217 protein-coding genes and 8 tRNA genes (2 of these 225 cut by a window edge) are annotated in these 230686 nt (G+C 68.4%); 152 read left to right on the top strand and 73 right to left on the bottom strand.

The features are described 5' to 3' along the window. On the bottom strand, positions 1-576 hold the 5' portion of the coding sequence (locus QU603_RS08700; protein ID WP_308490996.1) for an acyl-CoA thioesterase. It extends 312 nt beyond the left edge of the window; only the first 576 of its 888 coding nucleotides appear in the window; its start codon is at positions 574-576; its stop codon lies off the left edge, out of view. Between the two features lie 19 nt (positions 577-595). Here QU603_RS08700 and QU603_RS08695 point away from each other — a divergent pair, with 19 nt between their 5' ends. Then, the gene (locus tag QU603_RS08695) at positions 596-1285 is read left to right on the top strand and encodes a DUF8185 domain-containing protein (protein WP_308490995.1); all 690 of its coding nucleotides are present in this window, start codon (positions 596-598) and stop codon (positions 1283-1285) included. Between the two features lie 6 nt (positions 1286-1291). On the opposite strand, the gene QU603_RS08690 is transcribed toward QU603_RS08695, so the two are convergent. The 10 genes from QU603_RS08690 to QU603_RS08645 form a co-directional block, all read right to left on the bottom strand. Next, on the bottom strand, positions 1292-2965 hold the full coding sequence (locus QU603_RS08690) for an FAD-binding dehydrogenase (RefSeq protein ID WP_308490994.1): 1674 nt from the start codon (positions 2963-2965) through the stop codon (positions 1292-1294). Next, a complete protein-coding gene (locus tag QU603_RS08685; protein ID WP_308490993.1) occupies positions 2962-3444 on the bottom strand; it encodes a globin in 483 nt (160 codons plus the stop codon). The genes QU603_RS08690 and QU603_RS08685 overlap by 4 nt, the downstream gene beginning before the upstream one ends. Continuing rightward, on the bottom strand, positions 3441-4565 hold the full coding sequence (locus QU603_RS08680) for a mechanosensitive ion channel family protein (RefSeq protein WP_308490992.1): 1125 nt from the start codon (positions 4563-4565) through the stop codon (positions 3441-3443). The genes QU603_RS08685 and QU603_RS08680 overlap by 4 nt, the downstream gene beginning before the upstream one ends. A gap of 51 nt (positions 4566-4616) precedes the next feature. Next, positions 4617-5267 carry a response regulator transcription factor gene (locus QU603_RS08675; protein ID WP_308490991.1) on the bottom strand — a complete coding sequence of 217 codons (651 nt, stop codon included), beginning with the start codon at positions 5265-5267 and terminating at the stop codon, positions 4617-4619. After that, complete coding sequence (locus QU603_RS08670) at positions 5264-6649, bottom strand: sensor histidine kinase (RefSeq protein WP_308490990.1); 1386 nt, start codon at positions 6647-6649, stop codon at positions 5264-5266. Before QU603_RS08670 ends, QU603_RS08675 begins: the two co-directional genes overlap by 4 nt. A 59-nt stretch (positions 6650-6708) precedes the next feature. Continuing rightward, the gene (locus QU603_RS08665) at positions 6709-7551 is read right to left on the bottom strand and encodes an ABC transporter permease (protein WP_308490989.1); all 843 of its coding nucleotides are present in this window, start codon (positions 7549-7551) and stop codon (positions 6709-6711) included. Next, entirely contained in the window at positions 7548-8459 is a 912-nt protein-coding gene (locus QU603_RS08660; protein WP_308490988.1) for an ABC transporter ATP-binding protein, read from the bottom strand. Before QU603_RS08660 ends, QU603_RS08665 begins: the two co-directional genes overlap by 4 nt. A 90-nt stretch (positions 8460-8549) precedes the next feature. Continuing rightward, a complete protein-coding gene (pepN, locus tag QU603_RS08655) occupies positions 8550-11099 on the bottom strand; it encodes an aminopeptidase N (protein ID WP_308490987.1) in 2550 nt (849 codons plus the stop codon). Positions 11100-11173: 74 nt separating this feature from the next. Continuing rightward, on the bottom strand, positions 11174-12874 hold the full coding sequence (locus QU603_RS08650) for a SulP family inorganic anion transporter (protein WP_308490986.1): 1701 nt from the start codon (positions 12872-12874) through the stop codon (positions 11174-11176). Next, positions 12871-13239: an ArsR/SmtB family transcription factor gene (locus QU603_RS08645; protein ID WP_308490985.1), complete on the bottom strand. Its 369-nt coding sequence runs from the start codon at positions 13237-13239 to the stop codon at positions 12871-12873. Before QU603_RS08645 ends, QU603_RS08650 begins: the two co-directional genes overlap by 4 nt. A 66-nt stretch (positions 13240-13305) precedes the next feature. On the opposite strand from QU603_RS08645, the gene QU603_RS08640 reads away from it, so the two are divergent. Next, positions 13306-13797, top strand: a complete 492-nt coding sequence (locus tag QU603_RS08640) for a ribose-5-phosphate isomerase (RefSeq protein ID WP_308490984.1) — start codon at positions 13306-13308, stop codon at positions 13795-13797. Next, entirely contained in the window at positions 13797-14816 is a 1020-nt protein-coding gene (locus QU603_RS08635) for an Fpg/Nei family DNA glycosylase (protein ID WP_308490983.1), read from the top strand. The genes QU603_RS08640 and QU603_RS08635 overlap by 1 nt, the downstream gene beginning before the upstream one ends. Positions 14817-14895: 79 nt before the next feature. On the opposite strand, the gene QU603_RS08630 is transcribed toward QU603_RS08635, so the two are convergent. Next, positions 14896-15381 (bottom strand): Dps family protein, encoded by a 486-nt coding sequence (locus QU603_RS08630; RefSeq protein ID WP_308490982.1) that lies wholly within the window; start codon positions 15379-15381, stop codon positions 14896-14898. A 210-nt stretch (positions 15382-15591) separates the two neighbouring features. On the opposite strand from QU603_RS08630, the gene QU603_RS08625 reads away from it, so the two are divergent. Further along, the gene (locus QU603_RS08625; RefSeq protein ID WP_308490981.1) at positions 15592-16122 is read left to right on the top strand and encodes a gamma carbonic anhydrase family protein; all 531 of its coding nucleotides are present in this window, start codon (positions 15592-15594) and stop codon (positions 16120-16122) included. 10 nt (positions 16123-16132) lie between these two features. On the opposite strand, the gene QU603_RS08620 is transcribed toward QU603_RS08625, so the two are convergent. Beyond that, a tRNA-Gly gene (locus QU603_RS08620) sits at positions 16133-16206 on the bottom strand. Positions 16207-16363: 157 nt separating this feature from the next. Between QU603_RS08620 and QU603_RS08615 the strand changes: the two genes are divergently transcribed. The 5 genes from QU603_RS08615 to clpX all read left to right on the top strand — a co-directional run bounded on the left by QU603_RS08615 (position 16364) and on the right by clpX (position 20863). Next, positions 16364-16437, top strand: a tRNA-Pro gene (locus QU603_RS08615). Between the two features lie 72 nt (positions 16438-16509). After that, positions 16510-17973, top strand: a complete 1464-nt coding sequence (gene tig, locus QU603_RS08610) for a trigger factor (RefSeq protein ID WP_308490980.1) — start codon at positions 16510-16512, stop codon at positions 17971-17973. 182 nt (positions 17974-18155) lie between these two features. Continuing rightward, positions 18156-18740, top strand: coding sequence for an ATP-dependent Clp protease proteolytic subunit (locus QU603_RS08605; protein WP_308490979.1), 585 nt, complete (start codon positions 18156-18158; stop codon positions 18738-18740). A 20-nt stretch (positions 18741-18760) separates the two neighbouring features. Further along, a complete protein-coding gene (locus QU603_RS08600) occupies positions 18761-19441 on the top strand; it encodes an ATP-dependent Clp protease proteolytic subunit (RefSeq protein ID WP_308490978.1) in 681 nt (226 codons plus the stop codon). A 153-nt stretch (positions 19442-19594) separates the two neighbouring features. Then, the gene (clpX, locus tag QU603_RS08595; protein ID WP_308493986.1) at positions 19595-20863 is read left to right on the top strand and encodes an ATP-dependent Clp protease ATP-binding subunit ClpX; all 1269 of its coding nucleotides are present in this window, start codon (positions 19595-19597) and stop codon (positions 20861-20863) included. Positions 20864-20937: 74 nt separating this feature from the next. Here the strand turns inward: clpX and QU603_RS08590 are convergent, their stop codons facing one another. Together QU603_RS08590 and QU603_RS08585 are read right to left on the bottom strand one after the other, a co-directional pair. Then, on the bottom strand, positions 20938-21603 hold the full coding sequence (locus tag QU603_RS08590; protein WP_308490977.1) for a class I SAM-dependent methyltransferase: 666 nt from the start codon (positions 21601-21603) through the stop codon (positions 20938-20940). A gap of 197 nt (positions 21604-21800) precedes the next feature. Further along, the gene (locus QU603_RS08585; RefSeq protein WP_308490976.1) at positions 21801-23885 is read right to left on the bottom strand and encodes a M3 family metallopeptidase; all 2085 of its coding nucleotides are present in this window, start codon (positions 23883-23885) and stop codon (positions 21801-21803) included. A gap of 105 nt (positions 23886-23990) precedes the next feature. Here QU603_RS08585 and QU603_RS08580 point away from each other — a divergent pair, with 105 nt between their 5' ends. Genes QU603_RS08580 through QU603_RS08570 form a run of 3 tightly spaced genes read left to right on the top strand, consistent with a single transcriptional unit; the run spans position 23991 to position 26168 of the window. Next, the gene (locus tag QU603_RS08580) at positions 23991-24590 is read left to right on the top strand and encodes an ArsR/SmtB family transcription factor (RefSeq protein WP_308490975.1); all 600 of its coding nucleotides are present in this window, start codon (positions 23991-23993) and stop codon (positions 24588-24590) included. Between the two features lies 1 nt (position 24591). Further along, entirely contained in the window at positions 24592-24819 is a 228-nt protein-coding gene (locus tag QU603_RS08575) for a hypothetical protein (RefSeq protein WP_308490974.1), read from the top strand. After that, positions 24816-26168, top strand: coding sequence for an MFS transporter (locus QU603_RS08570; RefSeq protein ID WP_308490973.1), 1353 nt, complete (start codon positions 24816-24818; stop codon positions 26166-26168). The genes QU603_RS08575 and QU603_RS08570 overlap by 4 nt, the downstream gene beginning before the upstream one ends. On the opposite strand, the gene QU603_RS08565 is transcribed toward QU603_RS08570, so the two are convergent. Beyond that, positions 26156-26398 (bottom strand): hypothetical protein, encoded by a 243-nt coding sequence (locus tag QU603_RS08565; RefSeq protein ID WP_308490972.1) that lies wholly within the window; start codon positions 26396-26398, stop codon positions 26156-26158. The genes QU603_RS08570 and QU603_RS08565 overlap by 13 nt on opposite strands. Position 26399: 1 nt before the next feature. Then, positions 26400-28976, bottom strand: a complete 2577-nt coding sequence (gene valS / locus QU603_RS08560; RefSeq protein ID WP_308490971.1) for a valine--tRNA ligase — start codon at positions 28974-28976, stop codon at positions 26400-26402. Between the two features lie 430 nt (positions 28977-29406). Here valS and QU603_RS08555 point away from each other — a divergent pair, with 430 nt between their 5' ends. After that, positions 29407-30246, top strand: coding sequence for a DUF559 domain-containing protein (locus tag QU603_RS08555; RefSeq protein ID WP_308490970.1), 840 nt, complete (start codon positions 29407-29409; stop codon positions 30244-30246). Positions 30247-30342: 96 nt separating this feature from the next. Here the strand turns inward: QU603_RS08555 and QU603_RS08550 are convergent, their stop codons facing one another. Then, complete coding sequence (locus tag QU603_RS08550) at positions 30343-31008, bottom strand: pentapeptide repeat-containing protein (RefSeq protein ID WP_308490969.1); 666 nt, start codon at positions 31006-31008, stop codon at positions 30343-30345. A gap of 408 nt (positions 31009-31416) precedes the next feature. Between QU603_RS08550 and ileS the strand changes: the two genes are divergently transcribed. The 4 genes from ileS to ndk are packed head-to-tail and all read left to right on the top strand — an operon-like array spanning position 31417 to position 37013. Beyond that, complete coding sequence (gene ileS, locus QU603_RS08545; RefSeq protein WP_308490968.1) at positions 31417-34830, top strand: isoleucine--tRNA ligase; 3414 nt, start codon at positions 31417-31419, stop codon at positions 34828-34830. Positions 34831-34832: 2 nt separating this feature from the next. Further along, positions 34833-36185 carry a bifunctional folylpolyglutamate synthase/dihydrofolate synthase gene (locus QU603_RS08540; RefSeq protein WP_308493985.1) on the top strand — a complete coding sequence of 451 codons (1353 nt, stop codon included), beginning with the start codon at positions 34833-34835 and terminating at the stop codon, positions 36183-36185. Further along, complete coding sequence (locus QU603_RS08535) at positions 36182-36595, top strand: DUF4233 domain-containing protein (RefSeq protein WP_308490967.1); 414 nt, start codon at positions 36182-36184, stop codon at positions 36593-36595. The genes QU603_RS08540 and QU603_RS08535 overlap by 4 nt, the downstream gene beginning before the upstream one ends. A gap of 1 nt (position 36596) precedes the next feature. Continuing rightward, positions 36597-37013, top strand: a complete 417-nt coding sequence (ndk, locus tag QU603_RS08530; RefSeq protein WP_308493984.1) for a nucleoside-diphosphate kinase — start codon at positions 36597-36599, stop codon at positions 37011-37013. A 149-nt stretch (positions 37014-37162) separates the two neighbouring features. Here the strand turns inward: ndk and QU603_RS08525 are convergent, their stop codons facing one another. Beyond that, complete coding sequence (locus tag QU603_RS08525; protein ID WP_308490966.1) at positions 37163-37801, bottom strand: vitamin K epoxide reductase family protein; 639 nt, start codon at positions 37799-37801, stop codon at positions 37163-37165. Between the two features lie 636 nt (positions 37802-38437). Between QU603_RS08525 and QU603_RS08520 the strand changes: the two genes are divergently transcribed. Then, positions 38438-40540: an Rne/Rng family ribonuclease gene (locus QU603_RS08520; protein WP_308493983.1), complete on the top strand. Its 2103-nt coding sequence runs from the start codon at positions 38438-38440 to the stop codon at positions 40538-40540. Positions 40541-40594: 54 nt separating this feature from the next. On the opposite strand, the gene QU603_RS08515 is transcribed toward QU603_RS08520, so the two are convergent. Together QU603_RS08515 and QU603_RS08510 are read right to left on the bottom strand one after the other, a co-directional pair. Next, positions 40595-41191 carry a TMEM175 family protein gene (locus QU603_RS08515; protein WP_308490965.1) on the bottom strand — a complete coding sequence of 199 codons (597 nt, stop codon included), beginning with the start codon at positions 41189-41191 and terminating at the stop codon, positions 40595-40597. After that, positions 41188-41466 (bottom strand): DUF4031 domain-containing protein, encoded by a 279-nt coding sequence (locus QU603_RS08510; protein ID WP_308490964.1) that lies wholly within the window; start codon positions 41464-41466, stop codon positions 41188-41190. The genes QU603_RS08515 and QU603_RS08510 overlap by 4 nt, the downstream gene beginning before the upstream one ends. A gap of 219 nt (positions 41467-41685) precedes the next feature. Between QU603_RS08510 and rplU the strand changes: the two genes are divergently transcribed. The 12 genes from rplU (at position 41686) to QU603_RS08450 (ending at position 50467) form a co-directional block, all read left to right on the top strand. After that, positions 41686-41994, top strand: coding sequence for a 50S ribosomal protein L21 (gene rplU / locus QU603_RS08505; protein ID WP_308490963.1), 309 nt, complete (start codon positions 41686-41688; stop codon positions 41992-41994). Between the two features lie 20 nt (positions 41995-42014). Continuing rightward, positions 42015-42272, top strand: a complete 258-nt coding sequence (rpmA, locus tag QU603_RS08500) for a 50S ribosomal protein L27 (RefSeq protein WP_308490962.1) — start codon at positions 42015-42017, stop codon at positions 42270-42272. A 99-nt stretch (positions 42273-42371) separates the two neighbouring features. Further along, complete coding sequence (gene obgE / locus QU603_RS08495; RefSeq protein ID WP_308490961.1) at positions 42372-43889, top strand: GTPase ObgE; 1518 nt, start codon at positions 42372-42374, stop codon at positions 43887-43889. Continuing rightward, positions 43886-44740, top strand: coding sequence for a glutamate 5-kinase (proB, locus tag QU603_RS08490; protein ID WP_308490960.1), 855 nt, complete (start codon positions 43886-43888; stop codon positions 44738-44740). The genes obgE and proB overlap by 4 nt, the downstream gene beginning before the upstream one ends. A gap of 9 nt (positions 44741-44749) precedes the next feature. After that, a complete protein-coding gene (locus tag QU603_RS08485) occupies positions 44750-46009 on the top strand; it encodes a glutamate-5-semialdehyde dehydrogenase (RefSeq protein WP_308490959.1) in 1260 nt (419 codons plus the stop codon). Positions 46010-46079: 70 nt separating this feature from the next. Then, on the top strand, positions 46080-46304 hold the full coding sequence (locus QU603_RS08480; RefSeq protein ID WP_308490958.1) for a hypothetical protein: 225 nt from the start codon (positions 46080-46082) through the stop codon (positions 46302-46304). Between the two features lie 9 nt (positions 46305-46313). Then, positions 46314-46910: a nicotinate-nucleotide adenylyltransferase gene (gene nadD, locus QU603_RS08475; protein WP_308490957.1), complete on the top strand. Its 597-nt coding sequence runs from the start codon at positions 46314-46316 to the stop codon at positions 46908-46910. Continuing rightward, the gene (locus tag QU603_RS08470) at positions 46907-48220 is read left to right on the top strand and encodes a hypothetical protein (RefSeq protein ID WP_308490956.1); all 1314 of its coding nucleotides are present in this window, start codon (positions 46907-46909) and stop codon (positions 48218-48220) included. The genes nadD and QU603_RS08470 overlap by 4 nt, the downstream gene beginning before the upstream one ends. Before the next feature lie 23 nt (positions 48221-48243). Beyond that, positions 48244-48594 carry a ribosome silencing factor gene (rsfS, locus tag QU603_RS08465; protein ID WP_308490955.1) on the top strand — a complete coding sequence of 117 codons (351 nt, stop codon included), beginning with the start codon at positions 48244-48246 and terminating at the stop codon, positions 48592-48594. Positions 48595-48670: 76 nt separating this feature from the next. After that, positions 48671-48746: transfer RNA gene (locus QU603_RS08460), tRNA-Ala, on the top strand. A 231-nt stretch (positions 48747-48977) separates the two neighbouring features. After that, positions 48978-49193 carry a helix-turn-helix domain-containing protein gene (locus tag QU603_RS08455; protein ID WP_308490954.1) on the top strand — a complete coding sequence of 72 codons (216 nt, stop codon included), beginning with the start codon at positions 48978-48980 and terminating at the stop codon, positions 49191-49193. Then, positions 49190-50467 carry a tyrosine-type recombinase/integrase gene (locus QU603_RS08450; protein WP_308490953.1) on the top strand — a complete coding sequence of 426 codons (1278 nt, stop codon included), beginning with the start codon at positions 49190-49192 and terminating at the stop codon, positions 50465-50467. Before QU603_RS08455 ends, QU603_RS08450 begins: the two co-directional genes overlap by 4 nt. Positions 50468-50754: 287 nt before the next feature. On the opposite strand, the gene QU603_RS08445 is transcribed toward QU603_RS08450, so the two are convergent. Further along, a complete protein-coding gene (locus tag QU603_RS08445) occupies positions 50755-51498 on the bottom strand; it encodes a sensor histidine kinase (protein WP_308490952.1) in 744 nt (247 codons plus the stop codon). Continuing rightward, a complete protein-coding gene (locus tag QU603_RS08440) occupies positions 51495-52151 on the bottom strand; it encodes a helix-turn-helix domain-containing protein (protein WP_308490951.1) in 657 nt (218 codons plus the stop codon). Before QU603_RS08440 ends, QU603_RS08445 begins: the two co-directional genes overlap by 4 nt. A gap of 203 nt (positions 52152-52354) precedes the next feature. Here QU603_RS08440 and QU603_RS08435 point away from each other — a divergent pair, with 203 nt between their 5' ends. The 3 genes from QU603_RS08435 (at position 52355) to QU603_RS08425 (ending at position 53944) form a co-directional block, all read left to right on the top strand. Further along, positions 52355-52885: an RNA polymerase sigma factor gene (locus QU603_RS08435; RefSeq protein ID WP_308490950.1), complete on the top strand. Its 531-nt coding sequence runs from the start codon at positions 52355-52357 to the stop codon at positions 52883-52885. Continuing rightward, on the top strand, positions 52882-53523 hold the full coding sequence (locus QU603_RS08430; protein WP_308490949.1) for a hypothetical protein: 642 nt from the start codon (positions 52882-52884) through the stop codon (positions 53521-53523). The genes QU603_RS08435 and QU603_RS08430 overlap by 4 nt, the downstream gene beginning before the upstream one ends. A 91-nt stretch (positions 53524-53614) precedes the next feature. Next, positions 53615-53944: a hypothetical protein gene (locus tag QU603_RS08425; protein WP_308490948.1), complete on the top strand. Its 330-nt coding sequence runs from the start codon at positions 53615-53617 to the stop codon at positions 53942-53944. Between the two features lie 53 nt (positions 53945-53997). On the opposite strand, the gene QU603_RS08420 is transcribed toward QU603_RS08425, so the two are convergent. After that, positions 53998-54477: a hypothetical protein gene (locus tag QU603_RS08420; RefSeq protein ID WP_308490947.1), complete on the bottom strand. Its 480-nt coding sequence runs from the start codon at positions 54475-54477 to the stop codon at positions 53998-54000. A gap of 526 nt (positions 54478-55003) precedes the next feature. Here QU603_RS08420 and QU603_RS08415 point away from each other — a divergent pair. From QU603_RS08415 to QU603_RS08405, 3 genes are all read left to right on the top strand, one after another. Further along, entirely contained in the window at positions 55004-55681 is a 678-nt protein-coding gene (locus QU603_RS08415; RefSeq protein ID WP_308490946.1) for a response regulator, read from the top strand. Between the two features lie 218 nt (positions 55682-55899). Next, complete coding sequence (locus QU603_RS08410) at positions 55900-57174, top strand: hypothetical protein (RefSeq protein WP_308490945.1); 1275 nt, start codon at positions 55900-55902, stop codon at positions 57172-57174. Positions 57175-57185: 11 nt separating this feature from the next. Next, positions 57186-57671 (top strand): hypothetical protein, encoded by a 486-nt coding sequence (locus QU603_RS08405; RefSeq protein ID WP_308490944.1) that lies wholly within the window; start codon positions 57186-57188, stop codon positions 57669-57671. Between the two features lie 69 nt (positions 57672-57740). Here QU603_RS08405 and QU603_RS08400 read toward each other — a convergent pair whose 3' ends face one another. From QU603_RS08400 to QU603_RS08380, 5 genes are all read right to left on the bottom strand, one after another. Continuing rightward, positions 57741-57902 (bottom strand): hypothetical protein, encoded by a 162-nt coding sequence (locus tag QU603_RS08400; RefSeq protein ID WP_308490943.1) that lies wholly within the window; start codon positions 57900-57902, stop codon positions 57741-57743. A gap of 251 nt (positions 57903-58153) precedes the next feature. Further along, positions 58154-58399, bottom strand: a complete 246-nt coding sequence (locus QU603_RS08395; protein ID WP_308490942.1) for a helix-turn-helix domain-containing protein — start codon at positions 58397-58399, stop codon at positions 58154-58156. After that, complete coding sequence (locus QU603_RS08390; RefSeq protein ID WP_308490941.1) at positions 58400-58858, bottom strand: DUF2975 domain-containing protein; 459 nt, start codon at positions 58856-58858, stop codon at positions 58400-58402. It lies immediately after the preceding gene. Between the two features lie 768 nt (positions 58859-59626). After that, positions 59627-59986, bottom strand: coding sequence for a hypothetical protein (locus tag QU603_RS08385; protein ID WP_308490940.1), 360 nt, complete (start codon positions 59984-59986; stop codon positions 59627-59629). A 29-nt stretch (positions 59987-60015) separates the two neighbouring features. Next, the gene (locus QU603_RS08380; RefSeq protein ID WP_308490939.1) at positions 60016-60201 is read right to left on the bottom strand and encodes a DUF1918 domain-containing protein; all 186 of its coding nucleotides are present in this window, start codon (positions 60199-60201) and stop codon (positions 60016-60018) included. A 127-nt stretch (positions 60202-60328) separates the two neighbouring features. On the opposite strand from QU603_RS08380, the gene QU603_RS08375 reads away from it, so the two are divergent. Continuing rightward, positions 60329-60676 (top strand): hypothetical protein, encoded by a 348-nt coding sequence (locus QU603_RS08375; protein ID WP_308490938.1) that lies wholly within the window; start codon positions 60329-60331, stop codon positions 60674-60676. 11 nt (positions 60677-60687) lie between these two features. Here QU603_RS08375 and QU603_RS08370 read toward each other — a convergent pair whose 3' ends face one another. Together QU603_RS08370 and QU603_RS08365 are read right to left on the bottom strand one after the other, a co-directional pair. Next, positions 60688-61266, bottom strand: a complete 579-nt coding sequence (locus tag QU603_RS08370; RefSeq protein ID WP_308490937.1) for a cysteine hydrolase family protein — start codon at positions 61264-61266, stop codon at positions 60688-60690. Further along, entirely contained in the window at positions 61263-62744 is a 1482-nt protein-coding gene (locus QU603_RS08365; protein WP_308490936.1) for a purine-cytosine permease family protein, read from the bottom strand. Before QU603_RS08365 ends, QU603_RS08370 begins: the two co-directional genes overlap by 4 nt. A 151-nt stretch (positions 62745-62895) precedes the next feature. Between QU603_RS08365 and QU603_RS08360 the strand changes: the two genes are divergently transcribed. Next, a complete protein-coding gene (locus QU603_RS08360; RefSeq protein WP_308490935.1) occupies positions 62896-64026 on the top strand; it encodes a PQQ-dependent sugar dehydrogenase in 1131 nt (376 codons plus the stop codon). A gap of 65 nt (positions 64027-64091) precedes the next feature. Beyond that, positions 64092-65765 carry an acyl-CoA dehydrogenase family protein gene (locus tag QU603_RS08355; RefSeq protein ID WP_308490934.1) on the top strand — a complete coding sequence of 558 codons (1674 nt, stop codon included), beginning with the start codon at positions 64092-64094 and terminating at the stop codon, positions 65763-65765. A gap of 20 nt (positions 65766-65785) precedes the next feature. On the opposite strand, the gene QU603_RS08350 is transcribed toward QU603_RS08355, so the two are convergent. From QU603_RS08350 to QU603_RS08335, 5 genes are all read right to left on the bottom strand, one after another. After that, positions 65786-66574: a DUF805 domain-containing protein gene (locus tag QU603_RS08350; RefSeq protein WP_308490933.1), complete on the bottom strand. Its 789-nt coding sequence runs from the start codon at positions 66572-66574 to the stop codon at positions 65786-65788. Further along, positions 66571-66774: an NUDIX domain-containing protein gene (locus QU603_RS16425; RefSeq protein WP_369698784.1), complete on the bottom strand. Its 204-nt coding sequence runs from the start codon at positions 66772-66774 to the stop codon at positions 66571-66573. The genes QU603_RS08350 and QU603_RS16425 overlap by 4 nt, the downstream gene beginning before the upstream one ends. A 58-nt stretch (positions 66775-66832) precedes the next feature. Continuing rightward, positions 66833-67540 carry an SOS response-associated peptidase gene (locus tag QU603_RS08345; RefSeq protein WP_308490932.1) on the bottom strand — a complete coding sequence of 236 codons (708 nt, stop codon included), beginning with the start codon at positions 67538-67540 and terminating at the stop codon, positions 66833-66835. Positions 67541-67798: 258 nt separating this feature from the next. Further along, positions 67799-68839 carry an App1 family protein phosphatidate phosphatase gene (locus QU603_RS08340; protein ID WP_308490931.1) on the bottom strand — a complete coding sequence of 347 codons (1041 nt, stop codon included), beginning with the start codon at positions 68837-68839 and terminating at the stop codon, positions 67799-67801. A 96-nt stretch (positions 68840-68935) separates the two neighbouring features. Beyond that, positions 68936-69595, bottom strand: a complete 660-nt coding sequence (locus QU603_RS08335; protein WP_308490930.1) for a DedA family protein — start codon at positions 69593-69595, stop codon at positions 68936-68938. A gap of 132 nt (positions 69596-69727) precedes the next feature. On the opposite strand from QU603_RS08335, the gene pabB reads away from it, so the two are divergent. The 9 genes from pabB (at position 69728) to holA (ending at position 81275) form a co-directional block, all read left to right on the top strand. Further along, a complete protein-coding gene (gene pabB / locus QU603_RS08330) occupies positions 69728-70999 on the top strand; it encodes an aminodeoxychorismate synthase component I (protein ID WP_308490929.1) in 1272 nt (423 codons plus the stop codon). A 72-nt stretch (positions 71000-71071) separates the two neighbouring features. After that, positions 71072-73597, top strand: a complete 2526-nt coding sequence (leuS, locus tag QU603_RS08325) for a leucine--tRNA ligase (RefSeq protein ID WP_308490928.1) — start codon at positions 71072-71074, stop codon at positions 73595-73597. A 119-nt stretch (positions 73598-73716) separates the two neighbouring features. Continuing rightward, a complete protein-coding gene (locus QU603_RS08320; RefSeq protein ID WP_370655290.1) occupies positions 73717-74337 on the top strand; it encodes a ComEA family DNA-binding protein in 621 nt (206 codons plus the stop codon). A gap of 1 nt (position 74338) precedes the next feature. Next, complete coding sequence (locus QU603_RS08315) at positions 74339-76663, top strand: ComEC/Rec2 family competence protein (RefSeq protein ID WP_308490927.1); 2325 nt, start codon at positions 74339-74341, stop codon at positions 76661-76663. 91 nt (positions 76664-76754) lie between these two features. Continuing rightward, a complete protein-coding gene (locus QU603_RS16480) occupies positions 76755-77423 on the top strand; it encodes a DNA polymerase III subunit delta (protein WP_370655289.1) in 669 nt (222 codons plus the stop codon). 396 nt (positions 77424-77819) lie between these two features. Beyond that, a complete protein-coding gene (locus QU603_RS08305; RefSeq protein WP_308490926.1) occupies positions 77820-78776 on the top strand; it encodes a hypothetical protein in 957 nt (318 codons plus the stop codon). A 159-nt stretch (positions 78777-78935) separates the two neighbouring features. Further along, a complete protein-coding gene (locus QU603_RS08300) occupies positions 78936-79517 on the top strand; it encodes a hypothetical protein (RefSeq protein ID WP_308490925.1) in 582 nt (193 codons plus the stop codon). A 239-nt stretch (positions 79518-79756) separates the two neighbouring features. Beyond that, positions 79757-80137: a ComEC/Rec2 family competence protein gene (locus QU603_RS08295; RefSeq protein ID WP_308490924.1), complete on the top strand. Its 381-nt coding sequence runs from the start codon at positions 79757-79759 to the stop codon at positions 80135-80137. A gap of 91 nt (positions 80138-80228) precedes the next feature. Beyond that, positions 80229-81275 (top strand): DNA polymerase III subunit delta, encoded by a 1047-nt coding sequence (gene holA, locus QU603_RS08290; RefSeq protein ID WP_308490923.1) that lies wholly within the window; start codon positions 80229-80231, stop codon positions 81273-81275. An 81-nt stretch (positions 81276-81356) separates the two neighbouring features. On the opposite strand, the gene rpsT is transcribed toward holA, so the two are convergent. Next, complete coding sequence (gene rpsT, locus QU603_RS08285) at positions 81357-81617, bottom strand: 30S ribosomal protein S20 (protein WP_308490922.1); 261 nt, start codon at positions 81615-81617, stop codon at positions 81357-81359. A 234-nt stretch (positions 81618-81851) separates the two neighbouring features. Between rpsT and QU603_RS08280 the strand changes: the two genes are divergently transcribed. Together QU603_RS08280 and QU603_RS08275 are read left to right on the top strand one after the other, a co-directional pair. Continuing rightward, the gene (locus QU603_RS08280; protein WP_308490921.1) at positions 81852-83216 is read left to right on the top strand and encodes a GH1 family beta-glucosidase; all 1365 of its coding nucleotides are present in this window, start codon (positions 81852-81854) and stop codon (positions 83214-83216) included. Beyond that, entirely contained in the window at positions 83213-84493 is a 1281-nt protein-coding gene (locus QU603_RS08275; RefSeq protein WP_308490920.1) for an MFS transporter, read from the top strand. Before QU603_RS08280 ends, QU603_RS08275 begins: the two co-directional genes overlap by 4 nt. Here the strand turns inward: QU603_RS08275 and QU603_RS08270 are convergent. Then, a complete protein-coding gene (locus QU603_RS08270) occupies positions 84432-85166 on the bottom strand; it encodes an alpha/beta fold hydrolase (protein ID WP_308490919.1) in 735 nt (244 codons plus the stop codon). The genes QU603_RS08275 and QU603_RS08270 overlap by 62 nt on opposite strands. Positions 85167-85228: 62 nt before the next feature. Here QU603_RS08270 and lepA point away from each other — a divergent pair, with 62 nt between their 5' ends. Further along, positions 85229-87079, top strand: a complete 1851-nt coding sequence (lepA, locus tag QU603_RS08265; protein WP_308490918.1) for a translation elongation factor 4 — start codon at positions 85229-85231, stop codon at positions 87077-87079. A 12-nt stretch (positions 87080-87091) separates the two neighbouring features. Here lepA and QU603_RS08260 read toward each other — a convergent pair whose 3' ends face one another. Beyond that, positions 87092-87808 (bottom strand): hypothetical protein, encoded by a 717-nt coding sequence (locus QU603_RS08260; protein WP_308490917.1) that lies wholly within the window; start codon positions 87806-87808, stop codon positions 87092-87094. 169 nt (positions 87809-87977) lie between these two features. On the opposite strand from QU603_RS08260, the gene QU603_RS08255 reads away from it, so the two are divergent. Both QU603_RS08255 and QU603_RS08250 read left to right on the top strand, forming a co-directional pair. Further along, positions 87978-89180: a sensor histidine kinase gene (locus QU603_RS08255; protein ID WP_308490916.1), complete on the top strand. Its 1203-nt coding sequence runs from the start codon at positions 87978-87980 to the stop codon at positions 89178-89180. Then, on the top strand, positions 89177-89857 hold the full coding sequence (locus tag QU603_RS08250) for a response regulator (RefSeq protein ID WP_308490915.1): 681 nt from the start codon (positions 89177-89179) through the stop codon (positions 89855-89857). The genes QU603_RS08255 and QU603_RS08250 overlap by 4 nt, the downstream gene beginning before the upstream one ends. On the opposite strand, the gene QU603_RS08245 is transcribed toward QU603_RS08250, so the two are convergent. Continuing rightward, a complete protein-coding gene (locus tag QU603_RS08245) occupies positions 89843-90634 on the bottom strand; it encodes an IclR family transcriptional regulator (protein WP_308490914.1) in 792 nt (263 codons plus the stop codon). The two genes, QU603_RS08250 and QU603_RS08245, sit on opposite strands and share 15 nt — an antisense overlap. A gap of 73 nt (positions 90635-90707) precedes the next feature. On the opposite strand from QU603_RS08245, the gene QU603_RS08240 reads away from it, so the two are divergent. Continuing rightward, entirely contained in the window at positions 90708-91358 is a 651-nt protein-coding gene (locus QU603_RS08240; RefSeq protein ID WP_308490913.1) for a DUF1990 domain-containing protein, read from the top strand. Next, entirely contained in the window at positions 91358-92575 is a 1218-nt protein-coding gene (hemW, locus tag QU603_RS08235) for a radical SAM family heme chaperone HemW (protein WP_308490912.1), read from the top strand. The genes QU603_RS08240 and hemW overlap by 1 nt, the downstream gene beginning before the upstream one ends. Before the next feature lie 58 nt (positions 92576-92633). Here hemW and QU603_RS08230 read toward each other — a convergent pair whose 3' ends face one another. Then, entirely contained in the window at positions 92634-95075 is a 2442-nt protein-coding gene (locus tag QU603_RS08230; RefSeq protein WP_308490911.1) for a DNA gyrase/topoisomerase IV subunit A, read from the bottom strand. Positions 95076-95134: 59 nt separating this feature from the next. Here QU603_RS08230 and QU603_RS08225 point away from each other — a divergent pair, with 59 nt between their 5' ends. Beyond that, positions 95135-96262 carry an alkaline phosphatase family protein gene (locus QU603_RS08225; RefSeq protein WP_308490910.1) on the top strand — a complete coding sequence of 376 codons (1128 nt, stop codon included), beginning with the start codon at positions 95135-95137 and terminating at the stop codon, positions 96260-96262. A gap of 42 nt (positions 96263-96304) precedes the next feature. Here the strand turns inward: QU603_RS08225 and sepH are convergent, their stop codons facing one another. Beyond that, the gene (gene sepH / locus QU603_RS08220; protein WP_308490909.1) at positions 96305-97348 is read right to left on the bottom strand and encodes a septation protein SepH; all 1044 of its coding nucleotides are present in this window, start codon (positions 97346-97348) and stop codon (positions 96305-96307) included. Positions 97349-97568: 220 nt separating this feature from the next. Here sepH and QU603_RS08215 point away from each other — a divergent pair, with 220 nt between their 5' ends. Then, a complete protein-coding gene (locus tag QU603_RS08215) occupies positions 97569-97862 on the top strand; it encodes a DUF4193 domain-containing protein (RefSeq protein ID WP_308490908.1) in 294 nt (97 codons plus the stop codon). Between the two features lie 98 nt (positions 97863-97960). On the opposite strand, the gene QU603_RS08210 is transcribed toward QU603_RS08215, so the two are convergent. Beyond that, positions 97961-98443 (bottom strand): DUF3093 domain-containing protein, encoded by a 483-nt coding sequence (locus QU603_RS08210; RefSeq protein ID WP_308490907.1) that lies wholly within the window; start codon positions 98441-98443, stop codon positions 97961-97963. A 12-nt stretch (positions 98444-98455) separates the two neighbouring features. Between QU603_RS08210 and dut the strand changes: the two genes are divergently transcribed. The 6 genes from dut to QU603_RS08180 all read left to right on the top strand — a co-directional run bounded on the left by dut (position 98456) and on the right by QU603_RS08180 (position 105999). After that, positions 98456-98911: a dUTP diphosphatase gene (gene dut, locus QU603_RS08205; RefSeq protein WP_308490906.1), complete on the top strand. Its 456-nt coding sequence runs from the start codon at positions 98456-98458 to the stop codon at positions 98909-98911. Then, positions 98908-99498, top strand: coding sequence for a DUF3710 domain-containing protein (locus QU603_RS08200; RefSeq protein WP_308490905.1), 591 nt, complete (start codon positions 98908-98910; stop codon positions 99496-99498). Before dut ends, QU603_RS08200 begins: the two co-directional genes overlap by 4 nt. Beyond that, on the top strand, positions 99495-100364 hold the full coding sequence (locus QU603_RS08195; RefSeq protein WP_370655288.1) for a DUF3159 domain-containing protein: 870 nt from the start codon (positions 99495-99497) through the stop codon (positions 100362-100364). The genes QU603_RS08200 and QU603_RS08195 overlap by 4 nt, the downstream gene beginning before the upstream one ends. A 136-nt stretch (positions 100365-100500) precedes the next feature. Next, positions 100501-103311 (top strand): aconitate hydratase AcnA, encoded by a 2811-nt coding sequence (gene acnA, locus QU603_RS08190; RefSeq protein ID WP_308490904.1) that lies wholly within the window; start codon positions 100501-100503, stop codon positions 103309-103311. 207 nt (positions 103312-103518) lie between these two features. Next, a complete protein-coding gene (gene dxs, locus QU603_RS08185; RefSeq protein ID WP_308493980.1) occupies positions 103519-105468 on the top strand; it encodes a 1-deoxy-D-xylulose-5-phosphate synthase in 1950 nt (649 codons plus the stop codon). A gap of 72 nt (positions 105469-105540) precedes the next feature. Further along, on the top strand, positions 105541-105999 hold the full coding sequence (locus QU603_RS08180; RefSeq protein WP_308490903.1) for a hypothetical protein: 459 nt from the start codon (positions 105541-105543) through the stop codon (positions 105997-105999). A gap of 45 nt (positions 106000-106044) precedes the next feature. On the opposite strand, the gene QU603_RS08175 is transcribed toward QU603_RS08180, so the two are convergent. From QU603_RS08175 to QU603_RS08160, 4 genes are all read right to left on the bottom strand, one after another. Beyond that, positions 106045-108189: a 3-hydroxyacyl-CoA dehydrogenase NAD-binding domain-containing protein gene (locus QU603_RS08175; RefSeq protein ID WP_308490902.1), complete on the bottom strand. Its 2145-nt coding sequence runs from the start codon at positions 108187-108189 to the stop codon at positions 106045-106047. 9 nt (positions 108190-108198) lie between these two features. Beyond that, the gene (locus QU603_RS08170; RefSeq protein WP_308490901.1) at positions 108199-109404 is read right to left on the bottom strand and encodes a thiolase family protein; all 1206 of its coding nucleotides are present in this window, start codon (positions 109402-109404) and stop codon (positions 108199-108201) included. A gap of 73 nt (positions 109405-109477) precedes the next feature. Next, positions 109478-110698, bottom strand: coding sequence for an HRDC domain-containing protein (locus tag QU603_RS08165; RefSeq protein WP_308490900.1), 1221 nt, complete (start codon positions 110696-110698; stop codon positions 109478-109480). Further along, a complete protein-coding gene (locus QU603_RS08160; protein ID WP_370655287.1) occupies positions 110691-111272 on the bottom strand; it encodes a DUF3000 domain-containing protein in 582 nt (193 codons plus the stop codon). Before QU603_RS08160 ends, QU603_RS08165 begins: the two co-directional genes overlap by 8 nt. Before the next feature lie 25 nt (positions 111273-111297). On the opposite strand from QU603_RS08160, the gene QU603_RS08155 reads away from it, so the two are divergent. Next, entirely contained in the window at positions 111298-112503 is a 1206-nt protein-coding gene (locus QU603_RS08155) for an alpha/beta hydrolase (protein ID WP_308490899.1), read from the top strand. Between the two features lie 32 nt (positions 112504-112535). Here QU603_RS08155 and QU603_RS08150 read toward each other — a convergent pair whose 3' ends face one another. Together QU603_RS08150 and QU603_RS08145 are read right to left on the bottom strand one after the other, a co-directional pair. After that, complete coding sequence (locus QU603_RS08150; protein WP_308490898.1) at positions 112536-112970, bottom strand: SufE family protein; 435 nt, start codon at positions 112968-112970, stop codon at positions 112536-112538. Positions 112971-112992: 22 nt separating this feature from the next. Next, positions 112993-113910: a sulfurtransferase gene (locus QU603_RS08145; protein WP_308490897.1), complete on the bottom strand. Its 918-nt coding sequence runs from the start codon at positions 113908-113910 to the stop codon at positions 112993-112995. Between the two features lie 255 nt (positions 113911-114165). Between QU603_RS08145 and zapE the strand changes: the two genes are divergently transcribed. The 3 genes from zapE to QU603_RS08130 all read left to right on the top strand — a co-directional run bounded on the left by zapE (position 114166) and on the right by QU603_RS08130 (position 117108). After that, positions 114166-115149, top strand: a complete 984-nt coding sequence (zapE, locus tag QU603_RS08140) for a cell division protein ZapE (protein WP_308490896.1) — start codon at positions 114166-114168, stop codon at positions 115147-115149. Between the two features lie 90 nt (positions 115150-115239). Then, positions 115240-116511 (top strand): ammonium transporter, encoded by a 1272-nt coding sequence (locus tag QU603_RS08135; RefSeq protein ID WP_308490895.1) that lies wholly within the window; start codon positions 115240-115242, stop codon positions 116509-116511. A gap of 36 nt (positions 116512-116547) precedes the next feature. Beyond that, the gene (locus tag QU603_RS08130; RefSeq protein WP_308490894.1) at positions 116548-117108 is read left to right on the top strand and encodes a type II toxin-antitoxin system PemK/MazF family toxin; all 561 of its coding nucleotides are present in this window, start codon (positions 116548-116550) and stop codon (positions 117106-117108) included. Positions 117109-117126: 18 nt separating this feature from the next. Here QU603_RS08130 and sigJ read toward each other — a convergent pair whose 3' ends face one another. Continuing rightward, a complete protein-coding gene (gene sigJ, locus QU603_RS08125) occupies positions 117127-118056 on the bottom strand; it encodes an RNA polymerase sigma factor SigJ (protein WP_308490893.1) in 930 nt (309 codons plus the stop codon). A gap of 150 nt (positions 118057-118206) precedes the next feature. On the opposite strand from sigJ, the gene QU603_RS08120 reads away from it, so the two are divergent. Next, entirely contained in the window at positions 118207-118551 is a 345-nt protein-coding gene (locus tag QU603_RS08120) for a DoxX family protein (protein ID WP_308490892.1), read from the top strand. After that, complete coding sequence (locus tag QU603_RS08115; RefSeq protein WP_308490891.1) at positions 118548-119021, top strand: nuclear transport factor 2 family protein; 474 nt, start codon at positions 118548-118550, stop codon at positions 119019-119021. Before QU603_RS08120 ends, QU603_RS08115 begins: the two co-directional genes overlap by 4 nt. A 37-nt stretch (positions 119022-119058) precedes the next feature. On the opposite strand, the gene QU603_RS08110 is transcribed toward QU603_RS08115, so the two are convergent. Next, a tRNA-Val gene (locus QU603_RS08110) sits at positions 119059-119134 on the bottom strand. 150 nt (positions 119135-119284) lie between these two features. Between QU603_RS08110 and QU603_RS08105 the strand changes: the two genes are divergently transcribed. The 7 genes from QU603_RS08105 (at position 119285) to QU603_RS08075 (ending at position 124300) form a co-directional block, all read left to right on the top strand. Then, positions 119285-119357, top strand: a tRNA-Gly gene (locus tag QU603_RS08105). 51 nt (positions 119358-119408) lie between these two features. Continuing rightward, positions 119409-119482, top strand: a tRNA-Cys gene (locus QU603_RS08100). Between the two features lie 38 nt (positions 119483-119520). After that, positions 119521-119592, top strand: a tRNA-Val gene (locus QU603_RS08095). A gap of 222 nt (positions 119593-119814) precedes the next feature. Continuing rightward, a complete protein-coding gene (locus QU603_RS08090; protein ID WP_308490890.1) occupies positions 119815-121017 on the top strand; it encodes an acyltransferase family protein in 1203 nt (400 codons plus the stop codon). 49 nt (positions 121018-121066) lie between these two features. Then, positions 121067-121573: a glycine cleavage system transcriptional repressor gene (locus QU603_RS08085; protein ID WP_308490889.1), complete on the top strand. Its 507-nt coding sequence runs from the start codon at positions 121067-121069 to the stop codon at positions 121571-121573. A gap of 250 nt (positions 121574-121823) precedes the next feature. Further along, positions 121824-123752 (top strand): threonine--tRNA ligase, encoded by a 1929-nt coding sequence (thrS, locus tag QU603_RS08080; protein ID WP_370655351.1) that lies wholly within the window; start codon positions 121824-121826, stop codon positions 123750-123752. Further along, positions 123752-124300, top strand: coding sequence for an HIT family protein (locus tag QU603_RS08075; RefSeq protein ID WP_308490887.1), 549 nt, complete (start codon positions 123752-123754; stop codon positions 124298-124300). The genes thrS and QU603_RS08075 overlap by 1 nt, the downstream gene beginning before the upstream one ends. Positions 124301-124313: 13 nt before the next feature. Here the strand turns inward: QU603_RS08075 and pdxY are convergent, their stop codons facing one another. Together pdxY and QU603_RS08065 are read right to left on the bottom strand one after the other, a co-directional pair. Further along, positions 124314-125165 carry a pyridoxal kinase PdxY gene (gene pdxY, locus QU603_RS08070; RefSeq protein WP_308490886.1) on the bottom strand — a complete coding sequence of 284 codons (852 nt, stop codon included), beginning with the start codon at positions 125163-125165 and terminating at the stop codon, positions 124314-124316. Then, the gene (locus tag QU603_RS08065) at positions 125162-126529 is read right to left on the bottom strand and encodes an aminotransferase class I/II-fold pyridoxal phosphate-dependent enzyme (RefSeq protein ID WP_308490885.1); all 1368 of its coding nucleotides are present in this window, start codon (positions 126527-126529) and stop codon (positions 125162-125164) included. The genes pdxY and QU603_RS08065 overlap by 4 nt, the downstream gene beginning before the upstream one ends. A gap of 101 nt (positions 126530-126630) precedes the next feature. On the opposite strand from QU603_RS08065, the gene pdxS reads away from it, so the two are divergent. From pdxS to QU603_RS08010, 11 genes are all read left to right on the top strand, one after another. Beyond that, complete coding sequence (pdxS, locus tag QU603_RS08060; RefSeq protein ID WP_308490884.1) at positions 126631-127527, top strand: pyridoxal 5'-phosphate synthase lyase subunit PdxS; 897 nt, start codon at positions 126631-126633, stop codon at positions 127525-127527. Continuing rightward, positions 127517-128110: a pyridoxal 5'-phosphate synthase glutaminase subunit PdxT gene (pdxT, locus tag QU603_RS08055; protein ID WP_308490883.1), complete on the top strand. Its 594-nt coding sequence runs from the start codon at positions 127517-127519 to the stop codon at positions 128108-128110. Before pdxS ends, pdxT begins: the two co-directional genes overlap by 11 nt. Before the next feature lie 19 nt (positions 128111-128129). Next, positions 128130-128717, top strand: a complete 588-nt coding sequence (locus tag QU603_RS08050) for a DUF1697 domain-containing protein (protein ID WP_308490882.1) — start codon at positions 128130-128132, stop codon at positions 128715-128717. 89 nt (positions 128718-128806) lie between these two features. Continuing rightward, on the top strand, positions 128807-129565 hold the full coding sequence (locus QU603_RS08045; RefSeq protein ID WP_308490881.1) for a YebC/PmpR family DNA-binding transcriptional regulator: 759 nt from the start codon (positions 128807-128809) through the stop codon (positions 129563-129565). 45 nt (positions 129566-129610) lie between these two features. Beyond that, positions 129611-130180 (top strand): crossover junction endodeoxyribonuclease RuvC, encoded by a 570-nt coding sequence (gene ruvC, locus QU603_RS08040; RefSeq protein WP_308490880.1) that lies wholly within the window; start codon positions 129611-129613, stop codon positions 130178-130180. A gap of 50 nt (positions 130181-130230) precedes the next feature. Continuing rightward, positions 130231-130851 (top strand): Holliday junction branch migration protein RuvA, encoded by a 621-nt coding sequence (gene ruvA, locus QU603_RS08035; protein ID WP_308490879.1) that lies wholly within the window; start codon positions 130231-130233, stop codon positions 130849-130851. After that, the gene (gene ruvB, locus QU603_RS08030; protein WP_308490878.1) at positions 130844-131875 is read left to right on the top strand and encodes a Holliday junction branch migration DNA helicase RuvB; all 1032 of its coding nucleotides are present in this window, start codon (positions 130844-130846) and stop codon (positions 131873-131875) included. The genes ruvA and ruvB overlap by 8 nt, the downstream gene beginning before the upstream one ends. 76 nt (positions 131876-131951) lie before the next feature. Next, positions 131952-132371 carry a preprotein translocase subunit YajC gene (locus tag QU603_RS08025; protein WP_308490877.1) on the top strand — a complete coding sequence of 140 codons (420 nt, stop codon included), beginning with the start codon at positions 131952-131954 and terminating at the stop codon, positions 132369-132371. A 33-nt stretch (positions 132372-132404) separates the two neighbouring features. After that, complete coding sequence (secD, locus tag QU603_RS08020; protein WP_308490876.1) at positions 132405-134150, top strand: protein translocase subunit SecD; 1746 nt, start codon at positions 132405-132407, stop codon at positions 134148-134150. Then, positions 134150-135139 carry a protein translocase subunit SecF gene (secF, locus tag QU603_RS08015; protein ID WP_308490875.1) on the top strand — a complete coding sequence of 330 codons (990 nt, stop codon included), beginning with the start codon at positions 134150-134152 and terminating at the stop codon, positions 135137-135139. Before secD ends, secF begins: the two co-directional genes overlap by 1 nt. Before the next feature lie 76 nt (positions 135140-135215). Beyond that, positions 135216-137471: a RelA/SpoT family protein gene (locus QU603_RS08010; RefSeq protein ID WP_308490874.1), complete on the top strand. Its 2256-nt coding sequence runs from the start codon at positions 135216-135218 to the stop codon at positions 137469-137471. Here the strand turns inward: QU603_RS08010 and QU603_RS08005 are convergent. The 3 genes from QU603_RS08005 to QU603_RS07995 form a co-directional block, all read right to left on the bottom strand. Further along, positions 137458-138021, bottom strand: coding sequence for a hypothetical protein (locus QU603_RS08005; protein WP_308490873.1), 564 nt, complete (start codon positions 138019-138021; stop codon positions 137458-137460). The two genes, QU603_RS08010 and QU603_RS08005, sit on opposite strands and share 14 nt — an antisense overlap. A 77-nt stretch (positions 138022-138098) precedes the next feature. Further along, positions 138099-139427, bottom strand: a complete 1329-nt coding sequence (locus QU603_RS08000) for a DUF349 domain-containing protein (RefSeq protein ID WP_308490872.1) — start codon at positions 139425-139427, stop codon at positions 138099-138101. A 76-nt stretch (positions 139428-139503) separates the two neighbouring features. Next, positions 139504-139791: a dioxygenase gene (locus QU603_RS07995; protein ID WP_308490871.1), complete on the bottom strand. Its 288-nt coding sequence runs from the start codon at positions 139789-139791 to the stop codon at positions 139504-139506. Positions 139792-140037: 246 nt separating this feature from the next. Here QU603_RS07995 and QU603_RS07990 point away from each other — a divergent pair, with 246 nt between their 5' ends. The 12 genes from QU603_RS07990 to QU603_RS07935 all read left to right on the top strand — a co-directional run bounded on the left by QU603_RS07990 (position 140038) and on the right by QU603_RS07935 (position 152198). Beyond that, the gene (locus QU603_RS07990; protein WP_308493978.1) at positions 140038-141309 is read left to right on the top strand and encodes a replication-associated recombination protein A; all 1272 of its coding nucleotides are present in this window, start codon (positions 140038-140040) and stop codon (positions 141307-141309) included. A 200-nt stretch (positions 141310-141509) separates the two neighbouring features. Continuing rightward, complete coding sequence (rpsD, locus tag QU603_RS07985) at positions 141510-142139, top strand: 30S ribosomal protein S4 (RefSeq protein ID WP_308490870.1); 630 nt, start codon at positions 141510-141512, stop codon at positions 142137-142139. Between the two features lie 133 nt (positions 142140-142272). Then, the gene (locus QU603_RS07980; protein WP_308490869.1) at positions 142273-142494 is read left to right on the top strand and encodes a hypothetical protein; all 222 of its coding nucleotides are present in this window, start codon (positions 142273-142275) and stop codon (positions 142492-142494) included. A gap of 59 nt (positions 142495-142553) precedes the next feature. Then, complete coding sequence (alaS, locus tag QU603_RS07975) at positions 142554-145214, top strand: alanine--tRNA ligase (RefSeq protein WP_308490868.1); 2661 nt, start codon at positions 142554-142556, stop codon at positions 145212-145214. Beyond that, entirely contained in the window at positions 145211-145705 is a 495-nt protein-coding gene (gene ruvX / locus QU603_RS07970; RefSeq protein ID WP_308490867.1) for a Holliday junction resolvase RuvX, read from the top strand. The genes alaS and ruvX overlap by 4 nt, the downstream gene beginning before the upstream one ends. A gap of 1 nt (position 145706) precedes the next feature. Continuing rightward, positions 145707-147332, top strand: coding sequence for an endolytic transglycosylase MltG (gene mltG / locus QU603_RS07965; RefSeq protein ID WP_308490866.1), 1626 nt, complete (start codon positions 145707-145709; stop codon positions 147330-147332). Beyond that, positions 147326-148168 carry a shikimate dehydrogenase gene (locus QU603_RS07960; protein ID WP_308490865.1) on the top strand — a complete coding sequence of 281 codons (843 nt, stop codon included), beginning with the start codon at positions 147326-147328 and terminating at the stop codon, positions 148166-148168. The genes mltG and QU603_RS07960 overlap by 7 nt, the downstream gene beginning before the upstream one ends. A gap of 30 nt (positions 148169-148198) precedes the next feature. After that, positions 148199-149416 (top strand): chorismate synthase, encoded by a 1218-nt coding sequence (gene aroC / locus QU603_RS07955; protein ID WP_308490864.1) that lies wholly within the window; start codon positions 148199-148201, stop codon positions 149414-149416. Continuing rightward, complete coding sequence (locus QU603_RS07950; protein ID WP_308490863.1) at positions 149413-149964, top strand: shikimate kinase; 552 nt, start codon at positions 149413-149415, stop codon at positions 149962-149964. The genes aroC and QU603_RS07950 overlap by 4 nt, the downstream gene beginning before the upstream one ends. Then, the gene (gene aroB / locus QU603_RS07945; protein ID WP_308493977.1) at positions 149964-151076 is read left to right on the top strand and encodes a 3-dehydroquinate synthase; all 1113 of its coding nucleotides are present in this window, start codon (positions 149964-149966) and stop codon (positions 151074-151076) included. The genes QU603_RS07950 and aroB overlap by 1 nt, the downstream gene beginning before the upstream one ends. A gap of 331 nt (positions 151077-151407) precedes the next feature. Beyond that, entirely contained in the window at positions 151408-151743 is a 336-nt protein-coding gene (locus tag QU603_RS07940) for a helix-turn-helix domain-containing protein (protein ID WP_308490862.1), read from the top strand. Beyond that, the gene (locus tag QU603_RS07935; RefSeq protein WP_308490861.1) at positions 151740-152198 is read left to right on the top strand and encodes a type II 3-dehydroquinate dehydratase; all 459 of its coding nucleotides are present in this window, start codon (positions 151740-151742) and stop codon (positions 152196-152198) included. Before QU603_RS07940 ends, QU603_RS07935 begins: the two co-directional genes overlap by 4 nt. Here QU603_RS07935 and QU603_RS07930 read toward each other — a convergent pair. Next, on the bottom strand, positions 152173-153633 hold the full coding sequence (locus QU603_RS07930; protein WP_308490860.1) for an MDR family MFS transporter: 1461 nt from the start codon (positions 153631-153633) through the stop codon (positions 152173-152175). The genes QU603_RS07935 and QU603_RS07930 overlap by 26 nt on opposite strands. Positions 153634-153707: 74 nt before the next feature. On the opposite strand from QU603_RS07930, the gene QU603_RS07925 reads away from it, so the two are divergent. The 34 genes from QU603_RS07925 to QU603_RS07760 all read left to right on the top strand — a co-directional run bounded on the left by QU603_RS07925 (position 153708) and on the right by QU603_RS07760 (position 192737). Next, positions 153708-154304 carry a TetR/AcrR family transcriptional regulator gene (locus QU603_RS07925; RefSeq protein WP_308490859.1) on the top strand — a complete coding sequence of 199 codons (597 nt, stop codon included), beginning with the start codon at positions 153708-153710 and terminating at the stop codon, positions 154302-154304. A gap of 97 nt (positions 154305-154401) precedes the next feature. Beyond that, entirely contained in the window at positions 154402-154962 is a 561-nt protein-coding gene (efp, locus tag QU603_RS07920) for an elongation factor P (protein ID WP_308490858.1), read from the top strand. A gap of 10 nt (positions 154963-154972) precedes the next feature. Next, the gene (gene nusB / locus QU603_RS07915; RefSeq protein WP_308490857.1) at positions 154973-155383 is read left to right on the top strand and encodes a transcription antitermination factor NusB; all 411 of its coding nucleotides are present in this window, start codon (positions 154973-154975) and stop codon (positions 155381-155383) included. A 56-nt stretch (positions 155384-155439) separates the two neighbouring features. Then, positions 155440-158808 carry a DEAD/DEAH box helicase gene (locus QU603_RS07910; protein ID WP_308490856.1) on the top strand — a complete coding sequence of 1123 codons (3369 nt, stop codon included), beginning with the start codon at positions 155440-155442 and terminating at the stop codon, positions 158806-158808. Between the two features lie 123 nt (positions 158809-158931). Continuing rightward, entirely contained in the window at positions 158932-160500 is a 1569-nt protein-coding gene (locus tag QU603_RS07905) for a Rieske 2Fe-2S domain-containing protein (protein WP_308490855.1), read from the top strand. Beyond that, entirely contained in the window at positions 160500-161036 is a 537-nt protein-coding gene (locus tag QU603_RS07900) for a GNAT family N-acetyltransferase (RefSeq protein WP_308490854.1), read from the top strand. Before QU603_RS07905 ends, QU603_RS07900 begins: the two co-directional genes overlap by 1 nt. Positions 161037-161138: 102 nt before the next feature. Then, on the top strand, positions 161139-161669 hold the full coding sequence (gene pyrR / locus QU603_RS07895) for a bifunctional pyr operon transcriptional regulator/uracil phosphoribosyltransferase PyrR (RefSeq protein ID WP_308490853.1): 531 nt from the start codon (positions 161139-161141) through the stop codon (positions 161667-161669). Continuing rightward, the gene (locus QU603_RS07890; RefSeq protein ID WP_308490852.1) at positions 161666-162655 is read left to right on the top strand and encodes an aspartate carbamoyltransferase catalytic subunit; all 990 of its coding nucleotides are present in this window, start codon (positions 161666-161668) and stop codon (positions 162653-162655) included. Before pyrR ends, QU603_RS07890 begins: the two co-directional genes overlap by 4 nt. Continuing rightward, positions 162652-163986: a dihydroorotase gene (locus tag QU603_RS07885; RefSeq protein ID WP_308490851.1), complete on the top strand. Its 1335-nt coding sequence runs from the start codon at positions 162652-162654 to the stop codon at positions 163984-163986. Before QU603_RS07890 ends, QU603_RS07885 begins: the two co-directional genes overlap by 4 nt. Beyond that, on the top strand, positions 163983-164492 hold the full coding sequence (locus tag QU603_RS07880; protein WP_308490850.1) for a PH-like domain-containing protein: 510 nt from the start codon (positions 163983-163985) through the stop codon (positions 164490-164492). The genes QU603_RS07885 and QU603_RS07880 overlap by 4 nt, the downstream gene beginning before the upstream one ends. Further along, on the top strand, positions 164489-165724 hold the full coding sequence (gene carA / locus QU603_RS07875; RefSeq protein ID WP_308490849.1) for a glutamine-hydrolyzing carbamoyl-phosphate synthase small subunit: 1236 nt from the start codon (positions 164489-164491) through the stop codon (positions 165722-165724). Before QU603_RS07880 ends, carA begins: the two co-directional genes overlap by 4 nt. After that, positions 165724-169014, top strand: a complete 3291-nt coding sequence (gene carB, locus QU603_RS07870; protein ID WP_308490848.1) for a carbamoyl-phosphate synthase large subunit — start codon at positions 165724-165726, stop codon at positions 169012-169014. The genes carA and carB overlap by 1 nt, the downstream gene beginning before the upstream one ends. Beyond that, positions 169011-169832 (top strand): orotidine-5'-phosphate decarboxylase, encoded by an 822-nt coding sequence (gene pyrF, locus QU603_RS07865; RefSeq protein WP_308490847.1) that lies wholly within the window; start codon positions 169011-169013, stop codon positions 169830-169832. Before carB ends, pyrF begins: the two co-directional genes overlap by 4 nt. Positions 169833-169838: 6 nt before the next feature. Further along, the gene (gene gmk / locus QU603_RS07860; RefSeq protein ID WP_308490846.1) at positions 169839-170735 is read left to right on the top strand and encodes a guanylate kinase; all 897 of its coding nucleotides are present in this window, start codon (positions 169839-169841) and stop codon (positions 170733-170735) included. A 97-nt stretch (positions 170736-170832) separates the two neighbouring features. Further along, positions 170833-171087: a DNA-directed RNA polymerase subunit omega gene (rpoZ, locus tag QU603_RS07855; protein WP_308490845.1), complete on the top strand. Its 255-nt coding sequence runs from the start codon at positions 170833-170835 to the stop codon at positions 171085-171087. A gap of 94 nt (positions 171088-171181) precedes the next feature. Further along, on the top strand, positions 171182-172372 hold the full coding sequence (metK, locus tag QU603_RS07850; RefSeq protein ID WP_308490844.1) for a methionine adenosyltransferase: 1191 nt from the start codon (positions 171182-171184) through the stop codon (positions 172370-172372). Position 172373: 1 nt separating this feature from the next. Next, entirely contained in the window at positions 172374-174419 is a 2046-nt protein-coding gene (locus QU603_RS07845) for a primosomal protein N' family DNA-binding protein (protein WP_308490843.1), read from the top strand. Between the two features lie 14 nt (positions 174420-174433). Continuing rightward, on the top strand, positions 174434-175354 hold the full coding sequence (locus QU603_RS07840; protein WP_308490842.1) for a methionyl-tRNA formyltransferase: 921 nt from the start codon (positions 174434-174436) through the stop codon (positions 175352-175354). Beyond that, positions 175351-176718, top strand: coding sequence for an RsmB/NOP family class I SAM-dependent RNA methyltransferase (locus QU603_RS07835; protein ID WP_308490841.1), 1368 nt, complete (start codon positions 175351-175353; stop codon positions 176716-176718). Before QU603_RS07840 ends, QU603_RS07835 begins: the two co-directional genes overlap by 4 nt. Before the next feature lie 57 nt (positions 176719-176775). Beyond that, positions 176776-177450, top strand: a complete 675-nt coding sequence (gene rpe / locus QU603_RS07830; RefSeq protein WP_308490840.1) for a ribulose-phosphate 3-epimerase — start codon at positions 176776-176778, stop codon at positions 177448-177450. Positions 177451-177533: 83 nt separating this feature from the next. After that, positions 177534-177797: a phosphoribosyl-ATP diphosphatase gene (locus QU603_RS07825; RefSeq protein WP_308490839.1), complete on the top strand. Its 264-nt coding sequence runs from the start codon at positions 177534-177536 to the stop codon at positions 177795-177797. 55 nt (positions 177798-177852) lie between these two features. Beyond that, entirely contained in the window at positions 177853-178692 is an 840-nt protein-coding gene (gene hisG, locus QU603_RS07820; protein WP_308490838.1) for an ATP phosphoribosyltransferase, read from the top strand. Beyond that, entirely contained in the window at positions 178692-179504 is an 813-nt protein-coding gene (gene hisF / locus QU603_RS07815; protein WP_308490837.1) for an imidazole glycerol phosphate synthase subunit HisF, read from the top strand. Before hisG ends, hisF begins: the two co-directional genes overlap by 1 nt. Beyond that, positions 179501-179860 carry a phosphoribosyl-AMP cyclohydrolase gene (gene hisI, locus QU603_RS07810; protein WP_308490836.1) on the top strand — a complete coding sequence of 120 codons (360 nt, stop codon included), beginning with the start codon at positions 179501-179503 and terminating at the stop codon, positions 179858-179860. Before hisF ends, hisI begins: the two co-directional genes overlap by 4 nt. Then, positions 179857-180456 carry a Trp biosynthesis-associated membrane protein gene (locus QU603_RS07805; protein ID WP_308490835.1) on the top strand — a complete coding sequence of 200 codons (600 nt, stop codon included), beginning with the start codon at positions 179857-179859 and terminating at the stop codon, positions 180454-180456. Before hisI ends, QU603_RS07805 begins: the two co-directional genes overlap by 4 nt. A 48-nt stretch (positions 180457-180504) precedes the next feature. Next, complete coding sequence (locus tag QU603_RS07800; protein ID WP_308490834.1) at positions 180505-180735, top strand: DUF6704 family protein; 231 nt, start codon at positions 180505-180507, stop codon at positions 180733-180735. Positions 180736-180737: 2 nt separating this feature from the next. Further along, the gene (gene trpC / locus QU603_RS07795) at positions 180738-181535 is read left to right on the top strand and encodes an indole-3-glycerol phosphate synthase TrpC (protein WP_308490833.1); all 798 of its coding nucleotides are present in this window, start codon (positions 180738-180740) and stop codon (positions 181533-181535) included. Then, entirely contained in the window at positions 181535-182743 is a 1209-nt protein-coding gene (trpB, locus tag QU603_RS07790; protein ID WP_308490832.1) for a tryptophan synthase subunit beta, read from the top strand. Before trpC ends, trpB begins: the two co-directional genes overlap by 1 nt. Positions 182744-182762: 19 nt before the next feature. After that, positions 182763-183548 carry a tryptophan synthase subunit alpha gene (gene trpA / locus QU603_RS07785; protein ID WP_308490831.1) on the top strand — a complete coding sequence of 262 codons (786 nt, stop codon included), beginning with the start codon at positions 182763-182765 and terminating at the stop codon, positions 183546-183548. A 10-nt stretch (positions 183549-183558) separates the two neighbouring features. Then, positions 183559-184551, top strand: a complete 993-nt coding sequence (lgt, locus tag QU603_RS07780; RefSeq protein WP_308490830.1) for a prolipoprotein diacylglyceryl transferase — start codon at positions 183559-183561, stop codon at positions 184549-184551. A gap of 70 nt (positions 184552-184621) precedes the next feature. Next, entirely contained in the window at positions 184622-189196 is a 4575-nt protein-coding gene (gene gltB / locus QU603_RS07775) for a glutamate synthase large subunit (RefSeq protein ID WP_308490829.1), read from the top strand. After that, a complete protein-coding gene (locus tag QU603_RS07770) occupies positions 189189-190655 on the top strand; it encodes a glutamate synthase subunit beta (RefSeq protein WP_308490828.1) in 1467 nt (488 codons plus the stop codon). Before gltB ends, QU603_RS07770 begins: the two co-directional genes overlap by 8 nt. A gap of 87 nt (positions 190656-190742) precedes the next feature. Continuing rightward, the gene (gene pyk / locus QU603_RS07765; protein WP_308490827.1) at positions 190743-192191 is read left to right on the top strand and encodes a pyruvate kinase; all 1449 of its coding nucleotides are present in this window, start codon (positions 190743-190745) and stop codon (positions 192189-192191) included. Positions 192192-192341: 150 nt separating this feature from the next. After that, positions 192342-192737 carry a hypothetical protein gene (locus tag QU603_RS07760; RefSeq protein ID WP_308490826.1) on the top strand — a complete coding sequence of 132 codons (396 nt, stop codon included), beginning with the start codon at positions 192342-192344 and terminating at the stop codon, positions 192735-192737. Between the two features lie 335 nt (positions 192738-193072). Here QU603_RS07760 and QU603_RS07755 read toward each other — a convergent pair. Continuing rightward, a tRNA-Leu gene (locus QU603_RS07755) sits at positions 193073-193155 on the bottom strand. Positions 193156-193210: 55 nt separating this feature from the next. On the opposite strand from QU603_RS07755, the gene QU603_RS07750 reads away from it, so the two are divergent. Then, positions 193211-193831, top strand: coding sequence for an ANTAR domain-containing response regulator (locus tag QU603_RS07750; RefSeq protein WP_308490825.1), 621 nt, complete (start codon positions 193211-193213; stop codon positions 193829-193831). Positions 193832-193916: 85 nt separating this feature from the next. After that, on the top strand, positions 193917-194300 hold the full coding sequence (locus QU603_RS07745; RefSeq protein WP_308493901.1) for a hypothetical protein: 384 nt from the start codon (positions 193917-193919) through the stop codon (positions 194298-194300). Between the two features lie 10 nt (positions 194301-194310). Here the strand turns inward: QU603_RS07745 and QU603_RS07740 are convergent, their stop codons facing one another. Further along, the gene (locus tag QU603_RS07740; RefSeq protein WP_308493900.1) at positions 194311-194754 is read right to left on the bottom strand and encodes a hotdog fold thioesterase; all 444 of its coding nucleotides are present in this window, start codon (positions 194752-194754) and stop codon (positions 194311-194313) included. Positions 194755-194812: 58 nt separating this feature from the next. On the opposite strand from QU603_RS07740, the gene polA reads away from it, so the two are divergent. Beyond that, on the top strand, positions 194813-197443 hold the full coding sequence (gene polA / locus QU603_RS07735; protein ID WP_308493899.1) for a DNA polymerase I: 2631 nt from the start codon (positions 194813-194815) through the stop codon (positions 197441-197443). 45 nt (positions 197444-197488) lie between these two features. Beyond that, a complete protein-coding gene (locus QU603_RS07730; RefSeq protein WP_308493898.1) occupies positions 197489-199171 on the top strand; it encodes a DUF885 domain-containing protein in 1683 nt (560 codons plus the stop codon). A 14-nt stretch (positions 199172-199185) separates the two neighbouring features. Here the strand turns inward: QU603_RS07730 and QU603_RS07725 are convergent, their stop codons facing one another. Continuing rightward, positions 199186-199806 carry a phosphoribosyltransferase gene (locus QU603_RS07725; RefSeq protein ID WP_308493897.1) on the bottom strand — a complete coding sequence of 207 codons (621 nt, stop codon included), beginning with the start codon at positions 199804-199806 and terminating at the stop codon, positions 199186-199188. A gap of 57 nt (positions 199807-199863) precedes the next feature. On the opposite strand from QU603_RS07725, the gene QU603_RS07720 reads away from it, so the two are divergent. Beyond that, the gene (locus QU603_RS07720; RefSeq protein WP_308493896.1) at positions 199864-200628 is read left to right on the top strand and encodes an SGNH/GDSL hydrolase family protein; all 765 of its coding nucleotides are present in this window, start codon (positions 199864-199866) and stop codon (positions 200626-200628) included. On the opposite strand, the gene QU603_RS07715 is transcribed toward QU603_RS07720, so the two are convergent. The 3 genes from QU603_RS07715 to QU603_RS07705 all read right to left on the bottom strand — a co-directional run bounded on the left by QU603_RS07715 (position 200625) and on the right by QU603_RS07705 (position 203774). Further along, complete coding sequence (locus tag QU603_RS07715) at positions 200625-201863, bottom strand: DUF2087 domain-containing protein (RefSeq protein WP_308493895.1); 1239 nt, start codon at positions 201861-201863, stop codon at positions 200625-200627. The two genes, QU603_RS07720 and QU603_RS07715, sit on opposite strands and share 4 nt — an antisense overlap. Before the next feature lie 9 nt (positions 201864-201872). Then, entirely contained in the window at positions 201873-203207 is a 1335-nt protein-coding gene (locus QU603_RS07710) for an MFS transporter (protein ID WP_308493894.1), read from the bottom strand. Positions 203208-203282: 75 nt separating this feature from the next. Beyond that, positions 203283-203774 (bottom strand): FBP domain-containing protein, encoded by a 492-nt coding sequence (locus QU603_RS07705; protein WP_308493893.1) that lies wholly within the window; start codon positions 203772-203774, stop codon positions 203283-203285. A 249-nt stretch (positions 203775-204023) separates the two neighbouring features. Here QU603_RS07705 and QU603_RS07700 point away from each other — a divergent pair, with 249 nt between their 5' ends. From QU603_RS07700 to QU603_RS07685, 4 genes are all read left to right on the top strand, one after another. Then, on the top strand, positions 204024-205076 hold the full coding sequence (locus tag QU603_RS07700) for an LD-carboxypeptidase (protein ID WP_308493892.1): 1053 nt from the start codon (positions 204024-204026) through the stop codon (positions 205074-205076). A gap of 80 nt (positions 205077-205156) precedes the next feature. Beyond that, on the top strand, positions 205157-205714 hold the full coding sequence (locus QU603_RS07695; RefSeq protein ID WP_308493891.1) for a helix-turn-helix domain-containing protein: 558 nt from the start codon (positions 205157-205159) through the stop codon (positions 205712-205714). Beyond that, a complete protein-coding gene (locus QU603_RS07690; RefSeq protein ID WP_308493890.1) occupies positions 205711-206718 on the top strand; it encodes an alpha/beta hydrolase family protein in 1008 nt (335 codons plus the stop codon). The genes QU603_RS07695 and QU603_RS07690 overlap by 4 nt, the downstream gene beginning before the upstream one ends. 408 nt (positions 206719-207126) lie before the next feature. Further along, positions 207127-208626 carry an arylsulfatase gene (locus QU603_RS07685; protein ID WP_308493889.1) on the top strand — a complete coding sequence of 500 codons (1500 nt, stop codon included), beginning with the start codon at positions 207127-207129 and terminating at the stop codon, positions 208624-208626. Positions 208627-208756: 130 nt separating this feature from the next. Here the strand turns inward: QU603_RS07685 and QU603_RS07680 are convergent, their stop codons facing one another. Then, entirely contained in the window at positions 208757-211099 is a 2343-nt protein-coding gene (locus QU603_RS07680; RefSeq protein WP_308493888.1) for an ATP-binding cassette domain-containing protein, read from the bottom strand. Between the two features lie 147 nt (positions 211100-211246). Here QU603_RS07680 and QU603_RS07675 point away from each other — a divergent pair, with 147 nt between their 5' ends. Further along, a complete protein-coding gene (locus tag QU603_RS07675) occupies positions 211247-211807 on the top strand; it encodes an HdeD family acid-resistance protein (protein WP_308493976.1) in 561 nt (186 codons plus the stop codon). An 80-nt stretch (positions 211808-211887) separates the two neighbouring features. Here QU603_RS07675 and QU603_RS07670 read toward each other — a convergent pair whose 3' ends face one another. Beyond that, positions 211888-212652, bottom strand: coding sequence for an SDR family oxidoreductase (locus tag QU603_RS07670; RefSeq protein ID WP_308493887.1), 765 nt, complete (start codon positions 212650-212652; stop codon positions 211888-211890). A 152-nt stretch (positions 212653-212804) separates the two neighbouring features. Between QU603_RS07670 and QU603_RS07665 the strand changes: the two genes are divergently transcribed. From QU603_RS07665 to QU603_RS07650, 4 genes are all read left to right on the top strand, one after another. Next, positions 212805-213290 carry an NfeD family protein gene (locus QU603_RS07665; RefSeq protein ID WP_308493886.1) on the top strand — a complete coding sequence of 162 codons (486 nt, stop codon included), beginning with the start codon at positions 212805-212807 and terminating at the stop codon, positions 213288-213290. Beyond that, positions 213287-214258, top strand: coding sequence for an SPFH domain-containing protein (locus QU603_RS07660; protein ID WP_308493885.1), 972 nt, complete (start codon positions 213287-213289; stop codon positions 214256-214258). Before QU603_RS07665 ends, QU603_RS07660 begins: the two co-directional genes overlap by 4 nt. Beyond that, a complete protein-coding gene (locus tag QU603_RS07655) occupies positions 214255-215037 on the top strand; it encodes a glycerophosphodiester phosphodiesterase family protein (RefSeq protein ID WP_308493884.1) in 783 nt (260 codons plus the stop codon). The genes QU603_RS07660 and QU603_RS07655 overlap by 4 nt, the downstream gene beginning before the upstream one ends. 93 nt (positions 215038-215130) lie before the next feature. After that, entirely contained in the window at positions 215131-215499 is a 369-nt protein-coding gene (locus QU603_RS07650; protein ID WP_308493883.1) for an RNA polymerase-binding protein RbpA, read from the top strand. 69 nt (positions 215500-215568) lie between these two features. Here the strand turns inward: QU603_RS07650 and lnt are convergent, their stop codons facing one another. Next, a complete protein-coding gene (gene lnt / locus QU603_RS07645; protein ID WP_308493882.1) occupies positions 215569-217101 on the bottom strand; it encodes an apolipoprotein N-acyltransferase in 1533 nt (510 codons plus the stop codon). 40 nt (positions 217102-217141) lie between these two features. After that, positions 217142-219217, bottom strand: coding sequence for a DNA gyrase/topoisomerase IV subunit B (locus QU603_RS07640; protein WP_308493881.1), 2076 nt, complete (start codon positions 219215-219217; stop codon positions 217142-217144). Positions 219218-219375: 158 nt separating this feature from the next. Here QU603_RS07640 and QU603_RS07635 point away from each other — a divergent pair, with 158 nt between their 5' ends. Continuing rightward, positions 219376-219597 (top strand): DUF7455 domain-containing protein, encoded by a 222-nt coding sequence (locus QU603_RS07635; protein ID WP_308493880.1) that lies wholly within the window; start codon positions 219376-219378, stop codon positions 219595-219597. A 70-nt stretch (positions 219598-219667) separates the two neighbouring features. On the opposite strand, the gene QU603_RS07630 is transcribed toward QU603_RS07635, so the two are convergent. Genes QU603_RS07630 through QU603_RS07620 form a run of 3 tightly spaced genes read right to left on the bottom strand, consistent with a single transcriptional unit; the run spans position 219668 to position 222413 of the window. Next, positions 219668-220699: an alanine racemase gene (locus QU603_RS07630; RefSeq protein ID WP_308493879.1), complete on the bottom strand. Its 1032-nt coding sequence runs from the start codon at positions 220697-220699 to the stop codon at positions 219668-219670. Then, positions 220696-221394: an alanine racemase C-terminal domain-containing protein gene (locus QU603_RS07625; RefSeq protein WP_308493878.1), complete on the bottom strand. Its 699-nt coding sequence runs from the start codon at positions 221392-221394 to the stop codon at positions 220696-220698. The genes QU603_RS07630 and QU603_RS07625 overlap by 4 nt, the downstream gene beginning before the upstream one ends. A 2-nt stretch (positions 221395-221396) precedes the next feature. Then, a complete protein-coding gene (locus QU603_RS07620; RefSeq protein WP_308493877.1) occupies positions 221397-222413 on the bottom strand; it encodes a sugar-transfer associated ATP-grasp domain-containing protein in 1017 nt (338 codons plus the stop codon). Positions 222414-222570: 157 nt separating this feature from the next. Here QU603_RS07620 and QU603_RS07615 point away from each other — a divergent pair, with 157 nt between their 5' ends. Continuing rightward, positions 222571-223590 (top strand): sugar-transfer associated ATP-grasp domain-containing protein, encoded by a 1020-nt coding sequence (locus tag QU603_RS07615; protein WP_308493876.1) that lies wholly within the window; start codon positions 222571-222573, stop codon positions 223588-223590. A gap of 27 nt (positions 223591-223617) precedes the next feature. On the opposite strand, the gene QU603_RS07610 is transcribed toward QU603_RS07615, so the two are convergent. From QU603_RS07610 to QU603_RS07600, 3 genes are all read right to left on the bottom strand, one after another. Further along, complete coding sequence (locus QU603_RS07610) at positions 223618-224316, bottom strand: coenzyme F420-0:L-glutamate ligase (protein WP_308493875.1); 699 nt, start codon at positions 224314-224316, stop codon at positions 223618-223620. Continuing rightward, the gene (locus tag QU603_RS07605) at positions 224313-225638 is read right to left on the bottom strand and encodes an RNA polymerase sigma factor (protein WP_308493874.1); all 1326 of its coding nucleotides are present in this window, start codon (positions 225636-225638) and stop codon (positions 224313-224315) included. Before QU603_RS07605 ends, QU603_RS07610 begins: the two co-directional genes overlap by 4 nt. Before the next feature lie 216 nt (positions 225639-225854). Beyond that, positions 225855-226787 (bottom strand): proteasome assembly chaperone family protein, encoded by a 933-nt coding sequence (locus QU603_RS07600; RefSeq protein ID WP_308493873.1) that lies wholly within the window; start codon positions 226785-226787, stop codon positions 225855-225857. 80 nt (positions 226788-226867) lie between these two features. Between QU603_RS07600 and QU603_RS07595 the strand changes: the two genes are divergently transcribed. From QU603_RS07595 to sucB, 3 genes are all read left to right on the top strand, one after another. Beyond that, on the top strand, positions 226868-228343 hold the full coding sequence (locus QU603_RS07595; RefSeq protein ID WP_308493872.1) for a leucyl aminopeptidase: 1476 nt from the start codon (positions 226868-226870) through the stop codon (positions 228341-228343). Beyond that, the gene (lpdA, locus tag QU603_RS07590) at positions 228340-229713 is read left to right on the top strand and encodes a dihydrolipoyl dehydrogenase (protein ID WP_308493871.1); all 1374 of its coding nucleotides are present in this window, start codon (positions 228340-228342) and stop codon (positions 229711-229713) included. The genes QU603_RS07595 and lpdA overlap by 4 nt, the downstream gene beginning before the upstream one ends. An 81-nt stretch (positions 229714-229794) precedes the next feature. Then, positions 229795-230686, top strand: the 5' portion of a protein-coding gene (sucB, locus tag QU603_RS07585; protein ID WP_308493870.1) for a 2-oxoglutarate dehydrogenase, E2 component, dihydrolipoamide succinyltransferase. It continues 908 nt past the right edge of the window; 892 of the gene's 1800 nt are visible here — the first part of the coding sequence; the start codon lies at positions 229795-229797; its stop codon lies off the right edge, out of view.

Raw genomic sequence — 230686 nt, 5'->3', positions numbered from 1 at the left:
CGGCGTGCGCATCCACACCGCCTGCGACGGCAGCTGTTCGTCGGCGGCCTCGGCATAGATGGCCGGGGAGATGTGTCGCATCTCGACGGGGCGCTCGGTCAGCAACCGCTGCGAATGCGGATGCATTGCCGCGAGTCGCTCGATGTCGTCGGGCAGCTCTTCGGGCGCCGGCACGTCGGGCATCGGCGTCTGGTGGTCCAGGCCCGGCGCATCGATCTCGAACGAGGAGATCATCGAGAAGATCGGCACGCCGTTCTGGAACGCCTGCGTGCGGCGCGTCGAGAACGAGCGGCCGTCATGGATGCGGTCCACCGAGAACGTGATCGGCTGCGACGCATCACCGGGGCGCAGAAAGTACCCGTGCATCGAGTGCGCGGTGCGATCGGTGCCGACAGTGCGCTCGGCGGCGACGATCGACTGGGCCAGCACCTGACCGCCGTAGACCCTGCCCAGCGGCATCGGCTGCGAGCGGCCGACGAAGATGTCCTCACTCGTTCGGGCTTCAGAGCCCGTCAGATCGAGGACCGCCAGCAGCGAATCGATGGGATCGGCGGGAAGGGGCGTGGCGTCGGTCACGTCGACTAGCTTAGAACCGATGCCTCAGCGCCTCTTGTTCCCGGATGCCCGCGCCGCAGCCGACATGGTCACCTTCGCCCGCCGTGCCGCCCGCGCCGGCGACGGCGCCGTGCATCTGCGCGCGGCGAACGGCGTGCTGATCAGCAGCGCCGCACCGCTCCTGCGCCAAGGATTGCTGGATGCGACCCCCACGATCATGGGCATGCGCATCCTTCCCGTCGACCCCGAGCTCGAATGCGATGTGGTGGTCGAAGCATCCCTGCTCATGGTCAGCCTCGACAACGATGCCGCCGTGATGCTGCCCGAGACGGCGATCTCCCCGCCGCTGTGGGCGTCTGCGGACGTGCCGCGCGGCCCGTGGGAGCTCCACGGCACACTGGACAGCACAGCGCTGGTCGAGCGCGCCCAATGGGGCATGTCGGCGGTCGCGCACGCTCTGCCCGATGACCCCGGTGACCCGATCGTGCAGAAGGTTCGCGGAAAGATCTGGAACGAACCCGACGAGAACCTGGACGGGCTGCCGCGAGGGGTCGCCTTCGTCGCGCATCTGCTGGGATTTCTGGGCGAGCACAGCGAGACGGCCGATGTGCGCGGGTCGGGCCGGTGGACGCGCATCACGCTGCGTCGCGGTCACATCCTGCTGCGTGGGCCGCTGCACACGGGGATGACCGAGATCCGCGCGACGGGTGCCCGAGAGAGCGTCGGCTGACGCCGATCACACAGCGGCCGCGGCCGCCCGTCCTGCCGCGCGGCCGGAGAACAGGCATCCTCCCACGAACGTGCCCTCCAGTGCACGGTATCCGTGCACGCCTCCGCCGCCGAACCCTGCAGACTCTCCCGCCGCATACAGACCCGGCACGACCTGACCGTCGGCACCCAGCGCGCGCGATTGCAGGTCGGTCTCGATGCCGCCGAGTGACTTGCGGGTCAGCACGTGCAGTTTGACGGCGATCAGCGGGCCCGCGGCGGGGTCGAGGATGCGGTGCGGCGTCGCGGTGCGGATCAGCCTGTCGCCGCGATATGCACGCGCCGAGCGCAGCATCGCGATCTGGGCGTCCTTCGTGAAGTCGTTGTCGATCTCGCGGTCGCGGGCCTCCACTTCGAGCCGCACTTGTGCCGGGTCGAGCACATCGCCGCCCGGCAGCGCCTGCATCCCTGCGATCAGGTCGTCGAGGTTCTGGCGCACGACGAAGTCGGCGCCCTTGTCCAGGAAGGCCTGCACAGGACCGGCCGCTCCCTTGCCCAGGCGCGACTTGACCAGCAGCCGGAGGTCCTTGCCGGTCAGATCCGGGTTCTGCTCGCTGCCTGAGAGCGTGAACTCCTTCTCGACGATCTTCTGCGACAGCACGAACCACGAGTGGTCGTGTCCGGTCGCGCGCAGGTGCTCGAGGGTGCCCAGGGTGTCGTAGCCGGGGAACAGCGGCACCGGCAGTCGGCGTCCGGTCGCATCGAGCCAGATCGAGGATGGGCCGGGAAGGATCCGGATGCCGTGGCCCGGCCACACCGGATCCCAGTTCTCAATCCCCTCGACGTAGTGCCACATCCGGTCGCCGTTGATCAGGTGCGCTCCGGCGGCGTCGGCCACGGTCTGCATCGACCCGTCGACGTAGGCCGGCACACCGGTGATCATGTGCTCGGGCGGCGTGCCCAGCCGTGTCGGCCAGTTGCGGCGCACGAGTTCGTGGTTGCCGCCGATGCCGCCCGACGAGACGATCGTCGCAGACGCTGCCACGGTGAACGACCCCACGATCTCGCGTGTGGTGGCGATGCCGCGTGCCGCAGCGGTCGGGGCCAGGATGTCGCCGGCGGCGCCGGTCACCGTGCCGTCGGTTGCAGTGAGGGTCGTCACGCGGTGACGGGGGAGGATCGTGATGCGGCCGGCGGCCTCGGCCTGCTCCACGGCGGCCTGGAAGGGCGCGACCAGTCCCGGCCCGGTGCCCCACGTGATGTGGAAGCGGGGGACCGAGTTGCCGGGGCCGGTCGCGGTGTATCCGCCGCGTTCGGCCCAGCCGACGACGGGAAAGAAGCCCACGCCCTTCTCCCGCAGCCACGCCCGCTTCTCGTGATGGGCGAAGTGCAGGTAGGCCTCCGCCCAGCGGCGGGGCCAGGCATCCTCGTCCCGGTCGAAACCTGCCGTGGCGAACCAGTCCTGACGGGCCAGCTCCAGAGAGTCGTGGATGCCGAAGCGGCGCTGTTCGGGCGAGTCGATGAAGAACAGCCCGCCGAAGGACCACCACGCCTGGCCGCCGAGGTTCGTGCGCGGCTCCTGGTCGACGATCACGACCTGCTTGCCGGCAGCGGCCGCCTCTGAGGCGGCCACCAGCCCCGACAGGCCCCAGCCGACCACGAGCAGATCGGCTGAATGGGCAGTGTCCGCCCCGGCACTCACGACGTGGCCTCAGCAGTGGGCGCGGCCTCGGGGGCGGATGCGGCGCGGGGTGCGTCCGCAGCAGGTGTCGGCGGCGTGTTCTGGGGTGTCGGATCGAACGTGTTCACCAGCGCGAACGCGGAACGGTGCAGGTAGTCCCAGAGCGTGGCCTCGTGGATGGGGGCGAGTTGGACGACATCCATGGCGTGGCGCATGTGGGCCAGCCATCGGTCACGGGCCTCGGGGTTCACGTGGAACGCGCGGTGCCGCAGGATCAGCCGCGGGTGGCCCCGCTTCTGGCTGTAGGTGTTCGGACCGCCCCAGTACTGCACGAGGAACATGGTCAGCCGTTCTTCGGCGCCGTCGAAATCCTCCTGCGGGTACATCGGCGAGAGCACCGGGTCGGTGCGCACGCCGCGATAGAACTCGTGCACGATCTTGGCGAACGTCTCGTAACCGCCGATCTCATCGAAGAGGGTCAGCGGGTGGGCGTCGGTCATGGCTTCTCCTCGGGTGCCTCGGGCGGCTCGGATGCTTCGGGTGCGTCGGCCGGCTCGGTGTGCTCTGCCGGCTTGGGTGCCTTCGCGGCGCTGCGCTTCTTGCCGGTCTTCTTCGGCTTCCACACGACGGGCTGGGGCTTGGTGATCGGCGGATGCGCACCGCGCACCCGCTGAGCGCCCTCGGCGCCCGTGAGCACCACCGAGACGAGTCCGTTCAGCGAGAGCCCGGCCTTGCCCAGCTCGTCTTTGAGTCTCATGCGCAGCTCGCCGGCCACGTCGTCCTTCGCGTGCGTGCGGGTCTTCAAGACGACGCGCAGCACGAGAGTCTCGTCGGTGAGCGTCTGCAGGCCCCACAGCTCGGGGTAGCCCGTGATCCGGCTGCGCCAGGCCCGGTCGTTGGCAAGGCCCGTGGCGACGTCGAGCATGTGCTTCTCGACGGCGGCGACGTCGGCGTCGGCGGGTACGGTGACGTCGATGATCACGCGCGACCAGCCTTTGGCCATGTTGCCGATGCGGGTGACTTCGCCGTTGCGCACGTACCAGAGCGTGCCGTTGACGTCGCGTACATGCGTCACACGCACGCTCACGTACTCGACGACTCCGGTGGCAAGCCCCAGATCCACGACGTCGCCGATGCCGATCTGGTCTTCGGCGACGATGAAGATGCCGTTCAGGACGTCTTTGACGATGTTCTGCGCACCGAAGCCGAGGCCGGCGCCCAGCGCGGCGGTCAGCAGTGCGAACGAGCCGAGGATGCCGGGGAACAGCAGATTCACGATCAGGATGATCGCGATCACGCCGATGAGCACATTGACGATGTTGCTGAGGATCGTGCCCAGCGTGCGCGTGCGCTGCACGACCCGAACGGCTGCCAGGGGAGATCGTTCGATCGCCTGCGTGTCGACCACCTGGGCCTTGTTCTTGGCGCCGTTGACGATGCGGGTGACGATCCGGCGGATGAGGATGCGCAGCAGCCACGCGACGACGACAGCGCCCACGACGATGCCGATCGCCCCGGCGAGTCGCAAGCCCACGGTGATGAGGTTGTTCAGCACCTCATCCCAGAAGGTGGGCTTGTCGGCGGCGGCGGCCGCAGTCAGGATTCCGATGAGATTGGGCATCGCTCTGATCCTAACGAGGCACGGCTCGCCGCGGCCTGAGTGCTCGCGGGATCAGTCGACCAGCCCGGCGCGGTGGGCGAGGATCACCAGCTGCACGCGGTCGCGTGCGTCGAGCTTGGTGAGGATCCGGCCGATGTGCGTCTTCACGGTCGATTCGCTCAGGAACAGCGACGCCGCGATCTCGGCATTGGTCAGGCCCCGTCCGACGGCGACGAAGACATCGTGTTCGCGGTCGGTGAGCTGCGGCAGGGGCTGGGGTGACCGGCGCTCGGGACCTGCCGCGAAGGTGTCGATGAGCAGCCGGGTCGCGCGCGGGGCCAGCATCGCGTCGCCGCGGTGCACGGCACGTACGGCGCGGGTCAGCTGGTCACGGGTCGCGTCTTTGAGCAGGAACCCGCTGGCTCCGGCCTCGAGCGCACCGAAGGCGTATTCGTCCAGATCGAACGTGGTGAGCACCAGGATGTGCGCGGCGGGCGCCCGCTCGATGATCTGCGCGGTGGCGGCGATGCCGTCCATCACGGGCATGCGCACATCCATGAGAACGACATCGGGCTGCAGTTCGACGGCGGCGCGCACCGCCTCGGCACCGTCGGCGGCTTCGCCGACGACCTGCATGTCGGCTTCGGCTTCGAGCACCAGCCGGTAGCCGAGCCGGATCAGCTCCTGGTCATCGACGAGAAGGATGCGGATGCCGTCGCTCATGCAGGTTCCTCCGAAACGGTGGGGGAGTTCTCGTCACTGTCACCGTCGGGGCCGGTGTGATCGTCGACCGGGTTCGCGGCAGGTCCCTCGGCGGTCAGAGGGAGCTCGGCCTGCAGCAGCCAGCATCCCTCGCCGTCCGGTCCCGACGTGAGGGTCCCACCGACGTGGCGGGCGCGCTCGAGAAGGCCCCGGAGGCCGAAGCCTCCCGATCCCGCACCGCCGGACGTGTGTGTGACGCCGTCGTTGGCGACCGTGACCCGCACGTGATCGTCGTGCGTTTCCACGCGCACCTGGATGCGGGTGGCCTCCGGCGCGTGGCGCATGGAGTTGGTCAGCGCTTCTTGCACGATGCGGCCCACGGCGTACCGAACCGACGGCTGCTGCACGGGCGGGCCGGCGGTCGTCAGCGTCACCGGGAACCCCGCCCCCTGCGCCGCAGCCACCAGGTCTGTCGGCGCGACCGCCTCGGCCGGGGCCAGGGGTGCGGACGGGCCGCCCTCGCGCAGCACTCCGAGCATCGCGCGCATCTCGGTCAGAGCCGTGCGGGCGGTCGTGGCAGCCGCCTGCATGGCGACGTGGGCCCGGCCGTGGTCGGCCGTCGCGTTCGCCCCCTCGGCGAGGGCGACGATCACGGTCAGAGAGTGCGAGACGATGTCGTGCATCTCACGCGCGATGCGCTCGCGCTCGGCGGCGGCGGCAAGCTCTGCCTGCTGGTCGCGTTCGACCAGCAGTTGACGGGACCGATCCAGCACGGCCTGCAGATATCTGCGTCGATTGCCGACGTTCGCGCCGACCAGGGCGGCCACCAGGACGGTCAGCCCGGTGTTGACGGCCGTGGCCCCGGCCGCGCCGAGCACGTAGGCCGGCGTCGGGTCGGCGACCAGTGCGAGCAGCGCCGCGCCGGCTGCAGCCAGCACAGTGGCGATGGCTGCAGCGATGGCGCACAGCCGAGTCGACCGGTACACCGCCAGTGAGTAGGTGGCGACCAGAAGTGTCACGCCGGCTGTCGCGCCGGCGGTGTGGCCGGCCGGGTCGGCAGTGACCGCCTGCAGTGCGACGGCGATCGTGAACGGCAGCAGCGGCATGCGCCTGCGCAGCAGGAGAGAGCCGCACGCGGCGAGGATCAGCACACCGACGGCGATCGTGCCGACGATCTGGCCCGGTGCGAGACCAGAGCCCTCACCGGTGTAGGTGCGGGTGGCTGTGGCCGAGCCCAGTGAGAGCAAGAGGGCGAAGAATGCGATGAGCAGGTCGCTGAACAGCGGATGCCGAGACCAGAACCGGCGGAACACGCCGGGAGGTCGCGGCAACCGGAGGTCCGCGTCATCGTGCACGCGGACGCTCCGGTCGGGCGTGGTCAGCCTCGTCTCGCCGTTGCGCACGGCCTCGACTCTACGGTGTGAGCCCCTGCGCGACACAGCGACGTCCGTGGCCGAGAAGATTACGCGTCGCGGGTGCGCAGAACCGCCCACGCGCCGAGAAGACCGGCCACCACCCAGCATCCGAGGGTGACCAGCGCCACCGGAACACTGAGCACGCCGTCGGTGCCGGCCGGGGTGGTCAGCGCCTGAGCGGCCGACATCGGCAGATACTGCGCTGCCTCGTGGAGCCAGCTCCACGACCCCTCGGAGGGGAAGATCGAGCCCACGATCGGCAGCACGAACAGCACCCCCACCGTGGCGGCGATCGCACCGGGTCCGTTGCGCAGGATGAATCCGAATGCCAGACCGATCACGGCGAACACCGCCATCGACAGCGCGGCGTACAGAATCGGCTGCACCGTCTCGGCGACGCCGGCCGCGAAGGGTGCGACCTGCAGGATCGCGGCGACGGGAATCAGTGCGAGGGCGAAGACGACCAGGCTGACAACGGCCAGCAGCACGGCGACCACGATCGTCTTCGCGGCCAGCACCGCGCCGCGGCGGGGTTGTGCCGTCAGGGTCGAGCGGATCATGCCCGTGGAGTACTCGCCGGTCACTGCGATGGCGCCGAGGGCCCCGGCCAGCAGCATCGTGAACTGGATGGGTGCGATCACCGCCATCGGGATGGAGCCCGAGACATCCCCTCGCGAGAACGAGCCGATCGAGGCGGCGATCAGAGCCGAGATCCCGATCGACAGCACGGCGACCACGATGATCGACCACCAGGTCGAGCGCAGGGTCAGCAGCTTGATGGTCTCGCTGCGCAACAGTCGGGTGAAGGTCAGGCGCACGCCGTCGGGTACGGCTCCGGCGAGCGGCGCGGTCGGAGATGCGGCCTGCGTGGGCTCGAGTGCGGTGGTCATGCGATCTCCTTGGTCTTGTATTCGACCGAGCCTTCGGTGAGGGCGAGGTACGCGTCTTCGAGCGACCCCGTCGTCTGCGTCAGCTCGTGCAGGGGGATGCCGTGGGCTGCGGCGGTGTCGCCGATGCGGGCTGCGGTGATGCCCGTCAGCTGCAGCATGCTGGGGGCGGTCGCGGTCACCTCGACGCCAGGGCCGCCGATGAGAGAGACCAACTCGGCGGCGCGGGGGCTGGACACCCGGACGGTGGCCGTGGTCCATGCGCGCACGAGGTCGCCCAGCGGCGCATCGGCGAGCACTTTGCCGCGGCCGAGCACGATGACGTGGTCGGCGGTCTGCGACATCTCGCTCATCAGATGGCTCGACAGCAGCACTGTGCGCCCCTCGGACGCGGCGTGGCGCACGAACTGGCGCACCCAGCGCACTCCCTCGGGGTCCAGGCCATTGACCGGTTCGTCCAGGATCAGCGTGTGTGGGTCGCCGAGCAGCGCCGCAGCGATGCCCAGCCGCTGGCCCATGCCCAGCGAGAACTTGCCGGCGCGTTTGCGCGCGACCGAGCCGATGCCGGCGATCTCGATCACCTCGTCGACGCGGCGGTTCGGGATGCCGTGGGTGGCGGCCATGGCGCGCAGGTGGCTGCGGGCGGTGCGGCCGGTGTGGACCGCCTTCGCATCCAGGAGCACGCCGACCTCACGCAGGGGAGCGCGCATCGAGGCGTAGCGGGCGCCGCTGACGGTCACGCTGCCTGCCGTGGGACGGTCCAGTCCCACGATCATGCGCATCGTGGTGGATTTGCCGGCACCGTTCGGTCCCAAGAACCCGGTGACCTTGCCGGGTTGCACGGTGAACGAGATGTCGTCGACCGCGGTCTTCGCCCCGAATCTCTTCGTCAGGCCTTCTGCTGTGATCATGCTTCGACGCTATCGGGCGGTCGAAGCATCCCACATCGTCCCGCGGTACCGATTCACGCGAGGCGAACCGGTACCGCAGGCCGATGCGTGTCAGTCCTGCGCGTCGCGGGCCTGCACCGCCAGCGCGCGCTCCACACCCGCCAGGTTCTCGGCGACGATCCGGCGCAGCGCGGCAGGTGCGTCGTCGTTCTCGGCGAGCCAGGTGCGGGTGGCGTCGCGCAGTGCGGTGTTCGCCAGCGGTGCCGGATACAGCCCGCTGATCAGGTAGTGCGCGATCTGATAGGTTCGCGAGTTCCAGATCGGCAGCAGCATGTCGAAGTACTGGGCGACGAACGGCTCGAGCGCGGCGGCTCCGGCGGGGTGCACGAAGCCCGCGGCGGCCGAGCGCACGACCGTGTTGGGCAGGTCGTGGTGGACGATCAGGCTGTCCCATGCGATCTGCTTGGATGCCGCATCAGGCAGGGCTGCCTTCGCCTGCGCTGCGAGCTCGGCGCCCTTGGCCGTGTTGTCGGCGGCGTGGGCGGCGTCGATCGTATCGGCGTCGACCGCGCCGCCGGCGGCCAGTGAGATCAGCAGCTGCCAAGAGAGGTCGGCGTCGATCTGAAGGCCCTCGAGCACCGTCTGGCCGTCACGCAGGCTGCGCACCTGGGCCCACTGCGCGTCGGTGGCAGCCGCTGCGGCGAAGGCCGTCACGAGCTGCAGCTGGCTGTCGCTGCCGGACTCGGCGGCCTGCGCGAGAGCCCAGAGGCCGTCGGCCACACGCTCGCGGGTCTGGTCGCGGTGCGCGGGGGCGACGTACGCGTTGGCGGCCAGCAGAAGCTGGCTCAGCGTCGTGCGAATGGTCGTAGACTCGGTCTCGGCGCCGATGTTTCCCAGTACCAGGTCGACGTAGTCGCTCGGCGAGGACTCCGCGTCGCGGGTCTGGTCCCATGCGGCGCCCCACACCAGCGAGCGCGCCAGCGGATCGCTGATCTTGTCGAGGTGGGCGATCGCGGTCGCCAGCGACTTCTCGTCGAGACGGATCTTCGCGTAGGCAAGATCGTCGTCGTTGAGCAGCACGAGGTCGGGGCGCTTCAGACCCTTCAGCTCGGGCACGTCCGTGCGGTCGCCGTCCACGTCCAGCTCGATGTGGTGCACGCGCACGAGAGCTTCGTCCTGGAGGTTGTAGAACCCGATGCCGAGGCGGTGCGGGCGGATCGTCGGATAGTCGGCGGGCGCGGTCTGCACCACGCCGAAGCGGGTGATCACGCCGTCCGCATCATCCACGATCAGCGGCGAGAGAGTGTTGACGCCTGCCGTCTCGAGCCACTTCTTCGACCAGGCTGAGAGGTCGCGGCCGCTGGTGACCTCGAGCTCGGCGAGCAGGTCTTTCAGTTCGGTGTTGCCCCACTGGTGCTTCTGGAAGTAGGCGGCGACCCCGGCGAAGAACGCGTCGATGCCGACCCAGGCGGTCAGCTGCTTGAGCACCGATCCACCCTTGGCATAGGTGATGCCGTCGAAGTTGACCTGGACGTCTTGGAGGTCGTTGATCGTGGCCACGACCGGGTGGGTCGAGGGCAGCTGGTCCTGCCGGTACGCCCAACTCTTCTCCATCGCGTTGAACGTGGTCCACGCCTCGGTCCACTCGGTGGCCTCGGCGGTGGCGATCGTCGAGGCCCACTCGGCGAACGACTCGTTCAGCCACAGGTCGTTCCACCACTTCATGGTCACCAGGTCGCCGAACCACATGTGCGCGAGCTCGTGCAGGATCGTGACGACCCGGCGCTCCTTGACCGCGTCGGTGACCTTGCTGCGGAAGACATACGTCTCGGTGAAAGTCACCGCACCGGCATTCTCCATGGCGCCTGCGTTGTATTCGGGCACGAACATCTGGTCGTACTTCTCGAACGGGTACGGCACCCCGAAGCGCTCTTCGTAGTACGCGAATCCCTGCCGTGTCTTCTCGAAGATGTAGTCGGCGTCCATGTACTGCCACAGGCTCTTGCGGGCGAACACGCCCAGCGGAATGACACGGCCGGATGCGCTGGTCAGCTCCGAGTAGGTCGCCTCATAGGGGCCGGCGACCAGCGCGGTGATGTATGACGAGATGCGCGGCGTGCGAGTGAACGTCCACGTCGCCGTGGCGGCATCCACTGCCACCGGCTCGGGCGTCGGCGAGTTGGAGATGATCTTCCAGCTCGCCGGCGCCGTGACGGTGAACTGGAAGCCGGCCTTCAGGTCGGGCTGTTCGAACACGGCGTACATGCGGCGGGCGTCGGGCACCTCGAACTGCGAGTACAGATAGACCTCGTCGTCGACCGGGTCGACGAAGCGGTGCAGACCCTCGCCCGTGTTCGTGTACAGGCAGTCGGCGTCCACGACCAGCTCGTTGTGCGCGGCGAGTCCGCTGAGCGCGATGCGCGAGTCGGCGTACACGGCGGCAGGGTCCAGCGAGCGACCGTTGAGGGTGATCGCGTGCACCTCGCGCGCAATCAGGTCGATGAATGTCGACGCTCCTTCGGTTGCGGCGAAGCGCACCGTTGTGGTGGAGCGGAAGACCTCCGGCCCCTGGGTCAGGTCGAGTGCGACGTCGTATTCCTGGGTGTCGACGATGGCACGGCGCTCCTGCGCCTCGATGCGGGTGAGGTTCTCTCCTGGCACTGCAATGCTCCCGTGGGTGTGGGCGGATGGATGCCGCGGCCGACGCTGCTGGCGACGGCGACAACCTCACCAGCCTAAGCGCTTCGCGCGGCGTCGTTGCGATCGATGTGCGATCGCGCGTGATCGACGGCGTCGTCCATTGCGGTGAACAGATGGTTGTGATGGCGCAGCGAGCCGAGCACTCCGACCGTGCGGAACAGGTCTTCGTGCCCGGGCTGGACGCCCTTGATGAGGACGGTGACGCGTCGGCGTTCGAGCGTCTGCACGATGTCGCTGAGGATGTGGGCGCCGGTGGCGTCGACCAGTTCGAGCTGCGACATGCGCAGGATGACCACCTCGACGCTCGCGACCTTCGTGACCGCCGTGAACACGCGGTCGGCGGCGGCGAAGAACAGCGGCCCGTCGAACCGGATGATGGCGATGCGATCGTCGCCGGGGTGCGCGTCACCGCTGATGGGTTCGCGTCGGATTCCGGTGGCACGGGACAGATTGCGGATCGCGAAGAAGCCCGCGCACAGCACGCCGATGAGCACGGCCACGATGAGGTCGACCGACACGGTCACCAGCGCCGTCACGATGAACCCGGTGGCGTCTGAGCGCGTCGAGCGCAGGATCGAGCGCATCGTCTGCAGGCGCACCATCCGGACGGCGGTGATCATGAGCACACCGGCCAGCGCTGCCAGCGGAATGCGGCCGACAGGCCCGGCCGCCACGAGCACCACGGTCAGAAGCACCAGTGCGTGGAAGACGGATGCGAGCCGGGTGCGGCCGCCCGAGCGGACGTTGACGGCCGTGCGCGCGATCGCGCCGGTCGCCGGCATCCCGCCGAACAGTCCCGATCCGATGGAGGCGATGCCCTGCCCGACCAGCTCGCGGTCGGGATCGTAGGCGCCGGTGTCAGCCATGGATGCGGCGACGCGGGCAGAGAGCAGCGACTCGATCGCCGCGAGGGCCGCGACCGTCAGCGCGGGCATGACCAGGTCTACGAGCGTTCCGGGATCCAGGGTGGGAAGGCTGGGAGCCGGCAAGGTGTTCGGAAGGGTGCCGATCACCGCGAGGGGTGCATGCACGACCACGGCGATCACCGCCACCACGATGATGCCGATCAACGAGCCCGGCAGTGCGCGGTGGATGCGCGGGGCGGTGAGCATGATTGCGACCACCACGAGCACGGCGCCCAGCGACCACGGCATGTAGGCGAGGTCGGCGCCCGCCAGCGACTGCACTGCGGCCACGATCGCGTTAGAGCTGTGCTCGCCCGCGGCCGCCTGGTGCGGTGAGGCGATCAGCGGCACCTGCTGCATGAAGATGATGACGGCGATGCCGAGGGTGAAGCCCTCGATCACCGGCCAGGGGATGAACGAGATCGCCCGGCCCATCCGCAGGGCCCCGGCCGCCAGCACGATCACACCCGCCATCACGCTCACAGCGGCCACGGCACCCACACCGTGGGTGGCGACGATGGGCAGCAGCACCACGACCATGGCGCCGGTGGGTCCCGAGACCTGCACATTGGATCCGCCGAACACCGCCGCCAGGACGCCGGCGATGATCGCGGTCACCAGTCCCGCCTCGGCGCTGACGCCCGAGCTGACGCCGAACCCCAGTGCCAGCGGCAGCGCGACGATGCCGACGGTGAGCCCGGCGAGCAGATCCGTGCGCCAGGTGCGGCCCAGGCCGCGGACGTCGCGCGCGGAAGGGAGCAGGCCCGCGAGATATGCCGCGAAGCGGTGGCCGGAGCCGGGTCGCAGCGCGTGCGGTGCGGGCCGGGTCATCCTGCGGATCCGGCGACGTCCGGCAGGCCGCGGGCCTCGTCGAGGAGCGCCCCGTCGGCCTCGAGGATCCCCAGCAGCAGGGCGCGGGCGACGGCGAGCAGTTGCGCGGTGCGCCCATCGGCGAGCCGGTAGAAGACGTGGCTTGCGCGCCGTTCCGAGACGACGAGCCGGTGACGGCGCAGGACGGCGAGATGCTGCGACAGGTGCGGGTTGGCCAGACCTGTCTCCTCCTGCAGGACGGCGACGGAGACTTCGGGCGACGCCGAGAGCAGCTCGAGGATGCGGATGCGCAGCGGGTGCGCGAGCCCCTTGAACAGATTCGCCTTCACTTCGTACAGCGGGCGTTCGTTCGGAGATAGTGGCATAGTGAATTAACTATATCGCAATTCTATGCCCGGACCGAGCCTGCGCCGGCCGAATAGGATGGCGGCATGCGGATCCACATCGCCACCGATCACGCGGGGCTCGAGTTCTCCACGCGGCTGCAGCAGCATTTGTCAGAGCAGGGGCACGAGGTCGTCGACCACGGTCCCGTCGAGTACGACGCGGTGGACGATTACCCCGCGTTCTGCATCCGCGCGGCGCAGGCCGTGGTGCGCGACCAGGCGGCGGGGATCGAGACGCTGGGCGTCGTGTTCGGTGGGTCGGGCAACGGCGAGCAGATCTCGGCGAACAAGGTCGTCGGCATCCGTGCAGCGCTGGTGTGGAACATGTCCACGGCCGAGCTTGCCCGCCAGCACAACGACGCCAACGTGATCGCGATCGGGGCGCGTCAGCACGCCTTCGAAGAAGCGGCAGGCTTCATCGACCGATTCATCGCGACACCCTTCTCCGCCGAAGAGCGGCACGCGCGGCGCATCGCGCAGATCCGTGCCTTCGAACAGGACGGCAGCCTGCTCCCCGACCCCCGCGCAGCGCTCTGATGCCCGAAGGGCACTCCGTTCATCGCATCGCCCGTCAGTTCGATCGCAACATGATCGGGCGCGAGGTTGCGGCATCCAGCCCGCAGGGGCGCTTCGTCGAGGGTGCGTCGATGCTGTCGGGGCGAGTGGCCACCGAAGTGCAGGCCGTCGGCAAGCAGATGTTCATGTCGTTCGACGACGACCTCTGGCTGCGAGTGCATCTGGGCATCTACGGGGCGTGGGACTTCGCCGGCGAGATCCTCGTCGACCCGACCATCGCCTCTGCCAACGGCCGGATGGGCCAGACCAACCAGCGCGGCACGGACCTCGACGGTGACCCGTCAGGTGCGGGGGAGACGGTGATGGATGCCGCGGGTGAGAACTCGCTGACCTCCATCGGAGCGCCGCGCCGCGCACGCGTGCACGTGCGCATGTCGGAGCAGACCACCGGGCTCGGCGACGAGGGCGCACAGTGGCCGCCGCCGGTGGTCGGACAGGTGCGGCTGCGGCTTCTGACCGAGATCACCTGCGCCGACCTGCGCGGACCGACCGCGTGCGAGCTGCAGTCCCCGGATGAGATGGCGGCCACGGTCGCCAGGCTGGGGCCCGATCCCCTGGTGGGCGACCCCTCCGAGGGGGAGGAGCGGTTCGTCGCCACGGTGAGGCGCAAGCCCACCCCGATCGGGCTGCTCCTGATGGACCAGAGCGTCGTCAGCGGCATCGGCAACGTGTACCGGGCCGAACTGCTGTTCCGCGCACGGCAGAACCCGCACACCCCCGGACGCGACGTGCCCGAAGAGATCGTGCGGGGGCTGTGGCACGACTGGGTGCGACTGCTGTCCATCGGCGTCGAGACCGGTCAGATGATGACGATGGACGGTCTGGATGCCGAGTCGTATCGCAACGCGATGGCCAACCGCGATGATCGGCACTGGGTCTATCACCGCGCAGGGCTGCCGTGTCGGGTGTGCGGCACCGCGATCGTCGTCGAAGAGGCGGCGTCCCGCAAGCTCTACTGGTGCCCGCGCTGCCAGGCGTGAGCCCGACCCACCCAGCCGTGACGCCACGCACGAAGCCCCCGGAGTGTGGTCCGGGGGCTTCGTGCGTAGCGTGTGGCGCCTACTCGGCGAGGTGGGCGACCAGCAGCCAGCGGTCCTTCTCGATACCGGCCTTGATGCCGATCGCGATGTCCTGACTGGTCAGGTCGATCTCGTCGAGCCCATCGACGGCGGCCTGCAGCGAGGCGATCACGCCGTCCATGTCGGCGATGACGGCGCGCACCGTCTCTTCCCACGGCGTGAATCCGGCGGCCACCTTCGTGGCATCGACGTTGGCCGCGACCGTGTCCAGCCGCGCGTCGATGGGAAGTCCGAGTGCCACCACGCGCTCGGCGGCCTCGTCTGCCCAGCCCTGCGCGTGGGCGACGACCGTGTCCAGCAGCTCGTGGATGGCGATGAAGTTCGCGCCGCGCACGTTCCAGTGCGCCTGCTTTCCGTTCACGGCCAGGGCCTGCAGGCCGAGCGTCACAGGCGTGAGGAACTGTGCGGATCCTGCCGCCACCGTCGGATCGACGGCGGCGAGCGCGGTGGTGTGGGTATTGGGCATGTCATGACCTCCGGTTCGGTACGGCAGCTACTGAATGCAACGCTACGCACTGGGGTTCATTCCGCAAGCAAGACAAGGCTGGGCTTGGCTGGGCCTATCTGGGCTTGTGCGGGCCGCGCCGCCGCGCGGCGGGTGAAAGAGGTATGTCTGCAGAATTGCATTGAACTTCCGGTTCACACGGCCGGTGGGCGGGGCGGATATCGTGGCGGCATGAGCGTCGACGCAGCTGCCAGCATCCTGTCCGTCAACGGCGAGAGCCCGGTGATCGCATCGAGCGCGTTCGTCGCCGCCGGTGCACGTGTGGTCGGGGCGGTGACCCTGGGCACCCAGGCCAGTGTCTGGTACAACGCCGTGCTGCGTGCCGACGGCGACTCGATCACGGTCGGTGCCGGCAGCAACCTGCAGGACAATGTGTCGGTGCATGTCGACCGCGGATCTCCGGTGGTGATCGGCGAGAACGTCTCGGTCGGGCACAACGCCGTCGTGCATGGCTGCACGATCGGCGACGGCTCACTGATCGGGATGGGCGCCGTCGTGCTCAACGGCGCGAAGATCGGTGCAGGATGCCTCGTGGCAGGCGGTGCGGTCGTGCTGGAGAACGCCCAGATCCCGGCGGGGTCGCTGGTGGCCGGCGTGCCCGCCAAGGTTCGTCGGGAGCTGAGCGAGCAGGAGAAGGCGGGGCTGCTGGAGAACGCCCGCATCTACCGCGAAGAGCACCGGCTGGCGCATTCAGGCCACTGAGACCGAGGGGTGGAGGGGATGACGGGAATCGAACCCGCGTAATCAGTTTGGAAGACTGAGGCTCTACCATTGAGCTACATCCCCGTGCCGCTGGCGCGACCATGACACTCTACCGGACGGCGGCGCCGCTCTCGGACACCGCGGGGGTCTTCGGCGGTGCATTGGGGGCGTCACAGACTGCGCGCGGCTTTTCCAGCGCTGTCCGGTAGGCTTGTGCAGGCCGTTTCGGCGCTATGCGCCCCGGGGCGTAGCTCAGCTTGGTAGAGCGCCCGCTTTGGGAGCGGGAGGCCGCAGGTTCAAATCCTGTCGCCCCGACGTCACGGCCCAACAGACCCAGACCTTAAGCCGACACGTCCGCGTGCCCGAACCAGAGGAGAACGAAAAGGCATGGTCACGAGCACCGTCGAACAGCTCAGCCCCACTCGAGTGAAGCTGCATGTCAGCGTCACCCCCGATGAGCTCAAGCCCAGCATCACCCACGCGTATGAGCACATCGCTCAGGACGTGCAGGTCCCCGGTTTCCGCAAGGGCAAGGTGCCGGCTCCCATCATCGACCAGCGCGTCGGTCGTGGCGCCGTCCTCGAGCACGCCGTCAACGAGGGCCTGGACGGGTTCTACCGCGAGGCCGTGAACGCGCACGAAGTGCGCATCGTGGGCCGCCCGAACGCCGAGATCGTCGAATGGCCCAACGAGAAGGACTTCTCGGGCGACCTGAAGGTCGAGATCGAGGTCGACGTGCGTCCCGACTTCGACCTGCCCGAGTACGAGGGAACGACCATCACGGTCGACGCCGCTGAGAACGATGCAGCCGCGGTCGACGAAGAGCTCGACCGCCTGCGCGGCCGCTTCGGCACGCTGATCACGGTCGACCGTCCCGCCAAGGCCGGCGACTTCGTCGAGCTGGACATGGTCGCAACGATCGCCGACGCCGAGATCGACCGCGCCGAGGGTGTCTCGTACGAGATCGGCTCGGGCGAGCTGCTGGAGGGCATCGACGAGGCGATCGACTCGCTGACCGCCGGTGAAGACACCACGTTCCGCTCGACGCTGATCGGCGGCGACCACGCCGGTGAAGAGGCCGAGGTCGCTGTCACCGTCAAGAGCGTGAAGGAGCGCGAGCTGCCCGACGCCGACGACGACTTCGCGCAGATCGCCAGCGAGTTCGACACCATCGCCGAGCTGCGCGACTCTCTGGCCGAGCGCGTCGGACAGCAGGCAGTGTTCTCGCAGGGCGCCGCCGCGCGCGACAAGCTCGTCGAAGAGCTGCTCGCCAAGGTCGACATCCCCGTCCCGGAGCAGCTGGTCGAAGACCAGGTGCACGAGCACCTCGAGCAGGAGGGTCGTCTGGAGGACGACGAGCACCGCGCCGAGGTCACCGAGGCCAGCCAGAAGCAGTTCCGCACGCAGGTGCTGCTGGACAAGATCGTCGAGAAGCACGACGTGCAGGTCTCGCAGGACGAGCTGACCCAGTACATCGTGCAGTCGGCCGCGCAGTACGGCATCGCGCCGCAGGAGTTCGTCGAGGCGCTGCAGCAGAACGGGCAGCTGCCCGTGCTGGTCGGCGAGGTCGCCCGCAACAAGGCGCTTGCGATCGCCCTGGGCAAGGTCACCGTGGTCGACAGCGAAGGCAAGACCGTCGACCTGACCGGCTTCATCGCCGAAGAGGTCGGCGAGGACGCCGGCGACGCCGAGGCCGAGTCCGCCGCGACCGAGTCCGCTGCTGAGGAGTCGGCCGCCGAGCCGGCCGAGAAGGCGCCGGCGAAGAAGGCTGCTGCCAAGAAGCCGGCTGCCAAGAAGCCGGCCGCGAAGAAGCCCGCTGCCAAGAAGGACGACGCCGACAAGGCCGAGTGATCGCGGCACAGTCAGACGAGGGGTGGATGCTGCGGCATCCGCCCCTCGTCGCCTGTCGGCATGATCGATGAAGCCGCGTTCTGTGTGCCGGTCCGCCGCGCTCTCTGCCCAGGGCGAACAGGGCCGGGTCGCGCACCGCGCGCCGGTAGATTCGAAGTCACGCAACCGAATCAGGAGCTGGAATGGCTGAACCCCTTGTCGCGACGAGTGTCTTCGACAGGCTGCTGAAGGACCGCATCATCTGGCTGGGCTCAGAGGTGCGCGACGACAACGCCAACGAGATCTGCGCGAAAATCCTTCTTCTCGCCGCAGAAGATTCCCAGAAGGACATCTATCTCTACATCAATTCGCCCGGCGGCTCGATCACGGCCGGCATGGCGATCTACGACACGATGCAGTTCGTGCCCAACGACATCGTCACGGTCGGCATCGGCATGGCGGCCTCGATGGGCCAGCTGCTGCTGACCAGCGGCACGATGGGCAAGCGCTACATCACGCCCAACGCCCGTGTGCTGCTGCACCAGCCGCACGGCGGCTTCGGCGGTACCGCCAGCGACATCCAGACGCAGGCGCAGCTGATCCTCGACATGAAGAAGCGGCTCGCAGAGATCACCGCGTCGCAGACCGGCAAGACCGTCGAGCAGATCAACGCCGACGGTGACCGTGACCGCTGGTTCAGTGCCGATGAGGCGCTGGAGTACGGATTCGTCGACCACATCCGCGAGCACGCCGAAGACGTGCACGGCGGCGGTGGAACCAGCAAGTGACGCGCGAAGGAGACACGCTCATGAACACGCCCTCTTTCGGCCTTCCGACCTCGCCCCGCGCCCTGCAGATGCCCTCCAGCCGCTACGTGCTGCCCCAGTTCGAGGAGCGGACCGCATACGGCTACAAGCGCCAGGACCCCTACAACAAGCTGTTCGAAGACCGTGTGATCTTCCTCGGCGTCCAGGTCGACGACGCGTCTGCCGACGACGTGATGGCCCAGCTGCTTGTGTTGGAGAGCCAGGACCCCGACCGTGACATCGTCATGTACATCAACTCGCCCGGTGGCTCGTTCACCGCGATGACCGCGATCTACGACACGATGCAGTACGTCTCGCCGCAGATCCAGACGGTCGTGCTCGGACAGGCGGCCTCGGCCGCCGCCGTGCTGCTGGCCGCCGGCGCCCCCGGCAAGCGGCTCGCGCTGCCCAACGCCCGCATCCTGATCCACCAGCCCGCCGTGGGCGAGGCCGGTCAGGGGCAGGCCTCGGACATCGAGATCCAGGCCAACGAGATCATGCGCATGCGCACGTGGCTCGAAGAGACCCTGGCCCGCCACTCCAAGCGCACGCAGGAGCAGGTCAACAAGGACATCGACCGCGACAAGATCCTGTCGGCCACCGACGCCGTCGAGTACGGCCTGGTCGACCAGGTGCTGACCACGCGCAAACGCGGCGGTCAGAACGCCATCGCCGCGTCCTGAACACGGTGCGCGGGCCCCGGCATCCTCTGATGGATGCCGGGGCCCGCGCATTCGGTTCGGGGCCGCGCGTCGCAATACGGGCGGATGTCGCCGCCTGCGATTAGGCTCGAATCATGCAGACCGGGGATGTCTGCAGCACCGGAGGAGAAGCTCATGGCACGAATCGGCGAGAGTGCTGACCTGTTCAAGTGTTCCTTCTGCGGAAAGAGCCAGAAACAGGTCGTGCAGTTGATCGCCGGTCCGGGTGTGTACATCTGCAACGAGTGCATCGAGCTGTGCAACGAGATCATCGAAGAGCGCATGGCCGAATCGGCCGACGGCGCGGTCGCGGAGTTCGATCTTCCCAAGCCGCGCGAGATCTTCTCGTTCCTCGAAGAATATGTGGTCGGACAAGACGACGCGAAGCGTGCGCTGGCCGTGGCCGTCTACAACCACTACAAGCGCGTGCGGGCCCGCACGACGATCCAGTCCGCCGAGCAGCGGGTCGACGAGATCGAGATCGCCAAGAGCAACATCCTGCTGCTGGGGCCGACCGGGTGCGGAAAGACCTATCTGGCGCAGACGCTGGCAAAGCGTCTGAACGTGCCGTTCGCTGTGGCCGACGCGACGGCGCTCACCGAGGCGGGCTACGTCGGCGAAGACGTCGAGAACATCCTGCTCAAGCTGCTGCAGGCGGCCGACTTCGACACCGCGCGCGCTGAGACCGGCATCATCTACATCGACGAGGTCGACAAGATCGCGCGCAAGGCCGAGAACCCCTCGATCACCCGCGACGTGTCGGGTGAGGGCGTGCAGCAGGCGCTGCTGAAGATCCTCGAGGGCACCGTCGCCTCGGTTCCGCCGCAGGGCGGACGCAAGCATCCGCATCAGGAGTTCATCCAGATCGACACGACGAACGTGCTGTTCATCGTCGCCGGAGCGTTCGCGGGACTCGAAGACATCATCTCCGCCCGCGTCGGCAGGCACGGCGTCGGGTTCGGGGCGTCGCTGCACCGCAAAGACGAAGACCTCAACCTGTTCAGCGAGGTCCAGCCCGAAGACCTGCACAAGTTCGGCCTGATCCCCGAGTTCATCGGGCGTCTGCCCGTCGTGGCATCGGTATCGCCGCTGGACCGTGAGGCGCTCATGGAGATCCTGACGACGCCGAAGAACGCCCTGGTCAAGCAGTACCAGCGCATGTTCGAGCTGGACGACGTCGAACTCGAGTTCGAGAACGACGCGCTGCAGGCCATCGCCGATCTCGCCGTGACGCGCAAGACCGGCGCGCGCGGCCTGCGGGCGATCCTCGAAGACGTGCTCGGCCCGATCATGTTCGAGATCCCGTCGACCGAGGACGTCGTGAAGGTCGTGGTCACCCGCGGCGCCGTCGAAGAAGGTGCGGCACCCACGCTGGTGCTGCGCCAAAAGCGCAAGAGCGCCTGAGTCAGCCCGCCGCTGCCGGCGGCTTGTCCTTCCGGCTGCGGAGCCCGATCAGGGCACGAGATGCGTCTGCGCTGTCAGGACGCGAGACGCGTCAGGGCGATCAAGACCCTGTCGTCGGTGCGCACCCACGTGGCCACGCGCTGGATGCGCAGCCCGACCGGCGCCAGCCGGCCCAGGAGGCGGTCAAGAGTGGCGAACGGCTCATGGTTGCGCAGGTACGGGTGCTCGCCTGCGCGTGCGCCGTGCTCGCGCCCGGCATGGGCGTCTGCGTGGGCGGCGTGCGCGTGGGCAGTGTGCCCGGCACCGGCGAACGTCGCGGTTATCACCCGGCCGCCGGGGCGCAGGACGCGGGCCCACTCGGCGATGGCGGCGTCCGGCTCGGGGAACAGGTGCAGCGCCGCCACGCACGTGACGAGATCGACCGAACCATCAGGCAGCGGCAGGGCCGCAGCATCCGCCTGGACCCACTGGGCCGACGGCAGTTCGGCGCGGGCAACGGCGAGCATGCCCGCCGACAGGTCCACCCCGATCGCCGTCACATCGGGACGGGCTCGGGTGAGCGCGCGCACGACCAATCCGGTGCCGGTGGCCACATCGACCGCGGTGCCGCCCTCGGGCACGGTCGCGAACCGTGCCACAGAGGCGGCGAGCAGGTGGTGCATCGTGCTCTGGTCGTAGTACGGAGCGCGTTCGTCGAACGCCGCCCGTACCGCATCGCGCTGCTCGTCTGCTCTGCTCATGCCTGCTCCCGATCCTTCACTCTTGGTCGCCCCGCAGCCGCGCGTGGTTCCTCCATAGTCGCCCCGCGGCCGTGCACATCTGCGGGGATCGTGTCCGACACCCCGACGTGTCGACGCCGTAACCGGCGTGTCGCCGAAATCCCCGCCGCTGTGCGCACGCCCTGCTGCGGCCGGCCGCTGCTGTGCGGCCGCGCTGCTCAGTCGTCGAGGCCGCGGCGCTTGAGCAGCGGGGCGATCTCGGCGTCCCGGCCGCGGAAGTCACGGTACGCCTCGAGCGGGTCCTTCGAACCGCCGACGCCCAGCAACCGGTCGCGGAAACGGTCGCCGTTCTCGCGGGTGAGCCCGCCGTTCTCGCGGAACCACTCGACGGTGTCGGCGTCGAGCACCTCGCTCCAGATGTACGAGTAGTAGCCGGCGCTGTATCCGCCCGAGAAGACGTGCTGGAAGTAGGTCGAGGAGTAGCGCGTGGGCACGGCCGGGTTGTCGAGCCCGATTCCGGCGAGGGCGGATGCCTCGAACCCGACGACGTCGATGTCCTGCGCGGCCTCGTCGGCGCTGAGGGCATGCCACGCCTGGTCGAGCCACGCCGCGGCGAGATACTCGCTGGTGGCGAAGCCCTGGTTGAACGACTCGGTCGACTGCAGCTTGTGTACGACCTCGGCCGGCAGCGGCTCGCCGGTGTCGATGTGCCGGGCGTAGTTGTCCAGGATCTCGGGCCAGAACATCCACATCTCGTTGACCTGGCTGGGAAACTCCACGAAGTCACGGAACACGGCGGTGCCGGCGAAGTGCGGATAGGTCACGGTCGCGAACAGGCCGTGCAGTGCGTGGCCGAATTCGTGGAACAGCGTGTTCGCCTCGTCGAGCGAGAGCAGCGTCGGCATCCCGTCTGCCGGCTTGGAGACGTTGAGATTGTTCACGACGACGGCCTTCGTGCCGCGCAGCAGCGACTGACTGACGATGGAGTTCATCCACGCGCCGCCGCGTTTGGAATCACGCGTGTAGAGGTCCAGGACGTACAGCCCCTGAGCCGAGCCGTCCTCGTTGTGGACTTCGAATACGCGTGCCTCCGGGTGGTAGGCGTGCAGATCCGGGCGTTCGGTGAAGGTGACGCCGTACAGGCGGTTTGCGGCGTAGAACACCCCGTCCTTCAGCACGCGTTCGGCCTCGAACCAGGGCCGGAGGGCGGCGGTGTCGATCGCGTACTCGGCTTGGCGAACCTTCTCGGTGTAGAAGGCCCAGTCGTGGGCAGCGAGGTCGAACCGGTCCGCACCGGCGTCGATCGAGGCCTGCAGCGCCTGCTGCTCGCGGTGCGCGTTGCGCGCGGCGGGGACGGCCAGCCGATGCAGCAGGTCGCTCACCGCCTGCGGGTCGCCGGCGGTTTCGTCGGCGGTGACGTAGGCCGCGTGCGAGGGGTAGCCGAGCAGCGCCGCGCGCTGGGCACGCAGCCGGACGATCTGCAGCAGGGCGGCGCGGTTGTCGTTCGCATCGCCGCGCATGCCGCGGGAGCGGGATGCCGTCATGATGCGTTCCCGGACGGAACGGTCGCGCAGCGACGCCAGGTAAGGGTGGCCGGTGAACAGAGGCAGCGTCACGAGGTAGCCGCCGTCCAGGCCGCGGTCGCTGGCAGCCTGCGCGGCCGCCGAGAGCTCGCCGTCGCTGAGGCCCGCCAGGTCGGCGGCGTCGGTGGTGTGCACGGCGAGTTCGTTCGTGTCGGCAAGCAGGTTCTTCTCGAACGTCGTGGTCAGAGTCGACAGCTGCGTGTTCAGCGAGGTGAGCGTCGCCTTGGCCTCGTCGTCGAGTCCGGCACCGGCATGGGTCATCTCGCGATACCAGCGCTGCACGAGGTAACGCTTCTCGGCAGCGACGTCGGCGTCGGCGTCAGCGGCGTCGGAGGGCGCGGCATCCACAGCGTCGTGCAGGGTCTTGATGCGCTGGTACAGCGCACCGTCGAGCATGACGGCGTCTTCGTGGGCTGCCATCAGCGGTGCGAGCTGCTCTTCGATCTGCTGGATCGCCTCGGTCGCGTCGGCAGAGGAGACGGTGTAGAACGCCGTGGCGATGTCGTGCAGCAATCGTCCGCTCGACTCCAACGGCTCCATGGTGTTCTCGAACGTGGGCACGGAGCGCACGCGGGTGATCGCCGCGATCTCTTGCAGATGCTCGTCGAATGCGACCTCGAACGCCGGCAGATAGTGCTCGGGCCGGATCTGTGCATACGGCGGAAGGCTGTAGGGGAGCGGGCTGGGGAACAGGAGAGGGTTGGCCGAGGCATCCGTCATCCCTCCAGCGTAATCGCCGCGCCTGGTGAGCAAAGAAGCATCTGCAAAGGATTGATTGCAAAGAAATGCTTGCAAAGCGTTGTTCGCAAAGATATCTTTGCAGTCATGAGCGAGAACGAGACTCCGAATGGGCCGGTTCGCGTGCGGCGCATCGTCGAAGGCAACGCACTGCGTGCCCTCGCGCATCCCCTGCGGGTGCAGATCTACGACATCTTGGCGCAGTACGGTCCGCAGACCGCCAGCAGCCTGGCGCAGATGACGGGGGAGTCGACAGGGTCCACCAGCTACCACCTGCGGGCCCTGGCCAAGCACGAACTGATCCAAGAGGTCGAAGGCCGTGGAAATGCCCGCGAGCGGTGGTGGGAGCGCCCGCGCGGCTCGGTGACGTTCGGCAGCGCCGAGGGACTGAAGACGCCCTCGGGACGGGCTGCGACACAGGTCGTGATGACCGAGTTCTTCAACCGTCGTCACCAGCAGCTGATGCAGTACATCGCCGACGGCATCGCTCATCCGGTCGATGACTCCCCAGCGGTGATCACGACCGCCACCGCGCGGTTGACCGATGCGCAGATGGGCGAACTGAGCACGCGCGTGATGGCCATCATCGACGAATACGTCGATGCGTATCGCGACCAGACCGGAGATGGAGTGCGCGCGGTGAGCATCCGTGCCGACATCTTCCCACTCCCCGAGGAAGGACACTGACATGACCGCTCTGACGACCCGTCCGACCGCAACCGCGTCGCTGTTCGGGGCGCCGACTCGAATCGAACGACTGCTGCTGGCCCTCGCCGACAGCCTCGAGACCGCCGCCCGGCGACGCATGCAGCACCGTCAGCACGAGGCCGAGCGCATCGCATCGGGAGCCGCCGACCTGGCCACCGCGCGACGCGAGCACATCGCCGCCGCCTACCGCGGGCGGTTCCTGCGGTGAACTCCACGCGGCCCGCGCGTGCGCGCGACCGCCTCGGCCGTCCGTTCACAACGCTGTGGGGTGCCGCAGCGTTCAGCAACATGGCCGATGGGCTGGGTCGCACCGCGGTTCCGCTGATCGCGACGACGCTGACGCATGACCCCATCGCGATCTCGCTGATCACGGCCTTCGCCTTCCTGCCGTGGCTGGTGTTCGGTCTGCCGGCCGGCATGATCGTCGATCGGTGCGATCGCCGTCACGTCATGGCGTGCGCCAACACCATCCGCGGCGGCGTCGCGCTGGGGTTGGCGATCATGACGGTCACCGGCACGCTGAGCTTCTGGGCGCTGCTGGTGGGAACGCTGGCCTTCGGTCTCGGCGAGACGCTGTTCGACAACGCGACCACCGCCATGATCCCGTCGGTGGTGGCCAGGCGGCAGCTCGACCGGGCCAACGGGCGCATCCAGGCAGCCCAGATCACGATCGACAGCTTCATCGCCACCCCGATCGGGGGAGTGCTGTTCGCGATCGCTCTGGCTCTGCCGCTGTGGGCAGGGGCTGCGGGGTACCTCGTGCCCATCGCCCTTGCGCTGATGCTGCCGTTGTCGGCGGCACACGCACTGCGCGCCGACGTCCCGCCCTCGCCTGAGTCCGGTGAAGGGCGAATGGATGCCGCGGTCGGGGCTGCTGAGCACATCAGCACCCGCACGGCCGTCTCGTTCCTGTGGCACCACCGGTACCTGCGCACCATGATCGTGTTCACGGCGATCACCGGATCGTGCCTGACGTTCGCGCAGGCCGTGACGGTCCTGTTCCTGCTGGACCACTTGCACGTCGTGCCTGCCGCGATCGGCTTCGCCACGGCGGTCGTCGGTGCCGGAGCGCTGTGCGGGTCGCTCGTGTCGGCGCGGATCGTTGCTCGATTCGGTCGCGGACCGGTCATGCTCGCCGCCAATCTGACCGCCGCCGTCGGAATGAGCCTGGCGGGGATCGCCCCCGAGGCGTTCAGCGCCATGGCCGCCTATGCCGTGGCGGCGTTCGCGGTCGCAGTGTGGAACGTGCCGTGGGGAGCGCTGCGTCAGCAGATCATCCCCGGACGACTGTTCGGTCGAGTGCTGGGCATCACCCGCATGCTGACGTGGGGACTGTATCCCTTGGCCACATTGCTGGGCGGCTGGGTCTCGCGGTTCGACCTGCGACTGCCGTTCATCTCCGCCGGCGTCGTCATGCTCGTCGTCTCGCTGATGGGGTGGCAGCTGCTGACGCGCGGCACGCAGACGGCCGAAGCCGAGGCGGATGAGCGCGACCGTGCCGAAGCCGAAGCCGAAGCCGAAGCCGAGGCCGTAGCGCCGGTGCGTCAGTCCGACTGATCCTGGTCGTCATGCCGCACGACGACGGTGCCGGCGTGATCGACAGTCACGACGATGCCGAGGTCGAGTTCGGCGACGGGTCTTCCCTCCAACCACGTCAGCGTCCACCTCGCGACGCCCCGTTCGCTCGCCGGCAACCCCGCCTCGACGCTGCGCAGCTCGGCGACGACCTCGGAGGAGAGCCGGGCCGGCGGCTCGGCGCCGACCGCCCAGCGTGTGCCCAACTGCATGTCAGGCCTCCTGCGCAGTCAGCACGATGTCTGACACGGTCAGCTCATCGGCCTCGGCGTAGGTGATCTCGGCGATGCGTCCGACCGCCTTCAGGTCGCCCTCGGCAAGGCGGATCGCGTCGATCACCTCGGCGGGACCGGCCACGGTCACGTGCGAGACCGGCGTCTTCTGGGATGCCTTGGCCTCGGTCTTCGCGCGGCGGATCCCCACCAGCGCCCCGCCCACGGCCGACAGCACGTGGGCGTCGCCGGCGATCTCGAGAGGGGCGGGCCACTGTGCGGTGTGGATCGAACCGTCCTCGAACCACGACCAGGCCTCCTCCGTCGCGAACGACAGCACGGGGGCCAGCAGCCGCAGCAACGTCGACAGCGCCAGTCGCAGCGCGAGCGCCGCCGAGGCCTGCCCGACGTCGGTGCGGTCGTATGCGCGCTCCTTGACCAGCTCGAGGTAGTCGTCGCAGAACGTCCAGAAGAACGACTCGGTCAGCTCCAGAGCGCGGGCGTGGTCGTAGGCGTCGAACGCCCTCGTGGCTTCGCGCACGACGCCGTCCAGGGTGGCCAGCATCGAGGCATCCAGCGCATGCGTCACCTCGGCGCCCTCGGGAACGGGGAACGACAGCACGAACTTCGCAGCGTTGAGGACCTTGATCGCCAGTCGTCGCCCGATCTTGACCTGGGTCGGGTTCTGCGGGTCGAATGCCGCGTCGGCGCCGAGCCGGCTGGAGGCCGACCAATACCGCACTGCGTCGGTGCCGTGTGCGTCGAGGATGTCGGCAGGCGTGACCACGTTGCCCTTGGACTTGGACATCTTCTTGCGGTCGGGGTCGACGATGAAGCCCGAGATCGCGGCATCCGACCACGGCGCACGACCGTCTTCGAGCGCACTGCGCACCATGGTCGAGAACAGCCACGTGCGAATGATGTCCTGACCCTGAGGCCGCAGGTCGAACGGTGCGACCAGGTTCCACAGCTCATCGTCGCGCTGCCAGCCGCCGGCCAGCTGCGGGGTCAGCGACGAGGTCGCCCATGTGTCGAAGATGTCCTTCTCGGCGTCGAACCCGCCGGGCACTCCGCGCTGGTCTTCGCGGTAGCCGGCCGGCACGTCGATCGTGGGATCGATCGGCAGGGTCGCGGCATCCGGAATCAGCACGCGGTCGTAGTCGCGTTCGCCGTTCTCATCCAACGCGTACCAGAGCGGAATCGGCACGCCGAAGAAGCGCTGACGCGAGACGAGCCAGTCGCCGGTGAGGCCGTTCGTCCAGTTCTCGTACCGCACGCGCATGAAGTCGGGATGCCACGACATCTGCTGGCCGAGAGCGATGAGCCGGTCGCGCAGGGCCTCGTCACGAGCACCGTTGCGCAGATACCACTGGCGCGTGGAGACGATCTCGAGCGGGCGGTCGCCCTTCTCGAAGAACTTCACCGGGTGGCTGAACGGCTTGGAGATCTCCTTGAGGTCGCCCGATTCCTGCAGCAGTTCGGCGATGCGCTTCTTCGCGCTGAAGACGGTCTTGCCCGCCAGCTCCGCATACGCCGCCTTCGCGGCATCCGTGACGATCACATCGGGGGCCTCGGCGATGATGCGGCCGTCCTTGCCCAGGATCGTGCGGTTGGGCAGCTGAAGCTCGCGCCACCAGATGATGTCGGTCACGTCGCCGAACGTGCAGATCATCGCGATGCCCGAGCCCTTGTCCTGCTGGGCGAGCGGGTGGGCGAGGATCGGCACCTCGACGTCGAACAGGGGAGTGCGCACGGTCGTGCCGAACAGCGGCTTGTAGCGCTCGTCGTCGGGGTTGGCCACGAGGGCCACACACGCCGCCAACAGCTCGGGCCGCGTCGTCTCGATCAGCACATCGCCGCCGCCGTCGGTGCGATGGAAAGCGACCCGGTGGTACGCCGCCTGCTGCTCGCGGTCTTCGAGCTCGGCCTGCGCGATCGCCGAGCGGAAGTCGATGTCCCACAGGGTCGGCGCCATGGCCTGGTAAGCCTCGCCGCGCTCGAGGTTGCGCAGGAACGCGAGCTGGCTCGTGCGGATGGTGTGGTCCGAGATCGTGCGGTATGTCTGGCTCCAGTCCACCGACAGGCCCAGCTGACGGAACAGGCTCTCGAACTGCTTCTCGTCCTCTTCGGTGAGCGTCTCGCACAGTTCGATGAAGTTGCGACGGCTGATCGGCACCTGGTCGGCCGGCTTCAGGCTCTTCGCATCGCCCCGGAACGGGGGAGTGAATTCGGCGTCGTAGTGGAGCGACGGGTCACAGCGCACGCCGTAGTAGTTCTGCACGCGTCGCTCGGTGGGAAGGCCGTTGTCGTCCCACCCGAGCGGGTAGAACACCGTCTTGCCGCGCATGCGCTCGAAGCGCACCTTGATGTCGGTGTGCGTGTAGCTGAACACGTGGCCGATGTGCAGGCTGCCCGACGCGGTCGGCGGCGGCGTGTCGACCGAGAACACTCCGGCGCGGCCCTTGGCCTTGGCGGCATCCCGATCGAACACGTACGTGCCCTGTTGCCGCCATGCGGCATCCCACTTCGACTCGAGACCCTCGAGGGCGGGCTTGTCGGGAATGTGCGCGTCGGACATCAGGGTCTCCTTGAGCGATGTATGCGGCACTGTGTGAGCGTGCCTGAGTGTGGATTGTGCGGCCATTCTACAGGGCTGGGCCTGCATCCTGACGCGGCTCGCACCGTGGCTGCGGCACCTCGCGTCTGGGCTGCGGCATCCCGCGTCTGAGCTGCGGCATCCCGCGTTCCCACACAATCAGCCCATCCCTCGCACGAAGCGAGGGGATCTCACGAAACGAGGATCGAATGGCTGATTTCGGCCCTCGTTCCGTCAGATCCCCTCGGCTCAGGCGAGGGGCGCGGCGTCGGACGCGTCCGTAGGCGCGGCGGGGCAGCGCGAGCGCACCGCCTCCTCCCCAAGCACCGTGTTTCGGACCATTCACGCGTTCTGTCCACAGTGCGGCGTCGAGCCATCTCCACGACGTCGGATCATCGGCATGCTCGTCTTCATGAGAACGCGAGTGGATGCCGTGGCCCGAGCGGTGCGCAATGCGGGCGGGATCGTGCGAAGCAGGCGGCTGGTCGAGGCCGGCCTGTCGACGCACGACATTGCCGCGGCTGTGCAGAGCGGCCTTCTGGTGCGGGAACGACGCGTGTGGGTCGCCACGACGGATGCCGACCCGCAGCTGCGTTTCGCGGCGCGGCATGGCGTCGTCCTCACGTGCGTGACGCAGGCGACGCGTCTGGGGCTGTGGGTGCTCGAAGCGGACGGTTTCCATGTGGCGTGCCATCCGCATGCGGGGTGTGTCAAACCGCCCAAGGCTGTGCTGCACCGGCCGTCGCCTCTCGTCGCTCGCGACCCGAATGCGCTGGTGGACGGTGTCGAGGTCGTCTTGCAGACCGTGGCAGCCTGTCAACCGTACGAAGCCGCGCTGGCGGTGTGGGACAGCGCTCTGAACAAGGGTCTGGTCGACAAGGCGGCGCTGGAGCGCCTGCCGCTGAAGGGACAGGCGCTGACGCTGCTCTCGGATGCGAGTCCGTTCCGTGACTCCGGACTGGAGACGTTCATCGAGCCACGTCTGAGATGGATGCGGCTGCCCATCCGATCGCAGGTCTGGCTGTTCGGTCATCGAGTCGATCAGCTGATCGGCGAGCGACTGGTGCTTCAGATAGACGGAGGCCACCACGTCGGCGCCCAGCGCGCCGAAGACATCGCGCACGATGCAGAGCTCATGCTGCGTGGCTATCACGTCATCCGCGTCACCTATGACCAGGTCGTGAACCACTGGCCCGAGGTGCAGGATCTCATCATGCAGGCGGTTGCGCAGGGACTGCATCGCGCAGCCTGACGCGCGGTCAGCCGGGGACGTCATCGGTGCGGAGCGTTGAGCGTGAGAGCGACAGTTGCGTGCTGACGTTCGGGGGTGTGGCGCTTCGGGAGCGTTTCAGTCGCTGACCCGAATGCCGAAGGCGGCAGCGAAAGCGGGCGCGAGAAGCTCGACCTGGTGCGGCGCCAGGGTCGCACCGCGCAATGCGGTGACGTCGAGGTAGGCGAGTGCCTCAAGACCCCGCAGGTCGAGATGCTCGGCCCGCATCCCGCGGGTGTCCACGTCATCCACCCGGCTCGAAGCGAAAGCCGCGCGTGAGACCTTCGCCTGCGGGAGGTCGAGCGTGGTGAGCACGCAGTCGCCGATCATGACGTCTTCGATCTGTGCGCCTGCCAACGTCAGGTAGTCGATGCGCACGTGCCGCAGTTCGAGTTCGCCGATGCGCGTGTCGCTGAGATCCAGGGTGCCGATGCGGCCGCCCGTGAAGCGCACGCGGCGAAGGGAGGCCGATCTCGCGCGCACGCTGCCGAACCGCAGATCGGTCACGTCGACGTCGATGAGCGTGGCGCCCGTGAGGTCCAGCTCCTCGCCGGCGCCGGCGATCAGGCTCTGCTCGATCGACGCGTGCGCGGCGTCTGCACTGCCGTCCAGCTCAATGCGTGCGGCGAACAGGTCGGCGTGGGGCGCCGGGCGACCGAGGTCGAAACGATCCGGCAGGTCAGGGGGTGAGATGACCGGCGCCTTCGGTCCGGTGGAGTGTTCGCTGCGGGGGCATCGAGGCATGCCGACCACGCTATCGGCCGCCGCCGACGTCAGCGCCCTCGCGCCACGCGAGGGGATCTCGCCACGCGAGGGCCGGATCGCGGGGTGTCGCCCTCGTTTCGTGAGATCCCCTCGCCTCGGGCGAGGAGCGCGCCGGCGCGCTGTCCGCGGCGAAAAAGCAGCCCCGAACCGCGTAGAATGGCTGGACAGACATCGATCCGGCCATCACCGGGGAGTCTTCGGAAGAACGGCGGGCCTCATCAGAGGCCCGGCTCACTAGAACCGAACGGGTCAGGCCCGTCACAGCCGCAGTGAGAGCGGTCGTCCCGACGCCGTCAGGCGCACAGGGCGACAACGCAGGGTGGTAACGCGGTCCGCGAGGGTCGTCCCAGCGGTCAGCACCACCACCACGACACACTGCGAGACGCCATGACCTATCCCCGCGAATCCGCCTTCGGCCCTGCCGCCGAACCCGTCGTTCCGAGCCCCCGCTTTCCCGCGATCGAGCGCGACACGCTCGACTTCTGGCAGCGCGACGACACCTTCCGAGCCTCGATCGCCCAGCGCGACGGCGCCGAGGAGTGGGTGTTCTACGACGGTCCGCCGTTCGCCAACGGGCTGCCGCACTACGGCCACCTGCTCACCGGCTACGCGAAGGACCTCTTCCCGCGGTTCCAGACCATGCGCGGCAAGAAGGTCGACCGCGTGTTCGGGTGGGACACGCACGGTCTTCCCGCCGAGCTCGAGGCGATGAAGCAGCTCGGCATCACCGAGAAGGAAGAGATCGAGAGGATGGGCATCGCGACCTTCAACGCGAAGGCACGATCGTCTGTGCTGGAGTACACGCAGGAGTGGCAGGAATACGTCACCCGTCAGGCGCGCTGGGTCGACTTCGAGCGCGGCTACAAGACGCTCGACATCACGTACATGGAGTCCGTGCTCTGGGCGTTCAAGACGCTGTATGACAAGGGTCTGGCCTATGAGGGCTACCGTGTGCTGCCGTACTGCTGGCGTGATGAGACCCCGTTGTCCAACCACGAGCTGCGCATGGACGACGACGTGTACAAGATGCGTCAGGACCCGTCCGTGACGGTCTCGTTCCCGCTGACCGGCGACAAGGCCGAGGCTTTGGGCCTTGCCGGCGTGCGGGCGCTGGCGTGGACGACCACGCCCTGGACGCTTCCGACCAACATGGCCCTGGTGGTCGGCCCCGGCATCCACTATTCGGTCCTGCCCGCCGGCCCCGGCGGTGCGCGCGACGGCGGCGAACGCTATCTGCTCGCGCGGGATCTCCTGCCCGGCTATGCGAAGGATCTCGGCTATGAGACGCCGGATGCCGCGACCGCCGCGGTCGAGAAGACCTTCGCCGGTGCCGACCTGGAAGGCATCGCGTACGACCGGCTCTTCGACTACTACGCCGACACCGAGACGTGGGGGACCCAGAACGCCTGGCGGATCCTCGTCGACGACTACGTGACCACCACCGACGGCACGGGCATCGTCCACCAGGCCCCGGCGTACGGCGAAGACGACCAGCGGGTCACCGAGGCCAACGGCATCCCGGTCATCTTGAGCCTGGACGACGGCGGCCGATTCCTGCCGCAGGTGACCGATGTCGCGGGCGAGCTGTGGATGGACGCGAACCGTCCGCTGATCCGCCTGCTGCACAAGAACGGGCGCCTGCTGCGTGAGCAGAGCTACGAGCACTCGTACCCGCACTGCTGGCGGTGCCGCAACCCCCTGATCTACCGCGCGGTCTCGAGCTGGTTCGTGCGGGTGACCGACTTCAAAGACCGGATGCTCGCCAACAATGAGCTGATCGACTGGGTGCCCGAGAACGTCAAGCACGGCCAGTTCGGCAAGTGGCTCGAGGGCGCGCGAGACTGGTCGATCAGCCGCAACCGCTACTGGGGTTCGCCGATCCCGGTGTGGCTGAGCTCGGATCCCGCGCACCCGCGCATCGATGTGTACGGGTCGCTGGCCGAGCTCGAGCGCGACTTCGGCACGCTGCCGCGCAATCCCGACGGCGCGGTCGACCTGCACCGTCCGTACATCGACGAGCTGACCCGCCCGAACCCCGACGACCCGACGGGGCAGAGCGTCATGCGGCGCATCGAGGACGTGTTCGACGTCTGGTTCGACTCGGGTTCGATGCCCTATGCGCAGGTGCACTACCCGTTCGAGAACCAGGAGTGGTTCGACACGCACTCGCCGGCCGATTTCATCGTCGAGTACATCGGTCAGACCCGCGGCTGGTTCTATCTCATGCATGTGCTGTCCACGGCGCTGTTCGACCGGCCGGCCTTCACGGGCGTGAGCTGTCACGGCATCGTGCTGGGCAGTGACGGGCAGAAGATGTCCAAGTCGCTGCGCAACTACCCGGACGTGTCCGAGGTCTTCGACCGCGACGGCTCCGATGCGATGCGCTGGTTCCTCATGTCCAGCTCGGTGCTGCGCGGCGGCAATCTGGTCGTCACTGAAGAGGGGATCCGCGCCGGCGTGCGTGAGTTCCTGCTGCCGCTGTGGAACGCGTGGTACTTCTTCGCGACGTATGCGAACGCCGCGCTTCCGGTCGTGGAGCGCGCGAAGGCAGACGAAGCGGCTGCCGGCTACGAGGCGCGCTGGCGCACCGATTCGACCGATGTGCTCGACCGCTACATCCTCTCTCTCACCGGACGGCTGGTGGCCGACGTGGCCGCCGACCTCGAGGGTCTGGATTCGACCACCGCCACGGAGCGGTTGCGCGATTTCGCCGAGGCGCTGACCAACTGGTACATCCGGCGCTCTCGCGACCGGTTCTGGGTGGGGGTGGATGCCGCCGACCCGCGCACGACCGAAGCCTTCGACACGCTCTACACGGTGCTCGAGACGCTCTCCCGAGTGGCGGCGCCCTTGATCCCGCTCGTCTCGGAGCGGGTGTGGCAGGGGCTGACCGGCGGGCGCAGCGTGCATCTGACCGACTGGCCCGACGCCGCAGCCTTCCCGCAGGCCTCGGACATCCGCGAAGCGATGGATGCCGTGCGCAACGTGTCGAGTGTGGCCAACGCACTGCGCAAGAAGGAGGGCAAGCGCGTGCGGCTGCCGCTCGCGCAGCTGACCGTGGTGGTGCCGGATGCCGCATCCCTGGCGCCGTATGAGGACATCCTGCGCGACGAGCTCAACGTCAAAGCCGTGGCGCTGGTCTCTCTCGGCGACGACACCGCTGCCGAGTACGGCATCACCCACCGTCTCTCGGTCAATGCGCGTGCCGCCGGGCCGCGTCTGGGCAAGCAGGTGCAGCAGGTGATCCGGGCGGCGAAGGCGGGGGACTGGACCGAGATCGACGGCGAGGTGGTCGCCGGTGGCATTCCACTGGAGCGGGCCGAATACGATCTGGTGCTCGAGACGACCGGCCGCCCCGAGGGCGAAGCGCTCGCGCTCGTCTCGACCGGGGGGTTCGTGCTGCTGCAGACGGCGACCACTCCCGAGCTCGAAGCCGAAGGGCTGGCACGCGATGTGATCCGCGCCGTGCAGGACACGCGCAAGGCCGCCGGGTTCGACGTGAGCGACCGCATCCGGCTGCAGCTGCTGTTCGCCGACACCGCCGACGGCGATGCGGTGGCCGCCGCGTTCGAGCTGGCCGATGTCGCCGGCGAGACGCTGGCTGTCGAACACGCTCTGACGGTCGTCGGGCGCGACGTGCAGGTCGCCGACGATCTGGCCGAACGGCCTGACGACTGGTCGGCCGAGACGCTTGCCGGCGTCGCGTTCGATCGCACACCACAGCACGTCGCGTCCTTCGCGGCGCGCGCATTCGCCAATGCCGGCCCGTTCTGGGTCGGTGTCACGAAGGTCGAGGCATGAGTATGAGCGATCGCGAGCGGGCAGACGCCGTCTACGCCGAGCTGCTCAAGCGGCAGGGTGAGCGTTGGGTTCAGCCGCGCGTGGAGCGCACCCGGCGGGTGCTCGAGCTGCTCGATGATCCCCAGCGCACCTACCGCGTCGTGCACATCACCGGCACGAACGGCAAGACCTCGACGGCGCGGATGATCGAGAGCCTCGTACGCGCCCACGGCCTGCGCACGGGGCTGTTCACGAGCCCGCACTTGGAGCGGTTCACCGAGCGGATCATGATCGACGGCGAGCCGGCCGACGACGGAGCCGTCGCTGACGCCTGGGATGAGATCGAGCCCTTCCTGGGCATCGTCGACGCCGAGCTTCAGTCAGCGGGCGACGCTCCGCTGACGTTCTTCGAGATCCTCACCGTGCTCGCCTTCGTCGTCGCCGCCGATGCGCCGGTGGATGTGCTGGTGCTCGAGGTCGGGATGGGCGGTTCGTGGGATTCGACGAACACCGCCGACGGCGAGGTCGCCGTGTTCGCGCCGATCGCGATGGATCACGCCGACCGCCTCGGCAACACGATCGAGGCGATCGCCACGGTCAAATCGGGCATCATCAAGGACGGTGCCGCCGTCGTCTCGTCGCGGCAGACGCCCGAGGCCGAGCGCGTGCTGCGTGCCGCAGCGGCGGCGCACGGAGCCACCATCGCGTTCGAGGGCGAGGAGTTCGCGCTCGTCGAGCAGCGGCTGGCCGTCGGCGGGCAGCAGATCGTCGTCCGCGGCCAGGGCGGGGTGTACGAGGCGACCTACCTGCCGCTGTACGGCGCGCACCAGGGCTTCAACGCTGCCCTGGCGATCGCTGCGGTCGAGTCGCTGATCGGCGAGACTGCGACCTCGATCCCGGCCGACATCGTGACCGAAGGACTGGCAGAGGCGACCTCACCGGGGCGGCTGCAGCTGGTCGGTGCGGCGCCGACGGTGCTCGTGGATGCCGCGCACAATCCGCACGGCGCCCACGCGCTGGTGGCGGCGCTGAACGAGTCCTTCGACTTCGACGAGTGGGGCTTCGTGTTCGGGGTGTTCGCCGACAAGGACGCCGCCGGGATCGTCGCCGAGTTCGCACCGATCGCCGCGCAGGTGTTCGCGACGTCACCCGACTCTCCGCGTGCGTTGGATGCGGATGCCGCAGCCGACCTGGTGGAGGCCGCCGGCGTGCCGGTGACCGTGCATCGTGACCTGGACGAGGCCGTCGATGCCGCACGCGAATGGGCGGCGGCATCCGATCGTCGCGCCGTCGTGATCGCCGGCTCCATCGTGCTGGCCGGGGAGGCCATCACGCTGTCGAAGGACGAGGACTGGATGGCCGGGTGGTCGTCGTGACCAGCGCCGAGCAGACACCGCGTCGGCCCCGCCGTCAGCGCGGCGCGGCCGAATCGCTCGGCCAGATCGTGCTCGTGTTCGAGTCGGTCATCGTCTTTCTGGGCGGACTGGTCGCCTTCGGTCTGAAGGCGCTGCCGACGTCGATTCCGCCGTGGTGGGCCATCGTGGGCGCAGCGGTGCTGGCGGTGCTCATGCTCGCCGTCTCGATGGTGCTGCGGCACCGGTGGGGGATCGTCTTGGGCTGGATGCTGCAGGCGGTCGTCGCACTGTCGGCGTTCCTGTTGCCCGCTGTGCTCGTCGTCGTCGTGGTTTTCGGCGGAATGTGGGCATATGCCACCATCAAGGGGGCGTCGCTGGACCGCCGCAATGCCCGACTCATGCGAGAAGCAGATTCATCGAATGGAGACTGACATGGCCACCGAAGAGACCCTCGTGCTCGTCAAGCCCGACGGGGTCGCCCGGGGACTGACCGGGACGATCCTGGCCCGCATTGAGGCCAAGGGCTATTCACTGGTCGACCTGCGTCTGGTCGAGCCCGACCGCGAGCGCCTCGAGCGCCACTACGCCGAGCACGAGGGCAAGCCGTTCTACGAGCCGCTGCTCGAGTTCATGATGTCGGGGCCGTCGGTGGCGATCCGGCTCGCGGGCGAGCGCGTGATCGAGGGATTCCGGTCGCTGGCCGGTACGACCGACCCGACGACGGCGGCTCCCGGCACCATTCGCGGTGATTTCGGCCGGGACTGGGGCCTGAAGGTTCAGCAGAACCTCGTGCACGGGTCCGACAGCCCCGAGTCGGCGCAGCGCGAACTGGGCATCTGGTTCCGCTGAGCGGGATGTCCGTCGGCCCGTCGGCCGATACTTCTCAGTTTCCGCGACTCACGTGTTGATGCTCCTGACGCATCAACACGTGAGTCTGCGTGCGCGAGGAGGTCGGCGAGTGCGGACGCCCGCGCGCTGCGGGAGATCTGGCCGGGCGATCAGGCCCAGCCGAACTGGATCTGGATCGTGTGCCAGACGTTGGGGATCGCGTTCAGTTCGATCTGTGCGAGCAGGATGACGATGCCGTAGGCGACGATCGTCATCAGCGGCACCCACGTCATGAGCTTGCCGGCGATCTCGCGGGCTCTGCCCGGCAGAGGCACCACGCCCGAGCGCAGCACGTGGATGGTGACCACGAAGAACGAGGGAATCGTCACCGCCCAGGTCACCATGCACCACGGGCACAGCGTGTGCAGGTTCGGCGCGAAGATGCTCTGTGCGATCAGCCAGATCACGAACGCGATGGCGAACACGAAGCCCAGCCAGAACAGCACCCAGAACCATCGTGCGAACCGGGCGCCGGCCAGGATCGCCATCCCGACCACGATGGGCGCGACCCAGCACGCCACGCCGATGATCGGGTTGGCGAACCCGAAGACGTTGCCCTGCCACGAGTCGATGTTCTTGCCGCACTGCACGAGCACGCTGAAGTCGCAGGATGCGTTCGTGCCGGGATTCTGCAGCAGGAGGATCTTCTCCACCGTGAGTTGGAACGCCGCCCACCAGCCGATCACGCCCCCGATGATCAACCAGATGGCAAGACCCTTCGGATGCGTGTGCGTCTGCGATTGCGGCATGGCTCGGATTATGGCATCCGCGGCTATGGGTCGGGGCGGGACGGCCGAGATTGGGCGTGCGGCCGGGCCGGGAACGCACCCGTGTCGGCGCCGCTTCGCGGAATCCGGCATATCAGTGCGATACTGCTGTGTGATGTTCTTGCGGCCGCGCCGTGAGCAGCATCAACGAAGACTTCGGGCGATGAACGCCTTCGCAGCACGCGCCGAGAGCCGGCTGCAGACCGAATGAGTTCGCGGCCCCGCACCGTACCGGAAGGGCACGGAGCGGCGCCGCACGAGATTTTGCCGGGTGACGCGCGGTGTCACCCGCCAGGGAGTACGCCGGTGACGGTCGATGAGAACAACGGGCCCCGTGACAGCCAGCAGCCTTCGGATGCGGCGTCGCCGCTGACATCCGAGGATGCGACGGCGACGGGCCCCGTCGAAGTGGTACAGGACGTCGATGTGCCGCAGAGTGTGGACGCTTCGCAGCAGCCGAGTGCGTCGGACGCCGAGGCCGCTGAGGCACCGGACGAGCCGGTGGACGTCGACGCTGAGGCTGAGGCATCCACCCCGTCGCAGTCGGCGGGACAGGCTGAGCCCGAATCGGACGCTCGGCCCGTGGCTGCAGCTGAGCCGCAGACGGCTGAGGAGCCGATGACAGCGCAGCCCGAGCCTGAGGCGCAGCCCGAACCTGAGGCGCAGGCAGAGCCGGCAGCGCAGCCCGAGCCGGCAGCGCAGCCGGAGCCTGAGGCCCTCACCGCGGTGAGCCTGGGCTTCTTGCCCGCCGAGTTCGTCTCGTCGGTCTCGACGGCGCTGCACTTCTACGCACCCGAGATCAGCGCGCTGCCGGCTGCGCCGAGCCCCGAGGTGCCCACGGAGAGCGCCGGCAGCAGCCGGCGACGCAACCGCCGTCGCGGTTCCGAGCGCAGCGAGTCGGCAGAAGAGCACGCGCCGCGCGAGCACACCGTTGAGATCATCACCGAGCCGCAGCGGATCAAGGGTTCAACGCGGCTGGAAGCCAAGAAGCAGCGCCGCCGTGACGGCCGTGACGCCGGCCGGCGCCGCCCCGTGGTGACTGAGGCGGAGTTCCTCGCACGGCGTGAGTCGGTCGACCGTGAGATGATCGTCCGTTCCAAGAACGGTCGGGTCCAGATCGCTGTGCTCGAAGACAAGGTGCTCGCCGAGCATTACGTGGCCCGCAGCCAGGATGCTTCGCTGATCGGCAACGTCTACCTCGGCCGCGTGCAGAACGTGCTGCCGAGCATGGAGGCCGCGTTCGTCGACATCGGACGCGGCCGCAACGCCGTGCTGTACTCGGGTGAGGTCGACTGGAACGCCGTCGAGACGGGCAACCAGCCACGACGTATCGAGCTGGCGCTGAAGTCCGGCGACCGTGTGCTGGTGCAGGTCACCAAAGACCCGGTCGGCCATAAGGGCGCGCGTCTGACGAGCCAGATCTCGCTGCCGGGCCGCTACCTGGTGTACGTGCCGGGCGGGGCGATGAACGGCATCTCGCGCAAGCTCCCCGACACCGAGCGGGCACGCCTGAAGCGCATCCTCAAAGAGGTGCTGCCCGAGTCGTCCGGCGTCATCGTGCGCACGGCCGCCGAAGGCGCGACCGAAGAGCAGCTGACGCGCGATGTGCAGCGCCTCACCTCGCAGTGGGAGCACATCAACCGGCTGGTGGAGACGCAGCAGGCTCCCGCGCTGCTGCACTCGGAGCCGGACCTGCTCGTGAAGATCGTGCGGGATGTGTTCAACGAGGACTTCTCGAAGATGCTCATCCAGGGCGAAGACGCGCAGAACACGATCGAGAGCTATCTGCAGGCGGTCGCCCCCGACCTGCTCGAGCGCGTCGAGCGCTTCGACGGAGACGGCGATCCGTTCGACTCGTTCCGGATCACGGAGCAGATCGAGAAGGCGCTGGACCGCAAGGTATGGCTGCCCTCGGGCGGTTCGCTGGTGATCGACCGCACCGAGGCGATGACGGTCATCGACGTGAACACCGGCAAGTTCGTGGGCACCGGCGGCAACCTCGAAGAGACGGTCACGAAGAACAACCTCGAAGCCGCCGAAGAGATCGTGCGCCAGCTGCGTCTGCGCGACATCGGCGGCATCATCGTGGTCGACTTCATCGACATGGTGCTCGAGTCCAACCGCGACCTCGTGCTGCGTCGCCTGGTCGAATGCCTCAGCCGAGACCGTACGAAGCATCAGGTCGCCGAGGTGACCTCGCTCGGCCTCGTGCAGATGACGCGCAAGAAGATCGGTCTGGGCCTCGTGGAGACCTTCAGCGAGCCGTGCGAGGTCTGCGCGGGCCGCGGGATCATCGTGCACCACGACCCGGTCGTCAAGCACCGCCCGCAGACGAGCGGCGCCCCCTCGCGGCGCGCGCGCCCGGTGGTGCCCACCACCACGCCTGCCGGCGGCACGCACGTGATCACGGAGAGTGCGAAGTCCGCATTGGCCCAGATCGCGGCATCCACTCTTCACGCCGTCGAGGGCGAGGAGTCCGAGGCGGAGCAGGTCGCCGCACCCGAGCCCGCCCCGGCGGAACGTCCGAAAAAGCGCAAGAAGCGCAAGGACAAGGATGCCGCGGCCGGCCGCGAGCCGAAGTCCGAGAAGCAGCTGCTCCTGGACTCCGTGCTCGACGCACTGCCTGAGCCCAAGGCACCGGGCCAGGGCCGTTCGCGCCGCCGCGTCACCACCGCGGGCCTGCCGGGCACGCCGGTGGTCTACACGCCCGACGGGCAGTAGCGGGGGCGTCGCCTGAGCGTCGATCCCTCGCCCGTCACTGCGACGGGCGGGGGATCAGTCGTCAGCGGAGTCGGGATGTGAGCTGATGAAGCGCTCGACGCGCCGGTCGGGGATCAGCCACATGAGCGCGACCACGACGAAGGGGACCAATCCCAGCCACGGGACGACGAAGGCCAGCCCGATGCCCACCAGGTACAGGACCGGTGACAGCCAGCCCTTCAGATCACGCCCGATGGCCTGACGCAGCCGCTCGCCCCCCGGCAGCCGGATGATGGCGGCCTCCAGCAGGAAGTACGCGAGAGCCGCGCCCAGCAGGTTGAGCCCGTAGACGACCGTGGGCACCAGCGCGACGCGAGACTCGGTCAGCCAGGCGGTCGTGAACGGATACAGCGACAGCCAGAACAGCAGATGCAGATTCGCCCAGAGCACCCGGCCCTCGACCGACGGGTGAAGCTGGAACAGGTGGTGGTGGTTGTTCCAGTAGATGCCGATGTAGACGAAGCTGAGCAGGTATGTGAGCAGACCGAGTCCGGAGGTGTGCACCAGGTCGCTCCACTGGTCGCCGCGGGGGACGGCGAGGCCGAGCACCATCACGGTGATGATGATGGCCAGCACCCCGTCACTGAAGGCCTCGAGCCGCGACGACGTCATCGCGTCTCCTGCCGACGCTCGCGTGCCGTGACCCGCAGCCCCGATGCGATCAGACGCCGCACGAGCTCATGTCCGTCGACATGCGTCGCGCCGGCCGCGATGAGCCGGGCATGTGCGTCTTCGGGCACGTCGTAGTGGTCGCGGTCGAACGCGCGTCGGGGGAGTCCCTGCCTCCGCGCGAAGGCGTGCAGCTCGTCCAACGACGAGTCCGAGACCAGATGTGCCCACAGTCGCCCGTGCGCCGGCCAGCGTGGATCATCGATGAGGATCGTCACGGCTCGATCCTAGGGGCGACACGCGCGGCCGCGCTTTTGCCGATGTTGGCCGCATCCGGTAAAGTAGACCCCTGGTGCGTTGCGCCTCGCCCTCGTATGGCGCGCGCAGGCGCTCCGGAAGACCCGGGCGACCGAGCACCACAGACTTCATCTTTCCCAAAGAGCAGAGTCTCGCCAAGACAACCGGAGCCGTGCGCTCCCAGACGAAACAGGTGTGAAGTGGTTTACGCAGTCGTGCGCGCCGGTGGCCGGCAGGAGAAGGTCGAGGTCGGCTCGATCGTCGTTCTGGATCGTCAGCAGGCCCAGATCGGCGACACCCTCGAGCTGCCCGCCGTGCTCCTGGTCGACGGCGATGCCGTGACCAGCGACGCCGACAAGCTCGCCAAGGTGACCGTGACGGCCGAGGTGCTCGGTGAGGAGCGCGGCCCGAAGATCGTGATCCAGAAGTTCAAGAACAAGACCGGCTACAAGAAGCGCCAGGGGCACCGTCAGGACCTCACGCGCGTCAAGGTCACCGGCATCAAGTAAGCCCAGAGGAGACGCTTCAGATGGCACACAAGAAGGGCGCGAGCTCTACCCGTAACGGTCGCGACTCCAACGCCCAGCGACTGGGCGTGAAGCGCTTCGGCGGTCAGTCCGTCAGCGCCGGCGAGATCATCGTCCGCCAGCGCGGCACCCACTTCCACCCCGGCGTGAACGTCGGGCGCGGTGGCGACGACACGCTGTTCGCCCTCTCGGCGGGCGACGTTGAGTTCGGCACGAAGGGCGGCCGCAAGGTCGTCAACATCGTGGCGGCCGCGGAGTAGACGCAGCTCGCACATTGCATCGCGTCGAGGGGCGAGCTGCGGCTCGCCCCTCGACGCATATCCACCCATATCCAGCCCGATTCGCACAGCAGGAGCGTCATGGTCACTTTCGTCGATCGCGTCACGCTGCACCTGCGTGCAGGCAATGGGGGCAACGGCTGCGTGTCGGTGCGGCGTGAGAAGTTCAAGCCGCTGGCAGGGCCCGACGGCGGCAACGGCGGCAACGGCGGCGACATCACGCTGGTGGCCGATCCGCAGGTGACCACGCTGCTGTCGTACCATCACTCGCCGTACCGTACCGGTGGCAACGGCGGCTTCGGCATGGGCGACAATCGCTCGGGCGCCCTCGGTGAGTCCATCGACCTGCCCGTGCCGGTCGGCACTGTCGTGCGCGACGCCGACGGTGACACTCTCGTGGACATGATCGAGCCGGGTATGCGGTTCGTCGTGGCCGAGGGCGGCCGCGGAGGGCTGGGCAACGCGGCTCTGGCCACCACGAAGCGCAAAGCACCCGGTTTCGCCCTCCTGGGCACGCCCGGGTGGGAAGGCGACGTCCTCCTCGAGCTGAAGACCGTCGCCGACGTCGCCCTGGTGGGCTTCCCGTCCGCAGGCAAGTCCAGTCTCATCGCCGCCGTCTCGGCGGCGCGTCCGAAGATCGCGGAGTACCCGTTCACGACGCTGCACCCGAACTTGGGCGTCGTCCAGGCCGGCGACCTGCGCTTCACCGTGGCGGATGTCCCGGGGCTGATCGAAGGCGCCAGCGAGGGCAAGGGGCTGGGTCTGGAGTTCCTGCGCCACGTCGAACGCTGCACGGCGCTGGTGCACGTCTTGGACTGCGCGACCCTGGAGCCCGGGCGTGATCCGCTCAGCGACCTCGAAGTGATCCGCGCAGAGCTGGCGGCCTACCCCGTCCCCGAGGGACAGGTGCCGTTGCTGGAGCGTCCGCAGCTGGTCGCGCTGAACAAGGTGGATGTGCCCGAGGCGAAGGACCTCGCCGATCTGGTGCGCCCCGACCTGGAGGCACAGGGCTACCAGGTCTTCGAGATCTCGACAGTCAGCCACGATGGTCTGCGCGCCCTCTCGTTCGCCCTCGCCGACATCGTCGCGCGTCACCGGGCCGAGGCCGCAGAGCGTCCGCCGGTCCCGCGCGTGGTGATCCGCCCGAAGGGCTCCGAACGCGAGTTCGTCGTGCGTGTCGAAGGCGGGACCTATGGTCCGCTCTACCGCATCCTGGGCGCCAAGCCCGAGCGCTGGGTGCAGCAGACCGACTTCACGAACGACGAGGCGGTCGGCTTCCTGGCCGACCGGCTGGACAAGCTCGGAGCCGATGACGCGCTGTACAAGGCCGGCGCGATCCCCGGTGCCACCGTGGTGATCGGCCCCGGCGACGGTGTCGTGTTCGACTGGCAGCCGTCGCTGACCTCGGCGGCCGAGGTCATGGTCGCTCCTCGCGGCAGCGACCCCCGCATCGAGCCGAACATGCGTCGCACCAACGCAGAGCGCCGTGAGCAATATCACGAGCTGATGGATGCCAAAGCCGCAGCGCGTGCGGAACTCGAGGCCGAACGCCGTGCCGTCTCCGCCGGCGATGAGGGCGACGAGGACAACGCACGATGACCGCGTCGCGCCGTTCGGAGCTGCCCTCCGCGCGTCGTGTCGTGGTCAAAGTCGGGTCATCGTCCATCAGCGGTGACAACGCCGTCAAGATCGGGCCGATCGTGGCGGCGCTGGCCGCCGCACACGGTCGTGGCACCGAGGTCGTTCTGGTCTCGTCCGGCGCGATCGCCACAGGCATGCCCTATCTCGAGCTGACGTCGCGTCCGACCGATCTGGCCACGCAGCAGGCGGCTGCCGCGGTGGGGCAGAACGTGCTCATCTACCGGTATCTGAGTGCGCTGCGGGAGTTCTCGATCGTGGCAGGGCAGGTGCTGCTGACCGCCGGCGATCTCGAGAACCGCACGCCGCGGCTGAACGCCCGTCGTGCGATGGAGCGCCTTCTCGGGCTGCGCATCATCCCGATCGTCAACGAGAACGACACGGTCGCCACACACGAGATCCGCTTCGGCGACAACGATCGGCTGGCCGCGCTGGTGGCCAAGCTGATCCGTGCCGACGCGCTGGTACTGCTCAGCGATATCGACTCCCTCTACACCGCACCGCCCGATCAGCCCGGTGCCACGCCGATCGACACCGTCGGGTGGGGGGAGGATCTGACCGGTTTCGAGTTCGGGTCGGTGGTCGTCAACAGCGTCGGCACAGGAGGCGCAGCCACCAAGGTCTCGGCGGCACGGGTGGCTGCGGCATCCGGCATCGGCGCGATGGTCACACACGCGGACCTGCTGCCGCAGGCGCTGGCCGGCAAGCACGTGGGCACGTGGTTCGTGCCCAACCCGGCACCGCCGGAGTCCACGCTCACCGGTGTGCTGCGTATGACGGCGCCCGCGGCCGCTACCGGACAAGCTGGATAAACTGGCCGCATGACCCAGGCACCGGCCACAGCCCACGAACGCATGTCACGGGCGAAGGATGCCGCGCGCTCGGTCGGTCTGCTCGATGACGCGCGCAAGCGCGAACTGCTGCTGGCCATTGCGGACGCGATAGTCGCTGCCGCAGCCGACGTCGTGGCAGCCAACGACGAGGACCTGTCACGAGGCCGCGAGCAGGGTCTCTCCGAGGCGCTGCAGGATCGGCTGCGTCTGGACGAGGTTCGCGTGGCGGCCCTGGCCCAGGCAGTGCGCGAGATAGCGGCGCTCCCAGACCCCGTCGGGCGCGTACTGGACGAGCGCACTCTGCCCAGCGGTGTGCGCCTGCAGAAGGTCTCGGTGCCGTTCGGCGTGGTGGGTGCCATCTACGAGGCCCGCCCCAACGTCACTGTGGACATCACCGCGCTCGCGCTGCGCTCGGGCAACGCGGTGGTGCTGCGCGGCGGGACAGCGGCACTGCACACCAACCGTGCCCTGGTCGACGTCATGCGCGCAGCGCTCGAGTCGGCCGGCGCAGACGGCGAAGCGGTGCAGACGGTCGACGACTTCGGACGCGAGGGCGCGCGGGAGCTCATGCAAGCGCGCGGTCTCATCGACGTGCTCGTCCCGCGGGGGAGCGCCCAGCTGATCGAAACGGTCGTCACGGAGTCGTCCGTGCCGGTGATCGAGACCGGAGCGGGAGTGGTGCACATCGTGCTGGATGCCTCTGCACCCCTGGACTGGGCGCGCGACATCGTCGTCAACGCCAAGGTGCAGCGCCCCAGCGTGTGCAACGCGGTCGAAACCGTCCTCGTGCATCGAGACGCCGCATCGCGTCTGGTCGGACCGGTCGTGGGCGCGCTGCAGGACGCCGGCGTCACGGTGCACGGTGACGAGCAGGTTGCGTCCCTCGCTGCGCACGTGGTGGCGGCGACCGAGGAGGACTGGTCGTTGGAGCACCTGAGCCTGGATCTGTCGATGCGCGTGGTGGACGATCTGGACGAGGCGCTTGCGCACATCCGTCGGTACTCGACTCATCACACAGAGTCGATCATCACGACGGACGACGCCAGCGCCGAGCGGTTCCTGGCCGAAGTGGACTCGGCGGTGGTGATGGCCAACGCGTCGACCAGGTTCACAGACGGCGGTGAATTCGGCTTCGGCGCAGAGGTCGGCATCTCGACGCAGAAGCTGCACGCGCGAGGGCCGATGGGCCTAGCCGAGTTGACGAGCACGAAGTGGCTCGCGCGCGGCACCGGGCAAGTCCGCGGGTGAGCGCCTAAACTGTTCAGCAGCGCGTTTCGCGCACCAGTGCTTGCGAGCCATAACCGTGACAGGAGTCCCGATGTCCTTCGCCCCATTGATCGCCTTCGCTGCCGAGGAAGCCGGTGGGTCCGGCAACGTGATGCTCGAGACGTGGTGGTACCCGGTCGTGGCACTCGTGGTCTTCGGCGCGCTCGCGCTGGTGACGCTGTCATACCGCAATGTCTCGAACCGACACTCGCAGAAGGCGGCCGCATATGCGCAGGAGCATGCCGCAGACCTCGCACAGACGGGACATGGCCACTAGGCCCAGCGAATGACGGCCACGCGAGCCCTGCGCATCGGGGTGATGGGCGGGACGTTCGACCCGATCCATCACGGACACCTGGTGGCGGCGTCCGAGGCGGCGGAGTCCTTCGACCTCGACGAGGTCGTGTTCGTTCCGACCGGGCAGCCGTGGCAGAAGAGTGTTGTCAGCGAGAGCGAGCATCGCTACCTGATGACCGTGATCGCGACGGCGTCGAACCCGCGGTTCACGGTCAGTCGGGTGGACATCGACCGCAAGGGTCCCACGTACACGATCGACACGTTGCGCGAGCTGAAGGCGGAACGGCCCGGCGCGGAGCTGTTCTTCATCACCGGTGCTGATGCCGTAGCGCAAATTCTCAGTTGGAGGGACCATGATGAACTATGGGATCTCGCCCATTTCGTTGCGGTCTCGAGGCCCGGTCATGTGCTGAGCACGGACGGTCTCCCGAGCGACGACGTCAGCCAACTTGAGATTCCCGCCCTGGCGATCTCGTCTACCGACTGCCGAGAACGCGTCCGTGACGGCCACCCGGTCTGGTACCTGGTACCGGATGGCGTCGTCCAGTACATCGCTAAGCATCATCTTTACCGGAGCAAGGCATGAGCACATCCGATCAGCCGAGCACTCCGCAGCTCACCCGCAAGCAGCTGCGTGAGCTGCGGAACACCGGCGCGACCCCGATTGTCGCGCCGACGACAACGATCATGCCGGCCCACGACGGCTCAGACTCGATCGACCCTTCCCGCGCCGGAGGGAGTGAGTCGCAGCCGGAGTCCGCGCCTGGCCGCGCCCCAGCTGGTTCCCCGGCGTTCGCGCCCACTCTGACCGCGGTGCCGACGCCGGCACCGTCGCCGTTTGCGCCCCCGGCCGACGCGACCGCACCTGTCGCACCGCTGCCGCGAGCAGCGGACCCGGCGCCCCTGCACACCGCTCCCGTTCCCGATGCCAGTGTCGACCTCGGTGCCTCGCCGCTGACACGCCGCCAGGCGCGGCAGCAGGAGCGCATTCGCACGGCCTCGGTTCCGGTCATCGGACCCGATCTGATCGGACCGGGTGCATTCGTCGCGCAGAGCACGCCGACCGCGGCGGCGCAGGCCTCCACGGCACCGGCCGCCACTGCACAGGTTCCCCGCGAGCAGGTGGCGCCGAGTGCGCAGAGCCCGTTCGCTCCTCCGGCCTTCCCCGCTCCTGCCGCTCGGCCTGAACCGGCCGCAGCGGTGAAGACGTCCGCTGCACAGCCTCCGGCATCCGCTGCCGCGGTACAGGCGGACCACGACTTGTCGTCGTGGACCACCCAGCACGTCGCCGACGATGCACCGACATCCGACACGGGCTGGCTTCGTGCGGTCGTGTCAGAGCAAGAGGATGACGAGCCGGCCCCGGTCGTTGCCGCTGCCCCCGCCGAACGGGCGGTGCTGAACCCGATGTTCGGGGCGGGCCTTCTCGCCGCAGACAGCGCCAAGGACGTCGACACCACCGCGTCATTCGAGCAGCTGCTCACGCGTGACACCTCGACATCCGGGACGGCGACGGCATCCCACGCACTGATCCTGTCGCATGCGTCCGGTGCGCCTCTGGTCGCGCCCATCGCCGGCACGGGCGAGCTGCTGGTCACCGGCACTCTGAGGCTGCCCGAGGGGCTCGGCTCCACCGGGCATGCACCCGGTGTCACCGACGGCAGGGACGTCGACGCTGTGCTCGTCGACGGCGAACTGCCGGCGCATTCGTCACCGACGCCGATCGCCGCGAGTGCGGCCGTCAGCACGATCAAGACAGCAGACGAGATCATCCAGCCTCCGACACCAGAACGGGGCGGAAAGCTCATGGTGTCGCTGGCGATCACCGCCGGTGTGCTGGCGTTGGCACTGGTGGGTGTGCTGGTCTATGCCCTGGCGAGCGGAGCCGTCTCGTGACCGCGAGCGCGCAGGGTGTCCAGATGGCGCAGCTTGCCGCTCGTGCGGCACACGCCAAGGGCGGCGAGGACCTGGTTGCGCTCGACGTGTCCGAACCGCTGCCGCTGGTCGACGTGTTCCTGATCGTCTCTGGCCGCAGCGAGCGCAACGTGGCTGCCATCGCCGACGAGGTCGAAGAGCAGTTGCTCGAGGCCGGGCACAAGCGTCTTCGTCGCGAGGGCCGACAGGAGGCGCGCTGGATTCTGCTGGACTTCGGCGACCTCGTCGTGCACGTCTTCCACGAGCAGGAACGCGTCTACTACGGGCTTGAGCGGCTGTGGAAAGACTGCCCGATCGTGCCCATCGAACAGCTCGAGCCAGCACCCGCGCAATGACCGTGTCGATTTCACTCGACCCTGGCGATGTAGTACGCTGAACGGGTTGCTTCGGAGGGATCCGGAGCCGAAATCTGGGCCTGTGGCGCAGCTGGTAGCGCACCTGCATGGCATGCAGGGGGTCAGGGGTTCGAGTCCCCTCAGGTCCACCAAATCTTCCGCACCACGACTGGGATCGTCGGGGTGCGCACCGTATCCGGCCGGCAGATGAACTGACCCGATCCGGGTGTCCAGGGTCAGTTTATTCACCTGGGCAACCGCGACCAGCCGTAGCGAACCATAAAGAACCATCACAATCTGCCGTTCCGTGGGCTGTGGCCCGTTCGCGCTCGACGCCGCCGAAACGTCGAATTTGCTCAGCCGCGCATATACATGCCATGACAATGACTGGCACTGTCGAGCCCGCGAACTGGCGGATCGACGATCTCCCCGACTTCCTGACGATCGACGAGCTCGCCGACTACATGCAGGTGAGCAAGAACACGGTCTACTTCTGGCGCCGCGAGGGGCTGGCGCCCGACGCGGTGATGCTCGGGAAGCACCTGCGCTTCCCGAAGCAGAGCCTGGCCGGGTGGCTCGCCGCTCGGGAGATCCTGTGAGCCGCCCCGGGCACACCCCCGGGACGTGGGGCGAGGTCAAGTTCGCCAAGCTCGAGAACGGTCAGATGCAGGCTCGGGCGTGGTACGTGCCGACCGATGGTGGTCCTGGTCGCCGCGTCAAGCGGAACGGCCGCACGCGGACCGCTGCCCGCAACGCGCTCCTGACGTACCTGCAATCGCTCGCGGACAGTACACCCGCGGCGACGGTGCACGACAACAAGGAGAGCGGCCGGAAGTCGTCCGCACGTGGGGTGACAGTGCGCGAGGCGGGTGAGATGCACCTCGACCGTGCTGCAGAGATCGTCGCCGTGCGACGTGCCGACGGTGACCACATCCCGGAAGGCACCATCTACGAGCAGACCCGGCTGATCCGAAGCAACATCATGTCATCCGCGCTCGGCGGGAAGATGGTGCGGACCGTGACCGTCCAGGACGTCGACGAGCTCTACCGATCGATGCTGGACACCCGCCCTCAGGCGCGCAACACGATCATCGAACTACGGAAGGTCTTCGACACCGCCCAGCAGCTCGGCCACGCGGACGCCAATCCCGCGAGGGAGTTCCGGGGGATGATCCCGAAGAAGCGGCCCCACAAGTACGCGCCCGGGGCGCTGGGGCTGGACCAGTTCCACACGGTGCTCGTCGCCTACCGCACCCGCCCTGACTGGATGGGCCCGGCTCCTCGGCGTGTGTTGGAGGACGCCGTCGAGACGATATGCGGGACATCGTTGCGGATCGGTGAAGTGTTGGGGCTGAAGTGGGCGGACGCTGATCTGTTCGCCGAGATCCCTACAGGGACCGTTCGCGGCACAGTGATCGAGGGCAGGGGCAAGCCGAAGTACTACCAGCCGTTCACCAAGGTCGACGGTGGGCCGCGCACGATCCCGATCCCGGACTACTTGGTGGAGACACTCCGCCGCCGGCTGAAGGAGCGCAGGCCTGGTGAGGTGTATGTATTCTCCTCATCGTCCGGTCAAATGGTGGGGATGCACGACGTGCATCGCAGCCTGCGCGTGGTCAAGGCGTGGTCGGCCACCACCGACGCGGTCCAGACGATCGACACGGAGATGATCCCGCACGCGCTACGGAAATCCGTCGCCAGCGAGGTCACCGCGAAGGCCACCGATGGGCTGTCGAAGGCATCCAGACTGCTCGGCCATCGTGAAACCGGCGTCACCGAGACACACTACGTCGACCGGCCAGCTCTCGCCCCCGACGTCCGCGACATCACACCCGGGCTCGTCCTCTGGGCCGGCAACGCCCCGGACGCGTGAACTGCGCGCCGGGCGAGCTGCGGGTAACCGATCGAGTCCTTCCGCGTCTGCGAGAGAAGGCGTCCATCGTCGTGCCCGCGTTGAGGACATTGACGCCCAACAGGATGCCGTCGCGGTCGCGGGCTCTCCCCGGCCCCGTCGCGACCCTCTCGTGCCGCTGGGATCTCGCACCGTCTTTCGCATCGCGACCTCCGCGCGTTCCCCCACCCCGCAAGAGATGGGTGCCGAGACCGGATGCAACGCAGATGCTGGCTGGGATCGCAAGACAGCCGTTTCGCACGTGTTCGCTACGCGATCGGAAAGCCCACCTCGACGGTCCACATGCCGTTTCTCGCTCCGGCGTTGAGCTCGCCGCCGAGTTGCTTTGCGCGGGCAGTCATCCGCATGATGCCGTACCCGCCTGACGGAAGATCGTCACGTCGGGCTCGGGCGGCAAGTGGACTGCGAATCGACATCGTGACTGTCCCGGTCGTAACGCGGAGGGTGACTTCGACGGTTCCACGGCCTCCGTGCTTGAGCACGTTGGTCACGGACTCCCGGACGATGCGCGCGAGCGCGCCGTCGAGGAGGCGCGGCACGCGCTCGTCCGCTGGGTCGCCGTCGACGACGAGCTCGTCTCCCACGCCCTTCAGCTCCGCGCGGGCACTGTCGAAGGCATCGGCAAGACCCTCCCGTGGAGCTTCGACGAGCACCTCGGGCCCACGCGCTTGCTCGACCACACGGCGCAGGTCACCGAGCGCCTTGTGCGCCGCATCGCGGATCGTCTGCTGCGACTGTTCGCGGAGCTCCGCGTCGATGGGCTGCTCCAGCACTCGTGAATACATCGCGATCACCGTGAGGTCGTGTGCGATCACCTCATGCAACTCGTCGGCGATGCGCTGCCGCTCGGCGAGTGTCGCCTCCAGCTCCGCCTTCTCCTGCGCCTGCAGCCTCTCCTGGAGTCGCCGCTCCCGCGCGGTCCCCACCGTGAGCAGCAGGCCGACAGCACCGGAGACGGTCGCGACCAGCAGTGCCGCTGCGAAGTTCGTCAACGAGATCCCGGGCACCGCGTAGCGCGCTGCCGCGGCCCCGGAGAGGAGGAAACCGCCGATGAAGATCGTGATGAGCGGTGGCGTCCCCGTTCGTTGTCCCAGATCAGTCGGCGCGGGACCCGCCCGAGTTGCTGGATCAGCTCCCACGAGGCTTGCAACAGATCCTCGGTCGTCCGGGTCGGGATCATCCGACCGAGCATGAACCTCGAGTGCGCGGCGGTGATCACCAGCACCGGCAACAGCTTGGCCGACCCGTCCTCGAGCGGGATCTTCTTCGGCGGGAACCAGAGATCACACTGCGCCGCATCACCCGGACCCCATGTCAACCGATCCGCGGGATCGATCGGCCGGAACTCCGGTCGCAGCCGCTTCACTCCCGCCCGGAACCAGGTGATCGACCCGGTCCAGCCGACCCGCTCAGCGAGCACAGTCGCGGGCATGTCAGGAGTCTCCTCCAACAACGCCCGCACCCGCGGCTCGAACGCGACGAACGAGGAGTCCGTCGGGGTCCGCTCATACTGCGGCGGCGAATCCGATCTGACCGCCTTCAACACCGTCGTCCTCGAGATACCCAACCTCGCCGCGATACGCGCCTTCGGCACACCCTCGGCAGCCAGCCTCCGGATCAACGCCCAGTCCTCCAAAGTGATCACTCTCCAATCGTCGAGTGTTCACTTTTCACCGCCGGAACTGACCAGTTTTCGAGCGCCGCCGACAGCCTGTCTGGCGTCGAATAATCATGGTCCGGGGTAGCGGTGACACCTGACCGGCGTCACGCCATTGCTGCGTCCTGGGCGGCGCGGCCAACGTGCGTGTGCTGCATGAACCTTTTTGGGAATGCCGGACACTACTAGGTATGGACGTTCCTGACGAAGAACTGTGGACGAGGGTCCTCTCAGACGATCCGGGCGCCCTCGCTGAGTTGTTCGATCGCCATCAGTGGCGAGCATTCGACCACGCTCGCCGGCTTCTTGGAGCGCGTGAGGATGCGAAGGACGCTGTCTCAATTGCGTTCTTCGAGCTGTGGCGGAAGCGGGGCAAGGTCCGGTTGGTCGACGGTTCTCCGTTGCCGTGGCTGTTGAACACTGTGGCGTATGCGGCGAGAAATCTTGAACGATCGAGTCGCCGCTACAGGGCGCTCGCCCATCGGGCGCAGCCTCCAAAGCCCGCGCCTGAGGTCGTTGCTGCCGACGAGAGTGGTGTTCTGGCTGCTCTCAAGCAACTACCTGACCGAGAGCAGGGAGTCATCGTCCTGACCGTGCTTGAAGGATACCCGGAACGAGCCGCCGCTCAAGCCCTGGGAATTCCTGTCGGCACGGTGAAGTCGCGTCTCGCCCGCGCCAAGGAACGCCTCCGGGACCAGTTGGAATTGATGGAGGAGTCATGAGCATCAAGGACGACGAGCTGACGTCGCGCGAGCAACTCGAGATGCGTAACGAACTGCTGGCCGCTGTTGGGTCATTCCGGCGCACCTCCGCGAGCCGGACGCAATTCATCGCAGGCGGTGTTGGCTTGATCCTCGTCGGAGCCGTCGTCGGCGGAATTGCGGGCTTCGCACTCAACGGCCGGCCGACGAACGTTGGGCCCGCTGCCACGCGCAATGGCACACCCAGCAGCATCGTTCCCGCACAGTGCACGAAGTACGAAGACGGCATAACCGACAACGCACCTGGTGGCGCCGGGATTGTGGCGGCAGCCGCCTCCGCGAACCTCCCTCCCGGGGTCGTCCTCAGTCCAGGTGTCAGCGTGGTCGCCTCGGCAACGAAACCGGGAGCCCTCGAAGCCACTGTTCGAATCTGCGGTGAGGGTGTCACGCGCGACGATCTCGTGGAGGCAGGCAATGCGATCGCAGCAGCCATCGCCGTCGCTACCCCTTCGTCACTGGCCACCTTGACGGTCGAAGCCTGGGGCCCAATCGACTCCGACGCGATAGCGGCTGACCCCAACACACCGCCCATCCACACCGACTACCAATCGCACGACTGGTCCCACCCGGGGCAATCTCCAGGCGCGTGGTGGCAATGAATCGAATCCGCCAAGCATGGGATGTCCACTGGGCATTGTCCGGGATCGTGATGCACCTGTACACGACGGGCCATCAGCTACAGGAGCCAAGATGCAAAAGCTAGCGTTTCTTTCCCGTTTCCTCGGCTCAAGTATCGGCGTCATCGCTGCGATCTGCATCCTTGCGATGGTCTTCACGACCCTCATCGGACGCGGAGATGTCGCTGGTGTCATCTATCAATGTCTGGTGTGGTCTTTTTGGAGCACAGTGGCCATAGGCTCCGTTCTGAGGGTGGCGACCCGAAGGCGGTGCGTTCGGGGCAAGAGGAACGATCAGATCGCGGAAGAAGTGAATGCGATGCTCGACGGCCGCGTGTTCAATAGCCCGCCAGTGAAGTCAGCGAATGAATATTCGGCGTACCCGTCGGATACGCCACAGTAGCAGATGGCCCTGCTCCGCAACTGGTCTATGGGAGCAGGGCCAGATCGTTTGCCTTACTTGAACATGCCGGCTGAACCTGCGGCTCCGCCCGTTGTCTTCGCATAGAGCTGTTTCACGGCCGCGACATTTCCCCACGGTACGGTCCAGCCGCTGTCACCGCCCGGGTTTATACATCCGGTGCCTGTCCAGAACCCGGTGTACTGGTAGCCGCCCGAGGAGACGGGAGTCAGGTGGTAGCCGTAGACCTGATGGCAGGCGCCACCCAGACTGTTGATATCAACGTCGATGGTATATCCGGCCGTCGCGCTGGCCGTCGTTCCAATCAGTGAACAGCCCCTCGTTAGCCACCATTTGACCGGCCAGGTGAACGGGGCGGTCCAGTTCGTCCAACCGCACGCTGCCAGCGCTGCCTGCGACTGCAACTTGCCTGCAGCTCGGTCCGTTGTGACATGACCGCGTTTTGTGATGACGCCCGTCTCTGCGCGAGTCCCATCTGTGATCACGACATCGCCGCTTGACGGAAAGTCGGACATCACAGCGACACTTAGCTCAGCGCCATCAATCACAAGGTGGTCTGCGATCGGGGTACTGACGGGCTGAGGGACAGCCACGTCGTTAGCTGAGGCGAGGGATGCCGGTAGGACAGCCAACGTGGCGCACACCAAGGCTGTGAACACGATTCGAATACTTTTGCGCATGCTAGTGCTCCTTTCGAGAGCGAACTGAGAATGGTGCTGTTGTATCGTTCGTTCTGCTTCGGACCTATTCGGCACCCCCTTTCGAAATGCTGGATAGTTCTTCGACGCAGTTTTGGGTGAGTAGTCGACCTACTGGTGGCCACCTGCGCCCGCCTGTGGGCTCGATCTCTAGTTGCAGACGCCGAGCGCCTTGCAGATCCAGTCCCAGATTCCGGAGTAGGGCTGGAACATGATCATCGCGCACTTCCTTCGCAGATTGAGCTGGCGTCGTCCCGCCGAGCCGTGTTTCTGCATGGTCGATGCATAGGGGACTTCGCACATTGAACTTTCGACCACTCCTTTTTCGACCTTCGGCCAGCGAGTGCGCGCGTATTCTCGGAGCATGATGTCAACCACTGCCCTGATCGCAGACGACGATCCACTGGTGCGGCGGGCCCTTGTGGTTTTCCTGGGCAGCGCCGGCATCGACGTCGTGGCTGAGGCTCCGGACGGATCGCACGCGATCGCCGCGGCACGGAGGCTGCACCCGGACATCGCACTGGTCGACGTGCAGATGCCTGGCGTCGACGGCGTCGAAGCGACCGCAGGCATCATCCAGCAGTCACCGGGGACGAAGGTCCTCGCGATCACCACATTCGGGACAATCGAATCGATCATGCCGATGCTGCGGGCCGGGGCGTCTGGATACCTACTCAAGGACACCGAGCCCGAGGACATCATCACTGCCGTGCGTGACGTCCTCGCAGGTAGCGCCGTGTTGTCGCCGCGCGTGACCACTAGGCTCATCGCCTCGATCCGCGAGACCGCGCCGCCCGCCGTCGAGCCACTCGCGGAGTTCGAAATGCTGTCTCAACGCGAAGCCGACATCGTCCGGCTACTGGCAGCCGGACTCTCCAATGCCGAGATCGCCGCCGAGATACACGTCTCCGAGGGCACGGTGAAGGCTCATCTGGGGAGCATCATCGCCAAGTGGGGTGTGCGCGACCGCCTGCAGGTCTTGATCCGCGCGGCGCGCTCGGGGTTGGTCACCTTCATCTGATCCCACACGCGTGCAACCTGGCGCCCGGGCCCTAGACCTCTGTCCAGCAACCTCTGCACTTTCGTCTTATCACCGGAACTCGGCCTCTCGGGACCATCAATCCAGGCACGAACACCCGCCGAACCGGAGCAGTGCGAATGCCATGTGATTGCGTACGAGGAGGTACACAGATGAACAGATCACGTTCAGCGACACGCACGACCCTCGCGGTGCTCAGCGTGGCAGCGATGGTGTCACTGGCAATGCCCGCTGCCGCCGGTGCCGCGATGGGGCCGTCGGCGGATGGTCTCTCTCCGGATGCAGCCAAGTCCAGCGGTCTAGTTCCTAACGCTAACGCCGCCCTTCACGGCACGTTCCAGACGGCGACTGGGGAGCATCTCAAGGTCGTATCGGACGACAATGTGGATGGCGAACGAACTGTGGTTGCCAAGTCTGCCGCCGGTGATCTCGTGAGGTACCGGATCCAGTCCACGAGTGTGACAGAGGCCGACCGCGCAGCTATGAGGGCGTCGCTCCTCCAGCCGCTGCCCAAGCCAATGTACTCGGAGACTCGGCCGGAGCCTGAGACGCATCGCGTCACGGCGGCTCCGCTTGCCAAGAACTTGAGATGGACTCCTGTCAGCGTCGTCGCATCGACCGACGACACTGTGTCCATCTCGTGGACAGAGTCGAAGTTCACCGCGAAGCTATCGGATGGGTCCGCTGCGCGAAGCAATAACGGCCAGGTTGTGCTCACCAATCTTAAGCCAAACATGGCCTTCACTGCGGAACTGACCGCCACGTCCGACGAGGGCGACGGCAGCGAGTACCAGCGTGAGCGAATCGTTCAGGGAAGCACTCTCGCGACAGGAACAGTGTCACCCATGACCTACCAGGAGTACACCACGGCGTACGTTCACAAGGCCTTCATCCAGGAGTCGTCAGTTTCTGCGGTCTACTGCGGGTATAACAGCCAATATACGTTCGGTGGAGACGGGCGCGGGTACCATCTCCCGAGTTTCGCCACGCCAACCGACCCACCAAATTATCGCACCATGATGTTCGCGAACGTCAATTGGGACAACACTGCTCCATATGATTTCGTTTGGACGAAAAACGTCGGTGCGTCGAAGCTCTACAAGAATGGAGTCCTCAACAAGACGCTCTATGCCAGCATGAATGACATGCTGGTTCAGTCGGTACAGGTGGGTAGCACGTACGCCAAGGCTTACTTCAACCACACGGCGCGCAACCCGCTTTGCCTATGGCTCGACGCCAGCTACGCTGGCTCCATCCGATATGCGGAGTGGGTCGAGTATTATCGAAGCGGCACTGTTGCGATCGATGGCTATCGTTTCAAGGCGCCGCGGCACGAGATGTATGGCCGTTTCAATACAACCTCAGGAGCAGAGATCTGGAAGACGATCGCTCAGCGTCCGAACGAGGGTTTCCTATGCCTCCTTGGGAATGGCGCATGTGGGATGGACTTCTACCAGAACAGCGCCTCATATTGACTCTCCCAACGATGCACACAAAGTTGTATGCCAGCGCGCTTTCCGCCGCACTGGCATACCACTTTGGTGCCGTCGTCCTCGCCGTGATTGAGCTGCTACGCAATCCACCGAGCGGCCTCCAGCATGCGCTGCACCTTAACCTTCCGATGCAGAATCTCGCAGTGTTCGCTGCGGCATTCCTGTTGCGCGCCTGCGTCGTCCGACTCCGACGAGGTCGACAGGGTATGAAGGAGGCGGTTGTCGGAGACCTCTGCGTCTTCGGACTGATCGTGGTCGTGTTCTGTGTCGTGTCACTGCCCTTTGATACGTCGGGGGCGGCACTGTTCGGGATCATCGTGATGACCATGATTGGCGTGCCTCTGGTGATCGCAACAAGCTTGCTGTCGCAGATAGCAGCTCATCGGCGATGGGTCAGTATCGTGCTCGCGGCGGTAGCCGCTCTGGACGTGCTGGCTCTGATCGTCAGTTCAGGCATGAGCCTTGTCGCCCAGCCCTGATACGCGTGCGGATCGGAATGCAATATCTCGATCCGTAGACGCCTATAGCATCTTCACGAACGTTCGGTGTCAACGTTCGGACCGCTGGCCCTCTTCTTCCCTGTCCTTGCGCAGTTCTTCTCTGTTCTTGCGCAGCGCCGAGAGCACGGCCGAGCGCACCACGAGAAACAGCACGTAGTACCCGACCGCTGACAGAGCTACGGTCAACGCGAGACTGGTAAGCGGATCCATGAGCACATGCTATCGGCACGGAAATGGGTCGAGACGATGTCTGTGATGAAGACCGGTGCGCCCTCGGCAAGGAGATGAAATGCCGAACCCTCGCGAGTCGTACTCCGCAGAAGACGAGGTCGGCGCCGAGCTGGACCACATCTGGCCCGCACCCGGCACAGCGCCCGAGTCTTACGCGTGGTGAATGTTCCGATGATGCGACCGTTGACGGGCGGTGGGTCGTCACCCATCCCACGGACCACGAGGCACTCTCAAGAGACCTCACCGCCTCGTTCTTGAGTCGGAACGGTGTCGTCATCGCCCCAACTCAAGATGTCGCCAGGCTGACATTTGAGAACACGGCACATCGCGTCGAGAGTCGTGAATCTCACCGCGCGCGCTCGACCGTTCTTCAAAACGGCAACGTTTGACGGGGTGATGCCAACGTCGTCTGCGAAGTCACCGACCGCCATGTTGCGCTCGACAAGAAGGCGGTCAATGTGGATATGAATCGCCACTCACACCACCGCATCAAGCTCAACGTGCATAGACGCAGCGCGTCGAAGGAGCGCTCGCATCACCAACAGGACGAGCGTGATCGCGACGCCTGCCGGCACGCCCGCCTCGACGAGCAAGAACAGCTGCGGCGGACCAGGAATGAAGAAGAGAGCGAGGACGTTCAGGGCGGATCCGACTGCCGCTGCGGCTACGAGAACATCGACCCACCGCGAAGCAGAAGACCGGAATATGCGGTCGGCACGAACGTAGCCGACGAGGACACCGGTGGATACGAGCGCGACTGCGACGCAGATCCCGAAGCCCATGCTGACAGCGGTGAGCTGATACTGGGTTGGCGCCAGGACCGGGAGGAATTGCGCAAGCAATTCGACGATTGCGAACGCGCCGATCACCGCCACTGTGACGAGCATCAAGAGTGCGCTGAGCGCCAGCCAGGTAAGCCAAGCAAGGGCGCCCAAGGCCTTAGTCTGCGTACGCCTCTATTGATTATCGATGATTATCTGTCGAAAAACAACCGCACCTGTTCGCCCCCGAGTCAGTGCGGGCGGCTTCCTCTGCTTCCAGATGTGCGAGCCGTGCCGCCTGAGCATGCGCGACCATGGCGGCGAGTCCATCGGACTCCGCCGAGATTCGCTGTGGCCGGTTCTTGCGAGCCGAGCTCGTCGCCCCATGGAGTCACGAGCTGGATACGGTCAGATGCGGTACGTGGGGGCGTTGACCGCAGCCACGCTGATTGTCGACCAGAACAGGTGTTCTAGTTGTGATCATACAGTGTAGAAAGGATGCGCGATTAGCGCCCGCTGTGCCGGATTTTGGGGGCTGCGTGCCAGGCCATGCCGGGCCCTGCCGTGCCAGGGCCTGGCAGGGGTGGCACGCAGAGCGCGTTAATGCGCCGTTTAGCCATGTGATCAGGTGTTTGCATGAAACGATCCGTGCCAGGCATGCCTTGCACTGCCCCATTCACGGTCTCCGGTGTCGTCTGCCGCGGTCGTCGGATGTCGGCGGCAGCGTACATCGATCACACGACCACGATCAGTGCCACTGCCCTCACGCCCACCAAGAATGCGGTAGATCAGACGTGAGAAACATGCCTGATCTGCCTTCTTCTTTCTCAATGGGTACCCGTCCGGCCGGCGCGATCGTCGACGCGGCAGTGGGCATCGTCGACGGCGACGGACGACCCGCTGCCCTTGATCCGCCGATTCGTCGGGGTTTCGGGTGCGCCGTCACCGACCGTCGTCAGACGCACCGCCCGGCAGGCTGTCGCCGGGAAAACTGCGCACCGGATGCAGTTCGTAAGTGAGGATCCCCGCGATGACGGCCGGGTCCTCGCGCATGATCAGGTCTGCTTCGTTGACCGTGGTGTCGAACAGACCGATGCCGGCGTACGGGCCGTCCTCGGCGATCGGGCAGACGATGGGCAGGACGCCGTCGGCCCGCAGCGCGAAGTTGCGTCGGGCATGCTCGCGCACGACGTCGCGCGCGCCCGAAGCCGCCGCGCCCGGGGCGCGATGAAGGATGAGCAGGGTGTAGGTCCTGCTCGCAGCCAGCTCACGGCGCATGTCGTCGTCGCTGATCTCGCCCATGGCCTGCTCCGGAGCGCGAGCGCGCCGGGTCACTGAGCCGGAAGGATCTCGCAGTCTGTGCCGGGGGCGAGCACAGCCTGGTGACCGTCGTCGAAACGGACCACCAGCGTTGTGACCTCGTCGTCCGCGCGGACCTCGAGGATCTCGCCGTCGCGGTCGGCAGCGCCGACGGACGTGCCATGGATGCGGATGCGGTCGCCTGCAGTCGGGTTCATCTCGCTCACCTCGTGAGGCCCAGGATACGCCGGCGCCGGTCCATGGGGTAGGGCGTTGCTTGGTCGTCCCTGCCGTCTGTGACGGGAGGACAATGGAACCGCACAGACGGATGTGGAGGAGAGCATGATGTCGCAGGCAGTCGCATCGACTCAGCAGGCGCAGCGGATGAAGGCGGCCGTGGACGGCGCGGTCGCCCTCGGACCGGGATTCCTGCGCGGAGACGTCAGCGTCGACGTGATGACGCAGGCGATGGTCGCGGCCGTGCAAGGCTACGTCGCAGACGAGCAGACGGATGGGCGCGATGGCGCACCGCTGGGGGAGGAGTCGGCGCAGCTCTTCCCGGTGCTGCGGGAACTGATGGCGTGCGGTGGAGGATTCCGCGCCGGTCGCTGCGACGCCGACTGCGTCGCACGCACCATGACAGAACTCGTCGCCGAGTTCGGCGTCGACGAGCCGACGCACACCGCGGTCTGATCGCGGGCGGCTCAGTTCTGCGAAGCGAGGACTGCGGCGGTGTCGCTGACCGTGATCTGCGGCGGATACAACCCCATCACGTGCAGCGCCGCCGCCTGGTTCTCGGCGGTCGATCCTGCGCACGCGTCGGCGACGACCGTCACGGTCGCTCCGGCGTCGGCCGCGGGGAGAGCTGTGGAGATCACGCAGCAGTCGGTCGAGACACCCGTGAGCACGAGGTGCGGTGCCGGCCCGGTGAGCGCCTGGAGCTCAGGACCCCACTTGCCGAAGGTCGGGCGGTCGATGATCGCCCGCGGCATGAGGGCCGCGGCATCCGGAACCAGGGCGTAGAGCGGGTCGTCGGCCGGCACATCCGCGAACGGCCAGGCGGCGAAGTATGCGCCCCATGACGTGTCTCGATCGGCGGTCGGCAGCCACCGGGTGATGATCACGCGGTCCTCGAACGCGTCGGCGAGACGCCCGATGTTCACCATCGCTTGCGCGAAGTACGGCGAACCCCAAGGGGAATCGGGCGAGGCGAAGATCGCCTGCGGATCGATGACGACCAGCCACGGCGTTTCGACGCCCGGGCCTGCGGCAGGCTCGCTCAACGGGCGGCCTCCGCCTCTTGCGCCCGGATCTTCGCCGCGCGCACGAACCAGGTCACCAGGAACGAGCCCACGAGTGCGAACAGCACGCCGAGGTTCGCGTAACCCCAGTCATCGCGCCAGCCGAACAGGTCGAGGAAGTAGCCCTGCCAGTCGTTCCACGGCGTGTCGGGAATCTGGTTCATGACGAAGCCCCATCCGATGCCGGTCGCCACCAGCATCGTGATGATCGAGGTCCAATCGAAGGCACCGTAGCGGCCGGCCGAATCGAACAGCGCTACGTCGTCGTAGTCCTTCTTGCGGCGCAGGATGTCGGCGATGAGAATGCCCGCCCATGAGGCCATGGGCACCCCGAGCGTGATCAGGAACGACTGGAACGGACCGATGAAGCTCGTCGCGAAGAAGACGACGAGGATCGTGCCGGCCGTGAGGATGATGCCGTCGATACCGGCGGCGGCGGGGCGCGGGATGCGGATGCCCAGGCTCAGCAGCGTCAGACCCGACGAGTAGATGCCCAGCACCGCGCCCGAGATCAGGGTGAGGATCGCGACGATCAGGAACGGGAACAGCGCCCACTGCGGCAGGAGCACCGCCAGGGCGCCGATCGGGTCGTTGCCGACGGCCGCCAGCAGCTTGTCGTTGGAGCCCGCCAGCAGCAGACCGAAGAACACCAGCACGACCGGGGCGACCGATCCGCCGAGCGTGTTCCACCCGATGATCCGACCATCCGACGCCGTGCGCTTCTGGTAGCGCGACCAGTCGGCGGCGATGTTGATCCAGCCCAGGCCGAAGCCGGTCATCACCATCACGAGCGCGCCGATCGTCTGGGCGAGCGTTCCGTTGGGGTGCGAGAACGCGGCGTTCCAGTCGATCGATTGGAACGTGAGGATCAGGAACAGGATCGTCATGCCGCCGGTGAGCCAGGTCAACACCGACTGCAGCTTCATGATCGTGTGATACCCGAGTACCGAGGCGGCCACGATCAGCGCGGCCACCACGATCGTGGCGACGATCTTCACACCGACGTCGCCGTCCTGGCCCACCCAGCCCAGCTCGTGCAGCACGGTGGTGGTGGCCAGCACCGCGGTGATGGCCAGAGACGTCTCCCAGCCGATCGAGGTCAGCCACGACACGATGCCCGGCAGCTTCTGACCCTGCACGCCGAACGCGGACCGCGACAGGATCATGGTCGGCGCCGACCCTCGTTTGCCGGCGATGGCGATCAGACCGCACAAGAAGAACGACACGACGATCCCGATCACCGAGACCACCGTCGCCTGCCACAGCGAGATGCCGAAGCCGAGCACGAACGAGCCGTACGACATGCCGAACACCGACACGTTCGCGGCGAACCACGGCCAGAACAGATCGCGCGGCTTGGCGGTGCGTAGGGATTCGGGGATGATCTCGATGCCGGTGTGCTCGATGAGCGTGGACGCGGAAACCTCGTCCTTGACGGGTGCGGGGCTTGCTGCGGGCATGGAGTCCTCCTGGTGACCGCTTTCGGGTGTGCTCTGGTCGTCACCATCCTGGCATCGACAGGGCAGATGCGGGGTGGTTGTGACCAGGATATTTGTCCGGGGTTGCGCGGCGCGCACGTGCACGTCAGGCTGGGGCCCGAACGGAGCGCGCATGCCGACAGCCATCAGAACCTGCGGCTCCGCGATCGTCGCGGGGCTGATCCTCGTGGTGGCCGCCTGCGCCCCGGACACCCCTGACACGCACCGGAGTGCCCAGCCGACGGCATCCGTCTCCTCGCCCGCGGCGGACGCGCCGGGTGAGACGCTCGCGCAACCCACCGTGTTCGCCACCGGGCTGCGGGCACCCTGGTCGGTCGTGCCGCTCGCCGACGGCGGCGCCCTGGTGTCGCAGCGGGACGATGGAGCGATCCTCGAATTGGATGTGGACGGTCATGCGCGCGTCGTGGGGCGGATCACGGACGTCGTGCACCGCTCCGAGGCCGGACTGAACGGCATCGCCGTGTGGCGTGGGGACGGCAGCACCTGGCTGTACGCCTACTACGCGACCGATTCCGACAACCGCGTCGTGCGGATGCCGCTGCTCGGCGCCGCCGGCTCGCGACGGCTGGGCGCACCCCACGTGGTGATCGACGGCATCAGGGCGGCGGGATTCCACAACGGCGGACGGCTCGCCTTCGGCCCCGACGGGATGCTGTACGTCACGACAGGGGATGCCGGTGACTCCGCCGACGCCCAGGACAGGTCGAGCCTGAACGGCAAGATCCTGCGGGTGACGCCCACCGGAGAGCCCGCGCCGGGCAACCCGATCGACTCTCCCGTGTACAGCTACGGGCATCGCAACGTGCAGGGCATCGCGTGGACGCCGGACGGCACGATGTGGGCCACCGAGTTCGGTCAGAACACCTGGGACGAGTTGAACGTCATCGTGCCCGGCGGCGACTACGGCTGGCCGATCGTGGAGGGACGTGCGGGCGATTCGCGCTTTCGCGACCCGCTCGTGCAGTGGCGCACAGACCAGGCCAGTCCCAGCGGCCTGGCCGCGCACGGCTGGATGCTCTACGCGGCGGCACTGCGCGGCGAACGCCTCTGGCAGGTGCGCACGGCAGGGGCGACCGTGGTGGGCAGCCCGGCGGTCGCGCTGGATGGTCGCGGCCGCCTTCGTGATGTCGTGACCGGCCCGTCCGGTGACCTGTGGGTGCTGACGAACAACACCGACGGACGCGGCACCCCGCGCTCGGGCGACGACCACCTGCTGCGCATCGCGGTGGATCCCCAGGGGTAATCCCACCGGTTTGAGCGCGCCGCACACAGCGGCACAGCAAGGCGGCGGCGCAGTAGCGTGGGGCCATGAGCACCCTGGGTCGCGGCCGGCAGCCGGGCGGCACGCACATCGTCGAGAACCAGCCGGCCTGGCGCGTCGACCTCGACGAGTATGCGCTGAACACGCCGCTGGCCGAGGCGGTGACCGGCTTCGGCGCGGGGTGGGCCCACGCGCGCCTGCACGAGATCGGCGCCCACGTGGGAACGCGGGAGTTCCAGCGTGACGCACAGCTGGCCGACCAGCATCCCCCCGTCGCGCACGTCTTCGACCGCTGGGGCTTCCGGCTCGACGAAGTGGAATACCACGACGCGTACCATCGCGTGATCTCCGCGGCCGTGGCCGCCGGCGCACACACCTCCGCGTGGGCGGAGCCGCGCCCGGGCGCAGCCGTCGCCCGGGCCGCGGCGTTCATGCTCTTCGCCCAGATCGAGCCCGGGCATGCCTGCCCGATCTCGATGACGCACGCGGCCGTGGCTTCTCTGCGCGACTCTCCGTGGATCGCGGACGAGTGGCTGCCGCGACTGTATTCACGGCAGTACGAACGGCGCCTGCTCCCGCCGGAGGACAAGCCTGGTGCCCTTGTCGGCATGGCTATGACCGAGAAGCAGGGCGGCTCGGACGTGCGCGCCAACACCACGAGCGGCGTGCATGTGAGCGGGCACAGCTATCAGCTGACCGGGCACAAATGGTTCTGCTCGGCGCCGATGTCAGACGCGTTCCTGGTGCTCGCGCAGACCCGTCGCGGGGCCAACGACGAAGGGCTGTCGTGCCTGTTCGTGCCCCGCGTTCTCGCGCACGGCGAGCGGAACGTGTTCCGCATCCAGCGACTGAAGGACAAGGTCGGCAACCGCTCGAATGCGTCGGCGGAGATCGAATTCGACGGCACTGTCGGCGTGCTGGTGGGCGAGCCGGGCCGGGGCGTGCGCACGATCATCGAGATGGTGCAGCGCACACGGCTGGACTGCGTGCTGGGCACGGCAGCCGGCATGCGCCAGAGCGTCGCCGAAGCGGTGTGGCACGCCCGCGACCGGCGTGCGTTCGGCGCGCTGCTGGTCGACCAGCCTGCGATGACCTCGGTGCTGGCAGACCTCGCGCTCGAGGCCGAGGCGGCGATGCTGATGGGCATGCGGCTCGCGCAGTCGTTCGAAGCCGACGCCACCGAACAGGACGAGGCCTTCCGGCGCCTGGCCACGCCGGTGTCGAAGTACTGGGTGTGCAAGCGCGGTCCGCAGCACGCCTACGAAGCCATGGAGTGCTTGGGCGGCAACGGCTACATCGAGTCGTTCCCGCTGGGCCGGCGCTTTCGCGAACAGCCGGTGATGGCCATCTGGGAGGGCTCGGGCAACGTCATCGCGTTGGACGTGCTGCGGGCCCTCGCCCGTGATCCTGAGTCGGCCGAGGCGGTGCGCGCCGAGATCGAGAGCGTCGCCGGCGCCCACCCGCTGCTGGATGAGCACAACCGGCGCACGCTGTCACTGCTGCACGCGGTGTCTCGCACCGACCTGGACGTCGCGCAAGGGCAGGCGCGCAGGCTCACCGAGGAACTCGCGCTGTCGCTGCAGTCGAGCGTCATGGTGCGTCATGCGCCGACTGTCGACGCCGAGGCGTTCATCGGTGCACGGCTGGGTGATGACCGCGGCTGGCAGTACGGCGTGCTTCCGCAGGGCACGGATGCCGCAGCCATCGTGGCCCGGCACTGAGGCGCGCGCTCGGCAGGGGCTCAGGGGTACTTGCTCGGCATCGCGCACAGCACCAGTACGGCGATGGCACCGAACGGGATGAGTGCGATGAAGATCAGAGCCCAGTGGTAGCCGGCGTCGCGAAGCCGCCGCACGGTCACGGCGAGACCGGGGACGAGTGTCGCCAGCGCCCACAACCACAGGAGCACGATGAATAGTCCGCTGAAACCGCCGAAACCGGTGTAGAACATCCTCGGCCCGTTCATCGCCGCCATCGAACCGAAGACGGTGAAGATCATGAGCAGGTACACACCCACGAAGATGATGCCCTCGAACAGCGACCAGTACCAGAACTCGGGGCGACCGGCCCGGCCGTCGAAGCGCGCGTACTTGCTGAAGATGGTGCGGATGGCACTGCCGATGCCGGTCACCAGCGGGCGGTCGTCGGCCGCCGATCGCCATGTGCCGATCGGCGGTGCCACGGCGTAGCCGGGAGCGCCGGTGTATCCGGCGCCGTACCCGCTCGCCCCGTAACCTCCGGCGCCGGCGCCGCTCTGCGTGTAGCCCGGCGTCGTGCCGTATCCCGGCGCGGTGCCGTACCCCGGTGTCGCGCCGTACCCCGGTGTCGCGCCGTACCCCGCGGCATTGCCGTAGGGAGCGTCAGCCTGATGGGTCGGGGGAGCCGGCGGTGCCGGAGGAGCCTGCGCAGGACGCGTCTGCGTGGACCAGCCGGCGCCGTTCCACCAGCGCTGTCCGTCGCCGCCCTGAGGGTCGGGGTACCAGCCGGCGGGTGGCAGATCGCCGGGCGATGTCGAAGGGGTGGTGCTCACGATTCGGCTCCTCGAGGTGAAGGGGTTGTCCCACCGTACAACGCTGGGATGTCAGTGTCCGAGGCGCGTGGCCGCTGTTCATGCGTCTCGACGCCCCGGACCAGCTCGGCGTGCGGCAACGTCAGACCGATCTCCTCGGAGATCTCCCGTACGGTTGCATCGCGTGCGGTCTCGCCGAACTCGATGTTGCCGCCGAGCAGCCGGTGGAGGCATCCACCAGATGAACCATCGCCTTCGCCCGAATGACGCAGAGGTCGGTCATTCGACGGGCTCGATCAGTTCGGGCGAGTTGTTGCGGACGTTGCCGACGGCTGACGAGACCACGTGGTCGGTGAGCGTGGCGGCGACGTCGGGGGCCGCGTCGACGGCCGCGTCGAGGATGTCGCCCACGTTCTCGGTCGTGGGGTCGAGCCACGCATCGGCGAAGTCGGGGTCGAGGAACAGGGGCATGCGGTCGTGGATCGACCCCAGGTGGCCGATGGCATCGCGAGTCAGGATCGTGAAGCTGAGCACCCAGCGCGAGGCGTCGTCCGTGGCGGCCGGGTTCTTCCACCACTCATAGAGTCCCGCGAAGAACATCGGCTCGTCGCCGGCAGGGTGGATGAAGTGCGGGATCTTGCCGCTGTCGGTCTTCTTCCATTCGTAATAGCCGGATGCCGGAATCACGGCGCGATGTTTGATCAGGGCGTTGCGGAACATCGGCTTGTCTTCGACCTCTTCGGCACGGGCATTGATCGCGCGAGCACCGATGGAGACATCCTTCGCCCACGGCGGGATCAGTCCCCAGCGCGCGGACTCGAGTCGGCGCGTGGGAGGTTCGGTCTTGATCGAGTCGAGCACGATCGCCGCGTGATCGGTGGGTGCGACGTTGTACGAAGGAGCCGGCAGATCGTCGCCGGTCACATCCACGCGCAGCACACCGACGAGCTCAGATCCCACATTGGCCACTACGAACCGTCCGCACATGCGGATCAGCCTACGTCGTAGCACCGACACCAGTCCGTCCTCGTCGGTCCTCGCTGGTCCTCGCTTCAGGCGAGGGGATCTGATGAAACGAGGGGGAATATCCGGCGTGTCGCTCCTCGCTTCGTGAGATCCCCTCGCCTCGGGCGAGGGATGGGCGAAAATGGCCGGGCGAGGGCCGGACGAGGGGCGGGCGAGAGAGCCTGCTCCGGGCGCCAGGAGGTCCTGGCGAGGTGCCGGGACCGCGACGGGCGCGGGGGATCAGGACGAGCGGGCGACGCCGACTTCTTCAAGGCGTTGCAGCAGGGCGGCGCCGTCGTCGCCGCTGACCCATGGCACTGCCGCGGCGGCGTGGGGATCCACCGTGGTGCGACCGCCGGCCAGCATCGCCTCGGTGGAGGAGAGTCGGCGAATCGCGACGGCGGCCACGCTCTGCGGGTGGCGGACGGCGAACTGCGTGTAGATCATGTCGTCGTGCTGGCCGTCATCGCCGATGAGGAGCCAGGCGAGATCGGGGAACTCGGTGGCGAGTCGCTCGAGGTTGTCGGACTTGTGCGCTGTTCCGCTGCGGAACCACCGATCGTGTGTGGGGCCCCAGTCGGTGAGCAGCAGTGCCCCAGCGGGGAACAGGTGTCGGCCGAGAAAGCGCAGCAGGGTCGGCCCCACGTTCCACGCGCCGGTCGAGAGGAAGACCACGGGGGCGCCGGGGTTTTCGCGCACCAGACGTTCCAGCAGCACCGACATGCCCGGCACCGGCTGGCGGGCGTGCTCGTCGACGACGAACGAGTTCCAGGCCGCCACCAGCGGGCGGGGGAGGGCGGTGACCATCACCGTGTCATCCACATCGCAGACGATGCCGAAGCCGACATCCGCTCCGACGATGAAGACGCGGGTGTCGACGGGTTCTCCGTCTTCGACCGACATCGAGATCGTGTGCCAGCCGGGCGCCAGCGAGGTGGGCAGGACCGTGTCGACCACGCCGCCGCGGTCAGAGACGACGTCGTGCGCAACGCCGTCGATCGTCACGGTGACCTGGGCGAACCCGATCGGAACCGCCATGAAGCTGCGCCAGCCGCGCACCCCGCCGTACTCGCCGTCGGCGCTGCCGCGGGCGGGGGGAGTGATCAGCACTCGGCCGAGCACGCGCACCCAGTTCTCACCGCCGTATCCCGGAAAGGCGGCGACGGTCGGGGTCAGGCCACGGCGGCGCGCACGGCGCTCACGCCACGCATGAAAGCGGTATTCGAGCCGCGCCAGCCACAGCACATCGGCGCGACGCGCCGCAGCGGTGTTCTCGGGCATCCGTGCAAGTCTCGCATGTGCGCATGTCGACTGTCTGGGTGAGTCCCGATCGTGCGGGGCGGGATGCCGCGGCGTGCGGCGTGCGGTCGGACCGGGTCAGTGCGACTGCTCGTCCGCGGAGCCGACGAAATGACGCCGCTCGATGCGTTCGAGCACCTTCTTGACGATCACGACGGCCACGAGGAACACGACGATGAATCCGACGAACAGATACCCGGCGAAGTGCAGGCGGGCGGCCAGTTCGCGGTAGGTGCCTGCGGCCAGCCCCGAGGCGGCGACGTAGGCGCTCGCCCAGATCACGCACGCCGGAGCCGTCCACGCGAGGAACCGTCGATAGGAGTAGCCGGTCATACCGACCGTCAGCGGGACGAGCGAATGCAGCACCGGCAAGAACCTCGAGATGAAGATGGCGAGGCCCCCACGCCGGTGCAGATACCCTTCGGCGCGCTCCCAGTTGCGTTCGCCGAGCCATCCGCCCACACGGGAGTGACGGATGCGGGGACCCAGCAGTCGACCCAGCCAGAATCCGATGCTCTCGCCGATCATCGATCCGGCGACGATCGCGGCGACCAATGCCAGGCCCTGCCAGAACGAGCCCGTCGCGGTGCCGGCCACGAGCACGATCGTGTCGCCCGGCACCACGACGCCGACTAGCACGCTGGTCTCGAGCAGCATCGCAAGGCCCGCGAGCAACACCCGCAGCAGCGGGTCGACGGCCTGTATGGCGTCGAGGATCCCCGTCAGGACGTCGTTCACACGGCGAGCATAGACATCGTGGCTCGTTTTAGGCTGTGAGCGTACCGCACCGCGATCGTGAGGGCAGCGAGCCGTGGTCGCCCGTTGCCATGCCAGTGGGTCAGACGGGCGTGCTCCCTCTAGCCTGAGAGGATGACGTCTCCCTTCACCCTGCGGCCGCTGCCGGTGTGGCCCGACCCCGCCGACGTCTTCTGCGCCGTCGCGGCCGACCATGCCGATGTGTTCTGGCTGGATGCCGGGCCCGATGCCGACTCGGGGTGCAGCTGGGTCGGGTGGGGTGAGGCGGAGGCGCCCGAGGTGGTGCACGCCGCGCGCTGCGCAGGCGACGAGCGGGCCGCGGGCGTGGACCGCTTCACCGCCGGCTGGGTGGGCTGGATCGGCTACGAGGCGGGTGCGGCCCGAGCTGGGGCGCCGGTGACCGCAGACGATCCCGTCGTTCCCGCCGAGCGCTGGCTGCGTGTGCGCGGGCTTGTCGCCTTCGACCACGAGACCGGGCACGCCTGGCTCGCCGGCGAGATCGACCTCGGGGCCGCCGCACCCGCACGGATGGAGGCATCCTCCCCCGGACTCACCGCCCGCTCGCGCGACGACCCCGGCGCCTACGCCGAGATGATCGGCCGCTGCCGAGAGGCCATCCGGGCTGGTGACGCCTATCAGCTGTGTCTGACGACCCGGTTCGACGTGGTCGGCGAGATCGACCCGATCGACGCATACCTGCGACTGCGTGCCGACAGCCCCACCCATCACGGTGGTGTGATCCGCAGTGGCGGCGTTGCGCTGCTCAGCGCCAGCCCCGAGCGCTTCGTGGAAGTGCACGGCCGCAGCCTGCGCACCCGGCCGATCAAGGGCACCCGGCCACGGGGCGCCGACGATGCCGACGATGCCGCGCAAGCCGCAGAGCTGCTGGCCAGCGTCAAGGAGCGCGCCGAGAACATCATGATCGTCGATCTGATGCGCAACGACCTCGCCCGGGTCTGCGAGCCGGGCACCGTGCGGGTAGAACGGCTGCTCGAGGTGGAGAGCTACCCGGCGGTGCACCAGCTGGTCAGCACGGTGTCGGGTCGGCTGCCGCAGGCGGCCACCGTCGGAGAGGTGCTGGACGGCGTGTTTCCGGCCGGCAGCATGACCGGCGCCCCGAAGCTGTCGGCGATGACGCTGCTGCACGGGATCGAGACCGGGCCGCGTGGGGTGTACGCGGGGTGCTTCGGCTGGGTGGGCGCCGACGGCGGCTTGGACCTCGCGATGGTCATCCGATCGATCCTCGTGCACCCGGGTGGCGCGTACGTCGGCGCCGGTGGCGGCATCACCTGGCGATCGGACGCTGCAGCCGAGGTTGCGGAGGTGGGGCTGAAGGCGCGGGCCCCGCTGGCGGCGCTGGGCGCGGCGGTGCCGCCGGGATGGTGAAAACCGCCGGTCGGGTATTCTGAAGGATGCGCATTTCGCGCATCATCCCGACCCTGCGATTGGCTTTCCTCCGTGTCTCAGATCACTGCTTCTGATATCGCCGCTGACGGCGTCTTCGATCCGCATGCGATCCAGGCGAAGTGGCAGAAGCTCTGGTCCGAGCAGGACCCTTTCCGTGCCGGGGGCGAGGGCGATGAGCGCCCGCGCAAGTACATCCTGGCGATGTTCCCGTACCCGTCGGGCGACCTGCACATGGGGCACGCCGAGAACTATCTGTACTCGGACATCGTCGCCCGCTACTGGCGGCACCGCGGCTACAACGTGCTCAACCCGATCGGGTGGGATTCCTTCGGGCTGCCCGCAGAGAATGCCGCGATCCTGCGCGGGGCCGACCCGCGTGAGTGGACCTACGCGAACATCGCCCAGCAGAAGGAGAGCTTTCACCAGTACGGCGTCTCGTTCGACTGGAGCCGCGAGCTGCACACCAGCGACCCTGAGTACTACCGGTGGAACCAGTGGCTGTTCCAGCGACTGTTCGAGCGGGGGCTGGCCTATCGCAAGTCCAGCCCGGTCAACTGGTGCCCGAACGATCAGACGGTGCTGGCCAACGAGCAGGTCGTCGACGGGCATTGCGAGCGCTGCGGCGCGGAGGTCGTGAAGAAGAAGCTGACGCAGTGGTACTTCCGCATCACAGACTACGCCGACCGGCTGCTGGACGACCTGGACGCCCTTGAGGGCCACTGGCCGTCGAAGGTCGTGCAGATGCAGCGCAACTGGATCGGCCGATCGGTCGGCGCTGACATCGACTTCGAGATCGAAGGCCGGGCAGAGAAGGTCACGGTGTTCTCCACGCGCCCCGACACGCTCTACGGCGCGACGTTCTTCGTCGTGGCACCCGACTCCGATCTGGCCGCCGAGCTGGTCGGCGAGGCGCCGTCAGACGTTCGTATGCAGTTCCAGGAATATCTCGGACGCGTGCAGAAGCAGACCGACATCGAGCGACAGAGCACCGACCGGCCGAAGACCGGCGTGTTCCTGGGCCGCTACGCGATCAACCCGGTCAACGGCGAGCGGCTGCCGATCTGGGCGGCCGACTATGTGCTGGCCGACTACGGCCACGGCGCTGTCATGGCCGTGCCTGCGCACGACCAGCGCGACCTCGACTTCGCCCGCGCCTTCGACCTGCCGGTGAAGGTCGTCGTCGACACGACCACCGGTGTCGAGGGCGAGGCATCCCTCGCCGACCTCGACCCCGCTGTCACCGGCGTGGCGCTCGTCGGCGAAGGCCGCATGGTCAACTCCGGTGCGCTGGACGGTCTGGGCAAGAAAGATGCCATCGCCGGCATGATCGCCGAGCTCGAGAAGCACGAGTCCGGTCACGGCACCACGACGTTCCGCCTGCGCGACTGGCTGATCTCACGACAGCGGTTCTGGGGCACGCCCATTCCGATGATCCACACCGACGACGGCCAGATCGTGCCGGTCCCGGCCGATCAGCTGCCGGTGGTGCTGCCGCAGGCCAAGGACCTCGACCTCAAGCCCAAGGGCCAGTCGCCGCTGGGCGCTGCCACGGAATGGGTCACCACGACCGACCCCGCCACCGGCGCGCCCGCCCGCCGGGACCCCGACACGATGGACACCTTCGTCGACAGCTCGTGGTACTTCCTGCGCTTCATGTCGCCGGCCTCGGACGCGCACGCCTTCCCGTCGGACGAGGCCGCCCGCTGGGCTCCGGTGGACTTCTACATCGGCGGCGTCGAGCACGCGATCTTGCACCTGCTGTACGCGCGGTTCATCACGAAGGTGCTGCACGACATGGGGCTGGTCGATTTCGACGAGCCGTTCTCGAGCCTGATCAACCAGGGCATGGTGATCTTGGACGGCGCGAAGATGTCGAAGTCGAAGGGCAACCTGGTCGTCTTCCAAGACGAGCTGGACGCTCACGGCGCCGACGCGCTGCGCACGGCGCTGGCCTTCGCCGGCCCCGTGGAAGACGACAAGGACTGGGCGGATGTCTCGGCCACCGGTGCCACGAAGTTCCTGGCGCGAGCGCTGCGCGTCGCCCAGGACGTGGCGACCCCTGCGGGGGTGGATGCCGCAACCGGCGACGCCGCGCTGCGGCGGATCGCCCACCGTGTGCTGGCCGACGTGCCCGCACTGGTCGAGCACACGAAGTTCAATGTGGTCGTGGCGCGGCTGATGGAGCTGGTCAACGCCACGCGCAAGGCCATCGACAGCGGCGTGGGTTCTGCCGACGCGGCTGTGCGTGAGGCGGCCGAGGTCACGGCGCTGGTGCTGGACATGGTGGCGCCGCACACCGCGGAGGAGATGTGGTCGATCCTCGGCCACGAGCCGTTCGTGGGCCTGGCCGTCTGGCCCGCCGCCGACGAGGCGCTGCTGGTCGAGCAGACCGTGACGGCCATCGTGCAGATCGACGGCAAGGTGCGCGCGACGCTCGAGGTGCCCACGGCGATCACTGCCGACGAACTCGAGGCGCAGGCCCGGGCGGACGAGCGTGTGCTGCGGTCACTGGCCGGTCGCGACATCCAGCGCGCCGTGGTGCGAGCCCCCAAGGTGGTCAGCTTCAGCACGAAGTAGCCGCCTCTGCCGGGCACCTCGCCGCGGCGGCTCCTCCCCAGGCGCTGCCCGGCGCTGAGTTGTCCACGGATCGTTGCGCGACCGACGTCCCGGCATTCACGCCTGCATAGCGTGGGGCAGTGTCCACCGAGTCGCCGCCTCCGCTCTCGCCGCGGCGGCGATTGGGCCTGGGTGCGGTGATCGTGGTGATGCTGGTCGCCCTCGCCGTGACGGTGGGCATCGGCATCCTGCGTGGACGATCCGCGCCCACGCAAGAGGTGGCGGTCACCGCTCGGCCGACACCGTCGGCGAGCGTGGCCGTGTACGTGCACGTGTCGGGGGCCGTGCGCAAGCCAGGACTGTATGTGCTGCCGGCGGCAGCCCGCCTGGTGGACGCGGTGGCAGCTGCGGGCGGCTTCGCCAAGGATGCTGCGCGCGACGGCGTGAACCTCGCTCGCCCGGTGGCCGACGGCGAGCAGGTCATCGTGCCCCGCAAAGGCGAGGCGCCGCCCGCGACGGCAGGCGGTGCGGCATCCGGTCCCGCCGTCGGCGCGGGCGCGCACCCGGCCGGCAAGGTGAACCTGAACACCGCCGACGCTGCCGCCCTCGACTCGCTGCCGCGCGTCGGGCCCGCGATCGCCCAGCGCATCATCGACTGGCGCACCCAGAACGGCCGGTTCACCAGCGTCGAAGACCTCCTCGCGGTGCCCGGCATCGGTGAGAAGATGCTGGCGTCGCTGCGCGATCTGGTCACGGTGTGACGTGAGGGCGCGCGATCTTCGTCCGGTGCCGATCGCCGCTGCTGCGTGGGCGGCCGCGGGGGTGGTGGTGCTGGTTGCGGATGTGGCAGCGGTGATGGCGATCGTGCTGTGGGCAGCGGCGCTGGTGCTCACCGTGTGGGCCGCATGGTGGGCCAGGGGAACGCACCGGCACGGGCCCGGTCTGTGGGCGATCGCAGCCGTGACAGCCGCGATCGCCGCAGCCGCGGCGTCCTCTGCGGCTCTCGCCCTGCCGCAGCGCACAGCGGCCGTCGAGCTCGCCGTCGACGGCGGACGCGCGATCACCGTGCACGCGAGCGTCGTCGGCAAGGCGCAGCGCACCGCCCGCGGCGACCTCATGTACGACGCGGTCGCGCACCGCATCGACGTCGGGCCGACGCCACACACGATCGAGGTCCCGGTGTCGATTCGGGACGGCGACGCGCACACCGCACCGGACGTCGGCAGCGAGATCGTCGTGCGGGGTACGGCGGCGCAGTCCATGCCCGGCCAGCGCGCGGTGCTGGTCGTGCGCGCCGGGGATGCCGTGGCGCTCGCACGCGCACCGACGGGCGTCGTGGCGGTGTCGGCACAGCTGCGGCATGCGCTCGCGCGGGCGACTCGGGGGCTGCCCCAGCCCGGTGCAGGCCTGATTCCCGGGCTCGCCGTCGGCGACACGGGGGGAGTCAGCGTCGAACTCGACTCTCAGATGAAGGCCAGTTCGCTCTCGCATCTGACGGCGGTCTCGGGGGCCAACTGCGCGATCGTGGTCGGGCTCGCCTTCGGTGCGGCAGCACTCTGCGGCGCTCGACGCAGCGTGCGCGTGGGGGTCGGGATGCTGGCCCTCGGTGGCTTCGTGCTGCTGGTCACACCCGAGCCGAGCGTGGTGCGCGCCGCCGCCATGGCGGCCATCGCGATGCTCGGCGTGCTGCTGGGGCGGCGCGGGGCCGGGCTGTCGCTGCTGTGTGCAGCGGTCGTGGTGTGCGTGGTGGCCGACCCGTGGCTTGCCGCCTCGATGGGGTTCGCGCTGTCGGTGGTGGCCACGGCGGCGCTGCTGACACTGGCGGCACCGCTGACCCGCGGTCTGAGCAGGCGCCTGCCGCGCGCGCTGGCCCTGGCCCTGGCGGTGCCGTTGGCCGCGCAGCTGGCGTGCGGGCCGCTGCTGATCGTGATCAATCCCACCGTGCCGCTGTACGGCGTGATCGCGAACCTGCTCGCCGCACCGGCGGCACCCGTGGCCACCGTGCTGGGGCTGGCCGCCTGCCTGGCGGCGCCGATTCCGCTGCTCGCATCGGGACTGGTGGCTCTGACCTGGGTGCCGGCCGCGTGGATCGCCGCGGTCGCCGCGACATCGGTCGATCTGCCGGCGAGCGCCGTGCCGTGGATCGAAGGATGGCCCGGAGCAGTGCTCCTTGCGGTTGTGGGGGCAGCCATCGGGGTGCTGATCCTGCCGCCCGGGCACCGACGCGGGCAGCGCGCTGTTCGCGCCGCATCGGCGTTGCTGATGGCCGTGGTGCTGGGAGTGGGCGGCGGATCGGCGGCGCTGCGCGCGGCAGTGGGACCGTTGACCCTGCCGGGCACGTGGGCGATCGCAGCGTGCGATGTCGGTCAGGGCGACGCCTTGCTCGTGCGTTCTGCATCGGCGGTGGCCCTCATCGACACCGGGCCGGACCCCGGTGCGCTGCGAGCGTGCCTGGACAGATTCGGCATAGAGCGGATCGACATCCTTGTGCTCACCCACTACGACCTCGACCACGTCGGCGGAGTGGATGCGGTCATCGGACGTGCGGACATCGTGCTGCACGGGCCGCCCGCTTCGGCGACCGATCGGCGCACGCTCGCGCGGCTGGCCGGTGGTGGCGCGCAGGTGGTGGACGCCTGGGCCGGCACGGCGGGGCGGCTCGGAGGCGCGACCTGGACGGTCCTGTGGCCCCGGGAGGGGGACCGGGTGTTCACTTCGGGCAACCAGGCCGGTGTCGTCTGGGACGTCCGCGGCGGCGGGGTACCGGCATCCCTCTTCCTCGCCGACCTGGATGCCACGTCCCAGCGGGCTCTGCTGGGCACGCGCGCGCTGCGGCCTCCGTACTCGGTCGTCAAAGTCGCCCATCACGGCTCGGCCGACCAATCGCCCCAGCTGTACCGTGCGGCGGCCGGTGCGGTGGCCCTGATCTCCGTCGGTCTCGGCAACGACTACGGTCATCCGCGCGAGAAGACGCTGACCTTTCTGCGCGCGGACGGATACGTCATTGCGCGGACCGACCATTCCGGTGTCGTCACGGTCGCACCCGCGCACGACGGGGTCGGGGTGTGGCGTGAGCGGCCGTCGTGAGCGGGGGCGCCGGCCCCGTGCCGGGCGCCGACCGCACGTCGGCGGCGATGATGCGAACGACGATGTCGATGGTGCTGGATAGGCTGGGACCATGCCTGCACGCCGCACCTCCGCCCGCACGTCGCGCGGCGCCGGCGGCCGCGCAGCGATCCCGCAGCTGGACTGGCGCGCGCCGCAGCCGGCCCCGATCGTGCTGGTGTCGGGGCCCGAAGACGTGTGCGCAGAGCGGGCGATCGCCGGCGTGCGCGACTACCTGCGCGCCGAGGACCCGAGCCTTGAGGTCTCCGACCTGCGCGCCGACGACTACGAGGCGGGAACGCTGATGGCGATGTCCTCGCCGTCGCTGTTCGGCGAGCCGCGTCTGGTGCGGGTGGCGGGGGTCGAGAAGGCCACTGACGCGTTCCTCACCGAGGCGCTGGCCTACCTCGGGCACCCGCAGGAGGGCGCGACCGTGCTGCTGCGGCACACCGGCGCGTCCGTGCGCGGCAAGAAGGCGACGGTGACGGTCTCCGGCCAGCAGTACGACGTGACTGCGATCACGGTGACCAATACCGCGACGCGGTCGCTGCTGCGCGTCACCCCCTCAGCTCCCGAGCTGATCCCTGCAGACGAGTGCGATGTCGAGGCGACGGTGAGCACTCTGGAGACGGAGGGTGTCGTCCACGAGCAGACCCGCGACGGTGACACCATCACGGTGACCGCCACGGCTGACGACGGCTACGTGATCGAGGAGGGTGCACAGACCGAGTGGACCATCTAGATCCCCGCCGTCGAGGAGTGCGAGCCCGTGGTGACGCCTCCGGTGGATGAGCCGGATGAGCCGACGGATCCCGCGGAGCCTGTGGTCACCGAGCCCACTCCGGAACCAGAGGACCCTGAGGAGCCCGCGACCACCGAGTGCACTCCGGAGCCTGAGGAGCCGTCGACCGCGAAACCGACGACTGCGCCCCAACAGCTCGCGGTCACTGAGCCGGATGAGCCTGAAGCTGAGTTCACTCAGCCCGAGGCGTCGACGTAGCCGGAACAGCCTGCGCACTCGGTGTCGCTCTGCATCGTCCCGCTGGCACGTCGCAAGCAGGAGCACGACGACTGATCCGAACCAGGCCCCGCTCCAAGCCGGGGCGGGCTCTTCACCGCCTAGGGCTATGGTTTCTGCATGATTTCCAGTCTGCTGCCCGGCCTACGGGATGTGCGCGTTCCTCTCGCCGCGGGCTTCATGTGGTTGGTTGTTCTTTGGCTCATCTTCTACTCGGCGATCCCCAGCGAGGAAAGCGCTACCGGGCTTGCGGCAGAGGTATATCGGGTCCTTGGCGTATTCGGACCCGCCGGACTGACGGCTGCAGTGACATTCGTCGCGTATCTCCTTGGAATGCTGATGGTCGCCATACTGAATCCAATTCTCAACCGGCTGAGGACGGCCGCCAACTATATGTATAGCGATGCGACGGACAGTCAGATACACAGGCTCGCCGAGCGGACGCTACGAGCCCGCAATCAGGCGAAAATGAACGTCTCGAACTCGCGAGACCTCAGTCTCGAATTTATGAGCCGTGATCCCGCAAAACCCAGCACGGAGGATATCGAAGCAGCATACGAGGGCATGGTGAAGGACGTCCCTTTGGTCGCCACGCGACTGCTCGCGCACCACCGTGAGCTTTTTGACCGTTACGACCGTGCTGATGCAGAGGCCATGTTCCGGTACAACATAGTCATCCCGATTCTCCTCATTGGGATTCTCATCCCAATACGACTTGGTGCCCCCTGGTGGGGCTATCTCATATCAGTTCCGATCGCTATTGGGGCGGTGATCCTACTGCTCCGCGACGCGACTTCGAAGGCGTCTGAAAGCAACGAGGCAATCTATCAGGCCGTGTTCGTTGGCGAGACGCAGTTTCCGACGATCGACGTGATCAAAGAGACCACAGAGGAGTTGAGGGCTGAGTACAAGAGGCGAGAAGAGGCACGCAACCTGAAAGAGAGGGAACGCACCGGGAGAGAACTGCAAAATCAACGGGTGCGAACAGAACGTGCGGCTGTGATGGGCAAAGAACCGCAGAAACGCGACGCTGTTCCGAATGACGCCCCAATTGCCGCTCCCGAGCTCGAGAAGTGAGTGGGCGACGTCCTGCTCTATGGATCAGCGGTGGTAGCGCCTCAATCGACGGCAGGCTCGGCGTCGCTCAGGCGCCGACGGCCTGCTCCGAGACAGGGAACTGCCAGCATGACGACGATCGCGCCACTCGCGTCCGCCCCTGTCGATACAGTCGGACACATGGCCGACACCAAGCAGACCAAGACCATCGGCGAGCACCTCGTCGCCTCGGAGCTCGCGCGCCGCGGCTGGGCACCGGCGCTCACCCGTGACGGGCTTGAGCGCACCGACATCCTGGCTGTGCACACCGGCGAGGACCGACGGATGGTCGAGGTCCAGGTGAAGACCGCACGAACGCACAGCTGGTCGCAGACGAACTGGCCACTGGGTGAAAAGTCACAGAAGCCCAGCGCGCACGAGCGCGAGTACTTCGTCATGGTCGCGGTGCCCCGCGACCTGGAGCTGGCCTCGCGCTTGTTTGTCCTCCCGCGCGCGCATGTCGCCGCAGCCGCGTGGATCGCGCACATGGACTGGCTGACAGAAGAGGGTGTGCCCGAAGGCAAGCGCAATGCGCCGGTGAGCAGCTCGCGGGTCTATCTGCCGACCTTCGAGAGCTACGAGAACCGGTGGGATCTGCTGTTCAGCGACGAGGGCGATGCACCTGTGCTACTCCCTGCGCGATACCACGGGCTGGCCGAGGGCGACCGCGTCGGTCTTCCTCCGGAGCATCGCTGGCTCGATGGCAAGCTGCCGGCGTGGTGATGGCAAAGAAAAACCCCGGCTGTGTGCCGACTCAAGTTCGACAGAGGCGTTCGCCGGGGACTTCGTGCCTTACTCTAGCCCGTACGAGGTCCGAAGTCCGGTGAACCTGACGCAGCACCAGATCGACGCGCTGGAGGGCTCGATCACCCCGATTCGACCGAGTACATACCTGGGCCGGCACGGCGGGGCGGCTCGGAGATGCGACCTGGACGGTCCTGTGGCCCCGGAAGGGGGACCGGGTGTTCACTGCGGGCAACCAGGCCGGTGTCGTCTGGGACGTGCGTGGCGGCGGGGTACCGGCATCCCTCTTCCTCGCCGACCTGGATGCCACGTCCCAGCGGGCTCTGCTGGGCACGCGCGCGCTGCGGCCTCCGTACTCGGTCGTCAAAGTCGCCCATCACGGCTCGGCCGACCAGTCGCCCCAGCTGTACCGTGCGGCGGCCGGTGCGGTGGCCCTGATCTCCGTCGGTCTCGGCAACGACTACGGTCATCCGCGCGAGAAGACGCTGACCTTTCTGCGCGCGGACGGATACGTCATTGCGCGGACCGACCATTCCGGTGTCGTCACGGTCGCACCCGCGCACGACGGGGTCGGGGTGTGGCGTGAGCGGCCGTCGTGAGCGGGGGCGCCGGCCCCGTGCCGGGCGCCGACCGCACGTCGGCGGCGATGATGCGAACGACGATGTCGATGGTGCTGGATAGGCTGGGACCATGCCTGCACGCCGCACCTCCGCCCGCACGTCGCGCGGCGCCGGCGGCCGCGCAGCGATCCCGCAGCTGGACTGGCGCGCGCCGCAGCCGGCCCCGATCGTGCTGGTGTCGGGGCCCGAAGACGTGTGCGCAGAGCGGGCGATCGCCGGCGTGCGCGACTACCTGCGCGCCGAGGACCCGAGCCTTGAGGTCTCCGACCTGCGCGCCGACGACTACGAGGCGGGAACGCTGATGGCGATGTCCTCGCCGTCGCTGTTCGGCGAGCCGCGTCTGGTGCGGGTGGCGGGGGTCGAGAAGGCCACTGACGCGTTCCTCACCGAGGCGCTGGCCTACCTCGGGCACCCGCAGGAGGGCGCGACCGTGCTGCTGCGGCACACCGGCGCGTCCGTGCGCGGCAAGAAGCTGCTCGACGCTATCCGTGCAGGCACCGGTGGGGGAGTCGAGGTGCCCTGCCCTGCCGTCAAGCGCGACGGCGACCGTGTGGACTTCGCGGCCGGAGAATTCCACGCAGCACGCAAGAAGATCGCGCCGGCAGCGCTCCGGGCACTGGTCGCCGCGTTCACCGATGATCTGACAGAACTGGCCGCCGCCTGCCAGCAGCTGATCGCCGATGTACCGGGTGACATCACGACCGAGGTCATCACCCGCTATTACGGCGGGCGCGTCGAAACGTCGGCATTCACCGTCGCCGACACGGCGATCGCGGGGCGATACGGCGACGCGCTGATCGCGCTGCGACACGCGCTGGCTTCGGGTGCCGACCCGGTGCCGCTGGTGGCCGCCGTCGCGATGAAGCTGCGCACCATGGCGCGCGTGGCGGGCAAGCGCGGATCGTCGGCGGCCATCGCAGCCGACGTGGGGATGAAGGACTGGCAGGTCGACCGTGCCCGCCGCGACCTGAACGGCTGGAACGAGCAGAGCCTGGGACGGGCGATCCAGGCGACGGCGCGAGCGGATGCCGATGTCAAAGGCGCCTCACGCGACGCGGTGTTCGCGCTGGAGCGCATGATCACCGTGATCGCGACCCGGGCGCCCTTCGGCGGCTGACGCCATATCTGCCGCGGCTGTGACCGCAACGACGAAGCCCGCCCCGCCGAGGCGGAACGGGCTTCGAGAAAGCGGTTGCGCTCAGAGCGCGGCGACCTGCTTCGCGATGGCCGACTTGCGGTTCGCGGCCTGGTTCTGGTGGATGACACCCTTGCTGACTGCCTTGTCGAGCTTCTTGCTCGCCCGGGCCAGTGCCTTCTCGGCGGCAGCCTTGTCACCGGCGGAGACGGCCTCGCGGGTGCGGCGCACCTCGGTCTTCAGCGCGCTCTTGACGGCCTTGTTGCGCTCGCGCGCCTTCTCGTTGGTCTTGTTGCGCTTGATCTGCGACTTGATGTTTGCCACGTGTGGACGTTCTTTCGTTGAGGTGATCGGTTGAGTGCCGTGAGCGCGAGAGGGGCGCTGCACAGCGTGTGCGGGAAAAACCCACACGCAAGCCAATGGTCGAGTCTACCAGGAACCGGTCACGGCTCCCGACGCGTACGGACGGCGGGCGCGTCGGATTCGCGCCGAAGCGGGATCGTGCACGAAGATCGACTCACCCGAAACACTCGCACGACGACGTCCGAGGGAGCATCCATGACGGATCCTGTCACCGACCCGCACGCTCTGGCAGCGCGCTTTCCGGCCGGCTTCCGCTGGTCGGCGGCGACGTCGGCCTTCCAGATAGAGGGCGCGCGCACAGGCGATGGTCGCGGTCGCAGCATCTGGGACGCGCAGGTGGAGGTGGGCGGCTGGGTCAAAGACGGAACGACCGCCGAACCCGGACCTGACAGCTACCACCGATACCTCGACGACATCGCGCTGCTGCGCGAGCTGGGTGTCGACCGGTACCGGTTCTCGCTGTCGTGGGTGCGCGTGCAGCCCGACGGAACAGGACCCGCCGAACAGCGCGGCCTGGACTACTACGACCGGCTCGTGGACGGACTGCTGGCGGCGGGCATCACGCCGTTCCCGACGCTGTACCACTGGGACCACCCTGTACAGCTCGAAGCCGAGGGCGGATGGCTCTCGCGAACGATGGCCGACCGGTTCGCCGACTACACACAGATCGTCGCGCAGCGCCTGGGCGATCGCGTCACCGACTGGTACACAGTCAACGAACCGGTCTCGATGGCGCTGCAGGGCTACGGTGTGGGCACTCTCGCCCCGGCCGGGCAGCTGCTGTTCGAGGCCCTGCCGACCGTGCACCACCAGCTTCTGGCCCACGCCCGCGCCGCACAGGTGCTGCACGCACACGGTGCCCGGGCCGTCGGCATCCCGAACAATCACACGCTCGTGCGCCCCCTGCACGACACGCCCGCCGACCTGGCCGCAGCGGCGACCTACGATCTGCTGCACAACCGCCTGTTCGCCGACCCGCTGCTGACCGGCGCGTACCCCGACCTCGAATCGTTCGGCCTGCCGCCGATGCCGGTCAGGCCGGGGGATCTCGAACTGATCGGCGCTCCGCAGGACTTCTACGGCATCAACTTCTACAACCCGACGACGGTGACCGCCGCCGCCGAGCCCGGTCCGCTGCCGTTCGAGATCGTGCCGACGCCGGGCGTGCCGACGACCGGCTTCGGTCCGGAGTGGCCGATCGATCCGAGCGCGCTGCGCGAGCTGCTCGTCGAGTTCGCCGCGCGATACGGCGAGAGGATGCCGAGGATCGTGATCGGCGAGAACGGCGCGTCGTTCCCCGAACCTGACGACGCCGTCCGCGTGCAGGACGAGGACCGCATCGTGTATCTGGCGGGGCACATCGCAGCGGTCGCCGACGCGATCCAGGCGGGTGTGGTCGTGGACGAGTACACCGTATGGTCTCTGCTGGACAACTTCGAATGGGCCGACGGCTTCACGCAGCGCTTCGGACTGGTGCACGTCGACCACCGCACGACTGAGCGCACCCCCAAGGCGTCGTTCGAGTGGTACAAGTCGCTCATCGGAAGGGCACGACCGTGACGTCAACAGGATCGCCCGCACGCGCCTCCAAGGTCGGCGCCGGATGGTTCGTGCTGTTCACTCTCGCCTGGCTCGCGATCTGGACCGTGCAGCTGACCCCCGTGCAGCTGCTGCTGCCGTCGCAGCTCGACACTCCCGGCGCGCGCGACACGTGGGTCTACGGAGTCGTCTACTCCGGCATCGTCCTGGGCGTCGGCGGCCTTGCCGGAGTCATCGCCGGGCCCCTGTCCGGGGCGCTGTCGGACCGCACCCGCACACGGTGGGGACGCCGCCGTCCGTGGGCGGTGGGCGCGAGTGGACTGACCGCGGTGTGTCTGGTGTTCACCGGGCTCGCCCAGGGCCCGTGGCTGATCGGGCTGGCGTGGACGGGGGTCTCGATCGGCATCGCGGTGGCCTCGGCCGCCTTCACCGCTCTGATCGCCGACCAGCTGCCCGAATCGCAGCGCGGCGCAGCGGCTGCGGCCACCAGTTCGTCGCAGGCCGTCGGAATCGTCGTCGGCGTCGGTGCCGTCGTGCTGCTGGGCCTGAGCGTGTTCGCCGGCTACCTCGCCCTGGCGGTGTTCATCGCGATCGTCGGCACGGCGACGGCGGCGCTGCTGCCCGACCCGCCCGCCGAGCCGTCGGCAGCGCCCGCCCACCCGCCGGGTGCGCGTCGCGGCTTGCCCTGGGAGTCGCTGCGCGATCGTGATTTCGCGTGGGTGGTGTGGGGCAGATTCGTCACGAACGTGGGCAACGCCCTGCCCACCACCCTGTTCCTGTTCTTCTTGATGTACGGGTTGGGGCAGGAGAAGGCCGAAGCCGAAGACAACCTGCTGCTGGTGATCGTCGTGTACACCGTCTTCGTGGTCGCAGCCTCGGTCCTGGCCGGCTGGTGGTCCGACCGCACCGGGGCCCGGCGCTCGCTCACGGTCGTCTCCGCGCTCGTGCAGGCGGCGTCCATGGTCGTGATCGTGGTAGCCCCGTCGTTCACGATGACGATGATCGGTGCCGCGGTGCTGGGCCTGGGCTACGGTGCGTTCTCGACGGTCGGGCTCGCGTTCGCGACCGACCTGCTGCCGCACCCCGACGACAACGCACGCGATCTGGGGCTGGTGAACACCTCGGCGGCGCTCGGCCAGCTGGTCGGACCGCTGGTCGGGGCGACGCTGGTCGCCCTGGTGGGCGGCTTCTGGCTGCTGCTGATCGTCAGCACCGTGCTGTCGGCGGCCGGCGCCGTCATGTCGGGGCGTGCGCGTGAGCGTTCATCGTCGCAAGAGCCAGATCCAGCACCGCGTTGAACACCCGCGGCCGCATCGCCGTCACCAGGTGGGTCGTGCGCGGCACCACGATCAGCTCGGCGTGCGGCACGAGGCTCGTGAACAGCTTCTCGTTCGCGCGCAGCTGGTCGTACTGACCGTTGACGAACCACATCGGAATGCGGATGCGCCGCAGCGCGGCCACGAGGTCGAGCACCGACAGCGACGCCAGCGCGGTGTCCTGCGCGGCGTACGCGTATCCGCCGGCGCCGAAGTCATCGCGGGTCTCGGGCGGCAGCGTCGCATCCAGCACACGGTCGGTCAGCCGCTGGCCTCGGTCGGGCAGCGCGTTCATGCCCCGCGCCAGCAGACGGTAGGCCGCAAGGCCAGCACCGCGGGGCAGAGCCGTGCACGATGCGGCGATGAACGCCGCCACCGGCGGTGCCTGTTCGCCGCCCACATAGGCCGTGCACAGCAGTCCCCCCATGGAGTGCCCGACCAGGAGCACCGGCCCGCGGGCCGCCGCATCCTGCACCGCCGCCTCGATGGTCGCGAACGCCGACTCCAGCAGGAACGGCTCGTCCATGCGCGTGCCGTGGCCGGGAAGATCCACCGCGTGCGCCGGGATGCCGCCGGCGGCGAGGTGTTCGCACTGGGCGCGCCACATGGTGGCCGAGGTGCGGATGCCGTGGACGAGCACCACCTGAACGGTCATGCGCCCAGGCTACGACCGGGTCGGCTCGGGGCTCGCGGGCCGCCCCGTAGAATCGAAAGGATATGTCCCCACGTGCACTCCAGGCCCTCGAGCCGTCCGCGACGGCTCCCGAGCGGATCCGCAACTTCTGCATCATCGCCCACATCGACCATGGCAAGTCCACCCTGGCCGACCGCATGCTGCAGATCACCGGCGTGGTCTCGGATCGTGACATGCGCGCCCAGTACCTGGACCGCATGGACATCGAGCGCGAACGCGGGATCACGATCAAGAGCCAGGCGGTGCGCATGCCGTGGGCAGGTGCCGACGGCACCTATGCGCTGAACATGATCGACACCCCCGGCCACGTGGACTTCACCTACGAGGTCTCGCGCTCTCTGGCTGCCTGCGAGGGAGCGGTGCTGCTGGTGGACGCCGCGCAGGGCATCGAGGCGCAGACCCTCGCGAACCTGTACCTGGCCCTCGAGCACGACCTGCAGATCATCCCCGTCCTGAACAAGATCGACCTTCCTGCCGCCGACCCCGAGAAGTTCGCCGCAGAGCTGGCCAATCTCATCGGTGGCTCTCCCGACGACGTGCTGCGCGTGTCGGGCAAGACGGGCGAGGGCGTCGAAGAGCTGCTGGATCGCATCGTCGAGCGGATCCCCGCCCCGTCAGGGGATCCGGATGCCCCGGCCCGCGCCATGATCTTCGATTCGGTCTATGACGCCTACCGCGGGGTCGTCACGTACGTGCGCATGGTCGACGGTTCGCTGGAGCCGCGGCAGAAGATCCAGATGATGTCCACCCGGGCCACGCATGACCTGCTCGAGATCGGCGTGTCCAGCCCTGAGCCGGTGCCGACGCGCGGCCTGGGGGTCGGGGAGGTCGGTTACCTCATCACCGGCGTGAAGGATGTGCGGCAGTCGAAGGTCGGCGACACCGTCACCGACGCGCGCAAGCCCGCCACCCATGCGCTGGCCGGCTACACCGACCCGAAGCCGATGGTGTTCTCGGGGCTGTACCCGATCGATGCGAGCGACTACGGCGAACTGCGCGAAGCCCTCGACAAGCTGAAGCTGTCGGACGCCTCGCTCGTGTACGAGCCCGAGACATCGGTCGCACTCGGGTTCGGCTTCCGCTGCGGATTCCTGGGGCTGCTGCACCTGGAGATCATCACCGAGCGACTGACGCGCGAGTTCGACCTCGACCTCATCACGACGGCCCCCAGCGTGGTCTACGAGGTGACCACCGACACCGGAGAGTCGGTGACGGTCACCAATCCGAGCGAATATCCCGACGGGCGGGTCGACCACGTCGAGGAGCCGATGGTGAAAGCCGCGATCCTGACGCCGAAGGACTTCGTGGGCACGATCATGGAGCTGTGCCAGTCCCGTCGGGGCAGCCTGCTGGGCATGGACTATCTCAGCGAGGATCGCGTCGAATTGCGCTACAACATCCCGCTCGGCGAGATCGTGTTCGACTTCTTCGACCAGCTCAAGAGCCGCACGCAGGGGTACGCGTCGTTGGACTACGAACCCAACGGTGCGCAGGAGGCGGACCTGGTGAAGGTCGACATTCTGCTGCAGGGCGAGCGTGTGGATGCCTTCAGCTCGATCGTGCACCGCGAGAAGGCCTACTCCTACGGCACGATGATGACCGAGCGGCTGCGCAAGCTCATCCCTCGCCAGCAGTTCGAGGTGCCCATCCAGGCAGCGATCGGCGCGCGGATCATCGCCCGCGAGAACATCCGCGCCATCCGCAAGGACGTGCTGGCCAAGTGCTACGGCGGCGACATCACGCGCAAGCGCAAGCTGCTCGAGAAGCAGAAGGAGGGCAAGAAGCGCATGAAGATGGTCGGGCGCGTCGAAGTCCCCCAAGAGGCGTTCATCGCCGCACTCTCGGGGGACATCGAGGGCAAAGAGAAGAAGTAGCGTCCGCTGCGCTCACCGTGCCGAGCGGGCGAGCCGCGGGGATGCCTTCTGCGATGGTTGAGCGCCGGCGTTGCCGAGCCACTGCTGCCGGCTGCACCGAGCGATCCGGACGGCGATCCAGATCCCGGCGGCCAACAGCAGCAGATCTGCGACGAGCGTCGCCGCCATCATTCCCCCGATGGCGTTGACGGCGATCCCCAGCACGGGCAGCGTCAGCACCCACGCGCTGACCAGTCGTGCCCGGACCAGTCCGATCATCACCAGCAGCATGCCCGCCTGTGCGAGAAGCTCCAGCACGAATCCCATCGTGCCCGCCGTGGCCAGGACGCTGTCGTCGGTCAGCGCCATCGCGGTCTGGAACGCGGCATCCTGATTCGGCTGCTGAGCCAGCGCGACTACCGCAAGCCCTGTCGCGTTCGAGATGCTGAATCCGGCAGTGCCCAGAATCGCCAGAATCGCTCCGATCGTGCCCAGCGTCCCTCCGCGCAGCCGCAGCGCCTGGGTCGCGCCGGCCAGTGCCGCAAGCACCAGGAGGAACCCGGCTGTCTCCAGCACGTCCTGCACGAGGATCGTCTGCGCGTGGGCGCCCATGCTCGCGAACTGCTCGCGCATCCCGCCGCCGTCGGTCCCGAGCCCGATGGCGGCCGAGAGCGCCGCGAGCAGCGGACCGATGATCAATGCGACGACCACGATCCTTCGCCGTGCCGCATCCGTCCGTGTCCATTCCATGAGATTCCTCCTCGTCGTCCCGGCGCGGACGGCCGGTGCAGGCCCACGGTAGGGCGCGGCACGTGCCGGCCGCGTCTGCGGGATGTCCCGATGTGGCTCTGTCTGAAGACGGATGCGTGTGCGACCTCCGACAGAGGTGCGGAACGTCCTGACGGCGTACCTTTGGCCCATGGACGGGGATCACCGCCGGTGGTGGGCGCGGCACTGGGAAACGGTCGTGTACGACCTCACGCCGCCGGTGGTCCTGTTGGCGCTGGGGCTGCTGGACGTGTACACCGGGATCTTCTCCGTGGCGGTGGGCTACGCACCGCCGGTGACGGCGGTCGTACCGGGTGCGCTGGCCTGTGTCGCCCTGGTATTCCGGCGCCGTTACCCGCTGATCGTCCTGTTGACGATCCTGGCGCTGGTGTTCGTGCCGCCGCTGCTGAATCCGACGTCGCTGACCTACTGGGACGAGTTCGCGGTGTGGCTTGGCGCGCTGTACTCGTGCGCACGGCATCGCCCGCTGCGATGGGCGCTGGTCGGGCTGGCGCTGAGCGCTGTCGCGATGGTCGCGCTGCCGTGGGAGTTCGCGGAACTGCGAGACCCCGGAGCGATCGGCACCAACGCGTTCCTCGTCGTCGCGGCGTTCCTGCTCGGCCGGCTGACGCGCAGCTGGGCGGCCTATCGCCGTCGCGTGGAACGGGCCAGCGCCGAGCGGGCGGTCGCAGAAGAGCGGGCCCGTCTGCGCGAACGCACGCGCATCGCACGTGACTTGCACGATGTGATCTCACACACGATCACCGTGATCGTGGTGCAGGCCGGCGGTGCTCGACTCGCGGGCGCGCGCGACCCGGATGTCGCACTGGACGCCCTGCAGCGCATCGAACGGCTGGGCCAGGACTCGCTGGCCGAACTGCGCTCGCTCCTGGCGGTGCTCGGCGATGAGAGCGCGGATGCCGCACCCACGGCACCGCCGCCGCTTCTGGCGGACGTGCCGGCGATGTGCGAGCAGATGCGCTCGCTCGGCCTTCCGGTGCAACTGCACCTGGACGAGTCGGTCGAGCAGATCTCCGACGGTGTTCAGCTGGTCGGGTACCGGGTCGTGCAGGAGGGGTTGACGAACGTCCTCAAACACGCCGGAGCGGTCGAGACCGACGTGTCGATCCGGCGCGGTCCGGAGGGGATGCTGCACATCGAGGTGGACAGTGCCCCCGCCGGCGCACCCGCTTCGGCGTCGCCCTCTGTTCCCAGCGGCGGCCGGGGCCTGTCCGGCATGCGGGAACGGGTCGCGGCGATGGGAGGCACCCTCGCGGCGGCCTCCCGGCCTGACGGCGGGTTCGTGATCAGCGCGAGCCTGCCGGTCGCGCCGGTGGGGGAGCGCACGACATGATCCCCGCTGTCTGTTCCGTGGCGATCATCGATGACCAGCCGCTCATCCGTGCCGGCCTGCGCATGGTCGTCGAGTCCCAGCCCGACCTGCGCGTCGCCGGTGAGGGCGGAGACGGTGCCGAAGCTGTCGCCCTGGCCCGCGCCCATCACCCGGATGTGCTGCTGATGGATGTGCGGATGCCGGGCGTGGACGGCATCCGTGCGATCCCCGGCATCCTCGCCGCGAGCAGCGCGACCCGCGTGATCATGCTGACCACGTTCGATCTGGACGAATATGTGTATGCCGCGCTGCGAGCGGGGGCCAGTGCGTTCCTGTTGAAGGATGCCGGGCCCGAGCAGATCCTCGCCGCCGTCCGCGGCGTCGCCGCAGGCGACGTGCTGCTGGCCCCACAGCTGACCCGGCGCCTCGTGGAACAGTATGTGGCGCGTGCGCCGAGACCATCGTCGGCCGACGGGCCGCTCGCGGCGCTGACCGATCGGGAGCACGATGTGCTCGCCGCACTCGCGCAGGGCCTGAGCAATGCCGAGATCGGCGCGCGACTGCACGTGTCCGAGGGCACGGTCAAGACGCATGTGAGCCGGGTCCTGGCCAAGCTCGGGTTGCGTGACCGGGTGCAGGCGGTGATCGCGGCGTACGAACTCGGACTGGTCGTTCCCGGAGAGTCAGGGCGCGCGTGAGTCGTTCGACGACGAAACGTAGCCGAGGCGCCGCTCGAGCTCGCGGGCCGTCGCTCGCAACGGCCCGATGACGTCGGACACGTCGTGGCTGCTCTCGCTCGGCCAGGTGACCGCCATCCCGGCCACCGGCCAGCCGGCGGCGTCGAGCACCGCGACCCCGACCGAGCGCATGCCCTCGGTGACGTCGCCGTCCTCGCGCGCATAGCCCTCGGCTCGGGTCAGGCGCAGCAGTTCGCGCAACTCGCCGGGGCGTTGCGGACCCAGTCCGGTCAGACCCGCGAACGAGGCGGCATCCGGGTACAGTGCGCGCACCTGCGTCCGCGGCAGCACGGCGAGCATCGCCCGTCCGCTGGCGGTGAGGTGAGCGGGCAGCCTCACGCCCACGTCGGTCACGAGCGCGGGTCTGCGCGGCGCGCGCTCTTCGACGATGTACACGACGTCGCGCCCCGACATGACCGCAAGGTGGCCCGACTCGCCGAGTCGGTCGGTGAGACCTGCCACCAGCGGGCGACCTAGCCGCGCCAGCGGCACCTGGCGCGCGTACCCGCCGGCGAGTTCGAACGCGGCCGTGCCCAGCGACCAGCGCCGCGAGTCGGCGATGTGCACCACGAACCCGTTGCCCTCGAGCGTGCGCAGCAGGTGGTACACCGTCGAGCGCGGCAGGTCGAGCCGCTGCACGATGGTGGATGCCGCGACCGGGCCGGCCCGGTGGGCCAGGAAGGTCAGGATGCGCAGCACCTGGTCGGCGGCGGGGACCTGCGGGCGGGCGGCGGGCATGATGCCAGGATGTCACTGCGAGGCCGGAGACCGTGGACGGCGCTCCCAGCCTGTTCTGGGTAGGCTGAAACCCATGCGCCGAGGGACCTTCCGTGACGAGACGGTGGACTACGCCGCGGTCGGGGCGACGCAAGCGCCCGACCTGATGCAGTATCCGCCCGAGCGCAGCACGCCTGCACACGAGTCGTGGCGTCTCGGCAGCGGCGAGGCGCGCTTTCAGACGGCGTCCGAAGCGCTGCTGTCCTGGCGCGCGCAGCGCGACGGGGGCCTTGCCGTGACCGACGTGCGTCCGGCCGCGGGCCCGATGTACTCCGGCGTGAGCTTCGACGACGAAGGGCACCCGGTGGCACCGAGCAGGCTCGAAGCCGACCAGCGGTTCGACGCCGACGGCACTCCTTGGGTGGGGTCGGGAACCACCATCCACGTGCGCGGACGCGTGGCCGGCATGAAGGCCGACGGCGAGTTCCGCGTCATCTTCGCGATCGAAGAGCCTCGTCGCGTCGGTTTCGCTCTCGGCACCGTGGGCGGCGCGGTGGTCACCGGCGAAGAGTCGTTCATGATCGACTGGTACGACAACGACGAGGTGTGGTTCACGGTGCGGGCGTTCGATGCGCCGCGCGCGTTCCTGTACAAGGTGTATCCGCCGTTCGTCAGGCGCCGCCGCCGCGCGCTTTTCCAGAGGTACCTGCGGGCGATCTCGCCGTTGTACTCGACGCCGGCCTGATGGGCTCGGCTCTTCCGGTCGGTGACCCCGCACCCGCCGACGGCGCACTCCCGACCGACCTGCCGGTGAATGCGGCGACGCCGTTCAGCGTCTACCTGCACGTCCCGTTCTGCCGCGTGCGCTGCGGATACTGCGACTTCAACACCTACACCGCCACCGAGCTGCACGGAGCCCGGCAGGACCAGTATGCCGATACCCTGCTGCAGGAAGTGCGCCTGGCGCGCGGCGTACTGGGAGACGCCGACGCGCTGCGCCCGGCATCCACCGTCTTCTTCGGCGGGGGGACTCCCACACTGCTGCCGGCCGGTGATCTGGCCCGCATGCTCGCCGGTGTCAAGGACGCGTTCGGGCTGGAGCCCGGTGCCGAAGTCACCGTCGAGGCGAACCCCGACACGGTGACGGATGCTGTGGCCGATATGCTCGCGGACGCGGGCGTGACCCGCATGTCGATCGGGATGCAGTCCTCCGTGCCGCACGTGCTGGCTGCGCTGGATCGCACGCACGACCCCGACAACGTGGCGACGGCGGTGGATGCGGCGCGCCGGGCCGGACTGGATGTCAGCGTCGACCTGATCTATGGGGCGCCGGGGGAGTCGCTGGAGGACTGGCGCGCCTCTGTCGAGACCGCCCTGGGTCTGGATCCCGACCACGTCTCGGCGTACGCGCTGATCATCGAAGACGGCACGAAGCTTGCGCGGCAGATCCGCCGCGGCGAGGTGCCCGCGCCCGACGACGACCTGCAGGCCGACATGTACGAACTGGCCGACGGACTGCTGGCAGACGCGGGATTCGCCTGGTACGAGCTGTCGAACTGGGCGCGCGGTGCCGCGCACCGTTCACGCCACAACCTCGCCTACTGGCGTGGAGCAAACTGGTGGGGATTCGGGCCGGGCGCGCACAGTCATGTCTCCGGCCTGCGCTGGTGGAACGTGAAGCACCCGTCGGCGTATGCGCAGCGCCTCGCTCTGGGCCAGTCGCCGGCCGCAGCGCGCGAACGGCCGGGCGCGACCGCCCGTGAACTCGAATCGGTGCTGCTGCGCACGCGTCTCGCCGAGGGGATGCCGATCGCGGAGCTGCCCGGCGACCGCCGGACGGCCGTCGCGGGCCTGATCGCCGACGGCCTCGTCGACGGCGCCGCAGCCGTGGCAGGGCGCACCGTGCTGACGTTGAAGGGGCGGCTGCTGGCCGACGCCGTAGTGCGTGCGCTCACGGACTGAGCCGGTGTGCGGGTCGCTGCGTGGCGGGTCAGCGCAGGTCCCGTCAGCGCCGGAGCGCTCAGACGATCGCGGTGCCCACGGCGCCGATGACGGCGTCCAGCGGCGTGCCCGAGCCGTCGCGGCGGGCGCCGCCCTCCGGCAGGGCGCGCACGGCGCCGTCCGGGCCGACCGCACGCGGCTGTGTGCCCACCCAGGCGAGGGTCAGGACGTCTTCCCCCTTCAAGAGGCGCTGCGCGCGCACACCACCGGTGCCGCGGCCCTTGGCGGGGAACTCCGCGAAGTCCGACACCTTTCCGCTGCCGGTGTCCGCGCCGGCCAGCGCCTGGGTGGAGCCGGCCACGGTGACCACCACGGCATCCTCGGCGTCCGCCGGCACAGCCCCGAAGAACAGGGCCTCCGCGTCGGCACCGAGCCGGATGCCGGCCATACCGCCGGCGGACCGGCCCTGCGGGCGCACCGCCGATGCGCTGAAGCGCAGCAACTGCGTGTCGGTGGCCACGAACACCAGCTCGACGTCGTCGGGCGCCGGCACCGCACCGATCACCCGGTCGCCGGGCTTGAGCGAGACGATCTCGACCTCGGTCTTGTTCGAGATCTCAGAGGCCGCCACGCGCTTGACCACTCCGTGGGCGGTGCCCAGCGCGATCGGCGGCGTCTCGGCAAGCGGCACGATCGCCACGACGTGCTCGCCCTTGGCCAGCGCCAGATACTGGTCGACGCGGGTGCCCGCGCCCAGCTGCACCGAATTGCCGGGGACGGCCGGCAGATCCACCGGCGAGAAGCGCACGAGGCGCCCGGCCGAGGTGACCGCGCCCAGGTCGCCGCGCACGGTGGTGTCGACCACGCTGCGGATCGCGTCGTGCTTCGAGCGGCGCGAGGGGGCGAGCACGGGGCCGTCGGCGGTGTCGGCACGCACCATGCGGCCGGTCGCCGACAAGAACACGCGGCACGCGGTGTCGGCGATCTCCAGCACGGGGGTCTGGCGCGACGAGCGGGCCTTCGCCGGCGCGCCGTCCAGCAGCAGCGTGCGCCGGGGGGTCCCGTACGCCTCAGCGGCGGCATCCAGCTCCCGCGCCACCTGCTGACGCAGCAGCACCTCGCTGCCCAGCAGCTCGACGAGCTCGGCGATCTGGGCGTTCAACTGGTCGCGCTCGGTCTCGAGCTCGACACGGGAGAACTTCGTCAGACGCCGCAGGCGCAGCTCGAGGATGTACTCGGCCTGCGGCTCCGACAGGTCGAAGACGTCGCGCAGACGCGTGCGCGCCTGATCCGCGTCATCGGACCCGCGGATCACCTGGATGACCTCGTCGATGTCGAGGATGGCGATCAGCAGCCCCTCGACGAGGTGCAGTCGCTCACGCCTGCGCGCCAGCCGATACTCGCTGCGCCGGGTGACGACCTTGATCCGGTGATCGAGGTAGACGCGCAGCAGCTCGCGCAGGCCGAGCGTCTGCGGCTGGCCGTCGACGAGGGCCACGTTGTTGATCGAGAACGAGTCCTCGAGGGGGGTCAGCCGGTACAGGTGCTCGAGCACGGCTGCCGGATCGAAGCCCGTCTTCACGGTGATCACCAGCCGCAGCCCGTGCTTGCGGTCGGTGAGATCGGCGACGTCCGACACGCCGGTCAGCTTCTTGGCGGTGACGGCGTCCTTGATCTTCTCGATCACACGCTCCGGACCCACCAGGTAGGGCAGTTCCGTCACGATCAGACCCGTCTTGCGCGGCCCGACCGGCTCGATCGAGACCTTCGCGCGGGTGCGGAACGCGCCGCGGCCCGTCTCGTAGGCCTCTTTGATGCCCTCCACGCCGGTGATGATGCCGCCGCCGGGCAGGTCGGGCCCCGGCACGAACTCCATCAGCTCGGCCAGGGTCGCATCCGGGTGCTCGAGCAGATGCGCGGCAGCGGCGCTGACCTCGATGAGGTTGTGCGGGGCCATATTGGTGGCCATGCCCACCGCAATGCCGGAGGCGCCGTTCACGAGAAGATTCGGGAAGGCCGCCGGCAGCACCTCAGGCTGCTGGAACTGGCCGTCGTAGTTGGGCACGAAGTCCACGACGTCTTCGTCGAGGCTCTCCGTCAGGGCCAGGGCGGGGGGAGCGAGGCGCGCTTCGGTGTATCGAGAGGCGGCCGGTCCGTCATCGAGCGAGCCGAAGTTTCCGTGCCCGTCCACGAGCGGCACGCGCAGCGTGAACGGCTGGGCGAGGCGCACGAGGGCGTCGTAGATCGCGCTGTCGCCGTGCGGGTGGAGCTTGCCCATCACCTCGCCGACGACGCGCGCGCTCTTCACGTGCCCGCGGTCGGGGCGCAGCCCCATCTCGGCCATCTGGTACAGGATGCGCCGCTGCACGGGCTTCAAGCCATCGCGGGCATCGGGCAGCGCCCGGGAGTAGATCACCGAGTACGCATATTCGAGATAAGAGCCCTGCATCTCGGTCGACACGTCGACGTCTTCGATGCGCTCCTCGGTCGGGGTCGAGGCAGTGGGGGGCTTGGCAGGCATGCGTCTCCGGATTTCAGGTCGATGGGGCAGCACGGTCAGGATGTGCGAGACTGGCCCCGATGACCCTCAGCCTACCGGCCGACCCACCGCGGGCCCGGAGCCTCACCGATGTGGTGCCGCACCTGCTGGCTGCATTGGACGGCGCATCGGAGTGGTTCGCCCCCGCGCGCAGCGCGATCGTGTTCGTCGTCGACGGGCTGGGCGCCCAGAATCTCTCCGCCCGCTCGGGCCACGCACGGTTCCTGAGCGCCGCGCGCGGCAAGCGCGACGTCGCGCGCACGGTGTTCCCCTCCACGACGGCCGCGGCACTGACCAGCTTGCTCACCGGTGCGCCGGTGGGCGAACACGGCATCGTCGGGTATCGCGTGCGGGTGCCCGGCACCGATGTGGTCGCCAACCAGCTCAAGGGCTGGGAGCAGGGCAAGATCGATCCGCTCACGTGGCAGCGCGCCCAGCCGATCATGGCTCGTGAGGCCGCTGCCGGCCGCCCCTGCTTCGTGGTGTCGCTGCCGAAGTTCGCGCACTCCGGCTTGACCGAGGCGACTCTGCGCGGCGCGCAGATGCACACGGCCGCGACGGTGGGCGAGCGCGTTCTCATCGCCGCAGACCTCGCGGCGCGGCATCCTGGAGCCCTGGTGTACGTGTACGCGCCCGATCTCGATGCGGCGGGGCACAAGTACGGCTGGGAGTCCGAGGAGTGGACGGCGGCACTGGAGGGGGTGGATGCCGCGGCCCGCGAGCTTGCCGCCTCACTCGCTCCGGGGGTCGGGGCGATCGTGACGGCCGACCACGGCATGGTGGACGTGCCCCGGCACCGCCAGCTGCTGCTGAGCGACGGCGACGGCCTCGTCGACGGTGTGCGCCACATCGCCGGCGAGCCGCGCATGCTCCAGCTGTACGCCGAGGAGGGTGAGGCCGCGCACGTGCTGGACGCATGGCGTTCGGCCGAGTCGGGGCGTTCGTGGGTGCTCTCGCGTGAAGAAGCCGTCGCCGGAGGGCTGTTCGGCCCTGTGGACGATGCGGTCCTCCCGCGCATCGGCGATGTGCTGGTGGCCGCGCGCGGCGGCGTGGCTTACTACGACGATCGGCTCGACGACAAGGCTCCGCAGAAAATGATCGGTCAGCACGGGTCGTTGACCGACCAGGAGCGCCAGGTACCCCTCATCCGGCTCGGTGCCTTCGCCTGATCGCGGGCGCGCGGCAGGGAGCCGGGCGGCACCTGCCCGCGATCAGCTGTCGTCGCTGCGCGCGCCGAAGACGATCTCGTCCCAGGACGGCATCGAGGGCCGGCCCTTGCGCTTGCCGTCCGTCGGGGCGGCCGCGCGTCGGTCCTGCGTCGCGGCGTGCTCGGGCGCATCGGCGTCCTCGGGTCCGGGCTCGGGCTCGAGTGCATCGAAGAGCGCGACCGGCGAAGACACGGGTGCCGTGAGCTCATCCTGCTCGGTGGGCAGCGGGCTGCGCTGGCCACGACGTCGGCGCAGCGCCTCGAGCAGGTCCGCCGTCTCGCTGGAGGTCTGCGACTGCTCGGGAGCGCGCTTGATCGCCGCCCTCTGCACCGCAGCGGAGGTCGGCGTCGTCGAGGCCGGTGCGGTCGCAGCGTCGTGGGCGGCGGCCAGCAGGCGCCGCGGACCGAACTCGATGCCGTCGTCGAGGTCGAGGGGTGTCTCTTCGGGTGCTGGTGTGTCCAGCGCGCGCAGGCGCGGGATCAGACCGTCCGGCAGCGGCCCCTGGCGGGACAGCTGGGTCGCGTCGGCGTTCTTCGGCGACAGTGTGCTGCGGCGAGGGTCGAACCCCCACCGCGCGTCGTGCGCGACGTCGGATGCCGTGAACTCGAGCTTGAGCATCCATCCACCGGGCTCTTTCCAGCTGGTCCACCGCTCGCCGACGGCACCGGCATCGTGCAGCTTCGCGCGGACGGCGTCGCCGAACGTCGGCGATCCGTCGAGGTCGCCGGCCACGAGCACCGGGACCGACAGCGCCTGGCCGACCATGTGCTCGCGTTCTGCAAGTACGGGCGCCGCGTAGCGCTCGACGTCGTCGACGGTGATCTGCAGGGCCTCGGCGACATCTTCGGACGACAGGCCCGCTCGCACGCGGGCCTGGATGTCGCGCGGGCTCGGCCGGGGACCCCGGTTTGCGGCGTCGTCGGCACGGTGCGAGCGCTTCAACTCCGCGCGCAGCACAGCATCGACGGCCAGGGTGAAGCGCTGCCCGGATTCGGTCGCCAGGACGAGGGCTTCGTCTTCCGATCCGATGACTCTGAGCTGTTCCATGCGAACCGCGCCTTTCCGTCTGCGGGTGTGCGCCCATGTTCGCATGCGAGACCGCTGAGAGCGGGAATATCGCGGGCGTGCCGCCCGTTTCACCGCAGGACTGAAGCGGCGGAGGGCACGTCGGCGGAACGTGCATTTGCGAAAAACCCCGGCGTCATGCAGACTATCGCCGCTCGTTAGGGCAGACACCACACATCTGGGAAAGTAGAGACCTTCAGGAATGGCCACCGATTACGACGCACCCCGCAAGACCGAGGACGACAGCGAGTCGATCGAGGCCCTCAAGGAGCGCGTTCCGGACAAGCTTTCGGGGTCGGTCGACGCTGAGGACGCCGACAACCCCTCGGGCTTCGAACTGCCGGGCGCAGACCTGTCAGACCTCGAGCTCGACGTCGTCGTGCTGCCTCCGCAGCTCGACGAGTTCACCTGTGTGAGCTGCTTCCTTGTGAAGCACCGCTCGCAGCTGGACCATGAGAGCGCAGCAGGACCCATCTGCACCGAGTGCGCGGCCTGATCGCCGTTCACTCACCGCAGCACGGTCGCGCTCCGCGACCACAGCACGCCGTCGCCACAGCGACGGCGTGCCTCAGTTGCGCACGGCGACGGCGTGCCTCAGCTGCGCAGCTGAGCGCGCCGGATGGCGGCGGCCAGTCGGTCGGGCGTGCGCGACGAGATGACCCACTCCGGCGTGGGGTCGTCGGGGTCGGTGACGGTGATCCGCACCAAGCCGTCGACGCCGCCGCGGATCAGATGCCACGCGTCGCGGCGCAGCCCTGGGCCACGGCCTTGGCGTGCCTGTTCGCCGACCATGATCTCGGCGGAGCCGAGCAGTCCCACCGGGATGTGGGCGCGTCCGGCCCGCAACTCGCCGCCGGCGACCTCGACCTGGGGCGAGGTTGCGATCAGCAGGGCGACCAGCCCGACGGCCACGGCGATGCCGATGGGCAGGCCGAGGGCGCGGTCGAAGGGGGCGAGCACCAGCGCGACCATGGGCGCGACGACCGCCGCCGCCCCGATCGTCCACAGCGACGGCGTGAGCCGCTCGTGGTAAGTGCGGGCTGTGGCGGGCGTGGTGCCGCGTGATGTCTTCTGCATTACCCTCGTGGAGTGACCGAAACCGTGGACGTCCCCATTATCGCCCCCGGGCTTCCCGCCTATGCGCACCCCGGTGACGCCGGGGCGGATCTGACCTCCACCGAAGCGCTGCGGCTCGAGCCCGGTCAGCGTGCCCTCGTGGGCACCGGCGTGCGCATCGCACTGCCCGACGGCCATGTGGCTTTCGTGGTCCCGCGCAGCGGCCTGGCCACCAAGCACGGCATCACGATCGTCAACAGCCCCGGCACGGTGGACGCCGGCTACCGGGGCGAGCTGAAGGTCACCCTCTTGAACACGGACCCGACTGAGCCGTACGACATCGCCGTCGGCGACCGCATCGCGCAGCTGATCGTGATGCCCGTCGCTCGTGCGCGGTTCATCCCCGTCGACGCGCTGCCCGACAGCGCGCGCGGCGAGGGTGGATTCGGCTCCACCGGCTATCAGAACGAGATGAAGGAACACTCATGACAGACGCCACGCCTCAGGCGGGCAAGTCCGCGCCCGGCGATCGCGAGACGGCCGGTCCCTTCGACGACAGCGAAGCCAACCCGGTGCGCCCCTACATCGACCTGGGCGGCATCAAGATCCTCCCGCGCGAGGGTCTCAACCTTCGCCTCGAGGTGGAAGAGCAGTCGCAGCGGATCGTCGCCGTGGGGCTGGACTACGCGGGCTCGACGCTGCAGGTGCAGCCCTTCGCCGCCCCCCGCACGGCGGGCCTGTGGGACGAGACGCGCGAGCAGATCCGCCAGCAGGTGCGCCAGCAGGGCGGGCGCGTCGAGGAGCGTGAGGGCCCGCTGGGTCCCGAGCTTCTCGCCGAGGTGCCGGTGGTCGGAGCCGACGGCGCTCCGGGACAGCGGCTGGCCCGTTTCGTCGGCGTCGACGGACCGCGGTGGTTCCTGCGCGGAGTCATCGGGGGAGCGGCGACGGAGAACGTGGATGCCGCGGCTCAGGTCGAAGACCTGTTCCGCTCGATCGTGGTGGTGCGCGGCAGCTCGCCGATGCCGCCTCGCGATCTGATCCCGCTGAAGATGCCCTCGACGCCGGGCGTGGCGTGAGCGATCCCCGCGGATCGGAGCACCCGGACCGGCAGGAGCCTGCGCCCGACGCGTCGGCAGCCGATGCCGAACCCGCGGCCCGCGCAGAACCGGTTGCGGGCGCCGACACGGCGGCCGCCGACCGCACGGACCCGCCCGCCGCCTCCGACATCCTCGGCGCAGCCCTGGGCACCGCCGCGCGGCGTGCGGGGCTGGACCCCTCGAAGGCGAACAGCACCGGGCACGTCGTCTGGCACGCGATGGGCGGATGGCGCGGCATCCTCGAATCCGTCCTCCCCACCCTCGTGTTCGTCATCGTCTGGACGGTCACTGCCGACCCGCGAACGCAAAACGGCAACCTGTGGCTTGCCGTCGGGCTGTCCGTCGGGCTCGCGGCGGTGTTCACGATCGTGCGCCTGATCGCCCGTTCCACGGCGGCGGCGGCCATCGGGGGTCTCATCGCGACGGGAGCGGCGGCCGCGCTGGCGCTGTGGACAGGACGCGCCGCCGACAATTTCATCCCCGGCCTGGTGACCAACGGCGTGTACGGCAGCGTGCTTCTGATCTCGGCGCTGGTCGGCTGGCCGCTGATCGGACTGGCCGTGGGCTGGCTCATGAACGAGGGGACTGCGTGGCGCGGGGGCAAGCGCAAGCGGCGGGCGTTCTTCTGGCTCACGATCGCGTGGGCAGGTCTGTTCGCAGCACGTCTGGCCGTCGAGCTTCCGCTGTTCCTGACCGGCCAGGTGACGGCGCTGGGCACCCTCAAACTCATCATGGGACTGCCGCTGTTCGCGCCGATGGTCGCAGTGACCTGGCTCGCCGTGCGAGCCCTGTATCCGAAGCGCGACACGGACCGCGAGGGTTCTTCGATGCCGGCCGACGGATGATACATTTATCTTGACATCAAGATAAATTGTGTGCCGCGGCGGGTGAGGCCAGCCTTGCTGGCCGCGGCCCGACGCGCGGAGAATGATGGAGGCGCGGGTGCCGCCCGCCTTCCGCCGCCGACGAAGGAGACGAGACGTGTCCACGGTTGACAGCTTCGGTGCGAAGAGCACCCTGACAGTCGGCAGTACCGACTATGAGATCTACCGCGTGGATGCGGTGCCCGGCTTCGAGAAGCTGCCGTTCAGCCTGAAGGTGCTGCTGGAGAATCAGCTGCGCACCGAAGACGGCGCGAACGTCACGAAGACGCAGATCGAGGCGCTGGGGTCGTGGGATCCGAACGCCGAGCCCGACACCGAGATCCAGTTCACCCCGGCGCGCGTGCTCATGCAGGACTTCACCGGCGTGCCGTGCATCGTCGACCTCGCCACGATGCGCGAGGCGATGGTGGACCTCGGTGGCGACGCCACGAAGATCAACCCGCTCTCGCCGGCAGAGATGGTCATCGACCACTCGGTCATCGCCGACCTGTTCGGCACGCCGGACTCGTTCGAGCGCAACGTCGAGATCGAATACCAGCGCAACGGTGAGCGCTACCAGTTCCTGCGCTGGGGACAGACCGCCTTCGACGACTTCAAGGTCGTCCCGCCGGGGACCGGCATCGTGCACCAGGTGAACATCGAGTATCTCGCTCGCGTCACGTTCACGCGCGAGGTGGACGGTGTGCTGCGCGCATACCCCGACACGCTCGTGGGCACCGACTCGCACACGACCATGGTCAACGGCCTGGGCGTGCTGGGCTGGGGCGTCGGCGGCATCGAGGCAGAGGCGGCCATGCTCGGCCAGCCGGTGTCGATGCTGATCCCGCGCGTGGTCGGCTTCAAGCTGTCGGGCGAGATCCCCGCAGGCGTCACCGCCACCGACGTGGTGCTGAACATCACCGACATGCTGCGCCGGCACGGCGTGGTCGGCAAGTTCGTCGAGTTCTACGGCGCGGGTGTCGCCTCGGTGCCACTGGCCAACCGCGCCACGATCGGCAACATGAGCCCCGAGTTCGGTTCGACCGCGGCGATCTTCCCGATCGACGACGTCACCCTGGACTACCTGCGCCTGACCGGTCGCAGCGAAGAGCAGGTCGAGCTGGTGCGCGCCTACGCTCACGAGCAGCACCTGTGGCACGATCCCGACACCGAGCCCGCGTTCAGCGAGTACCTCGAGCTGGATCTGTCCACGGTGGTCCCGTCCATCGCCGGCCCCAAGCGCCCGCAGGACCGCATCCTGCTGTCCGAATCGAAGCAGCGCTTCGAGAAGGACCTGCTCAACTACGCCGATGCCGAGCACGACCTGGTCGACCTCGAGGTCTCCGAGTCGTTCCCGGCGTCGGATCCGCCCTCGAACACGCCCGAGGACGCGCACAGCCAGCACCACCATCACCACCACTCGCACGCGCCGGCCACCGCATCCCACCCGACGCCGGTCGAACTGGCCGACGGTGAGAAGTTCACGATCGACCACGGCGCGGTCACCATCGCCGCCATCACGTCGTGCACCAACACCTCCAACCCGTCGGTGATGCTCGCGGCGGGCCTGCTGGCCCGCAACGCGGCGAACAAGGGCCTGAAGGTCAAGCCGTGGGTGAAGACCACGCTGGCCCCGGGCTCGAAGGTCGTCACCGAGTACTACGACAAGTCGGGGCTCACCGACGACCTCGAGAAGCTCGGCTTCTACACCGTCGGCTACGGCTGCACCACCTGCATCGGCAACTCCGGCCCGCTGATCGAAGAGATCTCGGCCGCCGTCAACGAGAGCGACCTGGCAGTGACCGCGGTGCTCAGCGGCAACCGCAACTTCGAGGGCCGGATCAACCCGGACGTGAAGATGAACTACCTCGCCTCGCCGCCGCTGGTGATCGCCTACGCCCTGGCCGGCACGATGAACTTCGACTTCGAGGCCGACGCGCTGGGCACCGACATCGACGGCAAAGATGTCTTCCTCAAGGACATCTGGCCCGCCGCCGACGAGGTGGAGGCGACCATCGGGTCCTCCATCGATACCGAGATGTTCACCCGCGAGTACGCGTCGGTGTTCGACGGAGACGACCGCTGGCGTTCGCTGCCGACCCCAGTGGGCGCGACCTTCGAGTGGGCGGATTCGTCGACCTACGTGCGCAAGCCCCCGTACTTCGAGGGCATGACCGCCGAGCCCCAGCCGGTCACCGACATCACCGGTGCCCGCGTGCTGGCCAAGCTCGGCGACTCGGTGACCACCGACCACATCTCGCCGGCCGGATCGATCAAGGCCGACAGCCCGGCAGGTCGCTACCTGACCGAGCACGGAGTGGACCGCAAGGACTTCAACTCGTACGGCTCGCGCCGCGGCAACCACGAGGTGATGATCCGCGGCACGTTCGCGAACATCCGGCTGCGCAATCAGCTGCTGACCGATGTCGAAGGCGGGTTCACCCGCGACTTCACCCAGGAGGGCGGCCCGCAGGCGTTCATCTACGACGCGTCGCAGAACTACCAGTCGGCCGGGCTCCCGCTGGTCGTCCTGGCCGGCAAGGAGTACGGTTCCGGCTCGTCGCGCGACTGGGCGGCCAAGGGCACCACCCTGCTGGGCGTGCAGGCGGTCATCGCCGAGAGCTTCGAGCGAATCCACCGTTCGAACCTGATCGGCATGGGTGTCATCCCGCTGCAGTTCCCCGCAGGCGAGTCGGCCGACTCGCTCGGCCTGGACGGCACCGAGTCGTTCGCGATCACCGGCATCGAGCAGCTCAACGCCGGCACGACGCCCAAGACGGTGCACGTGGTGGCCACGCCCACCGACGCCTCGGCGAAGGACGCCGCGCCGGTCGAGTTCGACGCCGTCGTGCGCATCGACACGCCCGGAGAAGCCGACTACTACCGCAACGGCGGAATCCTGCAGTACGTGCTTCGCTCGCTCGTCTGAGCTGCACGAAGCGCCCGACCACGGTCGGGCCGGTGGGGCCGGTTCTCGCGCAGAGCCGGCCCCACCACCGTCTCACCCACCTGATCGGCGGAGACGGGTGGGCCCCCGTGCGGCATCCTGAGGCCGCCGTGCGTGCAGGCATCGGGCGAACAGCCGGGAGTTAGACTGGTGCGCGCATTGCCGGACGGCGAGGCGGGAAGGAGACCGATGGCGATCCTGCCGCAGATCTCCGGGCCGCGTGACCTGGACGCGTTGAGCCTGACCGAACTCGATGCGCTGGCCGCGGAGATCCGGACGTTCCTCATCGAGAACGTCGCTCGCACCGGTGGCCATCTCGGACCGAATCTGGGCGTCGTGGAATTGACGATCGCATTGCATCGCGTCTTCGACTCGCCGGGGGATCCGATCGTGTTCGACACGGGCCACCAGTCCTACGTGCACAAGCTGCTCACCGGGCGGCAGGATTTCAGCGCGCTGCGCTCACGGGGAGGCCTTGCCGGGTACCCGCAGCGCTCCGAGAGCCTGCACGACGTGGTCGAGTCATCGCATGCGTCGAGTTCGCTCAGCTGGGCCGACGGCATCTCACGCGCCTTCGCCCGCACCGGCCGGCGTGATCGTCACGTCGTGGCCGTCGTGGGCGACGGGGCCCTCACCGGCGGGATGACGTGGGAGGCGCTGAACAACATCTCCGACGACAACGACCGCAACCTCGTGATCGTCGTCAACGGCAACGGGCGCTCCTATGCCCCCACGATCGGCGGGATGGCGCGCTACCTGAACCGCATCCGGACCGCACAGACTTACCGCCAGCTCGATGAGCGCTCCGAGCACCTGTTCCGGCGCTTCGGCGCGGTCGGGCGCGCCATGCATCGAGGCCTGCGCGGCGGCACCCGCGGATTCCTGTCGCGGTTCACCGGCAACGAGGCGCTGTATTCGAACCTCGACATCAAATATCTGGGCCCGGTCGACGGCCACGACATCCCCACACTCATCGAGACCCTGCAGCTCGCGAAGAGATACGGGGCGCCGGTGATCGTCCATGCGATCACTGAGAAGGGCCGTGGCTACGACCCGGCGATCCATGACGAGGCCGATCAGTTCCACGCGGTCGGGCGCATCGACCCGCGCACCGGCGAGCCGCTGGGCGCCAGCGCAGGACAGAGCTGGACGGACGTGTTCGCCAGCAGTCTCGAGGCCGCCGGCACCGAGCGGGCCGACATCGTCGCCGTGACCGCGGCGATGCTGCGGCCCACCGGTCTGCTGCCGTTCGCGCAGCGCTTTCCCGATCGCGTGCACGACGTGGGCATCGCCGAGCAGCACGCTGTCGCATCGGCCGCCGGGCTCGCGTTCGGCGGCCTGCACCCGGTCGTGGCGCTGTACGCGACGTTCATGGGGCGCGCCTTCGACCAGGCGCTGATGGATGTCGGACTGCACCGCGCCGGCGTGACCTTCGTGCTGGACCGTGCCGGTGTCACCGGCCCCGACGGTCCGAGCCACCACGGCATCTGGGACCTGGCCATCCTGCAGCTCATCCCGCAGATGCGCATCGCCGTGCCGCGTGACGCCGATCGGCTGCGCGAGGAGTTCGCCGAGGCCATCGCGGTCGAGGACGCACCGACCGTCATCCGCTATCCCAAGGGGTCTGTCGCCCCCGACCTGCCGGCGCTGGAGCGGCTCTCTGACGGCGTCGACATCCTGTTCCGCGGTGACACTCCTGATGTGCTGCTCCTGGGCATCGGCCCGATGGCGCATCTGGCGATGGATGTCGCCGCCCGGCTGCGCGCGCAGGGCATCGGTGCGACCGTCGCCGACCCGCGATGGGCGATCCCGGTGCCGGCATCGGTCGTCGAGCTGGCGGCATCCCACCGGCTGGTCATCACGATCGAAGACGGCATCCGTGTCGGCGGCGTCGGCACGCGGGTGCGGCAGGTCCTGCGCGAGGCCGGCGTCGACACCGCGGTGGACGAACTCGGCCTGCCCGACGAATTCATCGCGCATGCGTCGCGGGACGAGATCCTTCGCGATGCAGGGCTCACAGCGGCCAGGATCGCCCAGGACGTCGTCGGGCAGGTGTTGGGTACCCGTGTTCCCTCCGCGCGCCCTGCGCGTTCCAGAGGGCGCAGAGCGCCAGGCGCCGCCGCACGGCGCACGGACTGACGAGTCCGGTCGACGCAAACCTTCCTGGGCCGCGTGGTCGGGCGCATGCGGGCGCTTCGGTAGCGTGGACGCATGCAGAGCGGTGTGGTGCGCGGCGTGATCGTCGTCGGTGTCGGTGTCGTCTTGGCCGCATGGATCGCCTTCGGACGTGCGCTGTTCGGCATCGCGGGCGACCTGACCGCGGTGTATGCGCTGACCCTGGCGCCGTTGCTGGTGGTGCTGCATCTGTTCATCGGCCAGGGTGTGGTGCGCACCCAGCGCCGCGGCTTCCGTCACCGCCGGGCCACGTTCGGCACGCTCTACGCGTCGTGGGGCTGTGCGGTGATGCTGGGCCTGCTGATCCCCGACATGACGCCCGGTGGGCTCCAGACCATCGCCACCGGTGCAAGCGAACCGGGGCGCGGCATCGCCATCGGCTTCGCCAATCCGCTCGGAGTGATCATGATCGTCTTCGCCGTGGCCGCCCTGGTCCTGGCCCGGGGCGACGCGCACGGGCGCGCCGACGCACCGTCCGAAGACGAGTTGTACTGACCTGACCGCTCGCGGGCGGCCGCGGCATCCCGTCTCCCGAGCGGCTCAGCCGCCGATGCCGCGGATGACCGGGTGGTGGAACGTGTCGCCGAACACGCGCTCGGACGCGCCCTCGCGGTCCAGGTACGGGGACGCTCCTCCGTCGATGAACGGCCAGCCCGCGCCCAGGATCAGGCACAGGTCGATGTCTTCGACTTCGGGCACGACGCCCTCGGCGAGCATCAGATGGATCTCTTCGGCCAGTCCGTCCTGCACCCGACGCAGGATCGTCGCGTCTTCGACCGGGCTGGAGCCCACGGCGGGCTTGAGCACCTTCTCGGCCGCCTTGGTCCATCCGGTCACGCGGCCGCCCTTGTCCTTCTCGACGATCTCGGGCAGTTCGGCCAGCGCGTGGAAGTTCTCGTTCGCGTAGAAGCGCTCCGGGAACGCCTGCGCCATCGTGTCCTGCACGTGGGCGGCGACCTTCCAGCCGACGAGGTCGATCAGCTGGAACGGGCCCATCGGCAGGCCGAGCGGTGCGAACGCCTTCTCGACGCGCTCCACGGGCGTGCCCTCGTAGACGGCGCGCGCGGCCTCGCCCATGACCTTCGCCAGCAGACGGTTCACGACGAAGCCCGGCGCATCGGCGGTGAGCACCGCGTTCTTGCCGAGCCCGCGCGCGACCACGAACGCGGTCGAGAGGGCCGCATCCGACGTCTGCGACGTCTTCACGATCTCGATCAGCGGCATGACCGCCACCGGGTTGAAGAAGTGGAAGCCGACGAGCCGCTCCGGGTGCGCCAGCTTCGACCCGATCTCGGCGACTGACAGCGACGACGTGTTGGTGGCCAGGATCGCGTCTTCGGCGATGATCTGCTCGATCTCCTCGAACACCTGCTGCTTGACGCCGACCTCTTCGAAGACGGCCTCGATCACGAAGTCGCAATCGGCGTATTCGCTCTTGTCGGTCGTGCCGTGGATGAGCCCACGCAGCTTGTTCGCCGTGTCACCGTCGAGGCGGCCCTTGGCCTCGAGCTTGCCGATCTCGTCGCGGATGTAGTCCAGTCCCTTGTCGACGCGCGCCTGGTCGAGGTCGGTGATCAGCACCGGCACCTGCAGCTTGCGCACGAACAGCAGCGCGAACTGGCTGGCCATGAGGCCGGCGCCGATCACGCCCACCTTCGTCACGGTGCGGGCGAGGGCCTTGTCGGGGGCGCCGACCGGGCGCTTCGCGCGCTTCTGCACCAGGTCGAAGGCGTACATGGATGCCGCGAACTGGTCACCGGTGACGAGGTCGGCCAGCGCCTCGTCCTCGCGGGCGAATCCCTCTGCCTTCGTCCCGCTGCGCGCCTTCTCGAGCAGTTCGAGTGCGACGTAGGGGGAGCGGGGGACCCTTCCGATCCGGCTCTCGAGCATTCCGCGGGCCATCTTGATGGCGACGGGCCACTTCACCGTGCGCTCGATCTTGCCCGGCACGCTCTTGCGCTCGACCTTGATCGTGCCGCCGAGCACCCCGTCGGCCCACTTCAGCGAGTCCTCGAGGTAGTTCGCAGAGCCGAAGATCGCGTCGAAGACGCCGTACTCGTACGCCTGCTGCGGCTTGAGCATGCGGTTCTGCTTGAGCGGGTTGGAGATGACGACCTCGAGCGCATTCTCGATGCCGATGAGGTTCGGCAGCAGGTAGGCGCCGCCCCAACCGGGGATGATGCCCAGGAACACCTCGGGCAGCGCGATCGCTGCGGCCGAGGCATCCACCGTCCGATACGTCGAGTTCAGCGCGATCTCCAGCCCGCCGCCCAAGGCCAGGCCGTTGACGAACGCGAACGTGGGAACGCCGAGCTCCGACAGCGACCCGAGCACCTTGTGCCCGAGCTGGGCGACCAGGCGCGCGTTCGCCTTCGACCCGACCCGGGAGATGTCGCTGAGGTCGGCTCCGGCGGCCATGATGTACTGCTTGCCGGTGATGCCCACGGCCTGGATCTCGCCTGCCGCGGCGCGGGCCGCAAGACCTGCCAGGGTCTGACCGAGCTCGGTCATCGTGGCCGGGCCGAGCGTGTTCGGGCGCTTGTGGTCGCGGCCGTTGTCGAGGGTGATCAGTGCGAGCACCTTGCCGGAGGCGAGGCGGATGTCGCGCACGGGGGAGTGCGTGATCACTTCGTCGTCGGTGAGGGACTGGATGGGCGAGAAGTCGATCTCGTCGTAGTTGGTCATTCCGGTGCCTTACTTCTTGCGCTTGCCGTTGTAGTGCGGGTTCTCCCAGACGACCGAGCCGCCCTGCCCGAGGCCGACGCACATGGCGGTCAGGCCGTACCGGACATCGGGGCGCTCGGCGAACTGGGCCGCGAGCTGGATCATGAGCCGCACGCCGGTGGCCGCCAGCGGGTGCCCGAGCGCGATCGCTCCGCCCCACTGGTTGACCCGCGGGTCGTCGTCGGCGATGCCGAAGTGGTCCAGCAGCGAGATCACCTGGATCGCGAAGGCCTCGTTCAGCTCGAACAGGCCGATGTCGTCGATCGACAGGCCGGCCTTGCGCAGCGCCTTCTCGGTGGACGGGATCGGGCCGATGCCCATGATCTCGGGCTGCACGCCGGCGAACGCGAACGACACGAGCTTCATCTTCGGTGCCAGGCCGAACTCCTTGACGGCGTCTGCTCCCGCGATCAGCGACATCGTTGCGCCGTCAGTGAGGGGGGAGGAAGTACCCGCCGTCACCCGGCCGTGGGGCCGGAACGGGGTCTTCAGGCCGGCCAGGTCTTCCATCGTGGTCTGCGGGCGGCGGCCCTCGTCCACGGTGGCAAGGCCCCAGGCGCCGTCGGAGCCCTTGGTGGCCACCGGCACCAGGTCGGGCTGGAACTTGCCGGCATCGTAGGCGGCCTGCGCCTTGTGCTGGCTGAGCATGCCGAAGCGGTCTGCCCGCTCGCGGCTGAGCTGGGGGAACCGGTCGTGGATGCGCTCGGCGGTCACCCCCATGTTCAGTGCGGCGGGATCGACCATGCGCTCGGCCACGAACCGCGGGTTCGGGTCGACGTTCGCGCCGATCGGGTGGTGCCCCATGTGCTCGACGCCGCCCGCGAGGGCGATGTCGTACATGCCAGAGGCGATGGATGCCGACATCATGGCCACACTGGTCATCGCACCGGCGCACATCCGGTCGATCGCGAAACCGGGGACCGACTGGGGCAGGCCCGCCAGGATCGCGACGGAACGACCGAGCGTGAGCCCCTGGTCGCCGGTCTGGCTGGTGGCGGCGACCGCCACATCGTCGATGCGCTCGGCGGGTACGCCCGTGTTGCGCTCCATGAGCCCGATGGTCGCCTTCACGGCGAGGTCATCGGCGCGGGTGTTCCAGTACATGCCCTTTTCGCCGGCGCGCCCGAATGGGGTGCGCATTCCATCGACGAAGTAGACGTCCGAAAGCTCGGCCACTCTGCCTCCAAATGTAGGGATCGCTCCAGCCTATGCAGGTGGTGCGGCAGGGCCCGAACCGGGTGTGGTGAACCTACGAAGCGGCTTCGGCGCTCTCTTCAGCGTCTTGACCGGAAGCGACAAACTCCTCTTGCGCAGAAGCGACAAAGGCATCGGCGATCAACTGTGCTGTTTCTTCAATCTGCCAGTGCCGCGCGCCGAGGTCCGTGAGCTGTGCGCCGATCGTTTCGGCCGACAGAGGCTCCCGCGGCGCCCACGCCACGCGGCGCAGCAGTTCGGGGGTGAGCAGGTTCTCCGGCGGCATGTGCAGCGCGGTGGCGTGTGCCTCCACGACGGGGCGGGCCGCCTTGATGCGCCGCTCGGCCTCGGGGTGGCGTTCATGCCACGACCGCACCGGCGGCAGCCCGTCGCCGCGCACGCGTTCGAGGGGCAGGTCCGATGAGGCGCGGCCGCGCTCGATGGCGGTCCACCAGCGATCGAGCTGCGAACGACTCGCCCGGCCGTTGAACTCCTTCACGCCGGCGAGTTCGCCCTTGCTCTTGGGGTCCGCACGGATCGCCGCCACCAGTGACCGATCGGGCACCAGACGCCCGGGGGAGACATCCTGTTCTCGCGCGTAGTCCTCTCGCGCCGTCCACAGCTCGCGTGCGATCGCGAATGCTCGACGGCCGCGCACGGTGTGCAGGCCGCTCAGCCGGCGCCACGGGTCTTCTCGCGCAGGTTTGGGCGGGCGGGAGAGCTCTGCGGAGAACTCCTCGGCGGCGAAGTCGGCCTTGTGGGTGGCATCCAGCTCGCGGGCAAGCGCGTCGCGCACGTCGGGGAGGTAGACCACATCCAGTGCGGCATACTCCAGCCACGGCTGGGGCAGGGGCCTGGTGGACCAGTCGGCGGCCGAGTGCGCCTTGGCCAGAGTCACTCCGAGGGTGTCTTCGACCACGGCTCCGAGCCCGACGTGCTCGTGGCCGAGAAGGCGCGAGGCCAGCTCGGTGTCGAAGATCGAGGGCGGCTCGAGCGCCAGTTCGCGCAGCGACGGCAGATCCTGGCTGGCGGCGTGCAGAATCCACTCCTCGCCGCCGATGGCCTCTTGCAGCGCGGTGAAGTCGCCGATCGCCGGCGGGTCGAACAAGAACACGCCGGCGTCACGGCGGAACACCTGCACCAGATAGGCCCGCTGGGAGTAGCGGTAGCCCGACGCGCGCTCCACGTCCACCGCCACCGGCCCCGTGCCGTCGGCCAGAGCCTCCACAGCCCTGTGCAGGTCGTCCTGGTCCACCAGCACCTGGTAGTCAGTCACGCATCGTCCTTCGAATCGAGATCACTTCCATGCCCTCCGAGCCCGGTGGCAGTCCCGCAAGCATGCACACCAGTTCGGCCCAGGCATCCACGTGCGGCGCGAGGTCGCCGGAGGGCGACCACGACGCACGCAGCTCGATCTGTGATCCGTCGCCTTCTGCCGCCAGCGAGCCGAAGCCGCGTGACAGCGTCTTGGTCGCGGTGCCGGCCGCGTCGTGATGCTCGGCATCGCGAGCCCGCAACGCATCGATCAACCACGACCACGCGACATCGGCCAGCAACGGATCGCTGCCGATCTCGGGTTCGAGCGGAGCCTGCGCGAAACTCACGATACGCCATGGCCCGGCCCAGGCCTCCGGCTCGTCAGGATCATGCAGGACGACCATGCGCCCCGTGCCGTACGGGGACTCGCCCGTGTCGGGGTCGGGACGCACATCCGCAGCCAGCGCGAATGCGTACGGAGACAGTCCCGTGGGCGCAGGGATCTCGCGCACGGACAGATCGGCGCGGAAGGTCATCGCACGAAGACGCTCGACGACGTCGTCGAACACGGCGGACTGCCCAGTTTCTGCCACCCGGACAGACTAGAGTGAACGGTCGATGAACCACTCCAGGCGCGCCGCACCACGCGGCCCATCCCGTGCCGCCCGCGCAGGTCTCGGTGCGGCGATCGCGGTGCTGACCACCGCTCTGGTGGCTGTGACCGGTGTCTGGGCCGCCGTCTCGGTGCGGGTCGCACGCAAGGTCGTGACGCCGCAGCCGCGCCCGATGGACACGATGATCGTCGGTCTGGACGTGGCGGCGCAGACCATCACGCTCGGGCGGAGCCTCGACACCGAGCTGCCGGGACGATACGGACTCTTCACCTCGGGAACCGCGTCCTACATCAAGCTCGGTTCGGTGCTGGCCGCCGATGCCGCCGGGGTCAAGCGCAAACTGCTGACCGAGATCGGCGCGGATGCGCGACTGTCGGCGCAGGCGGGTTTCAGCGGCTGGTACTACGACGCGCCCGAGCAGTTGCATCTGCCGTTCACGAACGAGCTGATCGGCACATCGCTGGGGCCGAGCCCGGCGTGGCTGTTCGCCGGAGCGCAGGATGCCGACACCTGGGTGATCCAGGTGCACGGGCGCGGTGCGAAGCGTGCGGAGTGCCTGCGTGCGGTGCCGGTGTTCCACGCGGCGGGACTGCCGGTGCTGGTCGTCTCGTATCGCAACGACACCGAGGGGCCGCGCACGAAGGACGGCTTGTACGGGCTGGGCGCGACGGAGTGGCGTGACGTGGATGCCGCGATCGGGTTCGCGCTGCGGCGCGGAGCGCGCCGCGTGCTGCTGATGGGGTGGTCGATGGGCGGCGCGATCGTTCTGCAGGCCTCACTGAACTCGGCACACCGCGAGGCGATCGTCGGGCTCGTGCTGGACTCGCCGGTGATCGATTGGAAGTCGGTGCTCGATTTCCAGGCGCGGCTGCTGCGCCTGCCCGAACCGGTCACCGACCTCGCGATGAACGCCTTGCAGACCAACTGGGCCGCACCCCTGACGCGCACGCGGGCCATTCCTCTTGATCGCCTCGACATCGTCGCGCGCGCGGCCGAGCTGCGGCATCCGATTCTCATCCTGCACAGTGACGACGACGGCTTCGTGCCCTCCGACGCTTCGCACCGACTCGCTCAGGCTCGGCCCGACCTCGTCGACCTGGAGGTGTTCCAGGTCGCCCGCCACACGAAGCTGTGGAACTACGACTCGGAGCGGTGGACGCTCGCGATCACCGATTGGCTCGACAGAAAGGCGATCGCCGCGCACGCATGAGCGCACGCGGCGACCGCCTCACAGTCCGCGGGTCACGGGGTGCGGCTGAGCCGCACCTGGCGCTGTGCACGCGCCAGCATTCCCGTCATCCCTGAGATCCGCAGCGGCGAGACCGCGCGGGTCAGGCCCAGAGTCTGGGGATAGTCGCCGGGGATGTCGAGCACCTCGTCGACCGACAGACCCGTGATGCCCTGGGCCAGAATGCTCGCGAACCCGCGCGTGGTCGGCGCCTCGATCGGGGCGGTGGCGTGCATGGCCACCCGTCCCTGGTCGTCGACCTCGGTCACGATGAACACGGGGGACTGGCACTCGGCCACTCGCTCCGTCAGCTCCGGATGATCGCGGAACCGCTCCGGCACGTCCGGAAGCTCTCGAGAGAACTCCAGCAGCAGCTGCAGCCGGTCAGGCTCATCCAGCTCGAGGAACTCGTCGCGGATCTCAGCCAGTGTGTCGGGTACGTGCGTCATCCTCGCCCTTGTCGTCGCTGCCTCAGACACCCGCCGCCACAGTGGCGGGAATCTCCCCGGGCTCGCTGCCGGCCACGATCGGCACGCGCACTGCCGAGCCCCACTCGGTCCACGAACCATCGTAGTTGCGCACATTGGCGAAGCCCAGCAGGTGCTGCAGCACGAACCAGGTGTGGCTGGAGCGCTCACCGATGCGGCAGTACGCGATGATCGGCTCCGCGTCGGTCAGGCCCACCTCGTCGCGGTAGATGGCCTCGAGGTCGGTGCGGGACTTGAACGTCCCGTCGTCGGCCACGGCACGCTTCCACGGCACGCTCTTGGCGCTGGGGATGTGGCCTCCGCGCAGCGAGCTCTCCTGCGGGTAGTCGGGCATGTGCGTCTTGACGCCGCTGTACTCCTCGGGCGAGCGCACGTCGATCAGCGGCTTGCCCAGGTGCGCCAGGACGTCCTCCTTGTAGGCACGGAGCGCGGTGTCGTCGCGCTCGATCACGGGGTAGTCGGTTGCAGGCCGGGTCGTCGGCTCGGTCGTGACCGGGCGCCCTTGGGAGATCCACAGGTCGCGGCCGCCGTCAAGGAGGCGCACGTCCTCGTGACCGAACAGCGAGAACACCCAGAGCGCATAGGCTGCCCACCAGTTGTTCTTGTCGCCGTAGATCACGATGGTGTCATCGCGCGAGATGCCCTTCTGGCTGAGCAGCTTGGCGAACCCTTCGCCATCGACGTAGTCGCGCACGACCGGGTCGTTCAGCTCGGTGTGCCAGTCCACCTTGACCGCACCGGGGATGTGCCCGGTCTCGTACAGCAGCACGTCCTCGTCGGACTCGACGACGACCAGGCCGGGCTGGCCGAGGCGCTCCTGCAGCCAATCGGCGGTCACGAGACGCCCTGGTTCGGAGTACTCAGCGAACTTCGTGGACGTGGTGTCGACCTCGACGGACATGACAGGCTCCTTGGTTCTGGGATCCCGTGCCGGCTGGGTTTCGCCACCAGGACATTGTCGGGATCAGGGTGTTTTCGGGCGGACGGCGTAATCTGGACACCGTCTCGCTTTCGAGACTAGCCGCCCGCTCGGGCGCCGGATCCTTTCCTTCACAATCCGAAATGCTCGGCCATCTTCCGGCATGTTCGGCGTCAGGAGAACACCCTCTTGCCCAACGGAACCCAGCCTCCCGCAGTCGTGCACCTGACCGACCGAATGCCCCAAGTGAGCGGAAGCGAGATGGTCGCAGCGCTCGTGCCTCCGCCGCAGTTCGCGCAGGCACGGTTCGACACCTATCGGCCGGACAGCGACTACCCGTCGCAGCAGTCGGCCAAGGAGCTGCTCGAAGTCTTCAGCTCACCGGGGGTGCCGGCGCCGCGCGGCGGCCTGTTCCACCGTGCCAAGAAGCAGCCTGAGGCAAAGCCGGGCGTGTACCTGGACGGCGGATTCGGCGTCGGCAAGACCCACCTGCTGGCCTCCATCTATCACGCGATGCCCGCACGGCGGAAGTACTTCGGCTCCTTCATCGAGTACACGGCCCTGGTCGGGGCGCTGGGATATCAGAAGACGGTGGAGCTGTTCCGCGGCTCGCAGCTGCTGTGCATCGACGAGTTCGAACTTGACGACCCCGGCGACACGATGGTCATGACCCGGCTGCTGGGCGATCTGGTGGCCACCGGCACGCGGCTGGCTGCGACATCCAACACGCCCCCGAACGCGCTGGGCGAGGGGCGGTTCGCCGCGCAGGATTTCCTGCGCGAGATCCAGGCGATGAGTGACAGCTTCCGGACCGTGCGCATCGACGGCACGGACTATCGCCAACGCGCCATCGACGGCGTCGCGATCACGCTCGACGACGCCACGTACGCGGCGGCGGTGGATGTCGCGGCCGGCCGGGTCGCCTCGGACGACGCGTTCGCAGCCCTCGTCGCACACCTCGCCAAGGTGCACCCTTCGCGCTACCTCCGCCTGGTCGACGGCGTCGACGTGATCGGTCTGCGCGATGTCGTGCAGCTGGACGACCAGTCCGCCGCGCTGCGGCTGGTCGCGTTCATCGACCGCGCCTATGACGCGCAGATCCCGATCCGCGCGACCGGGGTCGCCCTCAGCGACGTGTTCAGCGACGAGATGCTCGCCGGCGGCTACCGCAAGAAGTATCAGCGTGCGATCTCGCGGCTGATCGCCCTGACCACCTCCTGAAACATGACGTTCACACAGGAGCATCTGCTGTAACACCCACGAAATGCGCGGCGACGGTCGGCGAAACCGCACGGGCGCAGACTGTGCCGCATGGACAGCGGAAATCTCACCTGGTACATCGTCGCCACCGCCCTCGTGCTGCTCATGACGCCTGGGGTCGCCTTCTTCTATGGGGGCCTCGTACGGGCCAAGAGCGTCGTGAGCATGATGATGCTCAGCTTCGGCGCCATGGGCGTGGTCGCGGTGCTGTGGATCCTCTACGGCTACTCGATGCAAGACGTCTCCACCGGGTGGCTGGGGATCGCAGGCGACCCGTTCGCAGACTTCGGGCTGTCGTCGCTCGCCGGCGGCGACACAGCGAACGTCGATCTGGTCGGTGTCGCATACGGCGCCACCTTCGCCATCATCACCGTCGCCCTGATCTCGGGCGCGATCGCCGACCGGGCGCGGTTCGGTCCGTGGATGCTGTTCGTTGCGGCATTCGTGACGTTCGACTACTTCGTCGTGGCGGGCTGGGTCTGGAACCCACACGGCTGGATCGCCACCCTGGGCACGCACCTGGGCCTGTCGGCGAACGTCATCGACTATGCCGGCGGCACGGCGGTGCACATCAACGCGGGGGCTGCGGCCCTCGCTCTGGCACTCGTGCTGGGCAAGCGCGTCGATTTCGGGAGCCGGGCCCACAAGCCGCACAACGTGCCGCTGGTGCTGGTGGGAGCAAGCCTGCTGTGGTTCGGATGGTTCGGATTCAACGGCGGAGCCGCAGCCCTGGGCGATGGAGTCGCGCAGTCCGGCTCGCCGATCGGACTGATCGTGATCAACACCCTCGGAGCGGCCGCAGCCGCGATCCTCGGGTGGCTTCTGGTCGAGAAGCTGACGCGTCGCAAGCCGAGCGCGGTAGGCGCCGCTTCGGGCGCCGTGGCGGGCCTGGTGGCCATCACGCCTGCCTGCGCGAACTTGACGCCCGGCTGGGCGCTGCTGCTGGGTCTCATCGCCGGCGCGGCGTGCGCGAAGGCCGTCGACCTGAAATATCTGCTGCGCTTCGATGACTCGCTCGATGTCGTCGGTGTGCACCTTGTCGGCGGTGTGATCGGCACCCTGTATCTGGGCCTGTTCGCCACCGGCACCGGGCTGTTCACCGGTGGCGGCGTGGACCAGCTCATCGTGCAGCTGATCGCGTCGGTCTCGGTGCTGGTGTTCTCGTTCGCGGTGGCCTGGGTCGCCGGCTGGGTGATCGACCGCACGCTCGGCTTCCGCGTCGGCAGCGAAGACGAGGTGGCGGGTGTGGATGCCGCCATCCACGGCGAAGACGGGTACGCGTTCGTCCGTGTGCTTGCCGAGGCGTCCGTGCGGGAGGGCTGACCTCAGAGCGGCCAGCAGGCGGGATAGGGTGACCGGGTGAGCAGTGGCACCGGCATCCTGTCCCGCCTGATCGGGCTTCTCGTCCCACCGCCCCGCTGCGGGGGCGGCTCTCGGCGTTCCCGGCACGGCACCGCGCAGTCGAACCCACGCACCGGGACTGCAGGTGCGGTGGGTCAGAGCGGGATCACCGCCACTGTCGAGATCGGTCCGCCGGGGCGCGACGAGCTGACGATCTCGTACGCGCCGCACCATGACGGTGCGCCCGATGCCGGCGAGATCGTCTGGACGTGGGTGCCGTATCAGGAGAACGACGGGCGCGGCAAAGATCGCCCGGTGCTGGTGATCGCACGCGGCGACGCCTCACATGTGTTCGCCGTCAAGCTGACCAGCAAATCCCACGAGGGCGACCGGGACTTCCTGTCCATCGGCTCAGGCCCATGGGACGGGCAGGGCCGCGAGTCGTGGGTCGACATCGACCAAGTCTACCGTGTGCACGATGAGGGACTGCGGCGTGAGGCGGCGGCGCTGGACCGTGAGCGCTTCGCACAGGTCGCCACGGTGCTGCATCGACGTTACGGCTGGGCGGTCCAGGAGTGAGCCGCGGTCGGCGCGGCCTCAGGGCTGCGCCCACCCTGCGCCCGCTGCGGTGCGGCTGACCGGTGGCCACTGCGTGAGCTTGTCGGGATTGCGGGTCACCCAGAGGGTCTGGATCAGGCCGTGCGCGACCTCGACGGCGGCGATGGCCAGCGTCGTGCCGGCACCATCGCGGCCGACGAGCCCGACCTGCCCGTTCACGGCGGCCAGAGTGAATCGCAGGTCGGGCTGCAGACGGTACAGCTGCAGCAGGTAGTGTGCGATGGCCTCGGCGCCGCGCAGCGGCTCGATCGCGGCACGCACCCGCCCGCCGCCGTCGGGTACCGCCTGCGCGTCGGGATCCAGAATCGCCACGAGTGCCTCGAGGTCGCCGCCGTCGAGCGCCGCTTTGAAGGCGGTCACGACGCGATCGTGCTCGTGTGACGGGGTCGGCTCGGGGCGCGCCTCACGCACCCGACGTCGCGCGGTGGACGCGAGCTGCCGGCACGCCTGCGGGGAGCGGCCGACGATCTCGCCCACCTCTGCGAAGGTGTAGTCGAAGACGTCGTGGAGCACGAAGGCGACCCGCTCGGGCGGGGTCATCGCTTCGAGCACGACCAGAAGGGCGATGCTCAGCGAGTCATCGAGTGAGATGCGGTCGGCCGGATCGGCCGTGTTTCGCGTGGGTGCCTGGCTCGTCCAACGAGCGCTGCCGGGGACGGGCTCGGGCAGCCACTGCCCGACGTAGCGTTCACGGCGGGCTCGCGCTGAGCGCAGGATGTCGAGACAGATCCGGGTTGTGACCGTGACCAGCCACGCCGTGGGCGACGCGATCGCACGCCGTTGCTGCTCGGTCTGCCGGTACCAGCGCTCGTACGCGTCCTGCACGGCATCCTCTGCCTCGGTGACCGAGCCCAGGAGTCGATAGGCGACGTTGATCAGCATGCCGCGGTCGGCCTCATCCGCCTTCATCGGCACCTCCTGTCCGCACCCCGTGCCTACAGACAATGACGAGACAGCCTGCGCAGGTGTGAGGCGGCGGGATCGTCCTCACATTCGGCCAGGCTACGTCGTCACATCTGCGGGGAGCGAGATCCGCTCCTGCCTGACAGAGAGACGCTCATGATCTACGTCATCATCACCGTCGTCGCGATCGCCGCCAATGGGCTGGTCGCCGCCGCCACTTTCGCCCGGGCGCGGTTCATCACCGCGAATCTCGGTGAGGTCGATCTTCCGCAAGGCGGCATTCCGGTGTTCGCGGCGCTGCAGGCAGCCGGAGCGATCGGCCTGGCTGCAGGACTGTTCGGATTCACGATGGCAGGGATCGCCGCGGCCATCGGTCTGGTGCTGTTCTTCGCCGTCGCCCTCGGCGTGCATCTGCGCGCGCGGGCCTACAAGAGCCTGCCGTCACCGCTGCTGTTCCTCGCGCTGTCCGTGGCCGCACTCGCATGCGCGGTTACCCGGTGAGCCGCGTGCTGACCGAAGGCGTGGGGGCGGTCGCCGACCGCCTCGAGATCGAGGCGCTTCGCGGCGAGTTCGCCGACGCCGGGATGATGGGGGACTTCGACAGATTCGCGCTGCTGTTCACCGCCGACGGGGTCTGGCGGATGCCGCATCTCCCGATCACATTCGTCGGTCGGGACGAGATCCGTGCCGGCGTCGAACAGATGCAGGGCATGTGGGAGTTCTTCGTCCAGACCACGCACGTCGGCGTGATCACGCTGGACGGTGATCGGGCGGTCGGCCGGGCGTACGTCACCGAGTTCGGACGCATGCGCGACGGCCGCTCGCACGCCAACCACGGTGTCTACCACGACCTCTACGAGCGGCCGATCGAGGGATGGAAGTTCCGGGAGCGACGCTACGAGGTGCTCTACGCCGACGACACAACTCTGTCTGGGCGACCCGGCTTCGCGCACAACGCGGGCGGCGCGTGAGCAGAAGACGAAAGCCCCCGGTCAGCGGAGGCTTTCATGGTGGGCGATGCCGGACTCGAACCGACGACCTCTTCCGTGTGAAGGAAGCGCGCTACCAACTGCGCCAATCGCCCGCAGCCCGAAGGCGTGCGTAGAGACTCTACCTGATCTGAGCACCCGGATCGAACCAGCGAGGGTGACACGCGCGGCAGACACGTGGTTTTGCATGGGGGTCGGAATCAGTTAGAGTTTTACCTGCGCCGGAGAGATCCGGAGTGCGAAATGCGGATGTAGCGCAGTTGGTAGCGCATCACCTTGCCAAGGTGAGGGTCGCGAGTTCGAGTCTCGTCATCCGCTCGAGTGCGGGGTTCCTTTCAGGAGGGACACGCCGTGGGGACCGATCCACGCGGTGGCGTGGCCGAGTGGCTAGGCACCGGCCTGCAAAGCCGTTTACACGGGTTCGAATCCCGTCGCCACCTCCACTCCCGGCCTATGCCGGACAAATGAACAGCCTGAACAGGCGCGATTGGCGCAGCGGTAGCGCGCTTCCCTGACACGGAAGAGGTCACTGGTTCGATCCCAGTATCGCGCACGAGATAAAACCCCCGGTAAAACCGGGGGTTTTTGCTTCGTGAAACAGAGACGTGCGTTCAGCAGTCCCAATGCTCCTGCAAAGCCACACCTCGATGAAGACACGGCCGAGAATCGGATGTCGGACCCCGGCGTAAACGCCCGCTCCGCATCGGAATGAGACTCCTCTCACAACCCCATCACACTCAGCCAGCATTGATAACGACTTTGTAACGTCGAAATGATGCCAGTAGCAACACGATTGTCTGCTCTCGACGGGCTCCGCGGCATTGCGGCGCTCGTCGTGGTGGTCCACCATGCGCTTCTCGTCTCACCGTCCTTCGCGGCGGCATACTACGGAGGGCCCACTCCAGACAATCCGTGGTTGATCGCGCTGGCGTATACGCCGCTGCACCTCATGTGGGGCGGTGCCGAAGCCGTCGTCCTGTTCTTCGTTCTCTCTGGCTTCGTCCTCTCGCGGGCGGCGCGATCGCGTTCGTTCGACTGGTTCGCCTATTTCCCCTCGCGCATCCTGCGCCTGTACGTGCCCGTGATCGCCGCGGTCGCGTTCGCGTTCGCCATTCTGCTGCTGCCGCACGACGGCGCCACATCGAGTCCGTGGCTGACCGGCCGCGTCACCGGGTACCCGCTGCACGACATCCTGCGCGACCTGACTCTGCTCGGAGGCTCGTCCGGAGTCGTCTCACCGCTGTGGACCCTGCGCTGGGAGGTCATCTTCTCGCTGCTGCTGCCGGTCGCGGCGTACTTCGCGCGACTGATCCCGGCGTGGATGCTGGGCATCGCATGCGTGGTCATGTCGGCCATCGGCGCGAGCCAGGACGTGGCATCCCTCCAATACCTGCCGATCTTCGGCATCGGCGTGGCCCTCGAGGGCATGTGGGACGGGATCAGCCGGATGGTCGAGCGAGCGACACGGCACGTGGGGTGGCTCGTCTGGACGGCGGTGCTCGCCGTGGCCACCGTTCTGCTGAGCATGCACTGGTTGCTGCTGTTGCCTCTCGGACACAGCGCCGCCGTCGCATTCTCCCAGGCGCCGATCGTCATCGGCGCCGCGATCTTCGTCGTCGCTGCCGTGCACTGCGCTCCACTGCGGCGCGCTCTCACGTGGCGGCCTGTCGTGCTGCTGGGCGCGATCTCGTTCAGCCTCTATCTGATCCACGAGCCGATCGTGATCTTCATGGCGAACCTCACCGACGCCATGACCTGGACGCTGCTGACCGCTGTGCCGCTGGCCCTGATCACGGCGTGGGTGTTCTGGCTCGTGGTCGAGCGCCCCGCGCACCATCTCGCGCGGTTCGTGCGCACGCGCGCGACGCAGACTGACGATCCCGCGCAGACCACGCAGGCCGACGATCCCGCGCCGATGCCCTCGCCGGGCGCCGGAGCCGAAGCCGAGCACCGCAACTACCGCGCCGCACGGGTGTGAGGCAGGCATCCGCCCCGTGGCGGCGGCGCTGCGCAGTAGGCTCGGGCCCATGGCTCACCTCGTGCTCACCGTGGTCGGCGACGACCGCGCAGGTCTGGTCCAGCGTCTCGCCGATCTGATCGCCGAGCACGGCGGCAACTGGGAGCGCAGCGAGCTGGCCGAGCTGGCCGGCGCGTTCGCAGGGATCGTGATGGTCGAGGTGCCGGAAGATCGCGCCGATGCGCTGACCGACTCGCTCTCGGAGATGGAAGGGCTGCTGGCGATCACGCCGTACCGTGGACACGCCGAGGCCCCGCCTGCCGGAGACAAGGTCACCTTCACCGTGCTCGGCAACGACCGGCCGGGAATCGTGCGTGAGGTCACGCACGTGCTGGTGGCCGGAGGGCTGTCGATCGACCGGTTCACGAGCCGCACCACTGCCGCGCCGATGGCCGGTGGTGAGCTGTTCGAGGCGACGGTGACCGCTCGCGCAGCCGACGGCGCGGACGTGCACGCGGTGGTCGCGCAGCTCGAGCTGCTCGCCGGCGAGATCCAGGTCGATCTGATCGTCGCCTGAGCGGGACACGGCACGCGACTAGACTCGAAGCCATGGAGCTCGTCGCCTGGAACCGCCCGACCGCCGTCGTGGTGTGCGTGCGGCGAACGCTCTAGGCCCGAGCGGGCAGCGACGCCAATGCGTGTCGCGAAGCTGAGCCATCCCGAGCCATTCTTCTTGGAGAACTCCCGTGACTGACCTCACCCCTGCGTCGGACGTGTCGTACCCCGCCGACGGATTCGCCCTCTTCTCGGACCGCTCCGTGGTCGCGATGCGCGTGAACGGCGACCTGAAGGACCTCGCCTCCACGGTGGATGCATCCGACGTCGTCGAACCGGTGACCATCGACAGCCCCGACGGACTGAACATCCTGCGGCACTCGACGGCGCACGTGCTCGCCCAGGCGGTACAGCGCATCAAGCCGCAGACGAACCTCGGCATCGGCCCGCCGATCACCGACGGCTTCTATTACGACTTCGGCACGCCCGAGCCGTTCACCCCCGAAGATCTCAAAGCCATCGACAAAGAGATGCAGCGCATCGTGCGCGAGGGACAGCGATTCGTGCGCCGGGTCGTCACCGACGACCAAGCCCGCGCCGAGCTCGCCCACGAGCCGTTCAAGCTCGAGCTGATCGGCCTGAAGGGCCCGAACGCTGCCAAGACCGAGGGCGCCACCGTCGAGGTCGGTTCGGGCGAACTGACCATCTATGACAACGTCGGCCGCGACGGCGAAACCCTGTGGAAGGACCTCTGCCGTGGCCCGCACCTGCCCAGCACCCGACTGATCGGCAACGGCTGGGCGATCTCACGCGTCGCGGGCGCGTACTGGCGCGGCAGCGAGAAGAACCCGCAGCTGCAGCGCATCTACGGCACCGCGTGGCCCACCAAGGACGAGCTGCGGGCCTACCAGCAGCGGCTGGAAGAGGCGGCCAAGCGCGACCACCGACGCCTGGGCAAAGAGCTCGACCTGTTCTCCTTCCCCGAAGAGATCGGCTCCGGCCTGTCGGTGTGGCACCCCAAGGGCGGCATCATCCGGCAGGAGCTGGAGCAGCACGCGCTGCGCCGGCACCGTGAGAGCGGTTACACCTACGTGTACACGCCGCACATCACCAAGGAGGACCTCTTCCTCACGTCGAACCACCTCGTCACTTATAAGGACGGCATGTTCCCGCCGATCCGGCTCGACGAGGAGCGCGACGAGAACGGCGAGATCACCAAGCAGGGCGTCGACTACTACCTCAAGCCGATGAACTGCCCCATGCACATCCTGATCTACCGGGAGCGGGCACGCAGCTACCGCGACCTGCCGATGAGGCTGTACGAGAACGGCACCGTGTACCGCAACGAGCTGTCGGGCGCGCTGCACGGGCTCACCCGGGTGCGCGGCTTCACCCAGGACGACTCGCACCTTTTCGTCACCCCCGACCAGCTCGAGGACGAGGCGACCAGCGTCCTCGACTTCGTGCTGTCGATGCTGCGCGATTTCGGGCTGACGGACTTCGAACTCGAACTGTCGATGCGCGACAACGAGAAGTCCAAGTGGATCGGCGACGAAGAGCACTGGGCAGTTGCCACCGACGCCCTGCGGCGCGTGGCACAGGCATCCGGTCTGAAGCTGACCGAGGTCGCCGGCGAAGCCGCCTTCTACGGGCCGAAGATCGATCTCAAGGTGAAAGACGCGATCGGTCGCACATGGCAGCTGGCCACCGTGCAGCTCGACTTCAACCTGCCCGAGCGCTTCGAGCTGGAGTACACCGGTCCGGACGGAGAGAAGCACCGCCCGGTGATGATCCACCGCGCGCTGTTCGGATCGATCGAGCGCTTCTTCGCGATCCTGCTCGAGCACTACGCGGGCGCGTTCCCGGTGTGGCTCTCGCCGGTGCAGGTCGTCGGCATCCCGGTCGCCGAAGAGTACGCGGACTATCTCGACGAGATCATCGCCCGGCTCAAGACCGCGGGGGTGCGCGCCGAGGTCGACCACGGCGACGACCGCATGCAGAAGAAGATCCGCACGCACACCACCCAGAAGGTGCCGTTCCAGCTCATCGCCGGCGAGCAGGACCGGGCAGCCGGCGCAGTGTCGTTCCGCTTCCGCGACGGCTCGCAGCGCAACGGCGTGCCCGTCGACGAGGCCGTGCGACTGATCCGCGGCGCCATCGACGGCAAGGCGCTCGTGAACACCGACACGGACCTGGTCTGATGGCAGAGGATGCCCAAGCCGCCCCCGAGATGAGCCTCTCCGGCGATCTGCCCGGGGTGCCGGACGGCTTTCAGCGGCTGTGGACTCCGCACCGCATGGTCTACATTCAGGCCGGTGCCGAGGCGATGCACGAGGACTGCCCGTTCTGCGCCGCGGCGCACAAGAGCGACGAAGACGGGCTGATCGTGCATCGCGGCACGAGCGCCTACGCGCTGCTGAACCTCTTCCCCTACAACTCGGGGCACCTGCTGGTCTGCCCATACCGCCACGTGGCCACGTACGACCAGGCCACCGACGAAGAGGTCGCCGAGATCGCCTCGATCACGCAGCATGCCATGAAGGTGCTGCGTGACGTGTCCAACTGCGACGGGTTCAACATCGGCATGAACCAGGGCCGGGTCGCCGGCGCCGGCGTCGACGAGCATCTGCACCAGCACATCGTGCCGCGGTGGGCCACCGACGCGAATTTCTTCCCGATCATCGCGCGCACGAAGGCTCTGCCGCAGCTGCTCGGAGAAGTGCGCCAGGCCGTCGCCGACGCTTGGTGAGCGCGGTCGCGGTTCAGCGCACCCGGGCGACCTCGAACTGCACGCGCGGGTGGGCGTAGAACTCCTGTGCTTCGACGAGCCGCAGTTCGCGGCTGGCCGACTCGTGGGTCAGCCGCAGCAGATCCCACACGCTGGAGGTCGTGCGTGCCAGGGCCGTTGCCGCACTGCCGGTGGCACGGTAGTGCGCCGTGAACAGTGCGGCCGTGACATCGCCTGAGCCGTTGGCCTTCAGCGGGTGCAGGGGAGTGCGCACGATCCACGCGCCCTCGTCGTCGACGGCGAGCATCTCGATCGTGTCGCTGGGGCGGTCGGGTCGCACGACGCTCGTGACGAGCACGGTGCGCGGACCCATCGCGCGTGCGGCGTCGACCGCGGCCAGGGTGCTGGCCAGATCCGTGGGCTCGGTGCCGGTGAGATACCCCAGTTCGAACTGGTTGGGGGTGATGATGTCAGCCGCCGGCACGACGCGGTCGCGCAGCAGATCGGGGATCGCAGGGGCCACGAAGCAGCCCGACGCGGCGTTGCCCATCACCGGGTCGCACGCGTAGACGGCGTCGGGGTTGGCGGACTTCACCCGTGCCACGGCATCCAGGATCACGTCGGCGATGCCCTCGCCGCCCTGGTAGCCGCTGAGGACGACGTCGACCTCGCCGAGCGCGCCGCGCTCTTGGATGCCGGTGATGACCTCGCGTACGTCGTCCGGGCTGATCATCGGACCGCGCCAGGCGCCGTAGCCGGTGTGGTTCGAGAAGTTCACGGTGTACACGGGCATCACGTCGACGCCGATGCGCTGCAACGGAAATACGGCGGCCGAGTTGCCCACGTGGCCGTATGCGACCGCGGACTGGATGGAGAGGAAAGTCACCGGTCGATCATCCCATGCGTGCCGGAGAGGCCCGCCACGGCTGCCTGCGCCCCGTCTTGGGTCCCGCCCAGCGCTGCCGCCACGTCGTCGGCGAGACGTTCGGCGTCGGCGTCGGCGAGGTCGTGCACGGTCATCCGCAGGTGCGCCGAGGGCGCCCCGCCCAGCCGGAACTCGTCACCGGTGCGCGCAAGCCAGCCGCGACGCATGAGGTGCGCGGACGCCGCGGCCGCCCCGCCCGGTGCAGACAGCCAGAGGTTCAATCCGTCGCCGGCTGCGGCATCCACCCCTCGCGCCGTCAGACGCTCGGCGAATGCGACGTTCCGTGCGGCGTAGTGCGCGGCAGCCTGCGCGATCTGCGCGCGCACAGACGGGTCGGTCAGCTGTGCATGGGCGAGCCGCTGCAGCAGGTGGCTGACCCAGGTGGTGCCGGGACTCAGACGCAGGGCGAGTCGCTCCGCCGTGCGCGGGTCGGTGGCAGTGACCGCCAGGCACATGTCGGGGCCGAGGAACTTGGACACCGAGCGCACGAGGGCGAATCGGCGGTGCTCCGGTCCCACGATCGAATGGAAGGGATGCCGCGACAGCAGCGAGAAGTGATCGTCTTCGATGATCAGCACGTACGGGTGCTCGCGCAGCACCTCGCGCAGGGCGCTTGCCCGAGCGGCCGTCACGCTCACGCCGGTCGGATTCTGCGCGCGCGGAGTGCACACGACGGCGCGGACTCCCTGTTCGAGAGCGGCCTGAAGTCCGTCGACGGTCATGCCTTCGTCGTCGATCGGCACCGGGACGGCGCGATAGCCGCCGAGGCGCACGGTGTGCATGCCCGCCAGCCAGCAGGGGTCTTCGAGCGCGACCGCGTCATCCCGGGTGAGAGCCCCCGCGAGAAGGCGTTCGACCGCGTCCACGGCCCCAGAAGTGACGGTCAGGCGGAAGCGTGCAGGGGCGACATCCGGTGCCATCCACTCCTGCGCCCACTGCGCGAGGTCGGCGTCGATCACGGGCTCGCCGTACAGCACGGGGCGACCGACCACCGCTGCCAGCGCGCCCTCCGGTGCGGGGATCAGTGCGGGGTCGGGATTGCCGGTTCCGATGTCGCGCAGCACGCTGCCCTGGGCGTATCCGTCTTGGGCGATGGGAGCCGGGTCCGAGATGCGGGTGCCCCCGCGGCCCAGCGTCTCGACCAGACCGGCCTGTGTGAGCTGTCGGTATGCGGAGACCACCGTATTGCGGTTGACCCCCAGCTGCGCGGCCAGTGCGCGCACGGGAGGCAGCACGTCACCCGGAGACAGCGTGGCGCGGTCGCGCAGATCGCGAATGCTCTCGGCGATCTCTGCGGCGGTCGCGCCCGTGATGGCAATGGTCATGACACCTCCTGAAATGACTGTAGCCGCCGTGATATCTTTTGGCATAGGCCAATGAGATGCGTTGGCATAGTGAAGAAGACACAGCGAAGAAGGGTGCCACCGTGGCTGACGAGACTCGTACCGCCGGAACCGCTCGGGTCAAGCGCGGACTTGCCGAGATGCTCAAGGGCGGCGTCATCATGGACGTCGTCACCGCCGATCAGGCGAAGATCGCCGAGGATGCCGGGGCCGTGGCGGTCATGGCCCTCGAGCGGGTGCCCGCCGACATCCGCGCGCAGGGCGGAGTGGCGCGCATGAGCGACCCCGATCTGATCGACGGCATCATCGAGGCCGTCTCGATCCCGGTCATGGCCAAGGCGCGCATCGGGCACTTCGTCGAGGCGCAGGTGCTGCAGCAGCTGGGTGTGGACTACATCGACGAGTCCGAGGTGCTCTCGCCCGCCGACTACGTCAACCACATCGACAAGTGGAACTTCACCGTGCCGTTCGTGTGCGGCGCCACCAACCTCGGCGAGGCGCTGCGACGCATCAACGAAGGTGCGGCGATGATCCGTTCCAAGGGTGAGGCCGGCACCGGCGACGTGTCGGAGGCCACCAAACACATCCGCAAGATCTCGGGCGAGATCAACCAGCTGCGTTCGATGACCAAGGACGAGCTGTACGTCGCCGCCAAGGAGCTGCAGGCGCCGTACGAGCTGGTGGCCGAGGTGGCAGCCACCGGAAAGCTGCCGGTCGTGCTGTTCGTCGCCGGGGGAGTGGCCACTCCCGCCGACGCGGCGATGATGATGCAGCTGGGCGCCGACGGCGTGTTCGTGGGCTCGGGCATCTTCAAGTCGGGCGACCCCGCGGCCCGGGCGGCCGCGATCGTGAAGGCGACGACGTTCTACGACGACGCGAAGGTGATCGCCGAGGTCTCGCGCGGGCTGGGGGAGGCGATGGTGGGCATCAACGTCGCCGACCTCGCAGCGCCGCACCGCCTCGCCGACCGTGGCTGGTAAGCCCCGGATCGGCGTCCTCGCACTGCAGGGGGACGTGCGCGAGCACACGCACGTCCTCACGGAGCTCGGCGCCGAGGTGGTGCCCGTGCGCCGACCCGGTGAGTTGGACGCGGTCGACGGCCTGGTGATCCCCGGCGGGGAATCCAGCGTCATGGACAAGCTCAGCCGCGCGTTCGGGCTGCAGCAGCCGTTGCGCGATGCGATCGCGGACGGGATGCCCGTCTACGGCACGTGTGCGGGGCTGATCATGCTCGCCGACCGCGTCACCGACGCCATCGTCGGGCAGCAGACGCTGGGCGGGTTGGATGTCACCGTGCGACGCAACGCGTTCGGCAGCCAGGTGGAGTCCTTCGAGATCGACCTGGATGTGCCCGCGGTGGGAGTCCCTCCCGTGCATGCGGTGTTCATCCGCGCCCCGCTGGTCGAGGAAGTCGGGCCTGGGGTCGAGACGCTGGCCGCCCTGCCGGACGGCACCGTCGTCGCGGTGCGTGCCGGCAACCTGCTGGGCACGTCGTTCCACCCCGAGATGAACGGTGAGACGCGCTTCCACGGTCTGCTGTTGGAGCTCGCGCGACGTCGGTGACCGCCCGTACGCTCGGGTGATGACCACATCGGCCAGCAGCACGCAGGTTGGGAATTCACGGGGCGAGAGCACGCACGGGGAAAGGATGCGCTGGGTCGCACTGCTGCGCGGCGTGAACGTGGGTGGAATCACGATCCGCAGCGCAGACCTGCGCGCCGTCTTCGAGGATCTCGGCGCGGAGGATGTGCGCACGGTCCTGGCCAGCGGCAACGTGCTGTTCACCGCGCCAGGCGCACGTGCGCTGTGGAAGGCGCGCATCCAGGACGCGCTGCGGGAGCGCTTCGGCTATGACGCATGGATCATCCTCGTCACGGCAGACGAGCTTGCCCAGGTCGCGGCATCCTTCCCCTTCGACGCGCAGGACGCCGCGCGCCAACCGTATGTGGTCTTCTGCGCCGACGCGCAGACGCAAGTCCGTGTCTGGGAGGCAGTCGGTGCCCTGGACGGCGACGACGAACGCGTCGTTCCGGGCAGCGGCGTCGTCTACTGGCACGCCCGGATCGGCACGTCGACGGATTCACCGGTCGCGCGCGTCTTGGCGCGAGCGGCGTTCAAGAGCGGCACGACCACACGCAATCTGCGCACCGTCGACAAGATGCTCACCTGACCGCGAGGGGTGAATCGAAGCCATCGAGGCCTGTTTGCGAAACCGCGTAGACTTGGCGGCGCTGAAAAAGCGAGACAAGCGGGAGATATATGTCCGGGCATTCCAAGTGGGCGACGACCAAGCACAAGAAGGCCGTCATCGACGCGCGCCGTGCCAAGTCGTTCGCAAAACTCATCAAGAACATCGAAGTCGCCGCGAAGATGGGCGGCGCCGACCTGGCCGGCAACCCGACCCTGTACGACGCTGTGCAGAAGGCCAAGAAGACCTCGGTGCCCAATGACAACATCGATCGCGCCATCAAGCGGGGCGCCGGTGTCTCGGGAGAGTCCGTCGACTACCAGACGATCATGTACGAAGGGTACGCACCCGGTGGCGTGGCCCTGCTCATCGAGTGTCTGACCGACAACAAGAACCGCGCTGCCGCCGAGGTGCGCACCGCACTGACCCGCAACGGCGGCAACCTCGCCGACCCCGGCAGCGTGTCGTACAACTTCGCCCGCAAGGGCGTGATCGTGGTGACCGGTGAAGGCACCACCGAAGACGACGTCATGATGGCGGCTCTGGAGGCCGGCGCCGAAGAGGTCGAGCCGCACCCGGAGGGCTACGAGGTGACGACCGAGGCGGGCGACATGGTCGTCGTGCGCGCCGCACTGCAGCAAGCGGGGCTGGACTACGAGTCCGCCGACGTCGAGTTCGTCCCATCGCTGAAGGTCGAAGTCGACGCCGACACGGCACGCAAGGTCTTTCGCATCATCGACGCGCTGGAAGACAGCGACGACGTGCAGAACGTGTACAGCAACGTGGACCTCTCGGCCGACGTGCAGGCCGAGCTCGAAGCCGACGACTGAGCGTGGCGTCCGGCCGGACCGGTCGTGCGCTTCTAGGCTGAGGACGTGGCCGGCAGACGATTGCGCGTGCTCGGCATCGACCCGGGCCTGACGCGTTGCGGCGTGGGGGTGGTGGATGTCGCCCCCGACCGATCTGCGCGCCTTGTGCATGTCAGCGTCATACGGTCGGCCGTCGACGCGCGCATCGAGCAGCGTCTCGCGGTGATCGCCGCCGGCATCCGCCTGGTTCTTGCCGAGCATCATCCCGATGTGCTGGCCGTGGAGCGCGTGTTCGCGCAGAACAACCGCGCAACGGTGATGGGCACCGCCCAGGCCAGCGGCATCGCGCTGCTGCTGGCGGCTGAGCACGGCATTCCGGCCGCCACCCACACTCCGAGCGAGGTGAAGGCGGCCATCACCGGGTACGGCAATGCCGACAAGCGGCAGGTGCAGACGATGGTGGCGCGCGTGCTCAAGCTGGATGAACTGCCCAAGCCGGCCGACGCCGCCGACGCGCTGGCTCTTGCCCTGTGCCATGCGTGGCGCGGGGGTGGACCGCAGGTGCCGGCCCTGAACGGACCGCTCACGCCGGCGCAGCGGGCGTGGGCCGATGCGGAGCGCCTCACCCGGCGATGAGGTGTGTGTCGCTCGAACAAACGTCCGACGCCTCGCGTAGGGTTGGGGGCATGATCTCTTCCCTTCACGGCACGGTGCTGCACGCCGGGGCGGACCTCGTCGAGGTGATGGTCGGCGGCATGGGCTTCACCGTGTCCGTGACGCCGGATGTCGCTCGGTCAGCACGCATCGGCGAGCAGATCCGACTCCACACGACGCTCATCGTCCGCGAAGACGCACTGTCGCTGTTCGGCTTCGCCGACCGGGCGCAATGCTCACTGTTCGGCATTCTGCTGGGCGTGACCGGCGTCGGCCCGAAGTCGGCGATGGGGGTGCTGTCTGCCATGGAGGTCGACCAGATCGCGCAGGCGGTCGCCGACGACGACGACAAGCCCTTCCGCCGGGTATCGGGCATCGGACCGAAGACGGCGAAACTGATCGTCGTGCAGCTGGCCGGCAAGCTCGCGCCACCGGTGGCGACCGGAGCTGCGGCCCCTGCCGCGGTCGCGGGAGTGTCGACGCAGGTCGTCGCAGCCCTGGTCGGACTCGGCTGGAGCGAGCGCGTGGCCATCGAGGCGGTGGAGGCCGCGATGGGGGATGCCTCGGAGGCCGAGTCTGTACAAGTGCCCGCACTGCTGCGGATGACGCTGGCCCAGCTGGGGCCGGCGCGAGCGGAGAGCCCCCGTGGCTGAACTGGATCCCGAACCCCAGGACGAGTCCGAACTCGCGATCGAAGGCGCGCTGCGGCCGTCGTCGCTGGCCGAGTTCGTGGGTCAGCAGAAGGTGCGCGGCCAACTGCAGCTGCTGTTGGACGCGGCACGCATCCAACAGCGTCCGCCCGACCACATCCTGCTGGCCGGGCCGCCGGGGCTGGGAAAGACGACTCTCGCCATGATCGTCGCGCACGAGAGCGGGCGTGCGCTGCGCATGTCCAGCGGCCCGGCCATCCAACACGCCGGTGACCTCGCCGCACTGCTGTCGAGTCTGACACCGGGCGAAGTCCTGTTCATCGATGAGGTGCACCGCATGGCGCGGTCGGCAGAAGAGATGCTGTACCTGGCGATGGAGGACTTCCGCATCGACATCATGGTGGGCAAAGGCGCCGGGGCCACGAGCATTCCGCTGGATCTGGCTCCGTTCACGCTCGTCGGCGCCACCACCCGGTCAGGCCTGCTGCCCAACCCGCTGCGCGACAGGTTCGGGTTCACCGCACACCTCGAGTACTACGAGCCTGAAGAGCTCGAGCAGGTGGTCGCACGCTCAGCGATCATGCTCGACATCCCGCTGCCGCAGCCCGCGCGTGCCGAGATCGCCCGCCGTTCGCGCGGCACGCCGCGCATCGCCAATCGGCTGCTGCGGCGCGTGCGGGACTACGTCGTCGTGAACGGCTCCGGATCGACCGGCGGCGATGTCGACACCGCCACCGTCGACGCGGCGCTGGACCTGTACGACGTCGACGCGATCGGCCTGGACCGTTTGGACCGCGCAGTCCTGGATGCGCTCATCCACCGGTTCCAGGGAGGTCCCGTCGGTCTGAACACGCTCGCGGTGACAGCCGGAGAAGAAGCAGAGACGATCGAGTCCGTCGTCGAGCCGTACCTGGTGCGCATCGGGTTCGTAGGGCGCACACCGCGTGGCAGAATCGCTACGCCTGCAGCGTATGCGCACTTGGGCGAACGCCCCGCGGGCGGGACGCTCGACCTCGATGACCTATAATCGCTGAAGGCTTTCCCCCCGACACTCAAGGCAGCGCCGCCGCGGCGTGCCTCTTCCGAAAGGTCCACTCTGCCTCATGGCTCAGTTCTTCTCGCAGTACGGTCTGATCATCCTCCTGGTGGTCTTGCTGGTCTTCATGTTCTGGAGTTCTCGTCGTCGCGCCGCCAAGCAGAAGGTCGAGCAGGAGGCCAAGGCGCGCCAGACCGTCCCGGGCGCTGAGGTCCTGTTGCAGGGCGGCCTGTACGGCACGATCGTCTCGTACGACCCCGACAACCTCGACCAGCCCGCGGTGGTCGAGATCGCCCCCGGCGTCGACATCAGGGTGCACAGCCAGGCGATCCTGCGCGTGGTCGAGCCGAAGGATGCGGTGCCGCTCGATGACGCTCCCGCGTTCGACGGTCCGGCTGCGTCGGGCGACACGCACATCGAGTCTGCCGATGAGACGGCTGCGCGACTGCGAGCGCAAGACGACAAGAAGGACGACTCGGAAGCCTGATCAGGCTTCGCCCCGCGAGAAAGCTGACCCTCCGTGGCCACATCCACCCCTGTCCGGCACGCCTGGCGTGCACTGCTGGGCCTTGTCATCGTCATCGGCGTGCTGTTCGGAATCAACACGCTCGGTGTGGCGCTGGGTCAGGCCCATTGGGCTCCTGAACTCGCCCTCGACCTGCAGGGCGGCACGCAGATCATCCTGCAAGCCCAGACGGTCGACGGCAAGCCGCCCACGAACGACCAGATGAACCAGGCCGCTGCCATCATCCGTCAGCGCGTGGATGCTTCGGGTGTCGGCGAGTCGGACATCACGACGCAGTCGGGCAACCAGATTGTGGTCCAGATCCCGGGTCAGGCCGACGCAGAGACGCGCCAGCGGATCGAGGCGGCCGCGCAGCTGCAGCTGCGGCCCGTGCTGTTCGTCGGGTCCCCGGCGACGAGCTTCGTCGGCGACGATAAGAAGGAGACGCCGTATCCGTCGCCGGCGGCGACGCTGCGTGCGACACCGACGGCCTCGCCGAGCAACGCCAGCGATCCCAACTGGATCACGCCGAAGCTGCAGGCGCAGTTCCTCGCGTACGACTGCAAGGACAAGAACAACGATCCCGCGAACGCACCCAAAGATCAGCCGATGATCACGTGCGACCTCGAGGACAGCCAGAAGTTCATCTTGGGTCCCACCGAGCTCGACGGCTCTTCGATCACGGATGCCTCCTCGGGCCAGAACTCTCAGAACGGCCAGTGGGAGGTGCTGGTCAAGTTCAACGCCGCCGGCACCAAGGTCTTCACCGAGGTCAGCCAGCGTCTGTACGGCGCACAGGCCCCGCTGAACCAGTTCGCCTTCGTGCTGGACGGCAAGGTCGTCTCGGCGCCGGCGATGCGCGCGATCATCACCGACGGCAACCCGTCGATCTCGGGCAACTTCACCCAGGAGAGCGCGCAGACCCTCGCCGATCAGCTGAAGTACGGCGCGCTCCCGCTCAGCTTCAAGGTGGTCAGCTCTGACACCATCTCGGCGACGCTGGGCACGCAGCAGCTGCAGATCGGCCTGATCGCGGGCCTGATCGGTCTCGCCCTGGTCGCGCTGTACTCGCTGATCAGCTACCGCGCGCTGGGTTTCATCATCATCGCCTCGCTGGGGGTGATGGGCGTCATCACGTACGTGATGCTCTGCATCCTGGCCTGGCGGATGGGCTTCCGACTCTCACTGGCCGGTGTCGCCGGTCTGATCGTGACGATCGCATTCACCGCCGACTCGTTCATCGTGTACTTCGAGCGAATACGCGACGAATTGCGCGACGGCAAGTCGATCACCAGTGCTGTCGAAGACGGCTGGGCCAGCGCGAAGCGGACGATCTACATCGCCAAGGCGGTCAACATCCTCGCCGCCGTCGTGCTGTACATCCTGGCCGACGCCACGGTGAAGGGCTTCGCCTTCACGCTGGGTCTGACCACCGCCATCGACATCCTGATCTTCATCCTGTTCACCCACCCGGTGATGCAGCTGATCGCTCGGACCCGATTCTTCGGGGAGGGGCATCGTCTGTCGGGCATGGATCCCGAAGCGCTGGGTGCGGTCTATCGCGGTCGGGCGCAGTTCCGCGCACCGGCGATCGAAGGCAAGGGCGCCGCCGTGCGGCGTGTCGGCCGATCGCGGGGCGAGGCCGAGCGTCGGCAGACCATCGCCGAGCGCAAGCGCGCCGCCGAGATCGGTGCGGGCGGCCCGTCCGGCGACGGCACCAAGGCCAGTACCGATTCGTCCAAGAAGGGGGCTGATCGCTGATGGGCGTCATGAGCCAATTCGGCAACGACCTCTACTCGGGCAAGCGCTCCTTCCCGTTCGTCGCCAAGCGTCGGCTGTGGTTCATCATCGCGGCCCTGCTGGTACTGGGCTCGGTGCTGGTGCCGTTCGTCCGGCCCATCCAGTTCTCGATCGAGTTCACCGGCGGATCTCAGTTCACCGTTTCCAGCATCGCGAACCCGGATCAGACCAAGGCGACCGCTGCGGTGCTCTCGGTGGTTCCGAATGCCACGACCAAGGTGACCACGGTCGGCAAGGACGCGGTTCGCGTGCAGACGAACCAGATGACGCCGGCGCAGACCGAGGCCGTCAGTCAAGCGCTGGCGAAGACGTATGACGTCGAGTTGAAGGAAGTCACGGCATCCTTCATCGGCCCGAGCTGGGGCGCTGACGTGACACGGCAATCGCTGTGGGGCCTGGCGATCTTCCTTGCTCTGACCTTCCTGATCCTGGCGCTGTACTTCCGTACCTGGAAGATGTCTGCGGCGTCGATCATCGGCCTGGTCGACGTGCTGGTGATCACCATCGGCGTGTACGCGCTGGCGGGATTCGAGATCTCGCCGGCGGCGGTGATCGGGTTCCTCACGATCCTGGCGTATTCGCTGTATGACGTGACGGTGGTCTTCGACAAGATCCGCGAGATCACCCGCGACGATGCCGGCCACATGGACCGCAGATTCGGCGAGTCGGTCAACCTGGCGGTGAACCAGACGCTCGTGCGCTCGATCAATACGACGGTGGTGGCGGTCCTTCCGGTCGGGGCGATTCTGTTCATCGGCGCGTTCTGGCTGGGGGCGCAGACCCTCAGCGACATCTCGCTGTCGATCTTCGTGGGGATCATCGTCGCGGCGTACTCGACCCTGTTCGTCGCATCGCCGCTGTACTCGCTGTTCCGCGAGACCGAGGTCGGGGTCAAGGAGCACGACGCGAAGGTGGTCAAGGCGCGCGAACGCGCTGCCGTTGCGGTGTGACGGCGGCGCGACACCGGGCGGGCGGGAGCCCGCCCGGGCGTAGGATTGTCGGATCGACGGGGAGGGGGGTCACGCGATGACCGAGACCGTCCCCACCGGGCAGAGTTCGTCGCTGCGTCGGCTCGTGCCACGCATCTTCTCCCGCGCTGCTCGCCGTGATGACGTCGAGCAGCTGATCCGCACGGTGCGCGCCCATCACCCCAAGGGCGATCTGTCGGTCATCGAGCGCGCATACGCCACGGCTGATGGCGCGCACACCGGTCAGGTGCGCCAGAGCGGAGAGCCGTACATCACGCATCCGCTGGCCGTCGCGCAGATCCTCGCCGATCTGGGCCTCGGTCCGCGTGCGGTGGCCGCGGCTCTGCTGCACGACACGGTTGAAGACACCGACTACGGGCTGGACCGTCTGACGCAGGAGTACGGCGACGAGGTCGCCATGCTCGTGGACGGCGTGACCAAACTCGACAAGGTGAAATACGGCGAGAGCGCGCAGGCCGAGACCGTGCGCAAGATGATCGTCGCGATGTCGCGCGACATCCGGGTTCTGCTGATCAAGCTCGCCGACCGTCTGCACAACGCGCGCACGTGGGGCTTCGTCCCGCCGGAGAAGGCCCGCAAGAAGGCCACCGAAACGCTGGAGATCTATGCCCCGCTGGCCCACCGGCTCGGCATCCAGGCGATCAAGGCCGAGCTCGAGGACCTCTCGTTCGCCGTGCTGCAGCCCAAGCTGTACGCCGAGATCGACAGCCTGGTCAAGCAGCGCACCCCGCAGCGTGAGCAGTACGTGCAGAGCGTGATCCATGATGTGGAGGCCGACCTGCGCGAGCTGCGCATCCGAGGCCAGGTCAAGGGTCGGCCGAAGCAGCTGTATTCGGTGTACCAGAAGATGATCGTGCGCGGACGCGAGTTCGACGACATCTACGACCTCATCGGCATCCGGGTGCTCGTGAACACCGTTCGCGACTGCTACGCAGTGCTGGGCGCGATCCATGCGCGGTGGACGCCGCTGCCGGGCCGGTTCAAGGACTACATCGCGACCCCGAAGTTCAATCTCTACCAGTCGTTGCACACGACGGTGATCGGGCCGGGCGGGCGCACCGTCGAGATCCAGATCCGCACACACGAGATGAACCAGCAGGCTGAGTACGGCGTGGCTGCGCACTGGAAGTACAAAGAGCGCATGAACGGCGGCAAGGACGACGGGCGCGCCAGCGACGCCGAGATGGCCTGGCTGGCCCGCATCTCGGACTGGCAGGCCGAGACCGCCGACCCGGGGGAGTTCCTCGACTCACTGCGCTTCGAGATCGGCGCGAAAGAGGTGTATGTCTTCACCCCGAAGGGGCGGGTCATCGGGATGCCCGCCGGGGCGACGCCTGTCGACTTCGCGTACGCGGTGCACACCGAGATCGGTCACCGCACCATGGGCGCGAAGGTCAACGGCCGTCTGGTGCCGTTGGAGTCCGAGCTGCACTCGGGGGATGTCGTCGAGGTCTTCACGTCGAAGAATCCGGATGCCGGCCCGAGCCAGGACTGGCTCGCGTTCGTCAAGAGCACCCGAGCGCGCAGCAAGATCCGCGGTTGGTTCACGAAGGAGCGCCGCGAAGAGGCCATCGAGCAGGGCAAAGAGGCGATCGCACGCGCGATGCGCCGGCAGAATCTGCCCCTGCAGCGACTGATGAGCCAGGACTCGTTCGCCGAGGTGGCGCAGCAACTGCGTTACGAAGACGTGTCGGCGCTGTATGCGGCGGTGGGTGAGGGCCACGTGTCGACGCAGTCGGTGCTCGAGAAGGTCACGGCGCTGGTGACGGTCGAAGAGACCGCCACGGGCGCCATCGAGCTGCCGCCGGTGGGCGGCAAGCCGCGGTCATCGCGCGGGGGGAGCGACTCGGGCATTCTCGTTCGCGGGGCCTCCGACATCCTGGTCAAACTCGCCAAGTGCTGCACCCCGGTGCCCGGCGACCAGATCGTCGGCTTCGTCACCCGGGGCAGCGGAGTGTCGGTGCACCGGGCTGACTGCACGAACGTGAAGGCCCTCATGAAGGATCCTGAGCGGCTGATCGAGGTCGAGTGGGCCCCGACCACCAAGAGCGTGTTCCTCGTGCAGATCCAGGTCGAGGCCCTCGACAGGTCGGGCCTGCTCAGCGATGTGACACGCGTACTCAGCGAGCATCACGTGAACATCCTGTCTGCATCGGTGACCACGAGCGACGATCGGCTGGCACTGAGCCGCTTCGTGTTCGAGATGGGCGACACGGTGCACCTGGATCGCGTGCTGAACGCCGTACGGCGCATCGACGCCGTTTACGACGTCTACCGCGTCACCTCCGGGTGAGCGGCTCGCCGTGTCCGCCCGCCCACGCGCGCAGCAGCGCCAGCGCGGGGCGCTTGTTGTGCACAGGGCCCGAGTGGGTCAGCCACGCGATGCCGTCGGCGACACGGACGGCATCGACGGCGACCATCAGACGTGCGGCGGCCAGATGCGCATCGGTGGGCTCACGGGCGAGGTCTGCGAGGGTGCGCCCGGCCGTGGTCACCCACACGCCGCCGGTGCGGATGAGGTCTGAATGCGCCACCGGCTGATCGTGGCGCGCGAGACGCCGGCTGAGCACGTAGTGGGGTCGGGGGCCCATCACCCGATGGGCACGGTGCCGCGCGGGCGGCTCGGCCAGCGCGCCGTGCACCCACGCGGCGCTCAGGTGGGTCAGCGCGTACGCGTCCGACAACAGGGGTGCGAGTGAGCCGGCCCGCAGCGCCCTGGTCTCCACCGCGTCAGCGGGGAGGTAGCCCTCGCCGATCTCGACGAGGTGCCCGTCCAGGCAGGCAGCGGAGAGCTCGGCGCGCGACAGCCGCTGACCGGGGAAGTAGAGGAACGGTGAACCCACACCGGAAGTCTCGCCCATTGCAGGGCTGACGCGTGCTCACCCGACGCCGGCCTGTGGACAACCTCCGGCGCATCGCCTCAGCCGCCGACGGCCTTCAGCCATGCCTTGCGGGCCTGGAGGGCCTCAGATGCTTCGGCGGTGGCTTTCGCGTCGCCGGCGGCTTCGGCATCCTGCAGCTCCTGCTCGAGCTTTGCGATCGCGTCGGTGAGCTGGCGGGTCATGTCGTTCGTGCGCGCCTTGGTCTCGGGGTTGTTGCGCTTCCAGTCGGCGTCTTCACGGCCGCGGACGTTGACCTCGATCTTGCGCAGGTCCTCGTCGAGGGCACGCTCCTTGTCGCGGGGGAACACACGACCGATCTCGTCCCAGCGACGCTGGATGCCGGTCAGCGCAGCGCGAGCCTTCGCAATGTCGGACTCGTCGAGGATCGGAGCGGCCTCTTCGAGCAGCGCGCGCTTGGCCTCGATCTTCTCGCGGGATGCCTCGACCTCGGCGGTCTCGCGCTCTACGCGCGCGCCGTACAGCGCGTCGCCGGCTGCCTTGAACCGCGCCCAGAGGGCGTCGTCGGCCTTCTTGCCGGCACGCCCGGCTGCCTTCCACGAGTCCAGCAGGTCCCGATAGGCCGGAATGCCGTCCTCGCCGCGCGGCGCGAGGGCTTCGGCGCGCTCGACCAGCGCGGTCTTGCGCGCACGTGCGGCCTTGTGCGTCTCGTCCAGTTCGGCGTAGAACTCGCGGCGCTGGCGGTCGATCGTGGCGCGTGCGTCACGGAAGCGCTTCCAGAGCTTCTGCGCTGCCGACTTCGGCAGTCGCGGGCTGCTCTGCTGCTGCGCCTGCCACTGGGCGAACAGCTCGGCCAGCTCGGCCGTGGTCTGCTTCCACTGCACAGACTTCGGATCGCGAGCGGCGAGGGCTTCCACGTGCTCGACCAGAGAGGTCCGTTCGGCGATGGCCGCGTCGACGGCCTCGCGGGCGGCCGCGCTCTCGACGACGGCGGCCTCTTCCAACTCCGCCAGCAGCGTATCGATGCGCCGCTGCAGCGAGGCCAGGTCACCGACGGCCGCGGCATCCACTGTCTTCTCGCGCACGGTCGTGGCCGTGCTGCGCAGGTCCGACGCGGACGCACCGCCGCCGCGGTGGCGCGCTTCCAGCAGTGACACCTCGCCGGCCAGGTCCACGAATTTGCGCTCGAAATAGGCCAGTGCCTCGGCTGGCGTGCCGTCCGGGTACTCTCCGACGACGCGCCACTGCGTGCCCTCGCGCACGGAGACGACGCCGCTGTCATCGACACGACCCCAGGGCTCGACGTCGACGGGCGCGTCGGCTGCTGCCGCAAGCCGCGCTCTGGCGGCAGGGGACGGCGGGCCGGGGACCGGCGTGGGAACGGGAGTGTTGTCTGCGTCGGCAGTCACGTGTTGCACCTCATCACGGCTTGCGCCGTCTGCGGGGGATGGACGGGTCACAAGCCTAGTACGGGAATCGCGCCGGTCACGGAGTGGTTGTGGGGGCAGGGGTGGTCTCGACAGGAGCTGGAGCGGTCACGGCCGGCGTCGGGCTGTGGGTTGGTTCGGGAGCGGTCTTGCCCGGCCCCGCCGTGTAATAGGCGACCTGCGCGCCTGCGATGACCAGCAGCAGCACACCACCGGCGATCCCACCGATCACGTTGTCGCGGGTGCGCCGGCGCACGCGGCCCGCGTTGTACTCCTTGCGTGCCTCGTACACGCGCGCACGCTCTCGCTGCGTGCGCCCGTCCTTTCTCTTGCCACCGGCGGCCACAGTGCCTCCTTCTTAGGGCTTCTCGGGCTCTTCTCGGGTGTCGATCCCGGCCAGCGCCGGTCGCGACGATCCTATGCAACGCGTGAGGCCGGCGCCAAAGAAGGCGCGCGCGCAGGCGTCGGAGGCGGCCATGTCACCGGCGGCGGATAGCCTGGATCGGTGACATCGTCCAGTGCCCGCTCCAGCGCATCGAACAGCGCCCCGCCCAGCGCGCTGTTCGGCGGTCAGACCCCGCTGGCGGTGCGCATGCGCCCGACGTCGCTGGACGAGGTGGCCGGTCAGCAGCATCTGCTGCGCGCAGGCTCGCCGCTGGTCAAGCTCGCCGACCCCGGTGCGGCGTCGACCTCGGCCGTCTCGGTGATCCTGTGGGGCCCACCCGGTACGGGCAAGACGACCCTGGCGCAGGCGATCGCGCGGTCGTCGGGACGACGGTTCGTCGAGCTTTCGGCGGTGACCGCAGGGGTGCGCGACGTTCGCGAGGTGATGCAGGATGCCTTGAACCAGCGCGACCTGTACGGGCAGTCCACGATCCTGTTCCTCGACGAGATCCACCGATTCACGAAGGCTCAGCAGGATGCCCTGCTGCCCGGCGTGGAGAACGGCTGGGTGGTCCTGATCGCCGCGACCACCGAGAACCCGTCGTTCTCGGTCATCTCTCCGCTGCTGTCCCGATCGCTGCTGCTGACCTTGCAGCCTCTCTCCGACGAGGACGTCGGACTGCTGATCGATCGGGCCGTGACCGATCCGCGCGGCCTCGCCGATGCCGTCCGGCTCGACGACGCTGCCCGCTCGGCGCTCGTGCGTCTCGCGTCGGGCGACGCGCGCCGGGCGCTGACGTCGCTGGAGGCCGCGGCATCCATCGCCGACACCGACGGCGACGCGAAGCCTGCGATCACCGCCGAGGCGGTGGCACAAGCCGTCGACAAGGCGCTGCTGCGCTACGACAAACAGGGCGACGAGCACTACGACGTCATCAGCGCATTCATCAAGTCGATCCGGGGATCGGACGTCGACGCGTCGATGCACTATCTGGCGCGGATGATCGAGGCGGGGGAGGACCCGCGGTTCATCGCGCGGCGGCTGGTGATCTCTGCGGCCGAAGACATCGGCCTGGCCGACCCGCAGGCACTGCAGATCGCGGTCGCCGCGGCCGACGCGGTCGCCTTCATCGGGATGCCGGAAGGGCGCATTCCGCTCGCCGAGGCGACCGCCTATCTCGCCACGACGGCGAAGTCCAACGCGGCGTACCTGGCCATCGACAAGGCGATCGCCGATGTGCGCGCCGGCGGATTCGGCCGGGTGCCGAAGCACCTGCGCGACGCGCACTATGCGGGAGCGAAGCGGCTCGGGCACGGCAAGGGTTACGTGTATCCCCACGACAGCGCGATCGGCGTGTCGGCGCAGCAGTATCTTCCCGACGAGCTGCGCGGCACCCGGTACTACGAGCCCAAGCCCCTCGGGGCCGAGCGCGACGTGCAGGCGCGACTGGAGAAGATCCGCCGGATCCTGGGGGAGTGAGACGCAGCCCGCTCGCCTGGTCCCGGGCGAGAGATCAGCCGGGTCTGATAGCATGAATCGGCTCGAAACCGGGTTTTCGGGCATCCCCCTCCTCCTGTACAACCTTCTGGTGCGCCCCGGCGTGCGGCTTCGAAGGGCGGAGTCGGGTGATACGTCCGCGAGTCGTGATCGTCACGGCCGCGTCATGGAAGGAACACTTCGTGGCATCGAAGTCCCAGGACCGCCGCAAGGTCCGCCTGTCCCGCGCCCTCGGCGTGGCGCTGACACCCAAGGCCGCGCGCTACCTCGACAAGCGCCCCTACGGCCCCGGCGAGCACGGCCGCACCAAGCGCAAGCAGGACAGCGACTACGCCGTCCGTCTGCGCGAGAAGCAGCGTCTGCGTGAGCAGTACGGCATCCGCGAGAAGCAGCTGCGCATCGCCTTCAGTGAAGCGCGTCGCAAGGACGGCCTGACCGGTGAGAACCTCGTCGAGCTGCTCGAGATGCGTCTGGACGCCCTCGTGCTGCGTGCCGGCTTCGCCCGCACCACCGCGCAGGCCCGCCAGTTCGTCGTGCACCGTCACATCATGGTCGACGGCCAGCTCGTCGACCGCCCGTCGTTCCGGGTGAAGCCGGGCCAGCTCATCCACGTCAAGCAGCGCAGCGAGGGCACCGAGCCCTTCCAGGTCGCAGCCGCGGGCGGCAACGCCGAGGTGCTTCCCCCCGTTCCGGGCTACCTCGAGGTCGACCTCGACAAGCTGCAGGCACGCCTGGTGCGTCGCCCGAAGCGCGCCGAGGTGCCGGTCACGTGTGAAGTTCAGCTCGTCGTCGAATACTACGCAGCGCGCTGACGCACACAGATCCGGTCGCACGGCGACCTGATCGAAGGGGCGCCGGGAACACCCCGGCGCCCCTTCGCATCACCGCATACGATGGGGGATGCCGCACCCGCCCTCCCGGTGGAGCGCGCGCGGAAGGGATGACATGAAGAAGCTCCTGTGGTTCCTGTTCGGCATCGCCGGCGGGTTCGTCCTGGCCCACTTCGTGGACCGCGACCCCCGCGGTCATGAGGTGCTCGCCGAGCTCGACGCACGTATCGCGCAGTTCTCCGACCGGATCAGCGACGCCTATCGCGAACAGGACGCGCGGCTGGCCGGGGCGTCGGACGCCACCACCGCGCCATCCCCGCCGGCACCCGCTCTCTGACACCCGCCCGTCCGTGCGGCGCTGTGCGCCGGCGGTGGCTTCGACCCTGAAAGACCCGCATGAAGACCGCTGAGATCGCCCAGCGCTACCTCGACTTTTTCGAGAAGAACGACCATGTCATCGTCCCGTCGGCGTCTCTGGTCAGCGACGACCCGTCGATCCTGTTCACGATCGCCGGCATGGTGCCGTTCATCCCGTACCTGAGCGGCCTCGTTCCCGCGCCGTACCCGCGCGCTGCTGATGTGCAGAAGTGCATCCGCACGCTCGACATCGAAGAGGTCGGGCACACCGCACGCCACGGCACGTTCTTCCAGATGCTGGGCAACTGGTCGTTCGGCGACTACTTCAAAGAGGGTGCCATCGCCTACGCATGGGAGCTGCTGACCAGCCCTGAGACGGCGGGCGGCCTCGGCTTCGACGAGAAGGACCTCTGGGTCACCGTCTATGAAGGCGACGACGACGCGGCAGAGCTGTGGAAGCGCATCGCGGGCCTGCCCGAGGAGCGCATCCAGCGGATGGGCAAAGAGGACAACTACTGGCACACCGGTCAGCCCGGGCCCGGAGGCCCCTGTTCGGAGATCTACTTCGACCGCGGGCCCGCGTACGGGCGTGACGGGGGACCGGCCGTCGATGACAACCGGTTCACCGAGATCTGGAACCTCGTGTTCATGCAGGAGCAGATCCGCGACGTGCGCTCCAAGACCGAGTTCGAGGTCGTCGGGCCGCTGCCGAAGAAGAACATCGACACCGGCATGGGGCTCGAGCGCGTCGCGTTCATCAAGCAGGGCGTCGAGAACATGTACGAGATCGACCAGGTGCGCCCCGTGCTCGATCTCGCGGTGGACCTCTCCGGCCGCCGCTACGGAGCCGACCACGAGGACGACATCCGATTCCGTGTGATCGCCGACCACGTCCGCTCCTCGCTGATGCTGCTCTCGGACGGCGTCACGCCCTCCAACGAGGGCCGCGGCTACATCCTGCGCCGGCTCATGCGCCGCACGGTGCGCGCGATGCGCCTGCTGGGCGTGGACCGCCCGACCTTCCCCGAGCTGTTCGTCGCCTCACGCGACGCGATGGCGTCGGCCTACCCCGTCGTCGCGGAGGACTGGACCCGCATCTCGCAGTACGCAGTGGCCGAAGAAGAGACGTTCCTGCGCACGCTGGCGTCCGGGTCGACGATCCTCGACCTGGCGATCGACGAGACGAAGAAGGCGTCGAAGACCTCGATCAGCGGGTCGGAGGCCTTCCTGCTGCACGACACATACGGCTTCCCGATCGACCTCACGCTCGAAGTGGCGCAAGAGGCCGGACTCGACGTGGACCGTGCGTCCTTCGACACCCTCATGCAGGAGCAGAAGGCCCGCGCGAAGGCCGACGCGAAGTCCCGCAAGCGCGCATTGGCAGACCAGAGCGTCTACCGGCAGTTCCGTGCATCCGGCGAGACCGTTTTCACCGGATACACCGACCTCGAAACCGCCTCGACGGTGCTGGGCATCCTCGTGGACGGACAGCCTGCACAGCAGGCCACACAGGGCCAGATCGCCGAGGTCATCCTCGCCGAGACGGCGCTGTACGCCGAGAGCGGCGGGCAGGTGGCCGACAAGGGCACCATCGTCGGACCCGGATACGAGCTGGACGTGCTGGACGTGCAGCGTCCGGTGCCGGGCCTGGTCAGCCACACCGTCGAGGTCTCGCACGGCGAGGTCGGCGTGGGGCAGGCGGCGACGAGCGTGGTGGATGCCGCGAATCGGCGTCAGGCGGCGCAGGCGCACTCCGCGACCCACCTCGTGCACGCGGCCCTGCGCGACACCCTCGGCCGCACGGCGACCCAGGCCGGTTCGCTGAACCGCGCGGGATATCTGCGCTTCGACTTCGCATGGGGGCAGGCCCTGTCGACTCCGACCAAGAGCGAGATCGAAGAGATCGCCAACAACGCCGTGCGCGACAACCTGCAGGTGACCACCCGCGTGCTGCCGCTGGCGGAGGCGAAATCCTTGGGGGCCATGGCGCTGTTCAGCGAGAAGTACGGCGACACGGTGCGCATGGTCGACATCGGCGGTCCCTGGTCGCGTGAACTGTGCGCGGGCACGCATGTGTCCACCAGTGCGGAGATCGGGCTGATCAGCCTGGTCGGCGAGTCGTCGGTGGGCGCATCCCACCGTCGCGTCGAGGCGCTGGTGGGTGTGGACGCATTCCACGAGCTCGCGGCCGAACGAGCGATCGTGTCGCAGCTGACGTCGGCTCTGAAGACCCCGCGCGACCAGCTGCCGGCGCGTATCGCGGACCTGTCGGCTCAGCTGAAGACGGCGGAGAAGAAGATCGCCGCGTTCGAGGCGAAGGCGCTGGCCGATCGGGCGCCCGCGCTGGCCGAGACCGCAGCCACGGTCGGCGGGCAGCGACTGGTGGCGGCATCCATCGGCGCCGTGCCCTCGGGCGATGATGTGCGAACGCTCGCGCTTCAGGTGCGTGACCGCCTCGGAACCGAGGCCGCAGTGGTGGCGCTGGCGGCCACAGCGGCCGGGCGACCGGTCGTCATCGTGGCCACGAACGAGGCGGCACGTGCCCGCGGCACGAAGGCCGGCGTGCTGGCGAAGACGGCCGCCGCAGTGCTCGGCGGCGGCGGCGGCGGACGCGACGACGTCGCGCAGGGCGGCGGCACTCGGGGTGACGCGATCGATGCCGCGCTGGAGGCCGTACGGGCGTCGGTGGAGCGCAAGTGAGCGACGGCGGCGTTTCGCCGAGCGGATTCCGTCACGGGATCCGCTTGGCGGTCGACGTCGGAAAGGCGCGCGTCGGGGTCGCGCGCAGCGACCCGGACGGGCTGCTCGCGGTGCCGGTGGAGACGGTGCCGCGCGCCGGCGAGCCGATCGCCCGATTGCTGGCGATCGCCGATGAGTACGACGCGCTCGAGTTCGTCGTCGGGCTGCCCCTGAACCTCAGCGGGCACGACACGCCGTCGACGACGGATGCCAGAGAATTCGCAGCGGCGCTGGCGGCGGCATCCCCTCGCCCCGTGCGCGTGATCGATGAGCGCCTGAGCACGGTCTCTGCGCACAACGCACTGCGTGCTTCCGGTCGATCTCAGCGTTCATCTCGTAGCATTGTGGATCAGGTCGCCGCGGTGGTCTTCCTCCAGCACGCGCTCGACATCGAGAAACGGACGGCAGAGCCGGCCGGCGATCTGATTCCCCCAGCGCAGGAGCCCGCCTGACATGCCCGACATCCCCCACGACCCCTGGCCCGGCCAGGGTGGTCCCGCCCCCGAGGAGCCGCCTGCCACCGGACCCGTCACCCCACCCGCGCCCGGCTCGCGCCGGGCGGCCCGTGTGGCGGCACAGCAGGAGGCTGCTCGACGCGCGGCAGCCGCGCAACCGGCCGCCGATCCTGAAGAAGCCGAACGCGAAGCGGTGCGGCAGGCGACCCTGCAGCACGAGATGGCGACGCGGGCGCACCAGGTGCCCGACAATCCGCTGTTCGCCGGTGACGCGGCATGGACGCGGGAGTCGCTTGTCGTGTCAGCGCCGGCCGATGACGGGGATTCCGCATCGCGTCTGAACCGCACGGACACGTTCACGGCGCTGCTGACCGGTCCGCAGCCCACGCACGACCCCGCCGCGACCCCTTTGGTGCCCGAAGCGAGGGATCTGCACCGCGGTGACGCGGAGCCGTCTCACCGCGGGTCGTTCGAGGCGCTGTTCACCGGCGAGGTCGGCACCGATAGCATCGGCACGGTGCCGCCGAAGAAGACGAAACGTCAGAAGCGCCGAGGACGATGGATCGCCTTCGGCATCGTCGTGGTCGTGTTGGCCGGCATCGGCGCGGGTGCGCTGTATGTGTGGTCGACGTACGAAGACCAGATCCGCGCCGTCATGGGATGGCAGGAGCCGCAGGACTACGAGTCGGGCCTGGCGCATGGAGAAGCGCTCGTGACGATCGTCGACGGCGACACGGGTGCCAGCGTGTCCAAGACGCTCAATGCCGCGGGAGTGACCAAGACCTCATCGGTCTTCTACGACATGCTCGTCTCGGCCGGCGAGAACCCGACGTTCTATCCCGGTGTGTACAAGCTGCAGAAGCAGATGACCGCGGCCGCCGCGTTGAAGGCGCTGGAGGATCCGGCCTCGAAGCTGCAGAACTCGGTGCTGCTGCCTGAGGGCCTCACCGAGACCCAGATCCTCAAACGTGTCTCCGACAGCCTGAAGATGCCACAGGAAGACCTGAAGGCCGCGGCTGCGAAGCCCGCCGCGTTCGGTGTGAAGGCGAAGACGCTCGAAGGCTGGCTGTTCCCCGCGATGTACACGTTCGCGCCCGGGGCCACGGCATCCGACGTCATCAAGACCATGGTCGACCGCACGGTGCAGTCTCTCGACAAGGCCGGCGTACCGGCCGCCGACCGGCAGCGGATCCTCACGATCGGCTCCATCATCCAGCGCGAGGCGCGCAACAGCGACGACTTCTACAAGGTCTCGCGGGTCATCGAGAACCGCCTGCAGCCGAACAACAGCGAGACCGGCGGCAAGCTGCAGATGGACTCCACGGCCCAATACGGCTACGGCGAGATGCACGACGGCTCGGCCAGTTCGTCGTCGGCGGCGCTGAAGGACCCGAACCCGTGGAACACGTACGTGCGCCCCGGTCTGCCGGCAGGGCCGATCGCGAGCCCCGGCGACCTGGCCATCGACGCTGCCATGCACCCGGTGAAGGGTCCGTGGTTCTACTTCGTGACCGTGAACATGGACACCGGCGAGACGGTGTTCAGCACGACCTACGCCGAGCAGGAGAAGGCGGTCGCCCAGATGCGGGAGTGGTGCTCCGCACACCCTGATTCGGGATGCTGACCTCCGGCCACTCGCTCGAAGTCTGGGGCGATCCCATCGAGCACAGCCGGTCACCCGAGCTGCACGCCGCGGCCTATCGCGCGCTCGGGCTCGACTGGTCGTACGATCGCAGGCGCGTGGACGAGGCATCCTTCGCCGCCCGACTCGGGTCGCTGGGCGCCCAGCTGCACGGGCTGTCGCTGACGATGCCGTTGAAGGCCGCCGCGCATCGCGCGTCGCGCACGCTCGACAGCCGCGCCCGGCTGTCGCAGGCGGTGAACACGCTGCTGCTGGCCGGTGACGGCCCGCACGGGTTCAACACCGATGTGGGCGGTATCGCACGCGACCTTCGCCGACACGGCTTCGCAGGCCTTGACCGCGCGCGCCTCGTGGGCTCGGGAGCCACAGCGACATCGGCGCTGCTCGCGCTGGCAGAGCTCGGCGCGACGCACGTGGAAGTGCGGGCACGCCGCCCCGACGCCGCAGGCCGCCTGGAGGCACTGGGGGCGCAGATCGGCGTGGAGGTGCATGCAGAGCGGCTCGAGGCCGCGCGGATGTCGCCGGTGCCGCTGACACTGGCCACGCTGCCGGGCGGTGCCGCGGTGCCCGATGAGGTCGCCGACGCCGTGGCCGCCGAGGGCGGGACGCTCTACGACGTGGTGTACGGCCATTGGCCGACGGATCTGGCTCGCGCGTGGGAACGACGGGGCAGCGACCCGGCGGTGCCGGGGATCGGGATGCTCATCGAGCAGGCGCTGCTGCAGGTGCGCGTCTTCGTGGGCGGCGACCCCGATGTGCCGCTGCCGGACGAGGACCGGGTGCTGGCCGCGATGCGCGCGGCCGTCATGGCGGGCTGAGCGCGCGGCGCGGCGTGCGAGACTGGGAGAATGCTCCGCGTGCTCACGGCCGGCGAATCCCACGGCCCCGAACTCGTCGCCCTGATGGAGGGCCTGCCTGCCGGCGTGCCCGTCTCCCGTGAGGCGATCCAGGCAGACCTCTCCCGTCGCAAGCTCGGCTATGGTCGCGGCTCGCGCATGAAATTCGAAGAGGATGAGCTCACCCTGTCGACGGGGGTCCGTTTCGGCCTGAGTCTGGGCAGTCCCATCGCGGTGCGCATCGGCAACACCGAATGGCCCAAGTGGACCGAGGTGATGAGCCCCGAGCCCGTCGAGCTGACCGAGCGCTCACGCGGGCGCGGTGCCGCCTTGACGCGGCCTCGACCCGGGCACGCCGACCTCGTGGGCATGCAGAAGTACGGTTTCGACGAAGCGCGCCCGATCCTGGAGCGCGCGAGCGCGCGAGAGACGGCGGCACGCGTCGCCCTCGGAGCGATCGCGCGGTCCTTCCTCGGCGAGCTCGGCATCCGCCTGGTCAGTCACACGCTCGCCATCGGCCCGGTGCAGGTGCCCGAAGGGTCGCCTGTTCCGCATCCCGACGACGTCGCAGCGCTGGACGCGGACCCGCTGCGGTGCTTCGACGCGGCCACCAGTGCACGGATGGTGGAAGAAGTCGATGCGGCGCGCAAGGACGGCGACACCCTCGGCGGCATCGTCGAGGTGCTCGCGTACGGCCTGCCTCCGGGGCTCGGTTCGCACGTGCAGTGGGACCGCAAGCTCGACGGCCGGCTCGCGCAGGCGCTGATGAGCATCCAGGCCATCAAGGGCGTCGAGATCGGCGATGGGTTCGACACCACGCGTCGGCGTGGATCGGCGGCCCACGACGAGCTGTTCGCGACCGATGACGGCATCACACGCTCATCTGACCGGGCGGGCGGGACCGAAGGCGGAATGTCGACGGGCACGACGCTGCGGGTGCGGGCGGGCATGAAGCCGATCGCGACGATCCCGCATGCGCTGCACACCGTCGATGTCGCGACCGGCGAAGACGCCTCGGCGCACCACCAGCGCTCGGACGTGTGCGCGGTGCCGGCGTCCGGCGTCGTCGCCGAGGCGATGGTCGCCATCGTGCTGGCCCAGGTGGTGCTCGAGAAGTTCGGTGGAGACAGCGTCACCGAGACCCGCCGCAACCTCGAGGGCTACCTCGCAGCGATCCCCGCCACGCTGCACACCGCTGGCGCCAGCGACGCCGCGCTGCACGGGGCATGACCGGCCGGGCTGTCGTGCTCATCGGACCGATGGGCGCCGGCAAGACGAGCATCGGTCGCAAGACCGCCAAGGCACTGCACGTCTCGTTCTTCGACACCGACATCGCCGTCAGTCGCGCTCACGGCCCGATCCCCGAGATCTTCGCGAGTGAGGGCGAGGCACAGTTCCGCGAGTGGGAGCGGGCCGCGGTGATCGAGGCTCTGCGCACCGATGGCGTCGTGGCACTCGGCGGTGGGGCGATCCTCGACGCCGACACGCGCGCCGATCTGCGGCGCCACCCGGTCGTGCTGCTGACGGTGGACCCGCGCACGGTCGCCGGGAGGTTGCAGTCCACGACCCGTCCGCTGCTGCAGGGCGATGACGCGCTGCAGCGCTGGAAGGCGGTCGCCGCCGAGCGCGGGCAGCTGTACGACGATCTGGCCGACGTGAGCTTCGACACGGCGACCGGGCATATCCGCGACATTGTGGCGCGCGTGGCCGAGTGGGTGCGTGCGCAGTGGGCTGCGCAGGATGCCGCAGCCGTCGAATCCGAAAGCGAGGCCCCGTGATGACTTCCGATGACGCTGTTGAGGCGACTGCCGATGGCACGACCCGGATCACGGTGAACGGCGACCGACCGTACGACGTGACGATCGGCCGCGGCATCCTGATCGACACCCTGCGCGCGGAGGTTCGCGACGATGTGCGCAAGATCCTGCTGGTGCATCAGCCGTCGATGTCGTTCGCGGCCGATCAGATCCGCCAGGCGCTCTCCGAAGGCGAGCGGCAGGTGCTGCTGGCTGAGATCCCCGACGCCGAGGACGGCAAAAGGGTGGAGGTGGCCTCTTTCTGCTGGCAGGTGATGGGGCAGGCCGACTTCACACGCACCGACTTGGTGATCGGCTTCGGCGGGGGAGCGGTGACCGACCTAGCCGGCTTCGTGGCGGCGACGTGGCTGCGCGGGGTGGAGATCATCCAGCTGCCGACCTCGGTGCTGGGCATGGTCGACGCCGGGATCGGCGGCAAGACCGGCATCAACACGAACGAGGGAAAGAACCTCGTGGGGGCGTTCTGGCCGCCGCGTGCCGTCATCTGCGATCTCGAACTGCTCGATTCGCTGTCGACGAACGAGCGGATCGCCGGGTTCGCCGAGGTCGTCAAGGCGGGATTCATCTGGTATCCCGAGATCCTCGACCTGGTGGAGGCGGACCCGCAGATCGCGATCGATCCGACGAGCCCGGCATTCCGGCGCTGCATCGAGCTGGCGATCCAGATGAAAGCGCGCGTGGTCGGCGAAGATCTGCGCGAAGCCGGGCTTCGCGAGGTGCTCAACTACGGCCACACGCTCGGACACGCGATCGAATACAACGAGCGCTATCAGTGGCGCCACGGCGCAGCCGTGAGCGTGGGGATGATGTTCGCCGCGGAGCTCTCGCGCCTGGCCGGTCGCCTCTCGGACGAAGCCGTGGAGCGTCACCGTACGGTGCTGGGGCTGCTCGGCCTGCCGATCACGTACCGGTCGAGCTCGTGGAAGTCGCTGCTGGCCACGATGCGCCGTGACAAGAAGGCGCGCGGTGCGATGCTGCGCTTCGTGGTGCTGGATGACATCGGACGCCCGACGGTCATGCAGGCCCCCGATGAGTCGCTGCTGTTCGCCGCCTACCAAGAGATCGGCGAGTGAGCCGACCTCTCGTTCGCCGCGTTCGCGGCGACGGAGTGTCCTTCACCGGCGTGACTGACCGCGGGGTCGTTATTGCCCGGAACCTTCGCATGCCGTGGGCGCGACGCGGCGCCGGACCGGGCATATCCCGGCCCTCGGCCCATCGCGCCCAGCTCGTAGTGTCGTTTTCACAGACTCACGTGTTGATGCGCCAGGAGCATCAACACGTGAGTATCGCCGGGACATGAGTGCCGCGCCGGGCTTTCCCCGATGTCCGGGCGCCGCGCGACCGCCTCAGAGCGCAATGCACGGTGTGCGTGAGGATGTCGGAGGCGCGCCCCACGATGGACGGATGGCAGCACCACAACCCGTCTTCGACACTTCGGGGTATGTCCGGCGCGCGCGGCGGCTGGCGGATCTGAGCCAACGGGAGCTTGCCACGCAGATCGGCGTCGATCAATCGGCGATCTCTCGTGTCGAGGGCGGCAGAGATCTCGAGGTGAACACGTTCCTCCGGATCCTCGCCACGGCGAATCTGCGAGTGGCGATCGTCGATGCGAGCGGCGAGGAGGTCACGGCGATGCCGGGCGACGTCGTCCGTGATCGCGCCGGCCGGCGCAAGCCCGCGCATCTCGACGTTTACGCACGACCTGAGACCCGAGCACGCGGCGATAGGGTGAGGGCGTGACCATGCCCCGCCGTCTCCTGCTCGTCAACGGGCCGAACCTCAACCTGCTCGGCGTGCGCGAGCCCGAGATCTACGGCACCGCGACGCTGAGCGACGTCGAGCGCATCGCGTCCGACGCCGCCGCGGTCCACGGCTTCGACGTGCGGGCCGTGCAGAGCAACCACGAGGGTGTGCTGATCGATGCGATCCACGACGCCCGCGAGGACTGCGCGGGCATCGTGATCAATCCCGGAGGGCTCACTCACACCTCGGTCGTGCTTCGCGACGCGCTCACCGGCGTCGCGCTGCCGGTCGCCGAAGTGCACATCTCCGATGTGTCGCAGCGCGAGCAGTTCCGCCACTTCTCGTATGTCGCCGATGTCGCCGCCGTCCACGTGATCGGCGAGGGAGTCGACGGTTACGCGACGGCTGTCGACCTGCTCGTGGAGGTCATCGCCGGACGGGCCGAGGGCTGACCTCCGCAGACTCTGCGCGGGGCTCAGCCAGGGGAGGCCGCGGGCGCGAAGGCAACACGACGCAGACGCCGATCGCCACGACGGTGAATCCCACAGCCCACCAGAACGCGGTGTCGAATCCCTGCGACAGGTCGGTCAGCGATGTGTGCGACCCGATCGCCGATTGCAGGATGACGGCCAGCAGCGCAGTGCCGAAGGCTCCGCCCAACTGCTGAGCGAGGCGGGTGATCAGGCTCGCGTGCGGGACGTCGTCGCGGTCGAGCCCCACGAAGGCGACCGCCATCACGGGGATCATGACCGCACCGGTGCCCAGGCCACGGACCAAGAGCACCGCCATCAGCCACCACAGGCTCGTCGAGGCGTCAGCGAGGGCGAACGGAACGGTGGCCAGACCCATCACCGCGAACCCGCCGATGGCGACGATGCGCGCGCCGATGGTGTCGGTGAGACGGCCCGCGATGGTGCGGCTGAGCAGCGCGCCGACCCCCTGCGGAATCATCAGCAGCCCAGCGGTGAGCACGTCCACGCCGTGCAGGATCTGGAAGAACAGGGGCAGCAGCAGCATCGCGCCGTACAGCGCTGCACCCGACAGGAACATGACCACCGCAGACGATGCGACCGGCCGGCGTCGCAGCAGTCTGACATCGATGAGCGCCGTGCCCGGACGGCGGCCGGCCCACCACGCGAACAGGGCCAGCAGCACCACGCCGCCGACCGCCGGCAGCCACACGTCCAGCCGTGAGAAGCCACCCTCCGCGCCGACCTGCGACATCCCGTACAGAATTCCCACGATGCCGGGGGAGGCCAGCAGCAGCCCGACCAGGTCGAGGCGTGAACGACCGGTCGGCGCGTCGCGCGGGACGAATCGCCAGGCCAGCAGCAGCCCGAGCAGGCAGAACGGAACGTTGACCCAGAACATCCAGCGCCAGTCCAGCCAGTGCAGGATGATCCCGCCGATGGTCGGCCCGAGGATCGGCCCCAGCGCTGCGGGCAGGCTCACCATCGCCATCAGACGCCCGAACGCTGCGCCGCGGGGCACCTGCTGTATCGCAAGCGTGGCCATCAACGGCATGAGGATGCCGCCGCCGATGCCCTGCACGACACGGAACGCGATCAGGCTGGCGGCATTCCACGCCAGCGAGCAGGCGATGGAGGCGACCAGGAAGATCACCAGCGCGATCATCCACAGACGTTTGCCGCCGACACGCGCCTGCGCCCACCCGACGACGGGAATCGTCACCCCGAGGGCCAGCAGGTACGCGGTGCTGACCCACTGGATGGTGCCGACCGGCACATCCAGATCGGTGGCGAGGGTCTTCAGCGCGATGCTGACGATCGTGCTGTCGAAGATGACCGCCATCCCGCCGACGATGAGGCTCAGTGCGGTGACCACCGCACTGCGGGGGATGGCGGGGATTGCGGGGGAAGCAGTCACGGAAACTCCTCACATAAGATACAGATGTGTATCTACTGCTGCGGCAGTCTACGCCGCCGGGATAAGATACACAAATGGATCTTGAAGAGGCGGAAACCGGACGCCGCAGGCGGGGCGAAGAGCTCGAGCAGGCGATTCTGACGGCTGCGTGGGAGCAGCTTCTCGAGGACGGCTACCACGGCTTCACGATCGACGCTGTCGCCGAACGCGCGCAGACCAGCCGCTCTGTGGTCTACCGACGGTGGGCAGGCAGGGACGACCTGCTGGATGCGACGTTGACCTTCGGCTTGAAGCTCGGCCGCGTTCCGACGCCGGACACGGGAACCCTCCGCGGCGACATGCTCGCGCTGCTGCGCGCCGCCAATGCCGCGCGCAGTCCGATCGCCCCGCTGATGAGCGTGTTCATGGGTGCGTACTACGCCGATTCCGGCCGCACCTTCGCCGAGGTCCGCAACCGGGCGTTCGGCGAAAGCTCCAGCCGCACCCTCGACGAGATCCTCGAGCGCGCCATCGCACGCGGCGAAGCCGATCCCGGCAAGCTCTCTCCGCGGGTGCGGACGGTGGCCAGCGACCTGTTCCGCCATGACCTCCTGATGACGGCGGCACCCCTTGCCGACGACGCCGTCGTCGCGATCGTCGACGAGATCTTCCTGCCTCTGGTCCGTCCCTGAATGAGCCGCTCTCAGCGGCCGTGACGCGGCATCCCGTAGAATCGAACGTCGGGCCCGTCACGTGCGCCCGCAGAACTCACGAAACGGAACATCCCCTATGGCATCCACCGCAGACATCCGCAACGGCGTCGTCCTCAACCTCGACGGCCAGCTCTGGAGCGTCGTGGAGTTCCAGCACGTCAAGCCCGGCAAGGGCGGCGCGTTCGTCCGCACCAAGCTCAAGAACGTCGTCAGCGGCAAGACCAATGACAAGACGTTCAATGCCGGGTCGAAGGTCGAGATCGAGAACGTCGACCGCCGCGACTTCACCTACCTGTACAGCGACGGCGACGGCTTCGTGTTCATGGACGCGAGCGACTACGACCAGATCACCGTCGCAGGCGCCGTCGTCGGCGACGCGAAGCATTTCCTGCTCGAGAACCAGTCCGTGACGATCGCCTTGCACAACGGCAACCCGCTGTATGTCGAGATGCCCGCATCGGTCATCCTCGAAATCACCTACACCGAGCCCGGACTGCAGGGGGACCGCTCGTCGGCGGGCACGAAGGCGGCCACCGTCGAGACCGGATACGAGATCCAGGTTCCGCTGTTCCTCGAGACCGGCACCAAGGTCAAGGTCGACACCCGCACGGGCGACTACCTCGGCCGCGTCAACTGACCGCGCGTCGATGAGCGCACGCACCAAGGCGCGCAAGCGCGCGATGGACATCCTCTACCAGTCCGATGTCAGAGACGAGACGCTGGCGACGATGCTGGCCGCCGAGGCCAAGCGTGCGGCCAACGAGCCCGCCCGCGAGGCGTCATGGCTGTATGCACGCGAGATCGTGGACGGCATCATCGACAATCAGGGCGAGATCGACGAGCAGATCACGACCTCGGCGCGCGACTGGAGCCTGCCGCGCATGCCCACCATCGACCGGGCACTGCTGCGCATCGGCACCTGGGAGATCCTGTACAACGACGAGGTGCCCGCCGCAGTCGCGATCGATGAGGCCGTGGAGCTGGCCAAGGAATTCTCGACCGACGACTCCGGCGCGTTCGTGCACGGCGTGCTCGCGCGCATCGCCCGCTCGTCCTGAGCCGGGCGCCGGCGCACCGGCGGGCAGTGTCCGACGGGTCGGCGAGAATGGATGCCATGACCCCGCCGTTCGTCGATCCCGACGAGATCCGCCGCCAGGCGGAGGGCCACGGGTACCCGCGCGGAGTCGACTACTTCCGGCAGGGGGCGGTGCGCCGGGTCGTGTGGGACGACAGGAACGGCATCCTCACCGGCACCGTCGACGGCAGCACTGCGGCGTCGTATCGGACGACGATCCGCATCGACGGCGATCGGAGTGCCGGCCCCATCGTGTGGACGAACTGCACCTGTCCGATGCAGGCGTCGTGCAAGCACACCGTGGCGACCCTGCTGGCCGCCAACGCGCAGGCTGCGCGCGCCCTGCCCAGACCCGCGAGCACGCGCACGCCAGACCCGACGGACCACCCGGTCGATGCGGCTTCGCGCGGTGGTGGACCGGGCGCCGCGGCGCCGGCCGGCCGTGCTGTCCTGCCGGAGTCGTCCTGGCGCGACCTGGTGCCCCGCACCGATCCCCCCACTGGCAGCGAGCTCGCGCTGGGGGTCGAGCTGCGAGTCCGTCCTGCTCGCGGCGGTGCAAGCTGGGTGCCCCGCAAGGTCGCGACGGCCACGGCACGACTGCTCGCGACGGGCACCGGAGAGGTGCTGGTCGGGCTGCGACCCCTGGTGCGCAGCCCCGCGACCGGCAACTGGATCCGCGGGGCGGCGACATGGGATGCGTTGCGGCGCCCCAGCTTCGGCTTCCGCGCCGACCAGGTGCGGTGGCTGCTGGATCTGCACAGCATCGCCCGCGACCAGCGCATCCTCAGCCCGTTCACGGACGTCTCGGACTGGATCACGCTGGGCTCGATCACCTCCGACCTGCTGTGGCCGCATCTGGCGACCGCTGCGGCGCACGCAGTCGCGATCGTCTCGGTCGCCAAGGGGCAGAGCGTCCAGCTGGCCGCAGCCGCGGAGGCTTCCGTCGTCGTCGACAGTGCGTCCGACGGGGGCTTGCGGCTGAAGGCGGACGTGCGCATCGACGGATTGCCGGTCGACGTCGGGCAGGTGCGCCCGGTGGCACGCACCGGCGTCTACGCGTGGCAGGTCAGCCGCGACGGCATCGCGGTGACACTCGCCCCGGTGGCTCTGAGCGGACCGCTGGTGAATGTGCTGCAGGTGCCGGACGGGATGCCGGTGCCCGCCGGCGACGTCGACGAGTTCCTGCGCACCACCTATCCGCAGTTGGCTCGCGGCACGGCGCTGGTGGCTGCGCCCGGAGTGAAACTGCCCGAGCCGAAGCCGCCCGTGCTCGAGTTGACGGTGCGCTTCCGGCCCCGCGAAGTCGTCGAATTCGCGTTCGAGTGGGTCTATCCCGATGGCGTGCGGCATCCCTACCTGGACACCCACCCCGGTACCCGCCTCGAAACCGCGGCCGACCGCGACGTCGACGCCGAGCAGACCGTGCGCGCACGGCTGGACGAGGCGTGGGCCCGGGCCGCGACGGTGCCGCTCGAACCGGCAGGCTCGCTGCGTGAGATCGAGGCTGCCGAGTTCATCGCCCGCACGGTGCCCGAGCTCGAGCAGGTGGACGGCATCCGCGTGGTCAGCAAGGGCCGCAAGCGCGCCTACCGTGAGCTGACCGGCGATCCCGAGATCACGGTGTCGACCGTCGAGAGCGCCGACCCGGACTGGTTCGATCTGGGTGTGACCGTCACGATCGGCGGACAGACCATTCCCTTCCAGCCGCTGTTCACCGCGCTGGCCACCCGTCGCACCAAGCTGCTGCTGGTCGACGGCACGTATTTCTCTCTCGCCCATCCGGCCCTGGACCGTCTGCGCGAACTGATCGACGAGGCAGCCGAACTGACCGAGTGGGAGACGGGTCCGCGCATCAGCCGATATCAGACGACGCTCTGGGAGGACTTCGAAGACCTCGCCGACGTCTCCGAGCCCGCCGTGTCGTGGCGGGCGGCAGCCGACGGGCTGCGCGAGGTGGCGCGCATCGAGCCTGCGACCCTGCCGCAGGCTCTGCATGCCCAGCTGCGCCCGTACCAGCGCTCGGGATTCGACTGGCTCGCGTTCCTGTGGGAGCACCGCCTCGGCGGCATCCTGGCCGACGACATGGGGCTGGGCAAGACGGTGCAGATGCTCGCGTTCTTGGCGCACGCGCGTGAGACGGGCGAGCGGCGGCCCTTCCTCGTGGTGGCACCGACCTCTGTGCTGCCCACCTGGCGGGACGAGGCATCCCGGTTCGTCCCGGGACTGCGCGTCGCGGTCGTCGAAGCCACCCGCGTGCGACGCGGCGCACCGTTCCCGCTCGATGTCGATGTGATCGTGACCTCTTACACGTTGGTCCGCCTCGATGAGGCGGAGTTCGCCGACGTGCAGTGGGCGGGCGTCGTTCTCGACGAGGCCCAGTTCGCCAAGAACCCGGCCACGAAGCTGCACAAGGCTCTGGCACGGCTGCACGCCGACGTGACCTTCGCCCTCACGGGCACCCCGATGGAGAACACCCTGGCCGAACTCTGGGCCCTGCTCTCGCTCACCTCCCCGGGGCTGTTCCCCTCCGCACGGCGATTCCGACAGGACTACATCGGGCCGATCGAACAGGGCAAAGTGCCCGAGAACCAAGAGGGCGCGCCCTACCGGGCCGCACGCCTCGAGCGGCTGCGACGACGCGTGCGCCCGCTCATGCTGCGTCGCACCAAGGAGTCGGTGGCCGCCGACCTGCCCTCCAAGCAGGAGCAGATCCTGCCCGTGGAGCTGGCTCCCGCCCACCGCGCGCTGTATGACACGGTGCTCCAGCGCGAGCGGCAGAAGGTGCTCGGCCTGCTCGAGGATCTGGACCGCAACCGGTTCATCGTCTTCCGTTCGCTCACGCTGCTGCGCATGCTCAGCCTGTCGCCTGCCCTGATCGATCCGGCCGATGCGCGCATCCCCTCGGCCAAGCTCGACGTACTGGTCGACCAGGTGAGCGAGCTGGCCGCCGAAGGTCATCGCACCCTGGTGTTCAGTCAGTTCACGTCGTTCCTGCAGCAGGCCGCCGAGAGGTTGGATGCCGCGGGGCTGGCGTACGAGTACCTCGACGGGTCCACGCGCAAGCGCGCCGATGTCATCTCGTCGTTCCGCGACGGTCAGGCACCGGTGTTCCTCATCAGCCTGAAGGCCGGCGGGTTCGGCCTGACCCTGACGGAGGCCGATTACGTCTTCCTGCTGGATCCATGGTGGAACCCCGCTGCCGAGTCGCAGGCGGTGGACCGCACCCATCGCATCGGCCAGACACGCAGCGTGTTCGTGTACCGGCTGATCTCGACCGGCACGATCGAAGAGAAGGTGCTGGCCCTGCAGCAGCGCAAGGCGCGACTGTTCCGTTCGGTCATGGACGACGACGATCTGTTCGCCCGGGCCCTCACCGCCGACGACATCCGCGCGCTGTTCGCAGACTGAGCCTGCTACCGGCGGCGAGACGGGCGCAGCGGCCGGTGCCGACATGGTTTCTGACGGCGCTTCCGGCCGGCCCGGCACGCCTCTCCGCGTAGAATCGGAGGCTGACGCATCAGGAGGAGTTTCATGCGGATCACCGGACTCGGCCACGCGGGCATGTTCATCGAGACCGCCGGCGGCAGCATCATCTGCGACCCGGTCATCGGCCCCAGCTTCTACGGCTCGTGGTTCCCGTTCCCCGACAATCGCGGCCTGGACTGGGAGCGATTCGGTCAGGCGGACTTCCTGTACATCTCGCATCGGCACCGCGACCACTTCGATCCGCGGGTGTTGGAGCGCTTCATCCGCAAAGACATCCGGGTGCTGCTGCCGGAATATCCCACCGACGATCTCGAGGCCGACATCCGCCGGCTCGGCTACGAGAACATCGTGTACACGCAGGCGGGCGTGCCTGTGGAGTTCGGTGCCCTGAAGCTCATGGTCACCCCGCTGCGTGCCCCCAGCGACGGGCCGATCGGCGACTCCTCGCTGTCGCTGGACGACGGCACCGCGAGCGTGTTGAATCAGAATGACTCGCACCCCCTCGATCTCGAGAAGCTGCTGGGATTCTCGAAGCCCGACGCGTACTTCACCCAGGTCTCGGGCGCGATCTGGTGGCCGATGGTCTATGACCTGCCGCACGATGCCAAGCAGAACTTCGCCCGGCTCAAGCGCGAAGCGCAGAACAAGCGCGCCATGTACTACGTCGAGAAGGTGGATGCCGAGCACGTCTTCCCGATGGCCGGGCCTCCGATGTTCCTGCGCGACGAGTTGTTCCGCTTCAACGGGTGGGGCAAGGACGACGACGCCATCTTCACCGATCAGGCGCAGTTCCTCGAGCACATGGCCCAGAAGCGTCCCGAGCAGAAGGGCTACCTGTTCGTGCCGGGCACGCAGGTCGACCTCGATCACGGCCGGCTGAGCGTCACCCAGACCCTGTACACCGACGCCGAGATCGATCAGATCTTCCACGACAAGTGGACCTACCTCGAAGGGCAGCGCGCTTCGCGGCAGGAAGAGCTGCGGGCCGAAGAGGCATCCCGTGCCCCGGTCCTGGCCCCGGCCGACATGCTGGCCGAGCTGAAGGCGTGGTGGGAGCCACTGCTGCGCAAGTCCCGCACGATCCGCCTCGGCGTGGGCGGGCCGGTGCGCATGACCATCGGCGACCTCGACCTGGTCGTCGACTTCCCCAAGGCGAAGGTGCGCGAGTTCGACGGCGAGGACTGCGAGTTCTGGTACACGATTCCCGCGGACCTGGTCTCCACGAACATCCGTGACCACGAGATCGACTGGTCGAACTCGATCTTCCTGTCGATGCAGTTCACGGCCGGCCGCAAGGGCAAGTTCAACGAGTTCATCTACACGTTCTTCAAGTGTCTGTCGGCCGACCGCATCGAGTACGTCGAGAACTGGTACTCCGAGCAGACCGACACGAACGAGGACGTGCAACTGGGTGAGTGGATGGTGCAGCGCCGCTGTCCGCACCTGCGCGCCGACCTGTCGAAGACCGGCAAGATCGAGGACGGCGTGCTCACCTGCAGCATGCACGACTGGAAGTGGGACCTCGCCTCGGGCCGCTGCCTGACCACGCAGGGGCATCCGATCCGATCCGCGTCCTGCCCGCTGTCCGAGGCCGCGCTGCGGCCCGCGGGCTGATGGGTCAGGAATCCACCCGGCTTCGACTGCTGAACGCGCAGGATGCCGGGGCCCTGGCACAGCTGGCAGTGGCCAACGCCGAGCACCTGCGTCCGTGGGACCCGGTGCGACCGCCCGCGTACCTCACCGTCGAGGGGCAGTCACGTGTGGTGGCGCGGCTGCTCGAGCAGCATGGCGCGGGCGCGGGCGTGCCCTTCGCGATCATCGATGCGCAGGGCACGATCCTCGGGCGCATCACCATCAGCGGCATCGTGCGCGGGGCGATGCAGTCCTGCTCGATCGGCTACTGGATCCGCGCGGACCGCCTGCGCGAAGGACACGCGACCCGCGCGGTGGCGCAGGCGGTCGCACATGCCTTCGGCGAGCTGAAGCTGCACCGCGTTCAGGCCGAGACGCTGCCCGAGAACGCCGGGTCGCAGGAGGTGCTGCGCCGCAACGGCTTCATCCGGTACGGGCTTGCCCCGAAATACCTGCGCATCAACGGCGCGTGGCGTGACCACGTGATGTTCCAGCTGCTGAATCCGGCGGGGGAGTGAGCGTCGGACACAGCCGCCGTCGGGGTGCATGAGACCGCACGGTAGACTCAGTGGCGCAAGCAACCTTTAACCCCGTCCTGTGAGGCGGAGAAGGGAGCGGCGATGAGCACGCGCACCGTGCTGCACGACGCCGACATACAACGCGCACTGACCCGGATTTCGCACGAGATCCTCGAATCGAACCGGGGCGCTGACGGCCTCGTCATCCTCGGCATTCCCACGCGTGGAGTGCCCCTGGCCGAGCGGATCGCGGCGATGATCACCGAGGTGAGCGGCACGCCGGTTCCCACCGGGGCGCTGGATGTGACGATGTACCGCGACGATCTGCACCGGCATCCGACCCGCACGCCCCAGCCCACCCAGATCCCGCCGGGCGGGATCGACGGCAAGACCGTCGTGCTTGTCGACGACGTGCTGTTCTCGGGCCGCAGCATCGGCGCCGCTCTGGACGCGCTGAAGGACACCGGTCGCGCTGCGGCCGTGCGCCTGGCGATCCTCGTCGACCGCGGGCACCGCGAATTGCCGATCCGCCCCGACTTCGTGGGCAAGAACCTGCCGAGCTCGAGCGAAGAGCGCGTCAACGTGCGTCTGCGCGAGTTCGACGGCATCGAAGAGGTGACGATCGAGTCATGAGGCATCTGCTGGACACCAAGACGCTCTCACGCGACGATGCCTTGCGCATCCTCGACGTCGCCGAAGACATGGCCGACACCCAGCGACGCGACGTCAAGAAGTTGCCGACGCTGCGCGGCAAGACGGTCGTGAACCTGTTCTTCGAGGATTCCACGCGCACGCGCATCTCGTTCGAGGCTGCCGCCAAACGGCTCTCGGCTGACGTGATCAACTTCTCCGCGAAGGGGTCGTCGGTCTCGAAGGGCGAATCGCTGCAAGACACCGCGCAGACGCTGCAGGCCATGGCCGCCGATGCGGTGGTGATCCGTCACGGCGCGTCCGGGGCCCCGCGCACGCTCGCCACCAGCGGCTGGATCAGCGCCGGCGTGGTCAACGCGGGTGACGGCACGCACGAACATCCCACACAGGCACTGCTCGACGCGTTCACGATGCGAAAGCGCCGATTCGGCGACGACAGCCGTGGCCGCGACCTCGACGGCTTCCGCGTCACGATCGTCGGCGACATCCTCCACTCGCGGGTCGCGCGCTCGAACGTGTGGCTGCTGCACACGCTGGGCGCCGAGGTGACGCTGGTGGCGCCGCCGACCCTCGTGCCGCAGGATGTCTCGGCCTGGCCGGTGCAGGTCGGGTACGACTTCGACGAGGCCATCGCCGACGGACCCGACGCGCTGATGATGCTGCGCATCCAGCTCGAGCGCATGCATGCCGCGTTCTTCCCGACCGAGCGCGAGTACACCCGGTGGTGGGGGCTTGACCCCGAACGGTTCCGTGCGCTGCCCCAGAGTACGCTGATAATGCATCCGGGACCCATGAACCGGGGCTTGGAGATCTGCGCCGAGGCGGCGGATTCGCCGCGGGCCACCGTGCTCGACCAGGTCACGAACGGGGTCGCGGTGCGCATGGCTGCGCTCTACCTGCTGTTGGCCGGAGAGCGCCCCGGCAGCGCCGGAGACGACGCGCTGCCCGCTGAGAAGGAGGACGCATGACCAGCACCGACCTGCACGGGGCAGACCTTCCGAATTCGGGCATCCTCATCCGAGGCGCACGTCCGCAGGGCGGTGAGGCCACCGACATCCTCGTCCGCGACGGCCGCATCGCCGAGCTCGGCACCGGCCTCGCGCAGCGCGGCGCGCACGTGATCGACGCCGACGGGCTGATCGCGCTGCCGGGCCTGGTCGACTTGCACACACACCTGCGCGAACCGGGGTTCGAGGCATCCGAGACGATCCTCACCGGCTCGCGGGCGGCGGCCGCCGGGGGATATTCGGCGGTCTTCGCGATGCCCAACACCTCACCGGTGGCCGACACCGCCGGCGTCGTCGAGCAAGAGCTCGCACTCGGTGAAGCGGCGGGCCTGGTCACGGTTCAGCCGATCGGGGCCGTCACGGTGGGGCAGAAGGGCGAACGACTCGCAGAGCTCGGCGCCATGGCCGCCTCTCGGGCCCGGGTGCGCGTGTTCAGCGACGACGGGTTCTGCGTCTGGGATCCGCTGATCATGCGACGCGCGCTGGAATACGTCAAAGCGTTCGACGGCGTCATCGCGCAGCACGCACAGGATCCGCGCCTGACCGAGGGCGCGCAGATGAACGAGGGCGTCGTGTCGGCAGAGCTCGGTCTGGGCGGATGGCCGGCGGTGGCCGAGGAGTCGATCATCGCGCGCGACGTGCTGCTGGCCGAACACGTCGGCTCGCGCCTGCACGTGTGTCACCTGTCCACGGCGGGGTCGGTCGACATCATCCGGTGGGCCAAGAAGCGCGGCATCCACGTCACCGCCGAGGTGACGCCGCATCACCTCCTGCTCACCGACGAACTCGTGCGCGGGTACGACGCACGGTTCAAGGTCAACCCGCCGCTGCGCCGCGAAGAAGACGTGCGCGCGGTGCGCGAAGGCCTCGCCGACGGCACGATCGACATCGTCGCCACCGATCACGCTCCGCATCCCGCCGAAGCCAAGGCCTGCGAGTGGCCGGCGGCCGCCAACGGCATGGTGGGTCTGGAGTCGGCTCTGCGCGTGGTGCACGCCGCCATGGTGCAGACCGGTCTTCTCGACTGGGATGACGTCGCGCGCGTCATGTCGCACACCCCCGCGCAGATCGGACGCCTGGCCGGTCACGGCCGGCCTATCGCGGTGGGGGAGCCCGCGCACCTGACGCTGTACGACGATGAGGCGGCGGGGGCCTTCGCCCTCGACGACCTGCACGGGCGCAGCGCGAACTCCCCGTATCTCGGGCGCGAGCTGCCCGGCGCGGTGCGCGTGACGATCCACGCCGGCCGCGTGACCTTCGTCGAGGGCACGGCAGCCGAGGTCGCAGCATGACCCGCGAAGGCGCCCTGCTGATCACGGTCGCCGTCACGGTGGTGCTGCTGGCCCTCATGGTGTGGGCGTGGCGACGCAAGGCCCGACGCGATGCGACACCGCTCAGCGAAATGTACGAGTTGCCCGAAGGGTCGCAGCTGGGCGACGTCTTCGACGGGCAGTACGTCGCCACCACCCGCACGGGTGAGCCGATGCAGCGCATCGCCGCCCCCGGCCTGGGCTTCATCTCGTCGGCGACCATCAGCGTCGCCGACACCGGTGTGGTGCTGGATCTTGTCGGGCAACGGCGCGTCGTGATCCCCGCAGACCGCATCGACGAGGTCGCCCAGGCCACCGTCGCCATCGATCGCATCGTCGAGACGGACGGCCTCGTGCGCCTGACCTGGCGCACCGATTCCGGCAGCGTCGTCGACACCTATCTTCGGGCGAAGGATGCCCCGGCCAGCGCGCTGGCCGACAGCATCCACGCCCTCATTCAGAATCCACGGACAGGATCCCACGCATGACCCTCACGCAAGAACCCGCAGTCCTCGTGCTCGAGGACGGCACCAGACACCGCGGACGCGCGTACGGGGCCCTCGGCACCACCCTGGGCGAAGTCGTCTTCGCCACCGGCATGACCGGCTATCAGGAGACGCTGACCGACCCGTCGTACGCCGGTCAGATCGTGCTGCAGACGGCGCCCCACATCGGCAACACCGGCATGAACGACGAAGACCCCGAGTCGCGTCGCATCTGGGTCGCCGGGTACATCGTGCGCGATCCCTCCCGCGTCGTGTCCAACTGGCGGGCCAACGGCTCGCTCGATGACGCCCTGACCGCCGACGGCATCGTGGGCATCAGCGGCGTGGACACACGGGCCATCACACGCCACATCCGCTCCGTCGGAAGCATGCGGGGCGGAATCTTCTCGGGGGAGGCAGCTGCCCTCACCCCCGACGAGCAGCTGCGACTGGTGCGCGAAGCGCCGCAGATGTCGGGACTGAGCCTGTCGGCGGACGTGTCCGTCGGGGCGGCGACCGTCGAGCCTGCACGCGGCGAACGGATCGGCAGCGTGGCCCTGATCGACCTGGGCATCAAGCAGGCCAGCATCGAGAACCTCGCCGATCGCGGGTTCGATGTGCACGTGCTGCCCTTCGACGCGACCTACGAGCAGATCAAGGACCTCGGGGTGGACGCCGTGTTCTACTCGAACGGCCCCGGCGACCCCGCTGCGGCCGACCAGCAGGTGGCACTGCTTCGGCGCGTCCTCGATGATCGCACACCGTTCTTCGGCATCTGCTTCGGCAACCAGCTGCTGGGTCGCGCACTGGGCTTCGGCACCTACAAGCTCCCGTTCGGACACCGCGGCATCAACCAGCCGGTGCTGGACCGCCAGACCGGCCGAGTGGAGATCACCGCGCACAACCATGGCTTCGCGGTCGACGCGCCCCTGGACGGCCCGGTCGACAGCCCGCACGGGTATGGTCGCGTGGAGGTCAGCCACGTCGATCTGAATGACAACGTGGTCGAGGGCCTTCGCGCCCTGGATCTGCCCGCGTTCTCGGTGCAGTACCACCCCGAGGCCGCCGGCGGTCCGCACGACGCCAACTATCTGTTCGACCGCTTCGCGGAGATGGTGCAGCGGTCCTTGAGCGAGCGAAGCGAGTCGAAGCGCCCTGCGCCATCCGGCGACGTTTCCACTCGCGCCTCCGGCGCCCGCTCAACGACCGACGACTCCCAGAAGGCAGGCAACTGATGCCCAAGCGCGACGACATCAACTCCGTACTCGTCATCGGCTCCGGTCCGATCGTGATCGGTCAGGCCTGCGAGTTCGACTACTCGGGCACCCAGGCGTGTCGCGTTCTGCGCGCCGAGGGCGTTCGGGTGATCCTGGTCAACTCGAACCCCGCAACGATCATGACCGACCCGGACTTCGCCGATGCGACCTACGTCGAGCCGATCACGCCCGAGGTCATCGAGACGATCATCGCCAAGGAGCGGCCCGACGCGATCCTGCCGACGCTGGGCGGACAGACCGCACTGAACGCCGCGATGGCGCTGTTCGAGCGGGGTGTCCTCGCGAAGTACGAGGTCGAGCTCATCGGCGCCAAACCCGACGCGATCGAGAAGGGCGAGAACCGCGAGATCTTCAAGGATCTCGTCATCGAGATCGGCGGCGAGGTCGCGGCATCCCGCATCTGCCACACGATGGACGAGATCATCGCCGGTGCCGAAGAGCTCGGGTACCCGCTGGTCGTGCGCCCCAGCTTCACGATGGGCGGGCTCGGTTCGGGCTTCGCCTACAACGAGCACGACCTGCGCATCATCGCCGGGGCGGGCCTGCACGATTCGCCCACGCACGAGGTGCTGCTGGAGGAGTCGATCCTCGGGTGGAAGGAATACGAGCTGGAGCTCATGCGCGACGTCGCAGACAACTCCGTCGTCGTCTGTTCGATCGAGAACGTCGACCCGGTCGGGGTCCACACCGGTGACTCCATCACGGTCGCCCCCGCGCTCACCCTCACCGACCGCGAATACCAGAAGATGCGCGACCTCGCGATCGAGATCATCCGCGCCGTCGGTGTGGACACCGGCGGCTGCAACATCCAGTTCGCCGTGGACCCGGCCACCGGTCGCATCATCGTCATCGAGATGAACCCGCGCGTCTCGCGCTCATCGGCGCTGGCGTCCAAGGCCACAGGTTTCCCGATCGCGAAGATCGCCGCCAAGCTCGCACTGGGCTACCGGCTCGACGAGATCCCGAACGACATCACCCGCGTCACCCCTGCCAGCTTCGAGCCGACGCTGGACTACGTGGTCGTGAAGGTGCCGCGATTCACGTTCGAGAAGTTCCCCGCCGCAGACCCGACGCTGTCGACCACGATGAAGTCGGTGGGCGAGGCGATGGCGATCGGCCGCAACTACACGACGGCGCTGCAGAAGGCGCTGCGCTCGGTCGAGAAGCGCGGGTCGAGCTTTCACTGGGGTGAGGAGAAGCGCACGGTCGATGAGCTCATCGAGACGTCCAAGACGCCCACCGACGGTCGCATCGTGTCCATCCAGCAGGCGCTGCGCAAGGGTGCCACGGTCGAGCAGCTCTTCGACGCGACGGCGATGGACCCCTGGTTCCTCGACCAGATAGCTCTCATCAACGAAGTCGCCGATGCGGTGCACTCCGCCGACGAGTTGGACGACGACATCCTCCGTCTGGCGAAGGACCACGGGTTCTCGGACGTTCAGATCGCACAGCTGCGCGGGTCGGGTGAGGCCGAGGTGCGCGGTGTGCGGCACGGGCTCGGGATCCGTCCTGTCTACAAGACCGTCGACACCTGCGCGGGGGAGTTCCCCGCCCTCACCCCGTACCACTACTCGAGTTACGACGCCGAGACCGAGGTCACCGCGTCGGATCGCACCAAGGTCGTCATCATCGGCTCCGGCCCGAACCGCATCGGGCAGGGCGTCGAGTTCGACTACTCGTGCGTGCACGCCTCGTTCGCGCTGGCCGACGCCGGGTTCGAGACCATCATGGTCAACTGCAACCCCGAGACCGTCTCGACCGACTACGACACGAGCGACCGACTCTACTTCGAGCCGCTCACGCTCGAAGACGTGCTCGAGGTGCTGCACGCCGAAGAGCAGTCCGGCACGATTCTCGGCGTGATCTGCCAGCTGGGCGGGCAGACACCGCTCGGACTGGCCAAAGGCATCGAGGATGCCGGATACACGATTCTCGGTACGAAGCCTGCAGCCATCGACCTCGCCGAGGAGCGAGGACTGTTCAGCGACATCCTGGACGCCGCAGGCCTCGTCGCACCACGGCACGGCACCGCGATCGACGCAGACGGCGCCGTCACGGTGGCCGAGGAGATCGGCTACCCGGTGCTCGTGCGCCCGAGTTTCGTCCTCGGCGGACGCGGAATGGAGATCGTCTACGACACGCCGAGCCTGCGCGACTACTTCGTGCGCATCGGCGATGCCGCCATCATCGGCGAGGGCAAGCCGCTGCTGGTCGACCGGTTCCTCGACGACGCGATCGAGATCGACGTGGACGCTCTGTTCGACGGAGACGAGCTGTTCATCGGCGGCATCATGGAGCACCTCGAAGAGGCCGGCATCCACTCCGGCGATTCCAGCTGCGCCCTGCCGCCGATGAGCCTGGGCCGCACCGAGATCGACCGTGTGCGCGAAGCCACCCGCGGCATCGCCGAAGGGGTGGGCGTGCGGGGTCTGCTGAACGTGCAGTTCGCCGTCAGCGCCGGCGTGCTGTACGTGATCGAGGCCAACCCGCGGGCCAGCCGTACCGTGCCCTTCGTCTCGAAGGCTCTGGGCACGCCGCTGGCCAAGGCCGCGGCGCGCATCATGGCGGGGGCCACCATCGCCGAATTGCGTGAGGAGGGTCTGCTGCCGGCATCCGGCGACGGCTCCACCGTGCCGCTGAACGCACCGGTCGCGGTCAAAGAGGCGGTGCTGCCTTTCAAACGGTTCCGCACCGTCGAAGGCAAGACCGTCGACTCCGTGCTCGGGCCCGAGATGCGCTCCACCGGCGAGGTCATGGGCTTCGACCGCGACTTCCCGACGGCGTTCGCCAAGAGCCAGGCGGCGGCCTACGGCGGCATCCCGCGCAGCGGCACGGTGTTCATCTCGGTCGCCGACTCCGACAAGCGCGCAGTGATCCTGCCCGCGCACCGCCTGCAGCAGATGGGCTATCGCCTCATGGCGACCACGGGCACCGCCGAGATCCTCACCCGCAACGGCATCGACGTCACCGTCGTGCGCAAGTTCAGCGAGACGGCCGGGTCGGGCGCCGAGAACATCGTGGATCTGATCGACCGCGGTGACATCGACATCATCGTGAACACGCCCAGCGGCATGTCGGCCCGTGCCGACGGATACGAGATCCGTGCCACGGCCGTGGCGGCCGACAAGGCACTGTTCACGACGATCGCCACCCTGGGCGCCGCTGTCAGCGCCCTGGATGCGACCGGGAACGGCTTCGACGTGCGCAGCCTGCAGGAATACGCCGCAGAGCGGGCGGCCACCGCGTGAGCGCGTTCGGCGCGCGGCTGCAGGCCGCGGTCGCTGCCCGAGGGAGGCTGTGCGTGGGAATCGACCCGCACGCCGGTCTGCTGGAGGCGTGGGGGCTGGATGCCTCGGCCGAGGGCGTGCGCGCATTCGGGCTGCGCGTGGTGGAGGCGGCGGCCGGACGCGTCGCGGTGGTCAAACCCCAGGTCTCGTTCTTCGAGCGATGGGGATCGGCCGGCTACGCGGCGCTCGAGGATGTACTGGGCGCGGCCCGCGCGGCGGGTCTGCTCGTGATCGCCGACGTCAAGCGCGGAGACATCGGGTCGACGATGGCGGCCTATGCCGAATCCTGGCTGACACCCGGCTCGCCCTTGGAGGCCGACGCCGTGACAGTCAGCCCGTACCTCGGCGTGGGCGCGTTGGAAGGCGCCGCCCAGTACGCTCTCGCGCACGGCAAGGGCCTGTTCGTCCTGGCCGCGACCAGCAACCCCGAGGCTGCAGCACTGCAGACCGCCACCGTCGCGGGTGAGCCGGTGGCAGCGTCGGTGGCCCGGTCGGTAGCGCTTCTCGAAGATTCGGATGCGCCGGTGCGCAGCCTCGGACTGGTGGTGGGGGCGACGGTGGATCGGGCTCGGTTCGGACTCACCGCCGACCTGCTGGAAGGCATGCCGCTGCTCGCACCGGGATTCGGTCATCAGGGTGCGAGACTGGAGGATGCCGATGCGCTCTTCGGCGGCCTCGCGCCGCACGTGCTCGCCAGCGCGAGTCGCAGCATCCTCTCCGCCGGTCCGACCGGGCTGGCGGATGCCATCGAGCAGCACCTGGCTGAACTGGAGGCCTGACGAGACGTGGTTGACGCCCAACATCCCCCCGAGGTCGACCGGGCCGCGGCATCCCGCAAAGCCGTTGCGGCCCGTCGCGCGCGCGCGAGCCTGAAACGCGACATCGCCACCCGGGTCATCTGGCCGCAGGCTGTGCTGCGGCGCGCGAAGTCCGATCCTGCAGGGCCGGCGGCCACGATGCGCGTCACGGAGTTCCTGACCGCGCTGCCGGCGATCGGGGAGGGCAAGCGCGACCGTGTGCTGGCCCAGCTCGAGATCTCACCGGTCAAGCGGCTGGGGGGTCTCGGCGTGCGGCAGCAGAAGGCGCTGGGTGCCTGGTTGGACGGGCGCTTCCCCGAGCCGCAGGCTCGCGCCGGACGCAGCCGCCTGGTGGTCCTGGCCGGGCCGACTGCCGTCGGCAAAGGCACGGTGGCCGCCGAGATCAAGGCGCACCACCCCGCCATGCTGCTGTCGGTGTCTGCCACCACGCGGCCTGCACGCCCCGGCGAGGTCGAGGGCGAGCACTACTTCTTCGTCGACGACGCCGAGTTCGACCGACTGGTGGCCGCGGGCGAACTGCTCGAACACGCCACCGTTCACAACAAGTACCGCTATGGCACTCCGCGCGGCCCCATCGAGCGGGCGCTGGCGGACGGCCGGACCGTGCTCCTGGAGATCGACCTGCAGGGTGCCAGGCAGGTGCGCAGTGCCGACCCGTCGGCTGCGCTGGTGTTCCTGCTGCCGCCGTCGTGGGACGAGCTGGTGCATCGGCTGGTCGGTCGCGGCACCGAAGGCGAAGAAGAACGCGCACGCCGTCTGCGCACAGCGCGCACCGAGCTTGCGGCGCAGCACGAATTCGACCATTTCGTCGTCAACGACGACGTCGCCCGCGCCGCCGCCGAGGTCGCCGCACTGGCCCGCTAGAATAGAAGCGTGCGCAGCGTGTTCTCACGCACGGCGCCCCGCCTTCCGTACCGTTCGGGTGCGGCATCGACGTTCATCCCATACTCAGGAGGTTCCCATGGCCGGAACGAACCAAGGCATCATCGATCCCCCCATCGACAACCTGCTCGAGAAGGTCGACTCGAAGTACCAGCTCGTGATCTTCGCGTCCAAGCGCGCACGTCAGATCAACGACTACTACTCCGACCTGCACGAGGGCAACCTGTTCGACAACGTGGGACCGCTCGTGGACTCGACCGTCGAAGACAAGCCGCTCACGATCGCTCTGCACGAGATCCACGAAGACAAGCTGCGACTGCGCCGCGCCGAGTAATCGGTCATCGTCTGTCATCCAGTGCCCCCAGTGTCCGCCGTGTCGGCGGCTGGGGGCATACTGGTGCCCGTCCGTCTTCAGTCCAGGGAGCATGATGCCGCAGTTGCGCCTGTTCACGTCCGAGTCCGTCACCGAGGGGCACCCCGACAAGATCTGCGACCAGATCTCGGACAGCATCCTCGATGAGCTTCTCGCGAAGGACCCGGGCAGCCGGGTGGCCGTCGAGACGCTGGTGACGACGGGCCTGGTGCACGTGGCCGGCGAGGTGCGCACCGAAGCCTGGGCGGACGTGCCGGGCACTGTTCGGGCGGTGGTCAATCGCATCGGCTACACCTCGAGCGACACCGGGTTCGACGGCGACTCGTGCGGCGTGAGCGTCTCGATCGGCGAGCAGTCCAGCGACATCGCCAGCGGGGTGGATCATGCCCTCGAGCAGCGCGACGGCTCGAGCGATCCGATCGACGAACTCGGTGCGGGCGATCAGGGCATCATGTTCGGCTACGCGACCACCGAGACGCCGCAGCTCATGCCGATCACGGCATGGACCGCCCACCGGCTGGCCGAGCGGCTGAGCGAGGCCCGGCGCTCCGGATCGCTGCCGTTCCTGCGACCCGACGGCAAGACGCAGGTCACCGTCGGCTTCGAGGGCGACATCCCGCGCACGATCGAGACGGTGGTGCTCTCCACGCAGCACCAGCCCGACATCTCACTGGCCGCGCTGCGTGCAGCCGTGCGTGCCGAGGTGATCGACCCGGTGCTCGAGGCCACGGGGCTGGATGCCTCGGGCACGGACTTCTACATCAACCCCGCCGGCGCGTTCGTCATCGGGGGACCGAAGGGCGATGCGGGCCTGACCGGGCGCAAGATCATCATCGACACGTACGGGGGAGCGGCCCGCCACGGCGGGGGCGCGTTCAGCGGCAAGGACCCCTCGAAGGTCGACCGCTCGGGGGCGTACGCGATGCGCTGGGTCGCCAAGAACGCCGTCGCGGCAGGGTTCGCACGCCGACTCGAAGTGCAGGTCGCCTACGCGATCGGCAAGGCGAGCCCGGTGGGCCTGTATGTCGAGACGTTCGGCACGGGAGCGATTCCCGACGAGCAGATCACACGCGCCATCCGCGAGGTGTTCGACCTGCGCCCGCGCGCGATCATCCAACAGCTCGACCTGCTGCGACCGATCTATGCGCAGACCGCGGCATACGGCCACTTCGGACGAGAGTTGCCCGACTTCACCTGGGAGCGCACCGACCGCGTCGACGAGCTGCGCCAGGCCGCCGGAATCTGAGATGACCGCGCGGCGCGTGGCACGCGTGCTGATGGATTCGCCGCTGCCGCAGCTGGATCGGCTGTTCGACTATGCCATCCCCGACGAGCTCGCCGCGGAGGCGGCGCCGGGAGTGCGGGTGCGCGTGCCCTTGCGCAGCGCCGGGCGCATCATCGACGGCTACATCGTCGAGATCATCGACGCCGATCCCGCCGACCGACCGCTGTCCGATCTGGACACGGTGATCTCGCCCGTACCGGTGCTCACGCCCGGGCTCTACGCCCTGGCGCGTCGTGTGGCCGACCGCGCCGCCGGGGGAGCGGGCGACATCCTGCGCCTGGTCATCCCCAGACGCATGGTGCGCGCCGAGAAGACATGGCGAGCTCGCGCGCAGAGCGAGCCGGTGATCGTGGGCGAGGATGCCGTGGCCCGCGCGTCGCGTGTGCTGGCCGCATACCCGGGTCTGGCCGACGCGCTGGCACGCGGCGGCCGCATCGCCATCGACGCCTCGCCGCGGCCGGTGACCGTTCCGGGGTCGCCGCCCGCAGACACTGCCGAGACTGCGGGCCCGGCCGGCGATGTCACGATCGCGGGATGGGCCCTCGAACTGGCCGCCGCCGCGACTCTCACCCTCGCTGAAGGGCACAGCGCCATCGTCGTCACCCCCGACTACCGAGACCAGGAGCAGTTGGCGGCAGCCCTGGCGGCACTGCTGCCACCGGACGCGGTCGTCCGCGCGGACGCACGCCGCACGGGCCCGCAGCGCTACGCCGACTATCTGCGGCTGCTCGAGCCGGCACCGTGCGTGGTGATCGGCAACCGCTCGGCCGTCTACGCGCCTGCCCCCGATGTCGGGTTGATCGCCCTGTGGGACGATGGCGACCTGCTGCTCAGTGAGCCGCTCAGCCCCGGGGTGCATGCCCGAGACGCCGCCCTCGTGCGCCAAGAACTCGACGGCTGTGCGCTGCTGCTTGCCGGGCACACCCGCACCACCGACGTGCAGCGGCTGGTCGAGACGGGCTGGGTGCGTGAGATCGCACCCGCACGCCGCATTTCGCCGCGCGTCGTGCTGTCGGCGACCCAGCAGGGCGAGGCACGCGGCTCACGTGTGCCCTCGGCCGCGTTCACCGCTGCCCGCGAGGGCCTGCGGGCCGGCCCCGTGCTGGTGCAGGTCGCCCGACCCGGGTATGCGCCGTCGCTGGTGTGTGCCGAGTGCCGACATCCTGCACGCTGCCGTCATTGTGGGGGCCCGCTGCGCGCGCGCCGCCACGGCGCCGTTCCCGACTGCGGCTGGTGCGGCCGTGCGGCCACCGGGTGGGAGTGCGTCCATTGCGGGTCGGACCGGGTGCGCATGGCGTCGTCGGGAAGCGAACGCACCGCCGACGAGCTCGGACGGGCGTTCGCCGGGACCCGCATCATCGTCTCGGACGGAGAGCATCCGTTGCTGCGTGTCGACCGGCAGCCCGGGCTCGTCATCGCCACCCGGGGCGCCGAACCGGTTGCCGACGGCGGCTATCGCGCCGTGCTGCTGTTGGACGGCGACCGCATGCTGCAGGCGGATGACCTGCGGATCGGGGAGTCGTGCCTGCGCTGGTGGTCGAACGCGGCCGCGCTGGCCGCGCCCGGCGCCCCCGTGCACCTGGTGGGGGTGACCGGTCCGGTCGCCCGCGCCCTGGCCACGTGGACGCAACCCGCCTACGCACGGGCCGAGCTGGCCGAGCGGTCACCGCTGAAGATGCCGCCCAGCGTGCGGGTCGCGGCGATCGAGGGCACCCCGCAGGAGATCACGGCGGCCATTGCCGCTGTGCGCGCCGCCGACGCCGCACTGCCGGCCGATGCGGTCCTCGGCCCGGTGGAGCATCAGCCGATCTCCGACGCCGATCGCGCACAGGCCACGACCCGCGCTCTGGTCCGCTTTCCCTACCGGTCGGGGGCGGCCATCACCGACGCGTTGCGCGGCGCGGTCGTGACCGCTGCGCTGCGCACCCGGCGCCCCGCCAAGGGAAGGCCCACAGGCCCGCGCAATACACTCAGAGTACGCGTCGATGTGCTCGATCCCGAGCTGTGAGAAACGAGGAGAGAATGCGCGTCGTCTTCGCAGGAACCCCTGCCGCCGCCGTCCCGTCGCTGCAGCGGCTCGCGGCATCCGGCCACGACATCGTCCTGGTGGTCACCCGACCGGATGCGCCGCTCGGACGCAAGCGCATCCTGACGCCGTCTCCGGTCGCGCAGGCGGCCGCCGACCTCGATCTGCCGATCATGAAGGCGGCGCGCCTGGATGACGATGCCACCGAGACGATCCTGGCGGCGGCGCCGGATCTCGGTGTGATCGTGGCCTACGGCGGCCTGGTGCGTGAACCGCTGCTGAGCGGCCCTGTGCACGGCTGGGTCAATCTGCACTTCTCCCTGCTGCCGCGCTGGCGGGGCGCGGCACCTGTTCAGCATGCGCTCATCGCCGGCGACGCGACCACCGGCGCCGGCGTCTTCCAGCTGCAGACCGGGCTGGACACCGGTGAGATCCTCGGCGAGCTGCGCTACGACATCCCGCCGCTTGCGACCGCAGGCGATGTGCTGGATGCGCTGGCCCACCGCGGGGCGTACCTGCTCGAAGACGTCGTGACCGCCGTCGGCGGGGGAACGAGCACCGCGCGGCCCCAGACCGGCGAGCCCACTCCGGCCCCGAAACTCACCCTCGGCGACGCGCTCCTGCGGTGGGACGAGCCTGCCGAGCGCGTGCTGGCACGCTGGCAGGGCACGACGCCCGAACCGGGGGCGTACACGACGATCGACGGCGCGCGGCTGAAGGTGCTCGCCGCCGCCCCGGCCGACACCGAGCTGCGGCTGACGCCCGGACGGTTCGGACAGGACGGCGAACGCGTGCTGGTGGGAACGGCGACCGAGCCGATCGCGCTGGAGCGCGTGCAGCCGGCAGGGCGACCCGCCATGGATGCCGCGGACTGGTGGCGCGGGTTGCGCGTGGACGAACCGGTGGCCGGTTCGTGAGCGCACCCTCGGCGCGCGAGGTCGCCTTCGAGACGGTCCGTGCCGTCCATGCCGACGATGCCTATGCGAACCTGCTGCTGCCGAAGCTCATCGCCCGCGCCGGCCTCTCGACGGCCGACAGCGCCCTGGCCACCGAACTCGCCTACGGCACGCTGCGCCGCCAGGGCACGTATGACGCGGTGATCGCCGCGGCCGCCGACCGCGCCACCGACCGCATCGACCCCGTCGTGCTGGACGCTTTGCGGGTCGGCGTGCACCAGTTGCTGTCCACGCGCATAGCCTCGCACGCCGCTGTCAACGAGACCGTGGAGATCGTGAGAGGCGCGGCAGGCAGGCCCGCCGCAGGATTTGCCAACGCGGTGCTGCGCCGGGTGTCCCGCGACACCCCCGGCGACTGGATGGCCCGCGTGGAATCCTCCGCACGTTCTGACGACGAGCGACTCGCACTGCACGCGGCGCACCCCGTGTGGGTGATCCGGGCGCTGCGCCGGGCACTTGCCGCCGAGGGCCGCGTCGATGAGCTGGATGCGCTGCTGGCGGCCGACAACGCGGCACCGCGCGTCATGATGGCCGCCCTTCCGGGACTCGCCGACGTCCCTGAGGGTCATACCGCAGCCCTCTATTCGCCGTTCGGGTTCCTGGCAGGCTCGGGCGACCCCGGGCCGCTTGTGCGCTCGTCGGGCGGGCGGCTGCGAGTACAGGACGAGGGGTCGCAGCTTGCGGCCCTCGCGCTGACCCGCGCCCGTCCGGTCGCCGACGGCGAACGCTGGCTCGATCTGTGCGCGGGCCCCGGCGGCAAGACGGCGATCCTCGCCGCCGAAGCGCTCGCACACGGCGCCCGGCTCGAGGCGAACGAACTCGTGCCCGCCCGCGCTCGACTGGTGCGACACGCCCTGGCCGGGGTGCCGGGCGAGATCCCGGTCAGCGAAGCCGACGGACGCGAGCGCGCAGCATCCTCGCCCGGCGCCTACGACCGCATCCTCGTGGACGCACCGTGCACCGGCCTGGGCGCTCTGCGACGCCGGCCCGAGGCGCGGTGGCGCAAGGCACCCGGCGACGTCCCCGCCCTGTCCGCCCTGCAGACCGAACTGCTCGACGCCGCGATCGCGGCCTTGGCGCCAGGCGGCATCGTCGCGTACGTCACGTGCTCACCGCACCTCGCCGAGACCGCGGCGGTGGTCGGTGACGTCCTGCACAGGCACGGCGACGCCGTCGCGCAGCTCGATGCGCGCGCCGTCGTACAGGATGTCGCCCTGCGCCCCATCGATCTGGCCGTTCCCACCGACGGGTCGGGCCGCGCGCAGCTGTGGCCGCACCGTCACGGCACGGACGCGATGTCGATCACGCTGCTGCAGCGTCGCTGAGCGCGGGCCGAGGCGTCGCGCAGGCGGACGCCGACACGCACCGCGATAATAGGGGACGTGCCCCACACCGCCGCGCCGCGCATCAACCCCAGCATCCTCGCCGCCGACTTCGTCAACATGCAGCGCGACCTCGAACGCATCCGCACCGCCGACTTCGTCCACGTCGATGTCATGGACAACCATTTTGTTCCGAACCTGACGTTCGGGCCGCAGATGGTCGAGCGCATCCAGCAGACCAGTCCCATCCCGCTGGATGTGCACCTGATGATCGATGATCCGGACCGATGGGCGCCCGGGTACGCCGAACAGGGGGCGGCATCGGTCACCTTCCACCTCGAAGCGGCAAACGAGCCTGTCTCCCTGGCGCGCCGGCTGCGCGCCATCGGGGCCCGCGCCGGCGTCGCCGTCAAGCCCATGACACCCGTCGAGCCGCTGTTCGAGATCCTCGACGATGTCGATCAGATCCTCGTGATGACGGTCGAGCCCGGCTTCGGCGGGCAGTCGTTCATGCCCGAGACCATGCCGAAGCTGCGCCGGCTGACCGACGAGGCCCGCCGACGCGGTTCTGCGGTCTGGCTGCAGGTCGACGGCGGGATCTCCGCATCCACGATCGCGCAGGCCGCCGAAGCCGGGGCCGACACCTTCGTCGCGGGCTCGGCGGTGTTCGGCGCACAGGACCCCGCCACCGCCATCGCCTCACTGCGGCAGCTCGCAGCCACCCGCACGCACTGACGCGCGCCCGATTCGCCGCATTCGCCGGACGAGCATGAGTCACGCGGTGAGGACCTGCCCCGTGGATTCGATACCCTGGGAGGGTGAAGACGTTCGACTCTCTGTTCGTAGAGCTGTCCGCGAAGGCGGCTGACCGCCCCGACGGCTCGAAGACCGTCGCAGAGTTGGACGCCGGAATCCATGCCATCGGCAAGAAAGTCGTCGAAGAGGCCGCCGAGGTGTGGATGGCCGCCGAGTACGAGACGACGGATGCCGCGGCCGCCGAGATCTCGCAGCTGCTGTACCACCTCCAGGTCATGATGATCGCGAAGGGGCTGAGCCTGCAGGACGTGTACCGACATCTCTGACACCGGCCCCCGCCAGAATCCGCGCACCTCACAGCGCCCATCAGAGAGACACTCCATGCTGCGAATCGCCGTCCCCAACAAGGGATCCTTGGCTGAAACTGCCACCGAGATGCTCAGCGAGGCCGGTTACACCGGCCGCCGCGACACGAAAGACCTGCACGTGATCGACCCCGACAACGGGGTCGAGTTCTTCTACCTGCGCCCGCGCGACATCGCCACCTACGTCGGATCCGGTGCCTTGGATGTCGGGATCACCGGTCGCGACCTGCTGCTGGACGCCCGGGGACGGGCGCGAGAGATCGAATCGCTCGGCTTCGGCGAGTCCACCTTCCGCTTCGCCGGCCCTCCCGGCCGGTTCTCCGACGTCGCTGACCTGGACGGCGTGCGCGTGGCGACCTCGTACCCCGGCCTGGTCGACTCGTACCTGGACGCGCAGGGCATCGCTGTGGACCTCGTGCCGCTGGATGGGGCCGTGGAGTCCGCGGTCGATCTCGGCGTGGCCGACGCGGTGGCCGATGTGGTCTCCACCGGCACGACGCTGCGACAGGCGGGCCTGGAGGTGTTCGGACCGGTCATGCTGCAGTCGGAGGCGGTGGTGATCGCCGGGCCTCACGACGCCGACGGCACCGAGACACTGCTGCGACGCCTGCGCGGTGTCATGGTGGCCCGTCGCTACGTGCTCATCGACTACGACCTGCCCGCCGCGCTCGTCGACCAGGCCGTCGCATTGGCCCCGGGCATCGAGTCGCCCACGATCTCGCCCCTGCGCGACCCCGAGTGGGTCGCCGTGCGCGTCATGAGTCTGCGAAAGACCGTCAACCAGGTGATGGACGGTCTCTACGCCCTGGGCGCGCGGGCGATCCTGGTCACCGCGATCGACGCCGCGAGGCTCTGATGACGCTCGCGACCCGTGTCATCCCGTGCCTGGACGTCGCCGCCGGCCGGGTCGTGAAGGGTGTGAATTTCCAGAATCTGCGCGACATGGGCGACCCTGTGCAGCTGGCCGAGCTGTACTTCGTCCAGGGCGCTGATGAGATCACCTTCCTGGATGTCACGGCCACCGTCGATGATCGCTCCACGACATACGACGTGGTCCGCCAGACCGCTGAGAAGGTTTTCATCCCGCTGACCGTCGGCGGGGGAGTGCGCACGGTGGACGATGTTGCGCGACTGCTGGCCGTGGGCGCCGACAAGGTCGGCGTCAACTCCGCCGCGATCGCACGGCCCCAGCTGATCGATGAGATCGCAGACCGATTCGGTGCACAGGTGCTCGTGCTGAGCCTGGACGTCAAGCGCTCCGACGTCGCCGATTCCGGGTTCGTGGTCACCACTCACGGCGGACGGGTGGAGACGACGCTGGATGCTCTGGTGTGGGCGCGCGAGGCGATCGAGCGGGGAGCCGGCGAACTGCTGGTGAACTCCATCGACGCCGACGGCACGAAGAATGGCTTCGACCTCGAGTTGATTGCCCTGATGCGCGAGATCTCGTCGGCGCCGGTCATCGCGTCCGGCGGTGCAGGCGCGGTGGAGCACTTCGCCCCGGCCGTGCACGCAGGAGCGGATGCGGTGCTGGCAGCCTCGGTGTTCCACTCGGGTCAGCTCGCGATCGCCGACGTCAAAGCCGCACTGGCCGCCGACGGCGTCCCCGTGCGCCGCACGCCATACACCGCGCCGCAGGCGGCGCACACGGAAGGAAGCACCTCATGACCGGCTCCGTCGACGAGCGCATCGCGCGCGTCGCGTTCAACGACCAAGGCCTCGTGCCGGCCGTCATCCAGCAGTGGGACACGCGGGAAGTGCTGATGTTGGGTTGGATGGATGCCGAAGCCCTGCGTCGAACGCTCACCGAGGGGCGCGTGACCTTCTGGTCGCGCTCGCGCGGCGAGTACTGGCGCAAGGGCGACACCTCCGGACACATCCAGCTCGTCCGCGGCGCGCGCCTGGACTGCGACGGCGACACCGTGCTGATCAGCGTCCAGCAGGTCGGGGCTGCGTGCCACACCGGTGACCGCACCTGCTTCGACGCCGACGACCTGGAGCCGGTGTCCGGGGGCCGCCCGTGATCGCGCGCGCCCGCCAGCTCTCGGTCGTGGTGATCGTGCTGTGCGGCGCGGTCGGTGTGATGTCGTCGACCCAGGTCTGGTTGCACGTGCGCCTGACCGGTGCCGCCGCTCACGATCTCACCGTCAACGGTGCTGTTGCCATTCCCGTGCTCGCACCACTGGGTCTGGCCGTCCTCGCGCTGGGCGTGGCTCTGTCCATCGTCGGCCTCGTGCTGCGCTATGTGTTCGGCGTGATCGCGCTGGCCATCGGCGTGGCACAGGCGTTCCTGGCGGCGCAGGTCGCCTTCGAACACCCGACGTCGGCGGTGGCACGCACAGTGACCGACGCGACCGGCATCACCGGCGATGCGGCGGTGGCCGCGCTCGTCGACACCGTCACCACCACGATGTGGCCGGCCATCACGATCGCCGTCTGGGTCATCCTGTGCGCGGCTGCGGTGTTCGTCCTGGTCACCGCGCGCCGGTGGCAGGCCACCGGCCGCAAGTACCGCACGGATGCGGCACCGCGGGCGAGTGCGGGACCGCTGGACGCCGTCGATTCGTGGGACGAGCTTTCACGCGGCGACGATCCGACCCGCGACGACGACCCCCGCTAGACTTGCCCGCAGGGCGTGGATCGTCGCGCCCGACTACGAAGGAGCCCCATGAGCAACCCCATCGCCGATCCCGGCCACGGACACTCGCCGGCCGCCTGGACCGCCGTGATCATCATGCTGGTCGCATTCGCCATCGGCACCGGTGCATTCTTCTTCGATGTGCCGTGGCTGGTATGGACATGCATCGTCCTTATGGTCATCGGGATCATCGTCGGGTACGCCCTGCGCCGCGCGGGGTACGGCGTCAACGGCCCGAAGTACGTCTCCAAAGAGCATTGAGCATGCTCGCCGACCTCATGGCCGGCGCGGTGGAGGATGCGGCGCAGCGGCGCCTCGAGCGGCCCCTCGCCGACATCGAGAAGGCCGCGCTGGCACAGCCCTCCGCCCGCGCCGCGCTTGCGGCGCTCGCTCCCGCCGACCGGGTCAAGATCATCGCCGAGGTCAAGCGCGCCAGTCCGTCCCGCGGGGATCTGGCGAGGATCCCCGACCCCGCGCACCAGGCCGGCCTCTACGAGCAGGGCGGTGCCTCGGCGATCTCGGTGCTGACCGAGGGGCGGCGGTTCAAGGGCAGCATCGCAGATCTCGAAGCCGTCAAATCCGCCGTGTCGCTGCCCGTTCTGCGCAAGGACTTCATCGCGAATGAGTACCAGGTGCTCGAAGCGCGTGCCGCCGGCGCCGATCTGGTGCTGCTGATCGTCGCCGCGCTCGACCAGCAGGTGCTGCGCTCCCTGCACGCGCTGATCGGTGAGCTGGGCATGACCGCGCTCGTGGAGACCCACTCCGCCGACGAGATCGAGCGGGCCGCCGACATCGGGGCTCGGCTGATCGGTGTCAATGCCCGCAACCTGGCGACCTTCGAGCTTGACCGCGACCTGTTCGCCCGACTGGTCGGCCGCATTCCGGTCGGCGCGGTCAAGGTGGCCGAGTCCGCCGTGCACACCCCGGCCGATGTCGCGCATTATCGCGATGCCGGTGCGGACGTGGTGCTCATCGGCGAGGCGCTGGTGACCGGCGACCCCGTCGCAACGCTGCGATCGTTCCTGGGCGCGAGCCCGGCCGTCCAGACAGGAGAGCTGTGATGAGTCTGCGGGACGCCCACGGACCGTTCTTCGGCGAATTCGGCGGGCGCTACATGCCCGAATCGCTGATCGCGGCAATCGACGAGCTGACCGAGGTGTACGAGCACGCTGTGGCCGATCCCGCCTTCTGGGCGGAGCTGACGGGCCTGCTGCAGTCGTATGCGGGCCGCCCCTCGCCGATCACCGAGGTGCCACGTTTCGCACAGCACGCGGGCGGTGCGCGCATCTTCCTCAAACGAGAAGACCTCAACCACACCGGGTCGCACAAGATCAACAACGTGCTCGGCCAGGCCCTGCTGACCAAACGCCTGGGCAAGACGCGGGTGATCGCTGAGACCGGCGCCGGGCAGCACGGCGTGGCCACCGCGACGGCCGCCGCACTGTTCGGGTTCGACTGCACGATCTACATGGGCGAGGTCGACACGCACCGTCAGGCGCTGAACGTGGCTCGGATGCGACTGCTGGGAGCCGAGGTGATCCCGGTCACGACGGGGTCGCGCACCCTGAAAGACGCGATCAACGACGCGTACCGCGACTGGGTGGCCAGCGTCGAGACGACGAACTACATCTTCGGCACCGCGGCCGGGCCCCACCCGTTTCCGGCGATGGTGCGCGATTTCCAGAAGGTCATCGGCGAAGAGGCGCGCTCTCAGCTGCTGGGCGAGGTCGGCCGGCTGCCTGACGCGGTCATCGCCTGCGTGGGCGGCGGCTCCAACGCGATCGGGATGTTCGACGCCTTCCTCGACGACGACGGTGTCGCCCTCTACGGCGTCGAAGCCGCCGGTGACGGCGTGGACACCGAGCGGCACGCGGCATCCATCGAACGCGGGCGGCCCGGCGTGCTGCACGGGGCGAAGACCTTCGTCCTGCAGGATGCCGACGGTCAGACGATCGAATCGCATTCGATCTCGGCGGGTCTGGACTATCCCGGTGTCGGGCCCGAGCATGCGTGGCTCGCATCGATCGGCCGCGCCTCCTACATTCCGGCGACCGACGACGAGGCCATGCAGGCGCTGCGTCTGCTGAGCGAGACTGAAGGCATCATCCCCGCCATCGAATCCGCACACGCCCTCGCCGGAGCTCTGCGCATCGGCCGTGAGCTCGGCCCGGATGCGCTCATCGCGGTGAGCCTCAGCGGGCGCGGCGACAAGGACATGGACACGGCCGCGCGGTACTTCGGCCTCTACGACGAAGGAGTGACGGGTTGAGCGAGCAGGAGACGGCGGCATGACGTCGCGCATCGCCGAGGCCATCGACGCCGCTCACGCCACCGGCAACGGCGTGTTCATCGGGTATCTGCCGCTCGGCTACCCCGACCTGCGCACCAGTGTCGAGGCCGCCGTCACGCTCGCCGAGAACGGCGCCCACATCCTCGAACTCGGCCCGCCGTACTCCGACCCGGTGATGGACGGCACCGTCATCCAAGAAGCCGCGAACGCGTCGCTGCAGGCAGGCTTCACGATCCACGACCTGTTTCCCGCCGTGCGCGAGATCACACAGCGCACGGGTGTGCCCGTCCTGGTGATGATCTACTGGAACCTCGTGCTGCAGTACGGGGTCGACCGGTTCGCCGACGATCTGGCCGCCGCCGGGGGAGCGGGCCTGATCACGCCCGACATCACCCCCGATTCCGCACCTGAATGGATCGCCGCCAGCCGCCGCACCGGCCTTGACCGTGTGTTCCTCGCTGCGCCGACATCCACCGACGCCCGGCTCGACCTGATCGTGCGCAACACGACCGGCTTCGTGTACACGGTCTCCACGATGGGCATCACGGGGGAGCGGGCGAAGGTGGATGCGGCATCCCGCACCCTCGCGGGGCGCCTGCGTGCGCACGGAGCCGAACGGCTCTGCGTCGGCATCGGCATCTCCAACGCCGACCAGGTCGCCAGCGTGCTCGGGTACGCCGACGGCGCCATCGTGGGCACCGCCCTGGTGCGATCGCTGCGAGACCACGGCCTGGCGGGCCTTGCCGAGACGGCCCGTGCGTTGGCCGCCGGTACGCGACGTTAGACTCGTACTCATGACGTTTGCCCCCGCCAGCGCGATCAACGGCGTGCTCGCCAGCATCCCGAGCCCCTCCGTCAGCTATTTCGACATCGGCCCGCTGCGCATCCACTTCTACGCTCTGTGCATCATCGCCGGCATCATCGTCGCGACGCTGCTGACCAACCACCGGCTCACCAAACGCGGCGCGGAACCCTGGGTCGTCATCGACATCGCCCTGATCGCTGTGCCCCTTGCGATCATCTTCGCCCGTGTGTATCACGTGCTCACACACTGGTCGTTCTACTTCGGCCCGGGCCGCGATCCACTTTCGGCGCTGTACATCTGGGAGGGCGGCATCGCCATCTACGGCGCCCTGATCGGCGGTGCCATCGGCGCGCTGCTCGGCTGCCGCTGGACGGGCATCAAGTTCTGGAGCTTCGCCGACGCGCTGGCGCCGGGCCTGATCATCGCTCAGGCGATGGGACGCCTGGGCAACTACTTCAACCACGAGCTGTTCGGACTGCCCACGACACTGCCGTGGGGACTTCAGATCGAGTCCACGAACCCGGCGTTCCCCGCAGGCCTCGCCCCGGGCACGCTGTTCCACCCCACCTTCCTCTACGAGATGATCTGGAACCTGCTGGGTGCGGCCGTCCTGCTGTGGGTGGGCAACCGACTTCGGCTGCAGTGGGGCCGCCTGTTCGGCCTGTACCTCATCTGGTACAGCGCCGGGCGCATCGTCTGGGAATCGATCCGCATCGATCCCAGCGACGTGTTCCTCGGTTTGCGCACGAACGTGTGGGCCGCGATCTTCGGAGTGATCGTCGGCGTCATCATCATGATCGTCCAGAAGCGTCGGCATCCGGGCTTCGAAGCATCGCCATATCGACTCGGACGCGAATGGAGGGGTTCCGGGGCTGTACAATCGCAGGACACCCCGGATTACGTCGACGTGAGTGAGCCTCCCACCGACGATTCCGCGGCCGACGTCACAAGCGCCGAGCCCGCACCCGCTGCTGCCAGATAGTCCTCGCCGCAGCGGCACCCCTCCCGCTGGGCCGACGTCGTCCCGCACCGAACTCGTGAGGACGACAGCCATGTCATCGACCCTTCGATCGGAAGTCCCGGGCGGCGTTCTGCCGCCGCAGCAGGGACTGTACAACCCCGCGTTCGAGAAGGACGCGTGCGGACTGGCCATGGTGGCCACCCTTCGGGGCGAGCCCGGGCATGACATCATCGAGCTCGCACTGACGGCGCTGCGCAATCTCGAGCATCGCGGTGCGGTCGGCTCGGATGCCGGGACCGGCGACGGCGCCGGCATCCTGACGCAGATGCCTGACGCGTTCCTGCGCGCCGTCACCTCGTTCCCGCTGCCGCCCGTCGGCGAGTATGCGGCCGGAACGGCGTTCCTGTCCCGTAACGACAACGAGCGCGCAGCGCAGAAGAGCAACCTCGAGCAGCTTGCCGCCGACGAGGGTCTCGTCGTGCTCGGCTGGCGCGAGGTGCCCGTCGACGACACGCACGTCGGCAAGCTGGCGCTTCAGGCGCGTCCCGCCTTCGAGCAGCTGTTCCTGTCGCGCCCGGCGATCGGCGGTGCGCCGGCGCTTTCCGGACTCGACCTCGACCGTCGCGTCTACCGGATGCGCAAGCGCGCCCAGCACGAGCTGGGCGCGTATTTCGTCTCGCTGTCTTCTCGGACCCTCGGCTACAAGGGCATGGTGACCACGCTCCAACTCGAGCCCTTCTACCCCGATCTGCAGGACGAGCGATTCGCCTCCGAGCTGGCCGTCGTGCACTCCCGGTACTCCACCAACACGTTCCCGTCCTGGTCGCTGGCCCAGCCGCTGCGCATGGTCGCCCACAACGGCGAGATCAACACCATCGGCGGCAACCGCAACTGGATGCGTGCGCGCCAGTCACAGCTGGCATCCGACCTGGTCGGCGACCTCGCACCGCTGCTGCCCATCTGCACCGACGGCGGCAGCGACTCGGCGTCGTTCGACGAGGTCCTCGAGATGCTGACGCTCACCGGGCGCAGCCTGCCGCATTCGATGCTGATGATGGTGCCCGAGGCCTACGAGAACCGCACGGACCTCGATCCCGACCTGCGCGCGTTCTACGACTACCACGCGCTGCAGATGGAACCGTGGGACGGGCCGGCCGCACTGATCGCCACCGACGGCTCGCTCGTGTGCGCCACGCTCGACCGCAACGGACTGCGGCCCGGCCGGTGGACGGTGACAACCGACGGTCTGGTGATCGTGGCCAGCGAGACCGGAGTTCTCGAGATCGCCGATGAGCGCATCCAGCAGCGGGGACGGCTTCGTCCCGGACGCATGTTCGTGGTCGACACCGCGGAGCACAGAATCGTCACCGACGAGGAGGTGAAGGGCGAGTTGGCACAGCTGCACCCGTGGGGTCTGTGGCTGCGGCAGAAGCTCGAGCTTTCCGAGCTGCCCGAGCGCGAGCACATCACGCACCCGATCACCTCGATCACGCGCCGTCAGCGCACGTTCGGGTACACCGAAGAGGAGATCTCGACGCTGCTGCTGCCGATGGGCCAGCACGGCGCCGAGCCGATCGGAGCGATGGGCACCGACACTCCCATCGCCGCGCTCAGCGAACGCCCGCGGCTGCTGTTCGACTACTTCACGCAGCAGTTCGCGCAGGTCACCAACCCTCCGCTGGACTCGATCCGCGAGGCCGTGGTCACGAGTCTGCGCTGCGGCATCGGCCCCGAACGCAATCTGCTGTCCTGGGGCCCGGATCACGCCCGGCAGGTCACGATCGACTTCCCGGTGCTCGACAACGACGAACTGGCAAAGCTCCAGAACATCGAGCGGACGATGCCCGGCCGCAAATCGGTGACCGTGCACGGCTTGTACCACTTCGATGCGGGCCCCGGCACCATGAGAGAGCGGCTGGCACAGGTGTGCGCAGAGGTGGATGCCGCGATCGAGGCGGGTGCGGAGTTCATCATCCTGTCCGACCGCGATTCGGACAAGGACCTCGTCCCCATCCCGTCGCTGCTGCTGGTCTCGGCTGTGCACCATCACCTGATCCGCAACGAGAACCGCATGAAGGTGGGCCTGATCGTCGAGGCCGGCGACGTGCGCGAAGTGCACCATGTCGCATGCCTGCTCGGCTACGGCGCATCGGCGGTGAACCCGTATCTGGCCATGGAGACCGTCGAGTACCTCGTGCGCAACGGCGACATCACCGGACTGTCTCGTGAAGAGGCGGTCGACAACGTGATCCACGCGCTCGGCAAGGGCGTGCTGAAGATCATGTCGAAGATGGGGATCTCCACGGTCGCCTCGTACAGCGGCGCCCAGGTGTTCGAGGCGATCGGGCTCGGCCAGGAGCTGATCGACGAGTTCTTCACCGGGACGATCTCGGCACTGGGTGGCATCGGACTGGAAGACGTCGAGGCCGAGAACCAGGTGCGTCACGACTTCGCCTACCCGCCGGACGACGCTGCGCGCGTGCACGAGCGGCTGTGGACCGGCGGCGAGTACCAGTGGCGCCGCAACGGCCCGCCGCACCTGTTCAACCCCGAGACCGTCTTCCGGCTGCAGCATTCCACCCGCACCCGGCGCTTCGACATCTTCCGGGATTACACGCACCGCGTGGACGACCAGTCCGCAGAGTTGAAGACGCTGCGCGGGATGTTCGCCCTGCGCACCGGCGTCCACGAGCCCGTTCCGCTGGACGAGGTCGAGCCGGTCAGCGAGATCGTGAAGCGGTTCGCGACCGGTGCGATGAGTTACGGGTCCATCTCGCGTGAGGCGCACGAGACCCTCGCGATCGCGATGAACTCGATCGGCGGCAAGTCGAACACGGGTGAGGGCGGCGAAGACGTCGAGCGACTGCTGGACCCGCGCACCCGCAGCGCCATCAAGCAGGTGGCCTCGGGCAGGTTCGGCGTGACGAGCCTGTATCTCACGTCCGCGGACGACATCCAGATCAAGCTCGCGCAGGGTGCCAAGCCCGGCGAGGGCGGCCAACTGCCGCCCGAGAAGGTGTACCCGTGGATCGCGCGCACGCGCCACGCCACGGCCGGCGTCGGATTGATCTCACCGCCCCCGCACCACGACATCTACTCCATCGAGGACCTCAAGCAGCTGATCTTCGACCTCAAGCACGCCAGCCCCGCCGCGCGGGTGCACGTCAAGCTGGTCAGCCAATCCGGGATCGGCGCCGTGGCGGCAGGCTGCGCGAAGGCGCAGGCCGACGTCATCCTCGTCTCAGGACACGACGGGGGCACTGGCGCGAGCCCGCTGAACTCGCTCAAGCACGCGGGTACCCCGTGGGAGCTGGGCTTGGCCGAGACGCAGCAGACGCTGATGCTCAACGGTCTGCGCGACCGGGTGGTGGTGCAGGCCGACGGGCAGCTCAAGACCGGCCGCGATGTGATCGTGGCGGCGCTGCTGGGCGCTGAGGAGTTCGGGTTCGCCACCGCGCCGCTCGTGGTCTCGGGATGCATCATGATGCGCAAGTGCCACCTGAACACGTGCCCGGTGGGCGTGGCCACCCAGGACCCGCTGCTGCGCGACCGGTTCACCGGCCAGGCCGAGCACGTCGTGACGTTCATGCAATTCATCGCCGAGGAGGTGCGCGAACACCTCGCATCCCTCGGCCTGCGCAGCATAGAAGAGGCCATCGGCCGACGCGACCTGCTGGAGACCTCCGATGCCATCGGGCACTTCAAGGCAGCCGGACTGGACCTGAGCCCCATCCTGGCCGGACCGGACCTGCCCGCTGACGCGCCACGTCGGCACCTGCGCGATCAGGACCACCGACTGGGCGAGCACTTCGACGTCAGCGTGATCGCCGAGGCCCGGGATGTCATCGACACCGGCGGCACCATCCGCCTGGTCCGCGACATCCGCAACACCGACCGCGCGGTGGGGACGCTGCTGGGCCACCATGTCACCAAGGCACGGGGCGAGCACGGACTGCCCGCGGGATCCATACACCTGGAGCTCACCGGCTCGGCCGGCCAGTCCCTGGGTGCGTTCATGCCCTCGGGCATCACGCTGGACTTGGTCGGCGACGCGAACGACTACGTCGCAAAGGGCCTGTCGGGCGGTCAGATCATCATCCGACCGCCACACGGGTCACGCTTCACCGCTTCGCAGAACGTCATCGCGGGCAACGTGATCGGGTACGGCGCCACCAGCGGAAGCCTGTTCGTCCGCGGCGTCGTGGGAGAGCGGTTCCTGGTGCGCAACTCCGGTGCGACGGCCGTGGTCGAGGGCGTGGGCGATCATGCGCTGGAGTACATGACCGGCGGCTGTGCGGTCATCCTCGGGCGCACCGGTCGCAACATCGGCGCGGGCATGTCGGGCGGCACCGCGTACATCTACGATCTGAACGACGCAGACGTCAACTCGCTGGCGCGCGAGTCCGGTTCGCTGCTGGTGGGCCCGCTGGGCTCGGCGGATGCCGCGATCCTGCGTGATCTGCTCGAGCAGCACTGCCGGCTGACCGGATCGGTGCTGGCGGCGTCGATCCTGGCCGACTTCAGCGCTCACCTCGACCGGTTCACCCGGCTGGTGCCGCGCGACTACTCCGCGGTGCTGGAAGTGCGGCAGAACGCCGTCGACGAAGGCCTGGACCCCGACGGCGATGCCGTCTGGAATCGCATCCTGGAGGTGACCCGTGGCTGACCCGAGGGGATTCCTCAAGCTGACGTATCGTGAGCAGCCGCCGCGCCGCCCGGTCCCGGTGCGGATCATGGACTTCGACGAGGTGTACGAACCGACCGACACCGAGATGGTGCGCCGACAGGCGTCGCGGTGCATGGACTGCGGCGTGCCGTTCTGCCACACGGGGTGTCCGTTGGGCAACCTGATCCCGGAATGGAACGACCTGACCAGCCGCAACCGCTGGCAGGCCGCCAGCGAGCGTCTGCACGCGACGAACAATTTCCCGGAGCTGACCGGCAGGCTGTGCCCTGCACCCTGTGAGAACGCGTGCGTGCTGGGCATCAACCAGCCCGCTGTCACGATCAAGCGCATCGAGCAGACCATCGCCGACGAGGCTTTCCGCAACGGCTGGGTGAAGCCTCAGCCGCCGGGTCGTCTGACCGGGCGCACCGTGGCGATCGTCGGGTCGGGCCCGGCAGGACTGGCCGCCGCCCAGCAGCTGACGCGCGCCGGGCACACGGTGGCGGTGTTCGAGCGCGATGACCGCATCGGCGGCCTGCTGCGCTACGGCATCCCCGATTTCAAGCTCGAGAAGGCCGTGCTCGAACTGCGGCTGGAGCAGCTGCGCGCGGAAGGCACGATCTTCCGCACCGGCGTCGAGATCGGCCGCGACATCACCTGGGAGCAGCTGCGCGCCCGGTATGACGCCGTGGTCGTGGCCACCGGCGCGACAGTGCCGCGTGACCTGCCCATCCCCGGACGCGAGGCTGCCGGCATCCACTACGCGATGGACTACCTCGTGCAGTCCAACAAGGCCGTCGCCGGCGACGAGGTGCCCGGGCAGATCACCGCCGAGGGCAAGCACGTCATCGTGATCGGCGGCGGCGACACCGGGTCGGACTGCATCGGCACGGCACACCGTCAGGGTGCGCTCAGCGTCACGAACCTCGCGATCGGCAAGCGACCCGCCGACGAGCGGCCGGCGCACCAGCCCTGGCCCATGGTGCCCACGGTGTTCGAGGTGCAGCCGTCCCACGAGGAGGGGGGCGACCGCAGCTACCTGGCCAGCACCGTCGAGTTCCTCACCGATGACGACGGCCACGTGCGTGCGCTGAAGGTCGCCGAGACGCAGTATGTCGACGGTGCCCGAGTGCCCGCCCCCGGAACCGAGCGGGAGATCCCCGCCGATCTGGTGCTGCTGGCCCTCGGCTTCCGCGGAAGCGAGCGGGAGCAGCTCGAAGAGCAGATCGACGTCGCTTTCACCCGACTGGGCGGCGTCAAGCGCACCCCCGACTTCCAGACCACGCAGCCCGGCGTCTTCGTCGCCGGCGACGCGGGGCGCGGCCAGTCCCTGATCGTGTGGGCGATCGCCGAGGGCCGCGCTGCGGCCGCGAACGTCGACGAGTACTTGATGGGGCACACCGCACTGGAGACCTTCATCCAGCCTGGCGATGTCGCGATCAGCCTGGAGCCCGCGTAGGCTGGCGGCGGCTCACCCATTCCTGTCAACACCGTCAGGCGGCACAGCATCTGCCCTGACATCACACAACCCGGAGTACTGCTCGGTATGAGACGCGCGAAAATCGTCGCAACGCTCGGGCCCGCCACTTCGACGTACGAGATGGTCCGTGCCATCATCGACGCCGGCGTGGATGTGGCGCGATTCAACCTGAGTCACGGTGACTACACCGTGCACGAGGCCAACTTCGCCAATGTGCGCAAGTCCGCCGACGACGCGCACCGCGCGGTGGCGATCCTCGTCGATCTGCAGGGCCCGAAGATCCGGCTCGGCAAGTTCGCCGACGGCCCGCACGAGCTCGCCACCGGTGACGTGTTCAAGATCACGACCGAAGACATCCTCGGCACGAAGGACATCTGCGGTACGACCTTCAAAGGCCTGCCGCAGGATGTGAAGCCGGGCGACCAGCTGCTGATCGACGACGGCAAGGTGCGCGTCGAGGTCGAAAGCACCGACGGCACGGTGGTCACGACCCGTGTGGTGGTCGGCGGGGCGGTCTCGAACAACAAGGGCATCAACCTGCCCGGGGTGGCCGTGAACGTTCCCGCCCTGAGCGAGAAGGACGAGGCCGACCTGCGGTGGGGTCTGCGCATCGGCGCCGACCTCATCGCGCTCTCGTTCGTACGCGACGCGGACGATGTGAAGCGCGTCCACGAGATCATGGCCGAGGAGAAGCGCCGCGTGCCGGTGATCGCCAAGATCGAGAAGCCGCAGGCGGTCGACAACCTCGAGGCCATCATCGATGCCTTCGACGGCATCATGGTCGCCCGCGGTGATCTGGGTGTGGAGCTGCCGCTGGAGGCGGTGCCGATCGTGCAGAAGCGGGCCGTCGAACTGGCCCGCCGCATGGCAAAGCCGGTGATCGTGGCCACGCAGATGCTCGAGTCGATGATCAGCAACCCCGTCCCCACGCGCGCTGAGACCAGCGACGTGGCCAACGCCGTCCTGGACGGCGCTGACGCGGTGATGCTCTCGGGCGAGACCAGCGTGGGGGAGTACCCCGTCGTCGTCGTCGAGACGATGGCCCGCATCGTCGCATCGACCGAGGACCACGGCCTGGAGCGTATCCTGCCGCTGGGCACGAAGCCGAGGACGCAGGGCGGAGCGATCACGGCAGCAGCGCTCGAGGTCGCCGAGTTCCTCGACGCGAAGTACTTGTGCATCTTCACCGAGTCGGGCGACACCGCCCGCCGCATGTCGCGGCTGCGGCCCAAGATGCCGATGATCGCCTTCACCCCGGTCCCGGAGATCCGGCGACGGATGGCCCTGACCTGGGGCATCCACTCGGCGCTCGTGGAGCACGTGGACCACACCGACCTGATGTTCCATCAGGTGGACGACTATCTGCTCGATCACACGCTCGCCGATGTCGGCGACAAGGTGGTCGTGGTGTCCGGCTCCCCACCCGGAATCGTCGGTTCGACCAACGACATCCGCATCCACCAGGTCGGCGATGCCGTGCACGGCAATGCGCCCGTGTACCGCAACCACCACTAGTCGTACCCGGATCGGAAGAAGCGGGATGCCTCGGCCGAGGCATCCCGCTTCTGTCGTGTACAGCGGTGCCGCGCCGGTCCTCATCCGCTCGGACGCCTACCGGTCGGCCACCGACGGGAAGTGACCCAGGGGTCCGGTATGGTCATGGCCATGCCCGCCGCGCTCGCCCTGACCGTCATCCTCGGCGCCCTGTCGATCTTCCAGCTCGCGCTGGCTCTGGGAGCCCCGCTTGGACGGTACGCGTGGGGCGGCCAGCATCGGGTGCTGCCTGTCCGGCTCCGCATCGGCAGCGCCATCTCGATCCTGCTGTACGGGCTCATGGCCGGGATCGCCTGGGACCGTGCCGGGGTGCTGAGCGTGCTCGACGACACGGTGTCCCGAGTGGCGATGTGGGTCGTGTTCGGGTACCTCGCCCTCGGCATCGTCATGAACGCGATCTCGCGCAGCAAACCCGAACGCAACACCATGACCCCCACCTCCGTCGTCCTGGCTGTCCTCGCCATGCTCGTCGCGATCGGCCACGGACAGATGGCCACCGCGATCTGAGCACGGTGCGACTGCGACCCGACACCGCGGACCACTGGGGAGCGGCACCCGGTCAGCGACGAGCCAGGATGCGTGCGTGTGCGGCAGGTCGTGCACGCGGGGGACTTTCCGATCCGGGTGACGGCGGCGGGCTGCTTCCACCGGGACCCGACCCGGCTGGTCCACCCCATGTCCGGCTTCGCCTTCGGCGTCTCGAAGAGTACCAGCTGGCTGGCTTGACGCGCACGCCACCGCCGAGAGTGTTTAGCGACACGCGTGGACTTCGGGCGGCCGGATGCCCGCATTGTCGCTGACGACCCCTTGAAAGCGCTGGGATCGCAGGCGAGCGAAAATCGTGCCGGTGGTGGGAGTCGAACCCACACGCCCTTGCGGGCAACCGATTTTGAGTCGGTCGCGTCTGCCATTCCGCCACACCGGCGCACGTCGGCGTGCAGGAAGCGCGCCGAGCATCGACGATACCGTAGGATTCTAGGGTGACTGAGCAGGAACAGAACAATGGGTCCGCATCTTCCGCACCGCGACGGGTCGTGGTGGCCGAAGACGAATCACTGATTCGTCTCGACATCGTCGAGATCCTGCGCGACAACGGCTTCGACGTCGTCGGCGAAGCAGGTGATGGAGAGACCGCAGTCCAGCTGGCCACCGACCTTCGCCCCGACCTCGTGGTCATGGACGTCAAGATGCCGCAGTTGGACGGCATCTCGGCCGCTGAGAAGCTCAGCAAGAACCACATCGCCCCGGTGGTGCTCCTGACGGCGTTCAGCCAGAAGGAGCTGGTCGAGCGGGCGAGCGAAGCCGGCGCGCTGGCCTATGTCGTCAAGCCCTTCACCCCGAACGACCTGCTGCCCGCGATCGAGATCGCGCTCGCGCGCTACGAGCAGATCATCACGCTCGAAGCCGAGGTGCAGGACATGGTCGAGCGCTTCGAGACCCGCAAGCTGGTCGACCGCGCGAAGGGTCTGCTCAACGAGAAGATGGGCCTGACCGAGCCCGAAGCCTTCCGTTGGATCCAGAAGGCTTCGATGGACCGCCGACTGACGATGCAGGATGTCGCGAAGGCGATCATCGAGCAGCTCGCCCCGAAGAAGGCTTGACGTTGAAGCTCACCTCGAAGTGAGTTCTCCACAGTTTCCGGATCCGCCCTCTGCGGCAGAGGGTGGGCAGCGTAGGGTCGAGGACATGCCGATGTCAGACGCCGCCATGGAACGCAAGGTCGACCAGCTCGACAATGACGTGCAGGCGATCTACGAGATGATCGCCTCGATCGACGGCACGCTGCGACGGCACCACAACCGGTTGGACGAGATCAGCGCTCAACTGATGGGCGTGAACGAAAGGCTCGACGGCCACGATCAGCGGTTCGACGCCGTCGATAAGCGGTTCGACGCCGTCGACAAGCGGTTCGACGCCGTCGACAAGCGGTTCGACGCCGTCGATGCACGGTTCGACGCCGTCGATGCACGGTTCGACGCCGTCGATGCACGGTTCGACGCCGTCGATGCACGGTTCGACGCCGTCGATGCGAAGCTCGATCGCGTCCTGGAGCAGTTGGCGCGCGACTGAAGCGCGCACGTCAGGCGCGGGGCAGGTCTTTGATCATGTTCGTGATGCGCACGGTCGAGCAGCGCCGCCCCTGATCGTCGCTGATGACGATCTCGTGCACGGTCATGCTGCGTCCGAGATGGATCGGCGTGCACACCGCCGTGACCAGGCCCGAGCTGGCCGACCGCGTGTGCGTGGCGTTGACGTCGACACCGACGGCCAACCGCCCCGGCCCTGCGTGGAGGTTGGCCGCCATCGACCCCAACGACTCCGCCAGCACGACATATGCCCCGCCGTGCATCAGCCCGACCGGCTGCGTGTTGCCTTCGACGGGCATCGTCGCAACGCATCGTTCGAGTGAGAATTCGAGCCACTCCAGCCCCATCTTCGCCGCCAGCGCGCCGACACCGCGAGCCTTCGCCCATTCAATCCCGCGCAGCTGTCCTGTGGTCTCGGCAGAGAACTCGTGTGCCATCGCTCGCCTTCGCATCGGGCCCGGAGGGGATGTCCGCAGGCCTGACTAGGCTGACAGGGTGACGGACTCCGCAAAGCCTACCCTTCTGATCGTCGACGGCCATTCGCTGGCGTATCGCGCATTCTACGCGCTCCCGGTCGAGAACTTCTCGACGAAGGACGGGCAGCACACCAACGGCATCTACGGCTTCCTGTCGATGTTCGTGAACCTCATCAAGGCCGAGCAGCCCACCCACATGGCCGTCGCGTTCGACACATCCCGCGTCTCCTTCCGCACCCGCGAGTACCCGGACTACAAGGCGACCAGGTCTGAGAGTCCCGCCGAGTTCCGCGGCCAGATTCCGCTGCTGCAGGAGTGCCTTGCGGCCATGAACGTCACCGTCATCTCGAAAGAAGGCATCGAAGCCGACGACATCCTGGCGACGCTGTCGACGCAGGGCGTCGCCGAAGGCTACGACGTGCTGGTCTGCTCGGGTGACCGAGACAGCATCCAGCTGGTCAGCGACCAGGTGACGCTGCTGTATCCGAGTGTGCAGGGGGTCTCGCAGCTCAAGCGCTATGACCCGGCCGCGGTGCGCGAGCGCTACGGCGTGGAGCCTGCGCAGTACCCCGACATCGCGGCCCTCGTCGGCGAGACCAGCGACAACCTGCCGGGCGTTCCCAAGGTGGGCGAGAAGACCGCCGTCAAATGGCTCACGCAATTCGGGTCGCTGGACGCACTGCTGGACGGCGCCGACCAGATCAAGGGTGTGGTGGGGGGAAACCTGCGCGAGCACCTCGACGACGTGCGGCGCAACCGACGCCTGAACCGCCTGCTCCGTGACGTCGAGCTTCCGGTCGTCCCCGCCGACCTCGCGGTCAAGCCGATCGACGCCCAGGCTGTGCGCGACATCTTCTCGCGGCTCGAATTCCGCACTCTGCTGCCGCGCGTGTTCGAGGCGACCGGCGCCACCGATGACGGTGCTGACGAAGCACCCGTCGCCGTCGCTCCCGAGGCGGTGCAGCTGTCGGCCGATGAGCTCAGCGCCTGGCTGACGGCAGCCACCGGTGAAGTCGGGGTCACCGTCACGATCGAGTCCGGCCGGCCGCACCGCATCGGCGTGGCGAGACAGGATGCCGCGGCAGAGGCGACCTGGTCCGACGAGGTGGGCGCGGCCATCGGGCAGTGGCTGGCCTCAGACGCGCCGAAGGTGTTCAGCGATGCCAAGCCGCAGGTGAAGGCGCTGCGCCGCGCGGGCGCGCAGGTGGCGGGCCTCGCCTATGACGTGCTGATCGCCGGCTGGCTTGCGCGCCCGAGCTTCCCCGACAAGAGCCTCGGCCATCTGGTGGAGCGCTTCCTCGGCGAGAAGCTGCCCGAGGCAGACCCGAGCCAACTCGTGCCTGAGCACGACGGCGCGACTCCGGGGCAGCTGTCGTGGTTCGCTCTGCGGGTCGCTGAGGCGCAGCGCGAACGTCTGCCGGAGCGTGTGGCGTCGGTGCTCACCGACATCGAGCTGCCGACGTTGATGGCTTTGGCCGACATGGAGTTGGCGGGCGTGGCCGTGTCACATACGAAGCTCAGCACCTTCTCCGACGAACTCGGCGCCCGAGCCGACCAGATCGCACAAGACGCCTTCGCGGCGATCGGCCGTGAGGTCAACCTCGGCTCGCCCAAGCAGCTGCAAGAGGTGCTGTTCGACGAACTCGAGCTGCCCAAGACCCGCAAGACGAAGACGGGGTACTCGACTGACGCGGGCGCACTGGTGACGCTGCAAGAGACGCATCCGCATCCGTTCCTGGACCTGCTCCTGCAGCATCGTGAGGCCACGAAGCTGCGCCAGATCATCGAATCCCTCGACGGCGCGATCGACGACCATCGCATCCACACCACATACGTGCAGACCGGCAGCCAGACCGGGCGCCTCTCCAGCACCGACCCGAATCTGCAGAACATCCCCATCCGCACTGATGAGAGCCACCGCATCCGTGCGGCGTTCGAAGTGGGCGAAGGCTACGAGACGCTGCTGACCGCCGACTACTCGCAGATCGAGATGCGCATCATGGCGCACCTCTCTGAGGACCCCGGCCTGATCGAAGCGTTCAATACCGGCGAAGACCTGCACCGGTTCGTCGGCAGCCGCGTGTTCGGCGTCGAGCCCGCAGAGGTGACGCCGTTCATGCGCACGAAGGTCAAAGCCATGTCGTACGGCCTGGTGTACGGGCTGAGCGCGTTCGGCCTGTCCAAGCAGCTGCGCATCGAGCAGTCCGAGGCCAAGCAGCTCATGACCGAATACTTCGCCCGGTTCGGTGCCGTGCGCGACTACCTGCGTGCATCGGTCGAGCAGGCGCGTGTCGATGGGTACACCGAGACGATCTTCGGTCGCCGACGGCCGTTCCCGGACCTGACGAGCCCGAACCGGGTGCTGCGCGAGAATGCCGAACGCGCAGCATTGAACGCACCGATCCAAGGCAGCGCCGCCGACATCATGAAGATCGCGCTGTTCCGCATCCACCGTGAGTTCCGCGACGAACGTCTCGCCTCGCGCATCCTGCTGCAGATCCACGACGAGCTCGTCGTCGAGGTCGCACCGGGGGAGTGGGATGCCGCACAGCGGATCGTCCGCGCGCGAATGGGCGACGCGGCCGCCCTCACCGTGCCGTTGGACGTGCAGATCGGCCGCGGAGCGAACTGGGACGAGGCCGGACACTGAGTCCCGCTTTGCCTGGGCCGCGGTTGCACGCCTAGGCTGAAATCCATGACGGATTCCGTACGCACGCCCACGCCGGTCGACACGATCGCCGAAGCCTGGGTGGACGACATCGCCGAGCTGTTCCCGACCGTGGCCACCTACATCGGCCGCGACGAGTACAACGACCGGTACGGCGACTACTCGCCGGCAGGTGCCGACGAGGCGACACGGCGGGCGCAGATCCGGCGCGACGAGCTGGCCTCGACCGCACCTGCGGACTTCATCGACGAGGTCACGAAGCAGGATCTGCTGCGCGAACTGGATCTCGACCGTGAACTGCACGAGGCGCGGGTGCACCTGCGCCAGCTGAACGTCATCGAGTCACCGGCGCAGCAGATCCGCAGTGTGTTCGACCTCATGCCCACCGCCAGCACCGACGACTGGGACGTCATCGCCCGGCGCCTCGGCGCGGTGCCCGCGGCCCTCGCAAGCTACGTCGAAACGTTGCGCGAGGGCATCGCGTCGGGAATCGTTCCGGCGCGGCGGCAGGTCGCCGAAGTCGTCGGACAGATCGCCCGCTACACCGCGGATGACGGGTTCTTCGCCGCCTTCGTCGCCGACGCCGCACCCGACGAAGGTCAGCTGCCGGCGACGCTGGCCCGCGAACTGCTCGACCGGGCCAATGAGGCACGCGTCGCGTACGACCGGCTCAGCGAGTTCCTCTCGGCCGATCTCCTGCCCGCAGCCACGGAGACCGACGGCGTGGGCCGCGATCTGTACGCCCTGTTCTCACGACAGTTCCTGGGCGCGACGGTCGACCTCGACGAGACCTACGAATGGGGACTGGACGAGCTCGCACGCATGGTCTCTGAGCAGGAAGCCGTGGCCCACGAGATCAAGCCCGGCGCGAGCGTGGCCGAGGCTGTCGCATTCCTCGAAGCCGATGAAAGTCGTCGTCTGCACGGCACGAAGGCGCTCCAGGAGTGGATGCAGACCACCGCTGATCGCGCGGTCGCCGACCTGTCGGCGACGCACTTCGACATCCCCGAACCGGTCCGCCGCATCCAGTGCATGATCGCTCCCACCCAAGAGGGCGGCATCTATTACACGGGACCCACCGACGACTTCTCGCGACCCGGACGCATGTGGTGGTCAGTGCCCGAAGGCGTCGAGGACTTCGACACCTGGCGCGAGCTGACCACCGTCTATCACGAGGGTGTTCCCGGCCATCACCTGCAGATCGCGCAGGCCGTGCACAACCGCGGCGAGCTGAATTCGTGGCGGCGTCTGCTGGCTGGCACGTCTGGCCACGCCGAGGGCTGGGCCCTGTACGCGGAGCGCCTGATGGAGCAGCTTGGCTACCTCAGCGACCCGGCGGACAGACTGGGCATGCTCGACGGCCAGCGGATGCGGGCGGCCCGCGTGGTGCTCGACATCGGTGTGCACCTCGGCAAGCCCCGCCCCGACGGCGAAGGCAGGTGGGACGCCGACTACGCGCTGGAGTTCATGCGCCGTCACGTGAACATGGAAGACGCCTTCATCCGCTTCGAAGTGAATCGCTATCTCGGCTGGCCGGGACAGGCTCCGTCGTACAAGGTGGGACAGCGCATCTGGGAGCAGCTGCGCGATGAGTATCGGGCCGCCAAAGGCGAGTCGTTCGACATCAAGCAGTTCCACAAGCAGGCACTGGACATGGGCGGCGTCGGTCTCGATACGCTGCGCACCGCGCTGCTCTCACGCGCACGCTGATCCGGCCAGGCTCGTCATCCACCACGCAGCAGCCGCGACACCTCTTCATCCGTCGTCTGGGTGAAATCGTCGTAGAAGGCGCCGACGGCCCAGAAGTCACGCGCGGGATGCGGACACACGACCTCGTCGAAGTCCGCGGGACCCGGCATCCATCTCGCCGGCGCGACGGGGACGGCGAGGACGACGCTCGCAACCGAACGCGCTCGCAGCGCGCGGGCAGCCACGACCGCGGTGGCGCCCGTCGCGACGCCGTCGTCGACGAGCAGCACCGGCCGATCGCGGAGATCCGGTGTCGCGACGCCGAATGACGCTTGACGCCTGCCGAGCGCTTCGCGCTCGCGTGCCTCGATCTGCCGCAGCTGATCAGGCGAGACCCGCTCGCGGCGCAGCGCCCGTTCGTCCACGATCCGCGCATCCGCCGCGATGGCGCCGATCGCGAACTCTGCGTTGCCCGGCGCGCCCAGTTTGCGCGCGGCGATCGCCCACAACGGCAGGCCGAGTCGCCGGGCGACCTCGGCGGCCACCACCACTCCACCGCGGGCGATTCCGACGACGACGGCGTCGCTGCCTCGCCACCGCTCCAGTTCGTCCGCCAGCGCCGCACCCGCGTCGCGGCGATCCGCGTACAGGGCCATGCGCCCACCCTACGTCGCACGATCTGCGACCGTATCGCCGCACCGTAGGCTGGAGCGGTGAATCCCGTGCGTTTCGTGGCGATCGGCGACTCCTTCACCGAAGGCGTCGGAGATGAGCTGCCCGACGGCAGCGTGCGTGGGTGGGCCGACCTGGTCGCGCAGGGGTGGGCGGATGCCACGGCCCAGCCGGTTCTGTACGCGAATCTTGCCATTCGGGGCAAGCTCATCGCACCGATCGTCGCCGAACAGCTCGAGCCGGCGCTTGCATTGAGTCCCACACATCTATCGTTCAACGGCGGGGGCAACGACATGCTGCGTCCCCGGACGTCGATCTCACAGGTCGCCGATCTGTTCACCCACGTCCTACGGCGGTGTGATGAAGAAGGAGTGACGTTGATCGCGCTGTCCGGTGCAAACCCGTCTGCACAGCTGCCGATGCGCCACCTCATCCAACGACGCGGCGACGCCCTGTCGGCTGCTGTCGCACAACGGCTCTCGTCTCGCACCGATGTGCTCACGGCGTGGAACTGGCCCGACCGAGAACTGAGCCGGCCCGAGTACTGGTCCGCGGACCGGCTGCACATGAACGTCCGCGGCCACCACCGTGTCGCCGCGCGCGTGCTCACGGCACTGGGACAGACGGCCCCCGCCGAGTGGTGGTCGCTGCCCGCGCTCGACGTACCCACCAGGCTGCGTGGCACTGCGTACTACCGTGCGCACGTCGTGCCGTGGGTGCGCCGGCGCCTCGCGGGTACCTCGTCGGGTGACGGACGCGCCGTCAAGTACAACGCGTGGGTGGAGCTCGCCCCGCGAAGCGCCTAGTGCTTCGTCGCCTGCACGACGGTCGTGGCCATCCACGGCCCGCTCCACCACATGCGCCATCCGGCGGGATGCACGGTCACGTCGGTCGCGCCGCGCTCGCGCAGGCGCGTCACGTACTCGCGAGTCTTCGAGATATCGGCGACCACGAGCCTGCCGCCTGATGCGAGCACCCGCCAAGCCTCGTCGACCGCACGCGCCCGGCCGCTCGCGGTCGGGATGTTGTGGATCGCGACACTCCCGGTCACGAGGTCGAACGTGTCGTCGGCGAAGGGAACCTCCGTCATGTCCGCAGTGGTGAACACGATCCGATCGGATACGCCGTTCAGCGCGGCGTTTGCGGCCGCGGCACCTGGACCGTTTCCGGATTGATCGATCGATCGCCAGAGATCGATCCCGTCCACGCGCGCACTCCCGAAACGGAGCGCAGTCATGATCGACACTGCTCCACGCCCGCATCCGAGGTCGAGCACGCGGGCCGGGGCCGGCAGAGTCGATAGAAGGTCGTGCCACACCACGAACTTGCCGCGCAGCGTCGTGTGCCAGTAGACCGCGGCCGCAACCAGCATCACGACGCCCACGATCGCGAGCACCACGACGCCGATCGCCGTGCCGTTCCACAGCCACAGCAGACACGCCGCCAGCGCGAGATACACCACACCGATTCCGACGAACATCCACGGCACCCACGGTGCGTCGATGCCGTAGTGGCCTACGGGTCGCCGATTCATGCCGCACAGGTTACTCTCGCGCACCGCCGCGCACTCGACGCGCGCGTACTCCGACCCGGAGGTCGTGCGCTCGACCAGTCCGTGGTCGACGAGATACCGGCGCAGCACGGCCACATCGGACGTGTATGCGGCGAGCCGTTCACCGAGTTCTCGTTCGGGAAGGACCTCGCCAGACGCCAGAGCCCGCCCGACCACCCACTCCAGCAGGGCGCGGCGCTCGGCCGCCCGCATGGGGTATCGGTCGATCCTGCCGTCGGCGTCCAAAAAGCGCTCGGGACCGGTGGGCCGGGGCACGGCATCCTCTGCCAACAGCGCACGGACCGCTGCCTCGTCGAACCGAGCGGCGCCGTCAGCACCTGTCGAAACGAGGCCGAGGCCGGCCAGCCGCTCAAGCGCCCGCGCACGTCGCGCGTCAGTGAGAGCCACCTCGCCGTTCAACTCGCCCAGGGCGGCACGCAGGTCGGGATTCAGCAGCGCCGCAACGACACCGCGCCAACGTTCGCTCATCCGTCGAGACTATCGTGCGCGTCGAGACGGCGATCGCGGAGCGTCCATCCCCATCTGCACGCGGGTGCGCTTGCGCTCGACCACGATGAAGAACGCGCCGACCAGCCACAGCGGCACCTGCGTGAGGAACGCAAGACGAAAGGCGCTGAGCGTATAGGTCTCGGGCGTGCCGGCACCCTGGAGGTCGAGCGCGGCCCCGATCAGGAAGATCGCGATCAGCCCGGCGATGAACCCGCCTGTGTTCGTGATGCCGCTCGCGGTGCTCAGGCGGTGGCCGGGATTGTGCGTACGCGCATGATCGAACGCGATCATCGACGCGGGCCCTCCCGTGCCCATCGCCACCGCCACCGCGATCAGCAGCCAGAGTGGGGCGGGGCCCGGCCAGGCGATGACCAGCAGCCAGGCCACCAGCTGCAGCACCACGGTGGGAAGAACCAGAGCACGCGAGCGGTGATTGGGCATGCGGCCCGACAGCGTGCCCATGATGGGCCCGAGCGCCATTCCCACCACGATGTAGACGGTGGTCACGCCGGCCGCCTCGGCGGACGACAGTCCTTCGCCTGCGGTCAGGAACGGGATGCCCCACAGCATGATGAACGCCGTCCCCGAGAACGGGGTGGTGAAGTGCGACCAGAAGGCCAGACGCGTGCCGGGGTTCGCCCACGTCGCCTTCAGGCCGATGCGTGTGTCGGCCGTGGAGGTGACCACCCTGATCGCGCCGGTGTCGGTGTTCACCGACACATCGGAGGTGACGTTCGGCGGGTGGTTGCGCACGACCAGCACGAGCAGCACGGCGAACAGCAGGCACAGTCCAGCGATCGAGCCGAACGCGATCGTCCAGGTCGTGGCGTGCACGAGGGCCGCCAGTGGCGCGATGGCGATCAGCTGACCGGTGAGCCCGACGATGCCCGTCAGCTGCACCATGACAGACCCCCGCTGGGCGGGGAACCACGTGGCCACGATGCGCAGCACGCTCGGGAAGATCGCCGCGTCACCGGCACCGATGAGCATGCGCGCGCCGATCGCGATGCCGACGTTGGGAGACAGGGCCATCGTCAGCTGCCCGACCGCCATGAGCACCATGCCGCTCGCGATGATCGGGCGGGTACCCAGCCGGTCGAGCATGATGCCGATCGGCAGCTGCATGGCGCCATAGACGGCCAGCTGCAGGACGGCGAACATCGACAGGGTTGAGGCATCCGCATCGAATCGGTGCGCGGCGTCCACTCCGACCGCCGCCAAAGACGTGCGATTGGTCACAGCCAGCACGTATCCGGCCACGGCCACGCCCCAGATGACCCATGCGCGCCACACCGGCGTCGGGGAGACAGGGGTCAAGGTCACGCGAAGTCCGATCGGGTCAAGTGCTTCCAGCGTAGTTGCCTCGCCGTGCCCGGCCCGCGACCGACAGGTGCGCCGTCAGCGGCCGTCGCGGATGTCGCGGACGAACTCCGTGACGTTCCCCCGCAACGCCGCGATGCGGCGGTCCCGGGCGGCGTCGCGGTCGAATCCCGGGTATGCCAGCGGCGGGAGCTTGCGCACGTTGTGCGCGCATTCGAACCCGGCGCAGGCGAGGGTTCCGACCGTGTCGCCGTTGCGCCCGGCACGGCCGGACCGTTTGGCGGCGAAGAAGACGACGTCGTTGGGCAGAGTCACGTCTTCGCACCACGAGCACTGCGGGCGCGTGCGCGTGCGCTGCTCGGACTCGCGCAGCATGACGCCGACGGGTCGGTCGCCGATGGGCACCACGAGATAGCCGAATGGAGCGATCTTCGGGTCGCGCCACGCCAGGAAATGCAGGCTGTCCCAGTCAAGGTCCGAGAAGCCGGGCGGGAGCGTGAGGCTGCCGCGTTCGCGCTGCGAAGCGTTGACGAAGGACGTGCGAACGTCCTTCTCAGTGAGGGCGTGCATGAGGAAGATGCTTTCTGTCGAAGAGGGATGAAGGTGCGGCACGCCGCGCTGAACGCGTAGGCGTCAGCGCTGCGGGGCAGGGTCATCTCGCGCCGGCGCGTAGCGCGCCTGCGACCTCCTGACGCCCGACGGGGCGGTGAATCCACGAATGCACGGCCGAGAGTCTACGCCCTCCTCCCAGGGAGCCGGGGGAGCGGCGCCGCACCACCTGCGTCGAGAGTTCGACGGCCGTTCTGGTGTAATCGTGTGATGGCACCCGCGCAGTTCCAGACCGTTCCCAAGGCCACACCCGGCGACCGCGTCGCCGTGCTGTCCCCGGCCTTCGCCGCCCCCGCGGCGTCAGAGGCACTGCACGAGCAGGCGATGCAGCGCCTGCGTGAAGCGACGGGTCTCGTTCCGGTCGAGTATCCGACCACGCGGCAGCTCGGCGCCGGCTCAGCGGCGCGCGCCGCCGATGTCACGGCGGCATTCGCCGACCCGACGATCACAGCGGTGCTGGCCACCATCGGCGGCGATGACCAGGTCACCGTCATCCCGCACATCGACGCGGATGTGCTCGCCCAGAACCCGAAGCCCTTCGTGGGATTCAGCGACAACACCAATCTGCACAACCTGCTGTGGAGCCTGGGCGTGCCCAGCTATCACGGTGGGTCGACGCAGCTGCATCTGGGCGCCGGCCCCGGCATCGACGACATCCACCTCGCATCGTTGCGGGCGGCGCTGTTCGAGGGCGGCCGCATCGAGCTGACCGAGCCCGGCGAGTCGGAGGACTTCGGGATCGCCTGGACCGATCCCCGTGCCCTGACCGAGTTCGGTCTGCGAGAGCCGACCGAGCCGTGGGTCTGGGCCGGGCCGCAGAAGATCGTCGAGGGGCGCACATGGGGTGGATGCCTCGAAGTGATCGATCAGATCGCCATCGCCGGTCGTATGCCCGAGGCCGACGATCTGGAGGGGGCGATCCTGCTTCTGGAGACGAGCGAAGAACTGCCCACCGCTGATCGTGTGCGGGGGTGGATGCAGGCACTGGGGGAGCGGGGTGTGCTCGGCGCGGTCGCCGGCGTGCTCGTGGCCCGTCCCGTGGTCAGCGAGCTGTATTCGCCTGTTCCACCGGCCGCAGAACGTGCGCGATTGCGCGTCGCGCAGCGCGAGGCGATCATCGCGCAAGTCACCCGGTACAACCCCCATGCGGTGGTGTGCGTCGGGGTGCCGTTCGGGCACACTCGTCCGCAGTGGATCCTCCCGCACGGCGGTGCCGTTCGACTCGACGGACTCACCCGCACCGTCACCGCAGACTTCGGGTGACCCGCGGTCGCGTACAGCTCGGCTCGGCCGAATACCAAAGAGATGCTTGACATTCCTTATCTCAAAGGTATCTTTGGCATATGGAGATCACGGACCCGCAGGCGCTGCGGGCGCTCGCGCACCCCCTTCGGCTCGATCTGATCGAGCTACTGGGCACTGCGGGTGCCCTCACGGCCGCAGAGAGCGCGCGTCGCCTGGGATCGACGCAGGCAAGCTGTTCGTATCACCTGCGGCAGCTGGCAAAATACGGGTACGTCGAGAAGGCCCCGGTGAGCGAGGACGGCCGCGAGAACCCGTGGCGTCTGACAGAGGTGCGACAGAGCTGGTCGGGCGCCAGCCCCGCAGCTGGGGAACTCGAGCGGGTCTTCATCCAGCGCGAAGCAGACAAGGTCATCGCATGGCAGGGCGAGCGCGCGGGCCAGCCGTCGGCATGGCGGGAGGCCGCGTTCGTCACCGGGGCATCTCTGCCGCTGACCAGCGCGGAGCTCGACGACGTCCGCGAACACCTCGCCGCCGTGCTCGAGCCGTACATCGCACGACTCACCGACACGACCCGTCGGCCGGAAGGCTCTCGCTTCGTCCGGGTGCTGCTGGCCGGCACGCCCGCACCCACCGCAGAAGGTGAGGGCACGTCATGAGCCTCGATGTGACAACGCCGGTCACCGAAGTGGAGACGGCCGTTCCCACGCCGGTCGGAGAACTGGCAGCGATCATCAGCGCCCCACACACCTCGAACGCGCCGCGGCCGGGTCTCGTGCTGATCGACGGCTCGGGCGACGGCGACCGACATCACTGGGGGAGTCTGCCCCAGTGGCTGGTCGAGGCGGGTGCGATCGTGCTGCGTCACGACAAGCCGGGGTGCGGCGGGTCGCCCGGACACTGGCTGGATCAGACACTGGAGGACCGCGCACGCGAGTCCCTTGCCGCGCTCGAGGTCCTGCGCTCCCATCCGGCGACCGCCGGTGAGCCGGTGGGCTTGTACGGCATCAGTCAGGGCGGGTGGGTGGCGCTGCTGGCAGCATCGTTGGAGCCGGATGCCGTGGACTTCGTCATCTGCGACTCCGGGCCGGGCACGACCCCAGCCGCACAGGAGCACGAGCGGCTGGCGGTGGCCCTTCGCACGGCCGGGCATGATGCGGCATCCATCGCACAAGCCATGGCATGGGTCCAGGAGCGGTTGGACCGCCTGCGACGGGGCGACACGGAACGCGAGATCCTCACCGAGCAGGCACGATACGCCGGCGAATCCTGGTACGACACCGTGCGGTTCCCGTATGACACTGTCGAACTCCTGCGGTTCCTGCGCGGAGTGATGGATTTCGATCCCACGACCGTGATGCCGAGCGTCAGCTGCCCTGTGCTCGCCTTGTTCGGGGGAGCGGACGCCCTGATCCCGGTCGCCGCGAGCGTCGCGGCGTTCGCGGAGCACCTGCCACAGAACCCGCGCAACGGCCTCGCGGTCTTCCCGCGCGCCGATCACGGGCTGTTCATCGCCGGACCGCAGCAGGGCATTCCCAGACGAGCTCAGCTCGCGCCGATGTACCTTCCGACGGTCGCGGCCTTCCTGCGCGACCGCGCGGCAGACGCGGCATCCACCGACGGCGCACCCTTCGTGCAGGGGCCTGTGCACATAGGCGGATGACGTGGACAGTGGACGATCATCCTGCGGCCGCCTCCGACGACGTGATCACGCTCAAGGGCACGCGGCGCGGCTTTGCCGGATCGGCGGGAAGATGCTGCTCCAGTCGCGTTCGACGCTCACCACGGTGTACCCCGCGGTCTCCGCGGACGGACGCCACGAGCCGAGTGCGATGTCGGCGCTCACGGTGCGTCCCACCTGCGGTCGACCATCCGTCCACTTTCGAGAATCACGATTTCCCTCCTCGATCAGGTCGCTTGTCGATCGCCCGATGGTTGCGTACGGGTCGCACGCCTATCTCCCGGCCTCACCCGTTGGGTATGAGGTGCCCTGCGAATCGATCGCCGTGAATGATTGGCTTGGCCCGTGCGGATGTACGGTCCGTCTGCGTCAATGAAGCGAGGAACGAGCATGCCTGACAAGCCGAACATACTGATTATCTGGGGCGATGACATCGGCATCGCGAACCTCAGCACCTATTCGGACGGCCTGATGGGCTACCGGACGCCGAACATCGATCGGATCGCGCACGAGGGGGTGAAATTCACCGATTACTACGGCGAGCAGAGTTGCACCGCGGGGCGAGCCGCCTTCATCACCGGACAGAATCCATATCGCAGCGGCCTTACGAAGGTCGGCATGCCGGGCGCGAAGCTCGGATTGCAGGCCGAGGATCCCACGATCGCCGACGCCCTGAAGCACCACGGCTACGCGACAGGTCAGTTCGGGAAGAATCACCTGGGCGACCGCGACGAGCATCTGCCGACCGTGCACGGCTTCGACGAGTTCTTCGGGAACCTCTACCACCTCAATGCGGAGGAGGAGCCTGAGCATCCCGACTACCCCACGGATGAGGAGTTCCCGGGGTTCAGTGAGAAGTTTCGTCCCCGCGGCGTCATCCACTCTTGGGCGAACGAGGACGGGACACAGCGCATCGACGACACCGGTCCGCTGACGAAGAAGCGCATGGAGACGGCAGACGAGGAGTTCCGCGATGCTGCCGCGGACTTCATCCGTCGGCAGGCCAAGGATGACACGCCGTTCTTCGTGTGGTTCAACTCGACCCACATGCACTTCCGCACGCACCCGAAGGAGGAGAGCAAGGGGCGAGCGGGGCGGTGGCAGTCCGAGTACCACGACACGATGCTCGATCACGACGACCTCGTGGGGAGCCTGCTCGACCTGCTCGATGAGCTCGGCCTCGCAGACAACACCATCGTCATGTATTCCACGGACAACGGCCCGCACATGAATAGCTGGCCCGATGCGGGAATGACTCCCTTCCGCAATGAGAAGAACTCCAACTGGGAGGGCGCGTACCGCGTTCCCGCGATGGTCCGCTGGCCGGGACGGATCCCGGCCGGCACGTCACTCAACGGGATCGTCAGTCATAACGACTGGTTCGTCACCCTGCTCGCAGCTGTGGGGGATGAGGACATCGCAGATCGGCTCAGGGCAGGCACGGAACTCCATGGCACCAAGTTCAAGGTGCATCTCGACGGCCACAACCAACTCGAATACATCACCGGAGTAGCAGACGCGAGCCCACGGCGGCACTTCTTCTACGTCTCGGACGACGGCGACCTCACCGCGCTGCGATTCGACAACTGGAAACTGGTGTTCCTCGAGCAGCGCGCGATCGGGACATTGCAGGTATGGCAGGAGCCCTACATCGAACTCAGGTTCCCGAAGCTGTTCAACCTACGCACTGACCCGTTCGAACGTGCCGACATCACTGCCAACACCTATTGGGATTGGGTGCTCGACCACATCTTCCTCTTCGTGCCGGCGCAGGCGTACGTCGCCCGGATGCTGGACACGCTCCGGGAGTTCCCCGCGCGGCAGGAGGCCGCCTCGTTCACAATCAATCAGGTGATGGCCAAGCTGGACTCGACGACCGGCAGCTCCTGATCGGTCAGGGGAGGAGCCGCCACGCGCGTACGTCACCTTGGATCTGACATAATGTGCATTATCGGCGTTTCTGGTGAACGAGCGTGCCGGGCGTCCGCGAGCCGGTGATAGTCGACGGCGAGCAGCCCGCTCACGCCACGTATTGCGCGAGGTGCTCGCCGGTGATCGTCGACCGGGCAGCGACGAGGTCGGCGGGCGTCCCTTCGAAGACGACGCGTCCGCCGTCGTGTCCGGCGCCCGGACCGAGGTCGATGATCCAGTCGGCGTGTGCCATCACGGCCTGATGATGCTCGATCACGATGACGCTCTTGCCCGAGTCCACGAGGCGGTCCAGCAGCCCGAGCAGGTTCTCGACGTCGGCGAGGTGCAGGCCGCTGGTCGGCTCGTCGAGGACATAGATCTCTCCCCCGTCGGCCATCTGCGTCGCGAGCTTGATGCGCTGGCGTTCGCCACCCGACAGTGTCGACAGGGGCCGTCCGAGCGTGAGGTAGCCGAGACCCACATCAACGAGCCGGTCCAGGGTCTTGCCCACGGCGGCGATCTTGGTGTCCCCCGCACCGAAGAACTCCCGCGCGTCACGCACTTGCATGTCGAGCACCTCGGTGATGTCCTTACCACCGAGTGTGTACTCGAGCACCGCGGCTTGGAACTTCTTTCCGCCGCAGTCCTCGCAGGGTGTCTCCACGGTGTCCATGAAGCCCAGCTGGGTCACGATCACACCCGAGCCCTTGCACGACGGGCACGCGCCCTCCGAGTTCGCGCTGAACAGCGCAGGCTTGACGCCGTTCGCTTTGGCGAACGCCTTGCGGATGGGCTCCAGCATCCCGGTGTACGTCGCCGGGTTGCTGCGGCGCGACCCGCGGATCGCGCCCTGGTCCACGGCCACCACGCCTTCGCGGCCGACGACCGAACTCTGAATCAGTGAGCTCTTGCCAGAGCCGGCGACGCCGGTGAGCACGGTCAGCACGCCCAGCGGGATGTCGACATCCACACCGCGCAGGTTGTGCTCCGAAGCACCGCGCACGGCGAGGGAACCGGATGCTGCGCGCACCGCCTCCTTCACGGAGGCACGGTCGTCGAAGTGCCGGCCGGTGACCGTGTCACTGGCACGCAGCTCGTCGACGGTGCCTTCGAAGCAGATCTGCCCGCCGGCGCTGCCTGCGCCGGGACCGAGGTCGACGACCCGATCGGCGATCGCGATCGTCTCGGGCTTGTGCTCGACCACCAGCACCGTGTTGCCCTTGTCACGCAGCTGCAGGAGCAGCGCGTTCATCCGCTGGATGTCGTGCGGATGCAGACCGACCGTGGGCTCGTCGAACACGTACGTCACATCGGTCAGCGATGACCCGAGGTGGCGCAGCAGCTTGATCCGCTGGGACTCGCCTCCGCTCAGCGACCCGGAGGGGCGCTCGAGGCTCAGATAGCCGAGTCCCAGCGTCACGAACGCGTCGAGGTTCGCACTGAGCCTGGCCAGCAGCGGACCCGCCTCGGGCCGGTCCAGACCCCGCACCCACTCGGCCAGGTCGGTGACCTGCATGCGGCAGGCGTCAGCGATGCTCACCCCGTCGATCTTCGACGACCGAGCGCCCTCCGTCAGCCGCGATCCGTCGCACTCGGGGCAGACGGCGAACGTCACCGCCCGCTCCACGAACCGCCGCACGTGCGGCTGCATGGACTCGAGGTCCTTCGACAGCATCGACTTCGTGATCTTCGGCACGAGGCCCTCGTAGGTCATGTTGATGTTCTGGATCTTGACCTTGGTGGGCTCGCTGTACAGGAATGCGTGGCGCTGCTTCTCGGTGAACGTGGAGATCGGCTTGTCGGCCGGATAGAAGCCCGATTCTGCGAAGCCGCGCACCATCCACCCGTCCGGCACGTAGCCGGGCACCAGGATCGCGCCGTCCTGCAGGGACAGCGACTCATCCACCACCTGAGACAGGTCGATGTCCGACACGCTGCCGCGACCTTCGCAGCGCGGACACATGCCGCCCAGATAGATCTCATTGCGGACGACCTTCTTCTCGCCCTTCGCCGAGGTCATGATGCCGCTGGCCTTCTGGGTCGGAACATTGAAGGAGAATGCCGTAGGCCCTCCGATGTAGGGCTCCCCCAGTCTCGAGAAGAGAATGCGCAGCATCGCGTTGGCGTCCGTGACCGTTCCCACGGTGGAACGCGGGTTCGCGCCCAACCTCTCCTGATCCACCACGATCGCTGTCGTGAGTCCTTCGAGAACGTCGACGTCGGGACGACCGAGCTGCGGCATGAAGCCCTGCACGAATGCGCTGTAGGTCTCGTTGATCATGCGCTGCGACTCGGCGGCGATCGTCGCGAACACGAGTGAGCTCTTCCCCGAACCCGACAGCCCGGTGAACACCGTGAGCCGACGCTTCGGGATGTCGAGGTCCACGCCCTTCAGATTGTGCTCGCGTGCTCCCCGCACCGAGATCCGATCGTGGGTGTCTGCCTGATGCATGACGCCAGCGTAGGCGCAGCATCGCGCGATCCGTCACCCACTGCACCATCCGCGCGCGCCGCGTGTCGGCTCCCCCTCCCCCGTGCCGCGCAATAGCATTGAGCCCTCACAATTTCACAGTAAACACTCAGAAAGGTGAGCTTCATCATGTCCACCTCATCATCCGTCGAAAAGTCCGCGGTCAACGGAATCCGCACATTTCTCGGCCTCGCCGGTGTCGTCGCTCTGATCGTCGGCATCCTGATCCTGGTGTGGCCGGGTCGGACGGCCATCGTCGTCACCGCGATCATCGCCATCTACGCCATCGTCGGCGGCCTCGCCTACCTCGGCCTCGGCATCTTCACGAAGTCCATGGGCGGCTGGGCACGCGTGGGGCACATCGTCCTGGGCATCATTTTCGTGATCGCCGGCATCCTCGCCTTCACCGAACTCGCCCAGACCACCGCCTGGCTGGCGGTCTTCCTGGGCATCCTGGTGGGCATCATGTGGATCGTCGAAGGCGTGGTCTCGCTGACGGCACTCGGCGGCGCACGGTCGAAGGCCTGGACCGTCTTCTTCGCCATCCTCAGCATCGTCGCGGGAATCGTGCTGCTGTTCTCGCCGCTGTGGGGCGCGCTCGTCCTGTGGTGGCTGCTGGGCATCTCGCTGGTGGTCCTCGGCATCGTGCAGATCGTCCGCGCGTTCTCGTTCAGCGCGAAGGATCTGTGACCCGCAGGTGACGCAGGCGGAAGGCCCCGGGACATCCCGGGGCCTTCCGCCTGCCATGCCTCACGGCTGAACGATGCTGCCTACTCCGCGGCGAACGATCCCGTCTCCCCCACCAGTCGCAGGTTCTCGGCCGGGATCGGATCCACGGCGGCCTGTGCGACCTCGGCGGCGAACTCGGCGACGTTGTACAGGCGTCCCGCATCCTCGCGGCGCGATGCGATCGCGCCGGGGTTGACCCGCTCCAGCAGCGTCGCCGTGATCGTGCCCTCGATCATGTCGCCCGAGACGACGACGAAGCCGATCCCCTTCTGGTCGAGTGCGGGGATCCACTCACGCAGTGCGTCTTCGCCGGCGCGCTTGGACAGCGCCACCTGCTCGTACTCCGGCATCGTGGGGGTCGTGCGGATGAAGTGGGCCTGGTGGCTCGTGACGAACACCACACGTGAGCCCTCATGCATCAGCGGCACCGCGGCTTCGAGCACGCGCACCTGCGCGTCACGGTTCAGCTGCAGTGCGTAATCGGCCGCCATGCCCGACTCCATGCCACCGGACGCGTTCAAGACGAGGATGTCGAGGCCGCCGAATGTCTTCGCCACCTCGGCGAACATGCCCTCCACCGACGCCTGGTCGGTGAGGTCCGCACCGACCACCAGCGCCTGCACGCCGAGGGCGCGCAGCTGCTCGGCGAGCTTGTTCGCGCGCGGCGCCTTGTTGCGGTAGTTGATGACCACGTTCGCGCCCGCTTCGGCGAAGTAGCGGACGGTGTCGGCGCCGATGCCGCGAGAAGAACCCGTGACGAGGGCGGTCTTGCCGCGAAGGGCGTCGGCAGGGAGTGTCTGTGACACGGGAAGGTCTCCTGATTCTCGCGGGGATGCCGGTGCCGTGCGCAGCGGTCGACCGGGCCATTAGACCCTATCAATCGGCCCCGCAACCGCCCGGTCGAATACCCCGGCCATGCTAGGTTCAGGAGCACACTCATAATGCTGAGGGAGGCAGGGTGGACGTCATCGCGGCGATCACGCAGTTCGCGTGGATCGGCTGGATCGTGCTGATCGCGATCTTCCTCGTGATCGAGATGCTCACCCTCGACTTCACGTTCCTCATGCTCGGCATCGGCGGCCTGGCCGGCCTGATCGCCGACCTGTTCGGCGCTGAACTGTGGCTGCAGGTCGTGGTCGCCGCCGTGGTGGCGGCACTGCTGATCTTCTTGCTGCGGCCTCCGCTGCTGCGACGGCTCAGACGCGGCGAAGACCCCACCCCGTCCAACGTCGCCGCGCTGTTGGGCATGCCGGGCCTGGTGCTGTCGACCGTCACGCGCCTGGGCGGCCTGGTCAAGCTCTCCAACGGCGAGACCTGGACCGCACGTTCCACGGACGACAGCACGACGATCCCACCGCAGACGCATGTGCGGGTGGACCGCATCGACGGTGCCACCGCCTACGTGACGAACGACCCTGAATCCTCCGAGGGAGAACAGTCATGACCCCCGAACAGTTCATCCCGACCGTGATCGGCTGGATCCTGGCCATCGCGATCCTCATCCTGGTCGTGGTCGTGATCACCCGGGCGATCCGCATCATCCCGCAGGCGAGCGCAGGTGTGGTCGAACGGCTGGGACGCTACCACAAGACGCTGGATCCCGGTCTGAACCTGCTGGTGCCGTTCATCGACCACTTACGGCCGTTGATCGACATGCGTGAGCAGGTCGTGTCGTTCCCACCGCAACCGGTGATCACCGAGGACAACCTCGTCGTCTCGATCGACACCGTCGTCTACTTCCAGGTCACCGATGCCCGTGCCGCAACCTACGAGATCGCGAACTACCTCGGGGCCGTCGAGCAGCTGACCACCACGACGCTGCGCAACGTGGTCGGCGGTCTGAACCTCGAAGAGGCCCTGACCAGCCGCGATGAGATCAACAGCAAGCTGCGCATCGTTCTGGACGAGGCGACCGGCAAGTGGGGCATCCGCGTGTCCCGCGTCGAGCTGAAGGCCATCGACCCGCCCCTGTCGATCCAGGACTCGATGGAGAAGCAGATGCGGGCCGAGCGGGATCGCCGTGCCGTGATCCTGACCGCGGAAGGATCGAAGCAGTCGCAGATCCTCGAGGCCGAGGGCCGTCGACAGGCACAGATCCTCGAGGCGGAGGGTGACAAGCAAGCCCAGGTGCTGCGTGCCGAGGGCGAGGCACAGGCCATCCAGAAGGTGTTCGACTCGATCCACGCGGGCAAGCCGGATGACAAGCTGCTGGCCTACCAGTACCTGTTGACGCTGCCGAAGATCGCCGACAGCGCCTCGAGCAAACTGTGGATCATCCCGAGCGAGTTCACCGAGGCCCTGAAGGGCATGTCGACAGCATTCAGCGGCAAGATCGCCGGCGTGGCGCCCACCACCGGCCCTGCTGCCGCACCGCCGACCCATGACGCGCCTCTGACGCCGCCCACGCCGTGACCCACGCCTGGTTCGCGGCATCCCCCGTGCCGCGGGTGCTGGCTCATCGGGGGTTTGTGTCGGCGCAGTCGGCCGCCGACGGCGTGGTGGAGAACTCCTTCGCCGCCGTGGCCGCAGCGCACGCCATCGGCGCCACCTATGTGGAGTCGGACTGCCATCTGACCGCTGACGGCGAAGTCGTGCTGTTCCATGACGCCGACCTCCATCGGGTCACCGGCGATCCGCGGCCGATCGCATCGGTGCGCCTGGCCGAACTCGAAGACCTCATGGCCGAGCGCGGCGGACTGATCACGTTGCGCCAGGCGCTGGAGTCCTTTCCGACGGTGCGCTTCAATCTCGATGTGAAGGCGGATGCCGCGGCCGCGCCGGCCGGCAGGCTCGTGGCCGCCCACGCCCAGCGCGTGCTGCTGACCAGCTTCTCCGACGTGCGGCGTCGACGCGCTCTGGCCGCTGCCCATCACGAGGGAGGCGAGCCGGCCACATCGGGCGGCCGATCGACGATCGCACGGATCGTCGCGGCGGTGGCCGCCCACCTGCCCGGCGCAGCGCACAGTGCGTGGGACGACGTGGACGCACTGCAGATTCCAGAGCGTCAGGGGCGGTTGCGGCTGCTCACGCCCCGCCTGCTGGATGCCGCGCACGAACGGGGCGTGGAAGTGCACGTGTGGACGGTCGACGATCCCGCCGAGATGGCCCGTCTGCTGGATCTCGGCGTGGACGGTATCGTGACCGACAGAGCCGATGCGGGGCTTGATCTACTGGACCGCCGTGGCCGCTGAGCATCGGCTGTGAAAGCCCTTGCATCACGCCGCGTTCGGATGATGCGCACAGGTCACCGCGTTATACCTGTGTAGCGACGAGAGGACCACACAATGGCAGACCGCAGTTTGCGCGGCATTCGACTCGGCGCCCAGAGCTTACAGAGCGAAGAGGGCGTCATTTTCCATGAGCGCATGCAGAGGACGTACGCATGCACGGCATGCGGACGAGACACCACGCTGACTTTTGCTGCCGACGCCGAGGTCCCGGAGACCTGGGAATGCCGCACGTGCGGCGCCGAGGCTGTTCTCCGCATCGGCGAGGGCACCGCGACGATCGACCACAGCGCCGACAAGACGCCGCGTACGCACTGGGACATGCTCCTGGAGCGCCGCACGATTCCCGAGCTCGAAGAACTCCTCGAAGAGCGCCTGGCGCTGCTGCGGTCACGCCGCGGCGGCGACACCAAGCTCACTGCGTGAGCGGTTCGGGCGGTCGCCCCGTCTGAACCACACTGCAATGCCGGCCCCGCGGGGCCGGCATTCGTCATTTCATGCGCGACGGCGTCTGCGCCACCGGAGAACGCCCAGGGCGGCCAGGACGGCCGCACTCCCCCACCCGAACACGACTGTCAGCGTCGGGCCGATGACCACGGCGGACGTCAGCCCTGCTCTCAACGGCACGTCGTCGAGCATGGCCCCCGCCGTCCCTGCCTTCAGACCGTCGATCTCGGTGCCGTCAGGCGCGATGATCTGGCTCGTGCCCACGGTGGAAAGGTTCACGACCGCGCGCCCCGTCTCGATCGCGCGCATGCGGGCGAACGCCAGCTGCTGCAGATTCTCGTCGGTGCCCCGGAAGTCGGCGTTGTTCGTCTGGAACATGTACACCTGCGCGCCGTCCCGCGCGCCGTCCCAGATGACGTCGTCATAGATCACGTCGAAGCAGATCGCCAGACCGACGCCGACGCCGTTGACATCGAACACCGGAGGCCTGGTGCCCGGCGTGTACTCCCGCTGGATCAGATCGATCAGGTCGGGGGCGAAGAAGCGGTACAGCCAGCGATCGGGCACGTACTCGCCGAAGGGCACCGGATGCCGTTTGTCGTAGATCCGGACCGGGTTCTGCGCGCCGGCCTTCCACAGCAGCGAGGAGTTGTACAGGTCCGCTCCGCGCTGGGTGACGGCGCTGATGATCAGCGGGGCATCCACCGCCTCTGACAGCCGGTCGAGCACTTCTGCCGTCGTGTCATCGTTGGTCGGATCGGAGTCCACGCCGCCTTCCGGCCACAGCAGCACGTCCATCTTCTCTCCAACCAAGGGTGCGGTCGCCTTCAGCTGGGCGTTCAAGACCTCACCGGGGGCGCGCCTGTCGAAGTAGCCGGTGGGCCCATTGCCCTGCACCGCGCCGACCCGCATCGACCCGGCCGATGCGGTCGAGAACTGGGGAACGAACGCGAGCAGCGCCAGCGCCACCACGGCAGGCAGCGCGGTGCGCACGTCGCGCAGGCGCCGCACGCGCACATATTCGATCGCCGCAGCGCAGACGAACACGACCAGGAAGGTCACGCCGCTCATCCCGACCCATGAGGCCACCGGCGCGAACGGACCGGAGACCTGTGTCACGCCGATCCTGCCCCACGGAAAGCCGCCATAGGGCCAGGAGCCGAGGATCTGCTCCCGCATGGTCCACAGCCCCGCCACGAGGGCAGGGAGCGCCACCAGGCGCCACCAGGCGCGTCGTGAAGGCCACCAGCGATACGCCAGGGCGATCGGGATGGCGAACGCCGCGGTCAGAACCGCTTCCAGCACAGACAGCGCGAGCCACGGCACCGGGCCCAGATAGCGGGCGGTGAAGGACACATTGATCAGGAAGAAGGCGATCCCGAAGATGAAGCCGACCAGCACGGCACCCCACACTCGCCGACCGATCAGCGTCAGCAGCGCCAGGGCGACGGCCGGAAACGCGATCGGCCACCAGCTCGCTGCGGGAAACGCCAGGGTGAGGCTCGCACCGGCGACGGCGGCCAGGAAGGCGGCCACGCCCAACCTAAGCAGAGGGCGCGACGAGGCGCGGTGTTCGGGCACCCATCAACCCTAAGTCAGCCGCGGCGTCGTTCCCGACGGATCAGGCGTCGATGCGGTCACGCACGAGCCGGTCGCTCGAGTCGACGATGAACGAGCGGCGCGGGGCCACATCACTGCCCATCAACATCTCGAACACCCGCGCGGCGGCCTCTGCGTCGTCCACGTGCACGCGCCGCAGGAGGCGTCCCGAGCGATCCATCGTGGTGGAGGCGAGCTGCTCGGCATCCATCTCGCCCAGGCCCTTGTAGCGCTGCACTGGCTCCTGCCAGCGCCTGCCCGCCTTGGTGAGCTTGGTCAGCAGCGCATGAAGCTCCTGCTCGCTGTAGGTGTAGATCATGTCGTTGGGCTTGGAGCCCGGGTTGATCGCGATCACCCGGTGCAGCGGCGGAACGGCGGCGAAGACACGACCCGCCTCGATGAGCGGCCGCATGTAACGGAAGAACAGGGTCAGCAGCAGGGTCCGGATGTGCGCACCGTCGACATCGGCATCGCTCATCATGATGATCTTGCCGTAGCGTGCGGCGCTGAGATCGAACGTGCGCCCCGACCCGGCCCCCACGGATTGGATGATCGCGGCGCACTCGGCGTTGGAGAGCATGTCGCTGATCGACGCCTTCTGCACGTTGAGGATCTTGCCGCGGATCGGCAGCAGCGCCTGGTGCTCGCTGTCGCGCGCGAGCTTCGCGGTGCCCAGCGCCGAATCCCCCTCGACGATGAACAGCTCGGATTGCGCGACATCGTTGGAGCGGCAATCGACGAGCTTCACCGGAAGCGACGAGGATTCGAGGGCGTTCTTGCGCCGCTGCGTCTCTTTGTGCGTGCGCGCCGAGATGCGCGCCTTCATCTCCGAGACGATCTTGTCCAGCAGCTGGCTCGCCTGAGCCTTGTCGTCGCGCTTTGACGAGGTCAGCTGCGCCGTCAGCTCCTTGTTCACGACATTCGAGACGATCTGACGCACCGCGGGCGTGCCGAGCACTTCTTTGGTCTGTCCCTCGAACTGAGGCTCGGGCAGTCGTACCGTCAACACGACGGTCATGCCGGCCAGCATGTCGTCCTTCTCGAGCTTGTCGTTGCCCACCTTCAGCTTGCGGGCGTTCTGATCGATCTGCGAGCGGATCGCCTTGACCAGTCCCTGTTCGAACCCCTGCTGGTGAGTACCGCCCTTGGGCGTGGCGATGATGTTGACGTACGAGCGGGTGACGGTCTCGTATCCGGTCCCCCACCGCACGGCGACATCCACATCGCACCGCCGCTCGATCTCGGTGGGAATCATCGCTCCGGTGGGCTGCAGCACCGGCACTGTCTCGCTGAACGATCCCGATCCGGTCAGCCGCCAGGTGTCGGTCACCGGCGCGTCGGGGGCGAGGAACTCGGCGAACTCGGAGATGCCGCCGTCGAAGCGGAACACCGACTCAGTGGAGTCGCCGTTGCGTTCGTCGCGGATGACCAGCTCGAGCCCCGGCACCAGGAACGCCGTCTGGCGCACGCGCTGTTCGAGCTCGGTGAAGCCGAACGCTGCGTCCTTTGTGAAGATCTGACGGTCGGCCCAGTAGCGGATCCGGGTGCCGGTGACCTTCTTGGCGACCTTGCCCACGACCCGCAGCGTGCTCGCCTTCTCGAAGGGGGTGAAGGGCGCGTCGGGCCCCTCGCCGTCGAACACACCCGGCTCTCCGCGCCGGAACGACATCGCCCAGGTCTTGCCCTCGCGATCGACTTCGACATCCAGCCGCTCGGAGAGGGCGTTGACCACCGAGGCGCCCACACCGTGCAGCCCACCGGAGGCACTGTACGACCCGGTGCCGAACTTGCCGCCCGCGTGCAGCTTGGTGAACACCACCTCCACGCCCGACAGCCCGGTGCGCGGCTCGATGTCGACGGGGATGCCACGGGCCTGGTCGCGGACCTCGACGCTGCCATCGGGGAACAGGACCACGTCGATGCGCTCACCGAACCCGCCGAGAGCCTCATCGACGGAGTTGTCGATGATCTCCCACAGGCAGTGCATGAGGCCGCGCGAATCGGTCGAGCCGATGTACATGCCAGGCCGCTTGCGGACCGCCTCGAGCCCTTCGAGCACCTGCAGATGATGGGCGGAATACTCAGAGGTCACAATCATCAAGGATATCCAGCGCCGCGCGCGAGGCCGCGTTGCCACGCGGGTCGGCCCGTTTGCGTACGCGCTGAGCGAACTGCTGCTGTTTCCCGGCATTCGCCCTGCCGGGGCGTGGTTGTATTTCTTGAACGGTTCGATCGAGACGGACGGGGAGGCCGACGATGAACACACTCACCACGCCCGAGGAGCAGGGCATCGTCGAATACCGCCTGACGGCGATGGATCGCTGTGACGCCTGCGGCGCGCAGGCGTACATCGCAGCTCAGGTCAACGGCAGCGAACTGCTGTTCTGCGCACACCACGGACACAAATACGAAGAGAAGCTTCGCGCGATCGCCACGTCGTGGCACGACGAGACGGCGCGTCTGAACGAAGCCGTCTGAACGAAGCCGTCTGCGCTTCGCCCCAGCGACTGACGAGAGCGGGTCCGGTCTCCGGCCCGCTTTCGTCGTCTCAGCGCACGTAGTGCCGCGGCAGACGCGGCGACACGCGCAGCACGACCTCTTCGCCGATCGTGTCCAGCATCTCGGCGACGTCGGTGGCGGTCATCGGTGCGCGACCGCCGAACAGTGCCACATCATCGCCCGCTTGCGCACCCGGCCAGCCGGCTGCGCGAGACCAGGTGTCGCCGACCTCGAGCAGCAACCGCTCCCCCGCGGGCGTGCCGACCGTCAGCCTGCCTGCAAGCCGCGAGTCCAGGCCGTCCAGCGCGCCCACGTCCAGAACGACAGCGTCGGCGGCCACGTGCGTGGCGGTCGCGCAGACGGTGCCGATCGGACGGATGCCGAGCTCGCCGTCTGAGGGTCCGCCTGCGGGGCGGATGCCGTACGAGAAGGCGCCGATGCGTGCCAGGTCGAACCGGAAGTCCGGGCGGGCGAAGGCCGCCGCACTGGCGGCCAGGTGGCGCAGAGGTCTGTGTGCGCCGAACGCCCTCAGCCCGTTCACGAACACCGCCCGTGCCGCGTCGTCCTCGGCATCGGATGCCTCGGCGATGTGGCTCCAGGCACCCGCGATCTCCAGCACCCCCTCGGCCCGGGCGGCAAGGGCCGCGTCGACTGCGCTCTGCCAGTCCTCGGGTCTGATGCCATTGCGGTGCAGTCCGGTGTCGATCTTCAGATGCACTCGCACGGTGGCAGAGCGTGCACGGGCCCAGGCTGCCGTCCGGCCGATCAGCTCCGCGGTGCCCAGCCCCAGATCGATGCCGTCCTCCAGCGCAGCGTCGAGGTCGGCATCGTCGTAGACGGTCCACGCGATGATTCTGGGCGCGGGGCCCGCCGACGCGCGAACGGCGACAGCTGTCGGCACGTCGAACGTCCCGAACCACCGCACGCCTTCTGCCACCGCGCACTCGACGATCGGACCCAGTCCGTGTCCGTAGGCGTCGTCCTTGACCACTAGCATGTGTGCGGCCGGGGCCAGGACCTCGCGCACCCGGTGCAGATTCGCGGAGAACTGCCGCAGATCGACCTCGTACCGCCCGCTCACGCCGTGACCTCGCGCTGCGCTCGAGCCCCGACCAGACTCACGATCTCGGCGGCTCGCAGTCCGGTCGCGCGCAGCCAGTCGTCCAGCCCCGGTTCGCCCGCGGCGGGTTCGCCGAAGAAGGCCACGTCATCGCCGGCTGCGGCATCCACTCCCTCGAGGTCGATGACGCACGCGTCCATCGCGACCCGCCCGACGATCGGCGCGGCTGCCGCGCCGACGCGCACGCGCGCGGTGCCGCCGAGCTGTCGGACGATGCCCTGCGCGTACCCGCCCGACACCAGCCCCACGACGGTGTCGTGCGGCGCGCGGAACAGGTAGCCGTACGAGACACCCTCGCCGGTGCGCAGGACCTTCGTGCTCAGGATGCTGCCGTGCAGGCGCATGACGGGCCTTCCCCGACCCCCCGGCAGTCCCCACAGCGTGTGCAGGTCGGCCGCCGGACCGTCTTCGCCGCCCGCTCTGAGATCCACGGTGCCGCCGAGCGCGGCCACTGCTTCGCGCTGGGCCTCATCGACCCGCAGCGCAAGACCTGCGTCGATGAGGGTCTGCGCGCAGGAGAGCAGACCGTGGCCCCAGGCATCCCTGCGAACATCCGCGTACGTCGCGCCGCCGGCACGCACCTGCGCGGCGTTGCCCGCAAGCGCACGCATCGAGATGAGCGCACGCACCGGTGCGGGGCGGCCTGTGGCGGTCATGGCTACCAGGTCATGACCGCTTCGTGCTCGGGCCGAGACCCTGTGCGGATGCCGGTGGCCGTCACGCGCGTCTCGTACAGGCCGGGGATCCAGTTGCCCTCGATGAGCACAGGACCGTCCGGGGTCACCGCGACATCCCAGCCCACGTACGGAACCGCGGGCAGCACGCGCGCCGCCCGATCGACCAGCGCGACGACCTCCTCCCACATCGGCACCTGGAAGTCGGGGATCGACACGCCCGAGTCGGGGTGCACCGGGTAGAAGGTGTTGTTCTTGCCGGAGTGCCCCTTGCCCACGGCCTTGCCGTCGGCGTCGAGCATCGTGAAGAAGCCGCCCCACGTGAACTGATCGCTGACCGCTCCGCGCCCGAACTTCTGCACGCGCGAGACGAGGTGCACCTTCTCGCCGTCGAAGTACGACACGATGCGCGTCGTGTTCACGGTGCCCGCGCAGTAGCGCGCGAGAGCGGGATGCTGGATGATGGCCTCTTCGATGAGGACCTGCCCCTTGCCGACCAGGTCGTCGTAGAAGACCTGCCAGTCGGTGATCTCCTCGGCGTGGTAACGGAAGACCCCCTTGCCCTCACGACTGATCGGCTCCTTCGCGATCAGCACCGGGTGACGCTGCGCGAACTGTTCCAGCGCCGTCGCGTCCGCCTCGCCGAGGTCGAGCCATTCGCGCCCCGTGAACTCCCCGAACGCGCGGTGGAAGCGCCGCTTGTCGACGAGGATCTCGGCCACCTCGACGTCGTTGAGACGGTTCGCGATGTGGTGCTGCACCAGTGAGGTCATGAACGTCTTGCGCTCACGGCGGCTCAGTGCCGCGAAGTCCGCTTCGTAGTAGTCGATGAAGGCTGTGTCGTGGAAGGCGGCCGACCACAGCATGTCGACGGCGACCGCCGGCATCCACTTGCCCTGCTCGCGGGCGATCTGACGGGCGAACGTCGTGACCCGCGACGGCCGGAACGCGCCGATGCGGCCGGCGAAGTACTTCACGCGGGCATTCAGATCGATCTTCATTCGAGCGCAATCGCCTTCCATGCACGTCCGGGCGCAGGTCGCGGACCGGGAATTCGGGGACCGATCAAGCATAGTCGCGGGCCCCTGGCGATCCTCTGAGCACCGTGCCCGATCGCCACGAGCGGGCGCCGGATCGGCCCGTGATACGTTCGAGCGCATGGGTCAACTCGCCGTCCGGCTGCGCTATCTGGCGGGCCGTGCCCGCAAACTCAGCCCCGCGAACCTCGCCGAGTTCACCGATCAGGTCAAGCGCGTCTCCAAGGCCCCCTCAGCGGTGATCATCGCCGACATGCTGTGGTGCTCGGTGCGCTACGACATGGGCTTCCGCGACTACGCCGTGTGGGACATCCGGCTGCTGAAGGGACGCGAGCGGGCGACGTGGATGACGCACCCGAAGTCGTTCCGGATCACCAGGATGCTCAACAGTGCCCAGGCCCGTCCCCTCGTCGAAGACAAGCCGCGCTTCTATCAGGATTTCGCCGACGACATCCGCCGCGAATGGCTCGATGTGCGCATCGCGGACGACGATGAGCTGCGCGCATTCCTGCGCCGCCACGACGTGGTCATCGCCAAGCCCACGAACGGCTTCGGCGGCGGCGGCATCGACCGGGTGACCACCGCCGACATCGGCGACGTGACCGCCTGGCGCGCCGGCCAGGTCGCGAAAGACCAGACGCTCATCGAAGAGGTCCTGCCGCAGCATCCTGATCTCGCCGCCGTGTATCCGGGAAGCGTGAACACGGTGCGGCTGGTCACCTTCCTCGGCAAGGACGGCACGTTCCATGTCATCGCCGGGGTCCTGCGCATCGGCAACGGCGGCGTCATCGACAACTTCGCCGGCGGCGGCATGTTCACGATGCTCGACGACGACGGCGTCGCCCTGTACGCCGGCGTCGACAAGCAGAGCCACGTCTATGAGACGCACCCGGTCACGGGCGTGCAGATCAAGGGGCTGCGCGTGCCGATGTACCGCGAGGCCGTCGCGATGGCAGAACGGCTCTCACGGCGACTGCCGCAGATCCCCTACATGGGCTGGGACATCGCGATCACGCCCGACGGCCCGGCCGTCATCGAGGCCAACCACAACTCCAGCGTCTTCCAGATGAAGCCCACCGTCTCGGGCGTGCGCACGGGTCTGCTCAGCCGCTATCGCGATGCGACGGGGCTGGCTCTCTGACACGGGCCGCTGCCGCGGCAGGCCGGCTCAGGCCGCGCGGATGATCCCCAGGGGCGTGGACTCGTGTCCCTGACCCAGCGGGTTGTCGCGCAGGATCGCCGCCAGCCGCCGCTCCCCCGCCTTGTCCAGCGTGGAGCCGAGGATGTTGCCGCCGAGGTCGTTGATATCCACGACCGCCACGTCGCATCGCCCGCCCAACAGCTGCTTCAGGCGTGCAGACACCTCGCGCGGACGCTCGGGACCGAGCACGACCGCCTGGTTGTACGGCGGGATCGTGTGCTTGGTGGGGCCGTCGATCGCCCGCGCCCGGTCACCGGCGATGCGGTAGAAGTCTCCCTTGCGACCGAAGGCCTTGGTGACGGCGGCCACGGCGGCGGCGAACAGGATGCGGGGCGTGCCGCACTCGCGCAACGCCATCTCCATCGTCTCCGGCATGCCCAGACCGATGCCGTACGGCGTCTTCGTCACGTATTTCGCGAGGAAGAACGCCAGCTTGCGCGGCTCGATCTCGGAGACCATGTATGAGCGGCCCTGCGTGATCGCGACGATCTTCTCGGTCACGAACAGCGTGTCGCCGCCGACGACCTCATCGGCCGCATACTCGCGGATGAACGCGTCCAGGTCGTCGCCCGGCATCACCACGCGTGTGCGAATCGGGATGCGCGCATAGACGGCTCCGTCGACGGTGGCCGTCAGCGCCTTTCCGTCGTTGGCCTGACCGCTCACTCGAGGTAGTCCCGCAGCGACTGCGAGCGGGAAGGATGCCGCAGCTTGGCCATGGTCTTCGACTCGATCTGGCGGATCCGTTCGCGGGTCACACCGAACGTGTCGCCGATCTGGTCGAGCGTCTTGGGCTGGCCGTCCCCGAGCCCGAAGCGCATGCGGATCACGCCCGCTTCACGCTCGCTGAGCGAGTCCAGCAGAGACTCGAGCTGACGCTGCAGCATCGTGAAGCCGACCGCATCGGCCGGAACGACCGCCTCGGTGTCCTCGATCAGGTCGCCGAACTCGCTGTCGCCGTCCTCTCCGAGCGGTGTGTGCAGCGAAATCGGTTCTCGACCGTACTTTTGCACCTCGACGACCTTCTCGGGCGTCATGTCCAGTTCGCGGCTGAGCTCTTCCGGCGTGGGCTCGCGACCGAGGTCCTGCAGCATCTGGCGCTGTACGCGCGCCAGCTTGTTGATGACCTCGACCATGTGCACGGGAATGCGGATCGTGCGCGCCTGGTCGGCCATGGCGCGGGTGATCGCCTGACGGATCCACCATGTGGCGTAGGTGGAGAATTTGAAGCCCTTCGTGTAGTCGAACTTCTCGACCGCACGGATCAGGCCCAGGTTGCCCTCCTGGATCAGGTCGAGGAACTGCATGCCACGACCCGTGTAGCGCTTGGCGAGCGAGACGACCAGACGCAGGTTCGCGCCCAGCAGGTGGCTCTTGGCGCGCTGACCGTCACGGGCGACCCACTGCAGGTCCAGACCCAGCTGCGACGACTTCTCCGCCGCTGACATGTGCGACAGCTTCTCTTCGGCGAACAGGCCCGCCTCGATGCGCATCGCCAGCTCGACCTCTTCGGCCGCATTCAGCAACGGCACCTTGCCGATCTGCTTCAGATAGTCCTTGACCGGGTCCGCCGTGGCGCCGGTGATCTGAGTGGAGTAGACGGGGACGTCGTCCTCGTCCTTCGACGAGATGACGATGGCACCCGACGGAAGGGGCTCGGTGAACTCCTTCTTCTTGCCGTCGCCAGCCTCGTCGTCCTCATCATCGTGCTCATCGGTCTTCGTGCCGTGGTGCTCGTCGAGTTCCACGTCGTCGTCCGCGGCGGCGGCCTTCCGACCGCCCTTCTTGGCGGGGGCCTTCTTGGCAGGAGCCTTCTTCGCGGGAGCCTTCTTGGTCGTCGTGGTGCTCGCCGACTTCGTGGCAGTCTTGGCTGCGGTTTCGGTCTCTGCCGTCGCGGCAGAGGTCGCCTCTGCGGTCGTCTCGGTCTCGGCGTCGACAGCGGTGTCCTTCGCGCGGGAGCGGGTGGTGGTCTTCGTGCCTGCGGTCACGTTTCGCCTTTCGCCGGGAGCGTCGCGCCGTCCCCGGTCATCTCGGACACTAGTAAGACCCTTGTCAAGTCCAGGCGACGGTCGGGGCGAGCCCGCCGCGCCCGTTGACAACGGGTCGGTGTTCCAGTATCGCACACTCCGGGCGGCGCCCCGGACTTCTCGACACTGGCTTCACAGTGGTCAAACGTCCTGGCGGTGCAGGGTATTCCGACCGCGTCAGCCGAGCGTTCCGGGCCGCTTGTCCTCGTCGCCGGAAGGCCGGGATGCCAGGAAGCGCTCGAGCTCTGCGGCCAGCTCATCGGCGCTGGGCAGGTCTCCCGTGTGCACCATCGGCGTCGCCGAGGTCGAGCCCGCCATGTACGCGTCGTAACGCTCTTCGAGTCCGTGCAGCATGCGTGTCAGATCATCGCTCTCGCCCACCTGTTGCTCCACGCGCGTGAGGAACTGCTTGTTCTGCGCGCGCAGGTCGTCGCCGTCGAAGACCAGACCCGTCGCAGCGCTGATGCTGTCCAGCGCCGCCAGCGTCGCGGCCGGATACTCTGTGTCACCCAAGTAGTGCGGCACCAGGAGCACGAAGCCAGCCACGGGTGTCTCTGTCTGCGCGAGGCGGAATTCCAGCAGATGCGCGACAGTGCCGGGAACCTGCGTGTGCGGACGCCAGACGGAGTGGGCCGCGGTCAGCTCGGCGCGCGTTCCGCTGACGGTCGTGCCGATGGGCCGCGTGTGCGGGACGGGCATCGGGATCGAATTGATCCAGGTGACCGTTGACACCCCGTATTCGGCGGCCAGCCCCAAGACGGCGCGGCTGAACGCCTCCCACGCGAAGTCCGGCTCGTACCCGGTGAGCATGAGGAAGGGCTGGCCCATGGCGTCTCGCGCGAAGGACAGCTCCAGACGCGAGGGCTGGTAGTCCGTCAGCCTGTCACCGTCGAAGGAGACGATGGGCCGACGAGCACGGAAGTCCAGAAGGATGTCGTTGTCGAACACCGCCAGCGGGAACGACTCCAGATCGTCGCGCAGGTATTCGATGAGCTGAGACACCGCCGCCCCGGCATCGGTGAACCCTGTGAGCGCAATGACCAGCGGCAGCCCGCGCGGTACCGGCGGAGCGGACACTGCGCGCTCGAACAGCGACCCGGAATCGACCATGTCCCCACTCTACGAGCGGCGGATGGCCGTGCGCCCGCATCCCGCTGTCAGCGAACACAACCGCTCGTAGGATGGGTCCCATGCCGTTTCCGACGCTGGCGCGCAGCGACGCGCCCATCCGTGAATCCGACGCCGAACTGATCCTTCTCGCATTGCCCGCCCACGAAGCCGGCAGCGCAGGGACGGTCGACGACTGGCCAGGCCTGATCGAGGCCCTCGACGCGGTCGGCTTCACCGGCGCCGCGGGCAGCGTCGCGCGCGTGCCCGCCCCGGATGCGTCCGCGATGCGCCTGGCCGTCGTGGGGCTCGGCACGGCACCGGACGCCGCGGCCACCCGCGACGCGGTGGGAGCGGCGGTGCGCACCCTGACCGGTTTCGCATCGATCGCGCTGAACGTCCCCGCTGCCGACCGGGCGCAGCAAGTGGCCGCATTGGAGGGCGCGGCTCTGGGCGGATACTGGTTCGCCGATTACAAGTCGGGAGAGCCTGCCCCGCGGCCGGCAGCGTCTGTCGCCGTGCACGGTGCGGACCTCACCGACCGCGACGTCGACAGCGCTCGCACGACGGCTGAGGCCGTCGCCCTGGTCAAGGACCTCGGAGCCACCCCCGCCGAGTGGCTGAGCCCGTCAGACCTGGCCACCTATGCCGCGGAGTCGCTCGCGGGTCTGCCCGTCGACGTGCGGGTCTTCGATGAAGTGGCCCTCGCCGATGGCGGCTTCGGCGGGATCCTCGGCGTCGGGCAGGGATCAGCCCGTCCGCCGCGCCTGATCCGCATCGACTACGCGCCCGAGGGCGCCGACCGGCACATCGCGCTGGTCGGCAAGGGCATCACGTTCGATACGGGCGGGTTGTCGCTCAAGCCCCCTGCGGGCATGGTCGGCATGAAGTACGACATGTGCGGCGCGGCCACCGCTTTGGCCGTGGTGCGCGCAGCCGCCCAGCGCGGCCTTCCGGTGCATGCGACGGCCTGGCTGTGCGTGGCCGACAACATGCCTTCGGGCACCGCGATCCGCCCCGGCGACGTGCTGCGGATCGTGGACGGGACCACCGTCGAAGTGCTCAACACCGACGCCGAAGGCCGACTCGTGCTCGCCGACGGCCTCGCAGCCGCGAGCCGCGAGCATCCCGACGTCATCGTGGACGTTGCCACCCTCACCGGAGCCATCGTGGTGGCGCTCGGCAACCGCCACACCGGCGTGATGGGCTCCGACGCCGCCGTCGAGGAGTATCTCGCCGCGGCGGCGCGCACCGACGAGCCGGCGTGGCGGATGCCGCTGCCGGCGCACATGGAGAAAGAACTCGACTCCCCCATCGCCGACCTGCGCAACGCGAAGATCGGCGATCGATCTGCCGGTTCACTGTTCGCGGGACTGTTCCTGCAGCGGTTCGTCGGACGCACGTCGGATGAGACGGACGCCGCGCGCATCCCGTGGGTCCATCTGGACATCGCCGGGTCGGGCGAGAATTCGACCGGCGCATACGGGTTCACCGACAAGGGTCCGACGGGCGCCACCGTCCGCTCGCTGATCGCGTTCCTCGAAGGAGTCGCAGCATGACCGAGACAACGTACGACATCGTCATCCTCGGCGGCGGCAGCGGCGGATACGCCGCAGCGCTCCGAGCGGCCGAACTGGGCAAAACCGTCGCCCTGGTCGAAAAGGACAAGGTGGGCGGCACGTGCCTGCACCGCGGGTGCGTTCCGACCAAGGCACTGCTGCACGCGGCGGAGGTCGCAGACTACGCGCGGGAATCGGCATCCTTCGGCATCCGGGCGCAGCTGGACGGCGTCGACATCGACGCGCTGCGTGCGTACCGCGAGGGCATCGTCGCCAAGAAGTACAAGGGCCTGGAGGGCCTGATCTCGGCGCGTGGGATCACCGTCGTACCCGGCGAGGGCCGTCTCATCGCAGGTCCTGCGGTGCAGGTCGGCGATGACGTGCTGCACGGCACCGACGTCGTGCTGGCCACCGGGTCCTACAGCCGCTCCCTGCCGGGACTGGAGATCGGCGGGCGCATCATCGCCAGCGAACAGGCCCTCGTCCTCGACGAGGTGCCGCAGCGGGTGGTGATCCTCGGCGGCGGCGTCATCGGCGTTGAATTCGCCAGCGCCTGGCGCTCATTCGGCGCAGAAGTGACCATCGTCGAAGCACTGCCGCACCTCGTGCCCAACGAGGACGAGGCCCTCAGCAAGGGGCTCGAGCGCGCATTCCGCAGGCGCGGGATCGCCTTCACCCTCGGTGTGCGGTTCGCCCAGGCGACACAGACCGAGGATGCCGTGGCCATCACGCTCGAGGACGGCACGACGCTCGAGGCCGACCACCTGCTGGTGGCCGTCGGACGGGGACCTGCCACTGCCGGCCTCGGCTATGAAGAGGCAGGCGTCGTGCTGGACCGCGGGTTCGTCCGCACCGACGAGCACCTGCGCACCGACGCGGATCACGTCTGGGCTGTGGGAGACATCGTTCCCGGACTGCAGCTGGCCCACCGCGGCTTCGCACAGGGAATCTTCGTCGCAGAGAAGATCGCCGGATTGAGCCCGGTCGCCGTCCCCGAAGCGCAGATCCCCAGAGTCACCTACAGCCACCCCGAGGTCGCCTCGGTGGGGCTGACCGAGGCCAAGGCGGTCGATGCGTTCGGAGCCGAGCGGGTGAAGGCGTACGAGTTCAATCTCGCAGGCAACGCGAAGAGCGAGATCATCGGCACCTCTGGCGTGGTCAAGGTCGTGCGCCAGGCCGACGGGCCCGTGCTGGGTGTGCACATGATCGGCGACCGAGTGGGTGAACTGATCACCGAGGGCCAGCTGGCCGTCGGTTGGGAGGCCCACCCCGAAGACATCGCACCGTTCATCCACGCCCACCCCACGCAGAGCGAAGCGCTCGGCGAGGCCTTCCTCGCCTTGGCGGGCAAGCCCCTGCATGCGCTCTGACCGCGTCCCGGCCGCGACGTCGGCAAGCGTCACGGCATCAGTAAGCTAGAGACGACATCGGCTTTAAAAGGAGACATACCCATGAGCACATCCGTGGTCCTCCCCGCGCTCGGCGAGAGCGTCACAGAGGGAACGGTCACCCGCTGGCTCAAGAATGTCGGAGACACGGTCAACGAGGACGAGGGTCTGCTCGAGATCTCCACCGACAAGGTCGACACCGAGATCCCGTCGCCGGTCAGCGGCGTGCTCGAAGAGATCATGGTCGCCGAAGACGAGACCGTCGAGGTCGGTGCGGTGCTCGCGCGCATCGGCGACGGCACCGGAACGAGCGCGCCCGCCGAGGGTTCCGCCGCTGAGGCTTCGGCGGCCGAGCAGTCCGGCGCTGAGCAGTCCGGTGCCGAGCAGCCCGCCGAGCCAGAGGCGCCTGCTGCCGAGGAACCGGCCGCACCGGCTCCGGCGCCCGAAGAGGCTGGCGCCGCCGCAGGACCGACGACAACCGCTCCCGCTTCGGCCGGCAAGGACATCGTCCTCCCTGAGCTGGGCGAGAGCGTCACCGAAGGCACCGTCACCCGCTGGCTCAAGCAGGTCGGCGACGAGGTCGCGGTGGACGAGCCCCTGCTGGAGATCTCCACCGACAAGGTCGACACCGAGATCCCGTCGCCGCTGGCCGGCATCCTGCAGGAGATCCTGGTCGCCGAGGACGAGACGGTGGAGGTCGGTTCGGTGCTGGGCCGCATCGGCAGTGGTGCTGCCGCAGCTGCGCCGGCCGAGACGGCAGCGCCCGCGGAAGCCGCGCCTACTGCCCCCGCGGCGCCGCCCGCGCCTGCTCCCGCGCAGCCTGCCGCGCCCGCTGTTGCCGCTCCCGCTCCGGCAGCGCCTGCTGCTGCCGTCCCCGCCTCGGCGGTTCCTGCTCCGGCAGCCCCCGCCACTCCGGCTGCCGCGCCCGCGACGCCCGCTCCTGCGGGAACGGCGA

This window comes from Microbacterium terrisoli, from assembly GCF_030866805.1.
Classification (GTDB): Bacteria; Actinomycetota; Actinomycetes; order Actinomycetales; family Microbacteriaceae; genus Microbacterium; species Microbacterium terrisoli.
The sequence above is the reverse complement of the archived record's forward strand: the minus strand, read 5'-3'. Positions and strand labels throughout refer to the sequence as shown.

What these genes read in the sequence shown, in the direction of transcription:
- QU603_RS08695 (WP_308490995.1), top strand. Translation starts at nt 596, where the DNA reads ATGCCTCAGCGCCTCTTGTTCCCGGATGCCCGCGCCGCAGCCGACATG.
- QU603_RS08685 (WP_308490993.1), bottom strand. Translation starts at nt 3,444, where the DNA reads ATGACCGACGCCCACCCGCTGACCCTCTTCGATGAGATCGGCGGTTAC.
- QU603_RS08680 (WP_308490992.1), bottom strand. Translation starts at nt 4,565, where the DNA reads ATGCCCAATCTCATCGGAATCCTGACTGCGGCCGCCGCCGCCGACAAG.
- QU603_RS08675 (WP_308490991.1), bottom strand. Translation starts at nt 5,267, where the DNA reads ATGAGCGACGGCATCCGCATCCTTCTCGTCGATGACCAGGAGCTGATC.
- QU603_RS08665 (WP_308490989.1), bottom strand. Translation starts at nt 7,551, where the DNA reads ATGACCACCGCACTCGAGCCCACGCAGGCCGCATCTCCGACCGCGCCG.
- QU603_RS08660 (WP_308490988.1), bottom strand. Translation starts at nt 8,459, where the DNA reads ATGATCACAGCAGAAGGCCTGACGAAGAGATTCGGGGCGAAGACCGCG.
- QU603_RS08650 (WP_308490986.1), bottom strand. Translation starts at nt 12,874, where the DNA reads ATGACCCGGCCCGCACCGCACGCGCTGCGACCCGGCTCCGGCCACCGC.
- QU603_RS08645 (WP_308490985.1), bottom strand. Translation starts at nt 13,239, where the DNA reads ATGCCACTATCTCCGAACGAACGCCCGCTGTACGAAGTGAAGGCGAAT.
- QU603_RS08640 (WP_308490984.1), top strand. Translation starts at nt 13,306, where the DNA reads ATGCGGATCCACATCGCCACCGATCACGCGGGGCTCGAGTTCTCCACG.
- QU603_RS08635 (WP_308490983.1), top strand. Translation starts at nt 13,797, where the DNA reads ATGCCCGAAGGGCACTCCGTTCATCGCATCGCCCGTCAGTTCGATCGC.
- QU603_RS08630 (WP_308490982.1), bottom strand. Translation starts at nt 15,381, where the DNA reads ATGCCCAATACCCACACCACCGCGCTCGCCGCCGTCGATCCGACGGTG.
- QU603_RS08625 (WP_308490981.1), top strand. Translation starts at nt 15,592, where the DNA reads ATGAGCGTCGACGCAGCTGCCAGCATCCTGTCCGTCAACGGCGAGAGC.
- tig (WP_308490980.1), top strand. Translation starts at nt 16,510, where the DNA reads ATGGTCACGAGCACCGTCGAACAGCTCAGCCCCACTCGAGTGAAGCTG.
- QU603_RS08605 (WP_308490979.1), top strand. Translation starts at nt 18,156, where the DNA reads ATGGCTGAACCCCTTGTCGCGACGAGTGTCTTCGACAGGCTGCTGAAG.
- QU603_RS08600 (WP_308490978.1), top strand. Translation starts at nt 18,761, where the DNA reads ATGAACACGCCCTCTTTCGGCCTTCCGACCTCGCCCCGCGCCCTGCAG.
- clpX (WP_308493986.1), top strand. Translation starts at nt 19,595, where the DNA reads ATGGCACGAATCGGCGAGAGTGCTGACCTGTTCAAGTGTTCCTTCTGC.
- QU603_RS08590 (WP_308490977.1), bottom strand. Translation starts at nt 21,603, where the DNA reads ATGAGCAGAGCAGACGAGCAGCGCGATGCGGTACGGGCGGCGTTCGAC.
- QU603_RS08585 (WP_308490976.1), bottom strand. Translation starts at nt 23,885, where the DNA reads ATGACGGATGCCTCGGCCAACCCTCTCCTGTTCCCCAGCCCGCTCCCC.
- QU603_RS08580 (WP_308490975.1), top strand. Translation starts at nt 23,991, where the DNA reads ATGAGCGAGAACGAGACTCCGAATGGGCCGGTTCGCGTGCGGCGCATC.
- QU603_RS08575 (WP_308490974.1), top strand. Translation starts at nt 24,592, where the DNA reads ATGACCGCTCTGACGACCCGTCCGACCGCAACCGCGTCGCTGTTCGGG.
- QU603_RS08565 (WP_308490972.1), bottom strand. Translation starts at nt 26,398, where the DNA reads ATGCAGTTGGGCACACGCTGGGCGGTCGGCGCCGAGCCGCCGGCCCGG.
- valS (WP_308490971.1), bottom strand. Translation starts at nt 28,976, where the DNA reads ATGTCCGACGCGCACATTCCCGACAAGCCCGCCCTCGAGGGTCTCGAG.
- QU603_RS08555 (WP_308490970.1), top strand. Translation starts at nt 29,407, where the DNA reads ATGAGAACGCGAGTGGATGCCGTGGCCCGAGCGGTGCGCAATGCGGGC.
- QU603_RS08550 (WP_308490969.1), bottom strand. Translation starts at nt 31,008, where the DNA reads ATGCCTCGATGCCCCCGCAGCGAACACTCCACCGGACCGAAGGCGCCG.
- ileS (WP_308490968.1), top strand. Translation starts at nt 31,417, where the DNA reads ATGACCTATCCCCGCGAATCCGCCTTCGGCCCTGCCGCCGAACCCGTC.
- QU603_RS08540 (WP_308493985.1), top strand. Translation starts at nt 34,833, where the DNA reads ATGAGCGATCGCGAGCGGGCAGACGCCGTCTACGCCGAGCTGCTCAAG.
- ndk (WP_308493984.1), top strand. Translation starts at nt 36,597, where the DNA reads ATGGCCACCGAAGAGACCCTCGTGCTCGTCAAGCCCGACGGGGTCGCC.
- QU603_RS08525 (WP_308490966.1), bottom strand. Translation starts at nt 37,801, where the DNA reads ATGCCGCAATCGCAGACGCACACGCATCCGAAGGGTCTTGCCATCTGG.
- QU603_RS08520 (WP_308493983.1), top strand. Translation starts at nt 38,438, where the DNA reads ATGACAGCGCAGCCCGAGCCTGAGGCGCAGCCCGAACCTGAGGCGCAG.
- QU603_RS08515 (WP_308490965.1), bottom strand. Translation starts at nt 41,191, where the DNA reads ATGACGTCGTCGCGGCTCGAGGCCTTCAGTGACGGGGTGCTGGCCATC.
- rpmA (WP_308490962.1), top strand. Translation starts at nt 42,015, where the DNA reads ATGGCACACAAGAAGGGCGCGAGCTCTACCCGTAACGGTCGCGACTCC.
- obgE (WP_308490961.1), top strand. Translation starts at nt 42,372, where the DNA reads ATGGTCACTTTCGTCGATCGCGTCACGCTGCACCTGCGTGCAGGCAAT.
- proB (WP_308490960.1), top strand. Translation starts at nt 43,886, where the DNA reads ATGACCGCGTCGCGCCGTTCGGAGCTGCCCTCCGCGCGTCGTGTCGTG.
- QU603_RS08485 (WP_308490959.1), top strand. Translation starts at nt 44,750, where the DNA reads ATGACCCAGGCACCGGCCACAGCCCACGAACGCATGTCACGGGCGAAG.
- QU603_RS08480 (WP_308490958.1), top strand. Translation starts at nt 46,080, where the DNA reads ATGTCCTTCGCCCCATTGATCGCCTTCGCTGCCGAGGAAGCCGGTGGG.
- nadD (WP_308490957.1), top strand. Translation starts at nt 46,314, where the DNA reads ATGACGGCCACGCGAGCCCTGCGCATCGGGGTGATGGGCGGGACGTTC.
- QU603_RS08470 (WP_308490956.1), top strand. Translation starts at nt 46,907, where the DNA reads ATGAGCACATCCGATCAGCCGAGCACTCCGCAGCTCACCCGCAAGCAG.
- rsfS (WP_308490955.1), top strand. Translation starts at nt 48,244, where the DNA reads ATGGCGCAGCTTGCCGCTCGTGCGGCACACGCCAAGGGCGGCGAGGAC.
- QU603_RS08455 (WP_308490954.1), top strand. Translation starts at nt 48,978, where the DNA reads ATGACTGGCACTGTCGAGCCCGCGAACTGGCGGATCGACGATCTCCCC.
- QU603_RS08435 (WP_308490950.1), top strand. Translation starts at nt 52,355, where the DNA reads ATGGACGTTCCTGACGAAGAACTGTGGACGAGGGTCCTCTCAGACGAT.
- QU603_RS08430 (WP_308490949.1), top strand. Translation starts at nt 52,882, where the DNA reads ATGAGCATCAAGGACGACGAGCTGACGTCGCGCGAGCAACTCGAGATG.
- QU603_RS08425 (WP_308490948.1), top strand. Translation starts at nt 53,615, where the DNA reads ATGCAAAAGCTAGCGTTTCTTTCCCGTTTCCTCGGCTCAAGTATCGGC.
- QU603_RS08420 (WP_308490947.1), bottom strand. Translation starts at nt 54,477, where the DNA reads ATGTCCGACTTTCCGTCAAGCGGCGATGTCGTGATCACAGATGGGACT.
- QU603_RS08405 (WP_308490944.1), top strand. Translation starts at nt 57,186, where the DNA reads ATGCACACAAAGTTGTATGCCAGCGCGCTTTCCGCCGCACTGGCATAC.
- QU603_RS08400 (WP_308490943.1), bottom strand. Translation starts at nt 57,902, where the DNA reads ATGGATCCGCTTACCAGTCTCGCGTTGACCGTAGCTCTGTCAGCGGTC.
- QU603_RS08385 (WP_308490940.1), bottom strand. Translation starts at nt 59,986, where the DNA reads ATGGGCGAGATCAGCGACGACGACATGCGCCGTGAGCTGGCTGCGAGC.
- QU603_RS08380 (WP_308490939.1), bottom strand. Translation starts at nt 60,201, where the DNA reads ATGAACCCGACTGCAGGCGACCGCATCCGCATCCATGGCACGTCCGTC.
- QU603_RS08375 (WP_308490938.1), top strand. Translation starts at nt 60,329, where the DNA reads ATGTCGCAGGCAGTCGCATCGACTCAGCAGGCGCAGCGGATGAAGGCG.
- QU603_RS08365 (WP_308490936.1), bottom strand. Translation starts at nt 62,744, where the DNA reads ATGCCCGCAGCAAGCCCCGCACCCGTCAAGGACGAGGTTTCCGCGTCC.
- QU603_RS08360 (WP_308490935.1), top strand. Translation starts at nt 62,896, where the DNA reads ATGCCGACAGCCATCAGAACCTGCGGCTCCGCGATCGTCGCGGGGCTG.
- QU603_RS08355 (WP_308490934.1), top strand. Translation starts at nt 64,092, where the DNA reads ATGAGCACCCTGGGTCGCGGCCGGCAGCCGGGCGGCACGCACATCGTC.
- QU603_RS08345 (WP_308490932.1), bottom strand. Translation starts at nt 67,540, where the DNA reads ATGTGCGGACGGTTCGTAGTGGCCAATGTGGGATCTGAGCTCGTCGGT.
- QU603_RS08340 (WP_308490931.1), bottom strand. Translation starts at nt 68,839, where the DNA reads ATGCCCGAGAACACCGCTGCGGCGCGTCGCGCCGATGTGCTGTGGCTG.
- pabB (WP_308490929.1), top strand. Translation starts at nt 69,728, where the DNA reads ATGACGTCTCCCTTCACCCTGCGGCCGCTGCCGGTGTGGCCCGACCCC.
- QU603_RS16480 (WP_370655289.1), top strand. Translation starts at nt 76,755, where the DNA reads ATGCCTGCACGCCGCACCTCCGCCCGCACGTCGCGCGGCGCCGGCGGC.
- QU603_RS08305 (WP_308490926.1), top strand. Translation starts at nt 77,820, where the DNA reads ATGATTTCCAGTCTGCTGCCCGGCCTACGGGATGTGCGCGTTCCTCTC.
- QU603_RS08300 (WP_308490925.1), top strand. Translation starts at nt 78,936, where the DNA reads ATGGCCGACACCAAGCAGACCAAGACCATCGGCGAGCACCTCGTCGCC.
- holA (WP_308490923.1), top strand. Translation starts at nt 80,229, where the DNA reads ATGCCTGCACGCCGCACCTCCGCCCGCACGTCGCGCGGCGCCGGCGGC.
- QU603_RS08280 (WP_308490921.1), top strand. Translation starts at nt 81,852, where the DNA reads ATGACGGATCCTGTCACCGACCCGCACGCTCTGGCAGCGCGCTTTCCG.
- QU603_RS08270 (WP_308490919.1), bottom strand. Translation starts at nt 85,166, where the DNA reads ATGACCGTTCAGGTGGTGCTCGTCCACGGCATCCGCACCTCGGCCACC.
- lepA (WP_308490918.1), top strand. Translation starts at nt 85,229, where the DNA reads ATGTCCCCACGTGCACTCCAGGCCCTCGAGCCGTCCGCGACGGCTCCC.
- QU603_RS08260 (WP_308490917.1), bottom strand. Translation starts at nt 87,808, where the DNA reads ATGGAATGGACACGGACGGATGCGGCACGGCGAAGGATCGTGGTCGTC.
- QU603_RS08255 (WP_308490916.1), top strand. Translation starts at nt 87,978, where the DNA reads ATGGACGGGGATCACCGCCGGTGGTGGGCGCGGCACTGGGAAACGGTC.
- QU603_RS08250 (WP_308490915.1), top strand. Translation starts at nt 89,177, where the DNA reads ATGATCCCCGCTGTCTGTTCCGTGGCGATCATCGATGACCAGCCGCTC.
- QU603_RS08245 (WP_308490914.1), bottom strand. Translation starts at nt 90,634, where the DNA reads ATGCCCGCCGCCCGCCCGCAGGTCCCCGCCGCCGACCAGGTGCTGCGC.
- QU603_RS08240 (WP_308490913.1), top strand. Translation starts at nt 90,708, where the DNA reads ATGCGCCGAGGGACCTTCCGTGACGAGACGGTGGACTACGCCGCGGTC.
- hemW (WP_308490912.1), top strand. Translation starts at nt 91,358, where the DNA reads ATGGGCTCGGCTCTTCCGGTCGGTGACCCCGCACCCGCCGACGGCGCA.
- QU603_RS08230 (WP_308490911.1), bottom strand. Translation starts at nt 95,075, where the DNA reads ATGCCTGCCAAGCCCCCCACTGCCTCGACCCCGACCGAGGAGCGCATC.
- QU603_RS08225 (WP_308490910.1), top strand. Translation starts at nt 95,135, where the DNA reads ATGACCCTCAGCCTACCGGCCGACCCACCGCGGGCCCGGAGCCTCACC.
- sepH (WP_308490909.1), bottom strand. Translation starts at nt 97,348, where the DNA reads ATGGAACAGCTCAGAGTCATCGGATCGGAAGACGAAGCCCTCGTCCTG.
- QU603_RS08215 (WP_308490908.1), top strand. Translation starts at nt 97,569, where the DNA reads ATGGCCACCGATTACGACGCACCCCGCAAGACCGAGGACGACAGCGAG.
- QU603_RS08210 (WP_308490907.1), bottom strand. Translation starts at nt 98,443, where the DNA reads ATGCAGAAGACATCACGCGGCACCACGCCCGCCACAGCCCGCACTTAC.
- QU603_RS08200 (WP_308490905.1), top strand. Translation starts at nt 98,908, where the DNA reads ATGACAGACGCCACGCCTCAGGCGGGCAAGTCCGCGCCCGGCGATCGC.
- dxs (WP_308493980.1), top strand. Translation starts at nt 103,519, where the DNA reads ATGGCGATCCTGCCGCAGATCTCCGGGCCGCGTGACCTGGACGCGTTG.
- QU603_RS08180 (WP_308490903.1), top strand. Translation starts at nt 105,541, where the DNA reads ATGCAGAGCGGTGTGGTGCGCGGCGTGATCGTCGTCGGTGTCGGTGTC.
- QU603_RS08175 (WP_308490902.1), bottom strand. Translation starts at nt 108,189, where the DNA reads ATGACCAACTACGACGAGATCGACTTCTCGCCCATCCAGTCCCTCACC.
- QU603_RS08155 (WP_308490899.1), top strand. Translation starts at nt 111,298, where the DNA reads ATGAACCACTCCAGGCGCGCCGCACCACGCGGCCCATCCCGTGCCGCC.
- QU603_RS08150 (WP_308490898.1), bottom strand. Translation starts at nt 112,970, where the DNA reads ATGACGCACGTACCCGACACACTGGCTGAGATCCGCGACGAGTTCCTC.
- QU603_RS08145 (WP_308490897.1), bottom strand. Translation starts at nt 113,910, where the DNA reads ATGTCCGTCGAGGTCGACACCACGTCCACGAAGTTCGCTGAGTACTCC.
- zapE (WP_308490896.1), top strand. Translation starts at nt 114,166, where the DNA reads ATGCCCCAAGTGAGCGGAAGCGAGATGGTCGCAGCGCTCGTGCCTCCG.
- QU603_RS08135 (WP_308490895.1), top strand. Translation starts at nt 115,240, where the DNA reads ATGGACAGCGGAAATCTCACCTGGTACATCGTCGCCACCGCCCTCGTG.
- sigJ (WP_308490893.1), bottom strand. Translation starts at nt 118,056, where the DNA reads ATGAAGGCGGATGAGGCCGACCGCGGCATGCTGATCAACGTCGCCTAT.
- QU603_RS08120 (WP_308490892.1), top strand. Translation starts at nt 118,207, where the DNA reads ATGATCTACGTCATCATCACCGTCGTCGCGATCGCCGCCAATGGGCTG.
- QU603_RS08090 (WP_308490890.1), top strand. Translation starts at nt 119,815, where the DNA reads ATGCCAGTAGCAACACGATTGTCTGCTCTCGACGGGCTCCGCGGCATT.
- QU603_RS08085 (WP_308490889.1), top strand. Translation starts at nt 121,067, where the DNA reads ATGGCTCACCTCGTGCTCACCGTGGTCGGCGACGACCGCGCAGGTCTG.
- thrS (WP_370655351.1), top strand. Translation starts at nt 121,824, where the DNA reads ATGCGCGTGAACGGCGACCTGAAGGACCTCGCCTCCACGGTGGATGCA.
- QU603_RS08075 (WP_308490887.1), top strand. Translation starts at nt 123,752, where the DNA reads ATGGCAGAGGATGCCCAAGCCGCCCCCGAGATGAGCCTCTCCGGCGAT.
- QU603_RS08065 (WP_308490885.1), bottom strand. Translation starts at nt 126,529, where the DNA reads ATGACCATTGCCATCACGGGCGCGACCGCCGCAGAGATCGCCGAGAGC.
- QU603_RS08050 (WP_308490882.1), top strand. Translation starts at nt 128,130, where the DNA reads ATGACCACATCGGCCAGCAGCACGCAGGTTGGGAATTCACGGGGCGAG.
- QU603_RS08045 (WP_308490881.1), top strand. Translation starts at nt 128,807, where the DNA reads ATGTCCGGGCATTCCAAGTGGGCGACGACCAAGCACAAGAAGGCCGTC.
- ruvA (WP_308490879.1), top strand. Translation starts at nt 130,231, where the DNA reads ATGATCTCTTCCCTTCACGGCACGGTGCTGCACGCCGGGGCGGACCTC.
- QU603_RS08025 (WP_308490877.1), top strand. Translation starts at nt 131,952, where the DNA reads ATGGCTCAGTTCTTCTCGCAGTACGGTCTGATCATCCTCCTGGTGGTC.
- secF (WP_308490875.1), top strand. Translation starts at nt 134,150, where the DNA reads ATGGGCGTCATGAGCCAATTCGGCAACGACCTCTACTCGGGCAAGCGC.
- QU603_RS08010 (WP_308490874.1), top strand. Translation starts at nt 135,216, where the DNA reads ATGACCGAGACCGTCCCCACCGGGCAGAGTTCGTCGCTGCGTCGGCTC.
- QU603_RS07990 (WP_308493978.1), top strand. Translation starts at nt 140,038, where the DNA reads ATGCGCCCGACGTCGCTGGACGAGGTGGCCGGTCAGCAGCATCTGCTG.
- QU603_RS07980 (WP_308490869.1), top strand. Translation starts at nt 142,273, where the DNA reads ATGAAGAAGCTCCTGTGGTTCCTGTTCGGCATCGCCGGCGGGTTCGTC.
- alaS (WP_308490868.1), top strand. Translation starts at nt 142,554, where the DNA reads ATGAAGACCGCTGAGATCGCCCAGCGCTACCTCGACTTTTTCGAGAAG.
- mltG (WP_308490866.1), top strand. Translation starts at nt 145,707, where the DNA reads ATGCCCGACATCCCCCACGACCCCTGGCCCGGCCAGGGTGGTCCCGCC.
- QU603_RS07960 (WP_308490865.1), top strand. Translation starts at nt 147,326, where the DNA reads ATGCTGACCTCCGGCCACTCGCTCGAAGTCTGGGGCGATCCCATCGAG.
- aroC (WP_308490864.1), top strand. Translation starts at nt 148,199, where the DNA reads ATGCTCCGCGTGCTCACGGCCGGCGAATCCCACGGCCCCGAACTCGTC.
- QU603_RS07950 (WP_308490863.1), top strand. Translation starts at nt 149,413, where the DNA reads ATGACCGGCCGGGCTGTCGTGCTCATCGGACCGATGGGCGCCGGCAAG.
- aroB (WP_308493977.1), top strand. Translation starts at nt 149,964, where the DNA reads ATGACTTCCGATGACGCTGTTGAGGCGACTGCCGATGGCACGACCCGG.
- QU603_RS07940 (WP_308490862.1), top strand. Translation starts at nt 151,408, where the DNA reads ATGGCAGCACCACAACCCGTCTTCGACACTTCGGGGTATGTCCGGCGC.
- QU603_RS07925 (WP_308490859.1), top strand. Translation starts at nt 153,708, where the DNA reads ATGGATCTTGAAGAGGCGGAAACCGGACGCCGCAGGCGGGGCGAAGAG.
- efp (WP_308490858.1), top strand. Translation starts at nt 154,402, where the DNA reads ATGGCATCCACCGCAGACATCCGCAACGGCGTCGTCCTCAACCTCGAC.
- nusB (WP_308490857.1), top strand. Translation starts at nt 154,973, where the DNA reads ATGAGCGCACGCACCAAGGCGCGCAAGCGCGCGATGGACATCCTCTAC.
- QU603_RS07910 (WP_308490856.1), top strand. Translation starts at nt 155,440, where the DNA reads ATGACCCCGCCGTTCGTCGATCCCGACGAGATCCGCCGCCAGGCGGAG.
- QU603_RS07905 (WP_308490855.1), top strand. Translation starts at nt 158,932, where the DNA reads ATGCGGATCACCGGACTCGGCCACGCGGGCATGTTCATCGAGACCGCC.
- QU603_RS07900 (WP_308490854.1), top strand. Translation starts at nt 160,500, where the DNA reads ATGGGTCAGGAATCCACCCGGCTTCGACTGCTGAACGCGCAGGATGCC.
- pyrR (WP_308490853.1), top strand. Translation starts at nt 161,139, where the DNA reads ATGAGCACGCGCACCGTGCTGCACGACGCCGACATACAACGCGCACTG.
- QU603_RS07890 (WP_308490852.1), top strand. Translation starts at nt 161,666, where the DNA reads ATGAGGCATCTGCTGGACACCAAGACGCTCTCACGCGACGATGCCTTG.
- QU603_RS07885 (WP_308490851.1), top strand. Translation starts at nt 162,652, where the DNA reads ATGACCAGCACCGACCTGCACGGGGCAGACCTTCCGAATTCGGGCATC.
- QU603_RS07880 (WP_308490850.1), top strand. Translation starts at nt 163,983, where the DNA reads ATGACCCGCGAAGGCGCCCTGCTGATCACGGTCGCCGTCACGGTGGTG.
- carA (WP_308490849.1), top strand. Translation starts at nt 164,489, where the DNA reads ATGACCCTCACGCAAGAACCCGCAGTCCTCGTGCTCGAGGACGGCACC.
- carB (WP_308490848.1), top strand. Translation starts at nt 165,724, where the DNA reads ATGCCCAAGCGCGACGACATCAACTCCGTACTCGTCATCGGCTCCGGT.
- rpoZ (WP_308490845.1), top strand. Translation starts at nt 170,833, where the DNA reads ATGGCCGGAACGAACCAAGGCATCATCGATCCCCCCATCGACAACCTG.
- metK (WP_308490844.1), top strand. Translation starts at nt 171,182, where the DNA reads ATGCCGCAGTTGCGCCTGTTCACGTCCGAGTCCGTCACCGAGGGGCAC.
- QU603_RS07845 (WP_308490843.1), top strand. Translation starts at nt 172,374, where the DNA reads ATGACCGCGCGGCGCGTGGCACGCGTGCTGATGGATTCGCCGCTGCCG.
- QU603_RS07840 (WP_308490842.1), top strand. Translation starts at nt 174,434, where the DNA reads ATGCGCGTCGTCTTCGCAGGAACCCCTGCCGCCGCCGTCCCGTCGCTG.
- hisG (WP_308490838.1), top strand. Translation starts at nt 177,853, where the DNA reads ATGCTGCGAATCGCCGTCCCCAACAAGGGATCCTTGGCTGAAACTGCC.
- hisF (WP_308490837.1), top strand. Translation starts at nt 178,692, where the DNA reads ATGACGCTCGCGACCCGTGTCATCCCGTGCCTGGACGTCGCCGCCGGC.
- hisI (WP_308490836.1), top strand. Translation starts at nt 179,501, where the DNA reads ATGACCGGCTCCGTCGACGAGCGCATCGCGCGCGTCGCGTTCAACGAC.
- QU603_RS07800 (WP_308490834.1), top strand. Translation starts at nt 180,505, where the DNA reads ATGAGCAACCCCATCGCCGATCCCGGCCACGGACACTCGCCGGCCGCC.
- trpC (WP_308490833.1), top strand. Translation starts at nt 180,738, where the DNA reads ATGCTCGCCGACCTCATGGCCGGCGCGGTGGAGGATGCGGCGCAGCGG.
- trpB (WP_308490832.1), top strand. Translation starts at nt 181,535, where the DNA reads ATGAGTCTGCGGGACGCCCACGGACCGTTCTTCGGCGAATTCGGCGGG.
- trpA (WP_308490831.1), top strand. Translation starts at nt 182,763, where the DNA reads ATGACGTCGCGCATCGCCGAGGCCATCGACGCCGCTCACGCCACCGGC.
- lgt (WP_308490830.1), top strand. Translation starts at nt 183,559, where the DNA reads ATGACGTTTGCCCCCGCCAGCGCGATCAACGGCGTGCTCGCCAGCATC.
- gltB (WP_308490829.1), top strand. Translation starts at nt 184,622, where the DNA reads ATGTCATCGACCCTTCGATCGGAAGTCCCGGGCGGCGTTCTGCCGCCG.
- pyk (WP_308490827.1), top strand. Translation starts at nt 190,743, where the DNA reads ATGAGACGCGCGAAAATCGTCGCAACGCTCGGGCCCGCCACTTCGACG.
- QU603_RS07760 (WP_308490826.1), top strand. Translation starts at nt 192,342, where the DNA reads ATGCCCGCCGCGCTCGCCCTGACCGTCATCCTCGGCGCCCTGTCGATC.
- QU603_RS07745 (WP_308493901.1), top strand. Translation starts at nt 193,917, where the DNA reads ATGCCGATGTCAGACGCCGCCATGGAACGCAAGGTCGACCAGCTCGAC.
- QU603_RS07740 (WP_308493900.1), bottom strand. Translation starts at nt 194,754, where the DNA reads ATGGCACACGAGTTCTCTGCCGAGACCACAGGACAGCTGCGCGGGATT.
- QU603_RS07730 (WP_308493898.1), top strand. Translation starts at nt 197,489, where the DNA reads ATGACGGATTCCGTACGCACGCCCACGCCGGTCGACACGATCGCCGAA.
- QU603_RS07725 (WP_308493897.1), bottom strand. Translation starts at nt 199,806, where the DNA reads ATGGCCCTGTACGCGGATCGCCGCGACGCGGGTGCGGCGCTGGCGGAC.
- QU603_RS07715 (WP_308493895.1), bottom strand. Translation starts at nt 201,863, where the DNA reads ATGAGCGAACGTTGGCGCGGTGTCGTTGCGGCGCTGCTGAATCCCGAC.
- QU603_RS07705 (WP_308493893.1), bottom strand. Translation starts at nt 203,774, where the DNA reads ATGCACGCCCTCACTGAGAAGGACGTTCGCACGTCCTTCGTCAACGCT.
- QU603_RS07700 (WP_308493892.1), top strand. Translation starts at nt 204,024, where the DNA reads ATGGCACCCGCGCAGTTCCAGACCGTTCCCAAGGCCACACCCGGCGAC.
- QU603_RS07695 (WP_308493891.1), top strand. Translation starts at nt 205,157, where the DNA reads ATGGAGATCACGGACCCGCAGGCGCTGCGGGCGCTCGCGCACCCCCTT.
- QU603_RS07690 (WP_308493890.1), top strand. Translation starts at nt 205,711, where the DNA reads ATGAGCCTCGATGTGACAACGCCGGTCACCGAAGTGGAGACGGCCGTT.
- QU603_RS07685 (WP_308493889.1), top strand. Translation starts at nt 207,127, where the DNA reads ATGCCTGACAAGCCGAACATACTGATTATCTGGGGCGATGACATCGGC.
- QU603_RS07680 (WP_308493888.1), bottom strand. Translation starts at nt 211,099, where the DNA reads ATGCATCAGGCAGACACCCACGATCGGATCTCGGTGCGGGGAGCACGC.
- QU603_RS07675 (WP_308493976.1), top strand. Translation starts at nt 211,247, where the DNA reads ATGTCCACCTCATCATCCGTCGAAAAGTCCGCGGTCAACGGAATCCGC.
- QU603_RS07660 (WP_308493885.1), top strand. Translation starts at nt 213,287, where the DNA reads ATGACCCCCGAACAGTTCATCCCGACCGTGATCGGCTGGATCCTGGCC.
- QU603_RS07650 (WP_308493883.1), top strand. Translation starts at nt 215,131, where the DNA reads ATGGCAGACCGCAGTTTGCGCGGCATTCGACTCGGCGCCCAGAGCTTA.
- QU603_RS07640 (WP_308493881.1), bottom strand. Translation starts at nt 219,217, where the DNA reads ATGATTGTGACCTCTGAGTATTCCGCCCATCATCTGCAGGTGCTCGAA.
- QU603_RS07635 (WP_308493880.1), top strand. Translation starts at nt 219,376, where the DNA reads ATGAACACACTCACCACGCCCGAGGAGCAGGGCATCGTCGAATACCGC.
- QU603_RS07625 (WP_308493878.1), bottom strand. Translation starts at nt 221,394, where the DNA reads ATGACCGCCACAGGCCGCCCCGCACCGGTGCGTGCGCTCATCTCGATG.
- QU603_RS07620 (WP_308493877.1), bottom strand. Translation starts at nt 222,413, where the DNA reads ATGAAGATCGATCTGAATGCCCGCGTGAAGTACTTCGCCGGCCGCATC.
- QU603_RS07615 (WP_308493876.1), top strand. Translation starts at nt 222,571, where the DNA reads ATGGGTCAACTCGCCGTCCGGCTGCGCTATCTGGCGGGCCGTGCCCGC.
- QU603_RS07600 (WP_308493873.1), bottom strand. Translation starts at nt 226,787, where the DNA reads ATGGTCGATTCCGGGTCGCTGTTCGAGCGCGCAGTGTCCGCTCCGCCG.
- QU603_RS07595 (WP_308493872.1), top strand. Translation starts at nt 226,868, where the DNA reads ATGCCGTTTCCGACGCTGGCGCGCAGCGACGCGCCCATCCGTGAATCC.
- lpdA (WP_308493871.1), top strand. Translation starts at nt 228,340, where the DNA reads ATGACCGAGACAACGTACGACATCGTCATCCTCGGCGGCGGCAGCGGC.